This is a genomic window from Aminobacter sp. LjRoot7 (assembly GCF_964252895.1).
GTDB classification, from domain to species: Bacteria; Pseudomonadota; Alphaproteobacteria; order Rhizobiales; family Rhizobiaceae; genus Aminobacter; species Aminobacter aminovorans_B.
The window spans coordinates 113,280-281,950 of the sequence record NZ_CAXUPX020000009.1 but is presented as its reverse complement, the minus strand read 5'-3'; the positions used below and the strand labels follow the sequence as shown (position 1 = coordinate 281,950).

General features: G+C 61.9%; 135 protein-coding genes and 2 pseudogenes (1 of these 137 only partly in view). 86 read left to right on the top strand and 51 right to left on the bottom strand.

Annotation, left to right across the window (positions count from 1 at the left end; genetic code table 11):
• The 6 genes from ACSQ3E_RS23665 to ACSQ3E_RS23640 all read right to left on the bottom strand — a co-directional run.
• Nucleotides 1-1,277: hypothetical protein (locus tag ACSQ3E_RS23665; RefSeq protein ID WP_436124525.1), on the bottom strand; the 1,277-nt coding region annotated here is incomplete at its 3' end.
• Nucleotides 1,278-1,507: 230 nt separating this feature from the next.
• Nucleotides 1,508-2,140: a ribbon-helix-helix domain-containing protein gene (locus tag ACSQ3E_RS23660; RefSeq protein WP_436124524.1), complete on the bottom strand. Its 633-nt coding sequence runs from the start codon at nt 2,138-2,140 to the stop codon at nt 1,508-1,510.
• Nucleotides 2,130-3,419 (bottom strand): HlyD family type I secretion periplasmic adaptor subunit, encoded by a 1,290-nt coding sequence (locus ACSQ3E_RS23655; RefSeq protein ID WP_436124523.1) that lies wholly within the window; start codon nt 3,417-3,419, stop codon nt 2,130-2,132. Before ACSQ3E_RS23655 ends, ACSQ3E_RS23660 begins: the two co-directional genes overlap by 11 nt.
• Nucleotides 3,420-3,476: 57 nt before the next feature.
• The gene (locus ACSQ3E_RS23650; RefSeq protein ID WP_436124522.1) at nt 3,477-5,612 is read right to left on the bottom strand and encodes a type I secretion system permease/ATPase; all 2,136 of its coding nucleotides are present in this window, start codon (nt 5,610-5,612) and stop codon (nt 3,477-3,479) included.
• Between the two features lie 27 nt (nt 5,613-5,639).
• A complete protein-coding gene (locus ACSQ3E_RS23645) occupies nt 5,640-7,043 on the bottom strand; it encodes a TolC family protein (RefSeq protein ID WP_436124529.1) in 1,404 nt (467 codons plus the stop codon).
• 361 nt (nt 7,044-7,404) lie between these two features.
• Complete coding sequence (locus ACSQ3E_RS23640; protein ID WP_436124521.1) at nt 7,405-8,193, bottom strand: transglutaminase-like cysteine peptidase; 789 nt, start codon at nt 8,191-8,193, stop codon at nt 7,405-7,407.
• Between the two features lie 217 nt (nt 8,194-8,410).
• On the opposite strand from ACSQ3E_RS23640, the gene ACSQ3E_RS23635 reads away from it, so the two are divergent.
• The 5 genes and pseudogenes from ACSQ3E_RS23635 to ACSQ3E_RS23615 all read left to right on the top strand — a co-directional run.
• Complete coding sequence (locus ACSQ3E_RS23635; protein ID WP_436124520.1) at nt 8,411-9,277, top strand: thermonuclease family protein; 867 nt, start codon at nt 8,411-8,413, stop codon at nt 9,275-9,277.
• 155 nt (nt 9,278-9,432) lie between these two features.
• Nucleotides 9,433-10,212 (top strand): GGDEF domain-containing protein, encoded by a 780-nt coding sequence (locus ACSQ3E_RS23630; protein WP_436124519.1) that lies wholly within the window; start codon nt 9,433-9,435, stop codon nt 10,210-10,212.
• Between the two features lie 125 nt (nt 10,213-10,337).
• Nucleotides 10,338-11,561 (top strand): TadE/TadG family type IV pilus assembly protein, encoded by a 1,224-nt coding sequence (locus tag ACSQ3E_RS23625; RefSeq protein ID WP_436124518.1) that lies wholly within the window; start codon nt 10,338-10,340, stop codon nt 11,559-11,561.
• A gap of 174 nt (nt 11,562-11,735) precedes the next feature.
• Entirely contained in the window at nt 11,736-12,821 is a 1,086-nt protein-coding gene (locus ACSQ3E_RS23620; RefSeq protein ID WP_436124517.1) for a hypothetical protein, read from the top strand.
• Nucleotides 12,822-12,977: 156 nt separating this feature from the next.
• Nucleotides 12,978-13,319: pseudogene (locus ACSQ3E_RS23615) on the top strand (hypothetical protein); the annotation flags it as partial.
• A gap of 86 nt (nt 13,320-13,405) precedes the next feature.
• Here ACSQ3E_RS23615 and ACSQ3E_RS23610 read toward each other — a convergent pair.
• From ACSQ3E_RS23610 to ACSQ3E_RS23600, 3 genes are all read right to left on the bottom strand, one after another.
• Nucleotides 13,406-14,164, bottom strand: coding sequence for a DUF2182 domain-containing protein (locus tag ACSQ3E_RS23610; protein ID WP_436124516.1), 759 nt, complete (start codon nt 14,162-14,164; stop codon nt 13,406-13,408).
• Between the two features lie 117 nt (nt 14,165-14,281).
• Complete coding sequence (locus ACSQ3E_RS23605) at nt 14,282-14,920, bottom strand: DUF1326 domain-containing protein (RefSeq protein WP_436124515.1); 639 nt, start codon at nt 14,918-14,920, stop codon at nt 14,282-14,284.
• Between the two features lie 250 nt (nt 14,921-15,170).
• Complete coding sequence (locus tag ACSQ3E_RS23600) at nt 15,171-15,743, bottom strand: TetR/AcrR family transcriptional regulator (protein WP_436124514.1); 573 nt, start codon at nt 15,741-15,743, stop codon at nt 15,171-15,173.
• A gap of 215 nt (nt 15,744-15,958) precedes the next feature.
• Between ACSQ3E_RS23600 and ACSQ3E_RS23595 the strand changes: the two genes are divergently transcribed.
• Both ACSQ3E_RS23595 and ACSQ3E_RS23590 read left to right on the top strand, forming a co-directional pair.
• Complete coding sequence (locus tag ACSQ3E_RS23595; protein WP_436124513.1) at nt 15,959-19,099, top strand: efflux RND transporter permease subunit; 3,141 nt, start codon at nt 15,959-15,961, stop codon at nt 19,097-19,099.
• 14 nt (nt 19,100-19,113) lie between these two features.
• Entirely contained in the window at nt 19,114-20,256 is a 1,143-nt protein-coding gene (locus ACSQ3E_RS23590; RefSeq protein WP_436124512.1) for an efflux RND transporter periplasmic adaptor subunit, read from the top strand.
• A 284-nt stretch (nt 20,257-20,540) separates the two neighbouring features.
• Here the strand turns inward: ACSQ3E_RS23590 and ACSQ3E_RS23585 are convergent, their stop codons facing one another.
• Both ACSQ3E_RS23585 and ACSQ3E_RS23580 read right to left on the bottom strand, forming a co-directional pair.
• Complete coding sequence (locus ACSQ3E_RS23585) at nt 20,541-20,981, bottom strand: MaoC family dehydratase (protein ID WP_436124511.1); 441 nt, start codon at nt 20,979-20,981, stop codon at nt 20,541-20,543.
• Nucleotides 20,978-21,415, bottom strand: a complete 438-nt coding sequence (locus tag ACSQ3E_RS23580) for an acyl-CoA thioesterase (protein ID WP_436124510.1) — start codon at nt 21,413-21,415, stop codon at nt 20,978-20,980. The genes ACSQ3E_RS23585 and ACSQ3E_RS23580 overlap by 4 nt, the downstream gene beginning before the upstream one ends.
• Nucleotides 21,416-21,586: 171 nt before the next feature.
• Between ACSQ3E_RS23580 and ACSQ3E_RS23575 the strand changes: the two genes are divergently transcribed.
• From ACSQ3E_RS23575 to ACSQ3E_RS23520, 12 genes are all read left to right on the top strand, one after another.
• Nucleotides 21,587-22,402, top strand: coding sequence for an enoyl-CoA hydratase/isomerase family protein (locus tag ACSQ3E_RS23575; RefSeq protein WP_436124509.1), 816 nt, complete (start codon nt 21,587-21,589; stop codon nt 22,400-22,402).
• A gap of 65 nt (nt 22,403-22,467) precedes the next feature.
• Nucleotides 22,468-24,198 carry an ABC transporter permease subunit gene (locus tag ACSQ3E_RS23570; RefSeq protein ID WP_436124508.1) on the top strand — a complete coding sequence of 577 codons (1,731 nt, stop codon included), beginning with the start codon at nt 22,468-22,470 and terminating at the stop codon, nt 24,196-24,198.
• Between the two features lie 28 nt (nt 24,199-24,226).
• The gene (locus ACSQ3E_RS23565; protein ID WP_436124507.1) at nt 24,227-25,321 is read left to right on the top strand and encodes an extracellular solute-binding protein; all 1,095 of its coding nucleotides are present in this window, start codon (nt 24,227-24,229) and stop codon (nt 25,319-25,321) included.
• Nucleotides 25,322-25,462: 141 nt separating this feature from the next.
• Nucleotides 25,463-26,536 carry an ABC transporter ATP-binding protein gene (locus tag ACSQ3E_RS23560; RefSeq protein WP_436124506.1) on the top strand — a complete coding sequence of 358 codons (1,074 nt, stop codon included), beginning with the start codon at nt 25,463-25,465 and terminating at the stop codon, nt 26,534-26,536.
• A gap of 105 nt (nt 26,537-26,641) precedes the next feature.
• On the top strand, nt 26,642-28,660 hold the full coding sequence (locus ACSQ3E_RS23555; protein ID WP_436124505.1) for an acetate--CoA ligase family protein: 2,019 nt from the start codon (nt 26,642-26,644) through the stop codon (nt 28,658-28,660).
• A gap of 5 nt (nt 28,661-28,665) precedes the next feature.
• On the top strand, nt 28,666-29,850 hold the full coding sequence (locus ACSQ3E_RS23550; protein ID WP_436124504.1) for an NAD(P)/FAD-dependent oxidoreductase: 1,185 nt from the start codon (nt 28,666-28,668) through the stop codon (nt 29,848-29,850).
• Entirely contained in the window at nt 29,834-30,139 is a 306-nt protein-coding gene (locus ACSQ3E_RS23545) for a (2Fe-2S)-binding protein (protein ID WP_436124503.1), read from the top strand. The genes ACSQ3E_RS23550 and ACSQ3E_RS23545 overlap by 17 nt, the downstream gene beginning before the upstream one ends.
• The gene (locus ACSQ3E_RS23540; protein WP_436124502.1) at nt 30,132-31,553 is read left to right on the top strand and encodes an NAD(P)/FAD-dependent oxidoreductase; all 1,422 of its coding nucleotides are present in this window, start codon (nt 30,132-30,134) and stop codon (nt 31,551-31,553) included. The genes ACSQ3E_RS23545 and ACSQ3E_RS23540 overlap by 8 nt, the downstream gene beginning before the upstream one ends.
• Nucleotides 31,554-31,587: 34 nt before the next feature.
• Nucleotides 31,588-31,932 carry a RidA family protein gene (locus ACSQ3E_RS23535; RefSeq protein WP_436124501.1) on the top strand — a complete coding sequence of 115 codons (345 nt, stop codon included), beginning with the start codon at nt 31,588-31,590 and terminating at the stop codon, nt 31,930-31,932.
• Nucleotides 31,933-31,950: 18 nt separating this feature from the next.
• Nucleotides 31,951-32,997, top strand: a complete 1,047-nt coding sequence (locus tag ACSQ3E_RS23530; RefSeq protein ID WP_436124500.1) for a LacI family DNA-binding transcriptional regulator — start codon at nt 31,951-31,953, stop codon at nt 32,995-32,997.
• A gap of 83 nt (nt 32,998-33,080) precedes the next feature.
• Nucleotides 33,081-34,397, top strand: coding sequence for a histidinol dehydrogenase (gene hisD / locus ACSQ3E_RS23525; protein ID WP_436124499.1), 1,317 nt, complete (start codon nt 33,081-33,083; stop codon nt 34,395-34,397).
• Between the two features lie 184 nt (nt 34,398-34,581).
• Nucleotides 34,582-35,706, top strand: a complete 1,125-nt coding sequence (locus ACSQ3E_RS23520; RefSeq protein ID WP_436124498.1) for an MFS transporter — start codon at nt 34,582-34,584, stop codon at nt 35,704-35,706.
• 199 nt (nt 35,707-35,905) lie between these two features.
• Here ACSQ3E_RS23520 and ACSQ3E_RS23515 read toward each other — a convergent pair whose 3' ends face one another.
• The gene (locus ACSQ3E_RS23515) at nt 35,906-37,096 is read right to left on the bottom strand and encodes an HNH endonuclease (RefSeq protein WP_436124497.1); all 1,191 of its coding nucleotides are present in this window, start codon (nt 37,094-37,096) and stop codon (nt 35,906-35,908) included.
• 520 nt (nt 37,097-37,616) lie between these two features.
• Between ACSQ3E_RS23515 and ACSQ3E_RS23510 the strand changes: the two genes are divergently transcribed.
• The 4 genes from ACSQ3E_RS23510 (at nt 37,617) to ACSQ3E_RS23495 (ending at nt 41,797) form a co-directional block, all read left to right on the top strand.
• Nucleotides 37,617-38,663 carry a hypothetical protein gene (locus tag ACSQ3E_RS23510; protein WP_436124496.1) on the top strand — a complete coding sequence of 349 codons (1,047 nt, stop codon included), beginning with the start codon at nt 37,617-37,619 and terminating at the stop codon, nt 38,661-38,663.
• A gap of 8 nt (nt 38,664-38,671) precedes the next feature.
• Nucleotides 38,672-40,408: a P-loop NTPase fold protein gene (locus ACSQ3E_RS23505; RefSeq protein ID WP_436124495.1), complete on the top strand. Its 1,737-nt coding sequence runs from the start codon at nt 38,672-38,674 to the stop codon at nt 40,406-40,408.
• A gap of 376 nt (nt 40,409-40,784) precedes the next feature.
• On the top strand, nt 40,785-41,084 hold the full coding sequence (locus tag ACSQ3E_RS23500) for a chemotaxis protein CheB (protein ID WP_436124528.1): 300 nt from the start codon (nt 40,785-40,787) through the stop codon (nt 41,082-41,084).
• 59 nt (nt 41,085-41,143) lie between these two features.
• Nucleotides 41,144-41,797, top strand: coding sequence for a class I SAM-dependent methyltransferase (locus ACSQ3E_RS23495; RefSeq protein ID WP_436124494.1), 654 nt, complete (start codon nt 41,144-41,146; stop codon nt 41,795-41,797).
• 93 nt (nt 41,798-41,890) lie between these two features.
• Here the strand turns inward: ACSQ3E_RS23495 and ACSQ3E_RS23490 are convergent, their stop codons facing one another.
• A complete protein-coding gene (locus tag ACSQ3E_RS23490) occupies nt 41,891-43,147 on the bottom strand; it encodes a class I SAM-dependent methyltransferase (protein ID WP_436124493.1) in 1,257 nt (418 codons plus the stop codon).
• Between the two features lie 173 nt (nt 43,148-43,320).
• A complete protein-coding gene (locus ACSQ3E_RS23485) occupies nt 43,321-44,274 on the bottom strand; it encodes a class I SAM-dependent methyltransferase (RefSeq protein ID WP_310329585.1) in 954 nt (317 codons plus the stop codon).
• Nucleotides 44,275-44,457: 183 nt separating this feature from the next.
• Between ACSQ3E_RS23485 and ACSQ3E_RS23480 the strand changes: the two genes are divergently transcribed.
• A complete protein-coding gene (locus tag ACSQ3E_RS23480; RefSeq protein ID WP_192315310.1) occupies nt 44,458-45,456 on the top strand; it encodes a glycosyltransferase family 2 protein in 999 nt (332 codons plus the stop codon).
• A gap of 136 nt (nt 45,457-45,592) precedes the next feature.
• Here the strand turns inward: ACSQ3E_RS23480 and ACSQ3E_RS23475 are convergent.
• Nucleotides 45,593-46,158 (bottom strand): annotated as a pseudogene (locus ACSQ3E_RS23475) (aldo/keto reductase); the annotation flags it as partial.
• A 654-nt stretch (nt 46,159-46,812) separates the two neighbouring features.
• On the bottom strand, nt 46,813-47,505 hold the full coding sequence (locus ACSQ3E_RS23470) for a helix-turn-helix transcriptional regulator (protein WP_436124492.1): 693 nt from the start codon (nt 47,503-47,505) through the stop codon (nt 46,813-46,815).
• 238 nt (nt 47,506-47,743) lie between these two features.
• On the opposite strand from ACSQ3E_RS23470, the gene ACSQ3E_RS23465 reads away from it, so the two are divergent.
• From ACSQ3E_RS23465 to traA, 6 genes are all read left to right on the top strand, one after another.
• Entirely contained in the window at nt 47,744-48,886 is a 1,143-nt protein-coding gene (locus ACSQ3E_RS23465; RefSeq protein WP_436124491.1) for an ABC transporter ATP-binding protein, read from the top strand.
• On the top strand, nt 48,867-50,030 hold the full coding sequence (locus ACSQ3E_RS23460) for an ABC transporter substrate-binding protein (RefSeq protein ID WP_436124490.1): 1,164 nt from the start codon (nt 48,867-48,869) through the stop codon (nt 50,028-50,030). The genes ACSQ3E_RS23465 and ACSQ3E_RS23460 overlap by 20 nt, the downstream gene beginning before the upstream one ends.
• 75 nt (nt 50,031-50,105) lie before the next feature.
• Entirely contained in the window at nt 50,106-50,969 is an 864-nt protein-coding gene (locus ACSQ3E_RS23455; RefSeq protein WP_436124489.1) for an ABC transporter permease, read from the top strand.
• Nucleotides 50,969-51,781: an ABC transporter permease gene (locus ACSQ3E_RS23450; RefSeq protein WP_436124488.1), complete on the top strand. Its 813-nt coding sequence runs from the start codon at nt 50,969-50,971 to the stop codon at nt 51,779-51,781. Before ACSQ3E_RS23455 ends, ACSQ3E_RS23450 begins: the two co-directional genes overlap by 1 nt.
• Before the next feature lie 10 nt (nt 51,782-51,791).
• Nucleotides 51,792-52,553 carry an SDR family NAD(P)-dependent oxidoreductase gene (locus tag ACSQ3E_RS23445; RefSeq protein ID WP_436124487.1) on the top strand — a complete coding sequence of 254 codons (762 nt, stop codon included), beginning with the start codon at nt 51,792-51,794 and terminating at the stop codon, nt 52,551-52,553.
• 380 nt (nt 52,554-52,933) lie between these two features.
• Nucleotides 52,934-56,236, top strand: coding sequence for a Ti-type conjugative transfer relaxase TraA (gene traA / locus ACSQ3E_RS23440; protein ID WP_436124486.1), 3,303 nt, complete (start codon nt 52,934-52,936; stop codon nt 56,234-56,236).
• Nucleotides 56,237-56,450: 214 nt separating this feature from the next.
• Here traA and ACSQ3E_RS23435 read toward each other — a convergent pair whose 3' ends face one another.
• A complete protein-coding gene (locus ACSQ3E_RS23435; protein ID WP_436124527.1) occupies nt 56,451-56,687 on the bottom strand; it encodes a helix-turn-helix domain-containing protein in 237 nt (78 codons plus the stop codon).
• A gap of 238 nt (nt 56,688-56,925) precedes the next feature.
• Between ACSQ3E_RS23435 and ACSQ3E_RS23430 the strand changes: the two genes are divergently transcribed.
• The 10 genes from ACSQ3E_RS23430 to ACSQ3E_RS23385 all read left to right on the top strand — a co-directional run bounded on the left by ACSQ3E_RS23430 (nt 56,926) and on the right by ACSQ3E_RS23385 (nt 66,726).
• On the top strand, nt 56,926-57,531 hold the full coding sequence (locus tag ACSQ3E_RS23430; RefSeq protein ID WP_436124485.1) for a hypothetical protein: 606 nt from the start codon (nt 56,926-56,928) through the stop codon (nt 57,529-57,531).
• A gap of 108 nt (nt 57,532-57,639) precedes the next feature.
• Entirely contained in the window at nt 57,640-58,533 is an 894-nt protein-coding gene (gene ehuB / locus ACSQ3E_RS23425; protein WP_436124484.1) for an ectoine/hydroxyectoine ABC transporter substrate-binding protein EhuB, read from the top strand.
• Nucleotides 58,530-59,189: an amino acid ABC transporter permease gene (locus tag ACSQ3E_RS23420; protein WP_436124483.1), complete on the top strand. Its 660-nt coding sequence runs from the start codon at nt 58,530-58,532 to the stop codon at nt 59,187-59,189. Before ehuB ends, ACSQ3E_RS23420 begins: the two co-directional genes overlap by 4 nt.
• A complete protein-coding gene (locus ACSQ3E_RS23415) occupies nt 59,179-59,838 on the top strand; it encodes an amino acid ABC transporter permease (protein WP_436124482.1) in 660 nt (219 codons plus the stop codon). The genes ACSQ3E_RS23420 and ACSQ3E_RS23415 overlap by 11 nt, the downstream gene beginning before the upstream one ends.
• Nucleotides 59,839-59,927: 89 nt before the next feature.
• Nucleotides 59,928-60,677, top strand: coding sequence for an amino acid ABC transporter ATP-binding protein (locus ACSQ3E_RS23410; RefSeq protein ID WP_436124481.1), 750 nt, complete (start codon nt 59,928-59,930; stop codon nt 60,675-60,677).
• A gap of 17 nt (nt 60,678-60,694) precedes the next feature.
• Nucleotides 60,695-61,702, top strand: coding sequence for a succinylglutamate desuccinylase/aspartoacylase family protein (locus ACSQ3E_RS23405; RefSeq protein WP_436124480.1), 1,008 nt, complete (start codon nt 60,695-60,697; stop codon nt 61,700-61,702).
• 295 nt (nt 61,703-61,997) lie between these two features.
• Complete coding sequence (locus ACSQ3E_RS23400; RefSeq protein ID WP_436124479.1) at nt 61,998-63,323, top strand: NAD(P)H-dependent oxidoreductase; 1,326 nt, start codon at nt 61,998-62,000, stop codon at nt 63,321-63,323.
• Nucleotides 63,324-63,325: 2 nt separating this feature from the next.
• A complete protein-coding gene (locus ACSQ3E_RS23395; RefSeq protein WP_310329802.1) occupies nt 63,326-64,354 on the top strand; it encodes a thiamine pyrophosphate-dependent dehydrogenase E1 component subunit alpha in 1,029 nt (342 codons plus the stop codon).
• The gene (locus ACSQ3E_RS23390; RefSeq protein WP_310329800.1) at nt 64,354-65,352 is read left to right on the top strand and encodes an alpha-ketoacid dehydrogenase subunit beta; all 999 of its coding nucleotides are present in this window, start codon (nt 64,354-64,356) and stop codon (nt 65,350-65,352) included. The genes ACSQ3E_RS23395 and ACSQ3E_RS23390 overlap by 1 nt, the downstream gene beginning before the upstream one ends.
• 3 nt (nt 65,353-65,355) lie before the next feature.
• On the top strand, nt 65,356-66,726 hold the full coding sequence (locus tag ACSQ3E_RS23385) for an acetoin dehydrogenase dihydrolipoyllysine-residue acetyltransferase subunit (protein ID WP_436124478.1): 1,371 nt from the start codon (nt 65,356-65,358) through the stop codon (nt 66,724-66,726).
• Nucleotides 66,727-66,785: 59 nt separating this feature from the next.
• On the opposite strand, the gene ACSQ3E_RS23380 is transcribed toward ACSQ3E_RS23385, so the two are convergent.
• Together ACSQ3E_RS23380 and ACSQ3E_RS23375 are read right to left on the bottom strand one after the other, a co-directional pair.
• Nucleotides 66,786-67,640 carry a MurR/RpiR family transcriptional regulator gene (locus ACSQ3E_RS23380; protein ID WP_154384392.1) on the bottom strand — a complete coding sequence of 285 codons (855 nt, stop codon included), beginning with the start codon at nt 67,638-67,640 and terminating at the stop codon, nt 66,786-66,788.
• Nucleotides 67,641-67,672: 32 nt separating this feature from the next.
• A complete protein-coding gene (locus tag ACSQ3E_RS23375) occupies nt 67,673-68,755 on the bottom strand; it encodes a polyamine ABC transporter substrate-binding protein (protein ID WP_310329794.1) in 1,083 nt (360 codons plus the stop codon).
• A gap of 153 nt (nt 68,756-68,908) precedes the next feature.
• On the opposite strand from ACSQ3E_RS23375, the gene ACSQ3E_RS23370 reads away from it, so the two are divergent.
• The 4 genes from ACSQ3E_RS23370 to ACSQ3E_RS23355 are packed head-to-tail and all read left to right on the top strand — an operon-like array spanning nt 68,909 to nt 72,874.
• Complete coding sequence (locus ACSQ3E_RS23370; RefSeq protein WP_436124477.1) at nt 68,909-70,003, top strand: ABC transporter ATP-binding protein; 1,095 nt, start codon at nt 68,909-68,911, stop codon at nt 70,001-70,003.
• Between the two features lies 1 nt (nt 70,004).
• Complete coding sequence (locus ACSQ3E_RS23365) at nt 70,005-70,898, top strand: ABC transporter permease (protein WP_436124526.1); 894 nt, start codon at nt 70,005-70,007, stop codon at nt 70,896-70,898.
• Nucleotides 70,899-70,907: 9 nt separating this feature from the next.
• The gene (locus ACSQ3E_RS23360; protein WP_310329789.1) at nt 70,908-71,738 is read left to right on the top strand and encodes an ABC transporter permease; all 831 of its coding nucleotides are present in this window, start codon (nt 70,908-70,910) and stop codon (nt 71,736-71,738) included.
• Nucleotides 71,735-72,874 carry a DmpA family aminopeptidase gene (locus ACSQ3E_RS23355; protein ID WP_310329787.1) on the top strand — a complete coding sequence of 380 codons (1,140 nt, stop codon included), beginning with the start codon at nt 71,735-71,737 and terminating at the stop codon, nt 72,872-72,874. Before ACSQ3E_RS23360 ends, ACSQ3E_RS23355 begins: the two co-directional genes overlap by 4 nt.
• A 23-nt stretch (nt 72,875-72,897) precedes the next feature.
• Here the strand turns inward: ACSQ3E_RS23355 and ACSQ3E_RS23350 are convergent, their stop codons facing one another.
• Both ACSQ3E_RS23350 and ACSQ3E_RS23345 read right to left on the bottom strand, forming a co-directional pair.
• Nucleotides 72,898-73,566 (bottom strand): HAD family hydrolase, encoded by a 669-nt coding sequence (locus ACSQ3E_RS23350; RefSeq protein ID WP_436124476.1) that lies wholly within the window; start codon nt 73,564-73,566, stop codon nt 72,898-72,900.
• Nucleotides 73,567-73,659: 93 nt separating this feature from the next.
• Nucleotides 73,660-74,298, bottom strand: coding sequence for a hypothetical protein (locus tag ACSQ3E_RS23345; RefSeq protein WP_310329782.1), 639 nt, complete (start codon nt 74,296-74,298; stop codon nt 73,660-73,662).
• Nucleotides 74,299-74,491: 193 nt separating this feature from the next.
• Between ACSQ3E_RS23345 and ACSQ3E_RS23340 the strand changes: the two genes are divergently transcribed.
• The 5 genes from ACSQ3E_RS23340 (at nt 74,492) to ptsP (ending at nt 79,290) form a co-directional block, all read left to right on the top strand.
• Nucleotides 74,492-74,926, top strand: a complete 435-nt coding sequence (locus ACSQ3E_RS23340; protein WP_436124475.1) for a transcriptional regulator GutM — start codon at nt 74,492-74,494, stop codon at nt 74,924-74,926.
• A gap of 52 nt (nt 74,927-74,978) precedes the next feature.
• Nucleotides 74,979-75,737: a PTS glucitol/sorbitol transporter subunit IIC gene (gene srlA, locus ACSQ3E_RS23335; RefSeq protein ID WP_115734428.1), complete on the top strand. Its 759-nt coding sequence runs from the start codon at nt 74,979-74,981 to the stop codon at nt 75,735-75,737.
• A gap of 16 nt (nt 75,738-75,753) precedes the next feature.
• Entirely contained in the window at nt 75,754-76,761 is a 1,008-nt protein-coding gene (gene srlE, locus ACSQ3E_RS23330) for a PTS glucitol/sorbitol transporter subunit IIB (protein ID WP_310329777.1), read from the top strand.
• A 115-nt stretch (nt 76,762-76,876) separates the two neighbouring features.
• Entirely contained in the window at nt 76,877-77,257 is a 381-nt protein-coding gene (locus tag ACSQ3E_RS23325) for a PTS glucitol/sorbitol transporter subunit IIA (RefSeq protein WP_310329775.1), read from the top strand.
• A gap of 50 nt (nt 77,258-77,307) precedes the next feature.
• Nucleotides 77,308-79,290, top strand: coding sequence for a phosphoenolpyruvate--protein phosphotransferase (gene ptsP, locus ACSQ3E_RS23320; RefSeq protein WP_310329773.1), 1,983 nt, complete (start codon nt 77,308-77,310; stop codon nt 79,288-79,290).
• A 5-nt stretch (nt 79,291-79,295) separates the two neighbouring features.
• Here ptsP and ACSQ3E_RS23315 read toward each other — a convergent pair whose 3' ends face one another.
• Nucleotides 79,296-80,063 carry a hypothetical protein gene (locus ACSQ3E_RS23315; protein ID WP_310329771.1) on the bottom strand — a complete coding sequence of 256 codons (768 nt, stop codon included), beginning with the start codon at nt 80,061-80,063 and terminating at the stop codon, nt 79,296-79,298.
• A 162-nt stretch (nt 80,064-80,225) separates the two neighbouring features.
• Here ACSQ3E_RS23315 and ACSQ3E_RS23310 point away from each other — a divergent pair, with 162 nt between their 5' ends.
• Both ACSQ3E_RS23310 and ACSQ3E_RS23305 read left to right on the top strand, forming a co-directional pair.
• Entirely contained in the window at nt 80,226-81,239 is a 1,014-nt protein-coding gene (locus ACSQ3E_RS23310; protein WP_310329769.1) for a sugar-binding transcriptional regulator, read from the top strand.
• Between the two features lie 109 nt (nt 81,240-81,348).
• Entirely contained in the window at nt 81,349-81,717 is a 369-nt protein-coding gene (locus tag ACSQ3E_RS23305) for a hypothetical protein (protein WP_310329766.1), read from the top strand.
• A 23-nt stretch (nt 81,718-81,740) separates the two neighbouring features.
• Here the strand turns inward: ACSQ3E_RS23305 and ACSQ3E_RS23300 are convergent, their stop codons facing one another.
• A complete protein-coding gene (locus ACSQ3E_RS23300) occupies nt 81,741-82,709 on the bottom strand; it encodes a sugar-binding transcriptional regulator (protein WP_310329764.1) in 969 nt (322 codons plus the stop codon).
• Nucleotides 82,710-82,979: 270 nt separating this feature from the next.
• On the opposite strand from ACSQ3E_RS23300, the gene ACSQ3E_RS23295 reads away from it, so the two are divergent.
• The 5 genes from ACSQ3E_RS23295 (at nt 82,980) to ACSQ3E_RS23275 (ending at nt 88,756) form a co-directional block, all read left to right on the top strand.
• Nucleotides 82,980-83,966: an ABC transporter substrate-binding protein gene (locus ACSQ3E_RS23295; protein ID WP_310329762.1), complete on the top strand. Its 987-nt coding sequence runs from the start codon at nt 82,980-82,982 to the stop codon at nt 83,964-83,966.
• Nucleotides 83,967-84,088: 122 nt separating this feature from the next.
• Nucleotides 84,089-85,792: an ABC transporter permease gene (locus ACSQ3E_RS23290; RefSeq protein ID WP_310329760.1), complete on the top strand. Its 1,704-nt coding sequence runs from the start codon at nt 84,089-84,091 to the stop codon at nt 85,790-85,792.
• Entirely contained in the window at nt 85,780-86,859 is a 1,080-nt protein-coding gene (locus ACSQ3E_RS23285) for an ABC transporter ATP-binding protein (protein WP_310329758.1), read from the top strand. Before ACSQ3E_RS23290 ends, ACSQ3E_RS23285 begins: the two co-directional genes overlap by 13 nt.
• Complete coding sequence (locus tag ACSQ3E_RS23280; RefSeq protein ID WP_310329756.1) at nt 86,856-88,013, top strand: MBL fold metallo-hydrolase; 1,158 nt, start codon at nt 86,856-86,858, stop codon at nt 88,011-88,013. The genes ACSQ3E_RS23285 and ACSQ3E_RS23280 overlap by 4 nt, the downstream gene beginning before the upstream one ends.
• Nucleotides 88,014-88,021: 8 nt before the next feature.
• On the top strand, nt 88,022-88,756 hold the full coding sequence (locus tag ACSQ3E_RS23275) for a 5'/3'-nucleotidase SurE (protein WP_436124474.1): 735 nt from the start codon (nt 88,022-88,024) through the stop codon (nt 88,754-88,756).
• A gap of 42 nt (nt 88,757-88,798) precedes the next feature.
• On the opposite strand, the gene ACSQ3E_RS23270 is transcribed toward ACSQ3E_RS23275, so the two are convergent.
• Both ACSQ3E_RS23270 and ACSQ3E_RS23265 read right to left on the bottom strand, forming a co-directional pair.
• On the bottom strand, nt 88,799-89,956 hold the full coding sequence (locus ACSQ3E_RS23270) for an MFS transporter (RefSeq protein WP_436124473.1): 1,158 nt from the start codon (nt 89,954-89,956) through the stop codon (nt 88,799-88,801).
• 95 nt (nt 89,957-90,051) lie between these two features.
• On the bottom strand, nt 90,052-90,258 hold the full coding sequence (locus ACSQ3E_RS23265) for a DUF1127 domain-containing protein (protein ID WP_310329821.1): 207 nt from the start codon (nt 90,256-90,258) through the stop codon (nt 90,052-90,054).
• Nucleotides 90,259-90,388: 130 nt separating this feature from the next.
• Here ACSQ3E_RS23265 and ACSQ3E_RS23260 point away from each other — a divergent pair, with 130 nt between their 5' ends.
• Nucleotides 90,389-91,897, top strand: a complete 1,509-nt coding sequence (locus ACSQ3E_RS23260) for a winged helix-turn-helix domain-containing tetratricopeptide repeat protein (RefSeq protein ID WP_436124472.1) — start codon at nt 90,389-90,391, stop codon at nt 91,895-91,897.
• A gap of 114 nt (nt 91,898-92,011) precedes the next feature.
• Here the strand turns inward: ACSQ3E_RS23260 and ACSQ3E_RS23255 are convergent, their stop codons facing one another.
• Both ACSQ3E_RS23255 and ACSQ3E_RS23250 read right to left on the bottom strand, forming a co-directional pair.
• A complete protein-coding gene (locus tag ACSQ3E_RS23255; protein ID WP_310324420.1) occupies nt 92,012-93,637 on the bottom strand; it encodes a serine hydrolase domain-containing protein in 1,626 nt (541 codons plus the stop codon).
• A 65-nt stretch (nt 93,638-93,702) separates the two neighbouring features.
• Entirely contained in the window at nt 93,703-95,232 is a 1,530-nt protein-coding gene (locus tag ACSQ3E_RS23250) for an ABC transporter substrate-binding protein (RefSeq protein ID WP_436124471.1), read from the bottom strand.
• 490 nt (nt 95,233-95,722) lie between these two features.
• On the opposite strand from ACSQ3E_RS23250, the gene ACSQ3E_RS23245 reads away from it, so the two are divergent.
• The 3 genes from ACSQ3E_RS23245 (at nt 95,723) to ACSQ3E_RS23235 (ending at nt 100,343) form a co-directional block, all read left to right on the top strand.
• Nucleotides 95,723-96,808: a helix-turn-helix domain-containing protein gene (locus ACSQ3E_RS23245; RefSeq protein ID WP_310324418.1), complete on the top strand. Its 1,086-nt coding sequence runs from the start codon at nt 95,723-95,725 to the stop codon at nt 96,806-96,808.
• Nucleotides 96,809-97,056: 248 nt separating this feature from the next.
• Nucleotides 97,057-97,965, top strand: coding sequence for a hypothetical protein (locus tag ACSQ3E_RS23240; protein ID WP_436124470.1), 909 nt, complete (start codon nt 97,057-97,059; stop codon nt 97,963-97,965).
• Nucleotides 97,966-98,147: 182 nt separating this feature from the next.
• Nucleotides 98,148-100,343, top strand: coding sequence for an esterase-like activity of phytase family protein (locus ACSQ3E_RS23235; RefSeq protein ID WP_310324412.1), 2,196 nt, complete (start codon nt 98,148-98,150; stop codon nt 100,341-100,343).
• A gap of 93 nt (nt 100,344-100,436) precedes the next feature.
• On the opposite strand, the gene ACSQ3E_RS23230 is transcribed toward ACSQ3E_RS23235, so the two are convergent.
• From ACSQ3E_RS23230 to ACSQ3E_RS23205, 6 genes are all read right to left on the bottom strand, one after another.
• A complete protein-coding gene (locus ACSQ3E_RS23230; RefSeq protein WP_310324409.1) occupies nt 100,437-100,775 on the bottom strand; it encodes a slr1659 superfamily regulator in 339 nt (112 codons plus the stop codon).
• A 19-nt stretch (nt 100,776-100,794) separates the two neighbouring features.
• Nucleotides 100,795-101,352 carry a slr1658 superfamily regulator gene (locus ACSQ3E_RS23225; protein ID WP_310324407.1) on the bottom strand — a complete coding sequence of 186 codons (558 nt, stop codon included), beginning with the start codon at nt 101,350-101,352 and terminating at the stop codon, nt 100,795-100,797.
• 4 nt (nt 101,353-101,356) lie between these two features.
• Nucleotides 101,357-103,726, bottom strand: a complete 2,370-nt coding sequence (locus ACSQ3E_RS23220; RefSeq protein WP_310324405.1) for a SpoIIE family protein phosphatase — start codon at nt 103,724-103,726, stop codon at nt 101,357-101,359.
• On the bottom strand, nt 103,723-104,913 hold the full coding sequence (locus tag ACSQ3E_RS23215) for a class I SAM-dependent methyltransferase (RefSeq protein WP_310324403.1): 1,191 nt from the start codon (nt 104,911-104,913) through the stop codon (nt 103,723-103,725). The genes ACSQ3E_RS23220 and ACSQ3E_RS23215 overlap by 4 nt, the downstream gene beginning before the upstream one ends.
• Entirely contained in the window at nt 104,910-105,383 is a 474-nt protein-coding gene (locus tag ACSQ3E_RS23210) for a ubiquinone biosynthesis methyltransferase UbiE (RefSeq protein WP_436124469.1), read from the bottom strand. Before ACSQ3E_RS23210 ends, ACSQ3E_RS23215 begins: the two co-directional genes overlap by 4 nt.
• 188 nt (nt 105,384-105,571) lie before the next feature.
• Complete coding sequence (locus ACSQ3E_RS23205) at nt 105,572-107,254, bottom strand: putative bifunctional diguanylate cyclase/phosphodiesterase (RefSeq protein ID WP_310324397.1); 1,683 nt, start codon at nt 107,252-107,254, stop codon at nt 105,572-105,574.
• Nucleotides 107,255-107,584: 330 nt separating this feature from the next.
• Between ACSQ3E_RS23205 and ACSQ3E_RS23200 the strand changes: the two genes are divergently transcribed.
• Nucleotides 107,585-110,068, top strand: coding sequence for a DNA translocase FtsK (locus tag ACSQ3E_RS23200; RefSeq protein WP_436124468.1), 2,484 nt, complete (start codon nt 107,585-107,587; stop codon nt 110,066-110,068).
• A 55-nt stretch (nt 110,069-110,123) separates the two neighbouring features.
• On the opposite strand, the gene ACSQ3E_RS23195 is transcribed toward ACSQ3E_RS23200, so the two are convergent.
• The gene (locus tag ACSQ3E_RS23195) at nt 110,124-110,672 is read right to left on the bottom strand and encodes an invasion associated locus B family protein (protein ID WP_436124467.1); all 549 of its coding nucleotides are present in this window, start codon (nt 110,670-110,672) and stop codon (nt 110,124-110,126) included.
• Nucleotides 110,673-111,032: 360 nt separating this feature from the next.
• Here ACSQ3E_RS23195 and ACSQ3E_RS23190 point away from each other — a divergent pair, with 360 nt between their 5' ends.
• The 4 genes from ACSQ3E_RS23190 (at nt 111,033) to ACSQ3E_RS23175 (ending at nt 125,231) form a co-directional block, all read left to right on the top strand.
• Nucleotides 111,033-123,509 (top strand): hypothetical protein, encoded by a 12,477-nt coding sequence (locus tag ACSQ3E_RS23190; RefSeq protein WP_436124466.1) that lies wholly within the window; start codon nt 111,033-111,035, stop codon nt 123,507-123,509.
• Between the two features lie 150 nt (nt 123,510-123,659).
• The gene (locus ACSQ3E_RS23185; protein ID WP_310324385.1) at nt 123,660-124,178 is read left to right on the top strand and encodes a phage tail protein; all 519 of its coding nucleotides are present in this window, start codon (nt 123,660-123,662) and stop codon (nt 124,176-124,178) included.
• Nucleotides 124,179-124,190: 12 nt separating this feature from the next.
• Nucleotides 124,191-124,694 (top strand): phage tail protein, encoded by a 504-nt coding sequence (locus tag ACSQ3E_RS23180; RefSeq protein WP_310324382.1) that lies wholly within the window; start codon nt 124,191-124,193, stop codon nt 124,692-124,694.
• A gap of 9 nt (nt 124,695-124,703) precedes the next feature.
• Nucleotides 124,704-125,231: a phage tail protein gene (locus ACSQ3E_RS23175; protein WP_436124465.1), complete on the top strand. Its 528-nt coding sequence runs from the start codon at nt 124,704-124,706 to the stop codon at nt 125,229-125,231.
• On the opposite strand, the gene ACSQ3E_RS23170 is transcribed toward ACSQ3E_RS23175, so the two are convergent.
• On the bottom strand, nt 125,179-125,607 hold the full coding sequence (locus tag ACSQ3E_RS23170) for a hypothetical protein (protein ID WP_310324377.1): 429 nt from the start codon (nt 125,605-125,607) through the stop codon (nt 125,179-125,181). The two genes, ACSQ3E_RS23175 and ACSQ3E_RS23170, sit on opposite strands and share 53 nt — an antisense overlap.
• On the opposite strand from ACSQ3E_RS23170, the gene ACSQ3E_RS23165 reads away from it, so the two are divergent.
• Nucleotides 125,600-126,754 carry a hypothetical protein gene (locus ACSQ3E_RS23165; RefSeq protein WP_310324375.1) on the top strand — a complete coding sequence of 385 codons (1,155 nt, stop codon included), beginning with the start codon at nt 125,600-125,602 and terminating at the stop codon, nt 126,752-126,754. The genes ACSQ3E_RS23170 and ACSQ3E_RS23165 overlap by 8 nt on opposite strands.
• Before the next feature lie 50 nt (nt 126,755-126,804).
• Entirely contained in the window at nt 126,805-127,311 is a 507-nt protein-coding gene (locus ACSQ3E_RS23160; RefSeq protein WP_310324374.1) for a GNAT family N-acetyltransferase, read from the top strand.
• A 5-nt stretch (nt 127,312-127,316) separates the two neighbouring features.
• Here the strand turns inward: ACSQ3E_RS23160 and ACSQ3E_RS23155 are convergent, their stop codons facing one another.
• Nucleotides 127,317-127,592: a DUF6916 family protein gene (locus ACSQ3E_RS23155; RefSeq protein ID WP_310324372.1), complete on the bottom strand. Its 276-nt coding sequence runs from the start codon at nt 127,590-127,592 to the stop codon at nt 127,317-127,319.
• Between the two features lie 166 nt (nt 127,593-127,758).
• On the opposite strand from ACSQ3E_RS23155, the gene ACSQ3E_RS23150 reads away from it, so the two are divergent.
• The 3 genes from ACSQ3E_RS23150 to ACSQ3E_RS23140 all read left to right on the top strand — a co-directional run bounded on the left by ACSQ3E_RS23150 (nt 127,759) and on the right by ACSQ3E_RS23140 (nt 129,270).
• Nucleotides 127,759-128,556, top strand: a complete 798-nt coding sequence (locus tag ACSQ3E_RS23150) for a SapC family protein (protein WP_310324370.1) — start codon at nt 127,759-127,761, stop codon at nt 128,554-128,556.
• Between the two features lie 66 nt (nt 128,557-128,622).
• The gene (locus ACSQ3E_RS23145; protein ID WP_436124464.1) at nt 128,623-129,048 is read left to right on the top strand and encodes a DUF883 family protein; all 426 of its coding nucleotides are present in this window, start codon (nt 128,623-128,625) and stop codon (nt 129,046-129,048) included.
• 54 nt (nt 129,049-129,102) lie between these two features.
• A complete protein-coding gene (locus tag ACSQ3E_RS23140) occupies nt 129,103-129,270 on the top strand; it encodes a Thivi_2564 family membrane protein (protein ID WP_310324363.1) in 168 nt (55 codons plus the stop codon).
• Between the two features lie 112 nt (nt 129,271-129,382).
• Here the strand turns inward: ACSQ3E_RS23140 and ACSQ3E_RS23135 are convergent, their stop codons facing one another.
• The 7 genes from ACSQ3E_RS23135 to ACSQ3E_RS23105 all read right to left on the bottom strand — a co-directional run bounded on the left by ACSQ3E_RS23135 (nt 129,383) and on the right by ACSQ3E_RS23105 (nt 136,186).
• On the bottom strand, nt 129,383-130,186 hold the full coding sequence (locus ACSQ3E_RS23135) for an amino acid ABC transporter ATP-binding protein (RefSeq protein WP_409014646.1): 804 nt from the start codon (nt 130,184-130,186) through the stop codon (nt 129,383-129,385).
• On the bottom strand, nt 130,183-131,106 hold the full coding sequence (locus ACSQ3E_RS23130) for an amino acid ABC transporter permease (protein WP_310324360.1): 924 nt from the start codon (nt 131,104-131,106) through the stop codon (nt 130,183-130,185). The genes ACSQ3E_RS23135 and ACSQ3E_RS23130 overlap by 4 nt, the downstream gene beginning before the upstream one ends.
• Nucleotides 131,107-131,171: 65 nt before the next feature.
• Nucleotides 131,172-132,053: an ABC transporter substrate-binding protein gene (locus ACSQ3E_RS23125; RefSeq protein ID WP_436124463.1), complete on the bottom strand. Its 882-nt coding sequence runs from the start codon at nt 132,051-132,053 to the stop codon at nt 131,172-131,174.
• 227 nt (nt 132,054-132,280) lie between these two features.
• Complete coding sequence (locus ACSQ3E_RS23120) at nt 132,281-133,096, bottom strand: ABC transporter permease (RefSeq protein ID WP_436124462.1); 816 nt, start codon at nt 133,094-133,096, stop codon at nt 132,281-132,283.
• Nucleotides 133,093-133,980 (bottom strand): ABC transporter permease, encoded by an 888-nt coding sequence (locus ACSQ3E_RS23115; RefSeq protein WP_436124461.1) that lies wholly within the window; start codon nt 133,978-133,980, stop codon nt 133,093-133,095. The genes ACSQ3E_RS23120 and ACSQ3E_RS23115 overlap by 4 nt, the downstream gene beginning before the upstream one ends.
• Nucleotides 133,977-135,071, bottom strand: a complete 1,095-nt coding sequence (locus ACSQ3E_RS23110) for an ABC transporter ATP-binding protein (RefSeq protein ID WP_436124460.1) — start codon at nt 135,069-135,071, stop codon at nt 133,977-133,979. Before ACSQ3E_RS23110 ends, ACSQ3E_RS23115 begins: the two co-directional genes overlap by 4 nt.
• A gap of 80 nt (nt 135,072-135,151) precedes the next feature.
• Nucleotides 135,152-136,186 (bottom strand): ABC transporter substrate-binding protein, encoded by a 1,035-nt coding sequence (locus ACSQ3E_RS23105; RefSeq protein WP_310324346.1) that lies wholly within the window; start codon nt 136,184-136,186, stop codon nt 135,152-135,154.
• Between the two features lie 171 nt (nt 136,187-136,357).
• Here ACSQ3E_RS23105 and ACSQ3E_RS23100 point away from each other — a divergent pair, with 171 nt between their 5' ends.
• Nucleotides 136,358-137,116 (top strand): FadR/GntR family transcriptional regulator, encoded by a 759-nt coding sequence (locus ACSQ3E_RS23100; RefSeq protein WP_436124459.1) that lies wholly within the window; start codon nt 136,358-136,360, stop codon nt 137,114-137,116.
• Nucleotides 137,116-138,813, top strand: a complete 1,698-nt coding sequence (locus tag ACSQ3E_RS23095) for an AMP-binding protein (protein ID WP_436124458.1) — start codon at nt 137,116-137,118, stop codon at nt 138,811-138,813. Before ACSQ3E_RS23100 ends, ACSQ3E_RS23095 begins: the two co-directional genes overlap by 1 nt.
• Nucleotides 138,814-139,017: 204 nt before the next feature.
• On the opposite strand, the gene ACSQ3E_RS23090 is transcribed toward ACSQ3E_RS23095, so the two are convergent.
• The 4 genes from ACSQ3E_RS23090 to ACSQ3E_RS23075 form a co-directional block, all read right to left on the bottom strand.
• A complete protein-coding gene (locus tag ACSQ3E_RS23090; RefSeq protein ID WP_436124457.1) occupies nt 139,018-139,332 on the bottom strand; it encodes an EthD family reductase in 315 nt (104 codons plus the stop codon).
• Between the two features lie 211 nt (nt 139,333-139,543).
• On the bottom strand, nt 139,544-140,353 hold the full coding sequence (locus ACSQ3E_RS23085) for an enoyl-CoA hydratase/isomerase family protein (protein ID WP_436124456.1): 810 nt from the start codon (nt 140,351-140,353) through the stop codon (nt 139,544-139,546).
• Nucleotides 140,354-140,367: 14 nt separating this feature from the next.
• Nucleotides 140,368-141,360, bottom strand: coding sequence for an MDR family oxidoreductase (locus ACSQ3E_RS23080; protein WP_436124455.1), 993 nt, complete (start codon nt 141,358-141,360; stop codon nt 140,368-140,370).
• A gap of 35 nt (nt 141,361-141,395) precedes the next feature.
• The gene (locus ACSQ3E_RS23075; RefSeq protein WP_436124454.1) at nt 141,396-142,145 is read right to left on the bottom strand and encodes a FadR/GntR family transcriptional regulator; all 750 of its coding nucleotides are present in this window, start codon (nt 142,143-142,145) and stop codon (nt 141,396-141,398) included.
• A 141-nt stretch (nt 142,146-142,286) separates the two neighbouring features.
• On the opposite strand from ACSQ3E_RS23075, the gene ACSQ3E_RS23070 reads away from it, so the two are divergent.
• From ACSQ3E_RS23070 to repC, 6 genes are all read left to right on the top strand, one after another.
• Complete coding sequence (locus ACSQ3E_RS23070) at nt 142,287-143,690, top strand: FAD-binding oxidoreductase (protein WP_436124453.1); 1,404 nt, start codon at nt 142,287-142,289, stop codon at nt 143,688-143,690.
• 8 nt (nt 143,691-143,698) lie between these two features.
• A complete protein-coding gene (locus ACSQ3E_RS23065; RefSeq protein WP_436124452.1) occupies nt 143,699-147,184 on the top strand; it encodes an indolepyruvate ferredoxin oxidoreductase family protein in 3,486 nt (1,161 codons plus the stop codon).
• 95 nt (nt 147,185-147,279) lie between these two features.
• On the top strand, nt 147,280-147,525 hold the full coding sequence (locus tag ACSQ3E_RS23060) for a WGR domain-containing protein (RefSeq protein ID WP_436124451.1): 246 nt from the start codon (nt 147,280-147,282) through the stop codon (nt 147,523-147,525).
• 375 nt (nt 147,526-147,900) lie between these two features.
• Nucleotides 147,901-149,094: a plasmid partitioning protein RepA gene (repA, locus tag ACSQ3E_RS23055; RefSeq protein WP_310324328.1), complete on the top strand. Its 1,194-nt coding sequence runs from the start codon at nt 147,901-147,903 to the stop codon at nt 149,092-149,094.
• 11 nt (nt 149,095-149,105) lie between these two features.
• Nucleotides 149,106-150,161 carry a plasmid partitioning protein RepB gene (repB, locus tag ACSQ3E_RS23050; protein WP_436124450.1) on the top strand — a complete coding sequence of 352 codons (1,056 nt, stop codon included), beginning with the start codon at nt 149,106-149,108 and terminating at the stop codon, nt 150,159-150,161.
• Nucleotides 150,162-150,418: 257 nt separating this feature from the next.
• Nucleotides 150,419-151,627 carry a plasmid replication protein RepC gene (repC, locus tag ACSQ3E_RS23045; RefSeq protein WP_436124449.1) on the top strand — a complete coding sequence of 403 codons (1,209 nt, stop codon included), beginning with the start codon at nt 150,419-150,421 and terminating at the stop codon, nt 151,625-151,627.
• Nucleotides 151,628-151,930: 303 nt separating this feature from the next.
• On the opposite strand, the gene ACSQ3E_RS23040 is transcribed toward repC, so the two are convergent.
• From ACSQ3E_RS23040 to ACSQ3E_RS23030, 3 genes are all read right to left on the bottom strand, one after another.
• Nucleotides 151,931-153,181 (bottom strand): site-specific integrase, encoded by a 1,251-nt coding sequence (locus tag ACSQ3E_RS23040; protein ID WP_436124448.1) that lies wholly within the window; start codon nt 153,179-153,181, stop codon nt 151,931-151,933.
• Between the two features lie 360 nt (nt 153,182-153,541).
• Nucleotides 153,542-156,724, bottom strand: a complete 3,183-nt coding sequence (locus ACSQ3E_RS23035; RefSeq protein WP_436124447.1) for an efflux RND transporter permease subunit — start codon at nt 156,722-156,724, stop codon at nt 153,542-153,544.
• On the bottom strand, nt 156,721-157,899 hold the full coding sequence (locus tag ACSQ3E_RS23030; protein WP_436124446.1) for an efflux RND transporter periplasmic adaptor subunit: 1,179 nt from the start codon (nt 157,897-157,899) through the stop codon (nt 156,721-156,723). Before ACSQ3E_RS23030 ends, ACSQ3E_RS23035 begins: the two co-directional genes overlap by 4 nt.
• 485 nt (nt 157,900-158,384) lie before the next feature.
• On the opposite strand from ACSQ3E_RS23030, the gene ACSQ3E_RS23025 reads away from it, so the two are divergent.
• Complete coding sequence (locus ACSQ3E_RS23025; protein WP_310324315.1) at nt 158,385-158,627, top strand: DUF1344 domain-containing protein; 243 nt, start codon at nt 158,385-158,387, stop codon at nt 158,625-158,627.
• A gap of 130 nt (nt 158,628-158,757) precedes the next feature.
• Here ACSQ3E_RS23025 and ACSQ3E_RS23020 read toward each other — a convergent pair whose 3' ends face one another.
• Nucleotides 158,758-160,860, bottom strand: a complete 2,103-nt coding sequence (locus tag ACSQ3E_RS23020) for a bifunctional rhamnulose-1-phosphate aldolase/short-chain dehydrogenase (protein ID WP_436124445.1) — start codon at nt 160,858-160,860, stop codon at nt 158,758-158,760.
• 233 nt (nt 160,861-161,093) lie between these two features.
• Here ACSQ3E_RS23020 and ACSQ3E_RS23015 point away from each other — a divergent pair, with 233 nt between their 5' ends.
• The 7 genes from ACSQ3E_RS23015 to ACSQ3E_RS22985 form a co-directional block, all read left to right on the top strand.
• Nucleotides 161,094-161,870, top strand: coding sequence for a DeoR/GlpR family DNA-binding transcription regulator (locus tag ACSQ3E_RS23015; RefSeq protein ID WP_436124444.1), 777 nt, complete (start codon nt 161,094-161,096; stop codon nt 161,868-161,870).
• On the top strand, nt 161,867-163,276 hold the full coding sequence (locus ACSQ3E_RS23010) for an FGGY-family carbohydrate kinase (protein ID WP_436124443.1): 1,410 nt from the start codon (nt 161,867-161,869) through the stop codon (nt 163,274-163,276). The genes ACSQ3E_RS23015 and ACSQ3E_RS23010 overlap by 4 nt, the downstream gene beginning before the upstream one ends.
• Complete coding sequence (locus ACSQ3E_RS23005; RefSeq protein ID WP_436124442.1) at nt 163,273-164,787, top strand: sugar ABC transporter ATP-binding protein; 1,515 nt, start codon at nt 163,273-163,275, stop codon at nt 164,785-164,787. The genes ACSQ3E_RS23010 and ACSQ3E_RS23005 overlap by 4 nt, the downstream gene beginning before the upstream one ends.
• The gene (locus ACSQ3E_RS23000) at nt 164,784-165,788 is read left to right on the top strand and encodes an ABC transporter permease (RefSeq protein WP_436124441.1); all 1,005 of its coding nucleotides are present in this window, start codon (nt 164,784-164,786) and stop codon (nt 165,786-165,788) included. Before ACSQ3E_RS23005 ends, ACSQ3E_RS23000 begins: the two co-directional genes overlap by 4 nt.
• Before the next feature lies 1 nt (nt 165,789).
• The gene (locus tag ACSQ3E_RS22995; RefSeq protein WP_310324303.1) at nt 165,790-166,737 is read left to right on the top strand and encodes an ABC transporter permease; all 948 of its coding nucleotides are present in this window, start codon (nt 165,790-165,792) and stop codon (nt 166,735-166,737) included.
• A 58-nt stretch (nt 166,738-166,795) separates the two neighbouring features.
• Nucleotides 166,796-167,902, top strand: coding sequence for an autoinducer 2 ABC transporter substrate-binding protein (locus tag ACSQ3E_RS22990; RefSeq protein ID WP_067967189.1), 1,107 nt, complete (start codon nt 166,796-166,798; stop codon nt 167,900-167,902).
• A gap of 101 nt (nt 167,903-168,003) precedes the next feature.
• Nucleotides 168,004-168,671, top strand: partial view of a class II aldolase/adducin family protein gene (locus ACSQ3E_RS22985; protein ID WP_436124440.1) — the 5' portion only. It continues 394 nt past the right edge of the window; only the first 668 of its 1,062 coding nucleotides appear in the window; the start codon lies at nt 168,004-168,006; its stop codon lies beyond the right edge, outside the window.

The following is a 168,671-nucleotide window of genomic DNA, read 5'->3' as shown; positions in this document are numbered from 1 at the left end:
GCCAGACCAGTGTCGGGGATGCCGGTGAACGAAAACGAACCGACGGTTTGGCCTGCGCCGTCGGCGCCGTACACGCCTCCGACCGAAAACAGGGAGGCAAGGCCGCCAGCCAGGGCGGTGCTAGCCTGAGCCAAAGCGGGCGCAGCATCGTCGGTATTGGTGTTGCTTCCGTTCTCGACCTCGCCGGTGTTGTAGCGGTCGGGGCCAACGGTTTCGTCCAGTTCGATGCTGAGGCCGCCGGACGTTTCCGCGTTTGCCTGCACGCTTAACGTGGGGCCGTCATCCAGGACATCGATGTTGAGCGTGGCTGAAGCTGGATCACCGTCAGTGTCGGTAACCACGACGTTGAAGCTGTCGAAGATGCCTTCGGAGGTTCCAGTCGACGTTTTGTCGAGGTGATCCAGGGTGTTGTCGTTGAGAACGTAGGTCCAGCTGTATCCACCGAGCGGATCGCCGGTAACGGTCAGCGTGCCGTAAGTGCCGGCGACCTGGCCGCCATTTGTTACGTCGATGCCGTTGATGACCAAGGTGCCGATGTCATTACCGGACACAATGTTGAACGTGCCAGAGGCCTGCTCGGCGTCGCTTCCTGGGTTGGATCCGTCAGAGAGCGCCTCTTCATCGACAAAGAACCCGGTCCCGACGTCGATGGTCGGCTCGGTATCCCTTTCTTCAAGGCCGGCATACAGTTCGCGGTACTCGTATTGTGGGAACTGCAGTGCCGTTGGCGGCAGCAGGGCAGAAAGGTCGAAGCCATTGCCGATGCCGCCGGCCGGTAGTTCGAAATTGCCGCCAGAGCTGTTCGCCGAGCCAGGCCCAACCGAGATTGATCCATCGGGACCAAAAGCAACGTCGACGCCTCCGGCCTCAAGCGCTGCGATCAGAGCGACACGCGGGAGCTCGACGTCGCCGAGCATGAAGGTCGGTACGTTGGAGGCGGCATCCTTGACGACGATCTCGGTGCCGTCAGCTTGCTCGAGGATCAGGTTCTTACCGTCGACCTTGATGTTGTCGACAGAGATGTTGGCAGGAAGATGGACGACATTGGAGGCATCGGCTGCATACTCAGCAGGGGCCTGAGCGGGCGGTGCGGCATTGGGTTGAGCTGCCTGGATGGGCTGGCCCGAGCCCGCATCGACGGGAACTGGGTCTGTTTTTGCCGCCGGCTCGGAGGCCTGTGCGAGAAGCTGGGCCTCCGACAAAGGCGCCATCTCGGGCAGCGCGTCGCTGCCATTTGCGGATGCCGAAAGAGTCCCGAGTTCAACGGAGGTTGCCATAGCCCATCCCCTAATTTCTTGCTGGCCGTAGCAGAGCAGCGAGATTTGGGTGATTGCAACGGGGGCGTGCGCAAAGCTGCATATCCGCTTATGTAGGCGAACATGAAAACTTAACGGGTGGTTAATTTAGTGAGGTGAGATGCACGGGATCACCTTTTCGAGCAGACTTCGCCGATGCGCCGCGAGTATCGAACAAGGTGTCTTGTTGAACTAAGGAATCTTGGCCACAACTATCCGTTGACCACGAACGAAAGCAGAAGTTCGGGCGTTTTGATTGGCGCGCGGACGATGTTGAGTTGGCCGCGATAGCGCCGCTCAGCGGTGCCGATCACAAAACCGCTGGCAATGGGTATGCCGTAATTGGCATCAAGCCTGGTGAAGATGTCGGCGACGTTCAGGTCGAGGGAAAGCCTGAGGTCGCGACGTGCTTCTTCACTGGATCCGATCGGCAGGTGCCGCCTTACCAGGTTCTGGAAGGCCGGATTGAAGGTCAGGATCTTCTTTGTCGATGACAATGCAAAGGCCGGAGCAGGGCAGGCACCCAGAATTGCGTTGATAGTGCGCAGCGAGGCCAGCTTGCCCAGCGCGGCACTTTGGTCGGCCATCCAGCGCAGGCATGCGACGCGGATGGCCGAAGTCAGGTTGCCGGTCTCATTGTTTGAAAGTTCAATCTCGTCAACCAGTTCGCCGAGCGTAAGGCGCTTATCTTCGGCGAGCTGCTTCAGCGTTGCCCAAAACAGGCGCTCGAGCCTGATCCCGCGCCGAGTACCTTGCCGCACGACGACGCGAAAATCAGACGTCAGGTCGTCGGCTGAAAAGACGTTCATCCCAAGCTTGTCGGGCGACGCGCTGCTATCGTTCATGGAGCGCCTCGTCGCGCGCCTTGTTGATAGGTTTCAGCAGGTAGCTCAGAATGGTCTTGCGCCCGGTGATGATTTCCACCGTGCTGATCATGCCGGGAATGATGGAGTAGGACTTGCCATCCCGTTCCAGCGCCGAGCGGTCCGTTGAGACCCTGACCTGATAATACGGTTCGCCGGTGTTCTGATCGACGAGGCTGTCGGCGGTGATGTTCTGCACCTTGCCGTCGAGGCCGCCGAAGATAGAAAAATCGTAGGCCGAGACCTTGATCAACGCTTTCTGGCCGGGTCGAATGAAAGCGACGTCACGTGGTGAGACACGTGCTTCGACAAGCAAGGTCTCTGACGTTGGGACGATGCCAGCCACCACAGCACCAGGCTGGACGAAGGCGCCTAGCGTGTTGACGTCGAGCGTGTTGACGATGCCGTCGACGGGGGAGCGAATATCTGTGCGGGCGACCCGGTCGCTGGCACCGCGGATCGTCTCGTCGACCACCGACAGTTCGGCCAGCGCTTGGGTCAGCTCGTCCAGGGCTTCCTGCTGTAGTTGCAGGCCGAACTCGTCGACCTGGAGCTTTGCTTCGACAATCGCTGCGCCGGTTCTCTTGATCGTCTCGTCGGCGAGATTGAGCTGGCCTCTCATCTCTGTTTGTTCTCGGTCGACGCGGATCTGTTCGGTCTTGGCCATCAAGTTGCGTTTGACCATCGAAGTGACCAGTGCCGCTTCGCGGTCACTGACAGCCAGGCTTTCCGTCAATCTCTGGACATTGACCTTGGCCTCGTTGAGCTCCTTTTCGCGTTGGTCCAGTCGCGACTTCAAAACATTTAGCTTTGTCTCGAAGTTCTGGCGGCGTGCCACCAGCAGTTTCTGCTCGTTCTCGCAGATCTCTGGGGCGGCCTCGACGAGGCTTTCCGGGCAAGCAAGAGGTTCGCCGATCCGGCCGTCCTGCTCTTGCTTGAGCCGGGCAATGCGCGCATTGAGCGTCCGCGCCTTGGCCTGCTGTTCGCCTAGGCTCGAGGTGCTGACCGTATTGTCGAGCCGGATGATGAGGTCGTTCTTCCTGACCACCTGGCCAATCTTGACGGCGATCTCCTGCACCACGCCGGCCTCGCTCGCTTGCACGATCTGGGTCTTTGATGCGGGGATGACCTTGCCCTCGCCACGGGCGATCTCGTCGATCTCGGCAAACGACGCCCACACGACAAAGGCTACAAACAGGGCGACGATGATCAGCACCGCAGCCGATGCAAATAGTGGCGGTCTGTCTTCCCTGGCTATCATTGGCACCCCATTATATTGAACAAGGTCAATATAATCACCCCATCGACGGACAACGCCTCAACCGTTAGGCTTCTGCAGTGCCTGAATGACTTTTTCCTTAGGCCCATCTGCAACGATACGCCCCTGTTCCACCACGATAAGGCGGTCGACGATTTCCAGCATACTATAGCGGTGGGTCGATATGATCAGTGTGGTCTTGTCGTCGAAAGCGATCTTGAGCTGCTTGATGAGCTGCCGTTCGGAGGCCAGGTCCATCGACCCCGATGGTTCGTCAAGAAAGACGATCTTGGGTTTGGTCAGCAGGAGCCTGGCAATTGCCACGGCTTGTCTCTGACCGCCCGAAAGGTTGGTGCCCCGCTCGCCGACATTCATGTCGTAGCCGCGAGGGTGGCGCGAGACAAACTCGTCGACCCCGGCGGCCTTGGCGGCGAGGATGATCTCTTCGTCCGTCGCTTCCGGGCGCGCCATCAATAGGTTTTCCTTGATCGTGCCTGAAAACAGGTCGCCAGCTTGCGCGACGATGCCGACGGCGGCACGAACCTCGGAGGGGTGATATTGGCGCACGTCGATGCCGTCGAGCAGAAGCTCGCCGGTGGTCGGCAGAAAGAGCCGGCCGACTAGCCGGCCGAAGGTCGTCTTGCCGGAGCCGATGCGGCCGATAATGCCGATGCGCTCGCCCGGATTGATCGACAGGTTAACGCCCGTCAGCACCTCGGCCTCGGTGCCGGGATAAGTAAAGCCGACATTGCGCAGCGTCAGCGCGCCGACACGGATCGGACGATTGACGAACCCCACAGTGTCGGGTCGGTCCTCAGGCTGTTGCATGATGGAGTTCAACACACGGAGCGACAGCATGGCTTGGCGGAAACGCGAAATCGTCATCGCCAACTGCCCAAGTGGGGCTACAGCGCGACCTGACAGCATGACCGCGGCGATGATAGCGCCAGTCGAGATCGCACCGCTGTCGAAGGCATAAGCTCCTGCCACCACCAGCGCCACAGTCACCAATTGCTGGATGAATTGGGTCATGTTGGCCGCTGCGGCGGAAAGCTGCTTTATCTTTTCAGAGGTATTGGCCGCATTCTTGGAATGCTCGCGCCACTTCCGTAGCAGATAGGCCTCGGCGCGCAGCGACTTGATAGTCTCGACCGTCGAAATTGATTCAACCAGCAACGCCTGGCGTTGCGAAGCCTCGTTCATCGAAGCGGCAACACGCTTGCCGATGCGATGCTGGGCAACAAGGCCGATGATGATCGCGGCAATGAACGCAATGATCGGTACAATCACCAGCCAGCTCGCGACGGCATAGATCACCAGCAAGAAGATGAAGACGAAGGCAGTGTCAATGAAGATGCTGACAGTGTTGGAGGTGAAGAACTCTCGGACGAATTCGTACTGCGTGACGCGATTGGCATATTCACCCGTTGATGCTGGGCGAGCACTGAGCGACGTGTTGAGTACCTTTTCGAACAGCATATAGGAAATGCGCAGGTCGGCCTTACGGCCGGCATGGTCGATGAGTGCCGCCCGCGCGGTCTTCAGCAGAAGGTCGAACAGGATTGCCGTGGCCACGCCGATCGCAAGCACCCAAAGCGAAGAGATCGACTTGTTCGGCAGGATGCGGTCGTACACGTTCATCGTGAAGATGGGCGAGGCGATGGCCAGGAGATTGATGAAGATCGCCGCCAGTGCCACGCGTGAATAGGACCGCCAGAACGTCCCCAAAGTCCCAAACAGCCAATGCGGCCGCTCGATCCTGGCGGCTGTGCCGACACCCATGTCTTCGGCGGTATTGGCGTAGGTGATGGAGAAGCAGACGCCGCCTGATATCGGAACGGACGTCAGTTCGGCGCGCGATATCGATGTGCGGCCATCTTCCTGCGGTCCGGTCAGGAACGACGCGCCGTCGCCTTGCTCGGCCAGTATTGCGATCGGCAAGCGACTGGGGCGAAAGATGATGGCCGGCAAGTCAAAACGGCCACGCATGAAATCGCGATGCGCGAACTCGGTCGTTTCAAGACCGATCCGCTCTGCCAGGTGCCTGATTTCCTGCACCTCGATCCGGTCTTCCGAAATCGGGACGCCGGAGAACAGCACGGTTTCGGCACTCGGTCGGCCCAGGAAAGCAGCCACCGCCGAGAAGCAGGATTTGAATGCTTCGACCGGGGTCTGAATGTGCGCCTGCTGATTCATGACGGACGGGGTCTGCCGTCAGACGCCCTACTTCTTTCTGACCGGTGCCAAGAGATCAAAAGGCATGTCATTCGCCTGCTGCGACGGCGTCCGGGCATAAGTCTCGGTATCGGCAGTCGCCGGCACGTTGAACTCGGTCCGGGCATAGGCCTCAGCCTGCTTTGCCGGGGCAAGGTTCATCGTCTTGAGCAACTGACCGGTTGCTGCCAGCAGGCGGTATTCAGCAAAGAGCGATGCAAATGCGGCGGTGTTAGAAAGCGTCGCTGTGTTGAAGCGCGTGTTCTGCGCGTCGAGCACGTCGAGCAGCGAGCGCTGGCCAACCTTGAACTGTTCGCGATACGAGGTGACCAGCCGGTCGTTGGCGATGGATTGCTGGCGCAGCGTCTTGGCCAGATCGGCCTGACGGAAGCGGCGGTCCCATGAAATTCGCACGGCCTCCTCGATCTCGCGCTGCACCTGGTGCAGGGCGAGCCGCTGTTCGCTGACGCGCCTGATCTGTTCCTGCTCATTGGCCTTGTCGATGCCGCCGCGATAGAGGTTCCAGCGCAGAACCAGCCGAGCCTGCAGGTCGTTGGTCTCGTCCTCGGCGCCGTCAATGTCGTTGCCAATTCGGGCACGCCCTTCGGCGACAACCTCGGGACCGTATTTGGCGCGGGCTGCGTCGACGAGCGAAGCCGCCGCGTCGATATCGCTGGAGGCCATGTGGACGCGCGGGTTATTGCGGCGCGCAAGCCCGAGCGCATCATCGAGCGAGCGAGGCAGGGCCTTGGCAACCGAACCCGGCTTGGACGGGTTGGTCAGCGGCTTGCCGACTGTCTTGAAGAACCTGATCTTCGCCGCTTCCAGCTCTTCCGAGGCTTCTTGTACGCGTGCCTTGGCGGCATAGAGCCGCTCCTCGGCCTGCTGGCGGTCCGCATCGGTCAGTGCGCCGCCCTGGATGCCTTCGCGAATGTCGCCGAGGATCGACTGATGGAAGCCGAGGTTGCGCTTGGCGTCGCCGACGATCTGCGCCTGCAGAAGGTACTCAAGGTAATCCTGGACGACCGACAGTCCGATGAACTCGGAGCGTTCGAGAACGCGGAAGGACGCGCCATCGACGCGTGATGCCTGGCGGGTGAGTTCTGCGCGACGGGCGCCATTGTCGAAAAGCTTTTGGGTGACGACAACACCGGCTTCCGACGGGTAGAGCTCGTCGTCTTCGACTCCGCTCAGTCGCCGCGACGGGTTGTCGAGGCGGCGCACGCCGGTCGATGCCTCGACGTCGACGCTTGGAAGATAGAGCCCCTTTGCCTGCCTGAGCTCGAATTCGATCGCTTCGCGATTTTCGATCGCCTGGCCGATTTCCGGGTTGGATTCGACGGCGACTGCCATTGCTTCCTGCAGCGACAGCGCATTGGCGCCAGTGCCAGACAGCATGGTCGCAGCAAGCATGACGGTCAGCTGTGCCGCCAGTTGTCCAAGACGCTTCGGCATAAAGTATCTCCCACTCCCATCCCGGCGCCGAAGCGTTCAGGATCCCGATCGTACCCAACTAGACGTAATTATCCAGCAGTGAACTAAAATCGACAGCGTTTTGATTACTCTATCGAAGTTTTCACCGGTTTTGCGCCATTTGGCCCATGCGCTGATGCAAAAATGCTACATCTCGTGGCGCTAAAGTGGTGATGTCGGGGTAAACGCTGAAGTTGCGAACCCGTACACCGACCCCGATTGCCTAGCGTTCAGGCCACTGAAAATTGTCGGGCACAGGCCGCCAGTCGAATCGGGCGTTGATTTCCCACTCCGCGTCATTCTACTGCGCCAACGGGCCTTCGCCAGGCGCTATTGCAGCAAAATTGTTGCCTGCGGAAGCGATTTGGCCCGATCCAGGCCGGGCGCCATGGATCCAGGCGCGGTCGGTGCTGAACGAATAGAGTGGAACATAGCTTTTCAGCGCCTCGTCACGCAGGACCTGGTTGCTCAGATTGTCGAGGATGAAGGTTCCACTCTGGGTGGCAACCGATAGCACGGCATGGAAGACGCCACGGCTTGCATCCTGGAGCACCACGAGCGACATGCTCTGCGCCGGAACCCCTGCCTTGATCAGCGCCGACATCTTGAGAATGGCAAAATCTTCACAATCGCCGGCACCGCGCGACAGTATTTCAGCCGGCTTCGCCCAGTAATCGAGGTTGCCATAAACGCCCTGGTCCTTGCGATAGGCGATCATCGTGTTGACGGCGCGGTTCACGACGGCAAGCTTGTCGAGAAATTTCCTGTCGCGGCTATCCTCGGCAAGCCCGAACAGTGCGGCGCCATTTTTGCCGCATGAGGTTTCGTTGCAGCCGCTGATATCGCGATAGACCTTTGCCCACCGGCCTGCCACCGGGAAGTTGCGCATCGGAATTGCGACGGAACCGAAAACACCCGGGATGATGGCTGCTGTCTTCATCGGGTCTACTCCAGCGGGCGTCTCCACCGTATCCACTGCGGTGCGCGCAACGAGCCCGTAGCCGTCGAAGTCCGGTCCGAACTGGAATGGCTTGGCCGAAGCGACTGCCGGAGGCTCCGCCAGCATCAGGCCACCAAGAAGCGGTGGCATGCGCATCTCAATTGAGACGGGTGCTTCCGCATTGCGATCCTGACTTGCAGTCGCGCCGTGCATTGCGACGGCGAAGAATGCCGTAGCTGCAAAGCTCTTGGTCAGGTATCTTGCAAGAATGGCTGTCGTTGCTTTCATCGCGCTCACCTATTTTGATGAACGATAGCAACGGCGTATCAAATTATCGGAAAGGAACTGGGATAATTGTCCTATAATCTTGAAGAGATATTTTAGATCAAATTTTATCGAAGTTTTTCACTTGCTGCATTCGCGACTGGCGCTCTGCCGTGATCCATGGCCTTCTTGTTTCGAAACAGGAGTTCGGCAATTTGGTCAAAACGCCGCTCGTCTGGCGCGGGGTGTGGTGCGACGCATGAAGCCGACGCGTTCCGTGCTGACAAAGATCGGAGCTGCGGCAGCCATCTGCGTCGTTGCGTTCGTGGTCGCGTCGGTTCCCAACCTGCCACGGCAGCCTGTTTTCAGCGACGCCATGCTGGCTGAAGCTGAACCCCAACCAGTCCAGATTCTTGAAAGTGGATCGAGACAGTCAGCCGGCCCGACGGAGTCTGCCGCCTCGCGCGCGATCGCGCCCGATATTGTTGCGCCGCCTGAGATTTCAGGGTTTGGGCTGGAACGTATCGAGGCAAGGCCGCCGCTCGGCGAGCTCGGGCTTGCCGCACCTCCGAAACCGGTCAAGCCGGACGATTGGGAGGGCACCGTGCTGTATCGTCCTGTCGTGACCTCATCCGCTTCGTTCGAAGCGATGGGCTATACCATCCTCGTCGCCGGCACTGTGCCGATCAGGGCGGATCAGTCCTGCGAGTTCGAGGGTGTGGCATGGCGCTGTGGCGAACGTGCCCGACTCGCCTTCCGTTACTGGTTGCGTGGCCGTGCGCCGCTCTGTCAGGTGTTTCCGCCAGCCGAAAGACTGCCGGTTGCGGCCGCCTGCCGGCTTGGCAAGCAGGATGTCGGTGCCTGGCTGGTTGCCAATGGTTGGGCCTATGCGCGTCCAGGCGGCGGGTATGAGAAAGCCGAGGCCGTGGCGCGCAAGGCAAAAATGGGTGTGTTCGGGCCGCCTGATTGACGGGCTGGCAGGCCATTCAAACTGACGATCGAGGCTGCTATCATACGGAATGCGGTGACTTTCGTCTGATTTCGTCAAACTGTTCGAAATCGCACAAGGAATGTTTCATTCTCCACAGGTAGATCGATTCGACCATGGGAGCGGAGGGATCTGGCGTGGACAACACTGGTTCAGGAAATACGGTTGGCAGCTCGGCGCCGGTGGTGCGTTATGCCGGGCTTGGAACGGCTGCTTGCGTCGCAGTCGCGGCGGGGGCTGCCGCACTCCTCTTTCAGGGGCAGGCTGACAGCATATTCTGGCGCGGCGTGATCGGTGCCGGTGTCGTTGCTGGCCTCGTCGCAGCACCGCTTCTTACGATCATTGCCAACGAACGACGCAAGTTCGGCGCATTGAAATCCGAAGTCAGCCGCCTGTCATCAGTCGACGCGTTGACCTCGTGCCTGAATGGCAGCGTGTTCGCGAGCCTGATCGACGCCTTCCGCAACTCGCCCTCCAGCCGGCAGGGTGCCTTGCTGGTTGTCGATATTGACGACTTCAGGGCGATCAATGCCAGGTTCGGCCATGCCTGGGGTGACGAAGTGCTCAAGATCGTTGCCGGCGCCATCAAGTCGTCCGTGCGTGGCGGCGATCTTGTCGGCCGCATCGGCGGCGAGGAGTTCGGCGTCTTCCTGCCCGGCGCTAGCAAAGAGAATGCCGAGCGTGTCGCCGAGCGTATCCGCGGCTCGATCTCCGATACCGTGCTCGAACCGGGTGGCCGCAACTGCCCGCTGACGGTCAGCGTAGGAGCCGTCCTGTTCGACGATCAGTTCGAGTTCGACGAGATGTTCCGCAAGGCCGACGGTCGTCTTACGGAAGCCAAAGCCCGCGGCCGCAACCGCGTCGAATTTACCGATATGTCCGACGACAGTGACCACAAGCCCAACCTTAACGCCTGAGTGGGGCATCGCCTGCCAAGGGTGCCGATTGTTCAACATGTAGTCGGCATTTTAACGGTTCCGGCAACAAATCCTGAAATGTCAGTGTGTCCTAATATACCTGCAACTTCTGGCGGGGTCAGGCCATGCGGAATTTTTTCCGGTCGGAGCACGGCAATTTCGCGGTCATTACAGCCATTGCCATGGTGCCGATCATGACCGGCGTAGCCGGCGTGGTCGACTTCGTCAGCATAAACAATAAGGCGGACAAACTGCAGAACTCATTGGATGTCTCTGCGCTCGCGATTGCAACCAAATACTACTCAGGCATGTCTGGCGACGACCTGACAAGCCTCGGCCGAGACTTCTTCGATTCAAATCTCGCTCGGGCCCGCAATGACGCCAGCGAGCTCGTCTACAACGATCAGGTCACCGATTTCGATGCGTCTGCGACAACCTCGGGCGATATCAGCAACATTGAGGTCACCTCGACGATCGAGCAGCCGGGTATGGTCGGGAACATCGAATGGCGGACCGCCAGGCGCGCTGTTGTCGAGGTGGCGCCGGGACAGCCGGCTTGTGTGCTGGCACTTGATCCGACCGCATCGGCCGCAGTCAAGCTTCAGGGCTCGACCCAGGTGGTGCTTGACGGTTGCGTTATCGCCTCGAACTCCAGTGCCAGCGACTCGGTATCGAGAGGCGGATCGGCGCAGGTAGCAGCCGAGTGCGTGACCACCGTCGGTGGTACAAATGGGCTCACCGGCTACAACACCGACCTCGAATGTGGCATTCCGCGCGAGAACCAGTACGCGTCGCTCGACCCGCTCGCGAACGTCGTTCCGCCGTCTTATACGGCCTGCAAGTCAGTGCCTGGCGGCAAAACCAAGACTCTCTCGCCTGGTACATTCTGCAATAAGACAATCTCAGGCGATGTCACACTCGATCCGGGAATCTACATTCTAAGGGGCGGGCAGATAAAGCTCGGCGGCAACGGTTCGCTCACCGGCAGTGGCGTGACGATTTTCCTGATGGAAGGCGCGGAATTCACCTCGAACGCCAACGAGATCATCAATCTGTCGCCGCCATCTCGAGGATCCTACGCAGGCATCACCATCTACCAGGAGCGGACCAACGCCAATGCCGTGGTGATCAATGGTGGATCGGGTTCGAATGTGACCGGGTTCATCTACGCACCGGGCGCGCATGTCTTTTATGCCGGCAATTCCGACATGTCGGGCTCGGGCCAGTGTATTCGTATTGTCGGCAACACCGTTGAGATGACCGGCAATTCATCGGTCACGTCGAGCTGCGAAGCCGAGCTCGGTGGCAAGAAGATGTATGCAGGCCGCATCATCAGGCTGGTGCGCTGATGGCGCGCCACCGGACATTTCACGCTGCAACACTAGTTGGCTGGCACGCATATCTCGGAATTCTAATGTGGCGTCGGGCTTGATTCGAATTCAGCACCGAGAGAGGGAGAAAATCCGGTGACCAATAGCAGGAAGCTTCTTGTCAGCGCGGCATCCGCGCTCGCCATCAGCGCATTGCCAATCAAGCTCGACATCGGGTCAGTCGGCGGTATTGCCCAGACTTCAGCTTTCGCCAAGAGCGAGAATGGCGGTGGCAACGGTGGTGGTGGCGGCAATGGTGGTGGCGGCGATCGGGGTAATAGTGCTGGCAAGAGCAACGGCTCGTCCAACGGCAAGTCTGCTTCGGCCGCCGGCAAGACCAAATCGAGCGGGGGTGTCCAGACGGCCTCTGTTGGCGGGTTGATGAAGTCGATCTTCGGCGGCGGACAGACGAAGAAGTCGGCGGTTGCGAGCAACAAGCACACGGCGCCGAAAACCGCCAAGGCCAAGCAGAATCCCAAGGCCCTGATGGCTAACGTTCTGCCGGCCTCCGTGGAGGTGCCAGGGGCAAAGCCTGTCAAGGAAAAGAACCTCAATGCGCGTCTGGCGGGTCTCAACTCGCTCAATCGCAACTATCATGCCTATCTGAACTCGCAGTCCCCGCGCATGGCGCTCGTTAGGGAGTATGTGCTGAATTCGGCCAAGGCCGAGCTGGCGGTCGAAGCTGCGGCCGCGGCAGCCGAAAAGGCAGCCCAGTTACAGACTGCATTGGACGCGGCTGCGGCCGCCATCGTGCCTTTTGATGGCAGCGCGCCGATCGCAGACCCGACAGCAGACGCACTTCAGTCACGCCTCGACGCACTGAATGCCCTGGAGCCACCGGTCGATCCGGTCGAGCTGGCTGCATTTGAGGCCGAGAAGGAAGCGCTCTCTGATGCACTTGCGGCTGCGGATGATTTGGCCAAGGCAGAACAGGAACTCGAAGACGCCCAGACGGCGGCCGAGGCGGCGGCTGAAGGCACCAGCGAAGATGACCTCAAGGAGGCGCTGCTTGCAGCTGCCAATCCCAATCGCGTCGCTCAGTATGGCGACGACTATTTGAATGACGAGGTTATGGATTGGGCCAAGGATGTGCTTGGCGTAGGTGACGCCTACGGTAAAATCGACGAGATAAAGGCCACCCTGCCGACAGAGACGGCGGAAGTAGCGCCGGTGCTCGAACCAGAGCCTGAGGTTGTGATCGAGCCGATCCCCGCGCCCCTCGTGGTGCCTGTCAACTAAAGAGCGCTTTCGTCAAGTCAAAAATCCTAGCCGCAGCCGGCATGGCGGCGGTTAGGATGCACCATGGGCGTCATGCAATTACAGCCATCAACCTTCCTTGACCGTAGAGCTTCTACTCGACGTTCTGACTGCTCCGATCACATCTCATCTCGAGTTGCCTGCCAGGCAGACGACGTGCCCGCGCTGCGCTCGCTCGCGTGGTCCGGGATAGGTCATGCCATGCGGCCCTATCAGATCGTGCTCACCGCGATTGCACGTCATCCCGCCTGGGCCGACCGATTGTGCGAGCAGTTCGTCCAGGAGTTTTCGCCGGTGCAGCGGGTCAACTTTCTCTACCACCGGGCCAATCGACACATACGCGATGGCGAGTTGGCGACCGCGCGGGACATGCTTGTCGAGGCTATGGCCCTCCAGCCGAGCAATGCCGGGCCAGCCCGGCGCCTGCAGGAACTCGACGCGCGCATCATCCGCACGGGCGAGGCAGCGGCAACTTTGTGAGACTTTGACTGCGGAAGTTAGGCCCTCGTTCGTGGTGCCGCTCCATAATGCCCAGGTTCACCCGAAAAGCCTGCACCGAGATCCACCTAGTCGCTCACCCATGGCATCTCAATCGCCCCGAGCGATACAAAGATCCCGAGACCCACTAGCGCTATGCCCAAAGCGCCTTCGAAGCGGCGGCCACGAGGTAGCAGCTTCTCGACGAACACCACCAGCGTCAGAAGCAGCATCCAGGCGACACTCATGACGCCGGCCGCAACCAGCACGGCAAACAGCGCCCAGCAACACCCAAAGCAATAGACGCCATGGCGTAGTCCCATCTCAAGCGCGCCAACCCGGCCGTCGCGCCAGTACTGCGCGACGAACGCGAGCGGCGAACGGCAATGGCTCAGGCAAATATGCTTGAGGGATGTGAACTGGTAGAGCCCGGCGACGCCAAGCGTGGCACCGAGAGCGAGCGGCGCCCATCTCGACCGCTGAGGTGGATCGAGGCTCGTCGCCAACTCGCTGCCGAACTGGACTGAAACATACACGAGAAGGCCAGCCGCCGCCCACACGAGCATGTAGCCCGCGACGAAGATCCATGTCGGGATGGCCACATGCCGTTCGCGTTTCGCCTGTGCCGTCGCGAACATGAAGATCATGGGCGCGGTTGCCGGCAGCATCATAGCTGCCATCATCAGAGTCCACACCGCGAGAAAGGTGGTGGCGCTGGCAACTGACCAGCTGTCGGCGGCGATGCCGGCCATAGCCATGCCGGCCATCCCCTCCATACCCGCCGTCCCGCCGCGCACGGCGATGCCCACGGGCAAGTGCATGGTGACGGTCTGGTAGAAGGTGAGCACCCATGCCGTCGCTGTCAGTACAGCGAGCGATGCAAGGAGACCCAGCGGCACGCCACGGAGATTGCCAGTGAAACGCAACCATTTCCTGGGGAACGCGTGAGGCAATGGCTCGCTGCCCTAGTTGGGGCCGGTCCAGTCGAACGGAATGTGTTTGCTCGAGCGAGCGGTGCCCGTCCAGTCGAGCCCGAAGCCTTTGGTACTCACTTCTACGGACCGCCCCCAGGTGGCAACCTGACCCGGGCCAACCTCCGAACCCGGCGGGTTGATCGTCTGCACCCGCTTGCCGGGCGGAGTGGTCGGACCAGTAAGCGCTTCTGCGCGCCCGACGACGCGGCCGGGAATTTCGACCCGCCAGGTGGCGAGGTCGCCCGCGACCTCAAAACTGATCGGCACGAACTCGATGCCACGCATCTCGCCGATGTTGGCCGCAAACCCGGCCGGCCACCCGCCGGCCTGGCCACCGAAGATCGCCTGCAGGGCTTCGCGTTGCTGCTCGTTCGCCTTCTCGTCGATGTACATGCCCATCACGGCCTTTGCCTCGCCGGCCCAGAGATTACCTTCGAACTCGCCGAGTGCGACGAGCGTCAGGCCGTCTAGCTTCACGCCGCCGTATTGACCTTCACGCACATGCCAGGCGAGCACGCCCTGGCAGTGATTACCCGTTGGCCGCTGTGCGAACTCGCAAGGGCAGGGGATGTCGCAGCTGCAGATGTCGAACCAGTCGCCTGCGAGGCTCCATTGAGGCACTGCATTCATAGCTGTCCCTCCGGAAAATTCAGGGTCATATTATACGTCGATGCCGGGTCGCAATCCAGCAGTTCGTGCGTCGTTCGCTGATAGACTGGTCGCCCGACCGCAAGTCACCGTTTGTGCCCAGCGACAGGCTCGACAGGATCAAACGACCATATGCTCGCTTTTCGGCTAGAGCACGCGGGGAAGACGTTTGATGCGAGGTTCTCGTTACCAAGCGGCCGACTGGCGGCTCCCGGATACTGCTGCTGCCATGCTAGGTCAAAAAATCGCCGACGATCATGTCCGCAACCTTGACGAAGCGCGTTGCGGCGCCGCCTGGCCCGGCGCTGCGCCAGTTCGTCCGCGCGCCCTCGACCAGAAGCGTCAACGCATCGACCAGCAGTTCGGCGTCGGCGGCCCCGGCAGCACTGCAGAGCTCGATCAATCGCACCCGGTAAAGGCTGCGAAGGTCCTCGACGAACTGCCGCGCGGGATGGTCGATCTCGACCAGTTGGGCTGCGGCATCCAGAAGCTCGCAATTGCAATGTTCGACGGTGACGAATTCACCGGCGCGGCGGACCCAGTCGCTCAGTTGCTCCTTGGGATTAGCAGGATTGGCGGCCTTGATACCCTCCCAGAAGGCTTCAGCTTCGGCAGCAGCCTCCTGCAGGCAGACAAACACCAGATCGTCCTTCGAGCCGAAGTGGCGGTAGAGCGTCATCTTGTTGCTGTCTGCGGCCTCGGCGATTGCATCGACACCAATGCCCTTGATGCCATGCTTTCTGAAAAGGTCGCGCGCAGCATCGATGATCCGTTCCCGTGGTGGACATCTGACAGCAGCTGTCATCAACGTTTCCTCGCTTCCAATCTTGTCGCTGGAACGCCCTTGACAATGTTACCGATCCGTAACATTTATCCTGTTACTAGATAGTAACATCCACCTTCGCAAGTCAATATCGGGTTGTTCAAGAGCAGCGCACGGTTCCGTGTGCTGCAACGGTTTTTCGTTGCCGTCCCCAAGGCAGCCATCGACCATCACGAGCCGCCTCGGAGAGAGCCATCATGGTCAACTTCTTCATTCTGCGGCCGATCTTCGCTTCGGCGATCGCGATCATCATGGTGCTGGCAGGCGCCATCTCCTACTTTCTTCTGCCCGTCGCGCAGTTTCCCGACATCACCCCGCCCCAGATCGTGGTCGCCGCCAACTATCCCGGCGCCAGCGCGCAGGTCGTGGCCGATACGGTGACGACGCCGCTGGAGCAACAGCTGAACGGCGTGCCCGGGATGCTCTACATGTCGTCGACGAGCTCGAACGACGGCTCGGCGCGCGTCATCATCTCGTTCCAGGTCGGCTATGACGTCGACATCGCCGCCATGGATGTCCAGAACCGCGTCTCGCAGGCAGCCCCCTCCCTGCCCGCCCTGGTCAACCAGGCAGGCGTCACCGTCATCAAGCAGAACCCGAACTTCAACGTGCTGGTCAATCTCAGCTCGCCTGACAAGTCGGTCGATTTCACCACGCTGTCGAACTACGCCTACCTGCAGATTCTCGACCCGATCAAGCGACTGCCCGGCGTCGGCGACGTCCAGTTCTTCGGCGAGCGCCGCTATTCCATGCGCGTCTGGCTCGACCCGGACAAGATGGCGAGCCTCGGCGTCACTGCCGTCGATGTCCAGAACGTCATCCAGGAGCAGAACATCCAGGTCGCGGCTGGCAAGATCGGCCAGTCGCCTGCTCCATCTGGAACGCCGTTCGAGATGCAGGTGAGTGCCGTCGGTCGCCTGAGCGACCCCAAGCAGTTCGGCGAGATCATCCTTCGCGTCGATCCTGAAACCCACGCCGCAATCCATCTGCGCGACGTGGCGCGTATCGAACTCGGCGCCCTGTCCTACTCCTCGTCCTTCAGCCTCGACGGCGAGGACAGCGTCGTGCTCGCAGTGCTTCAGGCCCCGGGCTCCAACGCGCTCGACCTGCAGAGCAACGTCAAGGCCAAGATGGACGAGCTGTCGCAGCGCTTCCCCTCCGGCATGTCCTACAACATGTTCTACGACACGACGCGTTTCGTTTCCGCTGCAATGGACGACGTCGTCAAGACGCTCGTCGAAGCGCTCTTGCTCGTCGTCTTTGTCGTCTTCATTTTCCTGCAGAGCTGGCGCGCCACCATCATCCCGATCATCGCGATACCGGTGTCGTTGATCGCCACTTTGACGGTGATGTATCTACTCGGCTTCTCGCTCAACATGCTGTCGCTGCTCGGCATGGTGCTGGCCATCGGCCTGGTCGTCGACGACGCGATCGTTGTCGTCGAGAACGTCGAACGCCAGCTCGAAGACGGCCATCCGCCTCTGGAGGCGACAAAAATCGCGATGAAGGAAGTCACCGGCCCGATCATCGCGACGACAGGCGTGTTGCTCGCCGTCTTCGTCCCCGTCGCTTTCATACCTGGTGTCGCCGGCCAGCTCTACAACCAGTTCGCGCTGACGGTTGCGATCTCCTTCGCCATCTCGGCCTTCAACTCGCTGACGCTCAGCCCGGCTTTGAGCGCCGTGTTCCTGCGCCATCGCGGCGCGCCGAAATTCATCCTGTTCGGCTGGTTCAATGCTGGCTTCCACTGGATGTCAAACGCCTATGCCGGCAGCATTCGCAGCTTCGTCCGCTGGCGCTGGGCGTTCATCGGGTTGTTCGGGCTCGCCTTGTACGCAACCTACGCCTTGTCCCAGCGCATTCCCTCCACCTTCCTGCCGGTCGAAGACCAGGGCTACTTCTTCGTCGTCCTGCAATTGCCCGATGGTGCGTCGGTGGAACGCACGGCAGCGGTGGCGAAGAAGTCGGAGGAAATTCTCCGCGAGCTGCCCGGCGTCGAATCCGTCGGCTCCGTCGTCGGCTTCTCCTTCCTCACCTTCGCCAACCAGTCCAATGCGGGCGTCCAGTTCGCGGTGCTCAAGCCCTGGGACGAGCGCGGCGCCGGCGAAAGTGCTACCGAGCTCAAGAACATCGCCCAGGGCAAGCTGATCCAGATTCCGGAAGCGCTGGTTCTCGCCTTTGACCCGCCCTCCATTCAGGGTCTCGGCGCGACGGGCGGCTTCGAGTTTCAGGTCGAGGACCTGACCGGCCGCGGTGCCGCGGCACTCGACGAGGCGACGCAGGCACTGCTCACTGAGGCCCGCAAGCAGCCGGAGTTGAACCCGTTCACGCTGTTCACGACCTTCAGCACCTCGACCCCGCAATATTCCTACGACCTCGATCGCAATAAGGCGAAGCTGCTCGGCCTGAACCTGCCTGACATCTTCTCGACGCTGCAGATCTATCTCGGCTCGCTCTATGTCAACGACTTCAACCTGTTCGGCCGCACCTTCCGCGTCACCCTTCAGGCCGAACAGCAGGCGCGCGCCCAGGCCACCGACATTTCACGGCTCTATGTCCGCAGCAATACAGGCGACATGGTGCCGCTCAGCACGCTGGGCGCGCTGAAGGCAGTTTCGGGACCGGAAACAGTCACCCACTACAACAATTACCCGTCCGCACTCATCAACGGCGCCGCAGCCGAAGGCTTCAGTTCGAGCCAAGCCGTCGCCGCCATGGAGCGTGTCGCGGCGACGGCGTTGCCACGGGACTTCTCCTTCGAATGGACCGGCATCACCTATCAGGAGATCCGGGCCGGCTCGATCGCAACCCTTGTCTTCGGCCTGGCGATCGTCTTCTGCTTCCTGGTTCTGGCCATGCAGTACGAAAGCTGGTCGATGCCCTTCGTCGTGCTGCTTGCCGTTCCACTTGCCCTGCTCGGCGCATTGCTGGCGATCTGGGTGCGGGGTCTGCAGATCGACGTCTACTCGCAGATCGGTTTCGTCATGCTGATCGGCCTCGCCGCTAAAAATGCGATCCTGATCGTCGAGTTTGCCAAGCGTAGGCGCGAAGAAGGCGTAGAGATCGTCGCTGCGGCCGTCGAAGCCGCGCGCCTTAGGCTGCGCCCGATCCTGATGACGGCCTTCGCCTTCATCCTCGGCGTCGTGCCGCTGATGATGGCAACCGGCGCCGGAGCAGCAAGCAGGCAGTCGATCGGCACCACCGTCTTCGGCGGCATGTTGATCGCGACTGTGCTGACCCTCGCCTTCGTTCCGATCTTCTACGTCGTCCTCGAAACCTGGCGTGAACGTTTCGCGCGCCGCTCGCAGCCCACCCAGCTGTTCGAGCCGGCCGAATAATCAGGAGTATCCAGATGCGCATTTTCAAACTCGGTCTGAACGGCAGCCTTCTCGCACTGGCTGTGGCGGGCGGCTACCTCCTCGCTGGCTGGGACGTCGGCAGCACGACTGCGGGTGCCGCACCATCTGCACCGGCTCCCCAGGCAATGCCGGTGCCGGTGGTCGGCGTTGTGAAGAAGACAATTCCCATCTATCTCGAATATGCCGCGCGCACGGAAGCCATCCGCAACGTGACTCTGCGCGCCAAGGCGTCAGGCTATCTTCAGGAACAGCCGGTATCCGACGGCACCGACGTGAAGGCAGGCGACCTGCTCTACAGAATCGAGGCCTCGGACTATCAGGCCGCGCTCGATCAGGCCAAGGCGCAGATCGAGCGTGACCAGGCATCGCTCGACTACCTCAAGTCCAGTCTGAACCGCGGCAACAAGCTCGCCGACAACGGCTATCTGGCCAAGGACGGCTTTGACCAACGCCGGAGCGCGGTGCGGCAGGCGGAAGCAGCACTCGCCATATCACGTTCGACCTTGCGGACCGCCGAGATCAATCTGAAAAACACCGAGATCCGTGCCCCCTTCGCCGGTCGCCTCGGACGCAATCAGGCGCCGGAAGGCACGCTGGTCACAAGCGCCGCCGGCACGCCACTGAACAATCTCGTCCAGCTCTCGCCGATCTACATCACCTTCAACCCGGGCGAGACCGAACTGGCCGAGATCCAGAAGGCCTTTGCCAATGGCACCGTGGAAACCGAGGTCATCATCCCCGGCAGCGACAGCAAGCCGCGTGAGGGCAAGCTGACCTTCATCGACAATGCCGTGGAGCGCAACACAGGCACCATCGCCGCCCGCGCGACGATCGAGAACCTCGACCTGTCGCTGCTGCCCGGCCAATATGTCCGCATTCGCCTCCACATCAGGGAGTTGCCCAACGCTCTGATGGTGCCGCAGACAGCACTCGGCTCCAGTCAGTTTGGCAAATATGTCTACGTCGTCGGCAAGGACAATCTTGTCGAACAGCGCGTGGTCGCCCTGGGCCCCACCGATGGCGATCTCGTGACGCTGACCACCGGCATCAAGGAGGGTGACAAGATCATCTCCGGCAACCTCCAGAAGATATACCCGGGGGTAACAGTTCAACCGCTCGATGCCGGCGGCGGTTGATCATCCTGCATCTTGCCTGACGAGCGCAGCAGATGCGGCAACAATACGGACGGACGGCTTCGCGCCCCATTGCAGCCATTCAAGATGCCTATTCCACAGCCCAAACCAGACAGTTCCATTCCATGTCAGCGAGGAACTCGAACCTAGCTATGCCGGTAACTGGCCTATGGTCGTGGTGATCCTGGGCTTCGGGATGCCGGCGTGTTTGGACGCCGCCCCAGCAGAGCTCGACTTTGGCCTTGGTGCCAACTTAGCAAGAGCTGGCGAGCAGGCGATAGGCGTAGCTATAGTCGGCGCTGGTGCGACTGGACGAACAGTATCGCTTCACCAGCAAGCACCAATATGCCATCGCAAGTGCATGTAGTTTCCAGATGTACGCGATTTCGCTCCGGCTCCAGCTTGGTAATGAGCGCGGTGGCTTCCACAGTAGAGCCTGGTCGAACGGGTGCGCGAAACTCGAGAACCTGTCGAATATAGACATTGCCGGGGCCGGGGAGGCGGGTACCCAACACTGAGGACACAATGCCTGCGGTCAGCATCCCGTGAGCAATACGGCCCTCGAAGCGCGTCTTCCTGGCCCATTCCTCATCCATGTGGACGGGATTGAAGTCTCCCACTGCCGTTGCAAACATTTCGATGTCATCGGCTGTGACGGTCTTCGTGATGCTGGCGGACATGCCGATGCTGAGGTCCTCGAAATAGTAGCCGTCCGATACTGCAGTCATCGCGCAAATTCCTTGTCGAACTCTGGGGTGTCGGCCAGCACGAGCTCCAGCCGAGCACGGACGTCCTCGGGAATGGCTGCGGGTCTGTTGATTGCATAGTCCATGTGCACATAGCTGCAGCGTCCGGCCGAGCAGACGCTTCCGTCTTGCATGATCACTTCGTTGACATGGAAGCTGGTGCGTCCGATGGCGCGCAACCAGGTGAGCACGCTCACCTCGGAAGCCAAGTAGATCTGGCGCTTGTAACGAATCTCCATCGATATCACGGCCACCGCCCAGCGGTCGAATGACAGGTCTGGTGTGAATGCCTGGAAGATGTCGCGCCGACCGGCCTCGAACCAGATCGCCGATGTCACGTTGTTGATATGGCCGGCCCCGTCCGTTTCAGAAACACGGGGCATTATCGCCGTTCTACTGGCGTTGTTGGGTATCACTCGCGCCTCCGCCATGCATACGAATTCATGATTTATGCTCCGCCCCTTCTTTACCACATCGGTTTGGTGGTTAGAAGCGGCTCAAGAAATGAAAAATAGGTGTTGCATCCGTATGCATTCGATGCAACAAAGCCACCATCAAGTTCGATCAATGGTGAGGGAGGAAACCTGTTGTCGTACGAAATGATCAAGGTGGATGTGCGTGCTGGAATCGGCTTCCTGACCTGGAGCCGGCCGCGTGTTCACAACGCCATCTCTCCCGAGATGATGGCCGAAACGATGGCTGCCCTGTCGGAGCTCGGCGTTCGGGATGACGTGCGCGTCATCATCCTGTCGGGCGAGGGCAAGTCGTTCAGCTCGGGCTGCGATATCAGCGTCAGAGCCGATCGGGAGACGCAGGGCATCGACGAGTGGCGCACGCGCTATCAGAAGAGCCTGCAGTTCATGCTGAGTTTCTGGCGGTGCCCCAAGCCTATCATCGCTTCGATCCACGGCTACTGCCTGGCCGGCGGCTTCGAGGCGAGCCTGGCATGTGACATCTCCGTTGCCGCCGAAAGCGCTCGCTTCGGCATGCCTGAGGCCAAGATGGGCTCGCCCAGCATCATGCTCATGCTGCCGTGGCTTGCCGGGCCCAAGATGTCCAAGGAAATCCTCATGTGTGCGGAGGACACGTTCTCCGCTGCCCGAGCCAAGGAGGCCGGCATCGTCAACCACGTCGTTCCCGACGAGGAGCGCGAGAGCTTTGTCCTGGAACTGGCGAACCATATTGTCGGTGCGTCTCCGGTTGCGGTTGCTTACTTCAAGCGCGCCATCAACCAGACGTTCGAGATCATGGGCCTGATGCCGGCGCTCGAGGCTAATGTCGAGGCGGCTGCCAGCATGAAAGGTATCGTCGACAAGGACCGCGACGAGTTCCTGCTGGTCAGGAAAGAGCAGGGCCTAAAGGCTGCGATCGCCTGGCGCGCTGCGCGGGTTGGTGCACAATGACGGTTGCCGACTTGCAGTGGCAGGCTGGCCGGACTGGCGCGCGTTCCTGGCGCCAGCGTCCCATCGTGTCCCTGCTTCCCCTCATCCCCGCATGGGCGTTCCTGATCCTCTTTTTTGCCCTGCCTCTGGTCTTCGTCACGGGGGCAAGCATCTTTGACGAGAGCGGATCACTTTCGCTTAAGAACTTCGTCCGTCTTCTCGAGACGGCGGTCTACTGGCGCATCCTGCTCAACACACTGGATATCGCCTTCTGGTCCGCGTGCATCACTGTGGTGGCTGGATATCCGCTTGCCAGGATGCTTGCGTCAGGCGAGCGGAGTGGCAGCAGCCTATTGATGATTGCCATCATGATCCCGCTCTGGACGAGCTTTCTGGTCCGCGCGCTGGCCTGGATGCTGGTCCTATCCAGATATGGCGTCATCAACAGCACGATGCTGTCGACAGGGCTCGTCGATACACCGGTGCGGCTGGTCAACAACTATCCAGCCGTCCTGCTGGCAATGGTGCATGGCATGCTGCCGCTGGCTGTGCTGACGATGTACTCGGTCATGCAGAACATCGATCCGGCTTTGACCCGCGCCGCTTCGACGCTTGGAGCACGTTCTGGGCACGCTTTCTGGCGCGTCTATTTTCCGCTGTCACTTCCGGGCGTTGCCTCGGCGTGGCTCGTCGTCTTCGTCTCAGCACTGGGGACCTTCATCGTACCCGTTTTGTTGGGCAGTCCCCGCGAAATGATGATCGCTGGCTCAATCGTCGAGCAGATCAACAACAATTTCAATTGGGGCTTTGCAGGCGCTCTCACCGTCATGCTGCTTGGAGCCACGCTGGTCGTCTATCTTGTGTTTGAAAGGACGCTCGGCAGTTCGGTCCTGTCAGGCGGTGCAGCGAGCTCGGCGTCCACGGGAACCCGCAATGGACGCATCCAGCAATGGATGAGGCCACTCGGCATTCGGATCCTTGCCCTTGTCGGTACCGTTACGGTCTTCTTTGAGAAGATGCTCGAACCTGTGCTGGGCAAGCGAAAGACTGGAAACGGTCTTCTCCTTAACACCAGCGCCGGGCTTTTGGTCGCCTTCCTGGTACTGCCGGTCGTGTTCGTGATCCCGGTTTCCTTCTCTGAGGACCGGTTCTTCAGCTGGCCTCCCGTTGGCTTCACGACGGAATGGTTCGAGGCCTATTTTACCTCGACGGTGTGGATGAAGGCCACGCTCAATTCGGTGCTGTTCGCCTTCGTTTCGGCAATCACCTCGATGCTGCTTGGCATTCCTGCAGCACTTGTACTTGCGCGTCGGAGCGTGCCGATGCGGGCACTGCTGATGATGCTCGTGCTGATGCCGATCGTGCTGCCCAATGTCATCGTTTCGGTCGGCCTCTTCTATGTCTTTGCCTACGTCAACCTGGTCGGGACCGTCTGGGCGATCATCATCGGCCACACCGTTCTCAATCTCCCTTACGTCATCATCACCGTCATGGCGGTGCTGAAGAACTACGATGTCCGCCTCGATCACGCCAGCTGGACGCTAGGCGCGAGCAAGCTGCAGACTTTCCGCCTGGTGACGATGCCGATCCTCAGGGCAGGCATTGTCGCAGCCTTCCTGTTCTCGTTCGTGCGGTCCTTCGACGACCTCTCGATTGTGCTGTTTCTCGGCGCCGGACAGCTCAGCACCCTGCCTTTGCAGCTGTGGTCGACCGCCCTGGTGGGCATCGATTCAACCCTTGCTGCCGTGTCGACAGTCATCTTCTGCACTGTTTGCGTGGTGGTGGTCGTTGCAACCCGAATTGGATCGAAGAAGTAACTAAAAACGATCCAGACCGTCTCTTAATGTGGAGGAGAAAACCATGAAGAGCACTAAAGTATCGCGTAGAGACGCATTGAAAATACTGGGAGCCTCGTCGGCAATCCTTGCTGCCCCGGCAATATTCTCCCGAGCACATGCGCAACAAGATGGCTTCTCGGTCGGCATTCCCGGCGGCTACGAAAAAGCATTCCAGAATGCGTTCCTCGATCCTTATGCCAAGGAGTTCGGCGTCAAGCCGACGCCTATCCTGGCCGGCACCTCGACGGTCGAGATCAAGGCTCAGGTCGAAACGGGCAAATTCTTCTACGATGTCCGCTTCAGCGTGGCAGCGACCGGCAACGAAGTTCTTGCCGCAGCCGAACTGCTCGAGCGGATTGACGATATCGACTCCGAAGACGTGCAGGCCATCTATTCGGCCATGCCGGAAGCGCAGCGCCGGTCGACTTTTCTTCCGCATGGCCTGTCGGCACAAGTCATCGCGTATCAGGATCATCTGAACTTCGAGAATTATGCCGACGTCTGGGATCACAAGAAGCTTCCCGGTGCACGCGCGCTGCGAGGCCAAGGCAAGGACTCGATCGAGGCAGCTCTGCGTTCCATGGGAAAGCGGCCGAGCGAGACCGCGGCGTTCCTTTCGAACGAGGACGGATGGAAGCAGGTATTTGCCCGGCTGGACGAGATCAAGGAACATGTGACGAACTGGTGGGAGGAAGATTCCGATATCACCCGCCTGCTCGGAGCGCGCGAGGTCGATGTGACAGCCTTCCCCCATCATCGCGCCATGGCAGCCGTCGAAAGCGGTGCCAAGATCAAGTACAACTACGGTCAGAGCATGACGACCGCTCTCGGCTGGGTCATTCCGAAGAACAGTCCGAAGGCAGAGGCAGGGCGCAAGTTCATCGCATTCTGCTCGCGCCCTGATCGCATTGCCGCCTTCACCAAGGATGTGCCGATGGGACCGATGCACCCTGGCGTGATGGCGCTGCTCGATCCGGCCTTCGCAGCGAAGCTACCCACCCACCCCGACAACGTCGGAAACATCGAAGCCGAGGACGTGGCCTTTTGGCACAAGAACCAGGGCCCGGCCAACGAACGCTTCAAGGAATGGCTGCTCGGCTAACCCAGGACTCGATGCGACGCGCGGCCTGATGAGACCGCGCGTCCACCATCGACAAGGCTACCGATAGTTCGCCACGCCGCGACGGCTCGGGAAATGCCCATTCCGCATCGCCGAGCGCCCTAGCAGGCAAGGAATTTTCAAATGGATCTGAAACTGAAAATCGAGGGAGTGAGCAAGTCCTATGGAGCTGTCCGAGCCCTGAACCCCATCTCCGTGGATGTGCCGGCGGGAGAGTTTCTCACCCTGTTAGGGCCGTCGGGATCGGGCAAGACAACGCTACTGCAGATATTGTCCGGACTGGTTGTGCCCGATGATGGCGGCATCTGGATCGATGGAAAGCTCGCGACCCATCTGCCTGTCTCTCAGCGCGATATCGGCATGGTGTTCCAGAACTATGCCCTGTTCCCGCACATGACTGTTGCCGAAAACATTGCTTTCCCGCTGCAGATGCGTGGCATGAAGAGTACCGATATTGCCCCGAAGGTGCGCCGGATCCTGGACATCGTTCAGCTGCCGCATCTGGCTGATCGGTTTCCGCGCGAGCTTTCCGGCGGCCAGCAGCAACGTGTCGCGCTGGCACGATGCGCAGTTTACGAACCACCGATCATCCTGATGGACGAACCTCTTGGCGCACTCGACAAGAACCTGAGAGACCAGATGCAGATGGAGATCGTTCATCTGCACAAGACGCTGTCCACGACCATCCTCTACGTCACCCATGACCAGGAAGAGGCAATGGCGATGTCTGATCGGATCTGCCTTATGAAAGATGGGCGGATTGAGCAGCTGGGCACTCCGAGGGATCTGTATCGTTCGCCGAGGACCGAGTTCGTCGCCAATTTCTTCGGTCGGTCGAATGTCTTCAGGTGCACGGTCAAGGAGCAGTTCGACCAGACCGTGCTCCTGGACGCTCCTGTTGGTCCGATCATCGTCAATGGGTATCGCCCGGGGCAGAAAGCCAACCGCGGCCAAACAATGTCGGTCGTGGTCCGGCCCGAAGATATCCGCTTCCTGAATGGCAATGAAACGGCCGACAACGAGATCGTCGTTCGCCTCGAACAGACGGTCATGACGGGTGCAACCACGCGCTACCTCGCGAGAAGCACGGACGACACGCCCATCGAAATCCTGTCATTCAGCTCGTCCGGATATTCGCCCGCAGGCGGCGAGTGCCGTGTCGGATGGGGCAAGGAGAATGTCACCATCGTCAGCTGATCGACCCGAACACCAGAGATGCCGAGCAAATGAAGCTCGTTACCTGCCTTACTAGAAGGAATGATCATGTACAGTAGTATGTCGAAGCTCTTCTCGCCAAAAAGCGTGGCCGTCGTCGGCGCAAGCGAGAGAGACGGAAACCTTGGGGGCCGGCTGATCAAGGCGCTCAAGAATGGCGGCTACAAGGGTGAAATCTATGCCGTCCATCCCACTGCGTCGGAAGTCTTCGGAGTGCCGAGCTTCTCCAACATCCGCGACATCGGCAAGACTATCGATTTTGCAGCGCTGTCCGTGCCCGATAGCCAGCTTCTCAGGGCCTACGAAGAGGCAATCGCGGCAGGGGTCAAGGGTTTCCAGATTCCGAACCGTGGCTACGACGCCGAGCGGAAGTCGCTAACCTACATCCCCGACCGTCTGCGCGAGTTGGGGTTGGAAGCTGGCGTCGCTGTCTGCGGTCACAACTGCATGGGCTTCATGAACGTTCGCGACAGCGTGCGGATGACGCACAATCCGCCTCCGGGCCTGGACTTGACGCCAGGCGGCGTGTGCATCGTCTCGCACAGCGGCTCGAGCTGGTCCGGCATAGTGGGAAGCCAGCGCGATCTGGCCCTCGATATTGCCCTATCAGCCGGCGCAGAAGTCGTTTCTGGATTCCCTGAATACATCGAGTACTTCGCCTCGCTGCCGACGACGCGGGTCATCGGTCTGGTGGTCGAGACGATCCGGCGTCCCGAAGCTTTCCTGGCGGCTGTCGGCAATGCCTTCCAGAAGGGCATCCCTGTGGTGCTTCTGGCACTTGGCTCGACCGACGTCGGCGCAAAGTTCACTGAGGCTCATTCGGGCGGCCTCTCTAGTCCGCGCCAGGTTCTGGATGCTATCGGCCGGAAGTATGGCGTCATCGTCACCAAGACGCTCGACGAGTTCCTCGATTGCATCGAAGCCTTCCGCACTGAGCGAGTTCCCACGGCACTGGGAGCAGGCGTCATCAGCGACTCCGGCGGCGAGCGCCAGCTTATAGCCGACGTGTCCAGTTGGACGAACCTGAAGCTCGCCACTTACGGGCACAAAACCAACGAGCAGCTCACCCAGATTCTCGAAGACGATGTGGTGATCGGCAATCCTTTGGACTCCATGGGCGACGCCCCCATGGCCGATTCCGGCATTGCGATTTCAAGGGATCCCGCAGTCGGTGCCGTCGTCATCGGCAACAATCTGGTCGATGGCCGCCAATTCATGATCGACGTTTCGAACTCGACGACAAAGATCCATGAAAATACTGCCAAGCCGGTCTTCATCTTCGGTAATCTGAGCACGTCGGTGTCGCGGCCGGGCGCCCGCAATCTGCGCATGAAGGGCATTCCGGTGCTGATGGGCACGGAATCCGCCTGCTACGCCATCGGATCGTTTCTGGCATGGCACGAAAAGAGGCGGGCCTTGGGGGACACCGCCTCCACCAGTCGCGACAGTGGTCACAACCCCACCGAGGAGCTGCCTCGCCTTGCGGACACCTTCACGCAGGACAAAAGCTACGCGCTGCTCGCCGAATGCGGTCTGCCCATGGCGCTTATGCTTGAATCGAGCACCCTGGCTGACACGGTAAAGAATGCGCAATCGCTCGGCTATCCTGTCGTCCTCAAGACCGCCAATCCCGATATCGCGCATAAGTCCGACGTTGGCGGTGTAATCTTGGGAATCCGCAGCGACGAGGAATTGGCTCGGCACTATGCCGTTCTTTCCGAACGCTGCGGTCCGCAGGTGTCGTTGCAACCAGCGCTCTCGGCCGACTACGAGGTGATCGTCGGCATGCATCGCGATCCGCGCTTCGGGCCGCTCGTCACCGTTGGCCTCGGCGGGGTGTTCACCGAGATCTTGCGCGACAGCGTCAATCTTCTGCCGCCAGTATCCTTCGACGAATTCGAAGCAAGCCTGAATGCGCTTCGTGCGGCAGCGGTCCTGCGCGGCGCAAGAGGGCAGCAGGCGATTTCGCTGCGCGAACTCTACAATGTGGTCGTGAAGATTTCCGAGTTCGCTCTCCAGAACCCTGGGATCACCGGCATCGACCTCAATCCGATCATGGTGCGGCACGGAAAGCTGACCATCGTCGACGCGCTGATCACAGTCTGAGGCCGGTGGGGCGGGCGGCAGCATTTACTCCCGCCCCACCTTTCTGCGAATGGCGGCACTGCCGCGACAAGGGCAATCGAATGCACGACGAATTCGAATACGGGGTGATCGGGGGCGGCCTTGTGGGGGCGTCACTGGCCTATGGCCTCGCCAAGAGGGGTCGGAAGGTCGTGATGTTCGACGAGGCGGACATTGCCCGCCGGGCATCGCGCGGCAACTTCGCGCTGGTCTGGGTCCAGGGCAAGGGGGCCGCACTCCCGGTTTACTCGGACTGGACCATATCCTCGGCCATGGCGTGGAGCAGCTTTGCTGTCGAGCTCGAAGAATTGACGGGCATTCGCCTCCATCACCGTCGCCCGGGCGGCTTCGTCCTCTGCCTTGACGAGGACGAACTGGCCGACCGTGCCCAGGATCTCGCAAGGCTCAAGGCACACAATCCCAACTATCCGTTCGAAATGCTGGATCGCAAGGAACTGGCGAAAGTCCTGCCGCAGGTCGGGCCTGACGTGGTCGGCGCGTCCTTTTGCGAGCTCGATGGCGACGTGAATTCCCTGATGCTTTTGCGCAGCCTGCATACGGCGTTCGCACTGCTCGGCGGCACTTCGCTACCTGGACGCAAGGTGCTCGATATCAAGCGCAATGGCCAGGGCTTCCGTCTCGGAACACAGTCGGGAGAAGTTCATGTCGACAAGGTCATCCTGGCAGCCGGGCTCGGCAATATGGAACTCGGCAGCAAGGTCGGCTTCGATGTTCCTGTCAGGGCGCAGCGAGGCGAGATCATGGTGACCGAAAAGATCGCGCCTTTCCTGCATCATCCAATGCACATCATCCGTCAGACCAATGAGGGCGGGGTGATGATCGGCGACAGTCATGAGGAGGCGGATGACTACAATTCGGTCAGCATGCCCATTCAGTCGTTCATGGCCAGGCGCGCGCTGCGCATGTTCCCATGCCTTGAAGCCTTGAACGTCGTGCGCATGTGGTCGGCCCTGCGGGTTCTCAGCCGCGACGGCTACCCGATCTACGCGCAGTCCAAGACCCACCCCGGCGCCTATCTGGTGACATGCCACAGCGGCGTGACGCTAGCGGCCGCGCACGCCAACCGACTGGTGCCGGCGCTGCTTTCGGGCGGTCGCGACACGATTATCGGTTCATTCGGACTGGAGCGATTTCATGCTGAAGCGGCTTGAAGATCTGCCAGGCGAAACGCTCCGCATCCGGATCGACGGGAATATGGTCGAAGCACAGGCCGGGGATTCAGTTGCTGCGGCGCTCCTCCTCTCGGGCGTGACGACCACCAGGACCACATTGATTTCCGGGGCACCTCGCGCGCCCTATTGCATGATGGGCGTGTGTTTCGAATGCCTCGTGAAGATCGATGGCGTAGCCAATCGGCAGGCCTGCATGATCGAAGTCAAAGAGAACATGAGCGTGCAGACCCAGATTGAGGTCAGTCGGGGAGAGCAGTCCGATGATTGATCTGCAGTCGATAAGCGAGATCAAGGGGCGGTACGGGTTGATCGTGATTGGTGCCGGTCCGGCGGGCATGGCTGCAGCGGTCGAAGCGAGCCGGCACGGCGTCAGAACGCTGGTTCTCGACGAAAATGGTGCTGTCGGTGGCCAGATTTATCGCGCGATCACCGCGACCACGCCAAAGCGTCTGGCGATTCTCGGCAAGGATTATGCAAAGGGCGCAGAACTGGCCCGCGCCTTTGCCGCCTCGGATGCCACATACCTTGCCAAGGCTACTGTCTGGCGCCTGACCTCGGAGCGCGAGGTGGCGGTTTCGCATAATGGCATCTCCCGACTGACCAAAGGCGACCGCATTCTGGTAGCCACCGGCGCCATGGAACGGCCTTTTCCTATCGCTGGCTGGACCTTGCCAGGTGTCATGACCGCCGGTGCGGCGCAGATTTTACTCAAGGCCAGTGGCGCCGTCATGGGCCCGAAAGCGGTACTGGCGGGAAGTGGGCCCCTGCTTTGGCTGCTTGCGAGCCAGTATCTTGCTGCCAATGTTCCGCTTCTGGCGATCCTGGATACAACGCCGAGGCGCAATCTGCGAAAGGCCATTGCGCATTTGCCGGGTTTCCTTGCCTCGCCTTATTTCCGCAAGGGCCTGAGCCTCATGGCCAAGGTTCGGCGGGCGGTGCGCGTCTATTCGAATGTCGAGGATCTGCGCGCCGAGGGCGACGAACATCTCGAGCATGTGCGTTTCCAGGCTTCCGGCAAGGAACACTCCCTGAGAATCGATCATCTGCTGCTGCATCACGGCGTCGTACCCGAGGTCAACATGCTGCGGTCGGTCGGCTGCGATCTCGTTTGGGACAACGAGCAGATGTGCTGGCATCCCGTGGCCGAAGCTGGAGGTCAGACTTCCGTTGCAGGCATCTATGTCGCTGGCGATGGTCGGGCCATATACGGCGCCGAGGCTGCGCGCTTCGGCGGACGCCGTGCGGGGCTCGAAATTGTGAAATCCCTGGGCGCCATCGACGATGCGACTTTTGAGCGATCTTGTGCAGAGGTCGAACAGGGCGTCAGGCCGTACTTGCGCGGTCGCATCTTCCTCGACCGAATGTTCAAGCCAAGGCAGGAGCATCTCGCGCCGGCAGACGATGCCGTCGCGTGTCGTTGCGAGGAGGTCATGGGCTCTACTGTGCGAGATGTAGCGACCCGCTTGAAGGCACAAGGCCCCAACCAGTTGAAGGCATTTCTGCGATGCGGAATGGGGCCATGCCAGGGCCGTCAATGCAGCCTCGGTATTACCGCCACGATCGCCGAAATCCGCTGTGTCGAGCCCGGAGAGGTCGGTGCCTACCGCATACGGCCACCAGTCAAGCCGATTGATGTCGGCCAGATCGCCAAGCTGGAAACCACTGCCGAAGATCGGCACTGAGCAATTCAAATAGAAATCATAGAAAGGAAATTCGATGATCGACAGGCGATATCAAACAAAGATCATGCACCGCGCGGTACTCAGCTCGGATGTAATCTATTTCGGCGGTGTCGTTGCGGACGACTTGTCGGCAGGCATGTTCTCGCAAACGCAGGGGGTCTGCTCAAAGGTCGAACGCATGTTGAACGAGCTGGGCTCCAGCAAGGAAAAGCTGCTACAAGCCACGCTTTACATTACGGATATGGCGATGAAAAACGAGATGAACGAGGCTTGGACTGCATGGCTGAGTCCCGAGCATCTGCCCACTCGCGCAACCATTGGGGTGGGGGATTTGGGGGAAGGCGTGCTTGTCGAAGCGGTTGTGACAGCTCGCCAATAATCTGTACGAGGGAATTCAGTGTCTGACGCGGCTAACAGCTCTCAACCCAAGATCAAAGGCTCAGGCGTTACTTCCTGGGACGTTGCTCGAATTGCGGGCGTGTCGCAGTCGACCGTCTCGCGGGCCTTTGCCAACAGCCAGCTTGTTTCGAGAGAAACGCGCGACCGGATCTTTTCGGCTGCCGAACAACTCGGCTACCACGTCAACATCATGGCCCGCGGGCTGAGCACCCAGAAATCCGGGCTCATCGCCGTCGTCACCGGGTCGACGAGGAACCCGTTCTACTGGGACGTGCTCCGACTGGTCGACGAACGCCTGCAGGCCGAAGACATGCACGTGATGCTGATGACCGTGAAGGAGGGCGAGAGTACCGATTCCGCCATCCGCAAAGTTCATCAGTATCGCGTCGATGGCCTTCTGGTACTTTCGGCTGAGTTGTCGTCGAAGGCGATAGACGAATGCCGGGAATTCGGACTGCCGGTGGTCCTGTTCAATCGTTATGTTGAAAGTGGCAATGTATCGGCAGTCGCGTGCGACAACGTCGTTGCGGGCCGGGACATTGCACAATTCCTATACAACACCAATCACCGGCGCTTTGCCTTCATCTCCGGCTTGGAAGACAGTTCGACCAACAAGGATCGCTTGCAGGGGTATAGTGACCAATTGGAGCGGCTCGGTTGCCCGCCTCCGCTCCTCGAGGGCGGCGATTTCACCTACGAAGGTGGCAGGCAGGCGGTAAAGCGACTGATGCTCCAGGCAGAACGGCCCGAAGCTATCTTCTGTGCCAACGACATAATGGCAATCGGTGCGCTCGACGGGATCAAGGTCGATCTCGGGATGAGGGTGCCGGAAGACGTGTCAATCATCGGGTTCGACGACATCTCGATGGCCTCCTGGTCCGGGATCGAACTCACCACCATGAGACAGCAGACAACCCGTATGGTGGAGAGTGCCGTCGAGATCCTGACGCAGAGGATCGATGCACCCGACCTCAAGCCGGAATTCAGGCTCGAACCTGGAAAACTCATGATCCGTCGAACGGTAAGGCTGGACAGACAAGCTTAGCGTCAGGGCGACGAAAAACACCCCAAACTGTTTTTGATGATGGGCGATGGCTTTGGCTGAAGCTTCGCCCAAAGGAGGAAGTTATGCCAAAATATCTGAAAAGCCCGGCTACCCGTCGCGAAAACGTCAGCAATCTCGATGTGCGGCAGACGGTGGAGCGTATCATCGAAGAAGTGCAGCGCGACGGCGATCTGGCTGTCCGGCGCTTGGCTGTGAAGTTCGACGGATACGATCGCGAATCCTATCGCCTGTCGGCGCAGGAAATCCAGGAATGCCTTGACGAGATGACCAAGGAGGATCTGGACGACATCCTGTTCGCTCAGCAGCAGGTCCGGAACTTTGCGGAGAAGCAACGTGGTTGCCTGCTCGACCTTGAGGTCGAGACCTACCCTGGCGTTGTGCTCGGACACCGCAACATCCCGGTTGCCAATGTTGGGTGCTATGTGCCCGGTGGAAAATACCCGCTGCTGGCATCCGCCCATATGTCCGTCGTCACCGCTAAGGTCGCAGGCGTCGAGCGCATCGTAACTTGTGCGCCGCCGGTCAACGGTCGTCCGTCCCCTGCAATTGTCGCGGCCCAGCATCTGGCAGGCGCCGACGAAATCTACTGTCTGGGCGGCGTCCAAGCCATTGTCGCCATGGCTCTAGGTACGGCCACCATCGGGGCGGTCGACATGCTGGTCGGTCCTGGCAACGCATATGTCGCCGAGGCCAAGCGCCAGCTCTACGGACGCGTTGGCATCGACCTGTTTGCTGGGCCGACCGAAACCCTCGTGATCGCCGACGAAACGGCGGACGCCCTTACCTGTGCTACCGATATCCTTGGTCAGGCGGAGCATGGGCCTGACTCGCCGGCGATCCTGCTGACCACGAGCGAAACGCTGGCGGTCGAGACGCATAGACATATCGAAGACCTGCTGTCGGTTCTTCCCACCGCCGAAGTAGCACGCAAGGCATGGCACGCTTTCGGTGAAATCATCCTTTGCCGTGACGATGCCGAGATGCTTGTCGAAGCGGACCGTATCGCTTCGGAGCACGTGCAGGTCATGACCCGCGATCCCGACTACTTCCTGAAGAACATGCGCAACTATGGCGCGCTCTTCCTCGGCGAACGGACCAACGTCGCTTATGGCGATAAGGTCATCGGCACGAACCATACGCTGCCGACGTTAGGCGCCGCCCGGTACACCGGCGGGCTTTGGGTAGGGAAGTTCCTGAAGACATGTACCTACCAGCGAGTGCTGACCGACGAGGCGTCCGTCTATTTTGGCGAATACTGTTCTCGCCTGAGCATGCTTGAAGGCTTTGTCGGCCATGCGGAGCAGGCCAACATCCGATTGAGGCGTTTCGGGGCACGGGCTGTGCCCTATGGGACGGCTGCGGATCGATGCCGCGAATAATAGATCTCGGGCCTTTGTTTAAGGGGAGGGGTGGTCACTGTCGCTCCTCCCGGAACCGCCTACACACGCCTAGCCACTCCAATAACAAATCCAGCCGGTCATCGAGAATTTCGGGTAACAGGTAATGATCCCTCGGAAACGGCGAACGGCGGGACTGAACCTGAGGCTACTGGCGCCATTGCTTGTGGCGGCGACCCTGCTTCAGGTCGCCGTCCCGCTTTCTCGGGTTGCTACGTCGTACCGTGCCCTTGAGCTTGACCTGCCACTGCTGCAGATCGGCCTGCTCTCTTCCGCGTTTGCTCTCTTGCCGATCCTCTTTTCGCTCCAGGTCGGGCGCTACAACGATCTCAGGGGGGAAGGGAACACCGCCTTGGCGGGGTCAGTTATCGTCGCACTCGCCGTCTTTGGGCTGTGGGCCTTGTCTTCCAGCTTTCTTTCGATGATGGCATTCACTTGCCTACTCGGAATTGGTCACGTGATGCTGGTTTCCGCATTGCAGATGATGACCACACGTTGCTCTGCTCCCGACCAGCACGATCGTATCCTCGGACATTTCCTGGTGGCGACGGCGCTCGGCCAGGTCCTGGGGCCAATGGCAATAAGTTTGACGACGCCAGCTGGCGCGCCGTACCCCGATTCCGGTCTCTACTGGATATTGGCCTTGTCAGGCCTTGGACTTGGAGCATCTTCGCTGCTGATCAAGTTGGGCCTGCCAAAACATGTGCTCCATTCGGATTCACGAGGTTTCCAACCTGCCACGGTGGTCCGCATTCCCGGTCTGCTTGCCCTGATCATCGCGAGCGGGCTCGCGGTGGCAACCAACGATCTGATCGTCGTGTTCTTCCCTGTTCTCGGCGCAGCGAACGGCATTGATGCTGGCACGGTTGGTGTACTGCTCAGCATGCGCGCGCTCGCGTCGATGGCTTCGCGGTTGCTGTTTTCTCGCCTTGTCGAAACGATTGGCAAGGTGCGACTGATGACCGCCGCCCTGCTTGCGACTGCCATTGCTACTGGTGCCTTGGCCCTGGACATGCCGACATGGGCGGTTGGGCTCGCATTGGGAGGGTCAGGCTTCTCCATGGGGATAGCCATTGCTTGCTCCATCTCGCTCAGTCTCGCATTGGCGCCCCCATCGGGAAAAGCCACGGCAATGTCGATACGGCTTACCGCCAATCGCCTGGCACAGTTCCTGTTGCCTCTCGGCGCAAGTGCAAGTGCGGCGGTAGTTGGTCCGGGAGGCATCTTTGCCCTCAGTGGACTGTGCTTGATGGCATGTGGCGCGCTCGTGGCACGGGTGCGCCAGCGTTGATGTAAGCCGAGCCCGGAAACGGGCAGGGCCATGAATGTCGGGTTTGCGCCCCATTTCGGTCAATCTGGACGTTTTGGCGATCGCCCGAAAGCGGACATTCGATCTGAAGCCGACCAAGCGTTCATTTCGCGGTGGACTCCCGCTTTACGATCTAATCGGCATCAAAAGTTGGGGGTCCACAGGCGGCGTCCTCATCAGCTCAAGAGGATGGGACGTTCGTCTTCAAGACGTATGCCGTAAGAGCTGGGCTGATAAATTCCGCAAGGTTCCTCACGTGCTCCTCCGTGATCGCTTCGCCTTCCTTGCAACCCGCTTTCCGAAGCCCTTCAACAATCAACTCGCGTAGCCAGTCGCGTCTCGATGCATCATGCGCGTATCTTAGCATGGGGGTAAGCCGCGCTTGGACTTGGTCGAATTGCGGTCGTTCAACCTCCCATCTCGCCCATACCCAATCTTTCTCTATTGAGCACAAGCTGCCTTGAAGTAAGGCCCATTCTTTGTTGTCGAATGGGTTGGAGATTAGACAGTGGCGCTGATCACTTGGCGCGCCCACATCGCAAAGCAGAAACCGCCAACCTATCGCGCCGTAGAGACGGAAGTACCCATAGGTTCGACCGATCTGATCGCTTCCAACCCAAATCAGATTGGGATTGGTGCCGAACCGCACCGGAACGTCGGGGAGCGTACGGGTATCCATCTCGATGAGGTCTCCGCCGCCCTCCGGGTTTTCACCGGTCCGAATGAAACGGCGAATCGCATCGTACCGAGGTGAATTGACCTCCTCGTTTCCACACACTTTGGCCCATAGCACCAAACAAGCCTTGGCTTTTGACTGCTGCGATCTGCCGACCCCAAACTGCACGCTCTGCCGTATCTCGGGAGCTGGCTGATAACTCGAGCGCTTGTCTCTCAGCATGTCCTGCTTTATCGCCGCAACTGCCTCCTGCGTTAGCTTCCCGAGCTTCTTGGCAATCGCAGTCGCTGCGCCGGTTAACAGCTTCTCGGCCTCAGCGTCTGAATAGGCTTCAATGGAAACCAGAATCTCCTCTTCGGTGAAACTCAGCTCCAAGGGCTTGGGAGCGCGCAGGCGAGGTCTCATCCCTGCCACGAGATCGAATCTCTGGCCGTCCGTCTCCAAACCGCGAATTTGGGGGGCACTATCACCGTCGCCAGCCTTTAGCTGGCAGATGTTTCGCAGAAATTCGGTGGTTTTCGCGAGATCTTCATCGGGGCCGATACCCATTTCATGATTACAGGCAGGGCAAATTACGTCGCGCACCGTCATGCGTCCGCCGAGCGCGTTCAAAAGGACATGCTCTGGCTTCGTCTTTTCAGGGATCGCGTTTTGGCAGAGGATGCACCGTCGAGCTGCCGTTCGCTGCTTAGCCATGGAAGTTCCAGTCGAATCAATTTCCGTCATGTACGGCGACTGCAATCGAGCGAGCTTAAAAGAAGCGTGCTTTGACAGTATGCGTCAAGCATGTGTAGCTCCAGGCAAACGCCATCTCAGGGATCAAGGTCAAGGATCATCACACCTGGCACGGCTTTGCGACATAGGCTGAAGTAGGCTCAGAGGAAAAATCTTCTGCCAATCATTGACGTGCGGCCGATGCCAAGCCCAGGCACCTTCCTGAACTTCTGGATCACGGGGTACCCGAGTAATCGGGCGGGGTGATGTTTCTGGCAGATTGAGTGGTTGCAAAGGCATACAAGGCAAGGCCTAGGGACGAGCGGTAGGGGCCGTCAATCGGAACGCGAAGGCGGTCATCCTTGGCCACGCGAAGCACTCCTGATTGTTACCGTGGGGCTATGCGTCAGCCCATGGTGAGCACATATTGTTGGAAAAACAAGCATCAAAGAATAGCGGGCGGGCGGGCGCAATACTATATTTGGGGTGGGCAGGGGACGAGATGGACGACAAACCGCCGATTTGGGGTTCGTTTTTCAAGGCGCTTGGCGTTGAGCCGAGGCCCGACAACGAAATCGTCGGTGACAGTGGACTGACTCACCAGGTCCAGGCCATCGGCGTGGATGACGCTACCAGCCGCGTCGTCATCATATCGGCAGAGTACAACCCCCGCATCGCCGCGCTCATGCGCGTGGACGTTCAGGCGACAATGCCCAGCGCAAAAGTGCTGGTCGCAAGGCCTTTGGCCATCGATATCGCGCACACGACGCGGAGCCTTTTTACCACCAAGTCTGGCTCACTTGACTTGATGAAGGTGCTCGAACTCGCAAACATCTTGGGGGCGGGGCAAATGGCTCAGCCGAAGCTTGAGGCGCGCTATGGCGACGAGTTCAAGCGCCTTATGGCGGGCGTAGGGCGGAGCAACCTTCCCATCAGGTCGCACTTCCTCAATCTCGTTGAGCAAGTCGCCAACATCAACTGGAGCAAGGTCAAGGAAGCCGGATTCACCGAAGCGTCGTCGCTGGCTTTTGAGGTCGTCGAGCAGGTGGCAAAATCAGACAATCTGGCCGGGGACAGAAAACACGGCGTGTGCCCAGTTCCCACCTATGAGCTGACCGAGAAGGATTGGGACCTTTTCGGCAGCGGGCGGCATATCGACGAGGTGCAGGAGCGGCTCAAAGCGCTCAACATCTACCAGTACTTTTATCCCCCGGCAGACAGCGTGGCTTTGGGCCTTATCGACCGCGACGTGGGCACCGAGGCTGAAATCAAAAAGGGGTTCGACATTGCAGAGAAAGGTGGCCACGTTCTCTCTAAGAACGAGCTGCTGCCCGAAGCGAAAGACCTTTCCGAATTGCTGGAGGCGCTTAAGGTACAAGGCTACGTCGCGGAGGGCGAGTATTCTTACGAGGCCACCGAAGAAGGTCGAACGGTAAGAAAGTCGGTCAAGGTCAGGCCGCGTGAGAGCTTCCTTACGAAAATCATCAACCGCATCAATCTGAACGCTTCGATATCGCCGAAAGACTTCATCCCACCGGGCACGGTTTGAGGGACGCCATGTCAGTCGAACAGGTCACGTCGCAGATAGATAGGTTCCTCAAATCACCCGACCCAGAAGTTCTGTGTATACGTGGCCATTGGGGTACCGGGAAAACCTACATTTGGCAGACGGCCGCCAAAGCTTTGCGGGAAGGCAAGGATAAGGTCGCCCTCGACCAGTATGCCTACGTGTCGCTGTTCGGCGTCAATTCCATCAATCAACTCCGCTCGCAGATTCTCCAGAACACGCTGCCGAGGGCGCAGATTGGTGAATTGGTCACCAGCGATACATTGAGGAGCAAGCTCAACTCCCTCGAAAGCGGTGTAAAACGCGGCTTTCTGGGGATGGTTGGACTTGCTGGCGACGGCATGTTTGAAGCTGTCGTTTCTGGCCTGTCCGTCATGGTCAGCAAGCAGATTATCTGCTTCGACGACCTAGAGAGAAAAGGCCCCGATCTGCGTACCGGGGACTTTCTCGGCTACGTCAACTTCTTGGCGCAGGAGCGCAAGTGCAAGGTCGTTATCCTCCTAAACGAAGAAGCCCTCCAGGATGCCGATCTGTCCGAGTTCAGCGACTATCTGGAGAAGGTGGTCGACGTAAGCCTGAAGTTCGCACCCACGCCAATGCAGACAGTGGATATCGCTCTGGAGGGCGCCGAGGGTAGCCCGGAACTGAAGACGATGATCCGGGACCGCTGTGTTCATCTTGGCATCGACAACATCAGGGTTGTCTGGAAGCTGCTACGGTACGCTCGAGAAATCGAGCCGATGTTGAAGGGCTACAAGCCAGCCGTGCTCAACAGCGTGGTTTCGACCATCGTTTTGATGGGCTGGGCTCACCTCCAGCCCAAGTTCGCGCCAACGAAGCTGTTTCTGACGACAAGGCAGAATTTCTATGCCGACATAGTCGGCAATCGGGACGGCAAATATTCCGCCAAGGAGATCGAGTGGATGCAGCTCGTCCGAAACTACGGCTACATGCACACTGACGATTTCGACATTGCTCTCCTAAGGGGAATAGAGGACGGCTACTTTAATTCGGACATCGTCAAGCAACACGCCACCGAGCTGCATCAGCGGGCCGAGGCTGACGAGGCAGCACTCCGGCTACGGCGGGCTTGGCGGAATATGTACGACGACTTTTCGGCAGATGCCGACAAAAGCTTGGCGGAGTTTAGCGATTGCATTCGCTCAAACGGCAGGTTCTACGAACTCCACAACGTCATTCCGATCATCAACATGTTCCGTGATCTGAATCGGAACGACGAGGGTGACAAATTATTGGATGCCTACCTCCCGATGCGCAAAGGCATTAAAGATGCCTACAGCCTCACGGACACCGGTCTGTTTGGAAATAAGATAGACGCGGATGTGGCGGAAAAGATTCGGGGCTTCGAGAAAGACGCCAAGCCCGTATTTCCATCAGACGAGCTTTTCTTGCTACTCGCTGACGACGGGTATGATCGCGACATCACCCAGCAACTGTCACAGGTTCCCGTTGAGGATTACGTCCGAGTTCTGGAAACGACGACCGGCGAAGAGCTGGGCATCGTTCGCAGGGCTCTTACCCAGTACAATCAGCTTTCTAACCCCACACCTGCCATACAGAAAATCATCCGAAAAACGGGCGTAGCGCTGACGCGCATCGGCGAGGGGAGCGAACTTAGACGGTACAAGGTGCGGGGCTGGGGCATAACTGAGAAGATTGCCCAGCTCGACGCAGCCGCTGCGCAGGATGCGAAAAACGCTGGCTAACTACCCTCGCTTATTCGACCCTCCACGCCCAAAACCGGACGGTCTGAGAACGGCCCCCGAGTGGCCACTTACCTATTGTCTCGGGGAGTCGAACCGTCCTACGTGCAGTCTCTTACTAGCTCGGTTGCCCCGCCATATCGACCAACCCGTGGGCAAATCCACCACCGGATCGGTCCGCGGTCTCGACGATCGCGCCACGGTTGCTTGCTCCTCACCGCATTTTACGAGATGTACACGCTCTTCATCGGCGCCTTGTGCAATTCCCAACCCGATGGTTTCCAACTGAGGGCGGCTCTGGGACCTAGTAGACGGGAAAGGATTGTTGTTCGATGAACCGAAACGATGAAAAGCCGACGCGCCTCAACCTTATTGTCGGATTGGCGCCTCAGCGGGCGGCCTTCAAGCTTTCCTGGCATTCTTAGCTCACTTGCCGCAGGACAGCGGGTTGGCATTTGTTCTGGTACCGCACCTATCTCCTGATCATGTGCGCCTGCTGACGGACCCGCAGCACGCCCCTCCCAGTGGTCAAAGCACAACACGGCATGCGGGTCGAGCCCAACCGAGTTTATGTGATCATCCCGTCCTACCTCGGGAAACTCGAGCGACGCCGAGGCATCGCCCCCTAGTCGCATCCCAAGTATTGGTTCTAAACTCGGTGCATCGAGTCTCGTATTGAAGAATGTCCTGTCCCAGAATAGCTATGTGGCAGATCATGTGAATAAGTGGATTACAAAGATGGGCGACGGACATCTGCATCGTTGGTTCCTGAACAATGGCGACAAAATCGCCCACAAATGGCTGCATTATTTCGACATTTACGAGCGCCATTTGCGGCGGTTCCGTGGCCAGGACGCAGTAGTTCTTGAAATTGGCGTAGGCAGCGGTGGCTCTCTTCAAATGTGGAGAGATTATTTCGGGCCACGAACTACGATAATAGGACTAGACATAGATCCCCAGTGTAAGCAACACGAAGCAGAAGGGATTGAAATTGTTATTGGCAGCCAAGCTGATACAGCAATCCTCGATGAAATTATGAGACGCCACCCAAAGATCAATATCGTCCTAGATGACGGAAGCCACGTCATGAGCGATATGATTGCGACATTTGAGCATTTATATCCGCGCATCGATGTAGATGGATTGTACTTGGTCGAAGATCTGCACACTTGTTACTGGGAAGAATACGGCGGCGGCCTGCGACGGCAGGGCAGCTTCATCGAATTGATAAAAGAGCGTATCGACGACATCAACGCGATGCATGCGCGCGGGGCTATGCCGGTTAGCGAGTTCACGCGCTCCACTGACTCTATGGCTATCTATGATAGCGTCGTCGTGTTTGAGAAAAGACGCCAAGGCAGGCGTCAAGCAATCATGACGGGTGGATTGTAGGCCATAGCGCGGTCTAAGCCTGCTCAAGATAGTGCGCCGTCGACTTTGGGATTGGCCGGCAAGCCGCAACTCCCGGCGGCCAGACCAAATTGGTCAGAGCACCTGGAACTCAGCGCCAAGGTCGTCGCGCAACGCCGTCACCGCCTGTTGCAGGTCTTCCGGTACGGGCGGTTGGAGAGTGTGCTGGAAATCGACAAAACTGGCCAACAGTGCGAGGGAACCAAGATTGTTCCCCAAATACTTTAGCGCGAGCGCTTCGTGGTAAACAGCCCGCCAGATCAGGTCTGACTCCACGACTGCGGTCGCCGGAGATAGTGCTATCTTCGTACGACACAGGCGAAACGCCGAACGAAAGAAGCCTGCAGCGCCAACGTAGTCGCCAATATGGATCAACAGCATCATGCCTCGATAGTATGTAGAGGCGGCAATGCAGAGCGGCCAGCGAGTGGCAAAGTCATCTAGCGTCGCTACGTCGCCAAGGGAGGGGTCCGCAACCGCCAGAATGGGTGCAAACACTCTTTCAGCGAGCGCGTAGTCTCCGGAATCCATGGCGCCCCGGAAAAGACGGTAACGTAGCCCAATTTCGAGCGAAGAACCGGCGCGCGCTTTTCCGAGCGCTTCTTGTAAATACCGGTGGACAAGCATTGCAAGATGATCAGGCGAACGCTCGTGAAATTTCAGCGGCGACCTTGACGCATAAATCAGCATGCTTGGTGCGCTTTTGTCTATCTGGACGTATGGAAGACCGCCTTCGTTGAGTGCCTTTACTAATGCTTCGGCGCTGAAGATGATGGTGTGCGCTCCTGGTGACAACAGCGCCAGCAACGAACTCGGGTCGGTACGATTGTGGATACGCTCCGCATCTGGTGTCGTCAGGATAAGGACGCCGTCTTCAGTGAGATAGGACTTGAGGATGGTAATGAATTCATGTGGGTCGTGTACATGCTCGATAACTTCGGAGCAGTGCACAATATCGAACAGTTGTTCCTGGTTTAGGTTTGGAGCTGCAAAATCATTGATGATATCTAGGTCTAATTGTTCTCGGCCCAATTCCCCATAGCGCGATGGTTCGAACCCTTTTACTTTCCATCCCAGCATGCCTCGAACAGCGTCTAGACCAAATCCATAGCCGCATCCGATATCCAACAGTTTGCCCGGGCGGCCGTCGTCAGGTATGACTCTCAAGATGTTCTTGGCAATGAGATCAATCGCGGCGTTGAACTCGACATAATCGCGGATACTGAGTTCGGTAGATGTATGCTGAGTGTAATCGATCTTGGGGTAGGGGTGGTAAACTAGAGACCTGCACGCATCGCAACGATAAAGATTAAGCGTCGAATTCGCGTCCAATGTCGGCTGCGTATTCCTTGTTATGAGCACGCATGACTTGTTATCGGAGCTTCTGCAAACTGGGCAGATAAATGAAGCTTGTCGGCTTTGGTGCTCGCAAAAATTGACAATGTTGGCACTCAAAAAGTTAGTCCCTCGCGAAGCAATGTCGGTGAACGAGGCCGGCAAGTCGCTCAAGCCTGCTTATGAGATGGATAGGCTTTGCTTTGACTCAGTGATTCATCCCGCTGGAGGGGCCATGCGACCGTGCCGTCCGGCAAATCAATCGTCTTTCGAGCCAATATCCATGACGATGCCATTCCGTTGTGGAGAGGGAACTCAAGCATTGGGCCAACCCGCTTTGATGGGTGAATGAACATCCTGACGGGATCGGCCATTCCTACCTCGATCACTTCAAAGCCCATCGCCGGTGAGAAGAGCACCTTGAGACCTTCACTGGACATCCGCCAGAAGTCGTTGGGCGTCTCGTGGATCGGGAACGAGTGCGGTACCGCGTGCAACGTCAGCCCACCGAGCTTGAGCACCTTGTTGATTTGTGCCGCGAGCAGCCAGGGGCAGGCCAAGTGTTCGATTACCGCCTCTGAGAAGACACCATCAATGGTTCCGGGAGCAATCGAATCGCTTAGAAAATGAGCATCTTCAATGATATCAACACCGGGAGCCTCGTGAATGTCCAAACCGACGAATTTGCATTCTGGTGCAAATTTACCTGCGTTCAAAGTTGACGATGGACCTACGACCCGAGCACCGATTTCGAGTACCGTGCCGCCAATCCTCTTCATTTCTGATGCGAACGCGTCGATAGGGTACTCACCATCGGTAGAACATGCGTTGATGGGGTGCTCTGGACTCAGCTCAGTAACGTCGAACTCTACGGTGCCGTCGATTGTCTCGATTTCGAGTGTTACCGGTCGAAACGGGCTGCAAGGGAGATAGATGGCGAATCCGCAGAGGCTAGAGGCGAGCGTGGGGAAAAACGGCTGCAAATCCGGTCGATCGAAGAGTGTGTCCGCAGTAGCGCGGTGTGCCCCGCTTCTAATATGGATCGCCGTGGGGGCCTGGCCATAGGCGTGGGCCCAGCCTTTAACAAATACACCGTGCGCATCGCACCAAAGTGCGTCGATCATATGGACCGCCTGCGTGGCAGGGGTCGAGCTAAGAGCGTTCATCAACCACCCACGAGATCGTTATTGTTACGAATGCTCGCATGTGGCCGAATGCGGTATCAGTTGTCGAGACCGTGTACGCAGATTTGCAGTGCTTGATAGTCGTTTGCCACTATTATAAAGGATCCCCGGTCGGGGGGGCTCATGCCAGTCATTACAGTTGCGGCGGTAATCCCACTATTTAATGGCGCGGCCTTCATCCGTGAAGCACTGGAAAGCGTCTTCGCTCAATCCGAGCCACCAAACGAAATCATTGTCGTGGATGACGGCTCTACAGACAATGGTGCCGCGATCGTTGAGGAACTAGCCAAAACTCATCCAGTGGTGGTCCTGCTGCGCAAAGCAAATGGAGGGCAATCGTCCGCTCGCAACCTTGCAATTCAGAACTGCCAGAGCAGCCATATTGCACTTCTGGACCAAGACGATGCTTGGTATCCTGAGCACCTTGCGATCCTCAAGCGGCCGTTTGAGAGGGCATCTCCTACGGATCGGCTTGCGCTGGTGTATGGGAATCTTGACCACGTCGATGTGACTGGGCAGATGGTTGCCCACAGTTGCCTGGATATTTTTTCAACTAAACATCCCAGAACGACACTGGAACAGTGTATTGGGCAGGACATGTTTATCCTACCCGGTGCTTCACTTATCGATCGAAAGGTTATCCTTGAAGCGGGGCGTTTTGACGAGCAGCTGTCGGGATATGAGGACGACGACCTCTTTCTCAGGATTTTCCGAAGAGGCTACCGAAGCACTTACATTGATCAACCAGTGACAAGGTGGCGTATTCACAGCTCCTCTACGTCGTACAGCATGAAAATGGCCGTCTCTCGAATGATTTATTATCGCAAGCTAAAAGGGATGTTTCCGAACGAACCTCGCCTGCATACGCACTGGCTTAGGGATCTTATTGCGCCTAGATTCTTCCGCTCAACCATACAAGACTTCATTGGCGGCTCTCGCTTAGGAGATGTGCCGCGCATGGAGCGCACTTGGGCTGACATCCAAGAGATCGCATCGGAACTTCCTCGCCGCCCTCGAAAGCGAATTCGCCGAGTCGCTCCAATCATCAACCTAACTTATCGCGGACGCTTCACAAATATCGCTCGGCTCTTGCTGAGATATGCAGCATCCCGTCGGAAGTGAGGTAGGCCGGACCTTTTGCTCCGGTTACCGCGCGGTTACGCTGTAAGCAATTAGCTGCAGTTCTTCACAGTTCGCCGCAGTCGGGATGACTGAGGCGTAGTGCGCCTGAGTGCGGCGGGCGCTTCGGCTCGTGCCCAAGCTCGGCCTCCGGGCCGCGCCAAAACAGCGAATACTCGCTCTGCACGGCCGTGACCGGCTGCACTGCATGGGCGCGCCGGATCATCGCGAAGCTCGCCTCCGAGAGGCCGAAATGCTTGACCTTGCCTGCCGCGACGAGATCCTTCACCGCTCCGGCGACGTCCTCGATGGGCACAGCGGGGTCGACGCGGTGCTGGTAGAGCAGATCGATGCGGTCGGTCCGCAGCCGCTTCAGCACCCCCTCGACCGCCTGCTTGATGCGCGCCGGTTGGCTGACCAGTCCCGAGCGGCGTTCGCCGGTCTCCAGATCGACGTCCCAGCCGAACTTCGAGGTGATCACCACCTGGTCGCGAAAGGGCTCGATCGCTTCGCCCAGAATGCGCTCGCACTCGTGCGGGCCCTAGGCTTCGGCGCAGTCGAAGAAGGTGAGCCGCGCTCGTGCGCCGTGCGGATGATGTTGAGCATCTCGGGCCGAGGCGGAATGATGGTCTGATACGTCCGGGGCATGTTCTGGACGCCGATGCCGCCCGCGACACCGAGGAGGCGCCTGCGGCTCATCTTCATTCTGCTGTCGGCGGTCATGTCTTCCTCCCTTCCAGGTCTGGTGGTCGCCGCACCGCGATGCCCTGGGGGGCGACGGTGCAGGATCAATAGATGGAAGATAGTGCGTGCCGAACTCTGCGATAACGCGCTATGATCGGCATGTGGTGTTTAGGTGACCTAACGAATGAGCATGGACTTCAACAATCTGGCCGCCTTTGCCGCCGTATGGACCTGCCAGCCGACAAGTGAAGCCGCACAGGCGGCGAGCACGGTCACTGCCATGGGATAGGCGTATCGTCTCATATGTAGAGCTCTCTGCGGATGTCGTCCGGCCAGTTATCGGCGAGCGTTGTCTGCCAGAGAGATAGACCCTTACGCATTCTGCGATTAGGCGCCGATATCTGTATGCATCTGTAAGTTCAGCTAAAAAATAGGTGATCGTGACCGATAATCAAACGCTCGTTGGATGGTCCAGGATAAGCGGTTATGACCGTACTTCGCCGCCAACCTGCACTCGAATGTCAGCTGTCGCGGTGTGCAGGACAGAAGCAGACAGTACGCAGACGGCCCCCGAGTTGACCTTCATCAGCTCATTTCGCTTCCCGATGGCCGACATTCGCGGAAGGTGGCACTGATGGCCCAGTTTCACTCATGACAGCTTAGCAGCACAACATTTCAACGCCGGCTTTCGATAATTTCGATGAAGCGGGCGAAGAGTTCGGCTTGGGACTTGATGCCGAGTTTTTGATGAATGTTGCGTCGGTGGACCTTCACCGTCCCTGGTGCGACGCCAAGCGAACGCGCGATGGACTCGGTCGAGTGTCCTTGCAGCACCATGTCGACGACATGAACCTCGCGTGGGGTCAGCGCCAAGCTTTCCCAGATATGGGTTCGATCGAACTCGTTGACCGGCGGTGGTGCGTTCTTGGGAGCCAGCGTGTTTTCGGCTTCAGGCAATTCACGCCAGCGCTGACGGCACAACTCGATGACCAGAGGCGCCATGTCGCGCAAGAGCCTGGCGTCGGCGGTTCCGAAAGGACCTGACGCCTTGAGCCGCATCAGCGATAGAACCACTGCATCCTTGCCGGGCAGCGGTACGAAGAAGCCGACTTCTTCGGCGAGCCTGGTCTGGCTGTAATAGGAGCGGAAATATTCGCTGGCATAGAAGCGATCAGGAGCCAATTCCCGCATCCTCCAGAACCCTTCCTTGCGCTCTACTGCCGCGTGGTGGAACGGATCGAGCAGGTAGGGCCCTTCCTGGTAGAGCGCGACGAAGACGTGGCTTTCGGCGGGTGAAAACGTCTCAAACAGCATTGGCGGGCGTGCAGCACCGCGATAGCCGAATACAACACAATGGTCGAAGCTCACATGCCGACGCAGCCAGGTGGTCAGCATTTCGCCAAATCGACAGCCACTGGTTTCGCGTATCGCTTCGATAGTCGCCGCCAGACCGCTGAAGTCGTCGCTGCGGGACGATCGTCTATTCAAGATAGGTACCCCTTCAAATGAATAAATTGAAGAGATATACCACCCCTGAGGTATATACTAGGTGCCAATCCATTGGTAGCGTTCGGTCATAGTGACGCCTTCCGGTGGAGATTGTCGATTGTCCACAGCGCCTGTTCCTGACATCGAGTTCCGTGGGGTCGCCAAGCGCTATGGTGCTGTAACCGCAGTCAGCGGCATCGATCTCGCCGTCCCGCCGGCCGCATTCGTCGCCCTGCTCGGGCCGTCGGGCTGCGGCAAGACCACCTGCCTGCGCATGATCGGCGGCTTCGAGCAACCGAGCGAGGGCCAGGTGCTCATCCGCGGCAAGGATATGGCCGGGACGCCGCCGTATCGGCGCCCGGTCAACATGGTGTTCCAACAATATGCGCTGTTCCCGCATCTCGATGTCGAGGACAATGTCTCCTACGGGCTGCGGCAGCTGCGACCTAGGCTTTCGGCGCGCGAGATCAGCCTCAAGGCCGGCGAGGCGCTGGCGATGGTCCAACTGGCCGGCTACGGCCGCCGCAAGGTCCATGAATTGTCGGGAGGACAACAGCAGCGCGTTGCGCTGGCCAGGGCGCTTGTCAACAAGCCGGCGGTGCTTTTGCTCGACGAGCCACTGGCAGCGCTCGACAAGAAGCTGCGGACCGACATGCAGATCGAGCTTCAAAACCTGCAACGTGAACTCGGCATCACTTTCGTACTGGTCACGCATGACCAGGAAGAGGCGCTGTCGATGAGCGACTTCGTCTGCGTCATGAATCGCGGCAGCATCGTCCAGGTCGGCCAGCCGAGCGAGATCTACAACGAGCCGGCCGATCTGTTTGTTGCCGATTTCGTGGGCAAGACCAATCTCCTTGCCGGCAAGGTAGAGGGGCGCTCGGGCGAACTGGTCGAGGTAAAGCTTGCCGACGGTTCGGTGATTTCCGCGCGCAGCCGGAATGGTGTGTCCAGCGGTGAGACAGTGTCCCTCAGCCTTCGACCCGAAGCGTTGCGCCTTGGTGCGCCGGGGCAGGGGGCGTTTCAGGGCATTGTACGCAATCGCATATTCCTTGGCTCTACGGCGGAATACGCCATTGAGGTGCCGGCAGTTGGCACGCTGCTAGCCACCGCCGACCACCAGCTCAATCACGGCAATCTTTTCAAGCCGGGCGAACCCGTCGCCATCGGCTTCGCTCCGGGAGCGCCGCTGGCGTTTTCGAGGGTCAAAGAAAACGGGGAAAAACAGAGGGAAACGAGAAATGTCGAAATCATATCGTGACGGCCTGCCGATCACCTCGGAAGAATTTGTCAATCAGCTCATGCGCCTCAAGCGCGGCTCCATCGGCCGCCGTGATTTCCTCGGCTTGACCGGCCTCGGCATCGCCACCGCCGTGCTTGGGCGGGAACTTGGCCTTTCGCCGACACCAGCACGCGCTGCCGAGAGCCTCGGCGACCGCATGTCGATCGCCACATGGCCAAACTATCATGACCCTGCAACCTTCGAGAATTTCACTAAGGACACGGGTGTCGCCGTCCAGGTGAACGTGTTCGGGTCGAACGAGGAGATGCTGGCCAAGCTTCAGGCCGGCGGCTCGGGCTGGAGCCTTTACGTGCCGACCAACTACACGATCTCGACCTACAAGAAGCTCGACATTATCGAACCGCTTGATATGGCCAAGCTCGGCAATTTCGACGCCAAGTCGGAAGACGCACGCTTCACTTCCGAGGGCGCCATCGACGGCGTCGTCTACGCCGTGCCGAAGAATTGGGGCACCACCGGCTTTGCCGTCAACACCAAGAAGCTGACGAAGCCGATGACCACCTGGAAGGACTTCTGGGACGTGGCCATGGCCGAGGGCGACGGACGCACAATGGTTCACGACTACCAGCTCACCACCATTGGCAACGCGCTCAAATATTTCGGCTTCTCGTTCAACTCGCTCAAATCAGACGAACTCGCCAAGGCCGAGGAACTGCTGATCAAGGCCAAGCCGCATCTCTTTGCCGTATCGAGCGACTACCAGCCGCCGATGCGGGCAGGCGACGCCTGGATGACCATGTGCTGGACAAATGACGGTGCCCAGCTCAACCGCGACATTCCCGACATCGCCTATGTGCTTGGCAAGGAGGGGGGCGAGATCTGGACCGACTTCTACGCCATCCCAAAGGATGCGCCGAACAAGCCGGCTGGCTATGCCCTGCTCAACTACCTCATGAACCCGCAAGTCGCGGTAAAGGAGCATCTCGCCAACGGGGCGCCCTCGACCGATGCACGGGTCAATGCGCTGCTGCCCAAGGAAGTGCTCGACAACCCAATCCTCTATCCGGCGGCGGATTTGCTCAGCCCGCTCGAATTTGGTGCGGCGGCAACGCTTACCGATCCGAACCGCGCCGAACTGATGGCCCGCTTCAAATCGGCCTGAACCAGGCCGATCAACGCCAACATCACCGACGGGTGCGCGTCAGGCGCGCCCGTCAGCCCCTTGGGACATATCCGCATGCACGGTAGCGCCTTTCGCCACAAACTGCTGACGGCCCTGCTGCTCGCGCCCGCGGCGGCGTGGCTGGTTGTTTTCCTTGTCCTGCCATTTGTTGCCATCGTCGTGTTCAGCGTCGGCGAGCGTGCACCGGAGGGCGGCTACCAGGCGGCATTCACCATGGCGCAATATGCCAACCTGCCTGCCCGCGCCACCGCCTTCTGGAACACCCTGATCCTGGCCCCGGCTGGTGCCTTCGCCTGCCTGCTCGTCGCCTATCCGGTTGCCTATTACCTGGCCCTTCGAGCGCCGGAACGCTGGCGCCTGATCTTGCTTGCACTCATCGTCATCCCGTTCTGGACCAGCCTTTTGATGCGCACTTACGCGTGGATGTACATCCTCGGCGGGCGCGGCATTCCGGCCCTGCTGTCCTACATCGGCATCGAGGACCTGCGCCTCATCAACACGCCTGGTGCCGTGCTGCTCGGCATCGTTTACGGCTATCTGCCGCTGATGATCCTGCCGATCTATGTCAGCCTCGAGAGGCTCGACCGGCGGTTGCTGGAAGCTTCCGCTGACCTCGGTGCAAAACCTGTATCGACCTTCTTCGGCGTCACGCTCAGGCTCTCCCTGCCAGGCGTGATGACCGGCTTGTCACTCGTGATGATCCTGCTGCTTGGCGAATACCTCATTCCGAGCCTTCTCGGCGGCGGCAAGGTATTCTTCATCGGCAACGCACTGGTCGACCTCTTCCTGCAATCGCGCAACTGGCCCTTCGGATCGGCCATCGCGGTCACGCTGGTACTTGTCTCGGTGGTCGTCCTCATCATCGCCAATCGCGTTTCGACCCGTTTTTCGGGTGCCCGCCAGGTGGACCTGATCTGATGCGTGCCTTCATAATCGCCGTTTTTGCCTTCCTCTATTTGCCGATCGCGCTGGTGGTGCTGTTCTCGTTCAACGCTGGCCGTCATGCCAGCGAACTCACCGGCTTCTCGATGCAATGGTACGGCAAAGCGCTGGCCAATCCGTTCCTTGTCGAAGCGCTGAAGAACAGCCTGTTCATTGCCACCACCAGTGCCTTCCTGGCCGCGGTCTTCGGCACGACGGCGGCCCTCGGGCTCGCCCGAGTGGGCATCAGGACGCGCACCGTCTTTGACGCACTTCTTGGGGCGGCAATCGTCGTGCCTGGGGTGGTGATCGGCATCTCGACGCTGGTCGCGCTGGTTCAACTGTTTGCCGTGGTCAATCCATTCCTGACCTCGATCTGGCCGGGCAGCACCCCGCCACGTCTTGCGCTCGGCTACGGCTCGATCATCGCCGCGCACGGCCTGTTCTCCATGGCGCTGGTGTCGATGATCGTGCGTACACGGCTTGGTAGCCTCGACCGCAATCTGGTCGAAGCATCAAGCGATCTCTACGCGACACCGTTGACGACCTTCCGCTCGATCGTGCTGCCGCAGATCATGCCGGCCATTCTCGCGGGTTTCCTGCTCGCCTTCACTTTCTCCTTCGATGATTTCATCATCGCCTTCTTCGTCGCCGGCGCACAGACGACGTTGCCGATCTACGTTTTCGCTTCGATCCGTCGCGGCGTGACACCTGAAATCAATGCCATCGCCACCATCGTGCTCTGCGCCTCCGTGCTCATGGTGGTGTTCGCACAGCTTCTGCTGCGCAAGACAAATCCCTCCCACTGAAAGGCCCGTCATGCTGCTCAAGGATCGTATCGCCATCGTCACGGGCGCGGGCTCCGGCATCGGCCGCGCCGGTGCATTGATGATGGGCAGGGAAGGGGCGGTGGTGATCATCGCCGACCGGGATGCTGCGGCTGGCGAGGCTGCGGCTGGTGCCGTCAGGGCTGCCGGCGGGCAGGCAGAGGCGATGACCACTGATGTGGCCGACGATGCCCAGATCGAGCGGCTGATCGGCATGACGCTCGAGAAGTACCGGCGCATCGACATCCTGCACAACCATGCCGGCATCCAGGTTGGCGGAACACTGACAGAGGTCGGCAGCGAGGGCATGGACGCCTCGTGGCGCATCAACGTGCGCGCCCATTTCTTGGCCGCAAAGTTCGCCATGCCGGCGATGATCGAACAAGGGAGTGGCGTGATCGTCAACACCGCCTCCAACTCTGGAGTTTTCTATGATCGCGAGATGATAGCCTATGCCACGTCCAAGCACGCGGTGGTGGCGATGACCCGGCAGATGTCGATCGACTATGCCAAGTACAATGTCCGCGTGAACGCGCTGTGCCCGGGCTGGGTCGACACGCCGTTCAACGATCCCTTCATCGCCCAGATGGGCGGTCGAGAAGCCATCGAGGCCTACATCAAGACGAAAATCCCCATGCAGCGCTGGGCACGCGCCGAGGAGATCGCCGAGGCCATCCTGTTCCTCGTCTCAGACCGCTCGTCGTTCATGACCGGCCAGGCGCTGGTCATCGACGGCGGCGAGTGCATCGCGTGAACTGACCTTCCACCTGATTTCTTCGAATGCTGCTGGTTCGGTATGGGCGTTCACTGCCTCTAGTCTTAGTTCTGCGGGATCGACCCTTGTCGCCGAGACGCTGTGTCCTGATCGACCCAGCGGGCGGGCGATTTCTGCTCGCCTCTTCCCTTGTGAGCGAAACGTCAGACAAGGATCGACGGGGAGGGTGCTATGCACATCCCCGTTTATTGTGCAGTCGGCTGTGCCGACGCTCTGGAAGATGATCCCGCCGTTCCGAAGGAGTGCCCAAGGGCGCAATTATACGTCGCTGACGCGACGCCTTGCTCAACGGCCTGCCCAGCCTGCCGCTCCTGACGAACGCACGAGTGTCCGTTCGCTGTCCAGGAGCAATCTCCGCCGTGGCTGTCCCGCACTTCTCCGTCAGCATCGTCAGCCGTGGTGACGGCCGCAGCGCGGTGCTGTCGGCCGCCTATCGGCATTGCGCGAAGATGGAGTACGAACGCGAAGCGCGCTCGGTCGATTACTCACGCAAGCAGGGACTGCTCCATGAGGCGTTTTTGGTGCCTGCCGATGCACCGCAATGGCTGCGCAGCCTGATCGCCGACTGCTCGGTGGCAGGGGCTTCGGAAGCCTTCTGGAACAAGGTCGAAGCTTTCGAGAAACGCTCCGATGCCCAGCTTGCCAAGGACATCACCATCGCCTTGCCGCTGGAGCTGTCAGCCGAGCAGAACATCGCTCTCGTCCGTGATTTTGTCGAACGACACATCCTCGCCAGGGGCATGGTTGCGGACTGGGTCTATCATGACGTGCCCGGCAATCCGCATGTCCATCTGATGATGACACTGCGGCCGCTGACCGAGGATGGGTTCGGGCCCAAGAAGGTTGCTGTCATAGGCGACAATGGCGAGGTGCTGCGCACCAAGGCCGGTAAGATCGTCTATGAGCTGTGGGCCGGCGGGATGGGCGACTTCACGGCCCTTCGTAATGCCTGGTTCGAGACGCAGAACCAGCACCTGGCGCTTGGCGGGATCGACCTGCGTGTCGATGGCCGTTCTTATGCCGAGCGCGGCATCGATCTCGTCCCAACCACCCATATCGGCGTTGGCGCCAAGGCGATCCAACGCAAGTCAGCGCGTGAAGGCAACGAGCCGTCGCTCGAGCGGATCGAGCTGCTCGAGGCGAGGCGCCGGGAGAATGCGAGCCGGATCGTGAAGCGACCCGAGATCGTGCTCGACATCGTCTCTTCGGAACGAAGCGTCTTCGATGAACGCGACATCGCAAAGATCCTGCATCGTTATGTCGATGATGCGGTCACGTTCCAGCAGCTGATGGTGCGCGTTCTGCAGAGCCCGGAGGCACTGCGTATCGAGCGCGACGGTGTTGACCTTGCGACGGGAGCCAAGGTCCGGTCCCGCTACACGACGCGTGAGCTGATCCGCATCGAAGCGAAGATGGCAAAGCAATCGCTGTGGTTGTCACAACGCACATCACATGGCGTTCAGGAGAAGGTGCTGGACAGCGTGCTTTCGCGTCATTCGCAGCTGTCGCAGGAGCAGCGTGCCGCCATCGAGCATGTGGTGGATGAGGCGCGGATCGCTGCTGTCGTTGGCCGTGCCGGTGCGGGCAAGACCACGATGATGAAGGCAGCACGCGAGGCGTGGGAACTGGCCGGTTATCGTGTTGTCGGTGCAGCCCTTGCCGGCAAGGCAGCGGAGGGCCTCGAGAAGGAAGCAGGCATAATCAGCCGCACGCTTTCGTCGTGGGAGCTGCGCTGGAAACAGGGCAGGGACATGCTCGACAAAAGCACTGTGTTTGTTCTCGACGAGGCCGGCATGGTCGCCTCAAAGCAGATGGCACTTGTCGTTGAAGCAGCAACTCTGGCAGGCGCAAAGCTTGTGCTGGTTGGTGACCCCGAACAACTGCAGCCGATTGAAGCAGGGGCTGCGTTTCGGGCGATTGTCGACCGCATCGGCTATGCCGAACTCGAGACCATTTACCGCCAGCGTGAAGAATGGATGCGAGCCGCTTCTCTCGACCTGGCGCGTGGCCGGGTCGCACAGGCGCTCGGGGCTTATGGTGAGCACGGCAGAGTGCGCGGGTCAGAGCTCAAGGCGCAGGCGATCGCCAGCCTGATCGCCGACTGGAACAGAGACTACGATGCGACAAAGACCACACTCATCCTTGCCCATCTTCGGCGCGACGTGCGTGAGCTCAACAGGCTGGCGCGTGAGAAGCTCGTCGAGCGCGGGATCGTCGGTGCGGGACATGCCTTCCGAACCGAAGACGGCCTTCGTCAGTTCGACGCTGGTGACCAGATCGTCTTCCTCAGGAACGAGACTTCGCTTGGGGTGAAGAACGGCATGATCGGGCGTGTCGTCGAAGCGGCACCCAACAGGATCGTTGCGGTCATCGGCGAGGGTGAGCATCGGGCGCTGATCACAGTCGAGCAGCGCTTCTACCCCAACATCGATCATGGTTATGCGACCACGATCCACAAGTCGCAAGGTGCAACCGTCGACCGGGTCAAGGTGCTGGCTTCGCTGTCGCTGGATCGGCACCTGACCTATGTCGCAATGACCCGACACCGGGAGGATGTGGCGCTCTATTACGGACGCCGCTCCTTTGCCAAAGTGGGCGGGCTCGATGAGGTTCTGTCACGAACGAATGCCAAGCAAACCACGCTCGACTATGAACGTGGCACACTCTACCGGCAGGCCCTGCGTTTTGCCGAGAACCGCGGGCTGCACATATCGCGTGTTGCGCGCACCCTGGTCCGCGATCGGCTCGACTGGATGCTGCGCCAGAAGGAGCGGCTTGCCGATCTGGCGCAACGCTTCCGTGTCCACGGCGAGCGCCTTGGCCTGTTGCAACGTCCGTCAACGCAAATCCACAACAAGGTCGAACCGATGGTCGCCGGTGTCACGCTGTTTGCCAGATCGCTGGGCGATGTCGTCGAAGACAAGCTTCTCGCCGATCAGGCCCTGGCCAGGCAGTGGGAGGAGATGTCGACACGCCTTCGCTATGTCTTCGCCGATCCCGAGGCCGCCTTCCGGGCGATGGACTTCAATGCGCTTCTGACTGACCCGACGGCCGCGCGACAGACGCTCGATCGGCTGGTCAGCGAGCCGGCATCGCTCGGAGCATTGAAAGGGCGGACGGGTCTTCTCGCATCGAAAGCTGACAAGGAGGTGCGCCGTGTTGCCGAGGTCAACGTGCCGGCGCTGAAGCGCGACATCGAACGATACCTCAAGCAGCGCCAGGTGGCTGCCGAAAGGGTCGGCACCCAGGAGCAGGCATATCGGCACCGCGTCTCGATCGACATCCCGGCGCTGTCGCTGGCTGCGCGGTCGGTGCTCGACAGGGTCCGCGAGGCGATCGACCGCAACGATCTTCCAGCAGCCCTCGCTCATATCCTCGCCAACCGCGATGTGAAGCTGGAGATCGACGGCTTCAACCGTGCCATAGCCGAACGTTTCGGCGAGCGGACCTTGCTCGTCAGCGCAGCGCGAGAACCATCGGGCACTTTCTTCGACACGGCCGCGGAGGGGCTTCGAGCTGGCGAGCGCGAGAAGCTGCGTCAGGCCTGGCCAGTGATGCGCGCGGCCCAGCAGCTCGATGCCCATGAGCGGACAACGCAGACATTGAAGCAGGTCGAGCAGTTACGACTGGCGCAGCGGCAAGGCATGGGATTGAAGCAATGAAGCGCGGGTGCAGTCAGCGTTCTGGGAACGGTATGCTCTGAGCGCCCTCAATACCTCCGCTTTGCGAGTCGTGACTTGGTAAATTGACGCTTACTCTGTCGACCTTCAAAGGACGTACGGTTCTCTACCAGTAAATTTACCCATGCAGCAATTTGAGCGGATGAACCGTGATGCACGCACCGCGGCAAATTCAACTCACTTCAAGCAGCCAGTATCAATCTTCGCTGGCTGGTCTTGCGAAGCGCACGCCGGCTCCACCACCGTTCTCAGGAATAAACTCGATTCCATTCGCTTCAAACGCTGCACAGATTGCTCGTAAAGTTGAAGGATGAGCGGATTTTCCGCTTTCGATACGAGTGATCGTTGCAGCGGTGACTTGAGCATTGCCAGCCAAGTCTCTCACACCCCACTTTAGTGCGGCGCGCGCCATTCTAATTTGCTCCGCTGTTATCAAATTATATCCTTGACATAATTTTATAGGTAATCAAAATACCTTACTACAACGCAGCCGTGCAGGATGGGCAAACATCCCGCACGGCCTGACCAAACCCAAGCTGGTTGGAGCTCGGATCATGGCTGATTCCGACAATACCACAGCTTTGCCTTTCGTCACCCAAGGGGGACGAAGGAAGAGCTGTGCTGTGGATGACGATACGAGAGGTGGTAGCGCTGGGGGTGCTGCTACCCCCATGGAGCGCTTCGCCGCGCGTTTGCTTGCGCCCATCGACCCATGCGTGGTTCTGCTGCAGGAATGGGAGCAGGCACACCACATGGCGGTGGTTTTGTGCCGGCTTCAGCAGCGCCTTGAGATACGGATCAGGAACGCCCTGGCTTCTTCCGAAACCGGTGATGGACCTGAGAACGACCAGCAGAGTACACCGCAAGCATCGGTGCTGACCGATCGTCAGGCCCGTTGGGACGAGCTCGACCAGGAGATCGGCTACTCGCGGGCTCGTGCCGCCGAGGCGCAGGCCGTTGAGGCCGAAGAAGAGATCCTCGACGCGGTTGCAGACACTCCCGCGCAGTCACTCGCCGGGATAATCGCCAAACTGACGATCATTGCCGGCGGTGGCGAGAACATGGACGACACATCGGCATTCCCCTGGCCGCAAATTCAGTCGGTGCTGGCGGACCTCCAGGTATTGGGCGACCGCGGCGCAGAAGTGCTGTCGCGACCGGAGGACGGTCGGCACCACGCCGGCGGCAATCGCGGTCTGGACGCTGCGACCAATGGGCTTCGCCCGCCCATGTCAGACGGCAGCAGAGCCATCAAAAGCCATCCACGGCAAAGCTGAACCCACTGCGGGACCGCGGGAGGCGAGACTGCGATGCCACGCGGCCACGCATCAGCGCGTCTGCATCGGCGGTCGGGCAGGCACCTTTTACAACAATGGGAGAGAGAAATGACCTTCAGAAGTCCTGTACGCCTGCGGCTTGCCCTCATGTGGTGCGCATTGATTGCGCTGATCTTCGTCATGCCAGGTGGTCCGGCCTTGGCCGAGACGACGAAGGAGCGTGTCCTGCGCGAAGGCAAGATCGTCATCGGAATCCACAACCGGACGCCATGGGGTTTTCGCGATGAAGCCACGGGCGAGGCAAAGGGATGGCATCCGGACCTGCTGAGGGCTGCCTTTTCCGAACTTGGCGTCAAGGAGATCGATATCAGGGTCACCGAGTTCGGGGCGCTGATCCCGGGTCTGCTGGCTGGCCGCTTCGATGCTGTTGCATCAGGTCTTTCCATCACCCCGGAGCGCTGTCGGCAGGTCGCCTTCGGTGCACCCGATCTGAAGGTGCGTGACGCAGCCATCGTGCTCGCTGGCAATCCAAAACAGATCCACGGTTTCGAGGATATCGTCAGCCAGAAGGTCATCATGGGTGCCGGCCGCGGCAGCGTGTCGGTCCGGAATGCGACTGCCGCCGGCGTGCCGGAAAGCAACATGCTGCTGTTTCCCGACATCGAGGCGAACATCTCGGCCCTGCGCTCGGGCCGCATCGATGTGACGGTACTGTCGTCTCCTACCGCAGTCGGGCTGTTTTCCAGCGGCAAGCTCAAGGGCCTGGAGAGTGCCAAACCCTTCGTGACGACAGACGAACAGGCCACATATGCCGCTGTCGCCTTCCGCAGCGAGGACCAGGATCTGCGGGCACTCTGGGACGAACGGCTTGTTGCCCTGACCAAGGACGGCACGGTCACCAAGGTCATGGCCAGATATGGCTTTGGCGAGACCGAGATCGTGCCCGATACCGTCACCGTCGAGAAGCTCTGTGGTGCTGGCACGGCTGGTGCCGGCAAATGAGCATCCTCGAGATCTGGCTCGGCATCCTTCAGGGATTTCGCGTCACCGCTCTGGTGACGCTCTATGGCCTTGTCTTTGCCATTCCCTTTGGCCTCATCTTTGGCGTTGCCCAATACCTGACCACGGGGCCGGTACGGTTCGTCGTGACGTCGATCATCGAGTTCTGGCGCAGCTCCGCCGTCATCATCCTGCTCTTTGTGTTCTATTACGCGCTGCCCATCGCCGGACTGGCGCTGTCGGCGATGACAGTCAGCGCCATGGTGCTGGGGCTCAACATTGGTGGTTATGCCAGCCAGGCCGTGAGAGCCGGCCTGCAGGCGCTGGACAGTGGCCAGAAGGAAGCTGGCCACGCATTGGGACTGTCGCGGTCTACCATCCTGTTGCGCATTGAACTGCCCCAGGCACTGGTGGCGATGAGCCCGACCTTCATCAACCAGCTCATCCAGCTGGTGAAGGCGACATCGCTTGTCTCACTGGTCACGCTGACCGACATGACCTTCCGCGCCAAGGAGATCTCGCAGATCGAGTACGACCCCGTACCGATCTACACCTCGCTACTGCTCGCCTACTTCATCGTCTGCTATCCGGTGGCCCTGTTCGGGCGCTGGGTGGAACGACGCATCAACCCGGCAAGGGAGGCGCGTTGTGCAGTTTGATTTAGCCTTTGCCCTTTCGACCGCGCCAACCATTCTTGGCGCCATCGGCATGACGTTGCTGGTGGCGGCCGTCAGCTGCCTTGGCGCCTCGGCAATCGGTTTCGGCTTTGAGCTCGTCCGACGCTCTGGCGGCTGGGGCGGCCTGTTCGTCGGCTTCGTGATCGACTTCATCCGGGCAACGCCGGTGCTGGTCTGGCTCTACTGCCTGTATTTCATCTTGCCGTTCTACGGCATTCGCCTCGGCGCACTTGCCACAGGCATGATCGGGCTCAGCCTCTATTACAGCGGTTATCTCGCCGAGGTGTTCAAGGCTGGCATCGATGCCATTCCCAATGGCCAGGCGGAGGCCGCAAGGGCCCTAGGGCTCGGCAGGATGGATATGACCATCTTTGTCATCGCCCCGCAGATGTTGCGCAACATTGCTGCACCCATGGGCAACTACTTCGTCTCGATCCTGAAGGCGACACCTTATCTGGCCGTGCTTGCGGTGCCGGAGATGCTGGGCCGTGCCTTCGACATCGCATCCGACACCTACCGCTACGCCGAGCCGCTGACGGTCGCCGGCCTGATCTTCCTCGGCCTTGCACTCGTCATCTCGTTAGCCATCAAACGGCTCGAGATGCGACTGCTTGGGCCGACAGCCAGGTAGTCGAGCGACCGGTAACCCAGCAGCCGATCACTCCCTCACAAAACCAGACACTTAGCTCGCTGCCTTCAAGCGAACTGTAGAGAGACCCCATGACCCATTCAGACGACAAGCCTGCCGTCCAGATCGCTTCGCTCAACAAATGGTATGGCGCTTTCCATGTGTTGAAGGAGGTCGACCTTACCATCCCTAGCGGGTCCCGCGTCGTGATCTGCGGGCCCTCCGGTTCAGGCAAATCCACCCTGATCCGCTGCCTGAACGGGCTTGAAGCCTATCAGCAGGGAACAGTAACGCTTGAAACAACCCGGCTGGGCGATAATGCCAGGGAGACAGCACTCGCCCGCCGGCAGACCGGAATGGTGTTCCAGAGCTTCAACCTGTTTCCACATCTGACTGTATTGTCGAACTGCACGCTCGCCCTGCGCCGTGTGCTTGGCATGCCACGCAACGAAGCCGAGAGCCTGGCACGGCATTTCCTGGAAAAAGTCCGCATTCCCGAACAGGCCAACAAGTATCCCGCACAGCTCTCAGGCGGACAGCAGCAGCGTGTGGCGATCGCGCGTGCGCTCTGCATGAACCCGCGCCTGATGCTGTTTGACGAGCCGACCTCGGCACTCGATCCCGAAATGGTCAAGGAGGTGCTCGACGTCATGACCGGGCTGGCCTACGAAGGCATGACGATGATCTGCGTCACCCATGAGATGGGTTTTGCCCGCGAGGTTGCCGATCAGGTCGTGTTCATGGATCAGGGCAGCATTGTCGAACAGGCTTCGCCCGTGGCGTTCTTTTCGACACCCAACCATCCCCGCGCCCGGTCCTTCCTCAACACGCTGCTGCATTGATGAGGAGGGACGGACCGGTGGCAAACGACACACGCATCTGGACGGACGTTGATTTCGACAAAGACGGCAAGCAGATCACCTCTCTGCGGTTGCCGTTCTCGAGCGACCGTTCCGCCTATGGCACCATTCCCATCCCGATCGTCTGCATCAGGAATGGCACCGGGCCGACCGCACTCTTGATATCAGGCAATCATGGTGACGAGTATGAGGGCCAGGTGGCGCTCAGCAAGCTTGCCCGAAAGCTCGATGCGACCGAGCTCCGCGGCCGCATCATCATCCTTCCGGCATTGAACTATCCCGCCGTGGACGCAGGCAGGCGGGTGTCGCCGCTCGATCAGGGCAATCTCAACCGGATGTTTCCCGGCAACGCCAACGGCTCACCGACTGACATGATCGCCCACTACCTCACGGAGGTGCTTCTGCCTCTCGCAGACATCGTCATCGACCTGCACTCCGGCGGCACTTCGTTGGTCTACCTGCCTTGCTGCCTGATCCGCGTCGGCAAGACCGCAGCCGAGACAGCCCAGCTCATCGAACTCATGCATGTCTTTGGCACTCCCATCGGCTCGATCAGCGATGGTTCGGGCGGCGGTGGTGCCTCAACACTGTCAGCCACTGCCCAGGCGCTCGGCATTCCGGCCTTGACGACCGAACTCGGCGGCGGCGCGTCATTGTCACGTGCGGGCGAAACCCTTGCTCGAGACGGCGTGCTGCGTGTGCTGAAGCACATGGGCATCCTGCCTCGCGCCAGCGTCGAGCCGGCCTTTTCGACCCGAACCATGCGGGTCGACGGCAGGCAAGCCTTCACCTATGCGCCGGTCAGGGGGATCTTCGAGCCCGCAGTGGCGGTGGGAGACGAGGTTCAGGCGGGGGATCTCGCTGGCGTCATTCATCCGATCGCAGGGCCGTCTGAGCCTGTCAGATCGGTGCAGTTCGCACAGTCGGGCCTCGTCGCCTGCCAACGGGCTCCGGCACTTACCGAAACAGGAGATTGCCTGTTTAAGCTTGTGGTGGACGCAACATAAGGGCCCTGAAACACAGCTTAGCCTGCCGGCCGGTCGGGCCTTGTTGGCGCAGGCCGGCCTTCTGCAGCAGCTTCGGCGCTGCACTGAAACCCTGTCGTCGTCCGCTTTCTTTGCCGTCTGTGCGCACCTGCATGCTGCTGCGGCTACCGCCGTTCAGCAGCGCCTGAGTAGCCACAGCCGGAAACCTTGATCCGAGTCCATGAACGTCGAAAGCGTGGACATTCGTATTGACACAAATACAGATGTTCATTACCTCTGAGCGCAATTGCAGACCGTGCTCGGGAGGAACCATCGGATGACCATCAACGTAGCCCCAGTCGGCTTGGCGCGGGATCTTGCCGAGCGTGGCAAGTCGGGCAAGCCGATCCGCATTGGCCTGATCGGCTCGGGCGAGATGGGCACCGACATCGTGGCGCGGGTGGCGCATATGCCCGGCATCGAGGTCGGCGCGATCTCCGAACTCAACCTGCCCAACGCGCACCGCGCCGTCGACATCGCCTACCAGGAGAAGGGCCATGCCCGTGAAGTGGCCTCCGGCTCGGCGCTGAACGAGGCCATCGAGGCCGGCAAGGTCGCCGTCACCAACGATGCCGACCTGATCCTCAACAGCGGCCTAATCGACGTCGTCATCGATGCGACGGGCGTGCCCGCCGTCGGTGCCGAGATCGGCCTGCGCGCCATGGAGCATGGCAAGCATCTTGTCATGATGAATGTCGAGGCCGACGTCACCATCGGCGCCTATCTCAAGTCAGAGGCCGACCGGCTCGGCGTCACCTATTCGCTCGGCGCTGGCGACGAGCCGTCATCCTGCATGGAGCTGATCGAGTTCGTCTCGGCGATGGGCCACACCATCGTCGCCGCCGGCAAGGGCAAGAACAACCCGCTCAACATCGATGCGGTGCCGCACGACTATGCCGAGGAAGCGGCCCGCCGCAACATGAACGTGCGCATGCTTGTCGAGTTCGTCGACGGCTCCAAGACCATGGTCGAGATGGCGGCGATCGCCAATGCGACGGGGCTTGTTCCAGACAAGGCCGGCATGCACGGCCCGGCAGCGACCTTGCCGGAGCTCAACAAGGTGCTGGTCCCCGAGAAGGACGGCGGCGTGCTGACAAAAGTCGGCGTCGTCGACTATTCGATCGGCAAGGGTGTGGCACCAGGCGTCTTCGTCATCGCCGACATGTCGCATCCGCGCATCCGCGAGCGCATGGAAGACCTGAAGATGGGCCATGGCCCGTATTTCACCTTCCACCGGCCCTATCACCTGACCTCGCTCGAGGTGCCGCTGACCTGTGCCCGTGTGGTGCTCTACGGCAAGGCCGACATGGTGCCGCTGGCAAAGCCCGTGGCCGATGTCTGCGCCGTCGCAAAGAAGGATCTGAAGCCTGGCGACGCGCTCGATGCCATCGGCGAATACACCTACCGCGCCTGGATCATGACGGCCGGTGAAGCACGCGCTGCCAAGGCGATCCCCTGCGGCCTGCTGCAGGGCGGTACCGTCACTGCCCCGATCAAAAAGGGCGAGCTGATCACCACGGCCAATGCCGCGGTTGCGCCAAACTCGAAGATCGCCGAGCTCAGGGCACGACAGGACAGGCTGGTCTATGGAGCGGAGGCGTGACCGTGGCACAGGCTAAGACCAAGGACCTGCCGGCAGGCGCGAACCTGCCTTTCATCTACCGGGAATATAGCGCTGAGCGGCTGAAGCAGGCGCTGCACAAGATGTATCTCATCCGCCAGTTCGAAGAAGGTGCGGAAGAATCCTACATGCGTGGTCTGATCCACGGCACGATGCACCTGTCCATCGGTCAGGAAGCGAGCGCCATGGGCATCTGCATGCCGCTCACCAACGACGACCAGATCACGTCGACCCATCGCGGCCATGGACACTGCATTGCCAAGGGTGCTGAAGTGTCGAAGATGTTCGCCGAATTCTTCGGCAAGACCACGGGCTATTGCCGCGGCCGCGGCGGCTCAATGCACATTGCCGACGTAACCACGGGCAATCTCGGCGCCAACGGCATCGTCGGCGGCGGCATTCCGATCGCGGTGGGTGCTGCACTCACCGCCAAGCGCCTGAAATCGGATCGCGTCGTCATCTCCTTCTTCGGCGACGGCGCCAACAATGAAGGCGCCTTCCACGAGGCGCTCAACATGGCCTCGCTGTGGAAGCTGCCGGTCATCTTCGTCTGCGAGAACAACGGCTACGGCATGTCGACCTCGATGGCGCGCTCGACCGCGGTGCCGAATGTCGCCGACCGCGCCGCTGCCTATTCGATGCCGGGCGTGATCGTCGACGGCAACGTGCTGTCCGAAGTTGCCGAGGCCAGCCACGAGGCCGTGCGCCGCGCCCGGGCAGGGGAGGGGCCGACGCTGATCGAGTCCAAGACCTATCGCCATCGCGGCCACTCGAAGAGCGACCGCAACCGCTACCGGACCAAGGAAGAGATCGAGGACTGGATGACCAACCGGGATCCGATCGTCCGCTACGAGAATGAACTGATGGAATTCGGCATCATCGACAAGGCCGGCATCGAGGCCATCCGCGAGGCGGTCGCCAAGGAGATCGCCGACGGCATCGAGTTCGCCAAGGCGAGCCCGTCGCCCGAGATCCGCAATCTCGAACGCTACGTCTACACGGAGACTGTGTAATGGATCAGGCCGTGCGTGAGCTGAGCTATGCTCAGGCGATCCAGGAAGCCATGGCGATTGCCCTGGAGACCGACGAGCGCGTCTTCCTCATGGGCGAGGACATCGGCGTCTATGGCGGTGCCTTCCAGGTAACCGGCGACCTGGTCGAGCGCTTCGGCGCCGATCGCGTCATCGATACGCCGATCTCCGAACTTGGTGGCGCCGGCGTTGCCGTGGGTGCCGCCGTGACGGGATTGCGCCCGATCTTCGAGTTCCAGTTCTCCGACTTCGCCACGCTCGCCATGGAGCAGATCGTCAACCAGGCCGCCAAGATGCGCTATATGCTCGGCGGTGCGGTTTCCGTGCCCGTGGTCATGCGCTTCCCGGCCGGCTCCGGTACGGGTGCTGCGGCCCAGCATAGCCAGAGCCTGGAAGCCTGGCTTGGCCATGTGCCTGGCCTGAAGGTCATCCAACCGGCGACGCCCTATGACGCCAAGGGCATGCTGCTCGCGGCCGTCGCCGATCCAGATCCGGTGATGATCTTCGAACACAAGCTGCTCTACAAGACCAAGGGCCCGGTTCCCGAAGGTTATTACACCGTGCCGATCGGCAAGGCCGAAATCCGCCGCGAGGGCCGCGACCTCACCATCGTCGCCACCTCGATCATGGTGCACAAGGCGCTGGAAGCTGCCAAGACGCTCGAGGCCGAAGGCATCGACGTCGAGGTCGTCGACCTGCGCACCATCAGGCCGATGGATAAGGAAACCGTCATCGAGAGCGTCAAGAAGACGTCGCGTCTGCTCTGCGTCTATGAAGGTGTGAAGACGCTCGGCGTCGGTGCCGAAGTCAGCGCCATGATCGCCGAGAGCGAGGCCTTCGACTTCCTCGACGCGCCGATCGTTCGCCTCGGCGGCGCCGAGACTCCGATCCCCTACAATCCGGAACTGGAAAAGGCGACCGTGCCGCAGGTGCCCGATATCCTGGCCGCTGCGCGCAGCCTCGCCACTGGGAGCCGCTAGGCCATGCCGGTCGAAGTAATCCTGCCCAAGGTCGACATGGACATGGCGACTGGGCGCATCTCGCGCTGGTATGTCGATGAAGGTGCTGTGGTCAAGAGAGGCGATCTGCTGTTCGAGATCGAGACCGACAAAGCGGCGATGGAAATCGACGCGCCGGCCTCAGGCACCATTCGCGACATATCCGGCAAGGAAGGCATCGACATTCCGGTCGGTGAAGCCGTTGCCTGGATCTACGCCGAGGGCGAAGCCGGCAAACCGGCTAAGGACGTGGCTGCCGAAGCCAATACTGTGCAGGATTTGGCCCCTGCTGCGTCGGCTCCGGTCCCGGCAGCTCCAGCCGTCCTGGCTGATGTCTCTCCGGCGAAGCCTGCCCCGAATGCGCTCTCGAATGGCACCCGCGCCACGCCGCTTGCGCGTCGTCTCGCGGCGGAAGCCGGGCTTGTGCTCGACGCCATCGCAGGGTCCGGCCCAAAGGGCCGCATCATGCGCAAGGACGTCGAAAGCGCCATGACAGCGCCGAAGCCCGAGGTGAAAGCCGCTCTTTGGCCCGACCAGATCATTTCCAGGCCGCCGGCATCCTCCCAGCCGCGGCCGGCGCCACAGCGGTCCGCTGGCGCGGCTCCGCTCAACTTCGCCTGGCTGCGACAGGGTGAAGGGCGTCCGATCGTTCTGATCCATGGCTTTGGCGCCGACCTCAACAGCTGGCGGCCGATGCTGGCAGCCGGTCCCGTCGACGCGCCGCTGCTGGCGCTCGATCTGCCCGGACATGGTGGGTCGCCGCGCCAGACGCCTGCCGATCTCGACGCTATCGCCGCCGATGTCGAGGCGACGCTGGCGGCGCTTGATGTGGGTCCGGTTCTGCTGGTCGGTCATTCCTTCGGTGCAGCCCTGGCGGCGACCGTTGCCGCGCGTGGCCATGCCGACGTCCGTGCACTGGCGCTCATCGCACCTGCCGGCCTCGGCCCCGAGATCAACGGCGCCTTCCTGCAGGGTTTCGTGCGGGCAAAGAGCGAGGCAAGCCTGATGCCATGGCTTCGCCAATTGGTATCCGACGAGCAGGTGCTGTCGAAGCCTTTCATCAACGCCACGCTGGCGCAGGCAGCCGATTCCGAGCTGCGGACGTCGCAGGCCGAGATTTCGGACCGCTTCTTCGCCGATGGCACCCAGACCTTCGACATCAGGGCTCTTCTGGCAGCCTTGCGCATTCCGGTTCGTGTGATCGTCGGCGCCAACGACCGGATCATCCCGGCAAACCAGTCGCAGGGGCTCCCCGGCGAGGTGGCGCTGCATGTCTTTGCGGCTACTGGCCACATGCCGCAGGTCGAGCGGCGCGAGCAGGTGTTGAAGATCCTGCTGGAAATGGCGCGGGCGTAAGCGCAGTTTCAAAATCCCCGCGCTGCCTGTGCGGGGATTTTGCATTCTAGCTGGCTGGATCAGCTTTCAAAGTCGCCAAACGTGTTCTGCAGGCGGGTCAGCAGGTCGACGCGTTCGCCGACCTCATCGCCAAGCAGCACGATGATGTTGCTCAGCATCAGATCCATTACCGCGATGATCGTTGCCGAGCCGTCCCAAAGCGGACCGTGCGATCCTGGCACGACGAGGCATATGTCGGAAACCTCCGGCCCCCAGGGGCAGAACTCGTCGGTCAACAGCACGACCTTGACCCCCATGCGGCGCGCCTCCATCGCAAGCGGGCGGGCTTTGGCGGCAAAGCGCCTGACGTCGTGCAGGAACAGCACACGACCTTCGACCGAGCCGTCGAGCAGCTCGGAATAGGTACCGTTGAGCCCGTCGACGAACTGCACACGTGGCCGCGTGTAAGACAGCTGGCTGGCGAAATACTGGGCGATGCCGCGAACGTTCTGGTAGGCCGCGACATAGACCTCGCTTGCCGAAACCAGCGCGTCGATCGTCTGCTGCCACTCTGGAGCAGCCGTCAGCTCATAGATCCGTCCGAGATTATCGATCTGCTGCTGGATGAGCCCGGCGAGCAGCTTGCCTTCGCGGATGTCCTCCCGGAAACGGTCGACCGGTCCCTTGACCTGCCAGGCAGGGTTCGAGCTGCCGCGCCGCAGCTCATGCTTCAACTGGTCGAGGCCATCGAAGCCCATGCGGCGGAGGTAGCGTCCGACGGTCATCGGCGACAGTTCGAGACGGGTGGCGATGGACCGCGCCGTCTCGAACGGGATTTCGGCCAGGTTGCGCTCGATGTAGTTGGCGATCAGCTTGTCGGATTTTGACCGCCTCAGCTGTACGCTTTGCACGAGCTTCAGGATTCGCTGCGCCATGTCCTCTCCGGCCAACCGCCGCGGGGCGGGAGCTACTGGGCTGTCTTCACCTTGGTCCAGACCCGGTCAAGCTGGCGCAGGCCAGGTCCGAGATCCTCGAAAATCTGCAGCCGCTGCATCGTTTCGGGCGAAGGATTGATCTCCTTGCTATTCTTGATGTTGTCGGGGGTCAATTGCCGCGCCGGAACGTTCGCGGTGCCGTTCGTCTGCTGGGAAACGTTGAGCGCGGCGACCTCTGGGCGGGTGTAGAACTGCATAAATTTGAGCGCGTTTTCCTTGTTGGGCGCGGACTTCAGGATGCAGATGTCCTCCTGGTACATGGTCGCGCCTTCTTCCGGGATGACATAACCGAGGTCGGCGGTGTTGCCGAACACGTCGACCATGGCGCCGACGAAGAAATGCCCCGCCGCGACGTCGCCCGATTGCACCATGGGACGCGTGTCATAGGTGAAGGCAGCGACATCCGGCTTCATCGCGATGATCGTATCGGCGGCCTGCTGAAGCTCGGTGGGATCGGTCGAATTGACCTTGTGGCCGTTGAGGATGAGGCCAACGGCAAGCACCTCGCGCATGTCATCGAGCAGGGTGAACTTCAGGCCCTTGGCCTCGACGGTGGCTATCAGATCCTTCCAGCCGGTGATGTCTTTGCCGAGGATCTTGCGGTTGTAGAAGATGCCGACAGAGCCGAATGCATAGGGCAGGCAGTACTCGCCCTTGGGGTCGCTCTTGGCGCGCATGAACGCCGGATCGATGTTCTTGAAACCCTCGTAGGTGTTGATGTCAGTCTTCTCGAGCAGGTCGAGCTTGGCCATGATGTCTTGCATGTGCACCGAGGGGAAGACGATGTCATAGCCGGTGGCGCCGCCCTGGATTTTCGCCAGCATCTCCTCGTTTGACGAGTAGGTCGACAGGTTGACCTTGATCTGGGTCTCGTCCTCGAATTTCTTCAGCACCGCCGGATTGATGTATTCGCCCCAGTTGTAGATGTTGAGTTCGGCAGCACTGGCCGGCGCGACCGTGGTGACGACAGCGGCGATCGAGATCGCTGCGACTTGCGCCAACAGGCTCCGCCTGGTCGGCAGGACGCCCGCGAGGGCATGGTTCATGATCCTCATCGAATTCTCCTCTGTTGGTTGTCTGCCCATTGCAGGCCGGCCTTCGAGTGTTCCGGCTACGGCTTCTGGTGGCCGTTGACTTGGATGATCAAATGGTATCCAAATCTCTCAATCGCACAAGAGTTATTTGAATAACAATTCGGGGAACGGCAGATGCGAGATTCCATTGTCCGGCTGGAGGGAGCGGCAAAGACCTTCCCCACGCCGGAAGGACCGAGCGTCACCGCGCTCGACACGATCGACCTCGATGTCGATCGCAACGAATTCCTGACCCTTCTCGGTCCCTCGGGCTGCGGCAAGACCACTCTGCTTCAGGCGATCAGCGGTTTCGTCGAGCTCGATGCCGGACGCATCCTGATCGACGGCGTGGACATGACGACACGGCCGCCCTATCGCCGGCCGGTCAACACCGTCTTCCAGAACTATGCGCTGTTTCCGCACATGACGGTCGGCGAGAACACCGGCTACGCGCTTGAAGTTGCCGGCGTCTCCAAATCCGAGCGCCAGAAGCAGGTCGCCGCTGCACTCGACATGGTCGGCCTCGCCGGCATGGAGGGCCGCCGGCCACGCCAGCTTTCCGGTGGCCAGCAGCAGCGCGTGGCGCTCGCCCGTGCCATCATTGCCCGACCAAAACTGCTGCTTCTCGACGAGCCGTTGTCGGCACTGGACAAGAACCTGCGCCAGTCGATGCAGATCGAGCTGAAGACGCTGCAAAGCGAGCTCGGCATCTCGTTCATCTTCGTCACGCACGACCAGCAGGAAGCGCTGACCATGTCGGATCGCGTCGCTGTCCTTTCCGGCGGTCGCATCCAGCAGCTCGACACCCCGCGCAACATCTATGATCGGCCAACAAACAGTTTCGTCGCCACCTTCGTCGGCGCCAGCAATCTCTTCGAAGGCCAGCTGGACAATGGTTGGTTGCTGACGGGCGACGGCCTCGCGATCCGCCACCAGCCATCGCTTGGGAAAGTGTCAGGCAAGGCGAAGGCGTTGATCCGCCCCGAACAGTTCTTCATTTCGGGCGAGGGCAGGGACCATCCTTTCCTCGACGTCGAGGTTGAGCAGATCGTCTTCGTCGGCTCGTCATTCGAGCTGTTCGGCCACACGGCCGAGGGCCGCAAGGTTGTTGCTGAAATTCCCGCTGGCCGGCGCAGCTTCATCGGCGGGGTCGAGCAGGCGCGAAAAGCGCGGTTGTCCTACGATCCTTCCGCGGTTCATCTCATCAGGTGCGACACCGATGGCATCTGAGATGTCTCTCGCCGGTCGCCGCCGCGTTCAACTGGCACTGCTGCTTGCCCCGGTGACGCTGTTCCTAGCGGTCTTTTTCCTGGGCCCGCTGGCGATCATGATCGTCACCAGCTTCCTCGCGCCGGGCCTCTATGGTGGGGTCGAGTGGACCTTCTATCCGCACAATTATGGCCGCATCCTCGGTTTCGCCGACCCGGCATTCGAGGTCTTCGACCCGGTCTACCTCTCGATCTTTCTGCGCTCGCTCAAGATCGCAGCCTTCACTGTCGTCGCCACTTTGATCGTCTGTTATCCCGCGGCCTTCTGCATTGCGCGGCTGTCGGAACGCTGGCGGAACTTCTGCCTCTTCCTCATCACGCTGCCCTTCTTCACCAGCCTGATCGTGCGGCTGTTCATCTGGGTGCTCATCCTGCGCCAGGCCGGGATCGTCAATGAAGCTCTACTGGCGACTGGCGTCATCTCCCGCCCGCTCGAGCTGATCTACACCGACGGCGCGATCGTGCTCGGCATGGTCTACATCTTCATCCCGTTCATGTTCATGCCCATCTATGCCAGCGTCGAAAAGCTCGACTGGACGCTGGTGCGCGCGTCGCTCGATCTCGGCGCGGGACCGATCAGAACTTTCGTCCGCATCATCTTGCCCCTGACCGCTCCTGGTATCGCCGGTGGCGCGATCATCGTCTTCATCCCGGCGCTTGGGAACTTCGTTGTTCCCGCGGTTCTCGGTGGCGCCAAGGTGATGATGCTGGGAAATCTCATCGAGCAGCAGTTCCTGTCCGCCCGCAACTGGCCCTTCGGCTCGGCCCTGGCGATGATGGTGATGAGCGTGATGCTGGTGCTGCTCTTCATCTATGTCGCCGCGTCAGGTCGCCGCGGCGCCGACGCCACGAACTGAGGGCTGAAGATGAAGATTACCCGCTTTCTCTTCCGCGGCAGCCTGGTTGCCTACACAGTGCTGTTTTTCGCGTTCATCTACATCCCCTTGGTGCTGATTGCCGTCTATTCGTTCAACTCCAATCCCGTGAACATGATGACGTGGAGCGGGTTCACCACCGAGTGGTACGCCCAGGTCCTCGGCTTCAAGACGACAATCTCGGAGAATGCACTCTATATCGAATCGACGGGCCAGCTCGTCCAGGCGGTCTGGAACAGCCTGATCATCGCAACGTCCACCACTGTGATCGCGACCGTGTTCGGGACCGCCATCGCCATTGCGCTCTACCGCTTCGCCTTCTTCGGCAAGCGCTTCTATCGCACCGTGATGTTTATGCCGATGCTGATGCCCGACATCGTGCTCGGCATCGCCTTGCTGATCTTCTTCGTCAATTCGGGCATCACGCTCGGCCTGAAAACGATCATCATCGGCCAGTGCACCTTCCTGATCTCGTACGTCTTCATCGTCGTGTCTGCGCGTCTGGCGGGCATGGACCGTACGCTCGAAAACGCCTCCGCCGATCTCGGCGCCAACGAGTGGGTGACCTTCCGCAAGGTGGTGTTCCCGCAACTGCTGCCCGGCATCATCGGCGGCGCGTTGCTTGCCTTCATCATCTCGATGGACGACCTGGTGATCACCTACTTCATCGCCGGCGTCGATGTGACGACGCTGCCGATGTTCATCTTCGCCATGCTCCGCCGCGGCATCAAACCCGAGATCAATGCGATTGCGGTGATGATGCTCACCTTCTCCTTCGTCGTGGCCTCGCTTGGCCTTTACCTGCGCTCTCGGCAGAAATGACCTCCATGACCAAAATGAAATCCCCCACTGCCAAAGCCCGAGCCCGCGACCTTGGCCTGCCGTTTCCAGGTCGGACCGGCCCTCTCAATGCCATCACCGATGTCGAGGGTATTGGCGTCGGGTTCAAGACAATTTCTGAGGATGTACCGAGGCCCGGGCGCAAGCGCCCGGTCCGCACTGGCGTGACCGCGATCCTGCCGCATGCGGCTTCGCCGACGCCCGTGCCGGTCTTTGCCGGCGTGCACCGCTTCAACGGCAACGGCGAGATGACCGGAACCCACTGGATCGAGGATGGCGGCTACTTCCTCGGCCCCGTCGTCATCACGAATACCCATGCCGTCGGCATGGCCCACCACGCGACCGTGAAATGGATGCTCGAGCGCTACGCCTCGACCTATGACACCGACAGTTTCCTCTGGATCATGCCTGTTATTGCCGAGACCTATGACGGCGTGCTGAACGACATCAACGGTCTGCCACTGACTGAAGCGGACGTCCGGGCCGCCCTCGACGGCCTGTCGTCAGGTCCGGTCCAGGAAGGTAACTGTGGCGGCGGCACCGGCATGGTCACCTATGGCTTCAAGGGCGGGACCGGTACGTCGTCGCGTATCGTCGAATTCGGCGGCTGCGAGCACAGGATCGGCACCTTGGTCCAGGCAAACCATGGCCAGCGCGACTGGCTGACGATCAGGGGCGTACCCGTCGGCGAACACATGCGCGACGGCACGCCTCAGAGCCAGCTCGCCGAACGCGGCTCGATCATCGTTGTCGTTGCCACCGACCTGCCGATGGCGCCGCACCAGCTGCAGCGTCTGGCGCGCCGCGCCGCTATTGGCATCGGCCGTGGCGGCACGCCCGGTGGCAACAACTCCGGCGACATCTTCCTGGCGTTTTCGACCGCCAACCCGCAGCCCATGGCGCACCGTGCGCCGGCAAAGCTGAGCCTGGAGATCGTCAATGACGAGAAGCTGGACCCGGTCTATGCGGCGGCCGTCGACAGCGTGGAGGAGGCCGTCGTCAATGCCATGCTGGCAGCCGAGGATGCCGGCGGCACTGCGTTTGATCGCTTTCGCATCCAGGCCATGCCGCATGACCAGCTGGTCACTGTGATGCGCGAATACGGACGCATGAGATAGAACAGCGACGGCTCCAGTCGTCGTCAGGCGAACCCGCGCTTGCGCAACTCGGCTGAAACTTCGTCCCAGCTGCTGCAGACGGCCGATGCGCCCGCGGCCAGTAGCTCCGGGCCGTGGCCGTTATGAGTGTGGCCGCCGCCTATATAGCCGATCGCCGTCATGCCGGCCGCTACCGCGCCCTGAACGCCGTAACGCGAGTCCTCGATGACGACCGAGCGTTCGGGCGCGAAGCCCATCTTTTCGGCCGCATAGAGGAAAATGTCGGGCGCCGGCTTGCCGTTCTTGACCATCGACGAACTGAAGATCAACGGGCCGAAATAATGCGCGAGACCGGTGACATCGAGGCTGTGGTTGATGCGCTCTACCGACGAGGACGAAGCGACGCAGCGGGCGACCTCTAGCCTGGACAGGAAGGCGGCGATATCGAGCGTCGATGCCAGCTGCTCGGTGAACAGCGCCTTGGTCTCGCCCCAGATGTCGTCGGTGGCGTTATCGGGCAGCAACTGGCCGGTGAGCTGGTGGATCTTGGCGATGATGTCGGCCTGCTTCATGCCGACGCAATGCGAAATCACCTCTGCCTCAATCTTGAGCCCGTTCTTGGCATAGGCGCGCACATAGGCAAGAGCGGCCAGCGGTTCGCTGTCGACCAGCACTCCGTCGCAATCGAAAATCACCAGGCTGTCGTTGGGCAATTCGAACTCCAGGAAAATATGCGGCTCAGGCCGTGGCTTGTCGAAATGAGGCTGCTGCGGTCGCGCCGCGTTTCAGCCGCGATGGTTGAAGATCTAGTCCCTGCCGATCGCCTCGGGCCGCGGTGAAGCCTGAAGCGCGCGCTGCATGGCGCTGCGCTCTTCAGGCAGGTCGGGCGCGAGCCAGTTGGGCTCGGCGCCAAGGAAGCGGTCGAGATAGGCGACAGCATAGCTCGGCATCTCCGCCGTGTTCTCCTTGTAGGACCACCAGGTCCTGAGATCGTCGGCGCAGGCGGCAAGCGCAGGGGCCTCGCCAAACTCCTGTTCGAACAGCACGGCAATCGAGCAGACGCAGAAGTTCGTGTAGACGAAACCCTCCGGCCAGAACCGTACGATTTCGGGAACGGCATGTGCTGGCGTTGATGCGTCCTGAGGCCGTGCATTGTCTATCTGCACCGGCGCCTGCTTGATCAGTTCCTTCAGCGCGAGGCCGGCGGCGTAGACGATGAAGTCGGCGCGGTCGAGCTGTGCATATGATTTTTGGGCGTTTACGATCTCGACCCAGTCGAGGAAGATGCGCGTCAGTTTCTTCTCGTCGATGTCGAAGCGAATGCCATAGCGGGCGGTGATGGCACGCGCACTATTGCGGAAGGTCGTGCGGAACCAGCGCAGCTGCCTGAGCCTGTGGCGGAGGTCGGGCACTAGCGCCAGCTCGTTCTTGAAGATCAGGTCCATCGTCGCAGTGCTCCTGCCCTGTCCGAAGATACCATCGGCAGGCAAAATGCCAAATGCCGCTGTGGATCGAAACCACCATGCGGAGGTGCCCAAAGTTATACATATTGACATTCGTAAAGACAAATGTTCTTTGATTGATATGTGAGCGGCTCAGCATATCGCCGCTCCGGAGGACTTCGGGAGGAAGAGCCTTATGGCAATCTGGCAGTGGGTACTGCTGCTTCTGGGCGTCGTCTGGGCGCTACAGTCGCTTGGCGTGTGGATCCAGATGCGGCACTACGCCGATGTCTTTAAGGGCATTACGGCCAAGTACCAGGATGGCTATGTCGGCGCCGGCAATTGTCGCGGCCGCCTGGGCAAGGGGACGATCGCGCTGATCGTGGTCACGCCGGACCTCAAGGTCCAGCGCTTGCTGACCATGACCGGGCGTTCGGTCTTCGCCAAGTTCAAGCGTCATGAAAATCTGGAGGGAATTTCCCTCGATCAACTCCGGTCCAATCCCGCTGTACTGGGAGAGGGGGAAGCCGGTGTGGCGGAAGCCGTGAAGAAGGCGGTCGACCAGGTCGATCGCACGCGGCTCGAGCCAAAGGGGTCCGGTCTCGCCGGCCTCAAGCCAGTGGGTACGTAGGGAGCTGCACCTTCGGGCGCGATCTCTTGGGTGAGGATATCAAGGAGGAGAAATGTCAGTCCTATCTATGTTGGCGCAGCACGCCGACATGGCCGTCCAGAACCTGCACGTCGCGGGTTCGATGGCCACGGATGCTGCAATTCACGGCAAGCTCGCCGTCAAGGGAGCAACCAATGATCTCGTCGTGCTCGCCCAGGCGAGCGGCGACCTGACCGTTGAGCAGTTCAAGGAAAAGCTCAACACTGTTGCCCAGGAGGAGCAGCTTGGCTGGCTCACCAGCATCGGCAAATACTTCATCGGCATCTTCCAGAAGGGCGGTGAGGTCTTCGCCGGCTTCGTCACCGGCATCATCCCGACGCTCGTCGTGCTGATGACGGCCTTCTACGCGCTGACCGAACTGGTAGGCGAGGAGAGGGTGCACGGCATCGCGCGTGGCGCCGGACGCATCGCGCTGACCCGCTACACGGTTCTGCCGTTGATCTCGGTGTTCTTCCTGACCAACCCGATGGCCTACACCTTCGGCTCGTTCCTGGAAGAAAAGCACAAGCCCGCCTTCTACGACGCGGCCGTGTCCTATGTGCACCCGCCGCTCGGCCTGTTCCCACACATCAATCCGGGCGAATACTTCGTCTGGGGCGGCATTCTCGTGGCTCTGCTCGAGCTCGAGAAGAAGGGCGCTGTTCCCGGCGGCTACCACATCCAGGTCGCCATCTGGTACGCCATCGTCGGCCTCGTCGTCATCCTGCTCAAGGGCATGCTGACCGAGCGCATCACCGCCATCATGGCACGCCGCCAAGGCGTCGAGCTGTAAGGGCGGGGAGGGGCACATGGCCAAGTCTTACAAGGCAGTCAAGATCTCCCGCGGCAAGAGCGGCTGGGGCGGTCCCCTGGTCGTCCAGCCGACGGACCAGCGCAACAAGGTCGTCTCCGTCACAGGCGGCGGCATTCATCCGGTCGCCGCGCGCATCGCCGAGATGACCGGGGCGGAAGCCGTCGATGGCTTCAAGGCGCCGCCGGTCGAAGGCGAGATGGCAGTGGTCGTCGTCGATTGCGGCGGCACCGCGCGTTGCGGGGTCTATCCGCGCAAGCGCATCCCCACCGTCAACCTCACCCCGGTGGGACAGGCGGGTCCGCTCGCCCAGTTCATCACCGAGGACATCTACGTGTCGGGCGTCAAGGAAAGCGACATCACCATGGCCGACGGTTCGGAAGCTGTGACATCGGCAGGTTCTGCCTCCAACGTGAACAACGCATCTTTCGCAACCGCGGCAAAGGTAGCGCCCGTGCCGACCAATGACGGCGGGTTCATCAACTTCGTCGCCAGCATTGGCCGCGTCATGGGCCGGGTCGTCGGCATTTTCTTCAATGCCGGCCGCCGCACCATCGACCAGGTCGTCCGCAACGTGCTGCCGTTCATGGCGTTCGTGACGATGCTGATCGGCCTGATCCTCTACACCGGCATCGGCGACGTGCTCGCCCAGCCGATGGGGCCGTTGGCCAACAACATCGTCGGCCTGCTGGTCATCTCGGCCATCTGCGGCCTGCCGTTCCTGTCGCCCATTCTGGGGCCAGGTGCGGTCATCGCCCAGGTCATCGGTGTGGCGATCATCGGCCCGCAGATCGCCAACGGCACGATCTCGCCGGCAATGGCTCTGCCGGCGCTGTTTGCCTACAACACCCAGGTCGGCTGCGACTTCGTGCCGGTCGGCCTGGCGCTCGGCGAGGCCAAGCCGAAGACGATCGAGATCGGCGTTCCCGCCGTTCTGATCAGCCGCCAGATCATGGGCCCGGTGTCGGTGCTCATCGCCTGGGCCGTTAGCCTGGTCGTGTTCTAACAATCTTGCCCGGCGGCACATGCTGCCGCCGGGCATCTTCCATCGCCGGCTCAGGCCGGCACCAAGCATTGTCTAGGCAGGCATATCGGCCTGGATCCATAGAAAGGCTTCGATCATGTCGGTTCACCTCAAGACGCACATCACGGCAATCGGACCGGAAGTGGCAGAGCTGGCCGAAGGCGGCGTGCTGATCCTGTTCGCCGACGGTGCTCCGCCGGAGCTGGCCGAAGTGTCGGTGCTGCACAAAACAGAAGTCGGACCCAGCGACGCGGCACCCGCCGTCGGCGCTGCCATTGCCATCGGCGAACTCGAAGGCATCATCACCGCGATGGGCGACAGCGCCTGGAACAAGGTGCGCGAGATCGGCCACGTCGTCATCAATTTCAACGGTGCTGCCGCTGCCGAGCGGCCGGGCGAAATCTGCGCCTCGGCGGTCGAGGGCGAGGTGCTTGTCGCTGCGCTCAAAGCCGGCGCTGCCATTACCATCGGCCGCTGATCGCCGCGCGTTACGCCGCTATATACTGAACTGGAACAAGAGACCTGCCTATGGAACGCTCGACGATCGTCAGAGTGCATGAAGGGCTGCATGCCCGGCCCGCGACCCGCTTCGTCAAGCTCGCCAAGAGCTTCGAGAGCGAGGTCGAGATTATCAAGGATGGCAAGTCGGCCAGCGCCAAGAGCGCGGTCAAGCTGATGCTGCTCGCCGTCAAGGAACATGACGAAGTCACGATCCGTACCAAAGGGGCCGACGAAATCGAGGCTGTGGAAGCACTGGTCGGCTATCTCGAGAACCCGCTCGCTGGCCTTGCCGAGGAGCAGGCGCCGGCCGAGCCGGATGCTGCCGCGGCCGCAGGTGTGACCCTCAAGGTCGAGCCAACCAAGCCGGCAGCATTCGAGGAAGAGGTATCAGGCGCATTGAAGGGCGTAGCTGCCAGCGAGGGCTATGCCGTGGGCGCCGCCTTCGCTCACTTCCCACCGGAGATCAAGCCGGAACGCCGCACGCTTTCGGTCGGCGACATCAACGCAGAGCTTGTTCGCTTCGCGGAGGCGGTCGAAGCCGTGCAGGCGCGCATGAACGCCTCGCTGGCATCGGACACGCTGTCGGCGAACGATCGTGGCATCATCGCCGCGCTGCGCGACATAGCCGCTGACGACGAGCTGCGCGACGAGGTGGTCGCCACCATCAACACCGGCGGCGATGCGGTCACCTCGGTCATCGGCGCCGCCGCCAAGATTGCCGCGCAGTTCGGTCAGGTCGACGACCCCTATCTCAACGCCCGCGCCGATGACGTGCAGGCGGTCGGCCGCCAGATCTGCCTGGCGCTGCTCGGCCAGGCCGACATCAGCCTCGACGACATTCCCGAGGGGGCGATCCTGATCGCCGAGGACATAGGCGCCTGGGATCTGGCACGCGCACCGCTCAAGCGCATTGGCGGCATCGTCTGCGGCCATGGCGGAGCCACATCGCACATCGCCATCATCGCCCGCGCCCATGGCATTCCTGCCGTGCTCGGCATGGGCGCACAGGTGCATGAACTCGCCAAGGCGCACGCGATCGCGCTCGATGGCCATCGTGGTCATGTCGTCGCCAATCCCGAAGGCTCGGTGCTCGACCGTTTCCGCGCCCGCATCGAAGAGGCGGCCCGAGAGCGCGAGGCTTTAAAGGCATTCCGCGACACGACCCCGCGCCGCGCCGACGGTACGGTCATCGAAGTTGCCGCCAACATCGGCTCGCTCGAAGAGATCGACGCTGCTCGCGAGGCAGGCGCCATGGGCGTCGGCCTGTTCCGTACCGAGCTTCTGTTCATGCGCCATATGCACCTGCCGTCCGAGGATATGCAGGCAGAGACCTATGCAGCGCTGGCCAAGGCCTTCGCGCCCTATCCGGTCATCGTGCGCACCCTCGACATCGGTGGCGACAAGCCGATTTCGGGCATCGAGTTTCCCGACGAGGAGAACCCGTTCCTCGGCTGGCGCGGTATCCGCATGTGCCTCGACCGGCCCGACATCTTCAAGCCGCAGCTGAGGGCGCTGCTGCGCGCGGCCGTCCATGGCAATGTCAAGGTGATGTTGCCAATGGTCGCCGACGTCGGCGAAGTGCGTGCCACGCGCGCGCTGATCGAAACGTGCAAGGCCGAGCTTGCGGCGGAGAAGATAGCTTTCGGCGAATTCCAGCTCGGCGTCATGATCGAGACCCCGGCGGCAGTGCTGATTGCGCCCGCGCTGGCCAAGGAAGTCGCCTTCTTCTCAATCGGCACCAATGACCTGACCCAATACATCATGGCTGCCGACAGGCTCAATCCGACTGTCGCCAAGCTCAACGACGTCACAAATGTCGCCGTCATGTCGGCCATCGAGATGACGGCGCGGGCAGGGGTGGCGGCAGGCATCATGGTCGGCATGTGCGGCGAGGCGGCCGGGCGGCCGGACCTGATCCCAGAGTTCTTGCGCATGGGCCTTACCGAGCTCTCGATGAGCCCGGCCTCGATCCAGCGAGCCAAGAAGCGGATAGCGGAGCTTAGCGCCTAGCCGGCTCAGGGCAAATGTGCGAGCAGCACTCGAAAGATGGCGCCAAGCTCCTTGACGGGGTCGGCACTGTCGAGTGCGCGCAGGATGCGTTCGCGGCGGGCGTCCACTGCCAAGCCGGTGGTCTCAAGCAGGTCGGCGTCGCTCATGCCGGAAGGCGACAGCGTTAAGATGGCAGAGGCAAGCACCATCGGCGCGAGCGGCACGAGGGCAGGGGCCATAGCCTCGTCGCCAGACAGGGGCTGGCTGGCAAGCAGTTCGACAAACGTTGCGGCGGCAACGGCGGCGACAATTTCGAGCCGGCTCTCTGGGCTCGCCATATGCATGGCGGTGAGCAGGCCGCCATGCTTCTTGCGGACGGCCAGATGCGCCTGGCTGAAACCTGCCTCGTGAAGCGGCAATCCATCGCCGGCTGCCTTTCGTGGCAAGGCCTTGAATGCTGCATAAAGGTCGCGGCGGAACAAGCGCTCGCCCTCGACCGAGCGTCCGGTGACGAAATAGGTGTCGAAGCCATGCAACTGGGCGCTGTCACCGGTCCGCACGATCGGCAGCAGCGTGCGCGAAACCGTTTCGGCCACAGTCAGCGTGTCATCGACCACGCTTGCGGCACGGCCGAGCAGGCGCTCGATCTCGGCCGGCGGCGCAAACGGTTCGGCCATCTGTGGCCGGCGCGGTCCGCCGGGATTGTCATGGCGGCTCGAGCGAACAAGATGGCGCATGTCGCGGAGCCGATCCTTGATGTTGACGACAACATCTTCCGAGAGACTTCTCAGCATCTTGCGTATTCCCTTGATGTCGCGATGCTCCGTCACGAAGCCGCAGACTCGGGGACATTGCAGCACTGTTTTGCACGGGGTGCAATTCAATCGCGACACCGCGCCGCTTGACCTTGCCGCGGTTCCTTGAAAAGTGATGTGAACTGAAACGGGGGGAGCGGCGTGAGCAAGGGTGTCAAAGGGTCGGGTGGAAAATCGCGTGCCGCCGAGACACCTCAGGATGTCGAGGGTTCCCCCACCGACAGTCGGGCCGATCGGCTGCGGGTCCGCGCCGCCTGGATGTACTTCATCGAACAGATGACCCAGAACGACATCGCCGAGGTTCTCGGCGTCGGTCGCGTCACCGTCGTCCGCATGCTGGCCGAGGCGCGGCTGCGCAACGAGATCAAGATCGCCATTGAAGGTGACCTGTCCGACATCGTCCGCCAGGAGCGGGCGCTGGAGCAGAAGTTCGGCATGCAGCGGGCGATCGTCGCGCCACTCTCCGGCGAAGGATCGGATCCGATCCCGACGATTGGGGCGGCAACCGGTGCCTACCTGTCCGAGGCGATGAAGGCCGGCATGTCCGTCGGCGTCGGCTGGGGCCGCACGCTGACTGGCACCTTGCCCTTCATCAGCGGCAAGCCACTCAGTGATTTCCGCGTCATCTCGCTTCTCGGCGGCGTCGGCGTCGCCCGTCGCACCAACCCGGCTGAATTCGCCTGGCGCTTTGCCCAAGCCTTCCAGGGCGACGGTTATCTCATTCCGGCGCCTGCCGTGGTCGACAGTATCGAGACCAAGCGTGCGCTGATCGAGCGCTGTGGCTTGTCCGAGGTCTTTGCGCTCGCCGATTCGCTCGATGCGGTGCTGGTCAGCGTCGGCGACATTGCCTCGGCCTCGACCTTCTATCGCGGCGGCTTCCTGACCGAGGGCGAGCGCGAGAAGCTGGCCGCCAAGGGCGCGGTCGGCGACCTTCTGTTCCATTTCTTCGACCGCGCCGGAAAGCTGGTCGACCATCCCATCAACCAACTCGGCATGTCGGTCGATGTCGACCGCATCCTGCGCGCGCCGCTACGCATCCTGACTTCCGGCGGTGCAGACAAGATCGACGCGCTGCTCGGTGCCATGAAGCTGGTCAAGCCGACGGTGCTGATCACCGATGAACACAGCGCAAGGCGGATGATCGAAGCGCCCTGAACAACAAACGCCTGCCGTGCTTGTCATCCCTCGGTGTGGCCTGCATGATCGCGGCTTGATCGACCAGCCACCGGACGAACCGGATAGCTTTGCCACCCTTGGAGGTCCCATGCCTGATTTCAACCCGGAGAATGTCCGCTCCCTTGTCAGTAGGGTCATGAGGGCGTCGCCTTCCGACGTCAGGCTTATCGCGCAGCGCCTGCATGACCACGCCGTCGAAGAGCGCATGTCGCCCGAGGCGGCGAGGGCCTTTGTCGCGGAGCTCGGCTATGGCAGCCTCGAAGCCTTCTGTGCCGACATCGGCCTGCCGGCTCACATCGCAGAGCGCTGGGGTCGGTTCGGCGTCTCGGGCGAAATGCGCCAGGTCTTTACTCTCCTTGCCGAGCAGCGCCGGAAGATGGCCGAGGCCATCGCCGAATTCGAAGCCATGACCCATGTCGGCATCGAGGATTTCCTGCGCGAAAGAGGGCTGCTCTAAGCTGCGGCCCGCAGTCACCGAGGCTACCGGGTCAGCGCTGCCGCGCTGTCGCTGTCGGTGATCAGCACATTGGCGTTGACGGCGGCAAGGGCGGCGCGGATGGCCGGGATCTTGCGCTTGCCGCCGGCGGCAAGCACCAGGTTTGGCACGGCGCTGACAGCGGCGAGGTCGATTGCCATGACGCGGTCGTTGACCTCGTGGTCGACCATACTGCCTTCGGCATCGATGAAGTAACACAACATGTTGGCAACAGCGCCCTTGGCCTTGAGCGGGGCGACGAAGGATTGTGGCACTATGCCGTGCCTGAAGATGGTGGCATTGGCCGACATTTCGCCGACGGTCAGCAGGGCTACATCGGCTTTGGCCGCACGCTTGCGTACATCAAGCAATTCCGGCTGGGCCCATAACAGGTCGCGCAGTTCGCGGCTGTGGGTGATGACAGGCGCGGTGATCTGATAGCTGTCGACGTCGAAGGCCTCGGCCACCTTGGCAGCCACCGTCGACGGATTGATCCATTGCGAATGCGGCAGGCTGCCGACGAGAGCAACGACGCTCGCACCCTTGAGGTGCCTACGGCTGAGGAAGCCGATGCTGGAATGGAGTGTGGCCCCGCCGCCGATCGCAAGCGTCATGCCGTCCTGCATCTGCTGGTCGAGATAGAGCGCCACAGAGTGGCCAATCGCCCTTTCCAGATGTTCGTCGGCCGAGGGCGTCGGCACGACGATCGCCGCATCGAGGCCCCAGCGCCTTTCCAAGGCCCGCTCGAGTTCGACCTGCCTGGCGGTCTGGGCGTTTATCGTTGTCACCACCACGCCGTCGGCCGCGCAGGCGGCAAGCGTGCGCATCACCTTGACCCGGCTGACCTTCAACTTGTCGGCTATCTGCTCCTGGGTCAGGCCCTCGACATAATAGAGCCATGCGGTCTTCACCGCGAGGTCGGACGAGACCATGGCGGCACCTGGCTCGACCGGCATTTCCTGCTTGGTGCGCATTCAGTCCGGTCTCCCCCCTCGGCGCCACAACGATTCTGAACAATGGCGTTTCTAGTGTCTCGCGCAAGGGGCGGATGCCCGCCCGGAGATGCCTTTTTACGTCAGAAATTTCGCAATGCAGCATGTTCATTTGTATTTGACACGCAACAAATGATCATATCATAAATGTGTCAGCGTTCCGTCACCCAAGTGTCAAACGCGCTGTGTAGGGAGGTCGTGGCACGCGGATCTGAAGCCGACTTGCCATGTGTGGACACAACAGGAGGTTTCATGAAAACGACATTCGCCAGGCTGGCAGCGAGCCAGTTCGCCTTGGCAGTGGCGCTCTTCGCCGGCGCTGCCAGCGCCGAAACGCTGACCCTTTATACGTCGCAGCCGGAAGCCGATGCGACCAAGACCGTCGAGGCCTTCAAGAAGGTACATCCCGACGTCGACGTGCAGGTCTACCGCTCGGGCACCAGCGATATCCTTGCCAAGCTGGCCGCCGAGTTTGCAGCCAACAGCCCACAGCCCGACGTGCTTTTGATCGCCGATGCGGTCTCGATGGAGCTGCTGAAGAAGGACTCCCGTCTGCAGGCCTATCCCGAGGCCAAGCTCGACGGCTTTGCGGCGGATTCTTATGACGCCGACAAGACGTACTTCGGTTCCAAGCTGATCACCACCGGCATTGCCTACAACACCGCCGCTGCCGAAAAGCCCGAGCATTGGGCCGATCTTGCGAAGCCGGCTTACGCCGACGGCCTCGTCATGCCGAGCCCGCTCTACTCCGGCGCCGCCGCCTACCTGCTCTCCGGCTTCACCGGCAATGCCGACTATGGCTGGGACTATTTCGACAAGCTGAAGGCCAACAACACGATTTCGGTCCGCGGCAATGGTGCCGTGCTGAAGTCGGTGGCGAGCGGCGAGAAGCCTTACGGCATCCTGGTCGACTTCATGGCGATGAACGCCAAGGCCAAGGGCTCGCCGGTCGAGTTCGTCTTCCCGTCCGAGGGCGTGCCCGCCGTCACCGAGCCGGTGGCTATCCTTTCGACGGCAAAGAACGTTGCCGGCGCCAAGCAGTTCGTCGACTTCATCCTGTCCGACGATGGCCAGAAGCTGGCGCTCGAGCAGGGCTACCTGCCGGCCAAGCCTTCCGTCGGCCGGCCTGCCTGGCTGCCAGAAGGCGTCGAGGTCAAGGTCATGAACTTCGACGTCAAGGCGATCGTCGAGAAGATCGAAGCCGACAAGGCCAAGTTCTCCGGCCTGTTCGGCGGCTGATTGTCCAACCCGGAAGGCCATTGGCCTTCCGGGCTCTCTCTCCAGATTTGAACTGGCCGACGTGCCAGTATCGCGTGGCACCCTTGCACGGGAGAGCCGCCCTGTTTTCCGGAACCCGAAAAATGTCTGTCAGGCTGAATCAAGGTCGCGGCCAGGAATGGGCCATGACGGTGGTGGTTGCCGCACTGATCGTGCTGCTGTCCATCCTGCCGATGCTGCGCCTGATCCAGGAGATCTTCGCCCCGGGCGGCACCTTGTCTACCGCGGCGATCAGCGCAGGCCTGACCAATGCGACGACCTGGGTCGCCACCGGCAACACGCTCGTCGTTGGCTTTCTCGGCACCGCGCTCGCCGTGATCCTCGGCACGTCAGTCGCGCTGCTGGTGACCCTCACCGACGTGCGTGGCCGCAGCGCCTTCGTGCTCTGCTATGTCATGCCGCTGATGATCGCGCCGCAGGTGACCGCACTTGCCTGGCTGCAGTTGTTCGGGCCGGCAAGCCCGTTGCTCAAGATGCTCGGCATTGCCCCGCCGCTCGGCAGCCGCAATCCACTCTATTCCCCCGAGGGCATCATCTTGCTGCTCGGCGTTCAATACGGGCCTCTTGTCTTCCTGCTCGTGCGCGCCGGGCTGAGGAAGTTGCCGCGCGAATTGGTCGAGGCTGCCCGCGCCAGCGGCGCCGGCTGGTTCACCGTGCTGCGCACCATCGTGCTGCCGCTGATGACCCCTTCCGTGGTCGCCGCCGCTGCCCTGGCCTTTGTCTCCTGCGTCGGGAATTTCGGCATACCTGCCTTCCTTGGCATTCCCGCCAACTATCTCGTGCTGCCGACGCTGATCTACCAGCGGCTCGCCGGCGGCGGCCCTGCCGTGCTCGGCGATGCGGCCTTCCTGTCGGTGCTGATCGGCCTGATCGCCATGGCCGGCATCCTTGCCCAGGAAATGATGAGCCGGCGCCGCGACTACCGCATCAGCTCGACTTCGTTATCCGCTGAGCCGTATGAACTCGGCAAATGGCGGGTGCCGGTGCAGGTCGGGATGTGGTGCCTGATCGTGCTGATCCTGGCCCTGCCGCTGTTTGGCCTGCTGCTTTCGTCGCTTGTGCCCGGCTATGGCATTCCGCTCAACGCCTCCACCGCAACGCTCGACAATTATCGCTTCGTCCTGTTCGAATATGGCGCAGCCCGACGCGCTTTCCTCAACAGCTTTGCGCTGTCACTCTCCGCAGCAGCCTTCGCGGTGCTGGTCGCGATCCCGGTCGCCTATCTCGTCGCCTGGAGCGGCAAGAAGTGGGTCAAGTACCTGAACCTCGCGGTCGAGCTGCCATACGCGCTGCCGGGCGTGGTGCTGGCGATCGCGTCCCTGCTGATGTTCCTGAAGCCGATTCCGTTCACGGGCGTCCAAATCTACAACACGGTCTGGATCATCCTCTACGCCTATCTCGCCCGCTTCCTTGTCTTGGCGTTGCGGCCGACGATCGCAGGCTACCACCAGATCGACAGGGCGCTCGAGGAAGCGGCACGGGTCGCCGGCGCAAGTCTCTTCACCCGCATGCGCACCGTCATCTTTCCCCTCGTGGCGCCTGCGGCCCTCGCCGGCGGCCTGCTCATCTTCATGACCGCGCTCAGCGAGCTGACCGTCTCTGCGCTGCTGTGGTCCTCGGGCTCCGAGACCATCGGGGTGCTGATGTTCTCCTTCGAGCAAGGCGGCGATTCCAACTACGCGTCGGCAATTTCGGCGATCACCGTGGCGATAACCTTCGTCCTGATGCTGCTGGCAAATCTGCTTGCCGCCCACCTACCCAGCGGAGTGCTCCCATGGCGGGATTGACCATCAACGGCGTCACCAAGACCTTCGGCGATTTCGATGCCGTCAAGGATGTCTCGATCGATGTCAGGGACGGGGAGTTCCTGGCCGTTCTGGGGCCGTCAGGTTGCGGCAAGACCACCTTGCTTCGCCTCGTCGCCGGGTTCGAGAACGTCACCTCGGGCGACATCCGCATCGGCAATGAGATCGTCTCCACCGCGCAAGGCTGTGTTCCGCCGGAGAAGCGGCGCGTCGGCATTGTCTTCCAGAACTACGCTTTGTGGCCGCACATGACGGTTGCTGAAAACATCGGCTATTCGCTCAAGGTCGCCAAGGTCGACGCGGAAACACGCAAGCGCCGGGTCGAGGACGCCATGGCGCTTGTCGATCTCAAGGGGTTTGGTGATCGCCGTCCGGCCAATCTGTCCGGCGGCCAGCGCCAGCGCGTGGCACTTGCCCGCTGCCTTGTGGCCGCACCTTCGCTGGTGCTGTTCGACGAGCCACTGGCCAATCTCGACGTCCATCTGCGCGCAGCCATGGAGGACGAGTTTGCCGCCTTCCACAAGCGCACCGGCACGACCATCGTCTACATCACCCACGATCAGGCCGAGGCCATGGCGCTGGCCGACCGTATCGCCGTCATGGACAATGGCCGCCTGGCCCAGCTCGCGGCACCCCGCGACCTCTATCGTGAGCCGGCCAACGAGATGGTCGCCTCCTTCATATCAGAAGGCATCGTCATTCCCGCCCGGATGCTGAACCCGGCTGAAAGCGGCCACATCAAGGTCAGTGTGCTCGGCCAGGAGGTCGTCGTCCGTTGCCGTCCCGATGAGGCACCACGCGCTGGCGCCAAGATCTGCTGCCGTGCGCCTGATATCTCGGCGGCAGCACCCAGCGAGCCGGGTATCGACGGGACGGTCAGGCGCGCGGTCTACAAGGGCGGCGTAGCACGCATCGAGTTCGCCCCCGATGCGGACCCTTCGGTCACACTGCACTTCGAACAGCCTGATCCCAATCCCTTCGAGGCTGGCGCCAAGGCGCGCGTCCGTATCGCGTCCGGCTGGCTCATTCCAGGCGGTGCCTCGGCATGAGCATGCGGATAGACCTCTGCGGCGGCTTTGGCGAGAAGGGACGCACAAGTGTTGCCATCTCAGGCGGCGGCCGACGCATCCTGCTGGACGCCGGCATCAAGGTCGGTGCTTCCGGCGCGGACTACTACCCGGCGATTCCAGGCGGTGTCGATGACATCGATGCGGTGCTGATCTCTCATGCCCATGAAGACCATGTCGGCGCGTTGAGCTGGCTGCTGGCGCAGGGCTACCGTGGCCGTATTCTGATGACAGCCGAGACACGCGAGGAGGCACCGGCGACGCTCGCCGCTTATGCCGATCCGGACGATTTCAGGCGCTTTCCGCTACCTGACCGCATAGAACTTTTCGAGCCCGGCGACAGCCTGATCATCGACGGGTTGACGATTGCGACAGGCCGCTCCGGCCATGTCGTCGGCGGTGTCTGGTTCGCCGTCGACGACGGCAGCCGCAAGGCCGTCTACTCCGCCGACGTGGTGCCCGACAGCAGCGTCTTCGTCATGGACGCAATGCCGGCTTGCGATCTCCTGGTGTTCGATGCGTCCTATGGTGCTGATCCGGTCGGCGGCGCGGCCCGTGCGCAGGCCATCGCCGAATGGGTCGCTGCCCGTCCCGGCGGATGCCTGCTGCCGACGCCGCTGTCGGGTCGGTCTCTAGAGCTGATGGCCATACTCGATGGTCCCTTTGCCATCCACGCCGGCATGCGGGCCTCGCTCGCCGCCCAGATCGAGGCGAGGGCGGCTCTCTATCCAGCGGTGGTCCCCCGGTTGCGCCGGCGCCTGGCCGAAGCCATGGACTGGCATGATGGCGATGCCTTGCCAGTTTTCCCGTTGCTCGCCGATGACGGCATGGGCAAGGCCGGGCCGTCTGCGGCGCTCCTGCCGCTCGCCGCTGCTACCGGTTATCCCGTCCTGCTCACCGGCCACCTGCCGGCCGGTTCGCCCGGCGAGGCGCTACAGGCCACTGGCCGCGCCGACTGGATACGCATGCCGACGCATCCGACATTGTCGGGAAACCTTGCCATTTGGGAGGGCGCTGGACGGCCGACGGCATTCGGCCATTCCTGCCCGCCCGACATGCTTGCCGAGCTCGTACCCCACATGCCGTCGCTGCGCGTCGACCTGCGCACCGGCGACAGCTACACTCTCGCTGCTTGAGGCCCGCCATGAGAATCCTGATCTGCAACGACGATGGCATCGCCTCGCCGGGCCTTGCCCGTCTGGTGGCGGCAGCGCAAACCATCAGCGACGATGTCTGGGTCGTGGCGCCCGAGCGCAAACACACCGCCGCCGGGCCGTCGCTGACCATGGCCGAGCCGATCACCATGCGCCGCACTGCCGAGCGCTGGTACTCCTGCTCGGGTCGCCCGGCCGATTGCGTCGTCACCGCGATGACCTGGCTGCTTGCCGGCGACGACAAGCCCGACCTCGTTCTCGGCGGTATCAATGACGGCCGCAACGTTGCCGAGGATCTTGCTTATTCCGGCACGCTCGGCATCGCCCGCGAGGCCAGCTTCTGGGGCGTTCCGGCAATTGGTTTCTCGCAGGTCAAGTCGCCTGAGATTCAGCCCGGGGACGATGCCTGGCTCGGCGGCCTGATCGCCGATCTTTGGCGCAAGCGGGCGGAGTGGGTGCTGGAGGGCCACTGGCTCAGCATCAACCTGCCGTCGTCGCTGCCGGCCGAAATCCGTCAGCCAATGATCGGCCGAGACAAGATCGCCCGGCGCTCGGAAGTCGTGGAACAGGACGGCGACCGCACCGTGCTCGTCGTGCCGCGAGGCCGTGAGCGGACGAGTGTCGAGGGCGACGAGAACAGTACCATCGATGCCGGCTACATCACCGTCAACCGCATCAACTGGTTCGGTGAGACGCGCCTTGCCGAGGGCTTTCTGAAAGGGTGATCGGGGGAGCCAGGTCGCCTATGATGGCGGTTGGCGCCGAGATCAGGCTCGCTGTCTCTCCGCCAGCAGAAACGTCGCCAACACACCGCTCATCAGGCCCAGCGCCAATGGCAGCCCCTGATGTCCAATCAGTTGCATCGTGAGGCCAGTCGCTGGCGATCCGACAATGCCGCCGATGCCCCAGGCTAAGGCGAAGCCCGCATTGCCGGCAATCAGTGCCTGGCCGGTGAAACGCTCGCCGAGTTGGATCAGCGCCATGGTGTAGATCCCGAATGAAGCCCCGCCCCACAGGAAAAGCAGGGACCAGATCGGCCATCCGTCGAAGACCAGCGGCAACAGCAGGCAGCCTGCCAGTGACGCGAGGGCACAGAGCAGCATGGCGCGCGCCGAGCCGAACTGCTCGGCCTGGCGCCCGAGCAGGATCTGCAGAAGGGCGTTGCCGGCGATGAAGCAGGTGATCAGCGACGCGATCCTGCCTTCAGCGCTGCCGAGCGCTGCGCCATAGACCGCAAACAGCGAGATGAAGGTCTGCTCGAAGGCGGCGGCGGTGAAAACCGCAAACAACAACAGCGGGGCAAGCACGATGAAGGCGCCGAGCGACGCCTCGCCGCCATGCGCCATCCTTGGCATGCGCGGCGCAACCGCAAGCACGATCATGCCGCAGATGAGGAATGCCAAGATGCCGACCAAAAACGGCGGCCAGCCTTCCGTGCCGACCAGGCCGAGCGACAACGGGCCGACGGCGAAGCCGCCGGAAACGATCGATGAATAGAGGCCCATGATGCGCCCACGGCGGGATGCAGGGGTGATCGTCAACAGCCAGGTTTCGCTGATCACATAGAGCGGATTGGCGAAGAAGCCGAGCAGGAAGCGCAGCGGCATCCAGGCCCACACGTCCTGCATCAGGGCGATCGCGACCAGCGTCGCCGCTGCCAGCATTGAACACAGGATCGCAAGCCGCGCCGCGCCGAAGCGCCGCGTCAACGCCGGAATGACAGGCGAAGACACGATGAAGCCCAGCGGCGTCATCGCCGCCGACAGGCCGATCAGGCCCGGCGTCGTCCCTTGCCTGTCGAGGATGAAGCTGAGCAGCGGATAGGTCAGCCCCTGTGCAACCGCAAACACCGTGACGGTCGAGATCACACCCGCCATCGCGGACCACGGGATCTCTCGCTCCGATGTCGTGCTCTCGGCCGTCATGCGGACCTCGAAACAGGGCAGCCCAGTTCAGGCACGTCGATCTGCCGGCGTGCGGGGCGAAGAAACTGGACGTCAGGTGTCATTGCAGCTTTGCCTCACGCTTGCCAGAAATGCTTGGCGATCTCCATCTCGACCTGTCGTGCCGTCAGGCCGATATCGTCGATCAGATGGGGATCGGATTTCAATTTCTGCTCGAGTTCCCAGCGGAAACGTATCCGCCAGCGCCAGTTTGCGATGGTGCCTAAGGGGGTCGCCGGTCTTGCCCGAGGCGAGGCAGATGCATCCGTGCAAGTATCGTACATGGCAACCTCCTTCCCTTCGACGCGGACTTTCAACCTGAATGAAGAGGACTTCAGCAGAAGACGAACGGCGGCGTCCTTAAGTCCTGCCAAATAGTTCCAAAAACTTCCAAACCGGCTATAGATGCGCCGCATGAAGCGAGCGCGTTTCACCTTTGGTCCGTTCGTGCTTGATCCGGATGCTGGAACGCTGCTCCGGAACGATGATCCCGTTGCCATAAGCCATCGCGGGCTGAAATTGCTCGCAGCACTGGTCGGGCGATCCGGCGAAATCATCGGCAAGGCTGAGTTGATGGATGCGGCCTGGCCGGGCAGCTCAGTCGAGGAAGGCAACCTCGCCGTTCAGATCGCGCAGCTCCGGAAACTGCTCGGTCCCAACGCCGACGGCGGCGAATGGATCACCACGGTCCCTCGCGTCGGCTACCGCTTCACGGGAGCGGTCGAACCGCTTGGCGAAGCCAGGCGAAAGCCTCTGCCACTCCCCGGCAAGCCGTCGATTGCCGTGTTGCCCTTCGTCAATGTCAGCAACGATCCCGAGCAGGGGGCTTTCGCTGATGGATTGACCGAGGACCTGATCACCGACCTCTCCAGGGTTCCAGGCCTGTTCGTCATCGCCCGCAATTCTTCCTTTGCCTACAAGGGCAGAGCGATGGACGTGCGCATGATCGCAAGCGAGCTCGGCGTGCGCTACCTGCTCGAGGGCAGTGCCCGGCGTGACGCTGGGCGGGTGCGCGTCAACGCTCAGCTTGTCGATGCGGTGAACGGCGATCATCTCTGGGCGGAACGCTTCGACCGCGGCCTGGAAGATATCTTCGCCGTCCAGGACGAGGTCACCAGCAAGATCGTCGAGGCATTGCTCGGCCGGCTGCGCACCCCGCCGCCGCGCATCCGGCCCAAAAACCTCGAGGCCTACGACCTGTGCGTCCGCGCCCGCAAACTGATGGACGATTCACCGCAAGCGGCGCGGGAAGCGCATCTGATGCTCTCTCGCGCGATTTCGCTCGATCCCGGCTACGCCGAGGCTCATCGCTGGCTCGCCATGAACCACTGGATGGGATGGGTGCATAGCGGCGGGCCGGCAGAACCCGCCCGCAAGATCGCGCTCGACCTTGCGCGCAATGCGGTGGCGCTTGATCCCGGCGACGTCGGGTGCCGCTGGGTCCTGGCATATCTGCTTGCCTATGCCAAAAGCTTCGCCGAGGCGGACGCGGAATTCGCTAGGGCGATCGAGCTTGACCCGAACGACGCCGACACCTGGGCGGCACTCTCCGACATCGCGATCCTCGCCGGCCGGATCGATGACGGCCTCGACCACATTCGCAAGGCGTTCCGGCTCAACCCGTTTCCGGCAAGCTGGTACTATCTCACGCTTGGCCAGGCGCAGTACGCGGCCCGGGACTATGAAGCTGCCGTCGAGACATTGCTCAAGGACGAAACCTACCGCACGAGCTCGCGCCGTTTTCTGGCGGCAAGCTTGGCCCAATTGGGCCGGCTCGGCGAAGCGCGTGCGGAAGCCGAACTGTTTCTTGTCGGCAACCCCGAATACACCACCCGCCACTGGATCGCGACGGAGCCGTTCCGTGATGACGCCACACTCGAGCATTTCGTCGAAGGTTTGCGCAAGGCCGGCCTTCCGGAATGAGGCGCAAGCAGTTGCCGATCGTCGTGCAATCTGAGTAGTTCCATAAGATAGATTACGCGGCAATTTTGTGTAGCCGGGTGGGTTCTACCTTGAAGTGCGACTTTGCAACGATACCTAGGGCAGCTTGGTGAGCACCACGTCGCGACCCCGATCGCTGTTGAGCACGATCGCGTCGCTCCTGATGCGAACACTGTAGAGCCACGGCAGCACCCAAGGCGCGATACGCCATTGGTCGTGGATGTCGGCTTCGCTCGGGCGAGCGAGGTACATGTCCGCATCACACGCATCGAGCGAAAGCGTTGCTGCGCCAAAAGGCGATGACACGCGCATGGTCCAGCATCCGTCGGCACTGTCGATGCTTGCGGTCAAACCGCTTTCGGCGCTGCTGTATGTTCCAGACGGGTCGTTCCCGATTTGGGTGGGTGCTTCCACCCGTCGATAGCGCCTTGAACGGCCGAACGTTTCGGTTCGTATGGATCCGTCCGCCTCCAGCGAAAAAACAAATGCCGGCAGCGATCCACGGGCGTGGAACTTGCCCGCTTCTGGTTCCTCCAGCGCCGAGACGCCCATGCTGCCAACGATCGCCGGCAGTCCGCCCGACTCCTCGAGTCCGAAGACGAAGCCGCCATCGTCGGATCGCCAGAACCCGTAACGGGTCTCGATAGATGCAATGCCTTCCGGCGAAATCAGGCCGCCTGGGTCGCGGCCAAGCACGATGTCGAGCATGTCGCGCGCGAGCCCAAACGATGAAAAATCATCGTGATTGGACAAGACGATGATGGAGATGTCTTCCGACAGGTTGCGGAAGGATTCCGAACGCGAGCCAGCGATCCAGCCACCATGGCCGACGAGCGGAACGCCCTTGTGGCATGTGTTGACAAGGCCCAGTCCATAGGGCGACGCAACACCGTTGATCGTCACATAGGGCGTTCCCATGCGCTCGATCATCTCGGCTGTGCCTACCTTTGGCCCCCGCAGGTTTTGTTGCCAGATGATCATGTCCGCCAGGGTCGAGACTAGGCCACCTTCCCCGCCGATGGCTATGCCCCAGGCGGATTTGAGCCACTGGCCCTGTGGGCCTCGCCGGTGATGATCTGCCAAGCCGGGACGGATTTCGTCGTCCCTCACCATCAGGTGGGTGTCAGTCATGCCGAGTGGGCCGGTGATGTAGTGCTCAAGCGCTTCGTTGAAGCTCTTGCCTGTTACCTTCTCGATCAGTTCGGACAGCAAAAGAAAATTCGAATTGCTGTAGAGGAGGTCCGTCAGGGGTTCAAAATTGAGCCCCTGTTGCCGTGCGACGATCGCCTTCGCGGCCGACCTGGAAGACGGCGCGGTGATTGGAATACCTGCCATGATCATCGAATCCAGGATGTCGCGAATGCCGCTGGTGTTCGATGCCAGATGGCCAAGCGTCACCTGGCTGCCCCAGTCGGGCAGCCACGGAAAGTGATCTCGTATGTCGTCTTCGAGCGAGAGCTTGCCCTCAGCCTCCAGCATGAGGATCATCAGCACGGTGAACTGCTTGCTCTGGGACGCAATTCGCACAACCGAGCGGTCCGTCAGCGGCGATCGATGGGCCAGGCTGGCAAGCCCCCTCGCCCGCTCGTAGACGGGCCGGCCCTTGTGCAGAACAGCCACGGCGACGCCGGGCCCGTCGGGCGAAGCGACCTCTGAGATACGTGCATCAAGCAGTGCGGTTTCGGTTGATCCGAGGGATCCCGAAAACAAAGAAACAGACATTTGATATTCCGCCGATATTCGCAACAAGAAGCCTGTCCCCGCAGGGCACGGGGACAGGCTGGTCCTTACTTCTCGAGCGACACGTTCCAGAACGAGGCCCAGGGAGACGGCCAGAAGCCCTGCAATCCGGGCGCCTTGGCCGAAAGCGCGCTAAAGTTTCCAACCTTGATTATTGGTGCTTGCTCCATGATCAGCGACTGCACGGTGCCAAAGGCTGCAACGCGCTTCGCCGGATCGGCGGTACCTGTCAGCGCTGTCATCGCATCCGCAATTTCGGGCGTGCTCCACCAGCCGACCGCCGTTGGAGAAAAGATGTTGATCAGCGCCGGCTCCGCCAGGAACGGGCTGTGCGTGATGAAGATGTCCCACAGCTCAGGGTTTAGAATGCGCTGGGTCAGCGTCGCCCAATCGACGACTTCCATTTTCACGTCGAAACCAGCAAGCTTCAGGTATTCTGCGGCGACCAGCGCCATCTTGTAGTGAAACTCGTACTGGCGGCTGGTTAGAATCCGCAGCGGGGTCGGCGTCGTCAGCCCGGCGTCGGTGAGCAGCTTCTTTGCGGCATCGGCATCGCCGACGTCGTAGTTGCCCTCAACTCCGACGTCACTGTGCCATTGGTATGCCTCCGGATACATTGCGCCCTCGACAGCAAAGAACTTCGGGTCGCCAAACGCGGCAGCGAGCATGTCGCTTTCGCTGAGGGCCGCCTGCACGGCCTTTCTCACCTTTACGTCGGCAAGAACGCCTTGCTTGGCATTCATGCGCATCATCAGCCAGCCCGAATTCTGCAACAGCACTGCCTCCGACTTGCTGTCGGTGAGCCGGCCCATCTGTTCGACGGGAAGCGAGTCCGTATATGCGAATTGCCCCGCGATGGCCCCTTCGAGGCGGGTGGAGGCATCGGGTGCCGGAACGAACCGGATTTCGTCGAGATAGGCAATCCTCGCGCCGGCATAACCGGAGCCTTCCTCGGTACGCAGCTTGTATTTGTCAAAGCGCGTCAGCTGGATGTATTGATCCGGCTTGCGCTCCTTGAGCTGATAGGGGCCAGTGCCGATGACGTCGACCATCGGGTCTGCCTGCTTTTCGCTTGGCAGCATGATCGCCGCGGAATTGTTGAATGCAAGCAGCGCCGGCAGGGCTGAATAGGGTTTGGTCAGGGTGATGCGAATTGTCGACTGATCGACGGCCTCGATCTGCTTGACGGTAGGGGCGATCTGCTTGCCCCGGCCTGCGAGCTTCATCCAGCGGTCCAGGGAGGCGACGACGTCTGCGGCATCGAACTGTGTGCCGTCGTGGAAGGCAACGCCCTGGCGCAGCTTGATGGTGTACACCGTCCCATCGTCGCTCACCTCGGGCAAGCTCTCCGCCAATAGCGGCGCGACGTTCCAGTTCTTGTCGAAGGTAAAGAGCGTCTCGAAGATGTGCTGGCTGATCATGCCGACAAGATCTGTCGACGTGACCATCGCGTCCAGCGTTGGTGGCTCTCCAACCGTCGCGACATTGATGATGCCACCCTTGGTTGGCTCCGCATAAGCCGCAGATGCAGTTGAAAGCGCGGCCACCGCAGAAACAAGAGCCAGTCTCATCGTCATAATGCCAGTCCTCCCAGGCTTCCAGTACAATGGAATATATTCCATATATTAGAGGCTAGGCTTTTGTCGGTTGTTGTCAAACCATTTCTGCCGATCCAGTGGCATTGATGCTTGGGCCAATGCACGTGTACGCATCTTCGCCACCCACTTCGGTGAGCGGAGGTCCGTCCGGATAAGGCGGGCTTGAATGGAATGGAACAACATCCCCCGCCAAGACTGCCGTGAAGCTGCGCGTCAGTTGCGGAGCGGCGCCGCGTCCGAGGTTGCCGATCTGGTGGAGCTGATGTCTGGCTGCGGCTGAATTCGATATCGGCAGGCGTGCCAAGCGACGACATCACCTGCCTCTACTGTCAGCTGCGCTGAGCGAACGCGCGGACATATATTGTAGACATATACTTAAACTTCTGCGCATCGTAAAAGAAGTTTTATGAATAGAAGATAGTTTGATAGGTGGTAATCTCCATTGGTCGCATGGGGGTGCGGTGTGGTCGTGTCAAGTATCTTTCCCGAAACGCAACAGACCGGTGCGAATGGATCAAGAATACAAATTCTCAATTATTCAGCCTCAGGTGACACGGACTCAGACCGCTTTAAATCTTGGCAAGAGCTTCTGGCTTCATTGTTCAGGGTGACGCGACCGTTTCATCGGCCTGAGCACAGTTTTTTCGCCTCGCTCACCGTTTACCACCTCGGCCTGGCGCTGGTTTTGCACGGAAAAAGCGATGCCGTTCGCTATTCGCGATCCGATACCAGGACTCTGCGCGATGACCTGGATCATCTTTTCATCCATGTCTGCAGCCAGGGTGGCGGCCGTCTGCGGCACTCCGGCGAGGCCAGCCGACTGAGCCATCTCGACGTCGGAATCGTCGACCTGGCAAGCCCGCTCGACTTCGTCGCCTATGCCAGCGAAAGCGTAAGTCTTGTATTGCCGCGATCGCTCCTGTCCCCTTCCGCGGGCGAACTGGACAGGCAGCATGGGCGCATTCTGTTGCGGGACACGCCGGTCGGCGGTCTGCTGGGACAGCACATCGTCACCTTGTGCCAGACGGCGCCACGGCTCTGGCTCCACGAGGCGGTGGCGCTTGCCCGGGTCACGGCAAACCTCGCCGACACATGCCTGGCGATCGGAGCCGTGTCGCAGCCGGCGCCGGCAACGGCGCCTCACCGCAGTCTTGTCAGGTCCATTCGCCGCCATATCGAAGAGCGGCTGCACCAGCCGGAACTGACACCCGAAGAGCTGGCCGGCGCGTTCCGTATTTCGCGAAGCCAGCTCTACCGGCTGTTCGAGGCATCAGGCGGTGTCAGGCACTATATCAGCCGCCGCCGTCTTCGCCGCGCCCTGCTCGACATCTGCAGCCCGGCCTTCCGCCATCGTCGTATCGGCGACATCGCTTATGATCTCGGCTTCAGGAACGAGGCGCATTTCAGCCGGATCTTCCATGAGGCCTTCGGCAAGTCGCCTCGCGCCGCGCGTGCTGCCGGCCGGCGCGGAGACGCGGAGTGGCTGACGGCCGCCTCCCCTGCGTCGAGCAGCAATCAACTGGAACATTGGCTCAGGGAACTGATGGTCGGCTGACCGGGTGCCGACGCTGGGCGGCGAGACGCCGGGCAGATGCGGCCTGGGACGAGCAGACATCTTTTTTGGACGCCAGCAGCAAGACGTATTTCTGGAATTGATACAGATTATGTCCAGCGGTGTGGCGGAATAATACTTAAAATACTGTGCAATTGTCGAAGATTGTCTAGTGTGTGGAAGTCAAAAAGGCCGCGCGGCTATTGCTAAACTTGCATCTGAATTTTCAACCAAAATTCCAGGAGGCCAAGATGGCGAAGTTGCATGTCTACAAGAAGGTTGGGAAGGTCTGGTCGAAGGTTGCCGATGGTGACGGAACTGTCAGCACCAGCCAGTCGTTCACGATCGACATCACGTCCGGTTCCGTTGCCAGTGGCAACACCTATGACGTCAGGCAGGGGCAGTCGGCGAGCGGCGACCTGTGCAATTGTACCTCGGTTGCCGGAAAGACCGCGACCTTCAGCGCGGCCCCAGCCGACGAGGCCGACATCCAGGAGCGGGAAGCCGCCAGGCAGAATCTCATGGCCTTCTACTCGGCGCTGGATGCCGTGTCCAAGGCGGTGACGGTTCTTGTCGATCTCGACGACCTGGCAACGCTGAAGGCCAACAACTACGCCATGTGTTTTGCCAAGAAGGTTGCGTCCGGCAGCGACAGCGGCAGCTATAACGTCGTATGGCAGTCGCTCACTGCCTATCTCTACAGCACCGCCTTCTCCTGGACGCCGCAGTTTTCGCTGTTCGGCACCAATATCTTCGCCGACACCGTGACTGTGACCGCGACGACCAACCAGCGGACGCTGGGGCTGGGTCAGCAGTGCCTGCTCGACAGCAACGGCATTCTGCAGCCGCCGGCGACCGGCGGTCCGGCCACCGGCGTCACCATGCAGAACCAGTTCGGCCTGATCCATCCGGCGCTGAGCCAGATCTCCACGCTGAAAGGCGTCCAGCAGACGACGCCGCTTTATGTGGCGCCGAGCGGCATTGTCCAGGGTTCGGTCACGCTGACCCCCATCGACACGGTGATGGTCTGGTTCCAGCAGAACATCTCTACGTCGACGATGTTCAGTTCGGCCCGCTCCAACTCGGTGGAGATCGACCTCACCTCGACCAACACCGCCACGCGCCTCTACAAGGGAGGCCAGTGGTCGACACCGTCCTGACCCCTGCCAGACTTCCCGGGTGGCGAACGTCGCCCGGGAAGTCTTTTGCCGGATAACATGGCGAGTTTGATCGGCGCGGATGCTCGCTGCTCCTGTCATGAAACCATCATCTTCTTGTCATCGCGCTGAAATCTCATTGCCCCAAACGAGGACCGCAATTCGTTCAGGCAAAGAGGTTTCCCATGTCACGCAAGCTCCTGCTTTTGACGTCCGCGCTGGCGGCGTCCGCAGCCTTCCCTGCTTATGCCGACCAGGCGTTCAACCGGATCGCCACCTTCCCGGTCGCCACCAATCTGCCGGCCGGCGTCGACGCCGCGACCCCGACGTCGTCGGAGATCATTGCCGCCACCGAAGACGGCATGACGCTGGTCTATTCGGACAGCCCACTCGGCGCCGTCGGCTTCATCGATATCACCGACGCCAAGGCACCGAAGGCCGCCGGCATCGTCAAGATCGAAGGCGAGCCGACCTCCGTCACGGTGCTGGGCGGCAAGGTCTTCGCCGGCGTCAACACCTCGAAGAACAAGCAGGAGCCATCGGGCAACCTGACCATCATCGACCTCGCCTCCAAGGCGATCGACGCCTCCTGCGATCTCGGCGGCCAGCCCGACTCGGTGGCGCTGAGCAAGGACGGCAAGCTCCTCGCCATCGCCATCGAAAACGAGCGTGACGAAGAGCTGAACGAAGGCGCACTGCCACAGCTGCCCGCCGGCAACCTCAAGATCGTTTCCCTGAAGGACGGTGCTGTCGATTGCGCTTCGATCAAGACGGTCGACCTGACCGGCATCGCAGCTGTGTCGCCGGAGGATCCGGAGCCGGAATTCGTCGCCTTCAATGAAGCCGGTGAGATTGCCGTCACGCTGCAGGAAAACAACCACATCGCCATCGTCGATGCGGCCTCGGGCAAGATCGTGTCGCATTTTTCGGCTGGCGAAGTGACGCTCGAAAACGTCGACACCAAGAAGGACGGGGCGCTCAGCTTCACCGGCAAGGTCGAGAACGCACCGCGCGAACCCGATGCGGTCAAGTGGCTCGACAATGACCGCCTCGTCGTTGCCAATGAAGGCGACTACAAGGGCGGTGCGCGGGGCTTCACCATCTTCTCCAAGACTGGCGAAGTGCTCTACGAATCCGGTCCGTCCTTCGAATACCAGGCGGCCGCCGCTGGTCACTATCCCGACGCCCGCAACAAGAAGGGCATCGAGCCAGAAGGCCTGGAGTTCGCACAGTTCGGCGACCAGAAATACATCTTCGTTGCCGCCGAGCGCGCGTCGTTGATCGGCGTCTACAAGGACACCGGCAAGGAACCGGAATTCGTCCAGCTCCTGCCCTCTGGTATCGGTCCGGAGGGCCTCGTCGCCGTCCCGCAGCGCAACCTGCTGGTCACTGCCAACGAGACGGACCTCGTCGAGGACGGCCTCGCCCGTTCGCATGTCATGGTCTATGAGCTCGGCGAAGGTGCCGCCAACTATCCGCAGATCGTGGCCGCTCCCAATGATGACGGCACGCCGCTCGGCTGGGGTGCGCTCTCGGGCCTCGCCGCCGATCCCAAGGAGGCCGGCAAGCTCTATGCGGTGTCGGACTCGGTCTACCGTTCGGCGCCGGCGATCTTCACCGTCGACACCACCAAGACCCCTGCCCTGATCACCGCAAAGACCGTCGTCACGCGCGATGGCAAGCCGGCCCAGAAGCTTGACCTCGAAGGCCTGGCACCGGACGGCAAGGGCGGTTTCTGGCTCGCCTCTGAAGGCCGCACCGACAAGCTGACCCCGCACGCCATCTTCAACGTCAACGCCAAGGGCGAGATCAAGGAAGAGATCGCGTTTCCGGCCGAACTGCTGGCGCACGAGACCCGCTTCGGCCTCGAAGGAATCACCACGCTCGGCGAAGGCGACGACCTCACCCTGGTCATGGCGATCCAGCGCGAATGGGCCGACGACCCCAAGGGCCAGGTAAAGCTTGTCGCCTACAAGCCCAAGGACAAGGAATGGTCGGCAGTCCGCTATCCCCTCGACAAGACCGAGAAGGGCTGGGTCGGCCTGTCGGAGATTGCCGCCCACGACGGCAAGCTGTTCATCGTCGAACGTGACAATCTGATCGGCCAGGAAGCCTTCAACAAGCGCCTCTATTCGGTCGCGCTCGATGGCTTCAAGCCGGCCAAGCTCGGCGGCGAGCTGCCGGTTGTGGAAAAGACGCTGGTGCGCGATCTCGTGCCCGACCTCAAGGCCGCGACCAAAGGCTACGTCGTCGACAAGGTCGAAGGCTTTGCCATCGATGCGTCAGGCGAAGCCTTTGTCGTCACCGACAATGACGGCGTCGACGACTCCTCGGGCGAAACGCTGTTCATTCGCCTGGGCAATATCGCTGCCATCAACTGACCGGACGGCGAGAGCCGAAACGACAACGCCGCGGCATCGATGCCGCGGCTTTTTCTGTCCTGTGCGACGGATGTTACCTGCCGCCTTGCCGCTTCAGTCGATTTGCAACACCAGCGCCGGATGCAGCTTCTTCAGGTTTGGCAGCGACTTGGACTGCCAGGGAATCTCGGAGCTGCCGCGCACGACGAGCTGAACGTCGGGGTGTTTGCGCACTTCGATGGTGAACTTGGCCAGAAGATTGATGCCGGATGAGTTGAGAAACTCGAGGTCGGTCAGGTTGAGCGTCATGGTTTCAGGCTTTTCGGCCAGGATGGCCGTCATCACCGCCAGTACCGGCGCGTAGGCTTCCGAACCAGAAAGCCGCATGGAGCCGTCGAAATAGACATCGCTGTTTTCGGTCCAGACGCGATAGTCATCGGTTCTTACTTCCATGGGCGCCTTCATTCTTTCTTTAGTGAGCCTGCGAGATCGGGATCGTGGCATAGGTCTCGACGTGAACCCGGTTGCTGGATTCAACCGGGCTGAAGATCCATGCCAGTCGGGCGCCATAGTCGCTCATCAGCGTGAGCAATCCAAGCCCGGAGCCGGTAGCATCGGGATCGGCGGCATTTGCCTCAATCTGCTGGATCAAAAGGTCTCCCGGATCACCTATGGTAATCTGGGAGAGAAGCTTCTGAAACGTCACCGCGGTCTTGTCGGCAACGACGTTGGAAACCTTAACTTTGAAGTTGTTTGAGTCCATTGATGCTTCGACGATGATCTCGCCCGGCTCGCGAAACTTCACCGCATTCTCGATCAGTTCGTTGACGAGGTATCCAATGCTGTGGCGCACTTCCTTGTAGTCGTTTCGCGATGCGTGGAAGGGCAGCGCGAAAAGATCGGCGATGAAATCCGAAGTCGTTGCGCAATGGTGCCATTTCAGGTCCAGCGGCCCGTCAAACAACCTGACGCGGCTGATATTGTCGCGCATGCCCATCGCAATGTCGGCCGGACCATACATAGTTGTCATGTGCTCACCTGTGCCTCATGACGACGAGTGTAATATCGTCGTGTATCTTCCGTGTGCCGATATATGCCATCAGGTCATCGACAATTCCCGTCTTGATCTCTTCCGCGCTGCTACCATAGCGCGACCGTGCACTTTCGCTGAGCCGGTCGAGGCCGAACAGCTTGCCGCCAGACCCCTCTGCTTCGGTCACGCCGTCGGTGTGAAGCACGATGACGTCGCCGCTACTGAACGGGATATTGCGGGTGGCTACGAAAGGCGAAATGTCGCGCTCAAGGCCGACCGGCAGGCCGAGGTCAAGCGTGTCTATCCGCTCGACCTTGCCTCCGGCGCGGACAACCAGAACCTCTTCATGCTGACCCGACAGGACGAGGCGCTCGTCTTCATAGTCGAGGAAGGCCAGTGAAAGGTGTTTGTCGGAATTGGTGCGCTCCAGGTTCTTGAAGATGGCGCGATTCAGCCGATCGAGGAACTGGCGGGGATTGTCCTCGCCCGTCTCCTGCAGCGCGCGCGCAACCGACTGCACCATCAGCATCAGCACGCCGCTCTCCAGGCCGTGCCCGGTAACGTCGCCAATGCCGATCTTCAGGCGGTTCCCATCCTGCAACACGTCGTAATAGTCGCCACCGACCTCGTCGGCCGGCCGCATATAGGCTGCGATTTCGATGCCGGGGATCAGCGCCAGTTCGCGCGGCTTGGGCAGCACCATCATCTGGATCTGGCGCGCGACGTCAAGTTCGGCGCCGAGGCGCACGTTTTCGCTGCGCAACTTTTCATTGAGCGAAGAGATTTCGACATTGGCGTCTTCGAGATCCCTGGTGCGTTCATCGACCAACTGTTCAAGGTTCTCGGTGTGGAAGCTAATCTGCTCAGCCATGCGGTTGAAGGCCACGCCAACCTCGCCGACCTCGTCTTTGGACGGGATGTTGACGCGGACGGAATAGTCCTTCGCCTGTAGCCTTCGGGCCCCGGCGGCAAGGGCGCTGAGGCCCGCCGTGATACGTTTGGACAAGCCAAACACCGCGGCAAACACGATCATCAGAGACACGATGATCGCCAGGAGCTGGTAGAGCAGGATCCGGTTCGTCGCCTTCGAAATGCTGTCCTGTGCTGCAAACAACGCGGCATAGATCTCGCGCTCGGGCACGACGATGCCGACCGACATCGCCTGTTTTTCGATAGGCCCTGTGGTCCACAGATTGGTCGGCTTCAGCCCCTTCAGGACAACGATGTAAGGAACGTTTTCGCCGTCCTCCTGCAGCAGCACATGCTGGATCACGCCGTCATTGCTGCTATTGAGGTCGAGGGTCGCGATCGCGGGCTGGGTGCTGGAACGCAGCGAGCGCTCCAAGCCTGTGACCCCGTCCGTACCCTTTTCATTCGAGGAAACCAGCCCGATTGTTGCTTCGCTCTTCGGGTTGATGGCCACCACGTTGCCGTTCGGCATCGTCAGGAAACCGAAGCCGGTTTCAGCGATCTTGACGTTCTCGACGATCTCGGCGAGTTGGTCGAGGGTGATATCGGCGCCGGCGGCACCTGCCACGCCCGTGCGGTCACGCGTCCACAGCGGATGGAAGAAGCTGACGATCAGCTTGCCGGTGATCGCGTCAGTGTAAGGCGCGGTCTGGGTGATGTCGTTGTCGGGGATGAAACGCGACGCTGGGTCGAGCGCCCATTTCTGCCACGAGCCATAGATGCCGGGGAAGAAGAACTCCCAGAATTCCGAATTGTTGTGACCGGGATAGAGGCGGTCGAAGGTCTGCGCCTGGTCCGTATAGGGCGCCGTCCTGAAGATCGGGCGCTCCTTCGGGCCGATGTAATACATCTGCAGCTTTGACGAACCGCTGGTCAGCAGGCTCGGCGCGACGAGGTCGAGCACTGCGCTGTTTTCGATCTCTTCCTGGACCGCCGGCAGCGGCTTGTGGTCGGGGCCAAGCAGGTAGCCCCAGACGCTGACCACGGACGGTGCGCCGGGCAGGTTCTGCGCCCACTGTCCCTTGGTGTCATAGACCACATTCACTGAAGCCGCGGCCTGGTTTGCCAGCGTGGCGCCGACCTGTTTTTGCCGGTCGGGATCGTCGATCTGCCCCTGAATCACGCCTGCCAGCGTCTTGACGTCGGCATGGACGCGGTCGAGCAACAGGTCGACCCGCGAAGCCGTCGACTCGGCATAGGAGCGGATATATTCTTGGTTTGCCGTCGTCAGGCCGGCGCCGACCTCCGAGGTCGCGTCCTGCGACAACCGCTGCACGTTCCACAGTGCAAGGCCGCCGCTCATCAAAAGGTCGAACAGGACCGCTCCGCCCACCACCAGCACGAACTTCGCGCGGAAGGAATGCAGTCCGAAACGTGGGGTGTCCTGTATCTCCGTGCTCATAGCGGCTTCTGCCCCGAGGCAGCCCAGATTGGCCAGCCGGCATACCCTTTCGGGTGGAGTGCGGCGGAGATGTGGTCCTTGAAACCTTGCCTGAACTGCTTGATGAATTCGCCAGAATCGCCGCGCTTGACCGCCATGTCGCCAGCATAGACGTCTTCCCATGCGGCGATCATGTCGGCAAAGTCCTTCGGGTCGCCGTCGAGATTTGTCACCATGAACGACTCGACGCGGATGTCGTCGAAGCCGGCATCGGCCAGGTAGCGCCGGCTCTTTGGCCCGAGCTCGACGTCCATGTCGAAGTGTTCGAACAGTTTGGCTACCTCGTTGTAGGTCCAGCGGATGCTCTCGCCGCGCGGTTCGCCTAGGCAGTGCGAGTTCTTCTCGTTGGTGATGTAGACCCGGCCGCCCGGCTTGCAGATCCGGAACAGCTCCTTGAGGATCTGCGCCGGACGATTGAAGATCTGCAGCGAGTGCCGGCAGGTGACGAGATCGAACTGGTCGTCATCGAGCAGCATCTCGGAGGCATCGCCATAGGTGTATTCGATGCCAGTGATGTCGAACTCGCTGGCGACGTTTCGAGCATAGGCCAGGCTTGACTTGGAATGATCGAGGGCGACGATCCGCGACGGCTCGAACTCCTTCTGAACCAGCACGGCGAAATCGCCGATGCCGCAGCAGATGTCAGCCATGACGATGCCCGGACGCATGCCGTGGCGTGGCAGGATCGAGCGCTCGTGCCGCCAGGTCATCTTGGTCTGGGTCCGCAGGATGGGGATGAAGCCACCCTCTTCGAGGAAGCTCTGGCCGGGATAGAACTCGCTGTCATATTCCTCGACAGTGATGCCCGGCTCGATCTTGCTGAGGCGACCGAACTTGCGCGTCGTCCAGCCGACGACGCTGGAGGTAATGACAACGAATCTCAGGTCCGGCCTGACCCGGCATGCGTCGATGATGACGCGTGAGAAGGCATGGAACGCAGTGTTGTTCATCTGCGCGAGGCGTCTGACATTGATGTAAAGCACGCCGCGGACGCTTTCGATGGATTCCTTCAGCAGGCCTAGGCTAGGCGCCAACTCATCAATCGTTTGCGGGCGTACCGACCCGGCAAGCGAGAATTCCTGGTTGTTCAGGTCAAAATGCGCCTTGAAGCGCCCCGATATGTTGGAGGGGTGAGGATGTGCAGTCAATTTGCCAGGCCCCCGAGCGGAAGATCGACGACGATCGTAACCGTATCGGCATCGACCTCTTCAAGCCGAAGCGTGGCATTGTAGTTAACGGTCAGTTCGAGAAGCATCATGTCGCGACTAGGTGCGACATCGCCTGAAAGCGAACTCAGATAGCGCGCCTGCCGATCGGCACCCTGGACCCGCGCAACGGCGGCCTCCAGGAAGGCGTGCTCTTCCTTGCTGCAGGCAAACGTCAACTCGATCCGGTCGGTCTCATCGAGGCGAGACAGCCGGCATTCGAGTGCGCCCCCAGAGTGACGGGTCCTGAAAGTGACCTCCAGCAATTCATTCAATGCGGATGAAAAGAGATTTGAAAACAGAACGGAGTCGGGCCTGTTATGGCTGATCGTACGCGCCAGATAGCTCGAAATGTAGTCGCAATGCGCCCAATTCGAAAGGAAAGATGCGATCTCCATGTCGACCTGGATCATCGTGCGAAAACTTGGGTCCGCATTCGCATCTTTCGTAGGCATGTCACCCTCTTATCGTTGGCCGGGCAACAGGATTGCTCGGCTTATTTGCGGTGCCCGGCCCGATGTTGGTTGGGCCTGACACTATCCGTATGTATGGCCTTGTTCGCCTGCCCCGTCGAGGCAAGCTTGTTGGGTGTTGCCTGTCGTCATGATCGGTCTTGTTCTTGCGGCGCTTTCTGCTCCGCCGGCGGGCGGTCCGCAAACTCACCCGTCGCGTCCGCCCCCATCGGCCGCCCGAGAAAGTTCCCCTGCAAGCAATCACAGCCCTCTTCGATCAACCAGTGTGCCTGGCCGGCCGTTTCGACCCCCTCCGCGGTGACGCTGATACCCAGGCCGTGTGCCAGGCTCATGACAGACCGGACGATGGCCTGGCTCTTGCGGTCGGCAACCAGGTCCTTGATGAAATACTGGTCGATCTTCAGCGTATCGAACGGAAAATTCTTGAGATAGCTCAGCGACGAGTAGTGCGTGCCGAAGTCGTCGAGGGAAATCCGGATTCCCAGGACATTAAGGGTGTTGAGAGTGTCGAGATTGTCGACCGTCTGCTCCAGCAGCACCGTTTCGGTGATTTCGAGCTCCAGGCGGTCGGCCCGGATGCCGACCTTGTCGATGATCTGTGCCACGGTATCGGTGAGAGAACCGCTCAGGAACTGCGCCGGCGACAGGTTCACCGCAATGCTCAGAGAAGAAGGCCAGGTCATCGCTTGGCGGCAGGCTTCCTCGAGCACCCAGCGGCCAATGTCGTCCATCAGGCCGTCGGCCTCGGCGATCGGAATGAACACGTTCGGCGGAATGAGGCCAACCTCGGGGTGGTGCCATCTCAGCAGCGCCTCGAACCCGATCACCGTTGATGGTGGGCGAATGAGCGGCTGATATTCGAGGTAGAGCTCCTGCCGCTCCAGGGCCATGCGCAGGCTTCGCCGCAGGTTCTCCCGCTGTTCCAGGAGCAGCATCATCGAGCGATTGAACGTGCGGGCGCAGCCCCGGCCATCGCGCTTGGCCGCGTAAAGGGCGATGTCGGCCGCCTTCATCAGCTCTTCGCTCTCGATCCCGTGCTGGGGGCCGAAGGCGATGCCGACGCTGGCGCCAACAAAAAGCGGTATGTCGTTGATGACGAAGGGCGCCTTGAAGGCATCGACGATCGCCTGCGCGAGCCGCTCGGCGGCCATGGGCTGCTGCTTGCCGGCCTGGATCACCGCGAACTCGTCGCCGGCGTATCTGTAGGCGGCATCACCATCCTGCAGGGCGCCGCGGATCCGATTTGCGGCAAGCTGCAGCAAGGTGTCGCCGGTGCCATGGCCAAGCGTGTCGTTGACCGATTTGAAGTCGTCGAGGTCGATCTGCAGCAGTGCCGACTTGTCCCGGGAATCGCCGCTTTCCGCCAGGACCTCGTCCAGGCGCTCGCTGAAGCGGCGGCGGTTTTGCAATCCGGTCAAGGCGTCGTGCGTCGCCTGATGCTGCAGCAGCTTCACGCGATCTGCTTCTTCGGTGGCAGCGCGACCGTCCTGCCCTGTTTCCGCAGTCTCTATGATGCCGACGCCATCAGCCATTCCGAAGCAGAAGATGGTGCCCGCCGGCTGGCCCGACAAAGCCTTGAGCTTGATTCGGGTTGACGAACCGTCGCGCGCGGCGAGCTGCATTGCTGCGCGAAGCTCGGTTTCACCAAAGTTCGGGTAGATTTCCCAGGCCATGGCACCGGGGGTCATTGCGTTTCCGCGAATGCTTTTCAGCCTGGCCGAGCAGTCGGTCAGCCGGAAATCGTGGTCATAAAATGAAACAAGATCAGCGGTGTTTGCCAGGAAGCCTGCAAAGCGTCCATCATGGACCAACGAGAGGTTCGAGGGCCCCGGCCCTCCACCTCTTTTGCCCCCAGCCTTCGGATACCCAAACCAATTCCAAAAGCGGTACAAGTCCGCATCTCCTTACCGCATGACGTAAAGTTAGCACAGCGGAACAAGGGCTTGCAAACTGCTGGCGTGGGAACTCCACAGCCCATCCTTTGACGTCTGCTGTCATATTGCATTCTGCTAACAAACTTAGAGGGACCTCTTATCGCGTCCGCGAATTGACGAGTCCGATCACAAAGCAGGAAGCTGGAAGGAACTGTTAACCACTCGCTTCCTATTGCTCGGGGGACGTTTCATCAGCGAGTCTTGAGTATGGGAAGCACGCGTTTGCCTCGAGTGAATTTTTCGAACCAAGCCTCGCACGATGACCGCCCAGATCGCCCTGAAAACAAGGGTGACAGGACGCATGTGCCCTCGCCGGCCGATGGCCCCGGCTGGCAGGACTATTTCTACCTGGCGCCCAATGTGCGCTTCACCCGCACGCCCGACTACGACGCCGCCAAGCGCCAGGCATACGAGGCGGCGGAGGCCGCCCATAATGAAGCCCAGGCGAATGTCGCGGCAGTTCAGCCGCAGGCAAGCGAGCGCGCGGTAGCTGCCGTGCCTGTTGCCGCTCCTGCTCCGGCCAGGCCGGCAACCGTGACGACAGGGGCCCAGGTCGTGGAAGCCTTGCAGGCGCAGATCGCCAGCAGGACCGCAGCACAGGCGGTTCAGGCACACTCGCCCGCGCGGCAAGCCGCAGCAGTCGTGCAGCCGGCCGCCTCGCCGCCACAGTCGGCAGCCAAGCCTGCAGATACCGGTGTGGCCGCCGCAGCCCAGCCGAAGAAGGCTAGGTGGTCCTATCTTTCCGACCATGCATTTTTCGAGCTGATGGCGCCAAACACGTCGGACGGTCCTTCGCCGACCGTCCCGGTCGTTGCCACCCGTCCGGCGCCCGTACCGGCCGCCCGGGTTGCGCCGGCGCCGATCGTCACCAGGCAGCCCGAGATTCCGGCAGCGGAACTCACAGCGCTGTTCCGTGTCATCGAGTGCATTCCGCCCCACCAGGTCATGACAGCGCCGGCAGCGCCCGCCAACTCCAACCAGGCGACCCTCGAAGCGCCCGCGACTGCCGAGCGCGCTGAGCCCGCTCCGGTCGTCGCAACGGCGCCAGAGCCAGTCAACAGTGGCGTCACGGAGCCGTTGGCCCCGGCGCGTGCGGTGTCGCCCTTGCCCCTGATGGGCAGGATCGTGCCGGCAACTACTGGCGATGCCTATGAACTGCCCTCCGAGGAGCTGTTGCAGCTGCCCCCTGCAGGCCAGGGGTTCTACATGTCGCAGGAGCGGCTGGAGCAGAACGCCGACCTGCTGGAAAGCGTGCTTGAGGACTTCGGCGTCCGCGGCGAGATCATCCATGTTCGCCCGGGCCCGGTGGTGACGCTCTACGAGTTCGAGCCGGCGCCGGGCGTGAAGTCCTCGCGAGTTATCGGCCTTGCCGACGACATCGCCCGTTCGATGTCGGCGATATCAGCGCGTGTCGCCGTTATCCCTGGCCGCAACGTCATTGGCATCGAGCTGCCGAATGAGACGCGCGAGACGGTCTATTTCCGCGAGCTGATCGAGTCGGACGGCTTCCGCAACACGGCGTGCAAGTTGGCGCTCTGCCTTGGCAAGACGATCGGCGGCGAGCCGGTCATCGCCGAGCTCGCCAAGATGCCTCACCTGCTGGTCGCCGGCACCACCGGTTCGGGCAAATCGGTCGCCATCAACACCATGATCCTGTCGTTGCTCTACCGGCTGAAGCCGGAAGAGTGCCGCCTGATCATGGTCGATCCGAAGATGCTCGAACTCTCCATCTATGACGGCATCCCGCATCTTCTGACGCCTGTGGTCACCGACCCGAAGAAGGCGGTCACTGCGCTCAAGTGGGCGGTGCGCGAGATGGAGGACCGCTATCGCAAGATGGCTCGGCTCGGCGTGCGCAACATCGACGGCTACAACGAGCGCGCCGCGATTGCCCGCGACAAGGGCGAGACGGTGGTGATGCAGGTGCAGACCGGCTTCGAGAAAGGCACCGGCGTGCCCTTGTTCGAGGAGCAGGAGATCGACCTCGCGCCGATGCCCTACATCGTCGTCATCGTCGACGAGATGGCCGACCTGATGATGGTCGCCGGCAAGGAGATCGAAGGCGCAATCCAGCGGCTTGCCCAGATGGCCCGCGCCGCCGGCATCCACCTGATCATGGCGACGCAGCGTCCTTCGGTCGACGTCATCACCGGCACGATCAAGGCCAATTTCCCGACCCGCATCTCGTTCCAGGTGACATCGAAGATCGACAGCCGCACTATCCTTGGCGAACAGGGCGCCGAACAGCTGCTCGGCCAGGGCGACATGCTCCACATGGCCGGTGGTGGCCGCATCTCCCGTGTCCACGGCCCGTTCGTCTCGGATGCCGAGGTCGAACATGTCGTCACCCATCTCAAGGCACAGGGGCGTCCCGAATATCTCGAGACCGTCACCGCCGACGAAGACGATGAGGTGCCGGAAGCCGAGGACACGCCGGTCTTCGACAAGGGTGCCGTCGCTGCCGAGGATGGCGACTCGATCTATGACGAAGCGGTGAAGGTGGTGCAGCGCGACAAGAAGTGCTCGACCTCCTACATCCAGCGCCGTCTCGGCATCGGCTACAACCGTGCCGCGTCGCTGGTCGAGCGCATGGAAAAGGAAGGCCTTGTCGGCGCGCCCAACCATGTCGGCAAGCGCGAGATCATGGCCGGCCGCCGCGACCACACGCCAACAAACGACGACCAGGACTGATCATAGGTCTGGTTGAAAGACAGGGCGAGACCAACCGCCCTGCCCCCGCCTGCGCCTACTTGATGGCCTGCAGCTTGTCGATCGCGGCGGTGAAGCCCGCCAGCGAAACCGGGATCGCCACCGCCTTGCGCGTGACCGATTCCATGCCGACGTTCAGGTTTGTGCCGGCCTTCATCGCCGTGATCAGTTCCGGCGTCAGTGGTGCCGCGGCATAGGCTCCGTTCTGGTCGCTCGTCTGGATCGCGACGGTCACCTTCTCGCCCTGGTCGATCTGGTAGGACGCGCCGGACGGCAGGAACAGTCCATGCGGCAGCGCAAGCAGCATGGCGAGCCCGCCCTTGGCGTTTTCCTTGCGAATAGTGACCGTCAACACACGCTGACCTGTCTTTGACTCGGTCAGATTCTGCGACACCTGGCATTGTAGTTCGTTGATTGTCGCACCGCTGGCGCAGTTGACTGCCCATGGATTTGCTTCGACCGGCTTGGCCTCGGCGGGCTTGGCTTCCTGCGCGAATGCGCTGCCGGCAAACAACAGCGCAAGCACAGCAGCGCCGATGTTGACAGCTCGGACGGGCGTTGTCGTTCGCACGGAATTGGGGCTCATTTTGCTTGCCTTGGCTGGGGATAAACTGGTTCGACTTGGATGAACTTAGGCTGAAAAAAGCGCGGGTTCTGTTGCTCTACTGCAACAAAACTTCTTTTTATGCTAATACACGCAATAGTGGCGGAAAATCCTCTTGCAAGGCGCACGCATTGGTAGACCTATCAGCAAAATCAAGAACGCCCCCCTTGGACTGGATCTTTAATGCACTCGCGTTTGCTGCCCAACAACGCAATGCATACCGATGTGGTAGCCGCTCCGGTGAGCGGCCCGCAAGTTTCGGCCGAGTATAGACTGACGCGTCGTGCCAGAAGTCTTTTACGGACATCGGCCCTGTCGACGATCGCCTTTGCACTCTCGGGCATGGCGGCCTTTGCCGAGGAAGGCGGGCTGTGGCAGTCGCAGGTGCGCGCCATCGTCGGCGCCAACAATGATGGCGCCACTGCTGCTCTGGAAGGTTTCGTTCCGCTCAAGCAGACGGCCGAATCGGTACTGTTCCTCGATGTCAGGGCCAAGCACGACTTCGAGGACGGCTTTGGCCAGGATTTTGGCATCGGCATACGCCGGATCGTCAATCCGGACCTGATGTTGGGCGGCTATGCCTACATCAACACCCAGAGACAGGACGGGCATCAGTTCACCGGCGCCACGCTGGGCCTCGAAGCGATCACGACGAATTTCGACGCGCATGTGAACGTCTTCCTGCCGATCAGCGGAGACCGGGCCGAACAGTCGACCAACTCCAGCCTGTCTATGGTCGGCAACCAGCTGCTCGAGCAGATATCGGTCATCGACCGGCGCAATTACGCCGCCTGGGGCATTGAGGGCGAGATTGGCGCACAGGTGCCGGTCGCGCTGCCCGAGAACCATGCGCTGCGGCTCTCCATCGGCGCCTACCATTTTGGCGACCCCGACGGCGATGACGACAGCATCACCGGTGGCAAGGCCGGCTTTGAATATCAGATCGGCGATGTCTTTGGCAGCGGCTCGTCCCTTGCCTTCGCTGGTGAGGTGCGCAACGACAACCGCGACGACACCCAGTTCGCCGGCAGTGTTCGGCTGACGATCCCGTTCAATCGGGGTGGCGAGGCCCAGGGCGACGCCGAAGGCCCGGAACCGGTCTATGCCGTCAGCGAAGGCTTGCGCAAGCGGGTCAACGAGCGCGTGCGCGGCGACATCGGTGTCCGCATCGAGGGCAATGAAAAGCTCGTCAGCTCGTCGACGCGGGTGGCGATCAATGCCGTGACCGGCACGGCGTTCGGCAAGTTCTTCTTCGCCGATGGCGCCAACACACTCGGTCTCGGCACGTTGGGCGACCCAACGACCCTGGACGACGCGGTCACCAATGCGGGTGCCAACGGCTTCGTCGTGGCACTCGGCGGCAGCGGCAACCTGCTGACGGCGGGCGTGACATTGGCCAATGGCCAGACCGTCATCGGCGGCGGAGAGAGCGTGACGGCCCAGCTGTTTGGCGGCGGCACCGGCAGCTACAATCTCGGCGGCAGCAACGGCACCATCGCGGGCACCAATCCGGCCAACAACGTCATTACGCTCGGCAACGGCAACACGCTGAGGGGCATCACGATTACAGGCGGTGCCGACGGCATCTTCGGCAACAACGTCAACGGTGCCACGCTGACCAGCGTGACCGTCAGCGGCGCTGGCGGCCATGGCGCCAGCTTCACCGGCACTTCGACCGGCATCAAGGGCTCCAATTTCACCTCGACCGGCAACGGCCTCGACGGCCTGCACATCGTCGGCAATGGCACCTACAACTTCACCGGCACGACCCTGCTGCAGGACAATGGCGACGACGGCCTGGATATTGCCGGCCAGGGTACCTACACCTTCGCCATTCTGAACGCGCAAGACAATACGGATGCCGGCATCTACGTCGCCGGCACCTCTGTTTCGGGCAGCTTCGCCACCACGGGCGGTACCGTTTCGGGCAATGGCGGCATCGCCGTCTTCATCGATCCGATCACGGCCAACGTGACGTTGAATTCGATCAGTCACAGTGGCGGCACGTCGGGTGTGGTGCTCGACAACCTCGCCGGCAGCTTCACCGTCACCGGCCAGACCACAATCTCGAACACCTCGGGCCCGGCGATCGACATCGTCAATTCGCCGGCGTCGATCCGCTTCGGCGACATCAACATCACCAATCCGGGCGGCGACGGCATTTCGTTTGCCGGCGTCAACGCCACTGTCGTCGCCGGCAACATCGTCATTTCAGGCTTGGGAGTTGGCACTGGCCTCGACTTCTCCGGCAGCAGGACGAACTTCACCGCCCAGTCGGTCAACATCACCGGAACCGGCGCCGGCTCGATCGGCATCGATCTCGCCCAGACCGTCGGCGGCTCGACGATCGTCATTAGCAATGGCGGCGTGATTGCCAATGTAGGCACCGGCGTCCGCCTCGGCATCTCCGGCTCGCTGGTCAATTCGGCAAATGCCCAGTTCACATTCGGCGGCGGTTCGATCTCGGGCGTCACGGCGTCGCTCGACGCACGCGGCCTGAACCAGACGCTCGGAACCTACGCCTTCGGATCCACGTCCCTTGTTGGCCCGCAGCTCTTCGACGCCCAGAACCTGATCTTTGTCGGCGCGTCGGCCACCGGATCGGGAACGGGTTCGTCGCTGCTGGATCTCGCCTCGATCGCCACCGCCGACGCCAACACCGATGGCACCGCGATCTTCGTGCTGGTCAACCGCGGCACCGACATCGACGACACCGACGGTTTCTCGCTCAGTGCGGGCCAGACGCTGGCGTCGTTCGGCAACGGCCGACAGTTTTCGCTCGGCGGCGTGCCGATCAACGTGACCGGCACGAATGTCCAGCACAGCACGACGATATCAGACGCCGGCGGCGCCGCGACGCTGACCAACACCGGCATCGGCGAAACCGTCATCCTTGCCGACAACACGTCGCTGCTCAACTTCAACCTGTCCAATGACGGCGGCGGCAGCGGCGTCTTCGGCAGTGGCGTCAGCAATGTCACGCTGACGGGTCTGACTGTTTCGGGTGCCGACCTCAACGGCGTGCTCTTTGCTGGGACCAACAGCGTTTCTGGCAGTAACCTGACGTCGTCCAACAATGGCGGCACCGGCCTCGCCATCGTGGGCGGTGGTACCTACGCTTTTACGGGGACGACCGCACTCACCGACAACGGTGGCAGCGGCCTGGCGATCAGCAGCGGCACCGGTTCCTACAGCTTCGACACGCTCAATGTGACCGGCAATGGCGGCAACGGCGTTAGTGCTTCGGGAACATCGGCCGGTGAACTTTCGATCGCCAACGGAACGATTTCCGGCAATGGCTTGACGGGCTTTTTGGCGAGCGGCATCGGGCTAGACGTCACCCTGGCCAGCCTGAGCCAGACCGGCGGCTCGACCGGAATTAGCCTCGCCGGGGTTTCCGGCGACTTTACCGTTTCCGGTACGACGACAATATCCAACACCGCCTTCAACGGCATCGTAATCAGTGGCAGCTCGGCAACGGTCGGCTTTGCCGCAGTCACGATCAGCAACGCCGGCACCGGCATGTTGCTTGATGGCAATTCGGGCTCGATCAGCTTCGGCGATGTGGCGATCAGCCAGCCCGGTGCCAATGGCATCGACGTCCAAGGCGTCAACGGCACGATAAGCTTCCAGAACATCGACATCACCAACCTGTCCCTTACTGGCAGGGGGCTCGACCTTTCGGGCAGCAGCTCGACCTTCACGGCGACGACGCTGGACATCACCGGAACCGGCGGCACCTCGACCGGCATCGACCTCTCCGGCACGACTGGCGGCTCGGTGACGATCGGCAGCGGCGTCATTTCGGGTGTCGGTACCGGCGTCCAGATGGGCGCCAACGGCACGCTGCCCTCGAGCGCGAACACCACCTTCTCGTTCGGCGGCGGCTCGATCACCGGATCTGTCGCCTCGCTCGACATGCGCGGTCTTCTGGCCGGCAGCGGCACCTATGCCTTCGGCGCCACAGCACTGGTCGGGCCGCAGCTGTTCGACACGGCCAATCTCATCTTCGTCGGATCCGGCAACACGGGCGCCGGCGACGGTTCGAGTGTTGGCAACCTGATCAATGCTGCCGCGGCTGATGATCTGACCACCGACGCCAACACGATCTTCGTCCTCGTCAAGTCGTCGGCCGTCGATGTCATCGACACCGACACGGACGGCTTCACGCTTTCCAACGGCCAGTCGGTGGTGTCCTTCGCCAATGGCGCGTCAGTCGATCTGGGCGCGCCGCCCGCCAATGTCACCGGCGCCAATGTCGTCACCGGTGCGACCCAGGCGGATCCGTTCTCCCATGGCGGGGCGACGCTCAACAATGCCGCCGGCAGCGCCATCAACCTCGCCAATGGCAACCTCATCCAGAACCTGACTGTCAGCAATGGCGGCTCGGGAGCGGCCATCGACGGGACCAGCATTTCGGGCCTCAACGTTGCCGGTGTGACAATCGCCAGCGCTGTCACGGGTATCGACCTGACTAGCGCGGCCGGTGCGATCGGCATCAACAACCTAGTCATCCAGTCCGCGCAGACCGGCATCCTGCTGGCGAACAGCGCTGCAACGGTCACTTTCACCGGCACGAGCACAGTCGGCGGCGTCACGGGCACGGCTCTGTCGTTCAGCAACTACAGTGGCAGTGCCACATTCGCCGATTTCAACATCATCGGCGCGGCCACGGGCATCAACATCGCCGGCGGCTCCACCGGCACGTTGAACTTCGATGCGGCGAGTTCGATCGCCAACACGTCGGGAATTGCGTTCAACATCGACACCGCCACGCCCAACCTGACCTACAACGGCACCATCAACCAGACCAGCGCGGCCACGGCTGTCCGCATCAATGCGATGACTGGCGGCAGCGCAACTTTCGGTGGTGCGATCACCGCCAGCACCGGCATAGCCAATGCCATCGACCTCACCAACAATGCCGGCGGCACGATCAATTTCGCTGGCGTGCTTGACCTTACCACCGACGGCGGTTTCGGTTTCAGGGCCATCAATGGCGGCACGGTGTCGGTCACGGCGGCCGGCAACACCATCGGCACCGGCGCGGGTGCGACCGAGCGTGGCATCCAGCTTGGCGGCGCCAGCGGCCTGACGATCGGCGCTGCGGGCATCAATTTCGCCAGCGTGACCGTCGATGGTTCTGGTGGCTTTGTTCCGACGGGTATCCTCATCGAGAACACTAGCGGCGGCAATGTCACCTTTGGTGCCGTCAACATCAGCCGCGCCGATGGCGACGCCATCCGGCTGACAAATGTCCAGAGCGGCACCTACACCTTTGGCGGCACGACAACCCTCGCAACCGTCGGCGGCACCGGCCCGGGCTTCGCCGTCCAGGGCAGTGCCGCCACCATCAACGTCACCAACCTGGTCACGTCAAATGTCGCAGGCGCCGACGTCAGCCTGACCAACAACACCGGCACGATCTCGATCGGAGGCACGATCACCAACGGCGGCTCTGGCGATGGTGTCGTGGTTTCGGGCGGCAGTGCCGCAATCACCGTCAGTGCCACGATCTCGAGCTCGGCCGTCCTGGGCGGCAATGCCGTCAAGATCGACGGCATCACAGGCGGTTCGGTTGCTTTCACCAGCCCCGTCACCTCGACCAGCTTCGGCAATCTTCTGGCCGTCGGCACGACGACGGTGCCCACTGGCGGCACGATCAGCTTCAGTGGTTCGGAGCTGACTGCGAGCAGTGGCGGAACCGTGACAATTGCCGGGCTCGGCGCCGGCGCGACCTTCAACGCCACCGCGCCCCTGTCGATCACCAACACGACCGGAACCGGTCTGTCGGTGACCAATGTCGCCGGTAATGCGACTTTCGGCGCCGTCACCGTCAGCGACGCCGCGACCGGCATCGGACTTGCAAACAACACCGGCACCGTTGCCTTCGGCGCCACCAGTGTGACCAATGTCAATCTCGGCCAGACCGGCGTCAGCGTTTCCGGAACCAATGCGGGTACGGTGTCCTTCGCCAGCCTCGGCATCGCGATGACCGGCAATGGCGCGACCGGCATCAGCTTCGCCAATGCGGTGATGAACGGCACCTTCACCGCCACCGACTTCGACCTGACCAGCGACAGCTCCCTCGGCACGACCGCGGTGGATCTGTCCAGCACCACCGGTACCGGCTCGATCCAGCTCGGCGACGCGGGCGCACCCGGCAACACCACGGCTGCCACCATCGGCGGCAGCGGAAACGGCCCGGCCGTCGGCTTCCAGTTCACCAGCACGACGGCCGTCAACTTCATCTATGGCGATGGCGAGGGAACGGTCGACAAGCCGTCGACCGTCAAGGCCGTCGACATCATGGCCTCGACCGGCGCCTTCCCCGTTGCTGGAACCTACAATTTCAAGGACGTCGATGGGGCCAATGGCGGCTTTGTCGGCGATATCTCGGAGGCGCAAGGGCCGACGGTCTATTATGTCGACCAGAATGGTACCGGCAACGGCACCGCGGCAAATCCGGGTTCCATCGAGGGCGCAGAAGCGTCCGGCGCCGACGTCATCGTCTTCATCGACACGTCGGTAAACGGCACCAGCGACTTCATCGACATGATGCAGGCGCAGCAGGTCGGGTTGGGCAACAACACCTTCAACCTCGCCAACGGCCAGGTGCTGATCGGGCTCAAGGCAGGCGAATCCATTGACACCGCACCACTCGGCGCGGTCGGCGGCGGCCTGGGCAATGCGTTCTCCTTCAGCGGCATCAGCTCGTCGACGATCATCGACGCGCCTGCTGGCATCGACACCGTGCTGCCGACGCTGTCCACCGCCAATGGCAACACGATCAGCTTCGCCGGCAAGGCCAGCATCGACAACGTCATCATCGCCAACACCTTTGCATCCGGCATCGGCATCCAGGGTGCCGATATCACCAAGCTGATCCTCAGCCGCGCCACTATATCGGGCGGCGGCGGTGGAGCGCTGTCGCTGACAGACGGTGTGGCCAATGGCGAGATCGCGCTGTCGGACCTGATCCTGTCGGCAACCGGCGGCAACATTGGCGCGGTTGATGGCTCCGTGGGCGCGGGCGTGCTGAAGGTCAGCGCCTTCTCCGATATCACGCTGCTTGGCAACAATGGCGAAGTCGGCGGCTTCATTCTTGGGGGCGTGGTCTTCGACGCCAACGCGGCGACCGCCGGCATCGACCAGGTCGACGGCGGCGCCTTCATCGCGGGCACCGCGGCTAACCGCGTCGGCGGCTTCGGACTCCTCCTGGACGACACGATCTCCGGCAACCTGAAGTTCGACACGACGAACATTGCCGTCCAGCAGGCATCGAACGTCATCTTCCTCGGCAATGTCGCGCTCGGCATCTATGCCAACCCCATCGACGGCTCTGGAAGCATCCTGGACTTCGGCGCCGCGACGATCGACGTCGCGGGCAGCGGAACGGCCGGCAGCTTCTTCAACGGTGCGTATCTCCTGGTCAACAGCACCAACAAGATCGGCTTCTCCAGTGCGACCAGCTTCACCGGCACGAACGGCGTCGGCGGCATCTCCGCCAACAGGGCGGCAGCCACTGGCGGCGAGCTGTTCTTCGCCAGCGCCAGCAACACGTTCAACGTCAATGGTCCGGCGCTCGATGTCTCGAATGTCGCGCTGACCAATGGCGCCGGCGGCTCGGCGCAGTTCGGCACCATCAATGTGACCGGCGGCCAGAACGGCATCAAGCTGCTCAACTTGATTGCCTCGCCGACGATCCAGTTCAACGGCCCGGTCACCATTGCCAACACCACGGTCAACGCTATCCAGCTCGACAACGTCGCCAATGGCGTTTCGGTGACGTTCGCCGGCGCTGTCGGCATCACCAATGCCAGCCAGGGTGGCGTCAAGTGGCAGCGCACCGCCGGCAGTACCGACACGCTGACCTTCGCCGGCGGCCTCGACATCCAGAACAATGGCGGGGTCGGCTTCAATGCCGCCTACGGCAATGTCGTGTTGTCGGGTGCTGCGACCAGGAGCATCGCCACGACGAACGGGCGCGGGCTGGTCGTCAACGGCGCCAACTTCAGCAACGGCGCTGCCGGCGCGGCCGAGTTCAACAATGTCAGCGCCAGCGGCTATCTCAGCGGCGGTGGCATCGACATCAATGCCGGCTCCGGCGCCGTCCGTTTCGCCGGAACCGTCAACCTGTCGCCGGATGCAGCTACGGTCGGAACCGCGTTCGGCATCAGCATCGGCGGCGGCACGACCGGCACCTACACATTCGCCGGCACGACCACCATCACCGGCGGCAACGACGACAACGGCGTCTACATCAGGAACACGGGCGCAAGCCTGACCGTCGACTTCACCGGTCCACTGAACGTCACCACCGGCATGAATGCCGTCGATCTCAACGATACGACCGGCAACCTTGCCTTCTCGATCCAGCATGCGTCGAGTAGCCTGACCACTACGACCGTGGCGGGCACCGCGTTCCTGGCGGTTGGCGGCAACGGCACGATCGGTAGCGCCGCTTCCATCTCCAGTGTCGGCCTCGGTGCGTCGATCACTGGCCGCTCCGGCGGCACCGTCACCCTGTCGGGCAACATCACCCAGGCGCTTCGTGGTGTCGAGGTCAATGGCGGCACTGGCGGCAGCGTCGTCTTCTCCGGCACGCAGAAGACCCTCAACACGGGCACCACCAATGCAGTGCGCGTGTTCTCGCCGACATCGGTCAGCTTCATCAATGGCGGCCTCGAGATCGACACGACGACGGGCACCGGCATCAGCATCAACGGCACCGGCGGTACAGCCAGTGTCACCGTCTCCGGCGCCGGCAACACTGTTAACACCGGATCCGGCACGGGCGTCGCCATCACCGGCGGCGTCGGTGCCGTCGCCGTGGACATCAATGCGGCGGTCACCTCTACAACTGGCCTCGCCGCCAATGTCCAGGGCGTTACCTCGGGCACTGTCACGCTGTCGGGCAATCTGAACGCGGCCGGCATCGTCGTGAACGCCAATACCGGCGGCACCATCGACTTCTCGGGCGCGACGAAGACCCTGAGTTCCGGCGCAGCGACAGCGGTGAACTTGACCAACAACACTGGCGCAACGGTCAATTTCAGCAATGGCGGCCTGGCGATCACTACCACCAGCGGCACCGGCTTCAACGCCAGCGGCGGCGGTGTTGTCAGCGTCGGTACCGGCGGCAATACCAATACGATCGTGACGACGACCGGTACGGCGCTGAGCCTCAATGGTGTGTCCGTCGGGGCCGCAGGCTTGAATTTCGCGACCGTTTCGACAAACGGCGCTGCCACCGGCATTTCTCTGACCGACGTTGGGGCCAGCGGCGGCGGCACTATCGCGCTTGGAGCTATCAACTTGCAGGGCATCACGTCGCGCGGCGTCGATGTTTCCGGCACGCTGGGTGCCGTCCTGTCCTTCAACGATCTCGACATCGGCCTTAACAGCAGTTCGGCCGTTGCCTTCGACCTCGCTGGCGCGACAATCAATGCCGCTGTCACGGCCAATGATTTCGACGTCACCAATTCGGCGGCTGCCGGCACGTCGATCGGCGTCGATCTTCGCGGCGCCACCGGCGGCCAGACCGTTCGCCTGGGTGTTCCGGTTGCGGGCGGCAGCAGCTCGAGCATCGTTGGCGTCAACACCGGAATCTACCTCAGCAGCACGACCAACCTCGCCTTCACCTATGGTGACGGCGAGTCGGCCACCGACCAACTGTCGACGATCTCTGCCACTATCGCGATCGACGCCAGCAGCGCGCCGGTGGCCGGCAGCTACAATTTCCAGGACGTCAATTTCCAGGCCAGCCCCGGACTTGGCTTCGGCATCGGCAAGGTCTATTTCGTCGACAGCGACGGCGCCACCGGCGGCGGCAATGGTTCGGGCACCGACGGTGCCAATCCGATGACGCTGGCTGCAGCCGAGGCGCTCGCGACCGTCAACGACATCATCGTGCTGATCAACAACGGCAACGTCATCACGGCAGCCGGCACCAACACCGACAACACGCTCAATCTGGCCGCCGGCACGCAGGTGCGCGGCTTCGGCAATGGCGCGATCAACCTTGCGATGACCGTGCCCAGCACCATCCAGCTCGCCAGCAACTCGATCTCCATCGCAGCGATCGGCAGCGGTGGTGCGACGCTGACCAGCAGCGCCGGCAGCAATGTCATCACGCTTGGCGCCAGCGGCAACATCATCGACGGTTTCATCCTCGACGGCAGCCCGGCGGGTGCGGCGCGCGGCATCAAGGACAATGGTGGAGGTGCTTCCGGGACGTCAGTCACCAATATGACGATCAGGAACTTCCTGACCGCCGGCATCGAAATCACGCCGTCCGCCAGCACGACGATCGACAACGTCATCTTCTCGGGCAATGGCTCCGACGCGATCCTGAATGCGTCCAACACCACCATCAGCAACGTCACCAGCGCCGGCGCGACCGGCATCGCCTTCGACATCCGCAATGCCAGCGGCACGACGACGCTGAGCAACATCTCGATTATCGGAGCCGTTGGCGGCGGCATCTCCTTCGGCGGCGCGTCCGGCCCGGCCGGCACGATCACCGGTACCAATGTCGACATCGGCGGCGCCAACGCGATTGCTGTTACCGGCGGCAACGCGGCGATCAGCTTCGACGCCGCGAGCTCGATCGCCAACACCTCGGGCACCGCGGTCACGATTGCCAACCGCACCGGCGGCAGCTTCAGCTTCTCCGGCTCGGTCGTGGCCAACGGCGCGGCCAGCGGCATCAGCGTTTCGGGGGCGACAGCGGCGAGCTCGGTCAGCTTCACCGGCACTGTCGATCTCGGCACGACGACCGCCATGACCGGAACTGCCGTTTCCATCAACAACAACGGTCAGGCCTCGACAATCAGCTTCGCCAATCTGGACATCGTCAGCAGCGGCACGACCGGCTTCTCGGTCAGCAATGGCGGCACGGTCAACGTCACCACCGGCACGATCAATGCCACCTCGGCGCAGGCGCTCCTGCTCAACGGCGTTGCCGCCACCGCCACCTTCACCTCGGTCAACTCGACCGGCGGGACCAACAATGTCGCCCTGACCAGCGTCACCGGCACGGTCAACCTGGGGTCGGGCGCACTGTCCGGCGCGTCCGGCGCGGCGTTCCTGGTCAGCGGCGGATCGGCCAACGTCAATTATGCCGGCACCATCGCCAAGACGACGGCCGGCAATGTGGTCAGCATCGCCAGTCGCACCGGCGGCACGCTGACCCTGTCCGGTAACCTCAGCGCGACGGGCGGTGTGGCCAATGGCATCTCGGTCAGTAGCAACAGCGGCGGCGCGATCAATTTCTCGGGCTCGACCAAGACCCTGACGACGGGCGCAAACACGGCAGTCAGCCTCGCCAGCAACACCGGCACCAACATCAATTTCACCGGTGGCGGGTTGGCCATCTCCACCACGTCAGGCGCCGGTTTCAGCGCGACGGGCGGCGGCACGGTCAGCGTCCAGGGCTCGAACAACACGATCGTTTCGACGACCGGCACGGCGCTCACCGTCACCAGCACGACAATCGGCGCAAACGACATGACCTTCCGCAGCATTTCGTCCAATGGTGCCGCCAACGGTATCGTGCTCAACACCACCGGTGCTCTTGGCGGCCTGACGGTGACCGGCGACGGCAGCAGCAGCAACAACGGCTCGGGCGGTACCATCCAGAATTCGACCGGGGACGGCATCAGCCTGAACAACACCGCGCAGGCGCGGCTCGCCCGGATGAACATCACCAACAACCTTGGCAGCGGCATCGGTGGTTCCACGATCAACGGGCTTTTGATCGAGCGGTTTAATATCAGCGGCAATGGCAACGACGCGTCGACCGACGAATCCGGCATCAACATCTACGAACTGACCGGTACCCCATTTGGTGGTGCGAACGAGACTGGAATCATCGACTCGGTGATCAGCAACAACCACGAGTTCGAAATCCAGATCACCAACACTGCTGGCACGCTCAGCGATTTCCGGTTGACCAACAACACGATCAGCAGCAACGGCCCGGTCGGCGGAGCCCATGGCAATCTCGTCAATTTCCTGGGCCTGGGCACGGCCAACATGACGCTGAATGCGAGTGGCGGCAGCTACACCGGCGCCGCGCCGGATACGGCAACGGGCCTGCATATCGACCATTCGGGCACCGGTGGGTTGATGACGGCCAACGTCAATGGCGGCACGTTCACCAACAACAACGTCGCCGTGACGGTGTCGTCGGCAAATGGCGGCAATCTCGACTTCGACATCAATGGCGTCACCGCCACCGGCAATCGTGCACATGGCCTCAATCTTTTCGTCGCGGCGTCGAGCACGGGAACAGTCACGGGAACGTTCCGCAACAACATCATCGGCACGGCGGGTGTCACAGGATCGGGTGCCGATCTCGGCTTTGGTATCCGTGTCCAGAACGAGGGCAGCGCCACAACTGCAAATGCGGTGACTGTGCTGATCGAAAACAACACCATCCGCGAACTCGCCAATTTTGCGGCAATCAATGTCAACCAGGGCATAGCTGCCCAGGCGTTTACCCGCACCCAGAACGTCACGGTCCGGAACAACATTATTTCCGATGTCGACAACAGCCGCGGCATCATCATCCAGCAGAACAACACCACAGCCCCGGGCATCATGAACGCGACCATTCATGGCAACTCTTTTGCCAATGTCGCAGGCAACGTCGGCGATGGCACCGAGATTAGGCTTCGTCAGCTGGCAGGCGGAACGTTCAATCTGGTTCAGCTCAGCGCGGCCGATCTCGCTACGGTGAACGGGCTCACCCTGGCGGATCTCAGCATCGGAGGGACGATCACCTACGGGGCGGCTCCACCGCCGCTGCCTTGAGCGGTGTCCATCCTGCGCAACCGCTCCAGGAGCGCGCGTGAAGAGTTTCGTAAATTGAACTGAAATATTACTTCATAAGTTGATAGGTGATTTGTTTTAGTAGACAGTTCTAATTCTTGATTCTAGGTTGTAATGGGTTGAGGGGCGATCATGGCGGAACCATTTCTATCGGAAATTCGCATCATGTCCTTTGGATTTGCGCCCAGGGGATGGGCGCTGTGCAATGGACAACTTCTTCCTATCAATCAAAACCAGGGCTTGTTTTCGCTGCTAGGCACAACGTTCGGCGGCGACGGCCGGGTGAATTTCGCCCTGCCGGATTATCGCGGCCGCCTGCCGGTCCATGTCGGCTCTAACCATACGCTGGGTGAACGTGGTGGCGAGCCGGCTCATACGCTGTCGATCTCCGAAATACCCACACACACCCATGTTCTCAGTGGCTCCAGTTCGCCTGGTGACGCCGTCAATCCACGGCCGCAGAACACCAGCGGCACGGTGTTTGCCAAGGATCCTGGCAACACCTACTCGGCGAGCGCGCAGAGTTTGGTGGCCTTGAAAGCCGGCAGCATCAGCAATATCGGCGGCAGCCAGGCGCATCTCAACATGCAGCCGTTCCTGACGCTTAGCTTCTGTATCGCCCTTCAGGGCATCTTCCCTTCGCCGACCTGAGGAGGCAAAGCCATGGCACAGCCCTATGTTGGCGAGGTTCGCATGTTTGCCGGCAATTTCGCGCCCGCCGGATGGATGTTCTGCGAGGGCCAGTTGTTGCCGATCTCCGAGAATGAGACGTTGTTCAACCTGATCGGCACCACCTATGGCGGTGACGGTCAAAGCACTTTCGCCCTGCCTGACCTGCGGGGCCGGGTACCGCTGCATCAGGGTAATGGATTTATCCTGGCAGAGACCGGTGGCGCCGAGGAGATCACGCTGACCATCGGCCAGATTCCCGCGCACTCCCATCCCTTGCTCGGCTCGACTGTCAATGGTGCCCAGCCGGCACCCGAGGGTAACGTCCTGGCCAGCTCGACCGTGATCACGCCCTACGCTCCGGAGACAGTGACTGTGGCGATGGCGCAAGCGTCGGTAGGATCGGTCGGTGGCAGCCAGCCGCACACCAACTTCCAGCCCTATCTCTGCATCAGTTTCATCATCTCGCTTTTCGGGATTTTCCCGTCGCCGACCTGAGAGGAAGCAATGGCCGACCCCTTCGTCGCCGAAATCCGTATCTTTCCCTTCAACTTCGCGCCCAGGGGGTGGGCGTGGTGCGACGGCCAGCTGTTGCCGCTGTCGCAGAACACCGCCCTGTTCTCGCTGCTTGGCACGACCTATGGCGGCAATGGCAAGTCCAATTTCGCCCTGCCCGATCTGCAGGGACGAACGCCGATGCACCCCGGCCAGGGACCGGGGCTATCGCTGCACGATCTCGGCGAAACAGGCGGGGAAGAGACGGTGACCCTGCTCGAATCCGAGATCCCAACGCATGCGCATGCTTTGATGGCGACAAACGAAGATGGCACGCAAGGCTCACTGACGGCGGACATCACCGTGGCCAATTCGGTTGGCGGCAAGCTTTACCAGTCCAATTTTTCAGCCAATCTGACAAGCATGAATGCCAATGCTCTCGCGCCTGCCGGTGGCGACGCGCCGCACAATAATCTGCAACCTTACCTCACCTGCTATTTCTGCATCGCGCTGCAGGGCGTCTTCCCGCCCAGAGGCTAATGAATTCCGAGCCACGCAGGACCAACATCATGGCCAAGAAAGCAGCTCCAAAGTCGACGGCGCGTGACAGTGCCGGCAAGAACGCAACCGCCAAGAAGCCTGGTGCAGCCAAGGCGCCAACGACAAAGGCAACGTCGACGCCGGTAGCGAAGAAAGCGGCGGCCAAGACATCACCCGCATCGAAGGCGAAAGCCGCTGCCGTGTTGGCCACGAAGAAAGCAGCCGTGAGCAAGGCGTCAGCATCGACAGCGAAAGCAGCAACCACACCCAAACCAAGCAAAGTTCCGGCAGTGCGCGCGAAAAGGTCGAGCGCCCCGTCCCTGCGCCACTTGCCGCCGGGCGTGAAGTTTTTCGAGCTGTCACGGTTGATGGTCATCGCTATCGATGGCAACAGCCAACTCGTGCAGAAGGCGCAGAGCGGTCCCAATGGCCCCTGGGCCAAGGCATGGTCGCCGGTCGCGCCGGGCACCTACGCCATCATGGCGACAGGCTTGACGCGCGATGGCCGGGTCGCCGTGGTGGCGCAGCCCTCCGGCGGGCCGCAACTCGTCTTCATCACCGAGGACGCCAATCAGGTCGGCCCGATCGAGAAATGGAACCCGCCGGTCAATATCGGCGCTGTGCCGGGTGCATCGGGCTATCAGAGCATGTCGATGGCGCGGGATGCCGACGGCCTGATCGAGATCTTTGTCGTCACCGCCAATGGCCAGATCTGGTGGATACGCGAGAACCCGCCCAAGCTGGTCGACAAGAAGGTCACCGTCACGCCGCCCGGCACCGACACGCCGATCACCGTCACCGTGCAGGAGCTGGCGCCGCCGGACAAGCTGTGGAGCGACTGGCAGCAGATACCCGGCAGCGTCGTCGCCATATCGGCCAAGCGCCAGGGCGATGGCCGCATCGTCCTGTTCGGCATCAATTCGGGCCTCAATCTCTACCGCTGCCAGCAATCGGTGGCGCGCACGACCGCCGTCGGCCAGTGGACGCCCTGGGTGATGATGAACACGCCGACGACAGGCACGTTTGTCGCCATGGCGCCGGTTCTGGGCCCCGGCGGCGGGCTCAATTTCTTCGGCCTGACCAGCAATGGCCAGGTGGTCCACACCAGGCAGCAGCCGGCGGGATCGGACAGCTGGACGCCATGGGCGACACCGGGCTTCTCGCGCACGCCCATCTACACGCTCGCCAGCGGCATCCAGGGCGACAACGACATCGTCCTTGTCGGCAGCGACCGCAGTTTCGTCCATCAGTTCAATGCGCAGAACAGCGCGCGCACCCAGAACTGGACCGGTTGGCGCGATTTTTCCAATTCCGACAGCAATGTCGAGTTCAAGCTCGACTACAACGCGGATGGCCGGCTGATGCTGTTCAGCCACGCGACAAGGTCCCCGGCCGGCGGCGGCCTGTGGGCGAAGCGCCAGACCGGGCTCGACAGCACGGAATGGGATCTCGACTGGGATCAACTGGCCGATGGTGGCATCCGCCGCTTCTCGGTCGTGCGCGACCTGACGCCGCCGGTCTGATGACGGCAACGTTGAAGAGCGAGGCCGGGCTCGTCTCGAAAGGAAGTCTGTTGTCCTGGCGTCGCTCGCGTGAGGCCAGGCTGCGTTTCCAGCCGACCTGCGATCAAGACCTGCCGTTCCTGTCAGCGCTTTATGCATCGACGCGATGGCAGGAGCTTGAGCCGACGGGATGGTCGATGGACCAGAAACAATCGTTCCTGGCGCAGCAGTTTGCCGCCCAACACCATCACTACGTCGAGCATTACCTCGGTGCCGAGCGGCTCGTCATCCATAACGCGGGCGGGTCAATCGGTCGACTCTATCTCGCGCGCTGGCAGGACGAACACCGCATCGTCGACATCGCCTTCGTGCCCGAGGCCTGCGGCCGGGGCTATGGCACGGCCGTGCTGGGCGATGCGCTCGACGACGCTTTTGCAGCGGGCAAGCGCGCCTCGATCCATGTCGAAAAGAACAACCCGGCAAGGCGGCTTTATCTCAGGCTGGGTTTCACCGTCGTCGAAGACAAGGGCGTCTACGACCTGATGGCGGCGTTCCCGCCGGGCCAGTCGCCATCATGACGACGTCAGTTGAACACGGCTTCGTAGAAGACATCAGTCGCGTCGGCCGACACCGGCACGATGAAGATGTCATCGGCGAAATCTTTGCCGACAAAACGATACGTCGCCTGTTGCAGGGCCGCCTCGCGCGGCCCTTTGAACTGCAGCGAAAAGCCGCCGCCCGGACGTCCGCTCGAGGACAGCGGACGCACCGCGTTCAGTTCGAGCTGCACCTGCTTGGCGCCGGCGTCGACGGTGAAGGTCTTTCCCACAGAGCGTTCAAAGTCCGAAGCCGAGATCATCTGGTCCGCCCTGTCGTGTACAATCCGCGATGCACCCAATCTTGCTGCTTGCCAGTGTCCTGTCCATAGCCCCAGTACAGTTTCACGACGTCGCCAACTCATGAAGAACATATCAAGACGATCGCACTGTCGCCATGAGATCCGAGCCGCCAGAAGGACTTGAACGATGACTGACCCGACGACCGAAACGAAAGCCGGTGAAGGTGCCGCGGCCGCCGGCTTGCCACTGTTCTATTCCAGGCCCGAGGCGCTCAACCCGGCACGGCACGGTTCGCTTGGCCTGGCGGCACGCAGCGATTTTTCCTTCGCGCGCCAGGCGCACGCTATTCCGGTGGTGGCATCCGAAATGCCGGCGGCGATGCGCTCCTATCCGATCGTCTTCATCGGGCCTGCCAAGGCGCCTGTCGTCATCACCGGGCTGCGCCAGAACGAGAACCTGTTCGTCGAGGCAAGCGGCAAGTGGCTCGAGCCGCATTACATTCCGGCCTATGTCCGCCGCTATCCCTTCATCCTCGCCGACGACTCCGGAACGGGCACCGGCCGGCTGACCCTGTGCGTCGACCGTGCCAGCGAGCGCGTCACCGAGGTATCCTCCAGCGCCGGCAAGGTCGCGCCGTTCTTCAATGCGGCGGAAGCCAGCGAGGCAAGCAAGCAGGCGCTCGCCTTCTGCAACCAGTTCCAGATCGATTTCAATGCCACCCGCGCGATGGTGGAAAAGATCGACGCCCACGGCCTGTTTGCGCCGCGCCAGAGCACGGTCACGCTCGAAGGCGGCGAAGTGCTCAACGTCACCGATTTCCAGGTCATCGACGAGCCGGCCTTCAACAAGCTCTCCGACGAAGCTTTCCTCGACCTGCGCAGGTCGGGTGCGCTCGGGCTGGTCTATTGCCACCTCGCGTCGAGCAACAGCTGGACCTCGCTCGTCTACCAGGCCTCGCTGCGGCGGCTGGTCACTGCCGCCTGATTTTTCGCGACGAAGCTGGGAGAGCCGTTGTGCGGCTCTCTTTTGGAGGGGCGTCGGGGCGACCCGTTGCGGTCGACCGACCACGGAACAAATTCCTGTCTGCACCGTTGCCATCTGGTTGCAGAAGGAAAAATCATGGCTGACACCCCCAAGACCGAAGCCCCTGGTATCGACGGCATCCAAAAGTCGGTCGAAAAGCAGATCTCCGAGCTGCGCAAGGAGATCGCCAAAATCAACAAATCCCTTGCCGAACGGAGTGCAGAGCTTGCCTCCGAAGCACGCTACACGGCGAATGACGCCATCGAAGAGGCGTCGACTCGGGCGTCGCGAGCGGCACAGCAGCTTCGTACACAGGCCCAGTCGGTCTCCGAGGCCGCCCGAGAGAATCCGGCCGCAACCGGTGTCGTGGTCGGCCTGGCGGGTCTGGTCGGATTGATGATCGGCTTTGCCATTGCAAAAGGCTCAAGCGACCAGCGTGGCGGTTGGTATTGATCGGCACTGCGCGTCCAGACCGGGCGCCCATTCAACGTTTCCTAGGAGAACCACATGGCCTCATCTGTGCTCATCAGTATTCTGATCACATTCCTGGTAATCGTGCTCGTACTTTATCTGGTGCAGCGACTGCCGATCGACGCAAAGATGCGACAGATTGCGCAGATAATCGTGATTATCATCGGCATCATATCGCTGCTCAAATACCTGGCAGTTTTTTAGCCGTGCTGTGCACGGCGACAAAAAAAGCGGCTTTCGAGCCGCTTTTTTTGTCAGTCTGGCCATCGGCTCGGCAATGTATGAGCGGCACGCATCTGGCCAGCCCCTGCGCTCTTCACAGCACGTGAGACAGGAATTCCCGTGTTCGCGTCGATTGCGGGTTGGCGATCATCTCGCGCGGTTCGCCGCGCTCTTCGACGACGCCGCGGTCCATGAAAATCAGTTGGTCGCCGACTTCGCGGGCAAAGCCGATCTCGTGGGTGACGACGACCATGGTCATGCCGCTCTCGGCCAGGTCGCGCATGACCACCAGCACCTCGCCGACGAGCTCCGGATCGAGTGCGGAGGTCGGTTCGTCGAACAACAGCACCTTGGGGTTCATCGCCAGCGCGCGCGCGATCGCGACGCGCTGCTGTTGTCCGCCGGAAAGCTGGCGCGGATAGGCGTCTGCCTTGGCCGACAGCCCGACGCGTTCGAGCAGCGCATGGGCTTTGTCCTTGGCTTCGGCCTTGGACATGCCCTTCACCATGATCGGCGCTTCGATCAAATTCTCAAGCGCAGTCATGTGCGAGAACAGGTTGAAGGACTGGAACACCATGCCGATGTCGGCACGGCGCTGGCACAAAAGCTTGTTGTTGACCTCGTAAAGCTTGCCATGGCGCAGGTCGTAGCCGACGAATTCGCCGTCGACCAGGAGCACGCCGCCGCTGACCTCTTCGAGATGGTTGATGCAGCGCAGGAAGGTGCTCTTGCCCGAACCCGACGGGCCAATGACACAGGCGACCGAGCCGGTCGGCACGTTGAGGTCGATGCCTTTCAGCACTTCGACTGCGCCGAATGATTTGCGCACGCCGCGCGCGAACACCATTGAATTGTCGGGAACGCCGAAGCGGGCCTGGTTTTCTGCTTTCGATGTCATGCTGGCTGTGCCACCCGTCCGAACCTGAAGGCGCGTTTCAACGTGTCGCCGAAGGACGCGCCCTGCTGCAGGTCGCTTCTGCCGTAATATTGCTCGATATAGTGCTGGCAGATCGACAGGATGGTGACGACGAACAGATACCAGAAAGCCACGACGATCAGCAGCGGGATGGTCTCGAAGGTGCGCGCATAGATGCTCTGCGCGGCATAGAGCAAATCGTTGACGGCGATGATGGTGACCAGCGATGTCGTCTTCAGAAGGTTGATCGTTTCGTTGCCGGTCGGCGGCACGATGAAGCGCATTGCCTGGGGCAGCGTGATGCGGCGCAGGATCAGCCGGTGGTTCATGCCAAGACTGCCGGCAGCCTCGGTTTGGCCTGAAGCCACCGAGTTAATGCCGGCGCGCACGATCTCGGCCATGTAGCCGGCTTCGTGCAGCGACAGCGCGATGACGGCCGCGACGAAGGGCGTCATGAAATCGTTGGTCTTGACCGTGAACAGCGTGCCGACAAAGGGCAGCGTCAGCGAGAACTCGCGCACCACCAGCGCCAGGTTGAACCAGAAGATCAACTGGATCAGCGCCGGTGCGCCGCGGAAGAACCAGATATAGGCGCTGGCAAAGGCGTTGAGGATACGGCTCGGCGACAGCCGCATAATGGCGACGATGGTGCCGATGATGATCGCCAGCACCATGATGGTGACGGTCAGCACCAGCGTCTGGCCGAGGCCGCGCATAATCGAGGGGTGGAACAGGTACTTGCCGACCGTCGGCCAGTCGAAGGCGGGATTGGTGGCCAGCGCCTTGAGGATCAGTCCGAGGATGGCCAGCGTGATCGCTGTGCCGACCCACAGGCCATAGTGGCGCAGCGGCACGACTGTCAGTGCCTCCGGCGGCGGCGTTTGCGTTTCGGCCCGGTCCATTCAGCCGCCCTCCCAGCAGTGCTGATGGCCGGCGAAGGTTCCATGTCCTTCGCCGGCCTTTCGTATTATTTGCGGATCTTGTCGGCGCTGTCGACGATATAGGCTTCGTCGATCATCGCGCTGGTCATGCCGTACTTGGCCATGATCGTCTTGTAGGTGCCGTTCTTGATCAGCTCGTTGACGCCGGCGGCCAGCATGTCGGCCGTTTCCTTGTCGCCCTTGGGGATGGCGATGCCGAGCGGTGCGACGTCGTAGAGGCCCGGAACGACCACCATCTGCCCCTTGCTGGTCACCTCGAAATAGCCCGATGCGGTGGCGTCGTCGAGGCGTGCGTCGATACGATCGGAGAGCGCGGCCTGGATGATGTCCTTACCCTCCGGGAAGATGCTCTTGGCGATCTCGGGCAGACTCTTTTCCTTGCACTCGGCGCTCAGCCGGTCGGCGATGAAGTCAGACACCGCGCCGCCGATGACGCCGACGCGCTTGCCGCAGAGATTGTTTTCGCCCTGGAACTGCGAGGCCTTGTCGGCGGTCGTGGACGCAACGATGCCCGATTTGATGAACATCACGAAATCGACCTGCTTCAGCCGTTCGTCGGTGGCGGCGAAGGTTTCCCACGCGACCTTGAAGCGGCCGGCGGCGAGGCCCGGCACCATCGAGGGGAAGGGAATGCGGGTGACTTCAAGCTCGGCGCCGAGCAGCTTGGCGGTTTCCTGGGCCAGCTCAATGTTGATGCCGACTTGCTTGCCGTTTTCGTCGATGAATTCGAACGGCGCGTATTCGAGGGTGTTGGCAATGATCAGCTTGCCGGTGTCCTTGACCTCGGCCGATTTCGGCAGTTCGGCGGCAGTCAGCGCGCCGGCAAAAGTCACCAGGGCGGTTGCAGCCGTTGCGGCCAACGTTGCGCCGCGCAGAAGCGAAAAATGATGCACTTTGTTCCTCCTCATGATGCTGAGATGGCCGGCGGCGGCTGCCCCTGGCTTCGTCCCCGTGACCGCCCTCCCCTCGATGGAGCGCGCTTCTTGCCGTCGGCTGTCACGTCAGAACCAAATTCTGATATTGAAATGTATTTTTATGGCCGCTGAATTGTCAAGCGAGCAGCCCCTGCCCTGTCACAGAAATCGCGCCGGCAGAACGGGCCCTCGATATCGCTTCGTGCTTCACCTGCCCACGATCAGAACCGGAGCGAACGCAGCCCGACCGTGCGGTCGATGATCAGGATCGCGGCAAAGGTCATGAAGATGCTGAGCGAGGCGATGGCCGCTGCGGTCGGATCGAAGTTGAACCGCAGGTAGTCGAACAGTTCGAGCGGCAGCGTGTTCTTGCCGAGCGACTTCAGCAAAAGCGAAATGTTGAAGATGTCGAAGGAGATGACGAAGGCAAACAGGCAGCCGGTGATGATGCCGGGCTTGATCGCCGGCAGCGTCACGCGCCGGAAGGTCATCCAGCCGCCGGCACCAAGGCTGCGCGCCGCCTCTTCCTGCGATCGGTCGAAGTTGAACAGCGCCGACGACACGTTGAGGAAGACATAGGGGAAGGTGACGACGATGTGGCCGACCTGGATGCCGATCGAATAGTCCGTACCGATCCGGATTTCGTAGAAATAGAACAGCAGCGCGATCGCCGTGAGTATCTCCGGCACCAGCAGCGGCGCGGTCATGATCAGGCGGATGTAGTCGCGGAAGGCGGTGGCGTGGCGGGCAACATAGATCGCCGCCAGCGTGCCGATCACGCCATTGACGACCGTCGATGTCGCGGCGATCTGGATCGAGTAGAGCGTGGCATCGAGGAAGCGCTTGTTGGAAAACAGCGCCTCGAACCAGCGCAGCGAAAAGCCCTCGAGCGGGAACGCCAGGAACTCGCCCGAGTTGAACGACAACAGCACGACCAGCACGATCGGGAACATCAGGAAGATGTAGATCGCCGTGACCACCGCGGTAAACAGGCGGTCCCAGGTGGTCTTTTCGACGCCGTTCGACGAACCTGTCATGGCAGCCTCCGCATCGCGCGCGCCGTGAGCCTGAGATAGAGCCCGACGAAGATCACCGCCACCGCCGCCATGATGATGGCCAGTGCCGCACCTGCCGGCCAGCGGAAGTTGTCGACGAGGTATTGCACCACCAGCACCGACATGGTGCGGCCGCCGGTGCCGCCAAGCATGGCGGGCGTGACATAGGCGCTGATCGACAGCACGAAAACCAGGATGGTGCCGGCCTGGATGCCGGGCATGCTGAGCGGCAACGTCACCTTCCAGAAGGTGCGCATGCGCGAGGCGCCGAGCGAGCGCGAGGCCATGGCCAGGTCGGGACTGATCGCCTGCAGATTGCCCAGCAGAGGCAGGATGATGAAGGGCAGGAACACGTGCGTCAGCGCGATGGTGACGCCGAGCGAATTGTTCATCAGCTGCAGCGGGAAGTCGATCAGGCCGGCCGCCTTGAGCGCCTGGTTGGCGACGCCGTTGTTGGACAGGATGATCATCCAGGCAAAGGTCCTGACGACCAGGCCGACCAGCAGCGGCGACAGCACGAAGATGTAGAGCAGGCTGGTCCAGCGCGAACGTGACTTCGCCAGATGGTAGGCGACGGGATAGCCGAGCAACAGCGAGATGACGGTTACGGTGGCACCGATCAGCAAGGTACGGCCGAGGATGCCCCATATGTAGAAATCGCCGAGTGCCGTCGTGTAGTGCGCCAACGTGAAGCCATCGCCATAGACGGCGCGGGTCGATGCCTCGCGCAGGCTCATGGTGATGATCGTCAGGTAAGGCAGCGCGAAGAAGCCGATCAGCAGCACCAGCGCCGGCACCACCATCCAGGTGGCGCTGCGGCTGTTGCCCCGGCTCTCCAGGCGTGGAGCCGCTTCGGTTGCACTCATGATGCCAGGACCCAGCTGTCGCGCGCGGCAAAGCGCAAGGCGACCTGTTCGCCTATGTCGAGCGGGTTGCGGCCACTGACGTCGACGATCACCCGATCGCCGCTGGCAAGCTTGACGGCCAGCTGGTTGGCGCTGCCCTGATAGACCGAGTTGACCACCGAGCCGGCAAGCACGTTTTCGTCGGCGCCTGCCTTCCCTTCCGATGTCGGGCGGCCTGCTCCCTCTCTCCGCGTATCGATATTCTCCGGCCGGATCATGATCTTGACCTCGGCCCCCTTGGCGAGCCCAGCCGGGCCGGTCGTGCCGATACTGCCGCAAGGCGTGTCGACCTTGTAGCTGTCCGGGCCGAGTGCTTCGGCGATCTTGCCGGAGATGGTGTTGGAACGTCCGATGAAGCCGGCGACCGATTGCGAGGCAGGCCGCTCATAGATCTCGCGCGGCGAGCCGAATTGCGAGATCGCGCCGGCGCTCATCACCACGATCTTGTCCGACATCACCATCGCCTCGGCCTGGTCGTGGGTGACATAGATGCTGGTGATGCCGACGCGCTGCTGCAAGTCGCGGATGAAGAAGCGCATCTCGTCGCGCAAGGTGGCGTCGAGATTGGCCAGCGGCTCGTCGAGCAAAAGCACGGACGGTTCGATGACCAGTGCGCGGGCCAGAGCCACGCGCTGCTGCTGGCCGCCGGAAAGCTCGCGCGGGTAGCGCTTGTCGTAACCTTCGAGCCGTACCATGGCGAGCACGTCGGCGATGCGCCGCTGGCGATCGGGCACGGAAACCTTGCGGACCTCGAGGCCGAAGCTCAGATTCTCGGCCACAGTCATGTGTGGAAAAAGCGCGTAGGACTGGAACACCATGCCGATGTCGCGCTGTTCCGGCAAAGCGCGTGTCACGTCGCGATTGCCGAACAGGATGCGTCCGTCGTCGGGCCGTTCGAAGCCGGCGATACAGCGCAAGGTCGTTGTCTTGCCGCAGCCGCTGGGGCCAAGCAGCGAGACGAACTCACCCTGGGCTATCGGGATCGAAATATCCTTCAGGATGTGCAGGTTGCCATACCGCTTGTTGATACGGTCGATGGTCAGTGCGGTCATCCGGTGTCCTCGCGGGGTTCACGGCCGGGAGGTGGGGGCAACCCTCCCGGCCTTCACGTCGATGCGATCGCGGGGTGGCTTTACGCCATCTCCCGGTTCCAGCGGTCGGCAATGTCTGCCGCCTTGTCGACGTAGCTGTCCCAGTCATAGCTCTTGATCTCGGTCATGCGCGGGCCGACGATCGGGGTGCGTGCCTTCATCGCGTCGTCGACTGAGGACTCGCTGTTGCTCGGCGAGGTGTAGAAGGCCTTGGCCATGTCCTGCTGGACCTTGGCGTCGAGGATGTAGTTCAGATAGGCGTGCGCGGCGTCCTTCTCTGCACCGGTGGCGACCAGGTTGAACGACTGCTCGAAGGCGAGCACCCCTTCCTTGGGGGCGACGATGGCAACCGGCGCACCCTTGTCCTGCAGCGTCATGATCTCGGTCCAGTCGACAGGCGCGATGATGGCATCGCCGCGGATCAGTGCCGTTGCCACCTCGCCACTCCATGAAGCCTGCGTGAAGGGCAGCAGCTCCTTGATCTTGGCGAATGCGGTGTCGAAATCGTCCGGCCCGCTGCCAAACAGCTCGGCGACAAGCCGCAGGAACAGGACGGCACCGGTGTTGCCGATCTGGTAGAGGCCGGTCTTGCCCTTGAACTCCGGGTTATCCCAGAGGTCGTGCCAGGAGGTGGGTGCTGTCTTTACCAGGTCGGTGCGATAGGCCAGCCCGATCGGCGAGACGATGGCGCGGATGCCCTTGGCGTCCTTGTTGACGAATTGCGGGAAGGTCTTCGCCGCATTCGGCACCTTGGTGAGGTCGAAGGGCTCGAAGAAGCCTTCGGCGCGCAGCACGGCGGCGATGTTTTCGTTGCCCATGAAGATGCTGTAGGGCGAGCGACCTCCGCCGGCGCGGATCTTGGCGACGAAATCCTTGCCGAGCCCGACGTCGAGCTGCGGCTGGATGCCGGTGGCGGTGGTCAGCCCGGGCAAGAGCTTCTCTTCCCAGAACTTGGCCCACAGACCGCCATAGGTCGGAACGACCAGCGGCGATTGCGCCGTGGCGAGCCGTGGCAGGGTCATCGAGGCAATAGCCGTCGTCATACCGACGGCGAATTCACGCCTTGTCAGCTTCATCGGAAATTATCTCCCATGTTCCCACTGAAGTTCTTATTGTGGCTTGCGTCGCGGGTCGAAAGCGCAGCCCTGTTGGATCGAAGGCTTGCATTTTCCGGCCAGGCGGTCAACAATTTAGATATTGTTATATTGAAATAATAAAAAGCGGCCAACGAGGGAGAGCATACGGGCATGGAGGACGCCAAGCAGGCAGTCCAGGCGACCAAGAGCCTGGCACATCAGATCGCGACGTCGCTGCAGCAGGAGATCGTGCAGGGCACGCTCAGCGTCGAGGCGCGGCTGCCGTCCGAAGCCGAGATCGCGCAGCGCTTCGGCGTCTCGCAGCCGACGGTACGCGAGGCGCTCAAGATTCTCGCGGCGAAGAAGCTGGTGCGTTCGAAGCGCGGCCCCAATGGCGGTGTCTTCGTCAATGCGCCGTCGCTGACCGCGGCCAGCCAGATGCTGCAGGAGATGACGACCTGGTTCGTCGGGCTCGGTGTGTTCGGGCTCAGCGAGATCGTCGAGGCGCGGCTGTTGCTCGGACGCACCTGCGTCCAGCTCGCGGCCGAGCGCGCCACAACTGACGATCTTGAAACGATCGAGGCGACGCTTGAGGCTTTCGAGCGCGACGACATTTCCGACGAGGAATTTTGCCGGCTTGACGTCGCCTTCCACCACGCCATCGCGCAGGCCACCGGCAACAACGAGTTGCGCTTCATCATGCTTGTCGTCAACGACTCGCTGATCCCGGCAACCAACATGATCTCGTTCCGCTTCCGCGAACGCGGCCGTGTCGTGTCGCTACACGCCGATATCCTCGAGGCGCTGCGCGCCCGCGACGCCTCGGCTGCCACGGCGGCCTTCGAGGAACTCATCGCCTACCAGTCCAGCGTCTACGAAAAGGCGCTGTCGGCGCGCCAGGGTGATGGCGCCCAGCGGCAGGAAGCCTGATGGGCCAGCTCGTGGCGCCGGGGCAGAAGCTGGTCGAAGAGCAGCTTGCCGACGGGCGCCGCGTCTACCGTAGCTCGATCCCCCTGCCCGGCGAACTGCCCGATATTCTGGAGCGTCTCGCCAAATGGGCGAAGGACCAGCCCGACAAGGTACTGCTATCAGAGCCACGGGAAGACACCAGGCGGTCGATCAGCTATGACGAGGCACTTGTCCGAGCGCGTGCCATGCGAGTGCTGCTGGCGAGCCGCTATGGCCTGCGTAAGGGCGATTGCGTGGCGACATTGGCTCCGGCCGGCATCGACGCGCTGGTGCTTAAGCTCGCCTGCCTCTGCGGCGGCTTCGTCCATGCGGCGTTGCCCCACTTCCCTTTCCGCGACGGCGTCGAAAACGAAGCAACAAGGTCGTTTCTCGAAAACGCCAAACCCCGGCTGATCGTGGCGCCTTCAGGCCATCCGGCCATCCAGGGCATGAATGCCGTTTCGCTCGATGATCTCGCGCGCGACAGCACTGACGTAACCGCGCCGGGAGCGGACGAACCCGCCTCACCCGACGATTGGGCCGCGATCTTCTTCACCTCCGGCAGCACGGGTGCGCCGAAGGGCGTGCCGATCACGCGTGGCATGATCTCGTCCAACCAGGCCGCCATCGCCGCGATGTGGCCGTTCGTCGCCGAAACGCCACCCGTGCTCGTCGACTGGCTGCCATGGCACCACGTCTTCGGCGGCCTCGACAACCTCTTCAAGGTGATCTGGAACGGCGGCGCGATGCATGTCGACGCCGCACCCGGCCCCTCGACCATCGAGGCAACCGCAAGGCTCATGGCCGAGGTTGGCCCCACCATGCACATCGCCGTGCCGCTCGGGCTGAAGCTCCTGCTCGACAGGCTGGAAAATGATGACGCCGCCGCTGGCGCGCTGACCAGGAAACTGCGCGCCATCTTCTTTGCCGGCGCCGGCATCGATGTCGAACTGTGGCGCCGTCTAGCTGCGTTCCGCGACAGCCATGGCGATTTCCAGATCCTGTCGGGCTATGGCGCGACGGAGGCTGCCTCGACGATCACGTTGTCGCCGGCGCCGCTGGAGCGTCCGGGCGAACTCGGTCATCCCCTGCCCGGCCACAGCGTGGCGCTTGTCGACGTCGATGGCCGCAGCGAGCTGCGCGTTTCTGGTCCCAACATCGCGCCGTGCTATTTGATCGAAGGTCGAAAGGTCGAGCTGCCGATGGACGATCACGGCTTCTACCGCACCGGCGATGCTGCCTTGCTGCGCCAGCGCTCCGATGGCGTTGCCGTGTTCGGCTTCGATGGCCGCCTCGCCGAGGACTTCAAGCTGTCGAGCGGGGTCAAGGTGCGCACTGGGCCGCTGCGCGCCGGCCTTCTGGCGCAATGCGCCCCGCTCGCCGACGACATCGTCATTTCGGGAGAGAACCGCGACCGTCTCGTGGCGCTGGTGTTTCCGTCGGCGACGGGCAAGGCATGTCCCAACGAAATCGGTGCGCGCATCGCCGGCTGGAATGCCGCCAATCCATCGGGATCTACGGCGATTGCCCGCTTCGATCTTGCCACTGCGCCGGCGGACCGCGGCAAGGGCGAGCTGTCGGACAAGGGGCAGATCGTCCAGTCGCGCTATCTGCGCAATCACGCCGAACTGTTCGAGGCACTGCAGGCAGGCGGCGGTCAGACACCTTTGGGCGGCTAACGCCTCACGAGCCTAGGTCACCGACTCATAAGCGCGTCCAGATTTGGCTGAAGCGAGTTTGACGAGAGCAAGGTAGTCTTCGCTTCGACGGTAACTGCACGTTCCCGATCGTCCACCGGTTCGGCACCGGCTACGTCACCATGGATCAGATGGGCCAGCACGACGCCGATCCGGAACGTTCAACGTTACGCCTATGCCGAAGCCCTACCCTTCAACGACTTCGCTGATCTGCACGATGGGGGCGATGTCCGTATAGTTGGCGACATCAGCTGCGATCTCGGCGCGGTGGGGAGCCAACGCCTCCTGGAATGTCGCCAGGTCAGGCGAGTAGACGTGGCAGGCCGCGACGAACTCCGGCGCGCTTCCAGCTTCGCGACCCGCTAGGCCCTTATCGACCTCGTAGCGCAGGCAGGCATCGCCGAGCCGTTCCTGGATCAGTGGCATATGGCGGGTGCGGTAGTAGTCGTGATCGAACTTCGAACCGCCATCGGTCCTGTAGTAGACACTCATCTTGATCATGGTCGGGCTCCTGCCTGCCTCCTCCGAGCGTTCGCCGGGCCTTTCTAGCTCGCCGACTGGTAACGCGCATCCCGATTTGGTTGAGCCAGTTTGGCGAGAGCATGGTGGTTTGCGCTGTGCTTTTCGAAGCGGGTGGCGACGGCCAGGAAGTGCTTGAGTTTGCAAAAGAAGTTTTCGACGCCCGCCTTGCGCCAGTTTACGAGTGCGCCACCTAGTCCAGGTCGCGGAACGGCTTCTCGCGGATGTCGAGAAATTCCTTCAGCGAATGGTCCTTGAGCAGCCGCATCCAGTAGCGTCCCTCTTCCGAGGCATGCAGGATCGCAGTCGTCTCGCGATTGTAGGTCCAGGAGCTGTCGAGACCTGCCGTCTGCTGCTGGTGGTTGAGCGCTGCCTTGGCGAACTTGATCGCAGCACCCGGCATGCGGGCGCATTTGCGTGCCAGCTTCTCGGCTTCCGCCTTAAGCTGATCGCGCGGAACCGCCTTGTTGACGAGATGGATGCGCGCCGCCTCGCGGCCATCGATCAGGTCGCCGGTGTACATCAGGTGGCGGGCGTGGATCATCGGCACTGTCCACGGCAGCATCAGCGTGGGCGGCGCCGAGACATGGCGCACTTCCGGCTCGCCCAGCATCGCGTCCTCGGCGGCGATCGTCATGTCGCAGCACATCATCAGTTCCAGCCCGCCGGCCAGGCAATAGCCGTTGACGGCGGCAATGATTGGGATCGGCGCCTCACGGATGAGCTTCATGCGGCGCATGTTGGCGCCGATGTCCTCGCGCCAGGCTTCCGCGTCCATCTCGAAGTCCTCGCCGCCGAGGTCGAAGCCGGCGGTGAAAGCACGCCCGGCGCCGGTGATGACGACGGCGCGGATCTCGGGATCCTTGACCGCCCGCACGATCGCCGCCTCGAGCGCGTCACCGAGCTCCTGGTTCATGGCGTTCATCTTGTCGGGGCGGTTGAGCGTTAGGGTGACGAACGCGTCCTCGGCGTCCTTTTCCCAGATGACGACGTCAGTGCTCATGGTCTCCCCTCCCCTCAGGCGATTTCGATGACGACGCGGCCGCGAACCTGGCCGGCGACGATGCGCTTGGCGAGGTCGGGCAGTTCGCTCATCTTGTGGGTCTCGGTCATCGCCGCAAGCTTGGTGCGGTCTAGATGGTCGGCGAGCGTGCGCCAGGCCCGCTCCCGCTTCGCAAGCGGCGCGAAAACGGAATCGACGCCGATCAGCGTCACGCTGCGCAGGATGTGCGGCATCACGGTGCCCGGCAGGTCGTGGCCGCCGGCCAGTCCGCAGGCAGCGACTGCACCGCCATAAACAGTCTGCGCCAGCGCATTGGCAAGCGTCGTCGAGCCGACGCTATCGACCGCACCGCTCCAGCGCTCCTTCTGCAGCGGCCTGACCTCGCCTGCGAGCTCGGCGCGGTCGAGGAAGGCAGTCGCGCCCAGCGAGCGGAGATAGTCGTGCGTCTCGGCGCGGCCGGTCGAGGCGACGACGGCATAGCCCTTGGAGGACAGCAGGCTGACGGCAGTCGAGCCGACGCCGCCGGCGGCACCCGTCACCAGCACTTCGCCCTTGCCGGGCTGTATCTTGCCCCAGTCTTCAAGCGCATCGACGCACAGCGCTGCGGTGTAGCCAGCCGTGCCGATCGCCATCGCCTGTTCCATGGTAAAGGCATCAGGCAGGCGGATCAGCCATTCCGGCTTCAGCCGCTGGAAGCGCGTGTAGGCGCCCCACTCCGTCTCGGACATGCCCCAGCCATTGGCCACGACCTTGTCGCCTACCTTCCATGCCGGCGAGCGCGACTCAACGACGGTGCCAGCGATGTCGATGCCCGCGACCATCGGCAGGCGGCGCGCGATGCGGCCCTTGCCCGATATGGCGAGGCCATCCTTGTAATTGAGGCTCGAATAGGCGACCTCGACCAGCACGTCGTTGTCTGGCAGGTCGGCTTTGGTAATCTCGCGGAAGCCGGCGCGCGGCTTGCCGTCGACATCTTCCAGCATCAACGCCGTAAAAGTCTCGCTCATGAAAGTCTCCAGGAAGTCATGGGGTAATCTCCGGCTCAGCCGCGCTTGGCCTCGCGTTCGGCGCGCCGCGTCAGGCTGAGCGCGTAACTGTCGCGAACATAGGCCAGCAGCTCCGCCAGCACGGCGGTGGCGTCTGTCGCGTTTCTCGCCTCGATGGCGCCGGCCAATCTCTCGTGGAAATCGGCAACGGTGCTGCGTTCGCGCACATGCGAGACGATCATGTTGGTGATTGGCATGAACGCCTCGACCACCGTGTACATCATCAGGCTGAGCGGGCCGTTGCCTGCCGCCTGCACCACGGCACGATGGAAGCGCACGTCGGAAGCGCAAAAATCCTCGTCGCTGAGCAGCTTGGAACGCTGCAGCGCGATTTCCGCGCGCATCGCGGCAAGGTCGGCGTCACTGCGCCGCTCGCAGGCAAGCCGACAGCAGATTGCTTCTGTTTCCAGCCGCGCGCTGATGATCTCGTCGATGTCGAAGGCACCGACGCCGACAAGCAACGTCGCGGCCCCTGTGATCGCCGATGACAGGCCCTCCGGATCGGGGCGGCTGACGAAGGTGCCGCCGGTCGGCCCGCGCTGCGAGCGGATAAGATTCTGCGCGGCAAGCCGCTTCAGTGCCTCGCGCACCGTCGGGCGCGATATGCCGAAACTCTTGGCGAGATCTTCTTCGGTCGGCAGGCGCTCGTCGATCTGCAGGCGACCGTCGAGAATGGCCGCGCGAATCTTGTCGGCGACCTGCCGGGCAACGCCGGTGCGCACCACGTCCTGATATTCGATCGGCATTCGCCCTCCGTCGGTGCTGCCTGGTCGGCCGCCTCCGTTTCGATATGAGATAAACAATATAGGTTTGACAAATATTGCAAGCGAAATAAGCTTGGCCGAGACAGCGCCCGGACATGGCTTCCTCCGGGCCATCCAGGCGCCATGACACCCAAGAGCGATCAGGTTCTCTCCATCCTCCAGGCGCGGCTCGACAAGGCCGCGATCCTGGCGGGCGACGCAATCGATCCACGCTACAGCGACGATCTCTCAGGCGAACCGGGTGCCCGGCCGGAGCTGGTGCTGCGGCCACGCAGCACCAGTGAGGTCGCCGAAATCCTGAAGGTCTGCAACGACGCGCGGCTGCCACTGGTCGTCCAGGGCGGCCGCACCGGACTGTCGGGCGGGGCGAGGGTGCTGGCAGGCGAGGCGGGACTGTCGCTCGAGCGCATGACCACCTTGCAGGAGGTCGAGCCGACGGCGGGAACCATCGTCGCCGACGCCGGCGTGCCTTTGCAGCTCGTGCAGGAGAAGGCGGACGCTGCGGGTCTCGTCTTCGGCGTCGACATTGGCGCGCGCGGCACCGCCACCATCGGCGGCAACATCGCCACCAATGCCGGCGGTATCCGCGTGCTGCGTTATGGCAGCTTCCGCGCCCAGGTGCTGGGCCTGGAGGCCGTGCTCGCTGATGGCAGCGTGCTGTCGTCGCTCAAGGGGCTCGCCAAGGACAATTCCGGCTACGACCTCAGCCAGCTTTTCATCGGCAGCGAAGGCACGCTCGGCGTGGTCACCCGCGCCTGCCTCAGGCTTCACCCAAGGCCGGTGACCCAGTCCGCGGCCTTCTGCTCCTTGCCCTCGCTCGACGCGGCCTTTGGCCTGCTCAAGTTCTTGCGCGCTCGCCTCGGCAACCTGCTGTCCGGCTTCGAGGTCATCCTCGCGCCGCTGATGGGCGACATGGTCGCAGCGCTCGGGTTCACCGCGCCTGTCGCCTTGTCGTCGCCGGTCTACGTGCTGGCCGATATCCAGGGCATGACACCTGGGGCCGATGAGGAGGCCTTCATAGAAACACTGTCGCAGGCAATCGAGGACGGGCTGGTTGAGGACGTCGTGGTCTCGCAGTCCGAGCGTGAGTTCCATGCGCTGTGGACGCTGCGCGACGACGTCAACCGCTTCCTCTTCGCCGAAGAGGCGATGCTTAGCCTCGATGTCAGCCTGCCGCTGCCTGAGATAGGCACCTTCCTCGACATGGCGCGCGCGGCCCAGGGTCGCGCCGACCCAGCGGCGCAGGATTATGTCTTCGGCCATCTCGGCGACGGTAACCTGCATTACGTCGTGCGCACTGACAGGCCTGACGATGTCGCCAGCGTAGTGTTCGAGTGCGTCGCGAAATGCGGCGGCTCGATCTCGGCCGAGCACGGCATCGGCCTCGACAAGAAGGCCTATCTGCATCTGGCGCGCACGCCTTCCGAATTGGCGGCGATGCGTCGCCTGAAGGTCGCGTTCGACCCCAACAACATCCTCAATCCGGGCCGCATCTTCGACATGCCCCCTGCCCTGCCCAACGTCTGAGTGCCGCAATGACAGCTGTGACTTCTCCTGAAAATGGCGCCCGCCCGGTCGACATGCCCTCGGCGCTCGACGAACGCTACACGCTCGAACGCGGCCGCATCCTGGTTTCGGGCACGCAGGCGCTGGTCCGCCTGCCAATGGTCCAGCGCCAGCGCGATCTCGCCGCCGGGCTCAACACCGCCGGTTACGTCTCCGGCTATCGCGGCTCTCCCTTAGCCGGCTTCGATCGCGAGATGGGCAGCGCCAAGAAATATCTCAAGGCCAGCCACATCGTTTTTCAGCCCGGCCTCAACGAGGACATGGCGGCGACCGCCGTGTGGGGCACGCAGCAGACCGGCATGTTCCCCGGCGCGCGCTACGATGGCGTGTTTTCGATGTGGTACGGCAAGGGCCCGGGCGTCGACCGCACCATGGATGTCATCCGCCACGCCAATGCCGTCGGCACCAGCAAGCATGGCGGCGTGCTGCTGCTCGTCGGCGACGACCATGGCGCTGTGTCCTCCACCCTGCCCCACCAGAGCGAGCACAATCTGATTTCGGCCATGGTGCCGTTGCTGTCGCCGGCCGGCGTAGGTGAGTACATCGACTACGGCCTGCTCGGCTGGGCGATGAGCCGCTATTCCGGCGCCTGGGTTGGCTTCAAATGCCAAACCGAGATCGTCGAATGCTCAGCGACCGTCGACCTCGATCCGACGCGCCTTGAGATCGTCACGCCCGACCTTCCCCTCCCCGCCGACGGCCTGTCGATGCGCTGGCCCGACGGCCAGCAGGCGATGGAGCGGCGGCTCGAGACCAAGCTCGCTGCGGTGCTCGCTTTTGCCCGTGCCAATCGCCTCGACCGCCAGGTCTGGCCCTCCCCTGCCGCCCGGCTCGGCATCGTGTCGACTGGCAAGTCCTGGCTCGACCTCAAGGGCGCGCTGTCATTGCTTGGCATCGACGAGGCGCGCGCGGCCGAGCTCGGCATCCGCCTCTACAAGGTCGGCATGGTCTGGCCGCTGGAGCCGGAAGGCCTGCGCGAGTTCGCCAACGGGCTGGAGCAGATCCTCGTCGTCGAGGAGAAGCGCCCGGTCATCGAAGAGCAGATCAAGTCGCAGCTGTTCAACCTGCCCGGCGACCGCCGGCCACAGGTGTTCGGCAAAACCGGGCCGGACGGCTCCCCTCTCCTGCCCTCTATCGGCGAGATCGGCGCGCTGTCGGTGGCGCGTGCCATCCTGCAATGGCTGGGTACAACCGACGCTGGCCTCGTGGCGCGTGCCGTACAGCTGTCAACTGTTGGAGCCCCCTCCCCTGCCGAGCCGGGCCTGCTCAACCGCGAACCCTATTTCTGCTCTGGCTGTCCGCATTCGACCTCGACGGTTTTGCCCAAGGGCAGTCGCGCCTCCACAGGCATCGGCTGCCACATGATGGTGATCGGCATGGAGCGCGACACCTCGACTTTCACCCAGATGGGTGGCGAAGGCGGGTCGTGGATCGGCCTGTCGCCTTTCACCGACGAGAAGCACATCTTCGTCAACATGGGCGACGGCACCTATTTTCATTCCGGCCTGCTGGCCATTCGCGCCGGTATCGCCGCCAAGGTCAACGCCACCTACAAGATCCTCTACAATGACGCCGTCGCCATGACCGGCGGCCAGCGCCATGACGGCGAATTGTCGGTGCCGTCGATCGTCGGCCAGGTGCTCGCCGAGGGCGCCAGGCAGGTCGTCGTCGTTTCCGAGCGGCCTGAGCTTCTGGCCGGCCTGTTGCCGCGCTCGGTCAATGTGCGTCATCGCGACGAACTCGACGAAGTGCAGCGCGAGCTGCGCGAAGTCGAAGGCGTCACGGTGCTGGTCTATGATCAGGTCTGCGCTGCCGAGAAGCGCCGCCGCCGCAAGCGCGGCACCTATCCCGTCTCGCCCAAGCGCGCCTTCATCAACGAACTGGTCTGCGAAGGCTGCGGCGATTGCTCGGCGGTCTCCAATTGCATCTCCATTGAGCCGCGCGAAACCGAGTTCGGCCGCAAGCGCGCTATCAACCAGTCGAGCTGCAACACCGACCTCAGCTGCACCAAGGGCTTTTGCCCGAGCTTCGTCACCATCGAAGGCGGGCGCCTGCGTAAGCCGCGCGCCAAGGCCGCGGGCGGTGTCGACGCCGACCTGGCAGAACCCAGCCTGCCCAGGTTGGGCAACGAGCCCTACAGCGTGCTGCTTACCGGCATCGGCGGCACCGGTGTCATCACCGTCAGTGCGATCCTGTCCCAGGCCGCCCATCTCGACGGCCTGTCGCTGGTCACGCTCGACCAGACGGGCTTGGCACAGAAAAACGGTGCCGTCGTATCGCACATCCGCCTGGCGCGACAGGCGGAGATGCTCAACGCCGCCCGCATTGGCCCCGGCGAGGCCGATCTTGTCCTCGGCTTCGATCTCGTGGTCGCTGCCTCGCAGAACGCCATCGCCACCTTCGGCAAGGGCCGCACCAAGGCCGTGGTCGATGACCACTTCGCCCCGACCGCTTCCTTCGTCAAGGACACCACCATCGACTTCCGCGAGGGCGCCACGCTGCGCCGGCTGCGCAACGCCGGCGGCGAGGGGGCACTTGCCACGCTGCCTGCCATGAAGCTCGCAACCGCTCTGTTTGGCGACGCGATTGCCGCCAACATGTTCCTGCTCGGCCATGCCTGGCAGAAGGGCCTTGTGCCGATCGGCCGTGAGGCGATCGAAAAGGCCATCGACCTCAACGGCGCCGGCGTGGCCATGAACCGCGCCGCCTTTGCCTGGGGCCGGCGCTCGGCCGAAGACATGGACTTCGTCAGCCGGCAGGCTGGGACGGCACCCGTTTCGACCCCCGAGGCTAGGTTGCTTGATGAAATCGTCACGCGACGCGTGGCATTCCTTACCGGATACCAGAACGCCCAATATGCCGAGCGCTATCGTGCACTTGTCGACAAAGCACGGGAGGCCGAGGCGAGGGTGGCTCCGGGGCAGGAAGCGTTCTCTACGGCTGTTGCCAGGGCTGCTTTCAGGCTGATGGCCTACAAGGACGAGTACGAGGTGGCGCGGCTGCATCGCGATCCGGTCTTCCGGCAAAAGCTCGCCGAGCAGTTCGAAGGCGACTTCAAACTCCAGTACAATCTGGCGCCGCCGATGCTGACCCGCACCGACCCACGCACTGGCCACCCCGCCAAGATCGCTATCGGCAGCCGCTGGATCGAGCCGGCCTTTGCCATGCTGGCCCGCCTCAAGGGCCTGCGCGGCACCCGCTTCGATCCGTTCGGCCGAACAGCCGAGCGCAAGTTGGAACGCAAGCTGGTCGCCGACTACTTCACGCTCGTCGAGGAACTCGGCGTCCGGCTGTCGGCTTCGAACCTGACGGCGGCTACCGAACTTGCCGGCCTGGCCGAGACCGTGCGCGGCTATGGCCATGTCAAGCTGGCGGCCGTGGAGCGTTACGAAAAGCGCAAGTCGGAACTACTCGCGGCTTTTGCCCAGGCTGCGTCTGTGGGGCAGGCGGCCTGACGGGGGCGGTCCCATCAATGCCCTGAATCGACGACGGCTGATCGATTCAGGAGTTTCATTGGACGGTGGAATCGCAGCGCGCGATTCTGCCGTTCATGCAAAAGCCGAGCCCCATCCTGCATCTCCAGCGTCGTGATCCGAGCCGAAACATGGCGCGGTTCTATTGTCTGTCAGTCGAAGGCTCGCTGTTCGGCGACGCGGTGCTGGTGCGGGAATGGGGCCGCATCGGCACGCTGGGCAGGCGGCGTCTCGATCTCTTCGCCAGCGCTGCCCAAGCGCAGGAGGCTTTGCGCCTATTGGCGGCTTCCAAGGTCCAGCGCGGCTACAGCTCCGTCGGTTGACAGCTGTCAACGGCCGGATGTCGGAACCGAAACGGTCCCCGAGAGGTGCCATTTCGGTTCCGTCACAATGGTTAATTTCCGTTAACTATAAACAAGTTGACTCGACTCGCCCTCTCCAGCACCCTTGTTACGGTAATTGGTCGTAATTCGACACGTCCAGCGTAACCGCTTCAGCAAACCGTTATCCACGCTCCGGCACGTTAAAATGTGCGAAGGCGTAACCCGGATTCGGATTCTGCAGCGAATCGGCGCATAAATCTTAACGAAGCCTGACCGCGCGTCGCTCATGCGTGCGCTGAATGGCGAGAGGGGACTAAAGACTTGGTTGGGGCAGTTCAAGCACGGGCGGAAAACGCGAGCGAAGAGGCCGAGGTCATGGCGACTGATCGTGCTATTGCGCGGGACGCCGAGATGTTGTCGGCACAATTGCAGGCGATGCGCGACCGGCTGTTTTCGCCGACCTCGAAGAAGGCCCTGCGCAAGTTCTCAAGTGGAGAAGCAGCGCGCCTGATCGGCGTTACCGATGGCTATCTGCGCCAGCTCTCCATCGCAGGTGAAGGGCCTCAGCCCGAGACCGGGGCAGGGGGGCGTCGCTACTACGCGCTCGACGACATCAATGGCTTGCGCCGGCATCTCGCCGAGCAGAACCCGACCAAGGCGCGTCATTATCTTCCGCGCCGCGACGCCGGGCGTGGCGAGCACCTGCAGGTGATCGCCGTAACCAACTTCAAGGGTGGCTCGGGCAAGACCACCACCAGCACCCATCTTGCCCAGCACCTGGCGCTTGCCGGCTATCGCGTGCTGGCCATCGATCTCGATCCGCAAGCGTCGATGTCGGCTTTGTTCGGATATCAGCCCGAACTCGACCTCAATGGCAACGACACACTCTATGGCGCGATCCGCTATGACGAGGAGCGTCGGCCGCTCGCCGATATCATCCGCCGCACCTATTTCGACGGGCTCGACTTCGTGCCCGGAAATCTCGAACTGCAGGAGTTCGAGCACACGACACCGCAGATGCTGGCGGCGCGTCAGGCCGGCGACAACAAGGCGATGTTTTTCGCCCGCGTGCAGGAAGCGCTGCTGACGGTGGCGGACAACTACGACGTCGTCGTCATGGACTGCCCGCCGCAGCTGGGCTTCCTGACCCTGTCTGCGCTGTGCGCGGCAACCTCGGTGCTGGTGACCATTCACCCGCAGATGCTCGACGTCGCCTCGATGAGCCAGTTCCTGTTCATGACCGCCGATCTTCTGTCGGTCGTGCGCGAGGCTGGCGGCGAGCTGAACTTCGATTTCATGCGCTACCTGATCACACGCTATGAGCCCAATGACGGGCCGCAGACGCAGATCGTCGGCTTCCTGCGCTCGCTGTTTGGCGATCGCGTGCTGACGGCACCATTGGTCAAGTCGACCGCCTTCTCGGATGCTGGCCTGACCAAGCAGACGCTTTACGAAGTGTCGCGCGAGAGCTTCAGCCGCGCCACCTATGACCGCGCCATGGAGTCGTTGACAGCTGTCAACGGCGAGATCGAAGGCCTGATGCTCAAGGCTTGGAACCGGGCGGCGTGAGGGAGGCTGGCATGGCATTGAACCGAAAGGACCAGCTCAAGGCGTTGTTCGGCACGGTCGAACCGGCGCCGGCACCCGCAACGCCGCTTGAAAAGGCACCCGAGACGAAATCGGCTGAGCCGGATGCCACGCGTCAGCGCAGCGCTTCCGGCGCCGTTAAGGCCATGGGCCTGTCGCTTGGCGGCTTGTCCAAGGAAATCGAGGAGGCGCGCAAGCTCAAGGAAAGCTTCGATGCCGCCGAACGTATCAATCAGGTGGATGCATCCCTGATCGAGGCGTCGTTTGTTGCCGATCGGCTCGACCATGGTGCGCAGGATCCGGATTTCGACGCGCTGGTTTCCAGCATCGAGACGTCGGGCCAGCAGGTTCCCGTTCTGCTCAGGCCGCACCCCGACAAGCCGGGACGTTACCAGACGGCCTATGGTCACCGCCGCGTGCGCGCCGCAGGCAAGCTCGGCGTTCCTGTGCTGGCCATCGTCCGGCCGCTCTCTGATGTCGAATTGGTGCTTGCCCAGGGCAAGGAAAACAGCGAGCGGCGCGATCTCTCCTTCATCGAGCGGGCGCTGTTTGCACACGAGCTGATTGCTCGCGGCTTCGAACGCGGCATCGTCCAGGATGCGCTGTCGCTGCACAAGGCAGAGATGACGCGCTTCCTGCAGGTTGCCGATGCGGTGCCTGAGCAGGTGGTGCGTGCGATCGGTGCGGCCCCCAAGATCGGCCGGCCGCGCTGGATGGCGCTCGCCGAGCTGCTGAAGAGCGAGGCGGCCCGCGTCAAGGCCGACGACGAGATCACCAGCCAGCGCTTCCGTGCGGCAACGAGCGACGAGCGCTTCAACCTGTTGTTCACACGCCTGCAGCGCAAGACGCAGCCAATCGCTGGCGCCGCGCGCGAAATTCGCGACGGCAAGGGCAGGGCGGTGGCGAATCTGATCGTTACCAAGGGCAAGGCCAGGGTCGATTTCCTGGAAAAGGTCGCCGACGGGTTCGAGGATTTTCTCGGCGACGAACTGCCCAGGCTTTTGGAGAGGTTCGAACAGGAGCGCGGCCGCTCGGTCGGGCAAGGCTAGTTTTGTCCACAGCCAGCGGCATGGGCGCCTGCTTCACCGCAGCGTCACCCGCGGATGGTGGAGCGTAAAGCGTAGGTCCAATGCGTAGAGGATCGGAAAAAGAAGGATAACCGGCAAGAAAAAGGCCCCCGAAACGTCGCCATTCCGGAAGCCCTCATCAATGTAGCAATTGTGAGAGAATCATTTCCGGACCGACTTGTCAACCACTGGACGCGTTCCGGAATGCCTTCGGCTTGCCTCGACTGAGGTGAACGAGGATGACTGAGCATATCTCGACGACGCCCTTTGGGCGGCGGTCGCTGTCGCTTGCCATGATGGCAGGTCAGATGGCGGCCGACAGCTGCGCGCCTGGCGCCAGCTCCAACAAATGGCAGGTGTTCCGCGCCGTCTGCGAGGCCAAACAATTGCTTGGTGCCAGTGATCGCGCCCTTGCCGTTCTCAACGCGCTGCTGAGCTTCCATCCCGACACGGATCTCGTGGAAGGGGAGGGGCTTGTGGTGTTTCCATCCAACGCCCAGCTGGCGCTGAGAGCGCATGGCATGGCGCCGGCGACGCTGAGGCGGCACCTGTCGGTGCTGGTCGATTGCGGCCTGGTGGTGCGCCGCGACAGCCCCAATGGCAAGCGCTACGCCCGCAAAGGCTTTGATGGTGCGATCGAGCAGGCCTTTGGCTTCGACCTGACACCGCTTCTGGCCCGTGCCGAAGAGTTTGAGCGCATGGCCGAGGCTGTGAGAGCCGAACGGCGGGCGCTGCTGCTCGTTCGCGAGCGCATCACCATCCTGCGCCGTGACATCGCCAAGATGATCGCCTTCGGCCTCGAGGAGGGCATTGCGGCCGATTGGCAGCGCCTGCACCTCAGCTATCGCGAGATCGTGGTGGCCATTCCACGCACGGCAAGCCGGCTCGAGCTCGAACCGATCGCCTCAGAACTCGCAATGCTTGCCCAGGAGGTACGCAAGGCGCTGGAAAGTCACGTAAAAACTGAAGAAACAAGCGCCAATGAGTCTCATTTCGAGCGCCACATACAGAATTCAAACACACATCCTCATGAACTTGAACCCGGCCTCGAAAAAGGCCCAGGGACGGCCGCCGCAGTAAAACTTGAGACGAAGAGCCAGCCACCAACGGGTTATCCGCTTGGCATGGTGCTGCGCGCTTGCCCCGACATAGCCGATTACGCACGAAACGGCATTTCGGGCTGGGCGGACCTGGTGGAGACGGCAAATCTGGTGCGCGGCGCCCTCGGCGTCAGTCCCGATGCGTGGAACCAGGCCTGCGAGGCCATGGGGGCGGTGGATGCCGCGATCATGGTGGCGGCGATGCTGCAGAAGGGCGAGGCGATTTCCAGCCCTGGCGGCTATCTGCGCAGCCTGACAGCGAAAGCACGCGCCGGTGAATTCTCGATCGGGCCGGTGCTGATGGCGCTGCTGCGCGGCAGGGGAGGGGCCCAGGCCAAGGCCGGATGATTGGAACGGGCAATGCTCGCTGGCGCTGATTGGGGTCGGGGGATTGAAAAATGCTGTGCCAACCAGTCAGTGAAAGGCGGCGCGGAGACAGCCAGAACCCAAGCTGAGTCACAATTCCTGCGCGGGCCTTCAAGCCGATCGGTATCGCCACCGGCAGGGGCCTGGATTTGCGGCGCGACGTGGATGATATGGCCGCAATTGCGTGCCGACGTGCCTCCAACCGTTGCGCGACGGCTTGGCAAGGCAGGGGGATGGCGGCTGTCGACGATCTCCGGCGCCAGCCGCGCAACTTGAGGAGAGAAGCTAGAGCCCGCTGGCCTTGGTGAGGTTGACGCGGAAGCGGTCGCGGCGGCGCTGGTATTTGCGGGTCATTTCGGCACTGGCATGACCGAGCTGCTTCTGGATGTAGCGCTCCTCGACTTCGGCCGACGAGGCGAGGCCAGCCCGCAGCGAATGGCCGGCAAAAAGCCTGCCGCGTTCGGCCTCGGTCAAATCACCACGCACGCCGGCGGCGAGGGCCGTGCGCTTGACCAGACGGGCGACTTCCTGGTCGTTGAGCCGCTCAGTGCCGACCTTCTTGCCCTCGCCAGTGACGCGCCGGAACAGCGGACCATGCGCAATGCGGGCCAGGTTCAGCCAGGTCTCCAAAGCCACCACAGGGCAGGTGATGTCGGCCGAACCGCGGCCAATCTCGACCTCGCGCCAGCCGGTTTTTCCTCTCAACGTCACCAACAGGCCTTTTTTGGGAAAAAATTCGATCCAGCCGCGGCCGTCCTCGGTCTGGTCGCGGCCGCAATCGAGGCCGACGATCTCCGAACGGCGCAGCGCACCGGTGAAGCCGAGCAACAGCATCGCCCGATCTCGAAGGCCGCGCAGGGTCCCCCTGTCGAGTGTTTCCAGCATCGCCATCAGATCCTCGGGCAGGATCGCTTCCTTCTGCCGGGGAGGGCGGGCGTGGGCATTGCGAATGCCGGCCATGACGGTGGCGATGGCGCGGTGCTTGCGGTCAAGGGAAAGGCCGCGCTGGGCGTAGTTCCAGGCGAGCGATGACAGGCGCCGTTCGATGGTCGATACGGATTTCTTGTCGCCGCTGCCGGTGCCGGTGCCGGAAGCGAGCGCGGTGATGTAGAGCCCGACGGTCTCGGAATCCGGCGGCATGGTGGCAAAACCCTGGCGCCGGGCCCAGTCGGAAAAGTGCTTCCAGTCGGCGGCATAGGCACGGCGGGTGTTGGCGGAACTCGCCGCCTCGACATAACCACGCGCGCGCTCGGCCAGATCCTCGAGCTGGTCGGGAAGGCGGCCGGCGGGTCTGAATTCGGCAAGTTGGGCAGGGGAGGGGGGCTCATCGTCCGAAGCGATGACGGCTTCCGGCTCGATCGCCGGCTCCGCTCGGCCCATTGCCATCACGACATCGACGATGTCGGGCAGGTCATCGGCGGAAACGGCGTTTGTGGGGCTGTTTGCGTCCAAAACAGCGTTTTCGGGCGTGCTCTCTCGTCGAGGAGCGCGCAGTTTGGTACGGTTTTCCGGGTTTTGCTCGACATGAGAGGCCATTTCGGCAGTAGGCCATCAAACGAGCGATAATGCAACATTATCGGTCGTAATGAGCGGCTGACGAGCTGTGCGGTTGATCGCCAAAACTGTGGATGTAACCGCACGAGCGATTCTGTGGTCATAACCCATGAGCCGTAACATTTTTCCGTGCTGAGCGCGTTCGTGTCATCGGCGGTACCCATTTCGCTTTTGTGCGCAGCCGAGAGTTGGACGCGACGGAGCGGCATCAAACGCGCACTCTGGCGGACGTTCATCCTGAGAATGCGGCTGAAGCTGGTATTGGCGTGTCAACGCCAGCTTCAGCTCGGTGGTCCAGAGCTTTGCTGCTAAAGCCGAATTCTGGTCTGATTCAGCAGGCAGCTACTGAACCGGCTCCGTCTCCACGGTCGCTAACTTCGAAATGCCGCTACGCCGCCGCAAGACGAGCCGCCTGACTGCGACGTAGAATACCGGCGTCAGGATCAGGCCGAACATCGTGACGCCAAGCATGCCCGCGAAAACGGCGACGCCCATGGCGTGACGCATCTCGGCGCCGGCGCCTGTCGCGATGACCAGCGGCACCACGCCGGCGATGAAGGCGAGCGAGGTCATCAGGATCGGGCGGAGGCGCAGGCGCGCGGCTTCGAGCACCGCGGCCAGGGGGTCGCGCCCCTTCCTTTCCTCTTCATGGGCGAACTCGACGATGAGGATCGCGTTCTTGGCGGCAAGGCCGACAAGGACGACGAAGGCGATCTGGGTGAAGATGTTGTTGTCGCCGCCCGAGAACCAGACCCCTGATATCGCGGAAAGCAGCGCCAGCGGTGCGATCAGCAGCACCGCGAAGGGCAAGGACCAGCTGTTGTATTGCGCGGCCAAAATCAGGAAGGCGAGCAATACCGCGAGCGGGAAGACGATCATGGCGGTGTTGCCTGCCTGCTTCTCCTGGAAGATCAGGTCGGTCCACTCGAAAGCCATGCCGGCCGGCAGCGCCTCCTTCATGATCCGTTCGATGGCATCGGTGGCCTGGCCGGATGAATAGCCGGCGGCCGGGCCGCCGGTGATGTCGACAGAGGGATAGCCGTTGTAGTGCATCACGCGATCCGGGCCGGAGCTCGCGGCGATGGTCGCCAATGCCGCCAGCGGCACCATGTCGCCTGAGGCATTTCGAACCTTCAGGCGTGCGATATCGTCGACCTCGGCGCGGAACGGCGCGTCCGCCTGCACGATGACGCGATAGGTGCGGCCGAAGCGGTTGAAGTCGTTGGCATAGAGTGAGCCGAGATTGACCTGCAGGGTCTCGAAAATGCCCGTCAGCGGCACATGCTGGGTCTTTGCCTTGACCCGGTCGATGTCAACCTGGACCTGTGGCGCGTTGACCTGGAAACTCGCCATCATGCCCGCGAGTTCGGGGGTTGCGGCAGCTTTGGCCATGACTTCGCCCTGCACTTTCGCAACAGCGTCGAGACCGAAGCCGGCGCGATCCTCGATCTGCAGCTTGAAGCCGCTGGTCGTGCCAAGACCGGGCACCGGCGGGGGCGGGAAGATGCCGACGAAGCCGTCGGGGATCTGGCTGTACTTGCCCATTAGGCGACCGGCGATGGCGTTGGCCGACAGCGACGGATCCTTGCGCTGATCGAACGGGTCGAGCATGGCAAAGACCACGGCGGCGTTGGGCAAGTTGACGAAGCCGTTGACCGAAAGGCCGGGGAAAGCGACGACGCTTTCGACACCGGGCTCTGCTAGGGCGATTTTCGACATCGCCCTGACCACCGCTTCTGTGCGGTCGAGCGAGGCGCCGGAGGGCAGCTGGGCGACGCCGACAAGATAATACTTGTCCTGCGCCGGCACGAAGCCGCCGGGGATGCTCTGGAAGCCTAGGTAGGTCGCGCCCAGCAACCCGGCATAGGCCAGGAACACCACGCCGCTGATGCGGATGGCGCGGCGCGCCGTTCCGACATAGGCGTTCGAGGCGCTGTCGAAGAAGCGGTTGAAGACCCGGAAGAACCTTCCGAACATGAAATCGATGACGCGAGTCAGCCAGTCGCGGCGGCCTTCGCCATGGTGCGGTTTCAAAAGCATAGCTGCCAGCGCCGGCGACAGCGTCAGCGAATTGATCGCCGACAGCACGGTCGAGATGGCGATGGTGACGGCGAACTGCCGGTAGAACTCTCCCTGCAGGCCGGACAGGAAGGCCGAGGGAATGAACACGGCCGCGAGCACCGAAGTGATGGCGATGATCGGCGCCGTGACTTCATCCATCGCCTTGCGCGCCGCTTCCTTCGGCGTCTCGCCCAGCCCCATGTGCCGTTCGACATTCTCGACGACGACGATGGCATCGTCGACAACGATGCCGATCGACAGCACCAAGCCGAACAGCGACAGCGTGTTGAGAGAGAAGCCGAGAAGGTACATCACCGCCAGCGTGCCGACGAGTGAGATTGGCACGGCGACGAGGGGAATGACCGACGCGCGCCAGCTCTGCAGGAACAGCACGACGACGATCACGACGAGGGCGATGGCCTCGAGCAAGGTCTGCACGACGGCCGCCAGCGACGCCCGCACGAAGACGGTCGGGTCATAGGCGATGCGATATTCCAGGCCCTCGGGGAACCCTGTCTGCAGGCGCTGCATCTCGGCGCGGACCGCACTCGATACGTCGAGCGCATTCGCCCCCGGACGCTGGATGATCTGCAGGGCAACAGCCGGTTCGCCGTCGAGCAGGCTGCGCAGCGCATAACCGTCGGCGCCGAGGCCAATACGGGCGACATCGCGCAGGCGCACGACCTGGCCGTCTTCGCCCGTCTTGACGATGATCTCGCCGAACTGCTCCTCGCTGGTCAGCCGTCCCACAGCACTTACGGTGACCTGGTAGCTGGCTTCCCGAGACGGCTGCTGGCCGACCGCACCAGCTGCGACCTGGACATTCTGCTCGCGGATGGCAGCGACCACGTCGCCCGCCGTCATGCCGCGCGCCGCCACCTTGGCCGGGTCGAGCCAGACACGCATGGCATACTCGCCCGCCCCCCAGACGATCACGTCGCCGACACCGGGCAGTCGGGCGAGCGTGTCGCGCACCTGCAGGCTGGCGAAGTTGGAGATGTAGAGCGGATCGTAGCGCTTGTCTGGTGACACCAGGTGGACGACCATCAGGATGTCGGGCGAGGTCTTCTGGGTGACGACGCCGATGCGCTGGACTTCCTCGGGCAGGCGCGGCAGGGCCCGCGATACGCGGTTCTGCACCTGGATCTGCGCCATGTCGGGGTCGGTGCCCTGGGCGAACGTCACGGTCAAAGTCATCCGCCCGTCGGTGGCTGCCTGCGAGCTCATGTAGAGCATGCCTTCGACGCCGTTGATCGACTGTTCGAGCGGCGAGGCAACGGTCTCGGCGATCACTTCGGGACTGGCGCCCGGATAGCTCGCCGACACCTGGACCGTGGGTGGGGTGACTGCAGGGTATTCGCTGAGCGACAGGCGGAACAGGGCCAGGGCGCCCGCAATCAGCATCAGCGCCGACAGCACGATGGCGAAGATCGGGCGGTTGATGAAGAAGTGAGGCAGGTTCATCGACGCGCCTCCAAGCTGGCGCCATCAACGGAGCCCGCGACAGGTGCCATCGCGATCCGGTTCGGCGTCACCTGCATGCCCGGTCGCACCAGTCCCTTGATGATGATCGTCTCGCCACCTCTGAGGCCATGCTCGACCACGCGCAGCCCCTCGGCCATCGCTCCCAGCTCGACTGGCCGGTATTCGACCATGTCGCCGGCAGCCAGCACCAGCACGTAGCGCCGCCCCTGGTCGGTGCCGACCGCCTGGTCGTCGATGAGGACGGTCTCGCGCGCGGCACTCGTGGCGAGCTTCACCCTTGCAAACAGGCCAGGCGTCAGCCGCCCGTCGGCATTGGCCAGTACAGCGCGCGCCCTGATCGTACCCGTGGTGCGATCGACGCGGTTGCCGAGAAAATCGAGGGCGCCGGCGTGGGGAAAGCCGTCCTCGCCGGTCAGCCCGACGGTAACAGGTGCCGGAGATGTGACTGCCGTCCCTTCAGGCCGGAAACCCAGATAGGTTGCTTCGTCGATGTCGAAATAGACATGGGCAGGGTCGACCGAAACGATCGTGGTGAGCAATGTCGCAGCCCCCGTCGCGCCGGCAACCAGGTTGCCTTCGTTCACCAGAACCCTGTCGACTCGGCCCGAGATCGGCGCGGTCACGCGGGTGTACGACAGGTCCAGCCTGGCTGCGGCGACGACGGCCTCCGCCTCCTCGACCTGGGCTTCCCGCTCGTGTTTGCGCGCAGTATCATCGTCCAGCGTCTTTGCGGGAATCGCACCCTTCGGGGCCAGGCGCTGCGACCGCTCGAGATCGACCTTGGCCTGCTCGAGCAGCACCGTTGCCCGGCGCAGTTGCGCCTCGGCACTTTGAAGCGCGACCTCGAACGGTCGTGGATCGATCTGGAAAAGCAACTGGCCGCGTTCGACGAGCCCGCCCTCAGGCACGCTGACGGTTTCGATGACCCCACCGACCCGGGGACGCAGCTCGACGGTTTTGGCAGCGGCAACGACACCGGTGAACTCGGACGACGGCGCAAGTACGCGTGTGATGACTTCGGCCACCGGAACCTGCGGCGGGGGCGGCGGTGCAGCCTCGCCCGACGCCAGTGCCTGCTCGATGTAGGCCGGCCCGTCGCTCGCCTGCATGAGCCATGCAGCAGCGCCGAGGGCCACCGTGGCCAACAGCAACATTCTTATCTTTCCAGTCATTTGACAGCGCCTCGTCGACGAATGCGCGACGCCCGTAACGACGCCGCTGGATGATTTGCGGCGACGCTACGGTTTCCGGTGACTGGAAGGTCAACCGGCTTTGTTGCCGACTACGAGCCTTCAATTTTTCGACGTGAAGAGAACCGCCGGACGCAGCGAGCGTCCGGCGACTGCCTCCAATGGTGCAGTCGAAAGGACCGTCGGAAAGATCGTGAATTGACGACTTGACTTTCCAGTGACCGGAAAGAGCAGCCTTCAATCACGGCTCGAAAGCCGACGAACATTGGAGACGGAAAATGCCCGACTGAAATCGACAATTACTTGCTGCCAGGCGGCAGGTTCGTAGCTCCGGTCATGCGACCGCAGTCAAACCCTCACGAAAAACTCTGGTGCGAGCAGCAGTCCGGACATCCCAGCGATGCCGGGCAACGCCCCACCCTTGTCCAAGAAACGGAAAGACCTCCCAAATGAAGACCATCCTCCTCATCGCCTCGTCCCTCGCCCTCACCACCGGCGTGGCCTTCGCTTCCTCCAGCGACGGTGTCATCGCCAGCTACAATCACGACGTTCGCGTCATCACGCTCGAAAACGGCAGGAGCTTCACGGTGCCGCGCGACGTCGCCGTGCCCGCGCTGCAGGCAGGCGAGAAAGTGTCGATCCAGCTGAATGGTGAAGGAGACCGCGTTACCGCCGTGCTGAAGTCGTACTAGTCGCCTCAGCCCGGATGGGGACAAGCGCCACGGAATCCCCCGCCCCGTGGCGCTTGTTGCGTGTAGACCGCTGTTGGTAGCAAGGCCCATTTGCCGACTTGGATCGGCTTAGGGAATTCGTCTGACAGAACTATCTGGTAAAGCTCTGGGCGTTGCCGGCGTCGACGTTGATGATGTTGCCGGTCGACTTGGCCGACATGTCGGAGGCGAGAAAATAAACAGCCTCGGCGATGTCTTCGGGGAATACCGAGCGTTTCAGCATCGAGCGCTTGCGGTAGTGTTCCTCGAGTTCGTCCGGCTGCATCGCATAGGCTGCGGCGCGCTGCTCGCGCCATTCGCCGGTCCAGATCTTGGAACCACGCAGCACGGCATCGGGATTGACGGTGTTGACCCGGATCTGGTGGTCCGCGCCTTCGAGCGCCAGGCAGCGGGCGAGATGGATCTCGGCAGCCTTGGCCGTGCAGTAGGCCGCCGCGTTGGGCGAGGCGGCCAGCCCGTTCTTTGAGGCGATGAAGACGATGTTGCCGCCGATCTGCTGCTGCTTGAACAGCCGGAACGCCTCGCGCGACACCAGGAAGTATCCTTTCGCGAGGATGTCCATGTTGCGGTTCCACATCGACAGTTCCGTGTCCTCGATCGGCGCCGAAGACGAGATGCCGGCGTTCGAGACCAGGATGTCTGTACCGCCGAACTCGACTGCGCTGTCGGCATAGGCCGAGGCCACGCCGGCTTCGTCGGTGACGTCGAGGCGGACCGGGTGCACGAAATCCTTGCCGAACGCCTTGCCGAGTTCGTCATGCGCATTGGCAAGGGCTGTCTCGTCGATGTCGGCGATGACCACGCAGGCGCCTTCGCGCAGGAGCCGGACGGCGGTAGCCTTGCCGATGCCGCCGGCGCCGCCAGTGACGAAGGCGATCTGGCCGGCCAGCGATTTCGGCTTGGGCATGCGCTGCAGCTTGGCTTCCTCGAGCAGCCAGTACTCGATGTCGAAGGCTTCCTGCTCGGGCAGGCCGACATAGGTCGAGACCGACGAGGCGCCGCGCATGACGTTGATGGCGTTGACGTAGAACTCGGCGGAGATCCTGGCGGTCGCCTTGTCGGCGGCGAAGGTGAACATGCCGACGCCCGGCATCAGGTAGACCACGGCATTCGCGTCGCGCACGGCGGGCGAATCCGCATGCTTGCAGCGGTCGTAATAGGCCTGGTAGCCGGCGCGGTAATCGTCCAGCGCCTTGGGCAGCGCCGCAATCACGGCGTCCACGTCGAGCTTCGCAGGATCGAAGTCGATCACCAGCGGCCTGATCTTGGTGCGCAGGAAATGGTCGGGGCAGGAGGTGCCGAGGGCCGCGAGATCGCGCAGATGGTGTGAGTTGACGAACTCCAGCACGGCATCGCTGTCGTCGAAATGACCGAGCTTGCGCACGCCCTGCTGTGAGATCATGCCGCGGATGCGCGGCATCAGGCGCGCGGCGATTTCCCGGCGCTCGGCTGCCGGCAGCGCCGTCGCGACCGCGCCGCCGAAGGCCGGCTTGCCCTTGGTCTCGCCTTCGAACCAGCCGATCGCCTTGTTGATGGTGTCTATGGTGGTGGCGTAGCACTCCTTGGGCGTATCGCCCCAGGTGAACAGGCCATGGCTTTCGAGCACGACGCCCTTGGCATCAGGGTTCTCCAGGCAGAATTTTTCGAGCCAGAGTCCGAGTTCGAAGCCCGGGCGCTTCCACGGCAGCCAGCCGATTTCGTCGCCGAAAATCCTGGCGGTCAGCGCCTTTGAGTCCTTCGCGGCCGCGATCGCGATGATCGCGTCCGGATGCATGTGATCGACGTAAGCCCTTGGAACATAGGCGTGAAGAGGGGTGTCGATGGAGGCCGCGCGCGGGTTGAGGTTGAATGTGCAGTGCGGCAGGTAGCCGACCATCTCGTCCTCATGGGCGAGGCCACGATAGAGCCCCTTCAGCGCGCGCAGCTTGTCCATATAGAGGGTAGCGAAACCGTCGAGTTTGATCGACGCGCTGTCGCCGCCCGAACCCTTGACCCACAGCACCTCGACTTCTGTGCCCGTCAGCGGGTCCTTCTGCATGATCTTGGACGAAGTGTTGCCGCCGCCATAGTTGGTGACGCGCTTGTCCGAGCCCAGGATGTTGGAGCGGTAGACCAGCCGCTCCGGCTCGCTCATGGCGGCCGCTCTGGCGTCGTCCCACAGATTTGCAAGCCGCGTGGCGTTGGTGTCGGGCATGTCGGATTCCTCCCGGCGCGAGATCGGGCGCCGCTCTCGTTTAGCGTAAAATCAGGCCAAGCCATGCGGTTTGTCAATCGCAAAAAGATCGAACTAAATCATTGTGCGTCGCATCATGATTTAGATGCAGCGCGATATGAGCAATTTTCGTCACAATTCGCTTGCGCATCAAATTGATTTGCGTAAGTTAGCTCATGGCACTGCCTTTTCGCGAAGCCATGGGAGGTGTTTTCGTGAACGACCTGGTCCGCCAGCGACAGATCGTCGAGCTTTTGCGCGACCGGCCTTTTGCGTCGGTGCGCGATCTGCAGGAGCATCTCGGCGTTTCCGCTGCCACCGTGCGGCGCGACATCGACAAGATCGATGAGGCGGGCGGCGCCCGCAAGGTCTATGGCGGCATCTCCGCACTTGATGGGGCGGCCCAGGGCACGGCATTTGCGCGTCCCTATGACGAGAACCGCGATCTGGCTGTTGAGCCCAAACGGCTGATTGCCGAACTGGCCTCGACAATGGTTGCGGACGGTGACGCGGTCATCGTCAATGGTGGCTCGACCTGCTTCCATCTTGGCGTCAAGCTGGCCGACCGCAATGTCCGCCTGTTCACCAACTCCATGCCGTTGGCGGGTTATCTCGGGGAACATGGCAAGTGCAGCCTGACCTTGGCGGGCGGTGAGCTCCATCGCGAGCCGAGGGTGATCTACTCGCCGTCGCAGCCGATCAACTTCTACGCCTCCAAATTCTTCCTCGGCGCGCAGGGGATCAGCCCCGACGGTCTGCTTGAATCGCATCCGTTGATGGTGCGCTCGATTCAGGAACTCAGCCACAACGCCGACCAGATCGTCGTGCTGGCCGACAGCCGCAAGTTCTCGATCCATGCCCGTAACACGGCGCTGCCGCTGACGCGGCTGGCGATGGTCATCACCGATGACGGCCTGTCCGACCAGCACGCCAAGATGCTCGAGAGCGCGGGTATCGCGCTGCGCATCGCGTCCAACGGGGGCGGGGCATGAGCGGCGCGCTGGCGGTCTTCGACCTCGGCAAGACGAACTCCAAGCTGTTCGTGTTCTCGCCTGATGGCACGCTGCTCGACGAGCGCCGCACAAAGCCGGTCTGGCATGATTATCGCGGCAAGAGCGTACTCGACGACGCCCGCCTGTTTTCCTGGATGAACCATGAGCTGGCCGAAGTTGCTACGGCCCATGACGTGACACGGATGATGATCTCCGCTCACGGATGCGCCTTTGCGCTGGTGCGTGGCAACGAGCTGCTGCACCCGATCCTCGACTACGAGCAGGAAGTGCCTGATACGATCGCCGGAGCGATCGATCCGATCCTGCCTGACTTCTCCGAGACCTACACGCCTTGGCTGCCGCTGGGTTTCTCCATCGCCCGCCATATTTACTGGCTGCAGGTTGAGGAGCCCGAGGCGTTTGCTTTGACCGAGGCGATCCTGTGCTATCCGCAGTATTGGGTCTGGCGCTTCAGCGGGCGCGAGCTTGCCGAATGGTCCTATTTCGGTGCGCACAGCCAGCTTTGGGCGCCGCTCAACCGAGATTACAGCTCGCTGGTCGAGCGGCTCGGCTGGCGTGACCGCTTCCCGGCCATTGCGCCTGCGGGCGCGGTTGTCGGCGAGGCCAGCGTCACCATGCCGGACGGCAGCACGCGGGCGATCGCCGTCCACAACGGCGTGCACGATTCCAACGCGGCGCTGGCCTATTACCGCATGACCGGGCTGCATGACTTCACGCTGGTTTCGACCGGTACCTGGGTCATCATCATCAATCTGGACTGTCCGCTCGGCGCGCTCGACCAGGAGCGCGACATGATCGCCAATGTCACGGTCAACGGTGAGCCGGCGCCATCGCTGCGCTTCATGGGCGGTCGCGAATACGATCTGATCAGCGAAAACTGGAACAAGCCGATCTCGCAGGCAGCGGTCGAGCGTGTGATGGAACGCGGGGTTTTTGCCATGCCGTCATGGGCGGCCGGTGGACCCTTCCCCGAGACGAAGGGGAATGTCGTCGGCGGCGACGTCACCGGCGAGGAAAGGGCGGCGGTCGCCGCACTCTATGTCGCCATGATGACCGACCTGTCGCTCGACCTGATCAAGTCGGAAAATCTCCTGGTGATCGACGGCGGCCTGGCGAAGATCGACCTGTTCACGGCGATGCTGGCGCAGCTGCGCCCGACGCAGACGGTCGTGCGCTCGATGATGAGCGAAGGTTCGGCGACGGGCGCCGCGGCACTGGCCTTCAAGGCGCTTGGCCTGAAGCCGTTCCGGGACGAGACCGTGCCGGTGTCGGCCAGCCACATTCCCGGTCTCGACGCTTACCGCGCTCGCTGGCGCGAACTGGCCGACGGCGCGCGCGCCGCTGCCAGGGCGGCCATGCCTGATGCGAAGGAGGCAGGCCGATGAGCAATTCGACCGCCTATGTCAGCCTCACCGGCATGTCCAAGTCCTTCGGTGGCGTGAAGGTGCTGAAGGAGGTCAGCTTCGACGTTCGCCCCGGCGAGGTGCATGCGCTGCTCGGCGAAAACGGCGCCGGCAAGTCGACGCTCATCAAAATGATGTCTGGTCTCTACATGCCCGACGCCGGCACCATCACTGTCGATGGCAAGGAGCTGAAGTTCTCGTCGACACGCGACGCCGGTGCGGCGGGCATTGCCACCGTCTATCAGGAACTGCTGCTGTTCCCCGAGCTGTCGGTGGCGGAAAACGTCTTCCTCGGCAACTATCCGCGCACGGCCACCGGCATCATCGACTGGACCGAAGTGCGCCGCCGGACCCGCGATCTGCTCGACCAGCTCGACACCTATGACCTTGACGTCGATACCAAGGTGCTGAGCCTGTCGGTCGCCCAGCGTCAGCGCGTCGAGATCGCCAAGGCGCTGAGCAAGAACGCCCGCATCCTGATCATGGATGAGCCGACGGCGTCGCTTGTCGAGTCCGACGTTCAACGGCTGATGGCCGTCGTCAGGCAGCTGCGAGAGCGCGGCGTCGGCATCGTTTATGTCAGCCATCGCATGCCCGAAATCTTCGCGCTCGCCGATCGCGTGACCGTGCTGCGCGACGGTGCCCATGTTGCGACCAGGGATATCGACGAGGTCGACGAGAACCAGCTTGTCTCGATGATGGTCGGTCGCTCGATCGAAAGCCTGTTCCCGAAGGCGCACGCTACAATCGGCGACACCGTGCTGCGGGTGACGAACCTCAATCACGGTCGCCATGTGCGCGACATCTCCTTCGATCTGCGGCGCGGCGAGATCCTCGGCATTGCCGGCCTGGTCGGCAGCGGCAGGACGGAACTCGCCCTGACCCTGTTCGGCATGACGCCGGCAACATCGGGCGAGATCGAGATGGAGGGCAGGACGGTGCGTATCGGATCGCCGCGCCAGGCGCGCGATCTCGGCATCGCCTATGTGCCCGAGGATCGCGGCCAGCAGGGCTTGGTGAAAGCCATGGCCATCCGCAAGAACGTCTCGATGGCGACCATCGAAAGGCTGTCGTCGGGCATCTTCATCAAGGCCGGCGAGGAGGCGCAGCGGGCGCTTGATGCGGTCAAGCGGCTCAGCATCCGCTGCCGCAACATTGGCCAGCCGGTCGGCGAGCTGTCGGGTGGTAACCAGCAGAAGGTGGTCATCGCCAAATGGCTGGAGACCATGCCCAAGGTGCTGATCCTTGACGAGCCGACACGCGGCGTCGACGTCGGCGCCAAGGCCGAAATCCACACCATCATGGGAGAGCTCGTGAAACAGGGCGTGGCCATCATCATGATTTCGAGTGAGCTGCCTGAGGTGCTCGGCATGAGCGATCGTGTGCTGGTGATCAGCAGCGGCCAGATCACCGGCGAGATCGACCGCGCCGACGCCACGCCCGAACGTGTCGGCGCCGCCATGACCGCGCATCGCAGCGGGGAGGCCGCATGATGACGACGACAGTCGAAGCAACCGCACGCTCGCGTCCGACCCCTCAGCGCCCCGGCTTCTTCAAGCGGCTTTTCGCCGAGTATGGCCAGGAGATCGTGGTGCTTGCCGCCATCGTCGTCCTGTTCGCCATAGTCACGATGGTCAATCCGCGCTTTATCAGCGCCAACAATTTGACCACCATCTTTTCCGGCAACGCCTACATTGCAGTTGCCGCCATCGGCATGGCGATGGTCATCGTCACCGGCAACATCGACGTTTCGGTCGGCGCGCTGATCGGCGTCTTGGCAACGATTTCGGGTTCGCTTGCGGTTGCCGGTTATCCGATCTGGTTCGCCTGGCTGGCACCGGTGGTTGTCGGCATGGCGGTCAACGCGGTCATCGGCATCCTCGTCGCCTATGCCAGGATACCATCCATCGTCGTGACGCTCGGCGCGCTGTCCATCCTGCGCGGCGGCCTGATCAGCGTCACCGGTGGCACCTGGATCACCGACCTGCCGCCGGCCTACCTGATCGCCCAGAAGCAGATCTTCGGACTGCCGGTGCCGCTGGTCTTCATGGTCGTGCTGACGCTGCTTGCCGCCTTCTGGATGCGCTACACCGCCTTCGGCCGCTCGCTCTATGCCATTGGCGGCAATGCCGAGGCGGCCCTTGCCACCGGCATCCCGATTGCGCGCCGCACCGTCGCCGTCTTCGTCATCCACGGCGCCTTTGCCGGCCTTGCCACTATCCTGTTCGCCACCCAGCTGCAGGTCATCCAGTCGACCGTGCCGCCAAACCTGGAACTAACCGTGATTACCGCGGCCGTCATCGGCGGCGTGTCGATCCTCGGCGGCTCCGGCACGGTGATTGGCTCAACGCTGGCGACAATCCTGTTCGCGACCATCGGATCGGCCCTGATCTTCGTCAATGTCTCGGCCTACTGGCTGCGCGCCGTGATCGGCTTGCTGATCCTGGCGACGGTGCTGGCCGACATGCTGCGCCGTCGCGGCAGAGGGGCATGAGATGAACCTGAAATCCCTCATCCGCCACGAGACTTTCCTGGCCCTGCTGCTGGTCGTCGTCCTGATCGTGCTGTCATTCCAGTCGGACCGCTTCTTCACCGTCGACAACCTGCTCAACCAGGGCCGGCTGATGACCGAGATCGGCCTGATCGCGATTGCCATGACCTTTGTCATCGCAACTGGCGGTATCGACCTTTCGGTCGGCTCGATCCTTGGGCTTACCGCGATCCTGACCGGTGTGTTCTGGCAGAATGTCGGCCTGCCGCTGCCGGTGGCGGCAACCGCCGCCATTGCAGCAGGCACCTTCGCCGGCTTCGTCAACGGCGTCATCATCACGCGCTTCCGGGTGCCGCCGCTGATTGCCACGCTGGCGACGCTCGCCCTTTATCGTGGCCTCGCCGAAGGCATCAGCCAGGCGCGCTCGGTGCGCGGCTATCCTGAATGGTTCTATGTGCTGGGCCAGAAAGACGTGCTCGGCGTGCCGACGCAGCTCTGGATCCTGCTGCTGGCCGCCGTCGTTGCCTCGATCATCCTCGCCTACACGACCTGGGGCCGTACGGTCTACGCGGTCGGTTCCAACGAGGTCGCCAGCCGTTTCTCCGGCTTGTCGGTGGAGAAGACAAAGCTCGCGCTCTACACCGCCTCGGGTTTCGCCGCAGCCGTTGCCGCCGTCATCTTCGTCTCCCGTGTCTCCACGACACGCTCGGACATGGGCACAGGCATCGAGCTCGACGCCATCACGGCCGTCGTGCTTGGCGGCACCTCGATCTTCGGTGGGCGCGGCACTGTTATCGGCACCATCATCGGCCTTTGCCTGATCCAGGCGCTGAAGAACGGCCTGTCGCTTGCCGGCATCAAAGGTGACGGCACGATCATGCTGATCGGCGCGGTACTTATCCTGGCGATCCTCGCCAGCAACCTCTTCGAGAGGAGCGGCACTCGAACCTAGGGAGAGCAACGTCCTTCACTGCCGCTCTACAGTGTCCGGACGATCAATGGAGGATGGAATGCGTAACGTAGTACTTTCCGCGCTCTTGGCCTTGTCGTTCTCGACAAGCCTCAGCAATGCCCAGTCTGTCTGGACCGGCGGCGACGACCTGCCGACCAACCCGCTGGCCTGCGACGCCACGCCGGCGACCGCCGCCGCCAAGCCTTATGATGGCGGCCAGCCGACCAACGCGCCCGACCGCAAGGGCAAGACGATCAAGGTCGTCGACGTGCCGAAGCTGGTCGGCATCGGCTACTTCAATGCCACATCCAAGGGCATTGCCGACGCTGCCAAAGAAATGGGCTCGATGGACGCCAAGACCGACGGTCCGTCCAAGGCCAATATCGACGACCAGATCACGCTGATCGACAACTACATCACGTCAGGTGTCGACGGCATCCTGTTCGCCGCCAACGACCCGGTTGCCATCGCGCCCGTGCTGAAGAAGGCGCTCGGTGCCGGCATCAACGTCGTCGGTTACGACGCCAACTCGTCGCCGGATGCCCGCCAATGGTTCGTCAACCAGGCCGAGTTCAACGGCATCGCCAAGGCCATGGTCGACTCCATGGCTGCCGAAATTGGCGATGAGGGCGCGTTTGCCATCGTCACCTCGACCTTCACCACGCCCAACCAGGCGCGCTGGATTGCCGAAATGGCCGCCTACCAGGCCAAGTGTCATCCCAAGATGAAGTGGCTCGAGACGGTCGAAGCGCAGGAAGACAACATCCTGTCCTTCAACCAGTCGAACACGCTCATCAACAAGTATGGCGACGAGCTGAAGGGCATCTTCGGAATGACCAGCGTCGCGACGCCGGCCGCTGCCGACGCCGTGACCCAGGCCAAGAAGTGCGGCAGCGTTGCCGTCGTCGGCCTCGCAACGCCGAATGCGATGAAACCCTATGTCGGTGCCGGTTGCGTCAAGTCGGTGGTGCTGTGGAACCCTGTCGACCTCGGTTATGCCGCGGCTTATGTGCTGCGCGCGGTTGCCGACGGTACGCTGGCTCCTGGTGCTACCTCGGTGAAAGCAGGCAAGCTCGGCGATCTCTCCGTCATCAATGGCTCCGAAATCCTGCTCGGCGCGCCGACCGTCTTCAACAAGGACAACATCAACAACTTCGACTTCTGAGGTCGAAACGGGAGACGCGTCCGCGCGTCTCCCCAATTTCCGGAGCTGGCCGGCGATATGACAACCGGCCATTCCAGCCCCAATTTGAAAGGACCGTCGCCATGCCAGAAGCGGCCGGCTGGCAAGCCGAACTCGAAGAGCTGAAAGCCGTGTCGGCCCGTATTGGCAGCGACCCGCTGCTGACGCAGGGCGCCGGCGGCAACACGTCGCTCAAGGTCGGCGGCACGCTCTGGATCAAGGCATCAGGCACCTGGCTGGCGCATGCGCTGGAACGCGACATCATGGTGCCAGTGGAAATGACGCCATTGATTGCGGCGGTCGAGGCAATCGATCCCGCTGCGGAGCAGGCGCACCAGTTCACGGTCGCCGCCCTCAATAGCTCTGGCCTGCGCCCTTCCATCGAGACGACTGTGCATGCGCTGATGCCGCAGCGCGTGGTGCTGCATGTTCACTGCGTCGACACCATCGCCTATGCCGTTCGCAGCGACTGCGTCGAACGGGTCAGCCCGCTCCTCGCCGGGTTGAACTGGGCCTATGTGCCTTATGCACGACCGGGTCTGCCGCTGGCGCTAGCGATCTCGGAACATCGCGGCCAGCGGCCCGACGTGCTGATCCTTGGCAATCACGGTCTCGTCGTCGCAGCCGACACGGTGACCGATGCGGAAGCTTTGCTCGAAGACGTCAAGCTCAGGCTGCGTGTTGTGGCGCGCAGTGCTCGCGCATCCGATGACGATCGCCTCGCTCAACTTGCCGACGGCACTGACTATCG

Excerpts from the sequence above, each read along its gene's own strand:
- ACSQ3E_RS23660 (WP_436124524.1), bottom strand. The coding sequence starts at position 2,140 with ATGAACGATAGCAGCGCGTCGCCCGACAAGCTTGGGATGAACGTCTTT.
- ACSQ3E_RS23655 (WP_436124523.1), bottom strand. The coding sequence starts at position 3,419 with ATGATAGCCAGGGAAGACAGACCGCCACTATTTGCATCGGCTGCGGTG.
- ACSQ3E_RS23650 (WP_436124522.1), bottom strand. The coding sequence starts at position 5,612 with ATGAATCAGCAGGCGCACATTCAGACCCCGGTCGAAGCATTCAAATCC.
- ACSQ3E_RS23645 (WP_436124529.1), bottom strand. The coding sequence starts at position 7,043 with ATGCTTGCTGCGACCATGCTGTCTGGCACTGGCGCCAATGCGCTGTCG.
- ACSQ3E_RS23640 (WP_436124521.1), bottom strand. The coding sequence starts at position 8,193 with ATGCCACCGCTTCTTGGTGGCCTGATGCTGGCGGAGCCTCCGGCAGTC.
- ACSQ3E_RS23625 (WP_436124518.1), top strand. The coding sequence starts at position 10,338 with ATGCGGAATTTTTTCCGGTCGGAGCACGGCAATTTCGCGGTCATTACA.
- ACSQ3E_RS23605 (WP_436124515.1), bottom strand. The coding sequence starts at position 14,920 with ATGAATGCAGTGCCTCAATGGAGCCTCGCAGGCGACTGGTTCGACATC.
- ACSQ3E_RS23600 (WP_436124514.1), bottom strand. The coding sequence starts at position 15,743 with ATGACAGCTGCTGTCAGATGTCCACCACGGGAACGGATCATCGATGCT.
- ACSQ3E_RS23595 (WP_436124513.1), top strand. The coding sequence starts at position 15,959 with ATGGTCAACTTCTTCATTCTGCGGCCGATCTTCGCTTCGGCGATCGCG.
- ACSQ3E_RS23590 (WP_436124512.1), top strand. The coding sequence starts at position 19,114 with ATGCGCATTTTCAAACTCGGTCTGAACGGCAGCCTTCTCGCACTGGCT.
- ACSQ3E_RS23585 (WP_436124511.1), bottom strand. The coding sequence starts at position 20,981 with ATGACTGCAGTATCGGACGGCTACTATTTCGAGGACCTCAGCATCGGC.
- ACSQ3E_RS23560 (WP_436124506.1), top strand. The coding sequence starts at position 25,463 with ATGGATCTGAAACTGAAAATCGAGGGAGTGAGCAAGTCCTATGGAGCT.
- ACSQ3E_RS23545 (WP_436124503.1), top strand. The coding sequence starts at position 29,834 with ATGCTGAAGCGGCTTGAAGATCTGCCAGGCGAAACGCTCCGCATCCGG.
- ACSQ3E_RS23540 (WP_436124502.1), top strand. The coding sequence starts at position 30,132 with ATGATTGATCTGCAGTCGATAAGCGAGATCAAGGGGCGGTACGGGTTG.
- ACSQ3E_RS23535 (WP_436124501.1), top strand. The coding sequence starts at position 31,588 with ATGATCGACAGGCGATATCAAACAAAGATCATGCACCGCGCGGTACTC.
- hisD (WP_436124499.1), top strand. The coding sequence starts at position 33,081 with ATGCCAAAATATCTGAAAAGCCCGGCTACCCGTCGCGAAAACGTCAGC.
- ACSQ3E_RS23515 (WP_436124497.1), bottom strand. The coding sequence starts at position 37,096 with ATGGCTAAGCAGCGAACGGCAGCTCGACGGTGCATCCTCTGCCAAAAC.
- ACSQ3E_RS23510 (WP_436124496.1), top strand. The coding sequence starts at position 37,617 with ATGGACGACAAACCGCCGATTTGGGGTTCGTTTTTCAAGGCGCTTGGC.
- ACSQ3E_RS23505 (WP_436124495.1), top strand. The coding sequence starts at position 38,672 with ATGTCAGTCGAACAGGTCACGTCGCAGATAGATAGGTTCCTCAAATCA.
- ACSQ3E_RS23495 (WP_436124494.1), top strand. The coding sequence starts at position 41,144 with ATGGGCGACGGACATCTGCATCGTTGGTTCCTGAACAATGGCGACAAA.
- ACSQ3E_RS23485 (WP_310329585.1), bottom strand. The coding sequence starts at position 44,274 with ATGATCGACGCACTTTGGTGCGATGCGCACGGTGTATTTGTTAAAGGC.
- ACSQ3E_RS23480 (WP_192315310.1), top strand. The coding sequence starts at position 44,458 with ATGCCAGTCATTACAGTTGCGGCGGTAATCCCACTATTTAATGGCGCG.
- ACSQ3E_RS23460 (WP_436124490.1), top strand. The coding sequence starts at position 48,867 with ATGTCGAAATCATATCGTGACGGCCTGCCGATCACCTCGGAAGAATTT.
- ACSQ3E_RS23455 (WP_436124489.1), top strand. The coding sequence starts at position 50,106 with ATGCACGGTAGCGCCTTTCGCCACAAACTGCTGACGGCCCTGCTGCTC.
- ACSQ3E_RS23450 (WP_436124488.1), top strand. The coding sequence starts at position 50,969 with ATGCGTGCCTTCATAATCGCCGTTTTTGCCTTCCTCTATTTGCCGATC.
- ACSQ3E_RS23445 (WP_436124487.1), top strand. The coding sequence starts at position 51,792 with ATGCTGCTCAAGGATCGTATCGCCATCGTCACGGGCGCGGGCTCCGGC.
- ACSQ3E_RS23430 (WP_436124485.1), top strand. The coding sequence starts at position 56,926 with ATGGAGCGCTTCGCCGCGCGTTTGCTTGCGCCCATCGACCCATGCGTG.
- ehuB (WP_436124484.1), top strand. The coding sequence starts at position 57,640 with ATGACCTTCAGAAGTCCTGTACGCCTGCGGCTTGCCCTCATGTGGTGC.
- ACSQ3E_RS23420 (WP_436124483.1), top strand. The coding sequence starts at position 58,530 with ATGAGCATCCTCGAGATCTGGCTCGGCATCCTTCAGGGATTTCGCGTC.
- ACSQ3E_RS23410 (WP_436124481.1), top strand. The coding sequence starts at position 59,928 with ATGACCCATTCAGACGACAAGCCTGCCGTCCAGATCGCTTCGCTCAAC.
- ACSQ3E_RS23400 (WP_436124479.1), top strand. The coding sequence starts at position 61,998 with ATGACCATCAACGTAGCCCCAGTCGGCTTGGCGCGGGATCTTGCCGAG.
- ACSQ3E_RS23390 (WP_310329800.1), top strand. The coding sequence starts at position 64,354 with ATGGATCAGGCCGTGCGTGAGCTGAGCTATGCTCAGGCGATCCAGGAA.
- ACSQ3E_RS23385 (WP_436124478.1), top strand. The coding sequence starts at position 65,356 with ATGCCGGTCGAAGTAATCCTGCCCAAGGTCGACATGGACATGGCGACT.
- ACSQ3E_RS23380 (WP_154384392.1), bottom strand. The coding sequence starts at position 67,640 with ATGGCGCAGCGAATCCTGAAGCTCGTGCAAAGCGTACAGCTGAGGCGG.
- ACSQ3E_RS23375 (WP_310329794.1), bottom strand. The coding sequence starts at position 68,755 with ATGAGGATCATGAACCATGCCCTCGCGGGCGTCCTGCCGACCAGGCGG.
- ACSQ3E_RS23370 (WP_436124477.1), top strand. The coding sequence starts at position 68,909 with ATGCGAGATTCCATTGTCCGGCTGGAGGGAGCGGCAAAGACCTTCCCC.
- ACSQ3E_RS23365 (WP_436124526.1), top strand. The coding sequence starts at position 70,005 with ATGTCTCTCGCCGGTCGCCGCCGCGTTCAACTGGCACTGCTGCTTGCC.
- ACSQ3E_RS23360 (WP_310329789.1), top strand. The coding sequence starts at position 70,908 with ATGAAGATTACCCGCTTTCTCTTCCGCGGCAGCCTGGTTGCCTACACA.
- ACSQ3E_RS23355 (WP_310329787.1), top strand. The coding sequence starts at position 71,735 with ATGACCTCCATGACCAAAATGAAATCCCCCACTGCCAAAGCCCGAGCC.
- ACSQ3E_RS23345 (WP_310329782.1), bottom strand. The coding sequence starts at position 74,298 with ATGGACCTGATCTTCAAGAACGAGCTGGCGCTAGTGCCCGACCTCCGC.
- ACSQ3E_RS23340 (WP_436124475.1), top strand. The coding sequence starts at position 74,492 with ATGGCAATCTGGCAGTGGGTACTGCTGCTTCTGGGCGTCGTCTGGGCG.
- srlA (WP_115734428.1), top strand. The coding sequence starts at position 74,979 with ATGTCAGTCCTATCTATGTTGGCGCAGCACGCCGACATGGCCGTCCAG.
- srlE (WP_310329777.1), top strand. The coding sequence starts at position 75,754 with ATGGCCAAGTCTTACAAGGCAGTCAAGATCTCCCGCGGCAAGAGCGGC.
- ACSQ3E_RS23325 (WP_310329775.1), top strand. The coding sequence starts at position 76,877 with ATGTCGGTTCACCTCAAGACGCACATCACGGCAATCGGACCGGAAGTG.
- ptsP (WP_310329773.1), top strand. The coding sequence starts at position 77,308 with ATGGAACGCTCGACGATCGTCAGAGTGCATGAAGGGCTGCATGCCCGG.
- ACSQ3E_RS23315 (WP_310329771.1), bottom strand. The coding sequence starts at position 80,063 with ATGCTGAGAAGTCTCTCGGAAGATGTTGTCGTCAACATCAAGGATCGG.
- ACSQ3E_RS23305 (WP_310329766.1), top strand. The coding sequence starts at position 81,349 with ATGCCTGATTTCAACCCGGAGAATGTCCGCTCCCTTGTCAGTAGGGTC.
- ACSQ3E_RS23300 (WP_310329764.1), bottom strand. The coding sequence starts at position 82,709 with ATGCGCACCAAGCAGGAAATGCCGGTCGAGCCAGGTGCCGCCATGGTC.
- ACSQ3E_RS23295 (WP_310329762.1), top strand. The coding sequence starts at position 82,980 with ATGAAAACGACATTCGCCAGGCTGGCAGCGAGCCAGTTCGCCTTGGCA.
- ACSQ3E_RS23290 (WP_310329760.1), top strand. The coding sequence starts at position 84,089 with ATGTCTGTCAGGCTGAATCAAGGTCGCGGCCAGGAATGGGCCATGACG.
- ACSQ3E_RS23285 (WP_310329758.1), top strand. The coding sequence starts at position 85,780 with ATGGCGGGATTGACCATCAACGGCGTCACCAAGACCTTCGGCGATTTC.
- ACSQ3E_RS23280 (WP_310329756.1), top strand. The coding sequence starts at position 86,856 with ATGAGCATGCGGATAGACCTCTGCGGCGGCTTTGGCGAGAAGGGACGC.
- ACSQ3E_RS23275 (WP_436124474.1), top strand. The coding sequence starts at position 88,022 with ATGAGAATCCTGATCTGCAACGACGATGGCATCGCCTCGCCGGGCCTT.
- ACSQ3E_RS23270 (WP_436124473.1), bottom strand. The coding sequence starts at position 89,956 with ATGACGGCCGAGAGCACGACATCGGAGCGAGAGATCCCGTGGTCCGCG.
- ACSQ3E_RS23265 (WP_310329821.1), bottom strand. The coding sequence starts at position 90,258 with ATGTACGATACTTGCACGGATGCATCTGCCTCGCCTCGGGCAAGACCG.
- ACSQ3E_RS23260 (WP_436124472.1), top strand. The coding sequence starts at position 90,389 with ATGAAGCGAGCGCGTTTCACCTTTGGTCCGTTCGTGCTTGATCCGGAT.
- ACSQ3E_RS23255 (WP_310324420.1), bottom strand. The coding sequence starts at position 93,637 with ATGTCTGTTTCTTTGTTTTCGGGATCCCTCGGATCAACCGAAACCGCA.
- ACSQ3E_RS23250 (WP_436124471.1), bottom strand. The coding sequence starts at position 95,232 with ATGACGATGAGACTGGCTCTTGTTTCTGCGGTGGCCGCGCTTTCAACT.
- ACSQ3E_RS23240 (WP_436124470.1), top strand. The coding sequence starts at position 97,057 with ATGGCGAAGTTGCATGTCTACAAGAAGGTTGGGAAGGTCTGGTCGAAG.
- ACSQ3E_RS23235 (WP_310324412.1), top strand. The coding sequence starts at position 98,148 with ATGTCACGCAAGCTCCTGCTTTTGACGTCCGCGCTGGCGGCGTCCGCA.
- ACSQ3E_RS23230 (WP_310324409.1), bottom strand. The coding sequence starts at position 100,775 with ATGGAAGTAAGAACCGATGACTATCGCGTCTGGACCGAAAACAGCGAT.
- ACSQ3E_RS23225 (WP_310324407.1), bottom strand. The coding sequence starts at position 101,352 with ATGACAACTATGTATGGTCCGGCCGACATTGCGATGGGCATGCGCGAC.
- ACSQ3E_RS23220 (WP_310324405.1), bottom strand. The coding sequence starts at position 103,726 with ATGAGCACGGAGATACAGGACACCCCACGTTTCGGACTGCATTCCTTC.
- ACSQ3E_RS23210 (WP_436124469.1), bottom strand. The coding sequence starts at position 105,383 with ATGATCCAGGTCGACATGGAGATCGCATCTTTCCTTTCGAATTGGGCG.
- ACSQ3E_RS23200 (WP_436124468.1), top strand. The coding sequence starts at position 107,585 with ATGGGAAGCACGCGTTTGCCTCGAGTGAATTTTTCGAACCAAGCCTCG.
- ACSQ3E_RS23195 (WP_436124467.1), bottom strand. The coding sequence starts at position 110,672 with ATGAGCCCCAATTCCGTGCGAACGACAACGCCCGTCCGAGCTGTCAAC.
- ACSQ3E_RS23190 (WP_436124466.1), top strand. The coding sequence starts at position 111,033 with ATGGCGGCCTTTGCCGAGGAAGGCGGGCTGTGGCAGTCGCAGGTGCGC.
- ACSQ3E_RS23185 (WP_310324385.1), top strand. The coding sequence starts at position 123,660 with ATGGCGGAACCATTTCTATCGGAAATTCGCATCATGTCCTTTGGATTT.
- ACSQ3E_RS23180 (WP_310324382.1), top strand. The coding sequence starts at position 124,191 with ATGGCACAGCCCTATGTTGGCGAGGTTCGCATGTTTGCCGGCAATTTC.
- ACSQ3E_RS23175 (WP_436124465.1), top strand. The coding sequence starts at position 124,704 with ATGGCCGACCCCTTCGTCGCCGAAATCCGTATCTTTCCCTTCAACTTC.
- ACSQ3E_RS23165 (WP_310324375.1), top strand. The coding sequence starts at position 125,600 with ATGGTCATCGCTATCGATGGCAACAGCCAACTCGTGCAGAAGGCGCAG.
- ACSQ3E_RS23170 (WP_310324377.1), bottom strand. The coding sequence starts at position 125,607 with ATGACCATCAACCGTGACAGCTCGAAAAACTTCACGCCCGGCGGCAAG.
- ACSQ3E_RS23155 (WP_310324372.1), bottom strand. The coding sequence starts at position 127,592 with ATGATCTCGGCTTCGGACTTTGAACGCTCTGTGGGAAAGACCTTCACC.
- ACSQ3E_RS23150 (WP_310324370.1), top strand. The coding sequence starts at position 127,759 with ATGACTGACCCGACGACCGAAACGAAAGCCGGTGAAGGTGCCGCGGCC.
- ACSQ3E_RS23140 (WP_310324363.1), top strand. The coding sequence starts at position 129,103 with ATGGCCTCATCTGTGCTCATCAGTATTCTGATCACATTCCTGGTAATC.
- ACSQ3E_RS23135 (WP_409014646.1), bottom strand. The coding sequence starts at position 130,186 with ATGACATCGAAAGCAGAAAACCAGGCCCGCTTCGGCGTTCCCGACAAT.
- ACSQ3E_RS23130 (WP_310324360.1), bottom strand. The coding sequence starts at position 131,106 with ATGGACCGGGCCGAAACGCAAACGCCGCCGCCGGAGGCACTGACAGTC.
- ACSQ3E_RS23125 (WP_436124463.1), bottom strand. The coding sequence starts at position 132,053 with ATGAGGAGGAACAAAGTGCATCATTTTTCGCTTCTGCGCGGCGCAACG.
- ACSQ3E_RS23120 (WP_436124462.1), bottom strand. The coding sequence starts at position 133,096 with ATGACAGGTTCGTCGAACGGCGTCGAAAAGACCACCTGGGACCGCCTG.
- ACSQ3E_RS23115 (WP_436124461.1), bottom strand. The coding sequence starts at position 133,980 with ATGAGTGCAACCGAAGCGGCTCCACGCCTGGAGAGCCGGGGCAACAGC.
- ACSQ3E_RS23110 (WP_436124460.1), bottom strand. The coding sequence starts at position 135,071 with ATGACCGCACTGACCATCGACCGTATCAACAAGCGGTATGGCAACCTG.
- ACSQ3E_RS23105 (WP_310324346.1), bottom strand. The coding sequence starts at position 136,186 with ATGAAGCTGACAAGGCGTGAATTCGCCGTCGGTATGACGACGGCTATT.
- ACSQ3E_RS23100 (WP_436124459.1), top strand. The coding sequence starts at position 136,358 with ATGGAGGACGCCAAGCAGGCAGTCCAGGCGACCAAGAGCCTGGCACAT.
- ACSQ3E_RS23095 (WP_436124458.1), top strand. The coding sequence starts at position 137,116 with ATGGGCCAGCTCGTGGCGCCGGGGCAGAAGCTGGTCGAAGAGCAGCTT.
- ACSQ3E_RS23090 (WP_436124457.1), bottom strand. The coding sequence starts at position 139,332 with ATGATCAAGATGAGTGTCTACTACAGGACCGATGGCGGTTCGAAGTTC.
- ACSQ3E_RS23085 (WP_436124456.1), bottom strand. The coding sequence starts at position 140,353 with ATGAGCACTGACGTCGTCATCTGGGAAAAGGACGCCGAGGACGCGTTC.
- ACSQ3E_RS23080 (WP_436124455.1), bottom strand. The coding sequence starts at position 141,360 with ATGAGCGAGACTTTTACGGCGTTGATGCTGGAAGATGTCGACGGCAAG.
- ACSQ3E_RS23075 (WP_436124454.1), bottom strand. The coding sequence starts at position 142,145 with ATGCCGATCGAATATCAGGACGTGGTGCGCACCGGCGTTGCCCGGCAG.
- ACSQ3E_RS23070 (WP_436124453.1), top strand. The coding sequence starts at position 142,287 with ATGACACCCAAGAGCGATCAGGTTCTCTCCATCCTCCAGGCGCGGCTC.
- ACSQ3E_RS23065 (WP_436124452.1), top strand. The coding sequence starts at position 143,699 with ATGACAGCTGTGACTTCTCCTGAAAATGGCGCCCGCCCGGTCGACATG.
- ACSQ3E_RS23060 (WP_436124451.1), top strand. The coding sequence starts at position 147,280 with ATGCAAAAGCCGAGCCCCATCCTGCATCTCCAGCGTCGTGATCCGAGC.
- repA (WP_310324328.1), top strand. The coding sequence starts at position 147,901 with ATGGCGACTGATCGTGCTATTGCGCGGGACGCCGAGATGTTGTCGGCA.
- repB (WP_436124450.1), top strand. The coding sequence starts at position 149,106 with ATGGCATTGAACCGAAAGGACCAGCTCAAGGCGTTGTTCGGCACGGTC.
- repC (WP_436124449.1), top strand. The coding sequence starts at position 150,419 with ATGACTGAGCATATCTCGACGACGCCCTTTGGGCGGCGGTCGCTGTCG.
- ACSQ3E_RS23040 (WP_436124448.1), bottom strand. The coding sequence starts at position 153,181 with ATGGCCTCTCATGTCGAGCAAAACCCGGAAAACCGTACCAAACTGCGC.
- ACSQ3E_RS23035 (WP_436124447.1), bottom strand. The coding sequence starts at position 156,724 with ATGAACCTGCCTCACTTCTTCATCAACCGCCCGATCTTCGCCATCGTG.
- ACSQ3E_RS23030 (WP_436124446.1), bottom strand. The coding sequence starts at position 157,899 with ATGTTGCTGTTGGCCACGGTGGCCCTCGGCGCTGCTGCATGGCTCATG.
- ACSQ3E_RS23025 (WP_310324315.1), top strand. The coding sequence starts at position 158,385 with ATGAAGACCATCCTCCTCATCGCCTCGTCCCTCGCCCTCACCACCGGC.
- ACSQ3E_RS23020 (WP_436124445.1), bottom strand. The coding sequence starts at position 160,860 with ATGCCCGACACCAACGCCACGCGGCTTGCAAATCTGTGGGACGACGCC.
- ACSQ3E_RS23010 (WP_436124443.1), top strand. The coding sequence starts at position 161,867 with ATGAGCGGCGCGCTGGCGGTCTTCGACCTCGGCAAGACGAACTCCAAG.
- ACSQ3E_RS23005 (WP_436124442.1), top strand. The coding sequence starts at position 163,273 with ATGAGCAATTCGACCGCCTATGTCAGCCTCACCGGCATGTCCAAGTCC.
- ACSQ3E_RS23000 (WP_436124441.1), top strand. The coding sequence starts at position 164,784 with ATGATGACGACGACAGTCGAAGCAACCGCACGCTCGCGTCCGACCCCT.
- ACSQ3E_RS22995 (WP_310324303.1), top strand. The coding sequence starts at position 165,790 with ATGAACCTGAAATCCCTCATCCGCCACGAGACTTTCCTGGCCCTGCTG.
- ACSQ3E_RS22990 (WP_067967189.1), top strand. The coding sequence starts at position 166,796 with ATGCGTAACGTAGTACTTTCCGCGCTCTTGGCCTTGTCGTTCTCGACA.